Annotated in this window: 221 protein-coding genes and 4 tRNA genes (2 of these 225 running past the window's edge); 77 read left to right on the top strand and 148 right to left on the bottom strand. The window is 64.2% G+C overall.

Features of this window, described 5'->3' with window-relative positions; translation table 11 throughout:
• The 5 genes in view from WHX56_RS03675 to WHX56_RS03695 are tightly spaced (at most 32 nt apart) and all read right to left on the bottom strand, a layout consistent with a single transcriptional unit that may run on beyond the window.
• Positions 1–394, bottom strand: partial view of an alpha/beta hydrolase gene (locus WHX56_RS03675; protein ID WP_338880490.1) — the 5' portion only. Its footprint begins 260 nt before the window's first position; the window shows 394 of its 654 coding nt (coding positions 1–394); the start codon lies at positions 392–394; the stop codon falls past the left edge of the window.
• A gap of 32 nt (positions 395–426) precedes the next feature.
• Positions 427–1029: an ABC-type transport auxiliary lipoprotein family protein gene (locus WHX56_RS03680; RefSeq protein ID WP_338880491.1), complete on the bottom strand. Its 603-nt coding sequence runs from the start codon at positions 1027–1029 to the stop codon at positions 427–429.
• 5 nt (positions 1030–1034) lie between these two features.
• Positions 1035–1982: an MlaD family protein gene (locus WHX56_RS03685; protein ID WP_338880492.1), complete on the bottom strand. Its 948-nt coding sequence runs from the start codon at positions 1980–1982 to the stop codon at positions 1035–1037.
• Positions 1969–2808 carry an ABC transporter ATP-binding protein gene (locus WHX56_RS03690; protein WP_129247006.1) on the bottom strand — a complete coding sequence of 280 codons (840 nt, stop codon included), beginning with the start codon at positions 2806–2808 and terminating at the stop codon, positions 1969–1971. Before WHX56_RS03690 ends, WHX56_RS03685 begins: the two co-directional genes overlap by 14 nt.
• A complete protein-coding gene (locus WHX56_RS03695) occupies positions 2808–3938 on the bottom strand; it encodes an MlaE family ABC transporter permease (protein ID WP_129247004.1) in 1131 nt (376 codons plus the stop codon). Before WHX56_RS03695 ends, WHX56_RS03690 begins: the two co-directional genes overlap by 1 nt.
• A 93-nt stretch (positions 3939–4031) precedes the next feature.
• Here WHX56_RS03695 and WHX56_RS03700 point away from each other — a divergent pair, with 93 nt between their 5' ends.
• From WHX56_RS03700 to WHX56_RS03710, 3 genes are read left to right on the top strand one after another with little or no spacing between them, the layout of a single operon-like run.
• The gene (locus WHX56_RS03700; protein WP_129247002.1) at positions 4032–4880 is read left to right on the top strand and encodes a biotin--[acetyl-CoA-carboxylase] ligase; all 849 of its coding nucleotides are present in this window, start codon (positions 4032–4034) and stop codon (positions 4878–4880) included.
• Complete coding sequence (locus WHX56_RS03705) at positions 4877–5683, top strand: type III pantothenate kinase (protein ID WP_129247000.1); 807 nt, start codon at positions 4877–4879, stop codon at positions 5681–5683. Before WHX56_RS03700 ends, WHX56_RS03705 begins: the two co-directional genes overlap by 4 nt.
• Positions 5684–5695: 12 nt before the next feature.
• Positions 5696–5860, top strand: a complete 165-nt coding sequence (locus WHX56_RS03710) for a hypothetical protein (protein ID WP_165360353.1) — start codon at positions 5696–5698, stop codon at positions 5858–5860.
• On the opposite strand, the gene WHX56_RS03715 is transcribed toward WHX56_RS03710, so the two are convergent.
• Both WHX56_RS03715 and waaC read right to left on the bottom strand, forming a co-directional pair.
• Complete coding sequence (locus WHX56_RS03715; RefSeq protein WP_338880493.1) at positions 5857–7158, bottom strand: 3-deoxy-D-manno-octulosonic acid transferase; 1302 nt, start codon at positions 7156–7158, stop codon at positions 5857–5859. The genes WHX56_RS03710 and WHX56_RS03715 overlap by 4 nt on opposite strands.
• 1 nt (position 7159) lies before the next feature.
• On the bottom strand, positions 7160–8188 hold the full coding sequence (gene waaC / locus WHX56_RS03720) for a lipopolysaccharide heptosyltransferase I (protein ID WP_287756404.1): 1029 nt from the start codon (positions 8186–8188) through the stop codon (positions 7160–7162).
• Positions 8189–8312: 124 nt separating this feature from the next.
• Here waaC and WHX56_RS03725 point away from each other — a divergent pair, with 124 nt between their 5' ends.
• The 14 genes from WHX56_RS03725 (at position 8313) to WHX56_RS03790 (ending at position 24978) form a co-directional block, all read left to right on the top strand.
• Complete coding sequence (locus tag WHX56_RS03725; protein ID WP_287756405.1) at positions 8313–9365, top strand: Gfo/Idh/MocA family protein; 1053 nt, start codon at positions 8313–8315, stop codon at positions 9363–9365.
• A 5-nt stretch (positions 9366–9370) separates the two neighbouring features.
• Positions 9371–9940, top strand: a complete 570-nt coding sequence (locus WHX56_RS03730; protein WP_287756406.1) for an acyltransferase — start codon at positions 9371–9373, stop codon at positions 9938–9940.
• A 6-nt stretch (positions 9941–9946) separates the two neighbouring features.
• On the top strand, positions 9947–11047 hold the full coding sequence (locus WHX56_RS03735; RefSeq protein WP_287756407.1) for a DegT/DnrJ/EryC1/StrS family aminotransferase: 1101 nt from the start codon (positions 9947–9949) through the stop codon (positions 11045–11047).
• Between the two features lie 77 nt (positions 11048–11124).
• Complete coding sequence (locus tag WHX56_RS03740) at positions 11125–12384, top strand: glycosyltransferase family 4 protein (RefSeq protein ID WP_338880494.1); 1260 nt, start codon at positions 11125–11127, stop codon at positions 12382–12384.
• Positions 12385–12401: 17 nt separating this feature from the next.
• Positions 12402–13577 carry a DegT/DnrJ/EryC1/StrS family aminotransferase gene (locus WHX56_RS03745; protein ID WP_338880495.1) on the top strand — a complete coding sequence of 392 codons (1176 nt, stop codon included), beginning with the start codon at positions 12402–12404 and terminating at the stop codon, positions 13575–13577.
• Complete coding sequence (locus WHX56_RS03750) at positions 13574–14170, top strand: sugar transferase (protein WP_338881739.1); 597 nt, start codon at positions 13574–13576, stop codon at positions 14168–14170. Before WHX56_RS03745 ends, WHX56_RS03750 begins: the two co-directional genes overlap by 4 nt.
• Before the next feature lie 141 nt (positions 14171–14311).
• Entirely contained in the window at positions 14312–15493 is a 1182-nt protein-coding gene (locus WHX56_RS03755; protein WP_338880496.1) for a glycosyltransferase, read from the top strand.
• On the top strand, positions 15490–16191 hold the full coding sequence (locus WHX56_RS03760; protein WP_338880497.1) for a lipid II flippase family protein: 702 nt from the start codon (positions 15490–15492) through the stop codon (positions 16189–16191). Before WHX56_RS03755 ends, WHX56_RS03760 begins: the two co-directional genes overlap by 4 nt.
• A 16-nt stretch (positions 16192–16207) precedes the next feature.
• Complete coding sequence (locus WHX56_RS03765) at positions 16208–17539, top strand: hypothetical protein (RefSeq protein ID WP_338880498.1); 1332 nt, start codon at positions 16208–16210, stop codon at positions 17537–17539.
• Positions 17540–17644: 105 nt separating this feature from the next.
• Positions 17645–19549, top strand: coding sequence for a nucleoside-diphosphate sugar epimerase/dehydratase (locus tag WHX56_RS03770; RefSeq protein ID WP_338880499.1), 1905 nt, complete (start codon positions 17645–17647; stop codon positions 19547–19549).
• Entirely contained in the window at positions 19549–20676 is a 1128-nt protein-coding gene (locus WHX56_RS03775; protein ID WP_338880500.1) for a glycosyltransferase, read from the top strand. Before WHX56_RS03770 ends, WHX56_RS03775 begins: the two co-directional genes overlap by 1 nt.
• 169 nt (positions 20677–20845) lie before the next feature.
• Positions 20846–21931 carry a non-hydrolyzing UDP-N-acetylglucosamine 2-epimerase gene (wecB, locus tag WHX56_RS03780; protein WP_338880501.1) on the top strand — a complete coding sequence of 362 codons (1086 nt, stop codon included), beginning with the start codon at positions 20846–20848 and terminating at the stop codon, positions 21929–21931.
• A gap of 3 nt (positions 21932–21934) precedes the next feature.
• Positions 21935–23830, top strand: coding sequence for an asparagine synthase (glutamine-hydrolyzing) (gene asnB, locus WHX56_RS03785; protein WP_338880502.1), 1896 nt, complete (start codon positions 21935–21937; stop codon positions 23828–23830).
• Positions 23827–24978: a glycosyltransferase family 4 protein gene (locus tag WHX56_RS03790; RefSeq protein WP_338880503.1), complete on the top strand. Its 1152-nt coding sequence runs from the start codon at positions 23827–23829 to the stop codon at positions 24976–24978. The genes asnB (WHX56_RS03785) and WHX56_RS03790 overlap by 4 nt, the downstream gene beginning before the upstream one ends.
• 84 nt (positions 24979–25062) lie before the next feature.
• Here the strand turns inward: WHX56_RS03790 and WHX56_RS03795 are convergent, their stop codons facing one another.
• The 21 genes from WHX56_RS03795 to WHX56_RS03895 all read right to left on the bottom strand — a co-directional run bounded on the left by WHX56_RS03795 (position 25063) and on the right by WHX56_RS03895 (position 50085).
• Entirely contained in the window at positions 25063–25887 is an 825-nt protein-coding gene (locus WHX56_RS03795; protein ID WP_338880504.1) for a class I SAM-dependent methyltransferase, read from the bottom strand.
• Positions 25888–26095: 208 nt separating this feature from the next.
• Positions 26096–27022 (bottom strand): transglutaminase domain-containing protein, encoded by a 927-nt coding sequence (locus WHX56_RS03800; RefSeq protein ID WP_338880505.1) that lies wholly within the window; start codon positions 27020–27022, stop codon positions 26096–26098.
• Positions 27023–27275: 253 nt separating this feature from the next.
• Entirely contained in the window at positions 27276–28343 is a 1068-nt protein-coding gene (locus tag WHX56_RS03805) for an NAD-dependent epimerase/dehydratase family protein (RefSeq protein WP_338880506.1), read from the bottom strand.
• A gap of 20 nt (positions 28344–28363) precedes the next feature.
• Positions 28364–29296 (bottom strand): NAD-dependent epimerase/dehydratase family protein, encoded by a 933-nt coding sequence (locus tag WHX56_RS03810; RefSeq protein WP_338880507.1) that lies wholly within the window; start codon positions 29294–29296, stop codon positions 28364–28366.
• A gap of 5 nt (positions 29297–29301) precedes the next feature.
• Complete coding sequence (locus WHX56_RS03815) at positions 29302–30243, bottom strand: NAD-dependent epimerase/dehydratase family protein (protein ID WP_173000110.1); 942 nt, start codon at positions 30241–30243, stop codon at positions 29302–29304.
• A gap of 18 nt (positions 30244–30261) precedes the next feature.
• On the bottom strand, positions 30262–32172 hold the full coding sequence (gene asnB / locus WHX56_RS03820; RefSeq protein ID WP_338880508.1) for an asparagine synthase (glutamine-hydrolyzing): 1911 nt from the start codon (positions 32170–32172) through the stop codon (positions 30262–30264).
• Between the two features lie 244 nt (positions 32173–32416).
• The gene (locus WHX56_RS03825) at positions 32417–35017 is read right to left on the bottom strand and encodes a hypothetical protein (protein WP_338880509.1); all 2601 of its coding nucleotides are present in this window, start codon (positions 35015–35017) and stop codon (positions 32417–32419) included.
• A complete protein-coding gene (locus tag WHX56_RS03830) occupies positions 35014–35799 on the bottom strand; it encodes an ABC transporter permease (RefSeq protein ID WP_338880510.1) in 786 nt (261 codons plus the stop codon). The genes WHX56_RS03825 and WHX56_RS03830 overlap by 4 nt, the downstream gene beginning before the upstream one ends.
• Positions 35800–35806: 7 nt before the next feature.
• Positions 35807–37021: an ABC transporter ATP-binding protein gene (locus WHX56_RS03835; RefSeq protein ID WP_338880511.1), complete on the bottom strand. Its 1215-nt coding sequence runs from the start codon at positions 37019–37021 to the stop codon at positions 35807–35809.
• Positions 37006–38172: an ABC transporter ATP-binding protein gene (locus WHX56_RS03840; protein WP_338880513.1), complete on the bottom strand. Its 1167-nt coding sequence runs from the start codon at positions 38170–38172 to the stop codon at positions 37006–37008. The genes WHX56_RS03835 and WHX56_RS03840 overlap by 16 nt, the downstream gene beginning before the upstream one ends.
• Positions 38172–39470 carry a glycosyltransferase gene (locus WHX56_RS03845; RefSeq protein WP_338880514.1) on the bottom strand — a complete coding sequence of 433 codons (1299 nt, stop codon included), beginning with the start codon at positions 39468–39470 and terminating at the stop codon, positions 38172–38174. The genes WHX56_RS03840 and WHX56_RS03845 overlap by 1 nt, the downstream gene beginning before the upstream one ends.
• A gap of 64 nt (positions 39471–39534) precedes the next feature.
• Positions 39535–40254, bottom strand: coding sequence for a WbqC family protein (locus WHX56_RS03850; protein ID WP_338880515.1), 720 nt, complete (start codon positions 40252–40254; stop codon positions 39535–39537).
• The gene (locus WHX56_RS03855; RefSeq protein WP_338880517.1) at positions 40251–41096 is read right to left on the bottom strand and encodes a methionyl-tRNA formyltransferase; all 846 of its coding nucleotides are present in this window, start codon (positions 41094–41096) and stop codon (positions 40251–40253) included. Before WHX56_RS03855 ends, WHX56_RS03850 begins: the two co-directional genes overlap by 4 nt.
• Before the next feature lie 220 nt (positions 41097–41316).
• Positions 41317–42069 carry a hypothetical protein gene (locus tag WHX56_RS03860; protein WP_338880519.1) on the bottom strand — a complete coding sequence of 251 codons (753 nt, stop codon included), beginning with the start codon at positions 42067–42069 and terminating at the stop codon, positions 41317–41319.
• Entirely contained in the window at positions 42066–43235 is a 1170-nt protein-coding gene (locus WHX56_RS03865; protein WP_338880521.1) for a class I SAM-dependent methyltransferase, read from the bottom strand. The genes WHX56_RS03860 and WHX56_RS03865 overlap by 4 nt, the downstream gene beginning before the upstream one ends.
• An 8-nt stretch (positions 43236–43243) precedes the next feature.
• Positions 43244–44314, bottom strand: a complete 1071-nt coding sequence (locus WHX56_RS03870) for an ATP-grasp domain-containing protein (protein WP_338880523.1) — start codon at positions 44312–44314, stop codon at positions 43244–43246.
• 2 nt (positions 44315–44316) lie between these two features.
• Positions 44317–45003 (bottom strand): metallophosphoesterase family protein, encoded by a 687-nt coding sequence (locus WHX56_RS03875; protein WP_338880525.1) that lies wholly within the window; start codon positions 45001–45003, stop codon positions 44317–44319.
• Complete coding sequence (locus WHX56_RS03880) at positions 44981–45907, bottom strand: NAD(P)-dependent oxidoreductase (RefSeq protein WP_338880527.1); 927 nt, start codon at positions 45905–45907, stop codon at positions 44981–44983. The genes WHX56_RS03875 and WHX56_RS03880 overlap by 23 nt, the downstream gene beginning before the upstream one ends.
• A complete protein-coding gene (gene asnB, locus WHX56_RS03885; RefSeq protein ID WP_338880529.1) occupies positions 45904–47817 on the bottom strand; it encodes an asparagine synthase (glutamine-hydrolyzing) in 1914 nt (637 codons plus the stop codon). The genes WHX56_RS03880 and asnB (WHX56_RS03885) overlap by 4 nt, the downstream gene beginning before the upstream one ends.
• A 133-nt stretch (positions 47818–47950) precedes the next feature.
• Positions 47951–49111, bottom strand: a complete 1161-nt coding sequence (locus WHX56_RS03890; protein WP_338880531.1) for a DegT/DnrJ/EryC1/StrS family aminotransferase — start codon at positions 49109–49111, stop codon at positions 47951–47953.
• A complete protein-coding gene (locus WHX56_RS03895; protein ID WP_338880534.1) occupies positions 49108–50085 on the bottom strand; it encodes an NAD-dependent epimerase/dehydratase family protein in 978 nt (325 codons plus the stop codon). The genes WHX56_RS03890 and WHX56_RS03895 overlap by 4 nt, the downstream gene beginning before the upstream one ends.
• Before the next feature lie 383 nt (positions 50086–50468).
• Between WHX56_RS03895 and WHX56_RS03900 the strand changes: the two genes are divergently transcribed.
• From WHX56_RS03900 to WHX56_RS03910, 3 genes are all read left to right on the top strand, one after another.
• Positions 50469–51038 (top strand): carbon monoxide dehydrogenase subunit G, encoded by a 570-nt coding sequence (locus WHX56_RS03900; RefSeq protein ID WP_338880536.1) that lies wholly within the window; start codon positions 50469–50471, stop codon positions 51036–51038.
• 99 nt (positions 51039–51137) lie between these two features.
• On the top strand, positions 51138–52490 hold the full coding sequence (locus WHX56_RS03905; RefSeq protein WP_338880537.1) for an MFS transporter: 1353 nt from the start codon (positions 51138–51140) through the stop codon (positions 52488–52490).
• Positions 52491–52509: 19 nt separating this feature from the next.
• Positions 52510–53379, top strand: a complete 870-nt coding sequence (locus tag WHX56_RS03910) for a DMT family transporter (protein WP_338880538.1) — start codon at positions 52510–52512, stop codon at positions 53377–53379.
• A gap of 11 nt (positions 53380–53390) precedes the next feature.
• Here the strand turns inward: WHX56_RS03910 and clsB are convergent, their stop codons facing one another.
• The 12 genes from clsB to WHX56_RS03970 all read right to left on the bottom strand — a co-directional run bounded on the left by clsB (position 53391) and on the right by WHX56_RS03970 (position 66715).
• Positions 53391–54602: a cardiolipin synthase ClsB gene (gene clsB / locus WHX56_RS03915; RefSeq protein WP_338880539.1), complete on the bottom strand. Its 1212-nt coding sequence runs from the start codon at positions 54600–54602 to the stop codon at positions 53391–53393.
• The gene (locus WHX56_RS03920; RefSeq protein WP_129242309.1) at positions 54599–55465 is read right to left on the bottom strand and encodes an endonuclease/exonuclease/phosphatase family protein; all 867 of its coding nucleotides are present in this window, start codon (positions 55463–55465) and stop codon (positions 54599–54601) included. Before WHX56_RS03920 ends, clsB begins: the two co-directional genes overlap by 4 nt.
• A 288-nt stretch (positions 55466–55753) precedes the next feature.
• The gene (gene aspS / locus WHX56_RS03925) at positions 55754–57541 is read right to left on the bottom strand and encodes an aspartate--tRNA ligase (RefSeq protein ID WP_129242308.1); all 1788 of its coding nucleotides are present in this window, start codon (positions 57539–57541) and stop codon (positions 55754–55756) included.
• Between the two features lie 41 nt (positions 57542–57582).
• Positions 57583–58248, bottom strand: a complete 666-nt coding sequence (locus tag WHX56_RS03930) for a DUF502 domain-containing protein (protein WP_422393653.1) — start codon at positions 58246–58248, stop codon at positions 57583–57585.
• A 15-nt stretch (positions 58249–58263) separates the two neighbouring features.
• Complete coding sequence (locus tag WHX56_RS03935; protein ID WP_338880541.1) at positions 58264–58575, bottom strand: FmdB family zinc ribbon protein; 312 nt, start codon at positions 58573–58575, stop codon at positions 58264–58266.
• Between the two features lie 223 nt (positions 58576–58798).
• Complete coding sequence (locus WHX56_RS03940) at positions 58799–60082, bottom strand: putative Na+/H+ antiporter (RefSeq protein WP_287754202.1); 1284 nt, start codon at positions 60080–60082, stop codon at positions 58799–58801.
• A 127-nt stretch (positions 60083–60209) separates the two neighbouring features.
• Positions 60210–61106 carry a DUF6999 family protein gene (locus tag WHX56_RS03945; protein ID WP_287754201.1) on the bottom strand — a complete coding sequence of 299 codons (897 nt, stop codon included), beginning with the start codon at positions 61104–61106 and terminating at the stop codon, positions 60210–60212.
• Positions 61103–63028, bottom strand: coding sequence for an iron-containing redox enzyme family protein (locus WHX56_RS03950; RefSeq protein WP_338880542.1), 1926 nt, complete (start codon positions 63026–63028; stop codon positions 61103–61105). Before WHX56_RS03950 ends, WHX56_RS03945 begins: the two co-directional genes overlap by 4 nt.
• 34 nt (positions 63029–63062) lie before the next feature.
• Positions 63063–63995, bottom strand: coding sequence for a fatty acid desaturase (locus WHX56_RS03955; RefSeq protein WP_338880543.1), 933 nt, complete (start codon positions 63993–63995; stop codon positions 63063–63065).
• Positions 63955–64731 (bottom strand): sterol desaturase family protein, encoded by a 777-nt coding sequence (locus WHX56_RS03960; protein WP_129242301.1) that lies wholly within the window; start codon positions 64729–64731, stop codon positions 63955–63957. The genes WHX56_RS03955 and WHX56_RS03960 overlap by 41 nt, the downstream gene beginning before the upstream one ends.
• A gap of 124 nt (positions 64732–64855) precedes the next feature.
• Complete coding sequence (dapA, locus tag WHX56_RS03965; RefSeq protein ID WP_338880544.1) at positions 64856–65749, bottom strand: 4-hydroxy-tetrahydrodipicolinate synthase; 894 nt, start codon at positions 65747–65749, stop codon at positions 64856–64858.
• 480 nt (positions 65750–66229) lie between these two features.
• Positions 66230–66715: a GAF domain-containing protein gene (locus tag WHX56_RS03970; protein WP_287754265.1), complete on the bottom strand. Its 486-nt coding sequence runs from the start codon at positions 66713–66715 to the stop codon at positions 66230–66232.
• 176 nt (positions 66716–66891) lie between these two features.
• Between WHX56_RS03970 and WHX56_RS03975 the strand changes: the two genes are divergently transcribed.
• The 5 genes from WHX56_RS03975 to WHX56_RS03995 all read left to right on the top strand — a co-directional run bounded on the left by WHX56_RS03975 (position 66892) and on the right by WHX56_RS03995 (position 71871).
• Positions 66892–68088 (top strand): PLP-dependent aminotransferase family protein, encoded by a 1197-nt coding sequence (locus WHX56_RS03975; RefSeq protein WP_129242298.1) that lies wholly within the window; start codon positions 66892–66894, stop codon positions 68086–68088.
• A gap of 338 nt (positions 68089–68426) precedes the next feature.
• Positions 68427–69353, top strand: a complete 927-nt coding sequence (gene ubiA / locus WHX56_RS03980; protein WP_338880545.1) for a 4-hydroxybenzoate octaprenyltransferase — start codon at positions 68427–68429, stop codon at positions 69351–69353.
• Between the two features lie 66 nt (positions 69354–69419).
• The gene (locus tag WHX56_RS03985; protein WP_338880546.1) at positions 69420–69830 is read left to right on the top strand and encodes a DUF1090 domain-containing protein; all 411 of its coding nucleotides are present in this window, start codon (positions 69420–69422) and stop codon (positions 69828–69830) included.
• Positions 69831–70152: 322 nt separating this feature from the next.
• Complete coding sequence (locus WHX56_RS03990) at positions 70153–70545, top strand: DUF4148 domain-containing protein (protein ID WP_129242295.1); 393 nt, start codon at positions 70153–70155, stop codon at positions 70543–70545.
• A 204-nt stretch (positions 70546–70749) separates the two neighbouring features.
• Complete coding sequence (locus tag WHX56_RS03995; protein WP_338880547.1) at positions 70750–71871, top strand: saccharopine dehydrogenase family protein; 1122 nt, start codon at positions 70750–70752, stop codon at positions 71869–71871.
• A 26-nt stretch (positions 71872–71897) separates the two neighbouring features.
• Here the strand turns inward: WHX56_RS03995 and glcC are convergent, their stop codons facing one another.
• On the bottom strand, positions 71898–72662 hold the full coding sequence (glcC, locus tag WHX56_RS04000) for a transcriptional regulator GlcC (RefSeq protein ID WP_129242293.1): 765 nt from the start codon (positions 72660–72662) through the stop codon (positions 71898–71900).
• A gap of 238 nt (positions 72663–72900) precedes the next feature.
• Between glcC and WHX56_RS04005 the strand changes: the two genes are divergently transcribed.
• The 3 genes from WHX56_RS04005 (at position 72901) to WHX56_RS04015 (ending at position 76922) form a co-directional block, all read left to right on the top strand.
• A complete protein-coding gene (locus tag WHX56_RS04005) occupies positions 72901–75075 on the top strand; it encodes a malate synthase G (protein WP_338880548.1) in 2175 nt (724 codons plus the stop codon).
• 111 nt (positions 75076–75186) lie between these two features.
• Positions 75187–75804: a TetR/AcrR family transcriptional regulator gene (locus WHX56_RS04010; RefSeq protein ID WP_129242291.1), complete on the top strand. Its 618-nt coding sequence runs from the start codon at positions 75187–75189 to the stop codon at positions 75802–75804.
• A 257-nt stretch (positions 75805–76061) separates the two neighbouring features.
• On the top strand, positions 76062–76922 hold the full coding sequence (locus tag WHX56_RS04015; protein ID WP_338880549.1) for a cysteine hydrolase: 861 nt from the start codon (positions 76062–76064) through the stop codon (positions 76920–76922).
• Between the two features lie 79 nt (positions 76923–77001).
• Here WHX56_RS04015 and WHX56_RS04020 read toward each other — a convergent pair whose 3' ends face one another.
• From WHX56_RS04020 to WHX56_RS04040, 5 genes are all read right to left on the bottom strand, one after another.
• Positions 77002–77598: a TetR/AcrR family transcriptional regulator gene (locus WHX56_RS04020; RefSeq protein WP_129242290.1), complete on the bottom strand. Its 597-nt coding sequence runs from the start codon at positions 77596–77598 to the stop codon at positions 77002–77004.
• 131 nt (positions 77599–77729) lie between these two features.
• The gene (locus tag WHX56_RS04025) at positions 77730–78035 is read right to left on the bottom strand and encodes a DUF4148 domain-containing protein (RefSeq protein ID WP_129242289.1); all 306 of its coding nucleotides are present in this window, start codon (positions 78033–78035) and stop codon (positions 77730–77732) included.
• 73 nt (positions 78036–78108) lie between these two features.
• Positions 78109–78414, bottom strand: a complete 306-nt coding sequence (locus WHX56_RS04030; RefSeq protein ID WP_129242288.1) for a DUF4148 domain-containing protein — start codon at positions 78412–78414, stop codon at positions 78109–78111.
• Between the two features lie 296 nt (positions 78415–78710).
• A complete protein-coding gene (ssb, locus tag WHX56_RS04035) occupies positions 78711–79226 on the bottom strand; it encodes a single-stranded DNA-binding protein (RefSeq protein ID WP_043544512.1) in 516 nt (171 codons plus the stop codon).
• 302 nt (positions 79227–79528) lie between these two features.
• On the bottom strand, positions 79529–80713 hold the full coding sequence (locus WHX56_RS04040; protein WP_129242284.1) for an MFS transporter: 1185 nt from the start codon (positions 80711–80713) through the stop codon (positions 79529–79531).
• A 177-nt stretch (positions 80714–80890) separates the two neighbouring features.
• Between WHX56_RS04040 and uvrA the strand changes: the two genes are divergently transcribed.
• Together uvrA and WHX56_RS04050 are read left to right on the top strand one after the other, a co-directional pair.
• On the top strand, positions 80891–83776 hold the full coding sequence (uvrA, locus tag WHX56_RS04045) for an excinuclease ABC subunit UvrA (RefSeq protein WP_129242283.1): 2886 nt from the start codon (positions 80891–80893) through the stop codon (positions 83774–83776).
• 4 nt (positions 83777–83780) lie between these two features.
• Positions 83781–84443 (top strand): glutathione S-transferase family protein, encoded by a 663-nt coding sequence (locus tag WHX56_RS04050; protein WP_129242282.1) that lies wholly within the window; start codon positions 83781–83783, stop codon positions 84441–84443.
• Positions 84444–84451: 8 nt separating this feature from the next.
• Here WHX56_RS04050 and WHX56_RS04055 read toward each other — a convergent pair whose 3' ends face one another.
• On the bottom strand, positions 84452–85354 hold the full coding sequence (locus WHX56_RS04055; protein WP_129242281.1) for a LysR family transcriptional regulator: 903 nt from the start codon (positions 85352–85354) through the stop codon (positions 84452–84454).
• Positions 85355–85483: 129 nt separating this feature from the next.
• Here WHX56_RS04055 and WHX56_RS04060 point away from each other — a divergent pair, with 129 nt between their 5' ends.
• Positions 85484–86485 carry a tripartite tricarboxylate transporter substrate binding protein gene (locus WHX56_RS04060; protein WP_338880550.1) on the top strand — a complete coding sequence of 334 codons (1002 nt, stop codon included), beginning with the start codon at positions 85484–85486 and terminating at the stop codon, positions 86483–86485.
• Positions 86486–86517: 32 nt separating this feature from the next.
• Positions 86518–87711 carry a M20 aminoacylase family protein gene (locus WHX56_RS04065; RefSeq protein ID WP_338880551.1) on the top strand — a complete coding sequence of 398 codons (1194 nt, stop codon included), beginning with the start codon at positions 86518–86520 and terminating at the stop codon, positions 87709–87711.
• Between the two features lie 26 nt (positions 87712–87737).
• Here the strand turns inward: WHX56_RS04065 and WHX56_RS04070 are convergent, their stop codons facing one another.
• The 3 genes from WHX56_RS04070 to WHX56_RS04080 are packed head-to-tail and all read right to left on the bottom strand — an operon-like array spanning position 87738 to position 90603.
• Positions 87738–88865, bottom strand: a complete 1128-nt coding sequence (locus tag WHX56_RS04070; protein ID WP_338880552.1) for a deoxyguanosinetriphosphate triphosphohydrolase — start codon at positions 88863–88865, stop codon at positions 87738–87740.
• Positions 88866–88888: 23 nt separating this feature from the next.
• Positions 88889–89965 carry a 3-dehydroquinate synthase gene (gene aroB / locus WHX56_RS04075; protein ID WP_338880553.1) on the bottom strand — a complete coding sequence of 359 codons (1077 nt, stop codon included), beginning with the start codon at positions 89963–89965 and terminating at the stop codon, positions 88889–88891.
• Entirely contained in the window at positions 89962–90603 is a 642-nt protein-coding gene (locus WHX56_RS04080) for a shikimate kinase (protein WP_129242277.1), read from the bottom strand. The genes aroB and WHX56_RS04080 overlap by 4 nt, the downstream gene beginning before the upstream one ends.
• A 114-nt stretch (positions 90604–90717) precedes the next feature.
• Here WHX56_RS04080 and WHX56_RS04085 point away from each other — a divergent pair, with 114 nt between their 5' ends.
• A complete protein-coding gene (locus WHX56_RS04085; protein ID WP_338880554.1) occupies positions 90718–93165 on the top strand; it encodes a PBP1A family penicillin-binding protein in 2448 nt (815 codons plus the stop codon).
• Positions 93166–93250: 85 nt separating this feature from the next.
• Here WHX56_RS04085 and cyaY read toward each other — a convergent pair whose 3' ends face one another.
• Complete coding sequence (gene cyaY, locus WHX56_RS04090) at positions 93251–93580, bottom strand: iron donor protein CyaY (RefSeq protein WP_129242275.1); 330 nt, start codon at positions 93578–93580, stop codon at positions 93251–93253.
• A 55-nt stretch (positions 93581–93635) separates the two neighbouring features.
• Here cyaY and lptM point away from each other — a divergent pair, with 55 nt between their 5' ends.
• The gene (gene lptM / locus WHX56_RS04095) at positions 93636–93791 is read left to right on the top strand and encodes an LPS translocon maturation chaperone LptM (protein ID WP_279636201.1); all 156 of its coding nucleotides are present in this window, start codon (positions 93636–93638) and stop codon (positions 93789–93791) included.
• Positions 93788–95080: a diaminopimelate decarboxylase gene (lysA, locus tag WHX56_RS04100; RefSeq protein ID WP_287751854.1), complete on the top strand. Its 1293-nt coding sequence runs from the start codon at positions 93788–93790 to the stop codon at positions 95078–95080. The genes lptM and lysA overlap by 4 nt, the downstream gene beginning before the upstream one ends.
• 93 nt (positions 95081–95173) lie before the next feature.
• Here the strand turns inward: lysA and ccsB are convergent, their stop codons facing one another.
• The 3 genes from ccsB to WHX56_RS04115 all read right to left on the bottom strand — a co-directional run bounded on the left by ccsB (position 95174) and on the right by WHX56_RS04115 (position 99449).
• Positions 95174–96541, bottom strand: a complete 1368-nt coding sequence (gene ccsB, locus WHX56_RS04105; RefSeq protein WP_244235092.1) for a c-type cytochrome biogenesis protein CcsB — start codon at positions 96539–96541, stop codon at positions 95174–95176.
• A gap of 9 nt (positions 96542–96550) precedes the next feature.
• Positions 96551–98629 (bottom strand): cytochrome c biogenesis protein ResB, encoded by a 2079-nt coding sequence (locus tag WHX56_RS04110; protein ID WP_338880555.1) that lies wholly within the window; start codon positions 98627–98629, stop codon positions 96551–96553.
• A gap of 118 nt (positions 98630–98747) precedes the next feature.
• Positions 98748–99449: a c-type cytochrome gene (locus tag WHX56_RS04115; RefSeq protein WP_129242339.1), complete on the bottom strand. Its 702-nt coding sequence runs from the start codon at positions 99447–99449 to the stop codon at positions 98748–98750.
• A gap of 241 nt (positions 99450–99690) precedes the next feature.
• Here WHX56_RS04115 and yihA point away from each other — a divergent pair, with 241 nt between their 5' ends.
• A complete protein-coding gene (gene yihA / locus WHX56_RS04120) occupies positions 99691–100314 on the top strand; it encodes a ribosome biogenesis GTP-binding protein YihA/YsxC (RefSeq protein WP_129242272.1) in 624 nt (207 codons plus the stop codon).
• Positions 100311–101327, top strand: coding sequence for a porphobilinogen synthase (hemB, locus tag WHX56_RS04125; protein WP_338880556.1), 1017 nt, complete (start codon positions 100311–100313; stop codon positions 101325–101327). The genes yihA and hemB overlap by 4 nt, the downstream gene beginning before the upstream one ends.
• 54 nt (positions 101328–101381) lie before the next feature.
• Here the strand turns inward: hemB and WHX56_RS04130 are convergent, their stop codons facing one another.
• The 3 genes from WHX56_RS04130 to cutA all read right to left on the bottom strand — a co-directional run bounded on the left by WHX56_RS04130 (position 101382) and on the right by cutA (position 104706).
• On the bottom strand, positions 101382–102266 hold the full coding sequence (locus tag WHX56_RS04130) for a DMT family transporter (protein ID WP_287751857.1): 885 nt from the start codon (positions 102264–102266) through the stop codon (positions 101382–101384).
• A gap of 200 nt (positions 102267–102466) precedes the next feature.
• A complete protein-coding gene (gene dsbD, locus WHX56_RS04135; protein WP_422393634.1) occupies positions 102467–104359 on the bottom strand; it encodes a protein-disulfide reductase DsbD in 1893 nt (630 codons plus the stop codon).
• The gene (gene cutA, locus WHX56_RS04140) at positions 104359–104706 is read right to left on the bottom strand and encodes a divalent-cation tolerance protein CutA (RefSeq protein WP_129242269.1); all 348 of its coding nucleotides are present in this window, start codon (positions 104704–104706) and stop codon (positions 104359–104361) included. The genes dsbD and cutA overlap by 1 nt, the downstream gene beginning before the upstream one ends.
• A 121-nt stretch (positions 104707–104827) precedes the next feature.
• Here cutA and WHX56_RS04145 point away from each other — a divergent pair, with 121 nt between their 5' ends.
• Positions 104828–105265 carry an HIT family protein gene (locus WHX56_RS04145; RefSeq protein WP_129242268.1) on the top strand — a complete coding sequence of 146 codons (438 nt, stop codon included), beginning with the start codon at positions 104828–104830 and terminating at the stop codon, positions 105263–105265.
• 101 nt (positions 105266–105366) lie between these two features.
• Here WHX56_RS04145 and rplQ read toward each other — a convergent pair whose 3' ends face one another.
• The 19 genes from rplQ to WHX56_RS04240 form a co-directional block, all read right to left on the bottom strand.
• Entirely contained in the window at positions 105367–105762 is a 396-nt protein-coding gene (gene rplQ, locus WHX56_RS04150) for a 50S ribosomal protein L17 (RefSeq protein WP_025136324.1), read from the bottom strand.
• Between the two features lie 187 nt (positions 105763–105949).
• On the bottom strand, positions 105950–106936 hold the full coding sequence (locus WHX56_RS04155) for a DNA-directed RNA polymerase subunit alpha (RefSeq protein ID WP_006216514.1): 987 nt from the start codon (positions 106934–106936) through the stop codon (positions 105950–105952).
• A gap of 217 nt (positions 106937–107153) precedes the next feature.
• Positions 107154–107777: a 30S ribosomal protein S4 gene (gene rpsD / locus WHX56_RS04160; protein WP_013397000.1), complete on the bottom strand. Its 624-nt coding sequence runs from the start codon at positions 107775–107777 to the stop codon at positions 107154–107156.
• An 11-nt stretch (positions 107778–107788) separates the two neighbouring features.
• Positions 107789–108190 (bottom strand): 30S ribosomal protein S11, encoded by a 402-nt coding sequence (gene rpsK / locus WHX56_RS04165; RefSeq protein WP_006216516.1) that lies wholly within the window; start codon positions 108188–108190, stop codon positions 107789–107791.
• Positions 108191–108205: 15 nt separating this feature from the next.
• Entirely contained in the window at positions 108206–108571 is a 366-nt protein-coding gene (gene rpsM, locus WHX56_RS04170) for a 30S ribosomal protein S13 (RefSeq protein WP_006216517.1), read from the bottom strand.
• Between the two features lie 43 nt (positions 108572–108614).
• Positions 108615–108728 (bottom strand): 50S ribosomal protein L36, encoded by a 114-nt coding sequence (rpmJ, locus tag WHX56_RS04175; protein ID WP_003806928.1) that lies wholly within the window; start codon positions 108726–108728, stop codon positions 108615–108617.
• A gap of 34 nt (positions 108729–108762) precedes the next feature.
• On the bottom strand, positions 108763–108981 hold the full coding sequence (gene infA, locus WHX56_RS04180) for a translation initiation factor IF-1 (RefSeq protein ID WP_003806927.1): 219 nt from the start codon (positions 108979–108981) through the stop codon (positions 108763–108765).
• Positions 108982–108989: 8 nt separating this feature from the next.
• A complete protein-coding gene (gene secY, locus WHX56_RS04185; RefSeq protein WP_129242267.1) occupies positions 108990–110315 on the bottom strand; it encodes a preprotein translocase subunit SecY in 1326 nt (441 codons plus the stop codon).
• 14 nt (positions 110316–110329) lie between these two features.
• A complete protein-coding gene (gene rplO, locus WHX56_RS04190; RefSeq protein ID WP_043541568.1) occupies positions 110330–110770 on the bottom strand; it encodes a 50S ribosomal protein L15 in 441 nt (146 codons plus the stop codon).
• A gap of 9 nt (positions 110771–110779) precedes the next feature.
• Positions 110780–110965, bottom strand: coding sequence for a 50S ribosomal protein L30 (gene rpmD, locus WHX56_RS04195; RefSeq protein ID WP_006216520.1), 186 nt, complete (start codon positions 110963–110965; stop codon positions 110780–110782).
• A 3-nt stretch (positions 110966–110968) separates the two neighbouring features.
• A complete protein-coding gene (gene rpsE / locus WHX56_RS04200) occupies positions 110969–111490 on the bottom strand; it encodes a 30S ribosomal protein S5 (protein WP_013397003.1) in 522 nt (173 codons plus the stop codon).
• Between the two features lie 15 nt (positions 111491–111505).
• Positions 111506–111871, bottom strand: coding sequence for a 50S ribosomal protein L18 (rplR, locus tag WHX56_RS04205; RefSeq protein ID WP_008168985.1), 366 nt, complete (start codon positions 111869–111871; stop codon positions 111506–111508).
• A 21-nt stretch (positions 111872–111892) separates the two neighbouring features.
• Positions 111893–112426 carry a 50S ribosomal protein L6 gene (gene rplF, locus WHX56_RS04210; RefSeq protein ID WP_129242266.1) on the bottom strand — a complete coding sequence of 178 codons (534 nt, stop codon included), beginning with the start codon at positions 112424–112426 and terminating at the stop codon, positions 111893–111895.
• Positions 112427–112438: 12 nt separating this feature from the next.
• Entirely contained in the window at positions 112439–112834 is a 396-nt protein-coding gene (gene rpsH / locus WHX56_RS04215) for a 30S ribosomal protein S8 (RefSeq protein ID WP_006392029.1), read from the bottom strand.
• A 10-nt stretch (positions 112835–112844) separates the two neighbouring features.
• Positions 112845–113150 carry a 30S ribosomal protein S14 gene (gene rpsN / locus WHX56_RS04220; protein WP_006216527.1) on the bottom strand — a complete coding sequence of 102 codons (306 nt, stop codon included), beginning with the start codon at positions 113148–113150 and terminating at the stop codon, positions 112845–112847.
• A gap of 12 nt (positions 113151–113162) precedes the next feature.
• A complete protein-coding gene (gene rplE / locus WHX56_RS04225) occupies positions 113163–113702 on the bottom strand; it encodes a 50S ribosomal protein L5 (RefSeq protein ID WP_043541565.1) in 540 nt (179 codons plus the stop codon).
• Positions 113703–113714: 12 nt separating this feature from the next.
• On the bottom strand, positions 113715–114035 hold the full coding sequence (gene rplX, locus WHX56_RS04230; protein WP_006389623.1) for a 50S ribosomal protein L24: 321 nt from the start codon (positions 114033–114035) through the stop codon (positions 113715–113717).
• 11 nt (positions 114036–114046) lie between these two features.
• Positions 114047–114415, bottom strand: a complete 369-nt coding sequence (gene rplN / locus WHX56_RS04235) for a 50S ribosomal protein L14 (RefSeq protein WP_006216531.1) — start codon at positions 114413–114415, stop codon at positions 114047–114049.
• A gap of 359 nt (positions 114416–114774) precedes the next feature.
• Complete coding sequence (locus tag WHX56_RS04240) at positions 114775–115539, bottom strand: aspartyl/asparaginyl beta-hydroxylase domain-containing protein (protein WP_338880557.1); 765 nt, start codon at positions 115537–115539, stop codon at positions 114775–114777.
• Positions 115540–115727: 188 nt separating this feature from the next.
• Here WHX56_RS04240 and WHX56_RS04245 point away from each other — a divergent pair, with 188 nt between their 5' ends.
• Complete coding sequence (locus tag WHX56_RS04245) at positions 115728–117155, top strand: NAD-dependent succinate-semialdehyde dehydrogenase (RefSeq protein WP_338880558.1); 1428 nt, start codon at positions 115728–115730, stop codon at positions 117153–117155.
• Between the two features lie 179 nt (positions 117156–117334).
• Here WHX56_RS04245 and WHX56_RS04250 read toward each other — a convergent pair whose 3' ends face one another.
• Positions 117335–118246 (bottom strand): LysR family transcriptional regulator, encoded by a 912-nt coding sequence (locus tag WHX56_RS04250; RefSeq protein ID WP_129242263.1) that lies wholly within the window; start codon positions 118244–118246, stop codon positions 117335–117337.
• A gap of 139 nt (positions 118247–118385) precedes the next feature.
• On the opposite strand from WHX56_RS04250, the gene WHX56_RS04255 reads away from it, so the two are divergent.
• The 3 genes from WHX56_RS04255 to WHX56_RS04265 all read left to right on the top strand — a co-directional run bounded on the left by WHX56_RS04255 (position 118386) and on the right by WHX56_RS04265 (position 121195).
• A complete protein-coding gene (locus tag WHX56_RS04255) occupies positions 118386–119348 on the top strand; it encodes an isocitrate lyase/PEP mutase family protein (RefSeq protein WP_165360227.1) in 963 nt (320 codons plus the stop codon).
• Entirely contained in the window at positions 119341–120174 is an 834-nt protein-coding gene (locus WHX56_RS04260) for an amidohydrolase family protein (protein WP_129242261.1), read from the top strand. Before WHX56_RS04255 ends, WHX56_RS04260 begins: the two co-directional genes overlap by 8 nt.
• Before the next feature lie 64 nt (positions 120175–120238).
• On the top strand, positions 120239–121195 hold the full coding sequence (locus WHX56_RS04265; RefSeq protein WP_129242260.1) for a tripartite tricarboxylate transporter substrate binding protein: 957 nt from the start codon (positions 120239–120241) through the stop codon (positions 121193–121195).
• 73 nt (positions 121196–121268) lie between these two features.
• Here WHX56_RS04265 and WHX56_RS04270 read toward each other — a convergent pair whose 3' ends face one another.
• Positions 121269–122261 (bottom strand): helix-turn-helix domain-containing protein, encoded by a 993-nt coding sequence (locus WHX56_RS04270; RefSeq protein ID WP_338880559.1) that lies wholly within the window; start codon positions 122259–122261, stop codon positions 121269–121271.
• 168 nt (positions 122262–122429) lie between these two features.
• On the opposite strand from WHX56_RS04270, the gene WHX56_RS04275 reads away from it, so the two are divergent.
• The 6 genes from WHX56_RS04275 to WHX56_RS04300 are packed head-to-tail and all read left to right on the top strand — an operon-like array spanning position 122430 to position 128112.
• Positions 122430–123305: an alpha/beta fold hydrolase gene (locus WHX56_RS04275; RefSeq protein ID WP_338880560.1), complete on the top strand. Its 876-nt coding sequence runs from the start codon at positions 122430–122432 to the stop codon at positions 123303–123305.
• Positions 123306–123321: 16 nt separating this feature from the next.
• A complete protein-coding gene (locus WHX56_RS04280; RefSeq protein ID WP_338880561.1) occupies positions 123322–124494 on the top strand; it encodes a substrate-binding domain-containing protein in 1173 nt (390 codons plus the stop codon).
• A gap of 15 nt (positions 124495–124509) precedes the next feature.
• Positions 124510–125280: an ABC transporter ATP-binding protein gene (locus tag WHX56_RS04285; RefSeq protein WP_129242256.1), complete on the top strand. Its 771-nt coding sequence runs from the start codon at positions 124510–124512 to the stop codon at positions 125278–125280.
• Entirely contained in the window at positions 125277–126026 is a 750-nt protein-coding gene (locus WHX56_RS04290) for an ABC transporter ATP-binding protein (RefSeq protein ID WP_129242255.1), read from the top strand. The genes WHX56_RS04285 and WHX56_RS04290 overlap by 4 nt, the downstream gene beginning before the upstream one ends.
• The gene (locus tag WHX56_RS04295; RefSeq protein ID WP_129242254.1) at positions 126023–127033 is read left to right on the top strand and encodes a branched-chain amino acid ABC transporter permease; all 1011 of its coding nucleotides are present in this window, start codon (positions 126023–126025) and stop codon (positions 127031–127033) included. The genes WHX56_RS04290 and WHX56_RS04295 overlap by 4 nt, the downstream gene beginning before the upstream one ends.
• Positions 127034–127044: 11 nt before the next feature.
• Complete coding sequence (locus WHX56_RS04300; RefSeq protein ID WP_129242253.1) at positions 127045–128112, top strand: branched-chain amino acid ABC transporter permease; 1068 nt, start codon at positions 127045–127047, stop codon at positions 128110–128112.
• Positions 128113–128128: 16 nt separating this feature from the next.
• Here WHX56_RS04300 and WHX56_RS04305 read toward each other — a convergent pair whose 3' ends face one another.
• The 26 genes from WHX56_RS04305 to WHX56_RS04430 all read right to left on the bottom strand — a co-directional run bounded on the left by WHX56_RS04305 (position 128129) and on the right by WHX56_RS04430 (position 148524).
• Positions 128129–128635 (bottom strand): hypothetical protein, encoded by a 507-nt coding sequence (locus WHX56_RS04305; protein WP_338880562.1) that lies wholly within the window; start codon positions 128633–128635, stop codon positions 128129–128131.
• A gap of 125 nt (positions 128636–128760) precedes the next feature.
• On the bottom strand, positions 128761–129042 hold the full coding sequence (gene rpsQ / locus WHX56_RS04310; RefSeq protein ID WP_006216549.1) for a 30S ribosomal protein S17: 282 nt from the start codon (positions 129040–129042) through the stop codon (positions 128761–128763).
• A gap of 2 nt (positions 129043–129044) precedes the next feature.
• The gene (rpmC, locus tag WHX56_RS04315; protein ID WP_003806912.1) at positions 129045–129236 is read right to left on the bottom strand and encodes a 50S ribosomal protein L29; all 192 of its coding nucleotides are present in this window, start codon (positions 129234–129236) and stop codon (positions 129045–129047) included.
• Between the two features lie 11 nt (positions 129237–129247).
• Positions 129248–129664 carry a 50S ribosomal protein L16 gene (rplP, locus tag WHX56_RS04320; protein ID WP_006389610.1) on the bottom strand — a complete coding sequence of 139 codons (417 nt, stop codon included), beginning with the start codon at positions 129662–129664 and terminating at the stop codon, positions 129248–129250.
• A gap of 2 nt (positions 129665–129666) precedes the next feature.
• Positions 129667–130458, bottom strand: a complete 792-nt coding sequence (gene rpsC, locus WHX56_RS04325) for a 30S ribosomal protein S3 (protein WP_129242252.1) — start codon at positions 130456–130458, stop codon at positions 129667–129669.
• 9 nt (positions 130459–130467) lie between these two features.
• Positions 130468–130797 (bottom strand): 50S ribosomal protein L22, encoded by a 330-nt coding sequence (gene rplV, locus WHX56_RS04330; RefSeq protein ID WP_013397017.1) that lies wholly within the window; start codon positions 130795–130797, stop codon positions 130468–130470.
• Between the two features lie 3 nt (positions 130798–130800).
• Positions 130801–131076: a 30S ribosomal protein S19 gene (gene rpsS, locus WHX56_RS04335; protein WP_006216555.1), complete on the bottom strand. Its 276-nt coding sequence runs from the start codon at positions 131074–131076 to the stop codon at positions 130801–130803.
• Between the two features lie 12 nt (positions 131077–131088).
• Entirely contained in the window at positions 131089–131916 is an 828-nt protein-coding gene (gene rplB / locus WHX56_RS04340) for a 50S ribosomal protein L2 (RefSeq protein ID WP_129242251.1), read from the bottom strand.
• The gene (gene rplW / locus WHX56_RS04345) at positions 131917–132213 is read right to left on the bottom strand and encodes a 50S ribosomal protein L23 (protein WP_129242250.1); all 297 of its coding nucleotides are present in this window, start codon (positions 132211–132213) and stop codon (positions 131917–131919) included.
• Positions 132210–132830: a 50S ribosomal protein L4 gene (gene rplD, locus WHX56_RS04350; protein WP_129242249.1), complete on the bottom strand. Its 621-nt coding sequence runs from the start codon at positions 132828–132830 to the stop codon at positions 132210–132212. The genes rplW and rplD overlap by 4 nt, the downstream gene beginning before the upstream one ends.
• Before the next feature lie 4 nt (positions 132831–132834).
• Positions 132835–133524: a 50S ribosomal protein L3 gene (rplC, locus tag WHX56_RS04355; protein WP_043541546.1), complete on the bottom strand. Its 690-nt coding sequence runs from the start codon at positions 133522–133524 to the stop codon at positions 132835–132837.
• Between the two features lie 368 nt (positions 133525–133892).
• A complete protein-coding gene (locus WHX56_RS04360) occupies positions 133893–135389 on the bottom strand; it encodes a PLP-dependent aminotransferase family protein (RefSeq protein ID WP_338880563.1) in 1497 nt (498 codons plus the stop codon).
• A 92-nt stretch (positions 135390–135481) separates the two neighbouring features.
• Positions 135482–136285, bottom strand: a complete 804-nt coding sequence (locus WHX56_RS04365) for an inositol monophosphatase family protein (RefSeq protein WP_208742408.1) — start codon at positions 136283–136285, stop codon at positions 135482–135484.
• A gap of 44 nt (positions 136286–136329) precedes the next feature.
• Positions 136330–137019: an ABC transporter permease gene (locus tag WHX56_RS04370; RefSeq protein WP_338880564.1), complete on the bottom strand. Its 690-nt coding sequence runs from the start codon at positions 137017–137019 to the stop codon at positions 136330–136332.
• Positions 137016–137714, bottom strand: coding sequence for an ABC transporter permease subunit (locus WHX56_RS04375; RefSeq protein ID WP_338880565.1), 699 nt, complete (start codon positions 137712–137714; stop codon positions 137016–137018). Before WHX56_RS04375 ends, WHX56_RS04370 begins: the two co-directional genes overlap by 4 nt.
• A gap of 81 nt (positions 137715–137795) precedes the next feature.
• The gene (locus tag WHX56_RS04380) at positions 137796–138620 is read right to left on the bottom strand and encodes a transporter substrate-binding domain-containing protein (protein WP_338880566.1); all 825 of its coding nucleotides are present in this window, start codon (positions 138618–138620) and stop codon (positions 137796–137798) included.
• Positions 138621–138675: 55 nt separating this feature from the next.
• Positions 138676–139464, bottom strand: a complete 789-nt coding sequence (locus WHX56_RS04385; RefSeq protein ID WP_422393635.1) for an ABC transporter ATP-binding protein — start codon at positions 139462–139464, stop codon at positions 138676–138678.
• A gap of 45 nt (positions 139465–139509) precedes the next feature.
• On the bottom strand, positions 139510–140289 hold the full coding sequence (locus WHX56_RS04390) for an SDR family oxidoreductase (RefSeq protein WP_338880567.1): 780 nt from the start codon (positions 140287–140289) through the stop codon (positions 139510–139512).
• 12 nt (positions 140290–140301) lie between these two features.
• Positions 140302–141126: a 2-keto-4-pentenoate hydratase gene (locus WHX56_RS04395; RefSeq protein WP_165360224.1), complete on the bottom strand. Its 825-nt coding sequence runs from the start codon at positions 141124–141126 to the stop codon at positions 140302–140304.
• On the bottom strand, positions 141080–142264 hold the full coding sequence (locus tag WHX56_RS04400) for a pyridoxal phosphate-dependent aminotransferase (protein ID WP_338880568.1): 1185 nt from the start codon (positions 142262–142264) through the stop codon (positions 141080–141082). Before WHX56_RS04400 ends, WHX56_RS04395 begins: the two co-directional genes overlap by 47 nt.
• 274 nt (positions 142265–142538) lie before the next feature.
• Complete coding sequence (gene rpsJ / locus WHX56_RS04405; protein WP_003806903.1) at positions 142539–142850, bottom strand: 30S ribosomal protein S10; 312 nt, start codon at positions 142848–142850, stop codon at positions 142539–142541.
• A 74-nt stretch (positions 142851–142924) separates the two neighbouring features.
• Positions 142925–144115, bottom strand: a complete 1191-nt coding sequence (gene tuf, locus WHX56_RS04410; RefSeq protein ID WP_287753809.1) for an elongation factor Tu — start codon at positions 144113–144115, stop codon at positions 142925–142927.
• Between the two features lie 77 nt (positions 144116–144192).
• Positions 144193–146295: an elongation factor G gene (gene fusA, locus WHX56_RS04415; protein WP_129247190.1), complete on the bottom strand. Its 2103-nt coding sequence runs from the start codon at positions 146293–146295 to the stop codon at positions 144193–144195.
• An 18-nt stretch (positions 146296–146313) separates the two neighbouring features.
• Positions 146314–146784 (bottom strand): 30S ribosomal protein S7, encoded by a 471-nt coding sequence (gene rpsG / locus WHX56_RS04420; protein ID WP_006216561.1) that lies wholly within the window; start codon positions 146782–146784, stop codon positions 146314–146316.
• A 166-nt stretch (positions 146785–146950) separates the two neighbouring features.
• A complete protein-coding gene (gene rpsL / locus WHX56_RS04425; RefSeq protein ID WP_005017264.1) occupies positions 146951–147328 on the bottom strand; it encodes a 30S ribosomal protein S12 in 378 nt (125 codons plus the stop codon).
• A gap of 548 nt (positions 147329–147876) precedes the next feature.
• Positions 147877–148524 (bottom strand): response regulator transcription factor, encoded by a 648-nt coding sequence (locus tag WHX56_RS04430; RefSeq protein ID WP_422393636.1) that lies wholly within the window; start codon positions 148522–148524, stop codon positions 147877–147879.
• A 311-nt stretch (positions 148525–148835) separates the two neighbouring features.
• On the opposite strand from WHX56_RS04430, the gene WHX56_RS04435 reads away from it, so the two are divergent.
• Genes WHX56_RS04435 through WHX56_RS04445 form a run of 3 tightly spaced genes read left to right on the top strand, consistent with a single transcriptional unit; the run spans position 148836 to position 153075 of the window.
• On the top strand, positions 148836–149552 hold the full coding sequence (locus tag WHX56_RS04435; RefSeq protein WP_129247194.1) for a response regulator transcription factor: 717 nt from the start codon (positions 148836–148838) through the stop codon (positions 149550–149552).
• Between the two features lie 35 nt (positions 149553–149587).
• Positions 149588–150697: a FecR domain-containing protein gene (locus WHX56_RS04440; RefSeq protein WP_338880569.1), complete on the top strand. Its 1110-nt coding sequence runs from the start codon at positions 149588–149590 to the stop codon at positions 150695–150697.
• 29 nt (positions 150698–150726) lie between these two features.
• Positions 150727–153075 (top strand): CHASE2 domain-containing protein, encoded by a 2349-nt coding sequence (locus WHX56_RS04445; protein WP_338880570.1) that lies wholly within the window; start codon positions 150727–150729, stop codon positions 153073–153075.
• Positions 153076–153089: 14 nt separating this feature from the next.
• Here WHX56_RS04445 and WHX56_RS04450 read toward each other — a convergent pair whose 3' ends face one another.
• Entirely contained in the window at positions 153090–154331 is a 1242-nt protein-coding gene (locus tag WHX56_RS04450) for a serine/threonine protein kinase (protein WP_338880571.1), read from the bottom strand.
• 156 nt (positions 154332–154487) lie between these two features.
• Between WHX56_RS04450 and WHX56_RS04455 the strand changes: the two genes are divergently transcribed.
• Positions 154488–154883, top strand: coding sequence for a TssQ family T6SS-associated lipoprotein (locus tag WHX56_RS04455; RefSeq protein ID WP_129247289.1), 396 nt, complete (start codon positions 154488–154490; stop codon positions 154881–154883).
• A 138-nt stretch (positions 154884–155021) separates the two neighbouring features.
• On the opposite strand, the gene rpoC is transcribed toward WHX56_RS04455, so the two are convergent.
• The 17 genes from rpoC to hisN all read right to left on the bottom strand — a co-directional run bounded on the left by rpoC (position 155022) and on the right by hisN (position 173802).
• A complete protein-coding gene (rpoC, locus tag WHX56_RS04460) occupies positions 155022–159266 on the bottom strand; it encodes a DNA-directed RNA polymerase subunit beta' (RefSeq protein WP_129247078.1) in 4245 nt (1414 codons plus the stop codon).
• Complete coding sequence (gene rpoB, locus WHX56_RS04465; RefSeq protein ID WP_129247080.1) at positions 159266–163378, bottom strand: DNA-directed RNA polymerase subunit beta; 4113 nt, start codon at positions 163376–163378, stop codon at positions 159266–159268. The genes rpoC and rpoB overlap by 1 nt, the downstream gene beginning before the upstream one ends.
• A gap of 163 nt (positions 163379–163541) precedes the next feature.
• On the bottom strand, positions 163542–163922 hold the full coding sequence (rplL, locus tag WHX56_RS04470; protein ID WP_013397031.1) for a 50S ribosomal protein L7/L12: 381 nt from the start codon (positions 163920–163922) through the stop codon (positions 163542–163544).
• 81 nt (positions 163923–164003) lie between these two features.
• On the bottom strand, positions 164004–164528 hold the full coding sequence (gene rplJ, locus WHX56_RS04475) for a 50S ribosomal protein L10 (protein WP_006389589.1): 525 nt from the start codon (positions 164526–164528) through the stop codon (positions 164004–164006).
• A gap of 271 nt (positions 164529–164799) precedes the next feature.
• Positions 164800–165495 (bottom strand): 50S ribosomal protein L1, encoded by a 696-nt coding sequence (gene rplA / locus WHX56_RS04480; protein WP_129247082.1) that lies wholly within the window; start codon positions 165493–165495, stop codon positions 164800–164802.
• A gap of 2 nt (positions 165496–165497) precedes the next feature.
• Positions 165498–165929, bottom strand: a complete 432-nt coding sequence (gene rplK, locus WHX56_RS04485; protein ID WP_006227005.1) for a 50S ribosomal protein L11 — start codon at positions 165927–165929, stop codon at positions 165498–165500.
• Between the two features lie 65 nt (positions 165930–165994).
• A complete protein-coding gene (nusG, locus tag WHX56_RS04490; protein ID WP_105555685.1) occupies positions 165995–166528 on the bottom strand; it encodes a transcription termination/antitermination protein NusG in 534 nt (177 codons plus the stop codon).
• 9 nt (positions 166529–166537) lie between these two features.
• Complete coding sequence (gene secE / locus WHX56_RS04495; RefSeq protein ID WP_008157761.1) at positions 166538–166918, bottom strand: preprotein translocase subunit SecE; 381 nt, start codon at positions 166916–166918, stop codon at positions 166538–166540.
• 64 nt (positions 166919–166982) lie between these two features.
• Positions 166983–167058: transfer RNA gene (locus tag WHX56_RS04500), tRNA-Trp, on the bottom strand.
• Positions 167059–167193: 135 nt separating this feature from the next.
• Complete coding sequence (tuf, locus tag WHX56_RS04505) at positions 167194–168384, bottom strand: elongation factor Tu (RefSeq protein ID WP_287753809.1); 1191 nt, start codon at positions 168382–168384, stop codon at positions 167194–167196.
• Positions 168385–168441: 57 nt separating this feature from the next.
• Positions 168442–168516, bottom strand: a tRNA-Thr gene (locus WHX56_RS04510).
• A gap of 10 nt (positions 168517–168526) precedes the next feature.
• Positions 168527–168600 (bottom strand) — tRNA-Gly (locus tag WHX56_RS04515).
• Positions 168601–168748: 148 nt separating this feature from the next.
• Positions 168749–168835, bottom strand: a tRNA-Tyr gene (locus WHX56_RS04520).
• A gap of 109 nt (positions 168836–168944) precedes the next feature.
• Entirely contained in the window at positions 168945–170108 is a 1164-nt protein-coding gene (locus WHX56_RS04525) for an iron-containing alcohol dehydrogenase (protein WP_338880572.1), read from the bottom strand.
• A 21-nt stretch (positions 170109–170129) separates the two neighbouring features.
• On the bottom strand, positions 170130–171518 hold the full coding sequence (locus tag WHX56_RS04530) for an aldehyde dehydrogenase family protein (RefSeq protein WP_338880573.1): 1389 nt from the start codon (positions 171516–171518) through the stop codon (positions 170130–170132).
• A 31-nt stretch (positions 171519–171549) separates the two neighbouring features.
• Positions 171550–172935: a glutamine synthetase family protein gene (locus tag WHX56_RS04535; RefSeq protein WP_287753806.1), complete on the bottom strand. Its 1386-nt coding sequence runs from the start codon at positions 172933–172935 to the stop codon at positions 171550–171552.
• 60 nt (positions 172936–172995) lie between these two features.
• Positions 172996–173802: a histidinol-phosphatase gene (gene hisN / locus WHX56_RS04540; RefSeq protein ID WP_338880574.1), complete on the bottom strand. Its 807-nt coding sequence runs from the start codon at positions 173800–173802 to the stop codon at positions 172996–172998.
• Between the two features lie 194 nt (positions 173803–173996).
• On the opposite strand from hisN, the gene WHX56_RS04545 reads away from it, so the two are divergent.
• The 4 genes from WHX56_RS04545 to WHX56_RS04560 are packed head-to-tail and all read left to right on the top strand — an operon-like array spanning position 173997 to position 178552.
• On the top strand, positions 173997–175004 hold the full coding sequence (locus WHX56_RS04545; protein ID WP_287753803.1) for an ABC transporter substrate-binding protein: 1008 nt from the start codon (positions 173997–173999) through the stop codon (positions 175002–175004).
• A 47-nt stretch (positions 175005–175051) separates the two neighbouring features.
• Positions 175052–176059 carry an ABC transporter ATP-binding protein gene (locus tag WHX56_RS04550; RefSeq protein ID WP_338880575.1) on the top strand — a complete coding sequence of 336 codons (1008 nt, stop codon included), beginning with the start codon at positions 175052–175054 and terminating at the stop codon, positions 176057–176059.
• A 31-nt stretch (positions 176060–176090) separates the two neighbouring features.
• Positions 176091–177773: an ABC transporter permease subunit gene (locus WHX56_RS04555; RefSeq protein WP_129241757.1), complete on the top strand. Its 1683-nt coding sequence runs from the start codon at positions 176091–176093 to the stop codon at positions 177771–177773.
• Between the two features lie 17 nt (positions 177774–177790).
• Positions 177791–178552: a DeoR/GlpR family DNA-binding transcription regulator gene (locus WHX56_RS04560; protein WP_129241758.1), complete on the top strand. Its 762-nt coding sequence runs from the start codon at positions 177791–177793 to the stop codon at positions 178550–178552.
• A gap of 29 nt (positions 178553–178581) precedes the next feature.
• Here the strand turns inward: WHX56_RS04560 and WHX56_RS04565 are convergent, their stop codons facing one another.
• The 4 genes from WHX56_RS04565 to WHX56_RS04580 all read right to left on the bottom strand — a co-directional run bounded on the left by WHX56_RS04565 (position 178582) and on the right by WHX56_RS04580 (position 183124).
• Complete coding sequence (locus tag WHX56_RS04565) at positions 178582–179583, bottom strand: tripartite tricarboxylate transporter substrate binding protein (protein ID WP_338880576.1); 1002 nt, start codon at positions 179581–179583, stop codon at positions 178582–178584.
• Between the two features lie 162 nt (positions 179584–179745).
• A complete protein-coding gene (locus tag WHX56_RS04570; RefSeq protein WP_338880577.1) occupies positions 179746–181344 on the bottom strand; it encodes a rhodanese-like domain-containing protein in 1599 nt (532 codons plus the stop codon).
• 5 nt (positions 181345–181349) lie between these two features.
• Entirely contained in the window at positions 181350–182534 is a 1185-nt protein-coding gene (metC, locus tag WHX56_RS04575; RefSeq protein ID WP_338880578.1) for a cystathionine beta-lyase, read from the bottom strand.
• A gap of 2 nt (positions 182535–182536) precedes the next feature.
• Positions 182537–183124, bottom strand: a complete 588-nt coding sequence (locus WHX56_RS04580; RefSeq protein WP_129241762.1) for a cysteine dioxygenase family protein — start codon at positions 183122–183124, stop codon at positions 182537–182539.
• A 129-nt stretch (positions 183125–183253) separates the two neighbouring features.
• On the opposite strand from WHX56_RS04580, the gene WHX56_RS04585 reads away from it, so the two are divergent.
• The gene (locus tag WHX56_RS04585) at positions 183254–184129 is read left to right on the top strand and encodes a LysR substrate-binding domain-containing protein (protein ID WP_287753020.1); all 876 of its coding nucleotides are present in this window, start codon (positions 183254–183256) and stop codon (positions 184127–184129) included.
• A 13-nt stretch (positions 184130–184142) separates the two neighbouring features.
• Here the strand turns inward: WHX56_RS04585 and WHX56_RS04590 are convergent, their stop codons facing one another.
• The 8 genes from WHX56_RS04590 to WHX56_RS04625 all read right to left on the bottom strand — a co-directional run bounded on the left by WHX56_RS04590 (position 184143) and on the right by WHX56_RS04625 (position 194110).
• Positions 184143–185147: an asparaginase gene (locus tag WHX56_RS04590; RefSeq protein WP_338880579.1), complete on the bottom strand. Its 1005-nt coding sequence runs from the start codon at positions 185145–185147 to the stop codon at positions 184143–184145.
• The gene (locus WHX56_RS04595; RefSeq protein ID WP_129241765.1) at positions 185140–186060 is read right to left on the bottom strand and encodes a ParB/RepB/Spo0J family partition protein; all 921 of its coding nucleotides are present in this window, start codon (positions 186058–186060) and stop codon (positions 185140–185142) included. The genes WHX56_RS04590 and WHX56_RS04595 overlap by 8 nt, the downstream gene beginning before the upstream one ends.
• A 43-nt stretch (positions 186061–186103) precedes the next feature.
• A complete protein-coding gene (locus WHX56_RS04600) occupies positions 186104–186928 on the bottom strand; it encodes a GNAT family N-acetyltransferase (RefSeq protein ID WP_338880580.1) in 825 nt (274 codons plus the stop codon).
• Positions 186929–186937: 9 nt separating this feature from the next.
• The gene (locus WHX56_RS04605; RefSeq protein ID WP_129241767.1) at positions 186938–187738 is read right to left on the bottom strand and encodes a ParA family protein; all 801 of its coding nucleotides are present in this window, start codon (positions 187736–187738) and stop codon (positions 186938–186940) included.
• On the bottom strand, positions 187735–188424 hold the full coding sequence (rsmG, locus tag WHX56_RS04610; protein WP_422393637.1) for a 16S rRNA (guanine(527)-N(7))-methyltransferase RsmG: 690 nt from the start codon (positions 188422–188424) through the stop codon (positions 187735–187737). Before rsmG ends, WHX56_RS04605 begins: the two co-directional genes overlap by 4 nt.
• A 10-nt stretch (positions 188425–188434) precedes the next feature.
• Positions 188435–190354, bottom strand: a complete 1920-nt coding sequence (gene mnmG / locus WHX56_RS04615) for a tRNA uridine-5-carboxymethylaminomethyl(34) synthesis enzyme MnmG (RefSeq protein ID WP_338880582.1) — start codon at positions 190352–190354, stop codon at positions 188435–188437.
• 2281 nt (positions 190355–192635) lie between these two features.
• Entirely contained in the window at positions 192636–192842 is a 207-nt protein-coding gene (locus tag WHX56_RS04620) for a cold-shock protein (RefSeq protein WP_006216596.1), read from the bottom strand.
• A gap of 233 nt (positions 192843–193075) precedes the next feature.
• Entirely contained in the window at positions 193076–194110 is a 1035-nt protein-coding gene (locus tag WHX56_RS04625) for an AbrB family transcriptional regulator (RefSeq protein ID WP_338880583.1), read from the bottom strand.
• A gap of 112 nt (positions 194111–194222) precedes the next feature.
• Here WHX56_RS04625 and WHX56_RS04630 point away from each other — a divergent pair, with 112 nt between their 5' ends.
• Complete coding sequence (locus WHX56_RS04630; RefSeq protein ID WP_338880584.1) at positions 194223–195389, top strand: pyridoxal phosphate-dependent aminotransferase; 1167 nt, start codon at positions 194223–194225, stop codon at positions 195387–195389.
• 183 nt (positions 195390–195572) lie between these two features.
• Here the strand turns inward: WHX56_RS04630 and WHX56_RS04635 are convergent, their stop codons facing one another.
• The 5 genes from WHX56_RS04635 to WHX56_RS04655 form a co-directional block, all read right to left on the bottom strand.
• Positions 195573–197099, bottom strand: a complete 1527-nt coding sequence (locus WHX56_RS04635; protein WP_129241772.1) for a tripartite tricarboxylate transporter permease — start codon at positions 197097–197099, stop codon at positions 195573–195575.
• The gene (locus WHX56_RS04640) at positions 197096–197533 is read right to left on the bottom strand and encodes a tripartite tricarboxylate transporter TctB family protein (protein ID WP_338880585.1); all 438 of its coding nucleotides are present in this window, start codon (positions 197531–197533) and stop codon (positions 197096–197098) included. Before WHX56_RS04640 ends, WHX56_RS04635 begins: the two co-directional genes overlap by 4 nt.
• 111 nt (positions 197534–197644) lie before the next feature.
• Positions 197645–198643, bottom strand: coding sequence for a tripartite tricarboxylate transporter substrate binding protein (locus WHX56_RS04645; RefSeq protein WP_338880586.1), 999 nt, complete (start codon positions 198641–198643; stop codon positions 197645–197647).
• Between the two features lie 117 nt (positions 198644–198760).
• Positions 198761–200245, bottom strand: a complete 1485-nt coding sequence (locus WHX56_RS04650) for a sensor histidine kinase (RefSeq protein WP_422393638.1) — start codon at positions 200243–200245, stop codon at positions 198761–198763.
• Positions 200235–200912, bottom strand: coding sequence for a response regulator (locus WHX56_RS04655; protein WP_129241776.1), 678 nt, complete (start codon positions 200910–200912; stop codon positions 200235–200237). Before WHX56_RS04655 ends, WHX56_RS04650 begins: the two co-directional genes overlap by 11 nt.
• 489 nt (positions 200913–201401) lie before the next feature.
• Between WHX56_RS04655 and WHX56_RS04660 the strand changes: the two genes are divergently transcribed.
• Positions 201402–202784: a ClcB-like voltage-gated chloride channel protein gene (locus tag WHX56_RS04660; RefSeq protein WP_338880587.1), complete on the top strand. Its 1383-nt coding sequence runs from the start codon at positions 201402–201404 to the stop codon at positions 202782–202784.
• A gap of 45 nt (positions 202785–202829) precedes the next feature.
• Here the strand turns inward: WHX56_RS04660 and WHX56_RS04665 are convergent, their stop codons facing one another.
• Positions 202830–203282 carry a GNAT family N-acetyltransferase gene (locus WHX56_RS04665; RefSeq protein WP_129241778.1) on the bottom strand — a complete coding sequence of 151 codons (453 nt, stop codon included), beginning with the start codon at positions 203280–203282 and terminating at the stop codon, positions 202830–202832.
• A gap of 150 nt (positions 203283–203432) precedes the next feature.
• Between WHX56_RS04665 and WHX56_RS04670 the strand changes: the two genes are divergently transcribed.
• Together WHX56_RS04670 and WHX56_RS04675 are read left to right on the top strand one after the other, a co-directional pair.
• Complete coding sequence (locus tag WHX56_RS04670; protein ID WP_129241779.1) at positions 203433–203768, top strand: hypothetical protein; 336 nt, start codon at positions 203433–203435, stop codon at positions 203766–203768.
• A gap of 158 nt (positions 203769–203926) precedes the next feature.
• The gene (locus WHX56_RS04675) at positions 203927–204976 is read left to right on the top strand and encodes a Fic family protein (protein WP_338880588.1); all 1050 of its coding nucleotides are present in this window, start codon (positions 203927–203929) and stop codon (positions 204974–204976) included.
• A gap of 17 nt (positions 204977–204993) precedes the next feature.
• Here the strand turns inward: WHX56_RS04675 and WHX56_RS04680 are convergent, their stop codons facing one another.
• Entirely contained in the window at positions 204994–205599 is a 606-nt protein-coding gene (locus tag WHX56_RS04680) for a hypothetical protein (RefSeq protein WP_338880589.1), read from the bottom strand.
• A 140-nt stretch (positions 205600–205739) separates the two neighbouring features.
• On the bottom strand, positions 205740–206306 hold the full coding sequence (locus WHX56_RS04685) for a hypothetical protein (RefSeq protein ID WP_338880590.1): 567 nt from the start codon (positions 206304–206306) through the stop codon (positions 205740–205742).
• A 50-nt stretch (positions 206307–206356) separates the two neighbouring features.
• Between WHX56_RS04685 and WHX56_RS04690 the strand changes: the two genes are divergently transcribed.
• Positions 206357–206704 carry a winged helix-turn-helix domain-containing protein gene (locus tag WHX56_RS04690; protein ID WP_338880591.1) on the top strand — a complete coding sequence of 116 codons (348 nt, stop codon included), beginning with the start codon at positions 206357–206359 and terminating at the stop codon, positions 206702–206704.
• A gap of 13 nt (positions 206705–206717) precedes the next feature.
• Here the strand turns inward: WHX56_RS04690 and mnmE are convergent, their stop codons facing one another.
• Positions 206718–208070: a tRNA uridine-5-carboxymethylaminomethyl(34) synthesis GTPase MnmE gene (gene mnmE, locus WHX56_RS04695; RefSeq protein ID WP_338880592.1), complete on the bottom strand. Its 1353-nt coding sequence runs from the start codon at positions 208068–208070 to the stop codon at positions 206718–206720.
• A gap of 115 nt (positions 208071–208185) precedes the next feature.
• On the opposite strand from mnmE, the gene WHX56_RS04700 reads away from it, so the two are divergent.
• The 14 genes from WHX56_RS04700 (at position 208186) to WHX56_RS04765 (ending at position 222251) form a co-directional block, all read left to right on the top strand.
• Complete coding sequence (locus WHX56_RS04700) at positions 208186–209772, top strand: ABC transporter substrate-binding protein (protein ID WP_129241787.1); 1587 nt, start codon at positions 208186–208188, stop codon at positions 209770–209772.
• Positions 209773–209794: 22 nt separating this feature from the next.
• Positions 209795–210769: an ABC transporter permease gene (locus tag WHX56_RS04705; RefSeq protein ID WP_129241788.1), complete on the top strand. Its 975-nt coding sequence runs from the start codon at positions 209795–209797 to the stop codon at positions 210767–210769.
• Positions 210766–211686: an ABC transporter permease gene (locus tag WHX56_RS04710; protein WP_338880593.1), complete on the top strand. Its 921-nt coding sequence runs from the start codon at positions 210766–210768 to the stop codon at positions 211684–211686. Before WHX56_RS04705 ends, WHX56_RS04710 begins: the two co-directional genes overlap by 4 nt.
• An 11-nt stretch (positions 211687–211697) precedes the next feature.
• Positions 211698–212708, top strand: coding sequence for an ABC transporter ATP-binding protein (locus WHX56_RS04715; protein ID WP_338880594.1), 1011 nt, complete (start codon positions 211698–211700; stop codon positions 212706–212708).
• Positions 212705–213724: an oligopeptide/dipeptide ABC transporter ATP-binding protein gene (locus WHX56_RS04720; protein ID WP_338880595.1), complete on the top strand. Its 1020-nt coding sequence runs from the start codon at positions 212705–212707 to the stop codon at positions 213722–213724. Before WHX56_RS04715 ends, WHX56_RS04720 begins: the two co-directional genes overlap by 4 nt.
• A gap of 50 nt (positions 213725–213774) precedes the next feature.
• A complete protein-coding gene (locus tag WHX56_RS04725; RefSeq protein WP_129241792.1) occupies positions 213775–214974 on the top strand; it encodes a M20 aminoacylase family protein in 1200 nt (399 codons plus the stop codon).
• Positions 214975–215344: 370 nt separating this feature from the next.
• The gene (locus tag WHX56_RS04730) at positions 215345–215740 is read left to right on the top strand and encodes a RidA family protein (protein WP_129241793.1); all 396 of its coding nucleotides are present in this window, start codon (positions 215345–215347) and stop codon (positions 215738–215740) included.
• Between the two features lie 5 nt (positions 215741–215745).
• Complete coding sequence (locus WHX56_RS04735; protein ID WP_338880596.1) at positions 215746–216597, top strand: fumarylacetoacetate hydrolase family protein; 852 nt, start codon at positions 215746–215748, stop codon at positions 216595–216597.
• A gap of 45 nt (positions 216598–216642) precedes the next feature.
• Entirely contained in the window at positions 216643–217599 is a 957-nt protein-coding gene (locus tag WHX56_RS04740; RefSeq protein WP_338880597.1) for a tripartite tricarboxylate transporter substrate binding protein, read from the top strand.
• A gap of 84 nt (positions 217600–217683) precedes the next feature.
• Complete coding sequence (locus WHX56_RS04745; RefSeq protein WP_287753898.1) at positions 217684–218370, top strand: GntR family transcriptional regulator; 687 nt, start codon at positions 217684–217686, stop codon at positions 218368–218370.
• 146 nt (positions 218371–218516) lie between these two features.
• The gene (locus tag WHX56_RS04750; RefSeq protein WP_338880598.1) at positions 218517–219440 is read left to right on the top strand and encodes a TauD/TfdA family dioxygenase; all 924 of its coding nucleotides are present in this window, start codon (positions 218517–218519) and stop codon (positions 219438–219440) included.
• 46 nt (positions 219441–219486) lie between these two features.
• Positions 219487–220530, top strand: a complete 1044-nt coding sequence (locus WHX56_RS04755; RefSeq protein WP_129241799.1) for an ABC transporter substrate-binding protein — start codon at positions 219487–219489, stop codon at positions 220528–220530.
• A gap of 1 nt (position 220531) precedes the next feature.
• A complete protein-coding gene (locus WHX56_RS04760) occupies positions 220532–221362 on the top strand; it encodes an ABC transporter ATP-binding protein (protein WP_338880599.1) in 831 nt (276 codons plus the stop codon).
• A 10-nt stretch (positions 221363–221372) separates the two neighbouring features.
• Positions 221373–222251 (top strand): ABC transporter permease, encoded by an 879-nt coding sequence (locus WHX56_RS04765; protein WP_129241801.1) that lies wholly within the window; start codon positions 221373–221375, stop codon positions 222249–222251.
• A gap of 58 nt (positions 222252–222309) precedes the next feature.
• Here the strand turns inward: WHX56_RS04765 and WHX56_RS04770 are convergent, their stop codons facing one another.
• From WHX56_RS04770 to rpmH, 5 genes are all read right to left on the bottom strand, one after another.
• Positions 222310–223755 (bottom strand): catalase, encoded by a 1446-nt coding sequence (locus WHX56_RS04770; protein ID WP_129241802.1) that lies wholly within the window; start codon positions 223753–223755, stop codon positions 222310–222312.
• A 253-nt stretch (positions 223756–224008) separates the two neighbouring features.
• Positions 224009–225688, bottom strand: a complete 1680-nt coding sequence (gene yidC / locus WHX56_RS04775; protein ID WP_129241803.1) for a membrane protein insertase YidC — start codon at positions 225686–225688, stop codon at positions 224009–224011.
• A 48-nt stretch (positions 225689–225736) separates the two neighbouring features.
• Entirely contained in the window at positions 225737–226030 is a 294-nt protein-coding gene (gene yidD, locus WHX56_RS04780) for a membrane protein insertion efficiency factor YidD (protein WP_287753895.1), read from the bottom strand.
• Positions 226027–226398 carry a ribonuclease P protein component gene (locus tag WHX56_RS04785; RefSeq protein ID WP_062681593.1) on the bottom strand — a complete coding sequence of 124 codons (372 nt, stop codon included), beginning with the start codon at positions 226396–226398 and terminating at the stop codon, positions 226027–226029. Before WHX56_RS04785 ends, yidD begins: the two co-directional genes overlap by 4 nt.
• 49 nt (positions 226399–226447) lie before the next feature.
• Positions 226448–226582, bottom strand: coding sequence for a 50S ribosomal protein L34 (rpmH, locus tag WHX56_RS04790; protein WP_006228069.1), 135 nt, complete (start codon positions 226580–226582; stop codon positions 226448–226450).
• A 395-nt stretch (positions 226583–226977) separates the two neighbouring features.
• Between rpmH and dnaA the strand changes: the two genes are divergently transcribed.
• On the top strand, positions 226978–227278 hold the 5' portion of the coding sequence (gene dnaA / locus WHX56_RS04795; RefSeq protein WP_338880600.1) for a chromosomal replication initiator protein DnaA. 1160 nt of this gene lie beyond the right edge of the window; 301 of the gene's 1461 nt are visible here — the first part of the coding sequence; its start codon is at positions 226978–226980; its stop codon lies beyond the right edge, outside the window.

The following is a 227278-nucleotide window of genomic DNA, read 5'->3' on the forward strand; positions in this document are numbered from 1 at the left end:
CGCCCTGCTCCGCCAGCGCGGAATACGTCTGCGCGGCGACCGCGGTGCCGAAGGAAAAGCCCGCCAGCACCCACGGCGCCTGGGCCAGCTCGGGATGCAGCTCGCGCATCTGCGCCACCACGTCCAGCATGTCCCGGGTCTCGCCCACCGATTTGTCGAACGCGCCTTCGGACAGGCCCACACCGCGGAAATTCGGGCGCACCGCCACCAGGCCGTGCTGCACGCAGGCCCGCGACAAGGTCGTGACCACCTTGTTCTCGCGCGCGCCGCCCTGCAGCGGATGCGGATGCAGCACCAGCGCCCAGCCTCGCGGCGCGCCGGCGGGCCAATCGACGGCGCAATCGATGCGGCCGGCGGCGCCGACGAATGCGTGGGTTTCAGTGCGTGCGGACATGGCGGAACTCAAGAAACGGAAAAAAAACGATGTTAACCGCCCGTCCCGGGCGAGGGTTTCAGGGTCGCGGCCAGCCATTGCGCCAACTGGTCCGCGGCCTCGCTGCTGGCCTGGCGCAAGGCCGCCACGCCGCCCGCGGCATCCTGCGTCGGCGCGGCCGCCTGCACCGCGATGCGCTTCTGGCCCAATACGGCGCGGCCTTCCACCAGCACCGCCTGCAACAGGATGCGTCCCTCGCTGGATTGGCCGTCGGCGGCGAACACCTGCTCGAACTGCGACAAGTACACCTGCAATTGCGGCGTCTGCAGGCTGACGCGATCGTTCAGCACCGGCCCCTGGCGCGACAGGCGGTCGGCGATGCGCTGCCGCACCAGCTCCGTCGGCGACGAAGCCCAGCGGTAGGTGGCATAGGCCTTGGGCGCGGCGCTGTCGCCCACGCGCCAGATCACGCTGGTGTCGGACAGGCTGGGCACGGCCTGGAAGACCATGGCGATGGGCTGGCGCGCCGGCAGGGCCGGCACGGGACTGGCGTCCAGGCCCAGGTCGAACGCGGTGGGCGGCGCGGGCACGCGGCCGATGCCGCAGCCCGCCAGGACCAGGGTCAGGATGAAAACGGCGCTACGCATCTTCGTCATTTGGCTTATCTCCCGAATCCGGCAAAGCCGGCTTCGCCGGGTCCGGGTTCGCGGGGAGCCGGGCCGAACAGGAACGATTGCGGCGTGTTGTCCACACGGCGCAGGGTAACGGCCGCGCCCCGCGCGGCCTCGCTGACGTTGGCGGCCATGCCGGTGATCGCCGGCAGGGTTTCGCCGTCCAGCCGCGCGGCGGCCAGGGCAATGTCGTTGAGGCTGCTGGTCGCGGCGGACAAGGCGCCGCCGGGACCCGTCAGGCGCGCCACGGACTGGCGGGCCTGCTGCGCCAGGTCGCCCACCTCGCGCGCGGCGCGGTCCGCCTGGCGCGACGCATTGCCCAGCGAATCCATCAGCGGCCCCACCTTGGCCATCGCCGGCGCGAGGTCGCGGCTGGCCTCTTTCAGGGATTGCGTGAGGTCGGTGGCATTCTGCAGGCTGGCGGTCAGCGCCTGCACGTTCTGCTCGCTCAGCACGCGGCGAAGCTGCTCGGTGACCTCTTCGACGTTCGCGATGAGCTTGCCGCCGCGCTGCTCGACGCGGTCCAGAAAGCCGGGGCGCAGCGGAATGGCGGCGGGATGGGCCGCCGACGACTCCAGGCGCGCCATCGAGCTGCCGTCGTCGCGCAGTTCCACGTTGGACATGCCCGTCACGCCCTGCACGCCCAGCTCCGCCCAGGTCGATTCGGTGATGGGCGTGTTCGGCGCGATGCCGATGCGGATGCGCACCTGCCCCGGCTTGTCCGGATTCAGGGCCAGCGACTGCACCTTGCCGACGGGCACGCCTTGATAGCGCACGGTCGACTGCGGATTCAGCCCGCTGACGGCGGTGGCGGAGATGATTTCGTACGGTTGCAGTTGGGTCCGGTCCCGGCCGATCCAGACGGCCGCCAAGGCAGCGGCGGCCAGCAAGACCAGCGTGAAGATACCGGCCATGAGCGCATGACTACGGTTTTCCATGATGCAATCCCTTCGGCGCCAGATCCCCCAGCGCGCGCAAGCCGCGCTCGCCCAGGAAGAACGTGTGAATGAACGGGTGATCGACCTTCAATACTTCCGGCACCGTGTCGCACACGATCACCCGCTTGTCGGCGAGCACGGCGACACGCGTGGCCAGGGCCAGGAGCGTATCCAGATCGTGCGTCACCATGACCACGGTAAACCCCAACTGCCGGTGCAGGCTGCGCACCAGGTCCACGAATTCGTCGGACCGCAGGGGATCCAGGCCGGCCGTGGGTTCGTCCAGGAACAGCAATTCCGGATCCAGCGACAGCGCGCGCGCCAGCGCCACGCGCTTGACCATGCCGCCGGACAGGTCCGACGGCCGCTTGTCGGCATCGCGCGCGGACAGGCCCACCATGGCCAGCCGGCACATGACGACGTCGCGCACCAGGTCTTCCGGCACCGTGCGCAGCTCGCGCAGCGGCAATGCCACATTGTCGAACACCGACAGCGCGGAAAACAGCGCCCCCGCCTGGAACAGCATGCCCCAGCGGTAGGACAGGCGCCGGCGCTCGCCCGGACTCAGCTCCAGCAGCGAATGGCCCAGCACCCTCACCGTGCCCGCCGCCGGCCGGTCCAGCCCGATGATCTGCCTCAGCAGCACCGTCTTGCCCGTGCCCGACCCGCCCACCAGCACCAGGATCTCGCCCGGGAATACGGTCAAGTCGAGGTTGTCGTGCACGACGTGGTCGCCGAACGCGGTCCGCAGGCCGCGCACCGTGATGACGGGCTCGACGGTGACCCCGTCTTCCGTGAACAAGCGGTTCTGGGTCGCGCCGTTCATCAGATGCCCACCGAACTGAAGACCACGGCGTACAGCGCGTCCAGCAGGATCACGCCGGTAATGGACGTGACGACCGACGTGGTGGTGCCGCGCCCCAGGCTTTCCGTGTTGGGCTGGATGCGCAGGCCGAAATGGCAGGCGATCAGCGCGATCAACATGCCGAAAGTCACTCCCTTCAGCACGCCGATCCAGTAGTTGGTCAGCGAAATGGCGTCCGGCAGCGACTGCAGGAACCATTGCGCCGACACGCCCAACTGCACCTGGGCTGCCAGCATGCCGCCCAGGATCGCCATGGCGTCGGTCCACAGGACCAGCAGCGGCATGGTCACGGCCAGCGCGACCACGCGCGGCAGGATCAGGCGCTGCCCGTGCGAAATGCCCATGACCAGCATCGCGTCCAGTTCCTGCGTCACGCGCATGACGCCGATCTGCGCCGTGATGGCCGAGCCCGAACGGCCCGCGACCAGGATGGCGGCCAGCACCGGCCCCAGCTCGCGCACGATCGACACGCCCAGCAGGCGCACGATGAAACGGTCGGCGCCGATCATCTGCAACTGCTGCGCCGACAGGTAGGACAGGACCACGCCGATCAGGAAACCGACCAGCGCCGTGATGCCCAGCGCCTGCGCGCCGGTGCGGTACACCTGCGCCGAGATCTCGCGCCACGGCCCCAGCCGCGGCCGCCGCAGCATGGCGCCCAGGTCCAGGACCAGTTGCCCCAGCATGGTGAGCAGCGCGCAGCCGTTCTCGGCCGCCTTGAAGACGGCCCCGCCCACGGCGCGCAGCCAGGCCCAGGGATCGGCCGTGGGCGCCGCGGCCGGCGTGCCGCCCTTGTTCATGGCCAGCGCATTGAAAACGTCCTGCTGGCCGGGCGACCAGCGCACGCGCTCGGGCAGCTTTTCGCCCCAGGCCTGCCAGATCAGCAAGGCGCCGATCGTATCCAGGCGGCCGATGCCGTGCAGGTCCCAGCGCGCGCCGTTGCGGGCCGCCCGCGACAGGACCTGGCGGCGGCGTTCCACTTCGCCGGGCTCGGCCAGCGCCAGGACGCTCCAGTCGCCGGCCATGTGGCAAACGTCGCCTTCATGGCGAAAAGGCGCGGCGGCGGGTGCGGACGAAACGGAATGCGGCATGCAGAGAGAATATCCATGCAAAATGTATCGCCAATGATATACGCAGGCGCAGGCGGACCGCGAGGGCGGGCCGCGTGCCCTACAATCGCCGCCATGCCCGATCAAGTCCCACCAATCGACCTGCCCGCGCCGGAAGCCCTGGCCCGGGAACTGGCCGCGCGCCTGCCCGCCTTCCAAGACATCGCCTGGACCGGCAGCACCGGGTCGACCAATGCCGATCTATTGGCGCGCGCACGCGCGGGCGCGGCCGGCAAACCCTGGCTGCTGGGCACGCACCTGCAGGAAACGGGGCGCGGACGGGCCGGCCGGCCCTGGCAGAACCGCTCGGGCTCCACCCTGATGTTCTCTTGCGCATTCGACGTGCGCCTGCCCGCCGCCCAGTTGCCCGCGCTGTCGCCGCTGGCCGGCGTGGCCGCGTGCGAAGCCCTGCGCGCCGTCGCCGGCCCTGGCGCGGCGGGCCTGTGCATGAAATGGCCGAACGACGTGCAATGGCACGACGCCAAGCTCGCGGGCGTGCTGGTCGAGACCACCCGCAACCCCGGCGGCCGCGAAGCCGGCTACACCGTCGTCATCGGGATGGGCGTGAACCTGATGGACGCGGACCGGCTGTCGCTCGCGCTGGACCGCGAGGTCGCCGATTGGAGCCAGGTGCAGGCGCACGCCTCCCGCGCCGCCACGGCCGCCGATCTGGTCTGCGCCAGCGCCACGGCCTGGCATAACGCGATCCTGGACCTGGAGCGCGAAGGCTTCGGCGCGTTCAAGCGGCGTTTCGGCCAGGTGGACGCCCTGGCCGGCCGCAAGGTCAACGTCCTGGACAAGGGCGCTATTCTTCTTAGCGGCACCGCTTGCGGCGTGGACGACCATGGCCGCCTGCTGGTGCAAACGCCCGAGGGCGCCACGCCGATCCTGGTCGGCGAAATCTCGATTCGACGCCAAGCATGATTATCCTCATCGACTCCGGCAACAGCCGTCTCAAGGTGGGCTGGCTGGACGCCGCCAACCCCGACACGCCGCGCGAACCGGCGGCGGTCGCCTTCGAAGGCGTGGATCTGGACGCCCTGGACCGCTGGCTGGCCGCGCTGGCGCGCCGCCCCACCCGCGCGCTGGGCGTGAACGTCGCCGGCGAAGCCCGCGGCGCGGCCATTGCCGCCATCCTGCAAAAACACGGTTGCGCCGTGGCCTGGTCGCCTTCGCAGGCCTCCACGCTGGGCCTGGTCAACAGTTACCGCGTGCCCACGCAACTGGGCGCCGACCGCTGGGCCTCGCTGCTGGGCGTGCTGTCGCGCCTGCCCGGCACGCATCCGCCCTTCGTGCTGGCCAGCTTCGGCACGGCCACCACCATCGACACAGTCGGCCCCGACAACGTCTTTGCCGGCGGGCTGATCCTGCCCGGCCCGGCCATGATGCGCAACGCCCTGGCGCATGGCACCGCCAACCTGCCGGTCGCCAACGGCCAGGTCGTCGCCTACCCCACGGACACGCACGAGGCCATCGCCTCGGGCATCGCCGCGGCGCAGGCCGGCGCGGTCGTGCGCCAATGGCTGGCCGGACGCCAGCGCTATGGCCAGACGCCGCAGATCTACGCGGCGGGCGGCGGCTGGCCCGAAGTGCACCAGGAAATCGAACGCCTGCTGGCGGATGCCGGCGGGGCCTTCGGCGCCGCGCCCGTGCCGGTCTACCTGGATCACCCCGTCCTGGACGGACTGGCCGCGGTCGCCCGCGCCGCCCTGGACGCCAACGCCTGAGCGAGGCCCGGCATGCGCGTGCTCTTCATCCTCATCCTGCTGGCGAACCTGGGCGTCTATGCGCTGGGCCAGGGCTGGCTGGGCATGCGCCCCGAGGACGAAGGGCGCGACACCCGCCGCTTCAGCCAGGAATTGAATCCCGGCGCGGTCACGCTGGTCCCGCGGGCCGCCCCCTAAGGCTCTGCCCGGGCGTCCAGCCAGGGCGCCAAGGCCTCCAGCGTCCGCCGGGTGGCGCCCGCATGCGCGCCGAACCAGGCCCGCGCCGCCTCGCCGCCGCGCCGGCGCCGCGCCTCGTCCGCCAGCAGCGCCATCGCGGCGTCCACGGCCTGCCCCGCGTCGGGCGCGCGCTGCACCGCGCCCGCCTGGATGGCGTCTTCGGCCGCCTGCTTGAAATTGAACGTATGCGGCCCGACGATGACCGGCACCCCCGCCGCGCACGCCTCGATCAGGTTGTGCCCGCCCAGCGGCGCGAAACTGCCCGCGACGATCGCGACCTCCGAGGCGGCGTAGTAGAACGCCATCTCGCCCAGCGTATCGCCCAGCAGTACCACGGTCTCGGAGCCCGGATCCGCGCCCCCTGAACGCCGCGTGTACGGCAGGCCCGCGTCCTCCAGCAGGCGCGCGACCTCGTCGAAGCGCTGGGGATGGCGGGGAATCAGCAGAAACAGGGAGCATTCATGCGTCCCCGGAATTTTGGCGTGGCGCTTGATCGCCTCGATGAAACCGCCGTCCTCGCCCTCGCGCGTGCTGGCTACGGCCACCACGCGCCGGCCCAGCCGTTCGCGCCACGCCTGCCCGGCCCGCACCTGCGCCTCCGGCAATTCCAGGTCGAACTTCAGGTTGCCCGTCACGACGGGCGGCCTTGCGCCCGCCTGCGCCAGCCGCGCGGCGTCCTCGGCGGTCTGCGCCAAGACCGCGTCCAGCCCGGCCAGGGCTTCGCGCATCACGCTGCCCATCCGGCCCGCCTGGCGCAGGGATGACGCCGAAAACCGCGCGCTGACCAGCGCCATGGGCACGCCCGCCTCCCGGGCGGCGGCCAGCAGGTTCGGCCAGATCTCCCGTTCGATCAACAGCCCGCAGCGGGGCCGACGGCCGGCCATGTAGCGGCGGGCCGCGCCGGGAAAGTCGTACGGCAGCCAGGCCTGGCGCAACTGCCCGCGGGCGATGGCGTCCTGGAACAACCGTGCGCCCTCGGCCCGCCCGGTCGCCGTTACATGTGTCAGCAGCACCGGCAGGCCGCGGTCCAGCAGCGCCTGCAGCAAGGGTTGGGCGGCCCGGGTCTCGCCCAGGCTGACGGCGTGCACCCAGACGGGAGCCGCCTGCGGCGCGGAGGACTCCGCGGCCGGCAGCCGGCCGAACCGTTCCGGCGAGAAGATTTCCCATTGGCCGCCCGCCCGCCTGGCGCGGCGGCCCATCCATAGCCAGACCAGCGGCGACAGGGCCCTGAGCGCCAGGGTGTAGACGCCGCGTTTCATGTCATTGGGCGGCCAGCGCCTGCTCCACCGACGCCATCACGGCCTCGCGCGACGGCGAAGCGCCGCGGTCGCCCAGGCTGGCGGTGTAGTTCGAGCCGACCAGCGGCGTGCGCACCGGGGTCGACGCCCGGTAGATGCCGATCGTGGGGCGGCCCAGGGCCGCCGACAGATGCGTCAGGCCGCTGTCCAGGCCCACCATCAGGCGCGAACCGGCCAGCAGGCGCGCCACCGAAGTCAGGTCCATGCGGGGCATCACCTCCGCCCCGTCCATGCCGGCCACGAGCAGCCTGGCGCGCTGCGCCTCTTGTTCGTTGCCGCACAGCAGGCGCAAGGTGCAGCCCGCGTCGCTCAGGCGGCGGAACACCGCGCGCCAATCATCCTCGGGCCAGAGCTTGTCGTCGCGGCTGGCCGAAGGCATGATGACCGCGTAGCCGTGGTCCGTGTCCACGTGGTGCAGCCGCGGCGGATCCGCCTGGCCGCTTTCCGCGCCGGCGTCGGTCTCGCGCGCCTGCGCCGCCTGCCGGGAGAACGCCTGCAGGCCGAAATCGGGCTGGCCGGCGTATTGGTAGCCGAACGTCAACGCCGCCAGCTTGCGCTGGCGGATGACCGCCGGCTGCCAGAATTCCACCCGGTGGCGCACGTTATAAAACAGCGACGCCAGGGGCTCGCGCGCGGAACGCCAATCCAGCCCGTGCTTTACCCCCCGCGTCTGGCGGACCAGCCACGCGGATTTCAGCAGGGCCTGCATATCCAGCACCACGTCGTACTGTTTGGACCGCAGGCGCTCCTTCAGCGCATGCCGCTCGGCCCTGACCTGGGACGACCACCACGCCTTGCGCCAGCGCCTGTGCGCGACCTTGATCACCTCGTTGACCGCGGGATGCCAGGCGGGGATTTCGGCGAATGCTTCTTCGGCCACCCAGTCGATCTCGGCGTCCGGGACATGGCGGGCGATATCGGTAATGGCGGGCAGCATGTGCACCAGATCGCCGAGCGACGATGTACGAACGATGAGAATGCGTGTTGACATCAGTTAGAAAAGGCGGGTTTGCACGTTCGCAAGCCACCCGCCCTCAAGTGTATTATTACGTTCTATTCCGGGAGGGGCTGTCGAATTATCCCGGCAATTTACAACAAAACCACCTCTTCTTCCGATGACCGCTAATCCAGTTACTGAGCGCAAGGTTCGTTTCGCCCTGGTTGGGTGTGGGCGCATTTCCAAAAATCACATCGGCGCCATTGCTCAGCACAGCGACCGCGCCGAACTCGTGGATGTCTGTGACATCAACCCCGCCGCCCTGAAGGCCGCGGCGGACGCCACCGGTGCGCGCCCGTTCTCCTCCTTGACGGAATTGCTCGCCCATACGACGGCCGACGCGGTCATTCTCGCGACGCCGTCCGGCCTGCACCCCTGGCAAGCCATCGAAGTCGCGCAGTCCGGCCGCCACGTGGTCAGCGAAAAGCCGATGGCCACGCGCTGGGAAGACGGCAAGCGCATGGTCAAGGCTTGCGATGAAGCGGGCGTGCGCCTCTTCGTCGTCAAGCAGAACCGCCGCAACGCCACGCTGCAGTTGCTCAAGAAGGCCATCGAGAACGGCCGCTTCGGCCGCATCTATATGGTGACGGTCAACGTTTTCTGGACCCGTCCCCAGGATTATTACGACGCCGCCCGCTGGCGCGGCAAATGGGAATGGGACGGCGGCGCCTTCATGAACCAGGCCAGCCATTATGTCGACCTGCTCGATTGGCTGGTCGGCCCCGTCGAAAGCGTGTATGCCTACACCGCCACGCTGGCCCGCCGCATCGAAGCCGAAGACACCGGCGTTGCCGCGGTCCGCTGGCGCCACGGCGCCATGGGCTCGATCAACGTCACGATGCTGACCTACCCGCAAAACCTGGAAGGTTCCATCACGATCCTGGGCGAAAAGGGCACCGCACGCGTGGGCGGCGTGGCCGTCAACCGCATCGACGAATGGAAGTTCGCCGACGAGCACCCCGACGACGCCAAGATCCGCGAAGCCAACTACGAGACCACCTCGGTCTACGGTTTTGGCCATCCCCTGTATTACGACAACGTCATCCGCGTGCTGCGCGGCGAATGCGAACCCGAGACCGACGGGCGCGAAGGCCTGCAGTCGCTGGCCCTGCTGACCGCCATCTACCGCTCCGCGCGCGATGGCCTGCGCGTGCCGCTGCCGCTGGACTGAACCTCATGAGCATCCATTCCACCGCTATCGTCGACGAGGGTGCGCAGGTCGGTGCCGGCACCCGCGTATGGCACTGGGTCCACGTCTCGGGCGGCGCCGTCATCGGCGAAGCCTGTTCGCTGGGCCAGAACGTCTACGTAGGCAACCGCGTCAAGATCGGCAACCGCGTCAAGATCCAGAACAACGTCTCCGTCTACGACAACGTGACGCTTGAAGACGACGTGTTCTGCGGCCCCAGCATGGTGTTCACCAACGTGTACAACCCGCGCTCGGCCATCGAGCGCAAAAGCGAATACCGCGACACCGTGGTGCGCCAGGGCGCCACGCTGGGCGCCAACTGCACCATCGTTTGCGGCTCGACGATAGGCCGCTACGCCTTCGTCGGCGCCGGCGCCGTGGTAAACCGCGACGTGCCCGACTTCGCCCTGGTGGTGGGTGTGCCCGCCCGCCAGATCGGCTGGATGAGCCGCCACGGAGAACAACTGGATCTGCCGCTGACCGGCAACGGGCAAACCACTTGCCCCGCCACCGGCGATAAGTACGTGCTCAAAGACGGCATCTGCCAACTGGTGTGAGACAACATGCAATTCATTGACCTGAAAAAACAATACCAAGCCCTGCGCGACCCGATCAATACGCGCATCCAGAATGTGCTCGATCACGGCCAGTACATCATGGGCCCCGAGGTCAAGGAACTGGAAGCCGCGCTGTGCGCCTACACCGGCGCCAAGCACTGCGTCACGGTCGCCTCCGGCACCGAAGCCCTGCTGATCGCGCTGATGGCGCTGGGCGTGAAGGCCGGCGACGAAGTCATCACCACCTCGTTCACGTTCGTGGCGACGGCGGAAGTCATCGTGCTGCTGGGCGCGGTGCCCGTCTTCGTCGACGTCGAGCCCGACACCTGCAACATCAAGGTCTCGGAAATCGAGGCCAAGATCACGCCACGCACCAAGGCCATCATTCCGGTGTCGCTCTACGGCCAGTGCGGCGACATGGACGAAGTCAACGCCATCGCCGACAAGCACGGCATCGCCGTCATCGAAGACGCCGCGCAGAGCTTCGGCGCCACCTACAAGGGCAAGAAGAGCTGCAACCTGTCCAAGATCGGCTGCACCAGCTTCTTCCCCAGCAAGCCCCTGGGCTGCTACGGCGACGGCGGCGCGCTGTTCACCAATGACGACGAACTGGCGCAAGCCATGCGCGAGATCCGCGTGCATGGCCAATCGGCCCGCTACTACCACTCGCGCATCGGCGTCGGCGGACGCATGGACACGCTGCAATGCGCCGTCGTGCTGGGCAAGCTGGAACGTTTCGAGTGGGAAGTGGAGCAGCGCATCAAGATCGGCGCGCGCTACCAGCAACTGCTGGCCGACCTGCCCGGCGGCGCCCGCACGGTCACCGTGCGCCCCGACCGCGACAGCGTCTGGGCGCAGTTCACCGTCATGGTCCCCAACCGCGAGGCCGTCATCGCCCGCCTGAAAGAAGCCGGCATCCCGACGGCGATCCACTACCCGCGCCCCATCCACGCGCAACCGGCCTATGCCGAGTTCGCGGCGGGCGAAGGCGCGACGCCGGTATCCGACACCCTGGCGGCCACCGTCATGAGCCTGCCCATGCACCCGGATCTGGACGAAGCGACCCAGGACCAGATCGTCGCCGCGCTGCGCGCCGCGCTGAACTGATCCTTCCACGGCGTGGCGCCGGTGGCGCCACGCCACGCCCGGCGGCACCGTCCGGGCCGACGCATTACGATGCAGCCATGAATATCCTGCTCATCAACCATTACGCCGGCTCGCCCCGGCACGGCATGGAGTTCCGGCCTTACTACCTGGCGCGGGAATGGATACGGCAAGGGCATCGCGTCACCATCGTCGCCAGCAGCGTCTCGCATCTGCGCCAGCAGAACCCCGCCGTCTCGCAGGCCGTCACCCGCGAGCAGATCGACGGCGTCGACTACCTCTGGCTGCGCACCCGTCCCTATGCCGGCAATGGCGCCAAGCGGCTGCTGAACATGCTGCAGTTCACCGCCAAGGTCCGCGCAATGGCGCGAGAGCTTGCCGCCACCCGGCCCGATGTCGTCATCGCGTCGTCCACGTATCCCTACGATATCTGGCCCGCCGCGAAGATCGCTCGCGCGGCCGGCGCCAAGCTGGTCTTCGAAGTGCATGACCTGTGGCCGCTGACGCCGCGCCTGCTGGGCGGGTTCTCCCGCCGCCATCCCATGATCTTCTCCATGCAGATGGCGGAAGACTACGCCTGCAGGCATGCCGACAAAGTCGTCTCGCTGCTGCCCGGCACGGCCCCGCACCTGCAGGGCCGCGGCATGGCGCCCGGCAAGTTCGCCTATATCCCCAACGGTTACGATCCCGCCGAGACGTCCCGGCCGCTGCCCGCCGCGATAGCGGAACGAATCGCCGCCTTCGCGCAGCCGTTCAAGGCCGTCTGCGTCTATGCCGGCGGCCACGCGGTGTCCAACGCGCTGGCCCCCTTGGTCGAAGCGGCCGCGCGGCCCGAATCCGCGTCGACAGGCTACCTGCTGGTGGGCAAAGGCGTGGAAAAGCCGCAGTTGATGCAGCGCGCGCAGGCCCTGGGCCTGAAAAACGTCCTGTTCCTGGACCCGGTGGAAAAGCAGGCCGTGCCCGCCTTGCTGGCCCTGGCCGACATCGCCTACATCGGTTGGCACGACAGCCCGCTCTACCAATTCGGCATGAGCCCCAACAAACTGTTCGACTACATGCTGGCGGGCCTGCCCGTAGTGCATGCCACCAACTCGCCGTACGACCTGGTCCGCGACGCCGATTGCGGCGTCAGCGTACCCGCTGACGATGTACCTGCCATCGCCGGGGCGATAGCCGGACTCGCGGACCTGCCCAAAGCGCAGCGCGCGGCGCTGGGACTGCGCGGCCAGGCCTTCGTGCGGCAGCACCACAGCTACGCCGTCCTGGCCCGCCAATTCCTGGAATCGCTGCGCGACACTCCCCAGGGGTCCACTACAATCCCCGTTCATCAACGTTTCTAGCCGCCAGACGACGAACCATGTCTTTCATCCCTTTCGCACTACCGGACATCGGCGACGCCGAAATCGCCGCCGTTACCGAAGCCATGAAATCCGGCTGGCTCACGACGGGCCCCAACGCCCGGGCGTTCGAGCAGGAATTCGCCGGTTTCATCGGAGGGGGAGTGGAAGCCGTGGCCGTGAACTCGGCGACCGCCGGCCTCCATCTGGCGCTGGAAGCCATCGGCGTGGGCGAGAGCGACGAAGTCATCACCACCACCCACACCTTCACCGCCAGCGCCGAAGTGGCGCGCTACCTGGGCGCCGAACCCGTGCTGGTGGATATCGACCCAGCCACTTTCTGCATCAGCCCCGAGGCGGTGGAACGCGCCATCACGCCGCGCACCAAGGCCATCATCCCCGTGCACTACGGCGGCCTGTCCTGCGACATGACCGCCATCCTGGATATCGCGCGCCGCCATGGCCTGCGGGTCATCGAGGACGCCGCGCACGCCCTGCCCAGCACCTGGAAAGGCGAACTGATCGGCAGCCTGGCCAGCGACATAACGGTCTACAGCTTCTACGCCACCAAGACCCTGGCCACCGGCGAAGGCGGCATGGTGGTGACGCGCGATCCGGCGCTGGCCAAACGCTGCCGCGTCATGCGGCTGCACGGCATCGACCGCGATGCCTTCGACCGCTTCACCTCGAAAAAGCCGGCCTGGTACTACGAAATCGTGGCGCCGGGATTCAAGTACAACCTGCCGGACACGGCCGCGGCCATGGGACGCGTGCAACTGGCCCGCGTACGCGCCATGCGCGACCGCCGCGCCGAGATCGCCGCCCGCTACGACAGCGCCTTCGCCAGCCTGCCCGTGGCGCTGCCTCCCAGCCCGGCGCGGCTGGCAGGCCACGGCTACGACGCGGGCGACGTGCATGCATGGCATTTGTACGTGCTGCGCCTGGCGCCCGAAGCACCGATCGGGCGCGACGATTTCATCTTGCGCATGACCGAGGCCGGCATCGGCTGCAGCGTGCACTACGTACCGCTGCACCTGCAACCCTACTGGCGCGACCGCTACGGACTCACGCCCGGCATGTTCCCGCATTCGCAGGCCGCCTATGAGCGCATGGTCAGCCTGCCGATCTATTCGCGGATGGCCGACGACGAGATCGCGCGCGTGATCGGCGCCGTGGAAACGCTGCTGCGCGCCTGATGAAACGGCTGTTCGACATCATCGTTTCGCTACTGGGCCTGATCCTCCTGTCACCCTTGTTCCTGGCGGTGGCGGTGGCGATCAAGCGGGACTCGCCCGGCCCGGTGTTTTTCCGGCAAGTCCGCGTGGGCAAGGACGGCCGCAGCTTCAGGATCCACAAGTTTCGTAGCATGACTGTGAGCAAAGCTCACAATTCGAAAGAAATTACTGTGAGCGGCGACGCCCGGATCACCCGTAGCGGAGCCTGGATCCGTCACTGGAAACTGGATGAATTGCCGCAGCTTATCGACGTGTTCCTCGGCGATATGAGCGTGGTCGGCCCGCGCCCCGAAGTCCCTCGGTACGTAGCCGTTTATCCCGAAGACCTGCGGCGCATCGTGCTTTCGGTCCGGCCAGGCATCACCGACCTGGCTTCCATCAGGTTTCGCCACGAAAACGACCTGCTGGCGCGGGCCAGCGATCCGGAGCGCGCCTATCGCGAACAGATCCTTCCCGAGAAGCTCCGGCTCCAGAGCGAGTACGTGCGCACACGCTCTTTCGTGGGCGATCTCGGCATCGTAATCGCGACGTTCACCGCGCTTTTTAAGCACTGAGTCAGCTATCCTGCGTATCCATCGGACGCGGCGCAGGCAGTGTCGATACATATAGATTCAGTCCGATAACCGCGCCCCCGGCGCCCACTGGCATAGTCTCTTGATAGACTGCCGTCTCAACAATGAAAAGCCAGCACTCGCTTGACTACTACTGATACTACTTCAGGACCTTCGTCACCCGCACACTCCGCCAATCAGACCGACACCCCGCTATTAAGGGTCGCCCTCCTGGGCGCGACCCAAAGCATACATACCGTGCGATGGGCCAACGGCCTTAGCGAGCGTGGGCACGACGTTCACCTGCTGTCGCTTGACGATCCGTCATCCGACATCGCACCGGCCGTGCATCAATACAAGCTGCCTTACGGTTATCCTCTCGGCTATTTCCTGGCCGCCCGGAAACTGCGCCGGCTGCTCGCGCGGATCCAACCCGACCTGCTCAATACCCATTACGCGACAGGCTATGGCCTGCTTGCCCGCCGCTCCGGTTTCACCCCGAACCTATTGTCGGCCTGGGGCAGCGATATCTACGACTTCCCCGACAAGAGCCGCTGGCATCATGCCGCGCTCGGCAAGAACCTGGACTACGCCACGGCGCTTGGCGCTACAAGCCACGCGATGGCGATTAAAATGCGGGCACTATCCCGGACGCCGGTGTTCGTCACGCCGTTCGGCATAGACGAGCATCAATTCACGCCGCAGATCGTACGGAACCAGTCCGACCGCATCGTCATCGGCACCGTAAAGACACTGGAAGCGCTTTATGGAATCGACACCTTGATCCACGCATTCGCCAAACTCAAGGCCAGGCTCGCCACGACCCATGGCGATCTGGCCGAACGGCTGATGCTGCGGATCTACGGCGGCGGCAGCCAGTTCCGCATGCTGGCCGCAATGGCCGAACGCCTGGGACTGGGCGATTGCGTCGAACTCAAGGGACAGATCCCGCATTGCAAAGTGCCGGCTGCGCTGGATGACCTGGACGTCTACGTCGCGTTGAGCCGCCGCGACAGCTTCGGCGTCGCGATCCTGGAAGCCTGTTCGAGCGGACTGCCCGTGGTGGTGTCCGACGCGGACGGCCCCGCCGAGGTCGTGCTCGACGGCGTGACAGGCTTTGTCGTGCCCATCGAAGATGCCGACGCCGCCGCCCGCAAACTCGAGGCCCTGGTCCTGGATCCGCAATTGCGCGCCGCGATGGGCACCGCCGGCCGCGAACGCGTGCGCGAAAAATACAGTTGGAGCCACAGCCTCGACCTGATGCAGCAGGCTTACCACGAAACCCTGCGCCTCCATCGCGGCGCGGCGGCGCATTGCGCGCGATGACGCTGCTGATCGTTCTCGTCATCCTGAGTTTCTCGATCATCCACCTGCTCGAGTACCTCAGCTACTACGCCCGCATCGCCGGCCGGCTCGCGAGCCGGCCCGTCACGGGATATGCCGTGCAGAACGCCACGACCACGATCACGCGGTTCTTCTATCTGGCGCTCATGCCCTTGCTGGGATTCCTGATCGACAAACAGATCCCGGTATCCACGTACCAGACGATGGGCCTGTGCGCCCTGCTGGGGGCCACCCTGCTGTCGCTGCTGGCATTCTGCATCCGGTTCCACTGGATCACGCTGCTTGCGAACTTCATCCAGCGCCGCTCCGGCAAGCCCAGGCTGCGCATGGCCGACGTGCGCAAACAACTGGAAGTGCACTCCGAATTCCCCAGGCCGCGCATCGTCGCCCTGGCGGCGGCCGTATTCCTCTGCTATGCGCTGGGCGTGCTCGTTTCCTATTACTTCGCGCTGGTCTTCCACGACTACCGCAGCACCATTTCACAGCTCTCCGGCATTGTGAACGGCTTCGCCACGGTGCTGCTCACATTCGTGCTCGAGCCGCGCATCGCCGCGATCGTGGACGACCATCCCACCCACGACGTCTACCATGCGGTGCAGGCCATGTTGACGGGGCGCCTCGTGGCCGTGGGTGTTCTTGCGCCGGCGCTGTTCTGGAGCCTGGGAAATGCGCTCGGCTGAGGCATCCGGGGCGCGCGTGGCGGACTGGCTGGTCCTGGCCGGGTTCGCGCTGTGCCTGGGCGGATCGTCGATCTATCTCCCTTACCCGCTGCGGCCCTTTCACTGGGGGCTGGCGCTGTTCGTGCTCGCGCTGGCGATCGATCCGTCCTGGCGCGCAGCCGCGTGGAACACCCGCCTCAGGCTCCCCCTGATCCTCGTCTTCCTGCTGCTCGCGATCCAGCCCCTCTGGACCGTCGCGGACGACCGGTATGCGCGCTATGCCACCTATCTCCTGATCGGCGGGGCCTCCGCCGTACTCGGCGAAACGATTGCGCGCCGGCAAAAGCCATTCCTGTTCCTGTTTCCCTGGCTGCTGGCCTATTGGTTCATCACCGCCTACTTCCCGGTGTTCGACGCCTGGACGGCGGCCCAGCGGTTCCGGCCCCGGTATCTGCTGACGGGAGGAGTCTGGGACAACATCAACGACATGGCCACGGTGCTGGTGTTCGCCAATCTGATCTGGCTGCTTTGCCGCCGGCGCCTCTCGCTGTTGCTGTTCGGCGCCTGTTGGTTCTACGCGCTGCTGCTCAACCGGCGGGCAGACCTGGCGGCCACGCTGGTGCTGGGCGTTGCCTATTTTCTGTGCTTTGTCGATGGCGACAAACTGCGTCAGCGTCTGAAGATGACGGCGGTGTGGGCGCTGGCGACTGTGGCGGCCCTGCAATTGACAAATGAGCCGCTGCACCTGGTCTCGCTGCCGCACATCCAGGCCAAGGCTCCCGTGCCGGCCGACCTTGCGGCGCCCCCGCAAGCCAAGCTCTCCGTCCCGCCGGCGATGGCGGCAAATGGCGCGGCAATGCCGGCCGCCGCCCCGCCCGCAAGAACGCGCCCCCCTCTTCCCACGCCCGCGCCGCCAGCACCGCCACAGGTAGCCGCGCCGGACCCGCGCGCGCCTGCCGCGAACGTCCGCATCAAGGCGCAAAACGGAGACGAATCCACGGCGTTCCGCGCCCGCCTGACCATGGATATGTGGGCGGAGGCGCGCGCCATGCCTTGGTGGCAATGGATCACGGGCCTGGGCGCCGGGCAACTGGATCTGACCTGGCCCGGCAACAAGACGCCCTGGGCCTCGCCCCATTTTTTTTGGCTGGAAATGTTCTTTCACATCGGGCTGATGTGGTTTGCCTTACTCGCCTGGCTGGCGCTGCGGCTGGACTGGCGGGGCAGGATGAGCCTACTTGTGGCGGGTCTGGCGGGCCTGGCGCCCAGCTCCATGGTCTATTTCCAACCCTTCTGGGTATTCCTGGGCGTTCTTGTCGCGGGAACAACGCCAAAAAACCCCGTTATTTCCTCTCGCCGAGCCTGTTGACGCCTGATTTCACGCCATCTGTTTGCCGCCGCGATCTGCGATACGGGCCAAGGCCTGTAAAATTTCGCACATATATAACAAGGCACATAACGTATTGACGCCCCCATGATCCTTCCTTTTGCCATTCGGCGTCTTTTTGTCGATTTGCCCCGGCCAGCCAAACAAGCGCTTGCCATTGCACTTGATGCACTGATCCTGCTTGTTTCGTTCTACTTAGCGTTGTGGCTGCGTTTCGAGCTGTTTTTCCTGAACACCTCTTATTTCGCGCTCTCGCTGGCGGCCTGTGCTGGCGGAGTTCTGTCCATGGCAGGATTCCGGGTCTACAACTACATTCTGCGCTACATGAATGAGCGGGTGATCCTGGGGATCACGGCAGGCGTCACCGTCTCGGTCATGGTGGTCACGACGGCCAATACTTTCCTGCAATTACTTGGCCTGTCACGCGCGGTCCTTGTCATTTATGGCTCGCTAGCCATTGCAGGTCTTGTCGGTACACGCTGGGTTGCACGGCGCGTGCTATTCACCGATACCAAAGACGTCAGCGACCTGCGCATCCCCGTCGTCATCTATGGCGCGGGCGGAGCGGGTTCGCAATTGGCGACGGCACTGCGCGCGGGCCCTCACTACAAACCCGTGGCGATGCTTGACGACGACCGGCGCAAACACGGCCTGATGGTCGCGGGTCTACGCATCCACCCGCCCGGCCATCTGCCTACGCTGGTAGAACGCCATGGCGTCCGCCAACTTCTTATCGCCATGCCCAGCGCCGGGCGGGCACGATTGCGCGAGATCGTCGAATCCGCCGAACAGTACCGCTTGCGCATCCGGCTGGTACCCAGCCTGCGCGAATTGGTCGATTCCAATGGACTGAGACTGCGCGACGTCCAGGTGGAAGACTTGCTGGGCAGGGATCCGGTTGCTCCCATTTCCGAACTGCTGGGGCGGTGCGTCACAGCGCGCAACGTGATGGTCACGGGCGCGGGCGGCTCCATTGGCTCCGAACTTTGCCGCCAAATTATCGCGTTGAATCCTACGCGCCTCGTCCTGTACGAAACCTCCGAGCCTGCGCTCTATACCATCGAACAGGAACTCATCCAACTGGTGGGCCAGCGCCCCATTGAACTAATCGCCGTGCTAGGCTCCGTACGCGATCACGATCACAGTCTGCACCGCATCAAGTCGCATGATATCCAGACGATCTACCACGCGGCAGCCTACAAGCACGTACCGATGGTCGAGCAGAACGTCGCGGAAGGGATTGCCACGAACGCCCTCGGCACACTCTCGCTTGCCCGCGCGGCCATCACGGCGGGCGTCAGCGATTTCGTGCTGATTTCCACTGACAAGGCCGTACGTCCCACCAATGTCATGGGCGCCTCGAAGCGCCTGGCCGAGTTGATCCTTCAGTCGCTGTCGCAACGCCAGCACACGACGCGTTTCTCCATGGTCCGGTTCGGCAATGTCCTGGGTAGCTCCGGTAGCGTCGTCCCGCTGTTCCATCGGCAGATCCTGGCCGGTGGCCCGGTCACTCTGACGCATTCGGATATCACCCGCTATTTCATGACCATCCCCGAGGCCGCCCAGCTCGTGCTCCAGGCAGGCGCCATGGGGGAATCGGGCTCGGTGTTCGTGCTGGACATGGGAGAACCGGTGCGCATCCGCGATCTGGCGGAACGCATGGTCCGGCTCTGCGGTCTGACCATACGCGATGAATCCGACCCCGACGGCGATATCGAACTTCGCGTAGTGGGCCTGCGTCCCGGCGAAAAACTGTACGAGGAACTGTTGATCGGTGGTGACGTCAAGTCCACCCTGCACCCCCGCATTATGCAAGCGCGAGAAAACGATCTCCCTTACGATATGCTGGTGTCTGGCTTGGAGCAGATGGAACAGTCGCTGGCCTCCTGGGATCGCGCCCAGATTGTCGCAGCACTGAAATCGCTCGTAGCCGAGTTCAACCCCAAGACAGAGGAAGCCACCTCGCGTCAACCCATGAATTCCCCGCAATAATGGTCCGGATCGCGCATCTCACTACAGCGCACCCGCGCTTTGACGTCCGCATATTCCACAAGGAATGCCGCAGCCTGGCGAATCATGGTTACCAGGTAGACCTGTATGTCGCCGACGGGCAAGGCAACGCCCAGTGCAACGGCGTGTCCATCATCGACGTCGGCCGTTCAAGCGGCCGCATCAACCGCATGCTGGGCAAGACATGGGCCGCCTGGAATGCCGTTCGTAAGACCGATGCGCGCATCATCCATATCCATGACCCCGAACTGCTTCCCGTCGTGCTGGCGCTCAAATGCATGGGCCGTCACGTGATCTATGACGCGCATGAAGACGTGCCGCGCCAGATCCTGAGCAAACCGTGGATCAAGCCGTGGATCCGGCATATGATCGCCTGGCCGTTCGAACGACTGGAGAACTTCGTCGCCCGCCGCTGCGCGATCGTGGTCGGTGCCACGCCGCATATCGCCGAGCGTTATGCCGCGCAAGGCATCCGCAGCATCGACGTCAACAACTATCCTATCCCCGGCGAACTCAGCGACCCACCGGCATCGGCAGGCCAAACCGACGGGCCGGCCGCCGACGCGCGGACCGTCTGCTATATCGGCGGTATCACTCGGATGCGTGGCGCCGTCGAAATGCTCAAGGCACTTGCAAAATCCGATGCCCGGATGATTTTGGCCGGCCCTATGGAAAGCGACGAGCTGCACGCCGAACTAGCCGCCATGCCGGCATGGAACCGGGTGGATTACCGGGGTGTCCTGGATCGGGCCGCGATACGCAATGTGCTGCATGAATCGCAACTGGGGCTGGTGCTATTACACCCCGTTCCCAATTATCTCGACGCTCTGCCGGTCAAGATGTTCGAATACATGGCGGCAGGGCTGCCTGTGCTGGCGTCCGATTTTCCGCTTTGGCGCGGGATTCTCGACACATCGGCCGCGGGAACCTGCGTAGACCCCCTGGATACCGACCGCATTGCCCAAGCCATCGATGCAATGCTGGATCTTCCCGCCGCTGAAAAGCAGCGGATGCGCAATGCGTGCCGCGTCGCCGTCCGGGACTCCTACAACTGGAAAAACGAAGAGGCCAAGCTAGTGTCGGCCTATGCCGCCATCGCCGCGCCGTAAATCGTCAGGACAAATCCCGGGAGCCCCGCAGGGGTATTCAAGTATTATTACGGTCTATCCAGAGCGTACCCTGCGAGACGCTCGCCCGTATTGCAAAACACCGTCGATACCCACCAAACAAATCCCCCGCCCTGCTTGCGGCGCCAGCCTGACTGACTGATTGTCCTCTATGACCACCAAGATTCTCACCGTTCTCGGCGCCCGCCCGCAATTCATCAAGGCCAGCGTCGTGTCGGCCGCAATTGCGGCTGACACACGTCTGCGCGAAGTCGTGGTCCATACCGGCCAGCACTTCGACAGCAACATGTCCGACGTCTTCTTCGACGAATTGGGCATGGAAAAGCCGGCGCACCAACTGGATATCCACGGCGGCGGCCACGGTGAAATGACCGGCCGCATGCTGGGCGCCGTCGAACAGGTGCTGTTGACAGAACGCCCGGACATTGTGATGGTCTACGGCGACACCAACTCGACTCTGGCAGGCGCCCTGGCCGCGGCCAAGCTGCACATTCCGGTTGCCCACGTCGAAGCCGGCCTGCGCTCGTTCAACATGCGCATGCCCGAGGAGATCAACCGCGTCCTGACCGACCGCGTCTCTCGCTGGCTCTTCACCCCCACCCGCCGCGCGGACGAAAACCTGATCAAGGAGGGCGTGGCCGAGAGCACTATCACGCAGGTAGGCGACGTCATGTTCGACGTCGCGCTGCGGCATGGCGCACGCGTCACCGAGCAAGGCGGTACGCTGGAGCGCCTGGGCCTGACGCCGCGCGAATATGCGCTCGTCACCGTTCACCGCGCCGAGAATACGGACGATCCACAGCGCCTGCGCGCCATCATGCAGGGACTTGAGCAGGTTGCCATGACGCGGACCGTGGTCTGGCCCATCCATCCACGCACTCGCGCGACACTGGCCCGCCTGGGCTTGCTGGAAAACCTGCGCAACCGGTTCGTTATCACCGACCCGGTTGGCTATCTGGACATGGTGCAGTTGGAAAAGTACGCTGCCCTGATCGCCACCGATTCCGGCGGCGTGCAAAAGGAAGCCTTCTTCCACCGCGTACCCTGCGTCACCCTGCGCGACGAAACCGAATGGGTCGAGCTGGTGCAAGCCGGTTGGAACCTGCTAACCCCGCCCCTGTCCGCCGAGGTCATCGCCGGCGCCTGCGAGCGCGCACTGACCATCCAGCCCGCCGAGATCCAACCCTATGGCGCCGGCGATGCGGCGCGCATCATCGCCACCCACCTCGCGGCCTAAGCCATGTGTGGCATCGTCGGCGGCTGGTGGCGCACCCCTCTGCCCGATCTGCAACCGCGGTTGGAGCGGAGCATTCTCGCTCTCAAGCATCGCGGCCCGAACGACCACGGAGTCGAGTTCTCCCGCACACCATGGGGCACAACGGCGCTGGGCCAAACGCGACTGTCCATCATCGACCTCAGCGCGGGCGGGCACCAGCCCATGCGCTCATCCGATGGCCGCTATCTGCTGGTCTATAACGGCGAGATCTACAACTACAAGGAACTGCGCCAGGAGCTGCGCCAGGCCGGCCATTACTTCCAATCGGACAGCGATACCGAAGTCCTGCTGACCGCCTGGATGCACTGGGGCCCAGCGTGCCTGAATCGCTTCAAGGGCATGTTCGCCTTCGCTATTTCGGACACGCAAGACGGCTCGCTGAGCCTGGTCCGGGATGCTTTCGGCATCAAACCGCTCTTTTACCGCTACCAGGATAATTTCCTGGTCTTTGGCTCAGAACTGCCCGCCATTCTTGCTCTGACGCCGCAAGAACCTCGACTTGACTGGCAGTCCGCCTACGACTATCTGGTGCACGGCCGTTACGACCACGGCGAGCGCACTTTTGTCGACGGCATCCGGCATGTCCCTCCCGGTACCATCCTGACCCTAAAACCCCAGACAGGCGAACTGTCGGCGCCAGCACCTTGGTGGACACCATCCATCAAGGCTCGCGAAAAAATCAGCCTAGCCGACGCGACCGCGCAGTTGCGCGAGCGCTTCTTGCAGAACGTGAGGCTACACCTGCGCAGCGACGTTCCGCTGGGCGCCGCCCTGTCGGGCGGCGTCGACTCATCCGCCATCGTCTGCGCCATGCGGCATGTCGAGCCGGACCTGCCCATCCACACCTTCAGCTTCATCGCCAAGGGTTCGCAGAAGTCCGAGGAGAAATGGGTGGACTTGATCAACGCCAACGTCGGCGCAAACGGCCACAAGGTTGTCGTTGATCCGCGCGAATTGGCGACCGATCTGGACGACATGATCCGCGCCCAAGGTGAACCTTTCGGCAGCACCAGCATCTACGCACAGTACCGCGTGTTCAAACTCGCCAAGGAACACGGCATTACCGTGACCTTGGAAGGCCAGGGCGCCGATGAATTGCTGGCGGGGTACAACGGCTATCCGGCGCACCGGTTGATCAGCCTGCTGCAAGAGGGGCGCCTGTTAGACGCCTGGCGCTTCCTGGGTCACCAGAAAGACTGGCCGGGCCGCCCCGCAAGCCGAGCGATCATACAGGAAGCCATCGCCCTCAAGCTGCCCGATGCGCTCTATCAGCGCGCCCGCGACGCGAGCGGGCGCAAGGCGGCCCCTATATGGCTGAATATCGATCAATGCATAGAGGCCGGCGTGGTCACTCGGTTTCCACGCGATGGCTGGCCCTCGCCGCAACGCGGCCGCCATCTCATGAGCGAACTGGCGCAGTCCCTGACACGACGAGGCTTGGGTTGGCTGCTGCGCCATGGCGACCGGAACTCGATGCGCTTTTCCATCGAGAGCCGCGTGCCTTTCCTGACGACCGACTTGGCGGATTTTCTGTTGGGGCTACCGGAAGAGCATCTGATTTCCCCGCAGGGCGAGACCAAGCACATCTTCCGCGCGGCCATGCGCGGCATCGTGCCGGATGCCATCCTGAACCGCCGCGACAAGGTCGGTTTTGAAACACCCGAGCTTGAATGGCTGCGCGCGCTCGCGCCGCAGATCCGCGGTTGGTTGTCCGAAGACACCGGCGCGTCCTTCCTGGACCGTGCGCAACTGGTCGCGGAATTCGACGCGGTCATCGACGGGAGCAAGCCGTTCGGCTGGCAGACCTGGCGCTGGATCAATTTCCAACGCTGGCTCCATGTCATGAACATACGCGCATGAGCGCCGCCCCGATGCGTAAAACCGTCGCGCTACTGGTGCTCAATCCCTTCACGAACGACAGTCGCGTGCTCAAAGAGGCGCTGTCGCTCAAACACGCCGGCTACGATCCCTTTGTCGTCGCCCTGCATGAGCAGGGCCTGGCAGAACAGGACACAGTACACGGCATCGTCGTCAAGCGGATACGCCTGCTCAGCCGCGGCTGGCCGAAAGTTCTGCCCATACAGGTCTTCAAGTATTTCGAATGGCTGTGGCGCGCCTTCCTGCTCTCGCGCAAAGCCCACATCGTGCACTGCAATGACCTGCCCACGCTGCCCGCGGGCGCCGTCGCCCGCATGCTCAGCCGCAAGCGCACAAGGGTCGTTTATGACGCCCACGAGTTCGAGATTAATGACGTCGCCAATGAGCCTCGCTGGAAGATCCGCGTAAAGAGCTTCATGGAACGCTTCTGGATCCGGCACGCCGACGCTACCATGACGGTCAGCGAATCCATCGCGGACGAATATGTCCGCATGTACGGCATCCCCAAGCCCGCGCTCGTGCTGAATTGTCCGCCGCTCGCACCGCTGCCTGAAGCCGACATTTTCCGATCGACGCTAGGCATCCCGCAGGACGCTATCATTTTTCTCTACCAGGGAGGATTGGCAGCAGGGCGAGGTATCGAACCCATCATCGAGGCTTTCAAAGGCCTGCCGGACAGCAGGCGAGTCGTCGTGTTCATGGGCTACGGACCGATGGCGAGCGCGATCAAGCAAGCGGCGGCTCAACACCGGAACATCTACTACCATCCGGCGGTATCGCCAGATGTATTGCCAGCCTACACGGCCTCCGCCGATGTCGGCCTATGCCTGATCGAGAACCTGTGCCTGTCCTATTTTTACTGCCTGCCGAACAAGCTGTTCGAGTATCTGATGGCGGGTCTGCCGGTAATCGTGTCCGATCTCCAGGAATTGCGCCGTTTCGTCCGTGCGCATCCCGTAGGTCCTGTCTTGCCGGGCACTGACGAGGAATCGATTCGACAGGCGGTGGCGCAACTGGACGAAATCGCCCTTGCCGGATATGCCGATGCTGTACGGTCGGTGCGTTCGGTATTCCATTGGCAAGCCCAGGAAAGTGTATTGCTGGACGTGTACGCCCGGCTCTCTTCCTGAAGCATCCAGCACAACTCCGGGGCAACAGGAGCCGCAACCTCGCGGACACGCTCCCGCCTGCCCCACGCGGCACGGAGGCGTTGTTTACTTCACCGCGGTGGCGTAAATATCCAGCCCCACGCGTTGCGGCCATTTCGTCGCAAGCAGGTGTTCACGGGTGCAGCGCCAGAATGGAGGCTCTTGCGATATGTTCTCGATGCGATACGAGGCCGCGCTGAAATCACGCAGCAAGTGCATCAGCGATTTACCAGAGATCGCATCAGTGTGCGGGGCGGCGTTGCCCTCGCTATTGGCGTCATAGGACGCCCGTATCTGCGAGTTCGTCAGTTCCACCACGCCTCGGTAGCCCATCAATTCCCGGCATAGATAGCGCAAGGTCGTCGACAGTTCCTGCATGTAGCGGCGGGCAGAGTAGGCGTAATAGACCATCATGATCAGAGACCCACCCGGCTTGAGCAAGCGATGGCACTCGCTGATACTCTTTATGAGATCGCCGGTATGGTGCAGGCATCCGATCGTGACGATATGGTCGAAACTCTCGTTCTCGAATGGGGCCGCCAGGATGGAGCCTTGGGTCGCCTCGCCAGGCAAGCCAAGCTGGCTCAGACGCGTGTTTACCAGGCCTACCGGGCCCGCTGCAATGTCCAGCCCCTGATACCGCGCGCCGGCTTCGGCGATGCGCTGCGACACCGATCCGTACCCCAGACCGATTTCAAGGACCGCCTTGCCGACCAATTGTTCAAAGTGGATATGAGCGGCGAGATATGGGTAATAGTCGAAATACCATTCGTCAAAGCGCTTCAGCGACTCGGGCTTTGAATCCGTAATTCCTAAGGTTTTAGCGAGATTTGAACCGCACATCTCCTCCCAATATGCCACATTCCTTTCACTCACATCGGCACTCGACATTGTCGCTCTCCCGCTCGTGATATAGGCAGATCAGGGACCTTGTATGCGTTCCACCAATTCGGATTGGCATCGCAAACGATAGCGCTAAATCGCCGCGTGTCGATGTTTAATTCTGATGCTTATCAATACCATTCGTCGCAAAAAACTCATGGAGAGGCACGAGTATGCATTGCGCCAAGTGCCCGGCAGAACCGTCTCCAATATTGAATCACCGGAGTTGTGCTGCCCCAGGGGGACGGCGAGTCATCGATGCCATGACTACGTAGCAGTCCTCGTCCTGACCCACGACCTGCACTTTGAGTTCCGCCTTATCGAAATCGGCGTCGATCACCGTGTTGGGAGAGATATCGAATGCCTGGTCGCCGACCATCAATTTGGAGTTATTGCAGATGCTCGCGCCCGACATCGCGATTTCCAGTTGGCCACCTGCCTCACGCTGCCTCACGGAATAGGACAACGCATCGCTGTCGGGCGGGCTGCCTACATAGTTGGGCAAACCGTTGAAAGTCTCGGGCTGATCAGACAGCGACAGCTTCAACATTCCGCCGGAACGTGTCATTTGGACATCGCTGGCCTGCAGGTACGAAAACGGATCGACATTGTGCTGGCGTTGCACCAGGTACCAAGTATTGGTGGCGCCAGTCAGACGCTGTCCTTCGCCCTTGAGCACTTCTTCCACGGTCAGCGCCGACAGCGGATCGCGCTTTTGGCGCAGCCAGATTGTGCCCCAGGTAACGTCGACGTATCGCCACTTTCCGGCAATGTGAACTTCGACGGCCGCATGATTCGCCCGCTTGTTGAGTTTCCTGTCCGTGTACCAGAAATTCACCGGACGGGCCGGTATACCGACCTTCTCCATCAAATCCAGAAACACCAACTGGTGATTTCCGCAGATACCGAATCCACTCTCCAGGCAAACTTCCTGTTCAGTGGAATTGGGAGGGACGAATTTGACGCCAAGCTGATGCTGGTACCAAGCATAACGGGCCGAACTGGCGGTGTCTTGAACCAAATTCATGGCCTCAAGCACCATGAAAATCTCACGCTGCCCCGTGGCGCTTTGGCCACCGGGCCCGCCGCTGACAAGCAAGGCTCCGTCGGCCGCGTGTTCTGTGTAACAGGCGAATCTGTCCAACAGATCCGCCTGCGTACAGAACGGTGAATCATCGCCTTTGCCAGCCGCAGGCGCCCCCGATGCGGCCTCCTTTAGCGGGCTTTTGGCGTTCGACGAAGACCCTCGCGGCGCCGTCACAACTACCGCGCAAATGGCGATGGTTGCGACCAAAACGAGAGGAAAGGCGAATCTTGAGAGAGACTTATCCACGCGGCATTATCTAACTTGAAAGACCGGCAGGCTTTTCAAGAATTAGAAAAGCGCTACCGGATTTTTATTTTCCCTGGTCAAACGCAGCAATTTTGTCCGCGTGCTTGGCCATGGTGCGTTCAATCAGGTCCAGATTGCTGCGGGTCCAGTCGATAGTGCGCTGCAGACCGTCGGCAATATCCACCTTGGCTTCGAATCCCAACTCTCGGCGCGCCTTTTCAGGGCTACCGAAACGCTTGCCCGAGTTGTCCCACGGACGCTTGGGCAGGCGGTCCAATTCGGTCGTGTTGCCGGTGATCTCATTGATCTTGGCAGCCAGGTCCGCAATGCTGGTTTCCTTGCCGCTGGCGATGTTGTAGACCCCGCCTGGCGTACCGTCTGCCGCGCAGGCGATCAAACCATTCGCCACATCGGTGACGAAGATGAAGTCGCGCGTTGCGACACCACCGTTCTCCAGCGGCAAGGGCATGCCCTTGAGGGATTTGTAGACAAAGGTAGGCGTCACGTTGCGCCAGACCGTCGCCGGCGTGCCCCGCCATTGGCCGGCTCCCAGGATTTCGCCAGGGCCGTAGACATTCTGGAACCGGGCACGAACCGTCGGCAGTTGGTGCTGCTTGTGGTAGTACACCGAATAGAATTCGCCGAAGATCTTCGACATCGAGTACGGGCTGTCATTGTTGTGCAGCGACACGATGTCCGTTTCTTCGGTCGCTTTGGCGTCATCGAAGGTTTTTTCCGCGATCGAGCAGCCCGCGGCGGAATACACCACCTTCTTCAGGCGCTTGAAACCCTTCAGCCGCTCATACAGCTTGAGCGTGGTCAGGGTGTTGTTCTCGTGGTCGGCCAGCGGATCGTGGATCGAACTTTGATTACCGTGATACGTCGACAGATGGAACACATAATCGTATTCGTCTTGCAACGAGGCCAGCAGCGTGTCGTCGGTGATCGACACACCGCTGAAACGGACGGCCGGATGATCCGGCACATTGGTCTTTTCAGCGGACAGCAGGTTGTCGACCACGTGCACGAGGTTGACGTCCAGTTCCAGCAGGCGCTTGACCAGATTGCTGCCGACGAAGCCGGCGCCGCCGACGACCAGCACATTCGAATTCGCGAGTTTGGATGCGTTCATGATTTTCTTACGTGAATACGTCAGGCCTTGGGCGCAGCGAGGTGGCTGAAAATATCAGTCACGCCGTATTTGTCATACCAGGCCAACTGACCGGTAATGGTGTCCTTGAAATTGACGGCGGCCTTCCAGCCAAACGCCTCTTCGGTGCGGCTCGGATCCAGCACGACGCTCTGTACGTCGTCGGCGCCTGCGGGAACCACCGGCACCGGCTCGGCCAGCGTCGCGCCAACGTACTCCAGCACAACGTCGAACACTTCCTTGATGGAATGCCCTTCGCCTGTGGACACGTTGAAAACTCCAGTGGGCCGCCCTTCTTCCAATGCGAGATCAGCGATGGTCAGGAAATCGGACATGTCCAGGAAGTCCCGCACCGTGTCGCTACAGAAACATTTCTGTCCCGCCTTCAGACGCTTGTAAAACGTCGGAATCGGGCCGATTGCAAGGCGAGGCCCTGTCACGTTGGCCAAGCGCAGCGAAACCACCGGCACATCGCCCATGAACAGGAACGCCTCACCGGCGGTCTTCGAAATGCCGTAGCTGGTGAACGGCGCCGTCGGGTGGTCGGCTGGGATCGGCACCTGCTTGGGGCGGCCATAGCAAAGCGCCGTCTGGAAATTCAGCAACCGCTTGACGCCCAGCCGCGACGAGGCCTTGGCAACGTTGATGGAGCCCTGGACATTGGTGGCGGTGTCTTCTGCCCAATCGGCCGGATCCTTGTATGCGGCAGCGCTATGCACTACATGCGTCGGCTTGAATTCGTCGAACACGCGGTCGACCAGTTCCGCATCCGTCACAGAACCTTCCACCACGGTCAGGCCCGCCACGGGCGGCAAAACCTCACGCTTACCGGTCGCGAAATTGTCGATGACCAGGATCTCATGGCCCTGCGGCAGCCAGTGTTCGATGAGGTTCGAGCCCAGGCAGCCTGCGCCGCCGGTAATCAGGATGCGCATAGGGATCACTTGTTCTCGTTGATCTTCAGATGGGTATAACCGCCCGACACACCGTATTCGCGGAAATAGGCGATGGCGGCTGCGACTGTCTCCTTCAAGGGCGTGAATTCAATCTTGCCGAAGTCCTGCACCGTGCGCGAAGGGTCCAGCAGGATCGACGGGGCATCGTCCGGACCCAGGTCGCGGATTTCGGGTTCGGGGTAGGACGGCAGACCCATGGCTTCGACGACGGCGTCGTAAAGTTCCTTGATCGCCACGTCGGTGCCCGACGAAAAGTGATAGGCGCCATGGCCGGTACCGTCAACGGCGCGGACGGTTGCGCGAGCCAGGTCCTTGACGAATACGAAATCGCGGCGGGCCTTGGTCACGAAGCACTTCTTGCCCTCCGACAAACGCTGGAAGAAGATCGGCAGCGGGCCGCTGACGTTGCGCGGGCCGACCACGTTGGCCAGGCGGAACGTCACGAAATCAAGACCCGAGTATTCCAGGTAATCTTCATTGGCGGACTTGGAAATAGCGTAGCTGCTGTTGGCCGGGTTGCGCGGATGGTCCAGGCGCACCGGCTGCTGCACCGGCTTGACGCCGTAGCACAGGGCCGTCTGGAAGTAGACGAAACGGCCGACGTTGTTCTTCTTCGCGGCCTGGATAACGTTGGAACCGCCCACGCAGTTGGTCAGCGTGTCGTTGTACCAGTCGTCCGGATCCTTATAGGATGCGGCGGTGTGCACCACGGCATCCGGTTTGAGGTCGCCGATGAGCTTGTTGACCAGCGCATGATCCGCGATGCTGCCTTCCACAAAGGTCAGGTTCGGGTGATCCTTCAGATGCGCACGGCGACCGGTGGCAAAGTTGTCGATGCCGACGACCTGATCGCCACGCTCGAGCAGCAGCTCAGCGATGTGCGAGCCGATTTGCCCACAAATACCGGTAATGAAGACTTTTTTCATGGCTTTTTGCCTCAATGCTCAAATTGTTTGCTGATGTACATCATGGAACTGCTTTTGCCACAATTCCAGGCTCAGGAACGCCCAGATGTTGCGGCTGAATAGACCTTCCTGCTGCATCATCTTCTCGATGTCGAACCCTGGCGCGAGATACTCGCGCGTGCGGGCGTTGGTGCTGCGGAAGGTGTCGAGGATGAATTCGCGCGCCCGCCCGCCTTGCCTCATCCAGACTTGCAGAGGCACGGGAAAGCCCATTTTATCCTTACGCTCCCGGATCGCCTTGGGCAGCGTGTCCTGGAAGGCCAAACGCAGCAAGCGCTTCAGTTCGCCGTTCTGGAACTTGACATTGGCAGGCACAGTAGCTGCAAGCTCGATCAACTTGTGATCCAGGAATGGCACGCGCGATTCGATGCCATGCGCCATGCTCATGCGGTCTTCGACCTGCAGCAATGCCGGCAGCAGGGTCTTGAAATCGAAATGGGTAATCGAGTCGAAATATGACTCCTTGCCCACGTTCTTACCCCAGAAGATTTCCTTGAAATCATCGAACGACGACGCCTTGTCCTGGAACAAGTTCCAGTTCACCACATTGCCAAATGTGTTGGAGCGGTTGATCAGGCGGTAATAGCGCTTGTCGCGGGAGTCGAAGATCCCTTCGGCCATGAATTCCTGGATCAGCGGCTTGTAATTGCGCAACGTCCGCAAATTGGGAATGATCGACTCGTACGTGACGATGTAGTTGCCGTCATTCATGGTGCCGTCCAGCGCACCCTTGATGCATTGCTCCCAATACGCAATCAGGTAGCGGGCGTAACCGCCGAACATTTCGTCGCTGCCCTGCCCGCCCAGCACGACTTTGATGTGGTCCTTGACCAGGCGCGACACGGCATATTGCGGGAACGATCCAGGGCCCGCTACGGGCTGGTCCAGATGGTAGATGACCTTGGAAATATCGTTGACGAAATCGTCTTCGGTAATGTCCACCTGATGCAGTTGGATGTCGTGTTCATCCGCGGCGACTTGCGCATAACGGGACTCGTCAAACGCCTCGCCAATGGCGAACTTGCCTGTAAAGCCTTGAAAGCGTTGCCCTTCCCGTTCTTTTCGCGCCATCGCGGCGATCAAGCTGGAGTCCACGCCCCCGCTGATGTACGCGCCGACCTCGACGTCGCTGCGCATATGCATGTGGACGGATTCACGCAACCGCTCGCGCACCTGCTCGACGAAGTAGGTCTCGGTATGATTCCAATCCAGATCGTAGTGCACTTCCCAGTATTGGCGCTGGCGCAGGTTCAGGTCGGCATCAACATAGCCGCAATGTGCCGGCTTGAGTTGACGCACGCCCTCGAACAGGGTCTTTTCACCCAGGCAGAACTGGAACGAAAAATAATCGTGCAGCGCATTGGCGTCGGTACGGACCTGATCCAGGAAAGGCGTAAGGCCCTTGACCTCGGAAGCAAAATAGAAACCGCCCTGGCTGACGGCGTAGTAGAAGGGCTTGATGCCGAAACGGTCGCGGGCGACAAACAACTGGCCACGGCGCTCGTCCCAGATAGCGAAGGCAAACATGCCCTCCAGCCTCTCGACGCAGGCCTCTCCCCACTTCTCATAGGCGCGGAGTATCACTTCGGTATCGGACGTTGTTTCGAACAACTCCTCGCCAATCTCCTTGCGCAGCTCGATGTAGTTGTAGATCTCGCCGTTGTAGGTGATTACGTTGCCAGCGGTGCCACGCATGGGCTGGGCGCCCGTGCTCAGGTCAATGATGGATAGGCGGACATGGGCGAGCCCGAGCTTGCCGGCAGGATGGATCCAAGTGCCGTGCCCATCGGGTCCGCGATGCAATTGGCGTTCGATGCCAACCTGCAGATGCCGTTCTATCGTGCCTGCGGGACGCGTGTCACGCCAAATTGCGCCAAAGATTCCACACATGTTTTGTATTGCCGAGTATGTAATTAATAGACGATAGAGACCTGCTCCAGCCATTGGCCTTGCGCAGGCGCAAGTGTAGCAAGCCACGGGGCGTCTGCCCGGAACCCCAGCCGGAGCATGACGCCCCCGGCCCTAACGATACCGGTCGAGCAGGCTGTAATGCGCTTATGATGAAATTTGCAACAATCCAGAACGAAGGGGGGCCATATCCCCCGCACGTTCCCCCTGCCACCTTTACCCTGATCTAGCCGCGCCCCAGCAAGCGGGCTTTCATGCCACGCAGAACCCGGCTCGCCAATCTGCGCGCCGGCCGCGGCACGGGCAAACGCCGCCAAACGGCGCGAGCGGTGTCCACCGACCTGCGGTAGATTCCTCGCAGGCCGTCGGCCATGCGTGTCCTGACCCGCTCCCGCAGCAGGAGCGCTGCCATCCCGCGCAACCGCTCGCCAACCAGCGTTTCCAACTGCTCGCGCTGCATGGAACCGCCCAGCGTAGACGTGGACAGGCACCATCCGTTAACGCCGCGCGGCATGACCAACCGCTGGTTGCCATGATTATCTTCGGTCAGGATGGGCGTGGCGTAGATCCTTGCACGCGCGCCCCGCAACCACCTGCGCTCGATATCGGCGTCGACTCCCTGGACAAACGTACGATAGGAGTACTTACCACTGGCGACCACATCCTCGTAGGCTCGCTCAGTCAGACGTTCGAGGAAATCGAAGTCCTGCAGTTTCGCGAACACTTCATCGATATTGGAATAATCCTGGCGCAGCGGAATATAGTGAATCCACGGCTGTACCACCCCTGAATACTCGCCTTCGAATAAAACCAGCGCGGTGCGCAACCGTATCGCCTCGAAAATCTTAGGCGATACCTGGTTCATGCGGATATTGCGCTCCAGCGGCTCAAGCAATTCCCGATACAGATCGTCAAACGAAGCCCCGGGATTCGCATCCAGGATCTTCTCGATCTTGCTTCGCAGCGTTCCGTCGAAGTCGAACACGTTCGAGCCGCTCTCGGTCCCGAGTGTCGCCCGGGCCGAACCCATAAACCGGTACCAGTCCATACCGTAGATGCGCTTTGAATCATCGACTTCGATATCCACGTTCAAACCACGCGCTTGCGCCAGTTCTTTGACATCGACGCCGATCCGGTATTTCTGCCAGCCCAGGCTGCCGTAGAAGTAGGGCAACATCCGGCCGCGGTAAGCGACCATCACCTGCCGCTCGCGCAACGGCACCTGATATCTACCCAGCGAGGGATCTTCAGGCACATACCCCGTCAAGGTCGCCAAGAACTCGGTGTGCTGGAAGCAACTTGCGGGATAGACATACTCACGGCCTTCGGGCGGCACGCAGGTGTAGACCATGTCGAACGCAAGCCGCCTGATCCAGGCGCGCGCGGTGTTAGTCGTATCGTATTCGTCCTGAATGAAGAGTATCTTCAGGCCGGTGAACCGTTCAATCTTGCGCGCCATCGGCTCCGGCAGATAGTCTTTCAGCGACAGCCGTACGGCATAGTGGTAAATCAGGACGTCGAACATGGAAAAGTCGACTTCCTCCGCCAGCTTATAGTCGCGCAGCGACGTTTGGCGACTGATCGGAACGAAATAAATATTGTGGCGCGAGTATTTCTGGAACGAAGTCACATGCTCTTCAACAGTGCCCACGTGGGTCCAGCGGTCATCGTAGAGCACGGCGATATTAAGCCGCTGGTCAAGAGGCTTGGCCAATTGCTGGGCATAGCATTCAAGCAGCAGCCGTTCCGCCTGCAGGAACTTATCACCAATATCAATGCCTTGAACATCGGCGGCCACCACCCCTGCGCGCAACCCGTGTTGCTGGGCTTGAACCAAGGCGCTGACAACGATCTGGCATCGTGCCGCATCCTGTTGTCCCTCATCGCCGATTAGCGGCAATCCCAGTGCCTCGAAATTGCGGCGCACAATCTCGCCGGTCCCGGTATCGCCCTCTTGCAGCTTACGCGGATCCCATGCGGCCGCCACATCTTTGCCCAGGCTCAGCAACGTCGCAGCATCCAGCGTCGCGTAATGTCGCACGTTCTCGTGCGCCGCCAGCGCTTCCCATTGCTGCAGGCCGGTTTGTGCGGCGCCGTAGCATCGGAACTGCCAATCGGGCAAGGCATGCACCACCTCGTGCAGCAATTCGTAGTCCAGGGTCCCATCTATCGGCCCAGGTATGACCACGGCCTTTGGAGCCGCTCCGGCCCGATCATCGCCCGTCCCCGTGGCGATATGACTCAGGAACGTGATGTCGCACCCCGGCGCGACAAGCTGCAATGCCCCGCTGTAATCGCCATACTTGCGATAGGCTTCCGCCACGCCTGGGCTGCTGGCCAGCACCAGATCAACGTGGTGTGCAAGCGTTACGCCAAATGAGACGGCAACATCATGCAGCGATCTGGTGTGACTCACACCAACGGCTTCACCGTCGAAGCTGGCGCGATACACACGCATTGCATTGGGCCAGGCGTCCAACACTGGTAGATAGGCATCGCAGTTGACCAGCCAGAACAGCGGCCGGCGGATCTCGCGGGCCAGCAAGATCTCATTGAAGCCCTCGGTTTGCTCCATCGACGGCGCTATCGGCAAATGCACGACGGTCACGCCTTCGCAACCACCGGGCTGGGGCTGCAACGCCGTGGCGCCAGCCTGGCCCGCCGGGGCGATCACTATCACAGGCAACGTCCGTGCAAACTCGCGTGCGTAGAGAAAACGGCTGTCCAGCGGATCGGTTCGCCAAGCAGAATCCGTCAGAACGATGACGGCGTCGAACACATCCGCCAAGCCGGAAGCAACATCTTTCAAAATGGGAACCCCGTTCACAGTACGCCTTCGAAATTGCCCTTCACGCGCCGAAATGCCTTTAGGCCAGCATAGAAGATCACCAACGACAGAAATGCGACATAAGCCAAAGCCCAGGCCTTTGGACTAGCATGATGAATCAACGGCTGCCGATACCCCTCGACAATGATGTACAGAGGATTAAACTCCGACAGACGCTGAACAAGGCTTGGCATCATATCGATTGGGTAAAACACGGGTGTAGCAAACATCAGAACCATCAGTAGATTCGGCAGCACAAAACTTACATCCCGAATGAATACAGTGACGGCCGATAACCAGAGTCCCAGCGCAGCGACAAAGAAGAATTGCAGGCAAATCACCAGAGGCGCCCAGATAATGTGCCATGTCGGCGTATTTCCGTCGACGATCAATAATATCGTCAGAAAGATCAGACTGACAGCCAGTGGAACGAGCCCCATTGCCACCGATGCGAACGGCAGAATCTCTGTCTTGAAGGCAAGATTCTTGACGAGGCCTGAAGCCCCAACTACCGCCATTGAACCAGCCACGATCGATTCCGATATCGCGAGCCAGGGACCATAACCACTGATTAGCCAAGTGACGTAGGAAAGTGTGGTCTCAGCGCCGGGCAAGCGGGATTTGTAAACAAAGCCGAAAACGAACGTAAAGATCCCCAACATGATCAGCGGATTTGCGATGGCCCAAATACTGCCCAAGCGAGATCCCAGGTATTTATCACGAACGTTGACGACGAAAAAATTGAACGTCAGAAAGAGGTCGCGCTTATCAAAACCGAGCATGTGCGTATTAGTTTCCGGACAAGGTAGATGCGCTAGCCTGCGCTGGATAAAGCAATAACGGCTTCCCGCCGGAGGGTGGAGTTTGCGTGTAAACCTCAAAAATCATGCTCCGGCGCGCACGAACCGTTACGCCTTCGCGTGCGCTGATCTCCAGGCGGTATACGCCTTGGCCCAGCACCACGGGTAGCATGCCAAATTGGACACGAACAACGCCGTTCTCCCGGTAGGCATCGACGCGGGTGTCCTCCTGCAGGACAACCAAGCCGTCCAGGCGCGTAACGCTCAATCCCACTACGGTCTCTGCAGCGGCGTGCGGGGCAAGGATTTTAGTACGGATGGCGAGATCCTCTCCGGCCTCGATGAGCACACGCTCGGCAGCAGTTCCGCCTTGTCGCAAGGCAAGCGTCTCGATATCCCATCCCGACGTCGCCACCCGCTCCAAGGCCTGGCTCTTGAAGCGCTCCAGCAAACGCGCTTCATCTTCGCCGCGGACCGCGTCGATATACGCGTCGCAGACCTCCTTGGGAGTGCCATCCATCACAATACGGCCTTGGTCGATCCACAAGCACCGATTGCACATATCGTTTATGGCGCTCATCGAGTGGGAAACGATTATTACGATTTTCCCTTTTGCGCAGATCTCCCTGATTTTCGCCGTCGCCTTCTGGGAAAATTTTGCGTCGCCGGCTGACAGTGCCTCGTCGATAATTAGAATCTCCGGCTCCAGGTATGAAATCATGGCAAAAGCCAAGCGTGATTTCATACCCGTTGAGTAAGTCCGAACCGGAAAATCAATGAACTCGCCCAACTCCGCAAAATCTATTATTTCGCCAATCACGGCATCGATTTCAGCCTTGGTCTTGCCCTGCACCTCGCCGTCTATATAGACATTCTCACGGCCACTCGCGTGTTCCCTCAGGCCCAACCCTAGAGTCATGATGGCAGTTACCTTACCATTGACAGTGATAGAGCCGGAAGTGGGCGAAGACAATCCGGCAATCATATGTAATAAGGTGGACTTGCCCGCACCGTTTCGACCCACGATACCCAAGCGCTCGCCCATACCGATCTTGAGGCTAACACCATCAACCGCAGCCTTCTCTTGCACAGCCTCCGTCTCGTCTCCAGGTGATTCGAGTCGGGGCTCAAGTTTGCCCAATTTATAATTTTTTCGCAGGTTTTCAACCTGAATAGACAGACTCATTTTCAGGCTTCGATCCATGTTGTCACCGTCAGAGGCAGCACGGCGGCTCCAGATGTGGGCGAGCCGTTTACGAGTAAACGATAGCCGTTGCCAGTGGTCCAGCCGCGGGCGTCGAAAGCCGTAGTCTCTTCATTTGCGCTATTCTTGGGCTTTATCAGCCCCACATTCAGCGTATATTCCCCCGGCGCCAGAGGCAAAGCGTGAATGTCGAGTTCGACCTGATATGCCCCAGGCAAACGCGCCTGCAACGGGGAACTCCCGAGCAAAAGGACTTCCCAGCCAATTCCAACCCGTAGCATCTCTATCGAATAGACCAGCGAAACTGGGGTTTCCTCTGCTATCTCCATATTGAATTTCAGGCTGACGTCTTCCCCGCTGGTCGCATGATATAGCTGTGGATTGTCCGCGGAGAAGCGCACCTGTTCGCCGGAGGGCCTAGGCAAATCCAGATACTTGACGACCATCTCGTCCGTCGCCCCAGGTTCGGAAAGGCGCCCACGGGAGAGAATATAAGACTCCTCACACAGTTTCAGGGCTGCCACCCAGTCATGCGTTACCAAGACCCCAGACGCCCCATTGAGCAGCAGTCCCCGCATGCGCACCCAGCATTTTGCTTGAAAGTGTTCATCACCCACCGACAGCAATTCGTCGATCAAGTAGATATCGTGCCGGAGCGCCGTAGCTGTGGAAAAATACAGCCGTGCAGCCATCCCTGTGGAATATGTATATATTGGGCGCTCGAAATTATCACCAAGCTCCGAAAATTCCCGGATATCGTCGAGCAAGCTCTTTCGGTCTTTCTTTGGCACCCCCATCAGCGAAAAATAACGCAAGGCATAAGCCCTTCCTGTCAATTGCCTTCCGCCAGTTCCTCCCATTTCAAACAAGCCGCTAATGGTACCGTCGGAAGAAATCACACCTTCAGTCGGTTGATAAACCCCGCCCAGAAGACGCAGCAACGTACTCTTGCCAGCGCCGTTATGGCCCAGAATCGCAACGATTTTACCTTTGGGTACTGCCATCGAGACGTCCTGGAGCGCCTTGAACGTTTTACCGACAACAGGAAGACCGAGCATCAAGCGCCACATATTCTTCTCATTGTCGATAACGAAGGTCTTAGCGATGCCTTCGCAAAAAATCGCCGCAGTCTGCGTGTCAGATATCGACATCAATGCCTTTGACTCCTGAGGGTTTCCATCCGCCTCCGAAACAGCAAATCCGAATAAACCCGGTCCAACCGCTCCGCAGCAGCTGAAGTGGAATGCCACTTCAAGGCAAACTCCCTGCTTTTCCTGCCGATCTCTTCTCGTTTTTGCTTATTTTCTATGAGATCCTTGAGAACCTCATAAACGGTACTAGGCGTGGCAATAACAATAGGCAACTCGTCCACATAATCGGGGATTTCCCTCCGCATGCTCTCCAGCCATTCCGGCCGTAAATAACAGACCAGGGGTTTTCCCAACATCAATGCCTCTCGACCGTTGGCACCAAAAAATCCATACGTCAACATTTCAAGCACGATATCCGCTTGAACCTGATAATACTTAACATCCTTGTTGGCCACACCCGACACAGATATAAGATCGAGAGAATGCCCTTCCGCCTTGAGTCGATCAATCAACGGCAAATAAATATGGGTTGACTTGATATTGACCCCCTCTTCGTCAGTCCTGGTGGCGGCGTTGCCAACGGCATGGTACAGCTTGACCGAATCATCGGGAAAATCCAACTTGAACCGTTCAGGCACAATAAGATCCGGCCGTAGCGCGTCGGCATCCAGACAAAAAAACTCCGGCTCCTCATGCACTGTCGGACTATCGTTGTAATCAACCCTATTACCGCCCAATGTAAACTGGTAATCGGCCATCTCGTTACGGTACTTTCCCCACGCCAGGTTCCTCTCGTCGCTGCAAACATCGGGACGGTTGCGCCAGACACAGGATTGACATACGGATTCCGGACCCCACTTGCTAAACGACGTCTGGGAAACGCCATCTAGACAGCCGCTATGTGTATAGGTGATGGTTTTTCCCAAACGCTTCAACAACCGAATTTCAAAGTTCAGCCCGAATTCCGTCGCAAAGAAGGCATGCAGAGGATAGCCATAGACCATTCCTCCGATGTTGGAAAATTGAAATATGTCATATTCAAAAATCGATTTCACATAGAAATCGAATTGATCGAGCACATCTTCCGGATCTCCGGAAAAAAACCTTATATCTTCCCCGTGGTAATAGATCTGGGAGTTTTCATGCATATCCCAATTCAAGACATCCGCTTTCCAGCCTTTGGTTCGCAGAGCACGGGATGAGTTCCACGCATGATAATAGGACTGTCCTACAAACAATATCTTCTTACGCGGAGATAAAAATCTCCTCAGGCGAAAATATGGACCAATTAATAATGACACCAACAAACGGTGCCTTTTCTTGAAAAAACCACTTAGAAGAAAATTCCTTAGCTTCATTTATATCCAGATTCTGAACACTTCGTGTCCAATTGACGCACCGCCCCCCCGCCACCGAACGCCATCAAACACTGATCCTCAAGATTTCTCGAACCCCAGCCACGCCACAGTGCATCAAAGCATCAATAATGGAAAGACCGGGTAGGAAATCGTCGCCTTTGAATTGCTGGTAACGAGGATGAGCAAAATTCTGGTATTCAAGATCCAAGCCACGAATTCCAAATTTCTCATCCTCCTGATAACCGGATGCGCCTCCCCCACAAAGGTACGCATTGGCGCCAGCGGCGATCACGGTGGAAATCAATAAATCGGTGGAATTACCCTGAGTAATCAGGCTCGAACTCTTGATCGCATTGCATTTTAGTCCGATTCTATTGCATATCTCGTTAATAGCTGTAATATTATATTCGCTCAGGGATACTTCCTGATTCATTATCAAAGGATCAAGCCAAGGCTGAACACTCTTGAAATATTTAGCCTTGGAATACTGAGCTAGTACAGTTTTTCTTAGACTCTCGCGCCAGTGCGGTTCATTAGCGCTGAACCTGACTTCGCAAATCGGCTTTACACCATGATAGGCCCGGTCCAATGGTGCGCTGATCCAGCGAGCCTGTCCACCAACTAGCAACTGCACCCGATTCGCCCACCCTCCTCGAGTCTTTTGAAGTTGCACGTCGTCAAAAAAGACGAAAACGTCCGAACGCGAAATTTTGTCAAAATAACCCAGCCATGGAAAAAAGTTCGGCTGATGAATAGCACATAGTCTGCGATCCGTGCTGCTCATTCCTGATACTCCAACCAATTATTCAATTCCCGGCGCAGCGCCGGGATTTCGGCCAGGGGAACGAATTGCCGCACATGGTGCCGTTCTTCGCCACGCTGCACATAGGCGCCGCCCAGGGGGTGGACCTGCGCTCGAATCCAATTGAATATTTCGCGATCACTCATGGACGCTGGATCAAGCCGGGGAGAGTCCGCATTCAGCCGTCGGTTCTTGCTGACCATTCGCTCGTCCTGTGGTATGCCGGCGCCACCCTTCCATAGAAGGTCTTGCAAACGATCCCGGAACAATTTCTGTGCCGTCGCCAGCGCTTTTTCGTGCAACGTCTTCCAGGTGTCGGTATCTGTAATCGGAAATGTTGATTGAGCGACCACTGCTCCGGTATCGAGGCCGGCATCCAGCTGGTGGATCGTAACCCCCGACAAAACCTCGTCCCTGATCAAGGCCCATTGGATTGGATTGGGACCACGATTGCGGGGCAGGGCCGCAGCATGCACATTCAACGCGGCACTAACGTCCACCAGGCCCAATATCTCGGGCCGAATGATCATGGAATATGAGTTCGACAACAATCGATTCGGCGCGAGTGCTGTCAGGGCAGCTACGAAAGTCCGAAACTCCGGTGCGTCATAACGCGGCTGTACCAGCAACGGCAAGCCCAGTTCCCCCGCCCGGTCGCGCAACGAACCTATGTACTGGGGCCGTATACCGGCGGCGACAACCCCGCCTATCCAGGCCACAGGCAGGTGCGGCAATAATTGTGCGAAGCCGGCATCGTCCACGAACAGCGCAATGCGCGGCTCACTACTCGGTATTTTCAATTGCTCGTCTCCATGAGTATCCATGCCCCCCTTTTCCCGGCCCTTCCGCCATCGACCTTGCCAGTTCAAGCAAGCCGATGGTCTTGACAATCTCGCCCAGTCTGAAGCTTACCGACGGCATCCGTGGCCTCGCCCATAGAGCAAAACCTTTGCCCCAAACAGGCAATGTCCAGGGTCAGGGAGATCTGCCCTTTCCAGGAGTTCTCGTCGGACAGATCGATATCGGATATGCGCGCGAACCGACTCATTTTTCACCCACATTGGAACGCCCGTACAGTTCCAGGCCCTGGTCATACTTACGCATGGTCTGCTCTGCACGTCCCTGCACGCATTTCAGAACGCGGTCGCGCGGGCTGGCGGGAGACTCGACCCACCACGCCGGATGAGTCAGGATTTGTAGGCATGGATCCTCAGCCCGCTCCAGCACCTCGGGCAAACGGCGATGCCGCCAATATCCGTTGGAATCTGAGCAATAGCCCACCGAGGTTTGGAAGTATTCTGCATAGGTGTTTATCAACCCCGCGTATGTAGCGTCGCGTTGCTGCAGCATCCACGCATCGGGATTGTGGAACGAGAAGACCTCAACTGGGGCCTCGAATACGCTGGACAACAAGTCCGCCTCGAACCGGAGCTTACCCTCCAGTGTCGCCACATCCTTGATGCGATAGAAATCATTATCGAAATGCAGGCCGATACGATGACCCAAGGCAAGGATATCGTGGACTTTGCCAACGACCTCGGCCTCGAGCATATTGTAGAACTCGCAATGCGGCAGAAGAAAGTAGGTACTGGAGATGCCCTCTTCGGCCTCTATCACCGCTAGCTTGTAGGCTGCATGAACCGAGAGATCCACATCGTGCCGCCACAAGACGAATCGCTCGTCCGCGCGGTAGTCGGTATAGCTCCGAAAGACGTAATTCTCTTTCGCCTTACGCAGCAACAGGCGATAGTTGTCTCGCGTGAAATCGCTGTAATGGAATTTTTCCGCCAAGCTCATGTCGTCGCCTCCTGGACAAAGAATTCCGACCATGCCACTACTGGAATATCAATGGCGGCCTGCTCGATTCGAAGGACGACCTGACTATGGAAGCTCTTGGTAGCAATGAACAATCGCGCAGGCGGACTATTCTTCAGCGCTTCGAAATTCTCTATGTTTACTGGGAAGCCGGGGAAATATAGGCCTGTCATCGCCGGATTATCGTCAAAGAAACGCATACGCTCTTGCGTCTCCGACGCCAAAGTCGCCAGCAGATTGATCATCCGCCCGGGCACGTAGATTCCGGCAACGCCGGGTCCCTGAAGGAATTGCTCCATTTTTCCGACCGCCGCTTGCGCCATTGACCGGAAACGGTCGAACTCGGCCGCAGCCTGTGCAATCTCCGCAGTTGCCGCCGCGGCGCGCCCCTGCGCGCTTGTGACACGGCAATACAGGCTACCGCCGAAACCTGACGCCTCCACTTCACCGTTGAGGTCTGCAGCAGCGACTATGCGTTGGAGGCTACCAATATTGAAATAGCTCCAGTGCTCATGCAACAAGCACGATATATCGCCGGTCCGTAGATAAGGAGCGCAGTCCGGCACGGCGATGTAGGCAGCCCCACCCTCCGACAAACTATCCGCAATTGTCCGCATGAATCCGACGGGATCGACGATATGCTCCAACACCCCGTACGCAATTACCAGATCAAATTTGCCGGCTACAGCGGGATGCGGAAAAAACCCGTTGATGATCTGAACCCCATGGCGATTGCTTCCGTCGCGCCCCTGCGCGCCGGGTTCTATGCCCAGGACGTCGGCACCTCTCGCCTTCAGTAGCGACAGCAAGTAGCCGGTGCCGCAACCGATCTCCAGCACTCGCTTTCCCGCCAGATCCCACTCGTGCCGAGTGATATAGGCCAGGAAATCCTGCGCGTACTGCTGTCCTATACCCCGATCATCCATCATCCCTGAAATTTCCGAACCCTGCCGATAGCAGATCTCGAGGGCGCGGTCGACATCGGCGTTGGGGCGCTGGCGCACCAATCCCAAAGCTGCGTCAAACTCGAGTTCGAACGATAGCCTGTCGGGCAAACCGTAGGCCGCATTGGACGGTTGCGGCTGACAGCGATAGAAGAAGGGCAAATCACCAACCCGCCAGGATTTCGCGGTTGCGTTCAACGGCATGACAACTCCTACACTCGCTCAATCGCGCTATCGGGCAACAATACTTCGGCCAACCCCCGGACCACACGACCCGACCGATAAGCGAAACGGGACTCCACCAACTCGCCCAGCACATGTTTGCGAATCAGCGCGTCGGGCTCGTTGTAGCCGACCATCGCACGCAACGACGTCGTGCCAGAAAAGCGTGGATTGATTTCGAAGACGTACACCTTGCCGCGGGCAAGGCGACACTGGATATTCACAGCACCTTGACATTTCAGGGCCGTGGCGATTTCTTCGCATATGCCCGTTACCTCTGGGAATGGCCCAACGTCACCCTGCGACACGCCACTACTGATCGCCAAAATAGCGCCCAGAGCCGGATCCCCACTACGGTTCCTGACGCGAACTCGATTGCTCAATCCGGACAGGATCATGCGACGCACGGCAATGGAATTGAGAAAATTGCCGTCCATATCGAACAGAACCCCAACGGTGAATTCCGAATCAGTATCACCGACGTACTCCTGCACAATGTAGGGGCCAATATTCTCAAGCAGAGACATGCCCAGGAAGTTGAGTTCCTTCCGGTCCTGCGCCAGGAAAATATTGGCGGACCCGCCGCTGCCGACCGAAGGTTTCAGCACGGCAGGGAAAAAGTCAACCTTGTCCAGATCTGAAATCTCATTAATCTGCACTGTGCGCGGTACATCAAAGCCATGTGCTGCCAGCCACTCAGATGTCTTGGCTTTATCCATGCACAGATCGATTACATGAGCAGGGTTTATAGGAAGAAAAACCCCAGCCTCCCTGATCAGATCCCGACTGGCGCTCATGACCTTTAGTTCGGGTTCACTACCGTGAAACATCGCCTTGATGCTGTGTTTGCGGCAAAGCTGCAGCAGAGAATCGATATAACGCGGATCTTTCGCCGGCGGCAGGATATAGGGAATATCCACTTCCGCCAGGCCTTTGCTGAACGGATTCATATCCCCACCGACGATGAGATAGGGCGTGGACGCCATTCTCAGCGCCTTCAAAATCTGTTCGCCGTGGCCACCGCCGCCGATACCGGTAACCAGCACTGGAACTTTGTTCATTGCTAAATACTCTTTTTTGAGGGGTTGTCACGAGCAAGGACTGCATAGACCGACGGGTGTACGCCTGGATAGCGTTCACGCAGCGCCTCTAGATCTTGCTCCAGGCGTACGATTTCGATTTGCCTCATCCTTGTATCAAATATCGCAAAGGCAGATTCGCCAAAATCTCGCGGCAAACCGCAGGAACCGACATTGCAGATAAGGAAGCCGTGGCGATCTTGTACGAAAGGACGATGGGTATGCCCCATAAAAACTGCATCGAACGGCAGATTATCCAACCGGCTTAGATCTGAATCGGGGTAAATATACTCAGTGAGCGGCTGCCAGGGCGAACCATGAACCAGCAGGATACGCACGCTATCGATAGTACGGGACATGTACGGTAACCAGCTACGCAATTCCAACAGTTGCGCCGGCGACAGCATTTCGCGCTGCCGCTGCAATTGGTATACCTCGTCCTTGGCGTCGGACAGAGGCACCCCCCCCAGCAACATCGCTTCATGGTTTCCCATCAGACAGGCAACATTACTGGCCAGTAGCCGATTCATACATTCCGCGCCATCGGGAAAGTAGCCAAACACATCACCCAGGCACATGACTTCGTCGCAACTGCGACGAGACGCCTCTTCCAAGCAAGCCTGTAGCGCGGGAAGGTTGCCATGTATGTCAGAGATCAGCGCGAGTCGCATCAATACCCTCCGCCATATGTGCCGCCATTTCCGCAATGCCTGTCACCAAGGGAATGCTCGGTTGCCATCCGAGCAGCGCCTGGGCCGGCGAAAGATCAAATCGTGCATAGCAGCCCTCCTGCGGGTCCGGCTGTCCAGCGGCACGTACGCTGATGCCGCGTCTACCCAGCACCTCGATGACCATCGCACCCAGATCCCGCATCCGTATCGGACTGCCGCCTGAAATATTGAATGTATCATTCACATCATCGTGCACCAGTGCTGCTTTGACGGCCAGTGCTACATCCTGCGCATGAACGAAATCCTGCTCACGTGTACCTGATCCGAAAAAAAGAATATCCTCTCCGCGTAACGCGCGCTCGATGAAATGTCGCAACACAGTACGGCTGCTTTGCCTTGGCCCGTAGGGCGCGCAAATACGGAAGATCACAAATGAATCCAATGTGTCTCGGATCTCCTGCTCCGCCCAGATCTTTTCACGCAGATAACCGTCATCGCTGTACAGAGGATCACCCACTCGGGCAGGCTGTCGGCCAAGCTGGGCGTATATCGAACTGCCCGAACAATAGATGAGCCTCGCACCCTGCCTACGACAAAACTCAAACACAGCTTGATCTATCGCCCGGTTCTTTTCTGCCACCACATCAGATAGCGGCGAGGCAAAAGACGCTGGAAGAGAGGCTGCGCAATGCACGACAACTGCCGCGGGGCCTATCAATTCCAGCAAGTGTGGTGCATCAGACGCCGCCAAGTCGATCCCAACTGTGGCCGCACCAGCATGCCCCGGTTCTGTTCGTCGAGCGACCCCTACCACGCTGTACCCTGCTTTCACGAGCATCTGTACGACACAATGGCCGATCAACCCCTGACTGCCGGTGACAACAACCTTCCCCGTCATAATCATGCGCCTTCCCTGCTTAAAGTATTGGGCCCATCCAGGAACTGCGACATCCACGATTCAACATTCAAAAGCGACCAAATCAACAAGCGCCTGTTGCGCTCCCCCGATAAATGTTCATTGACCAGTTGCTGCACTATGCCGCGATCCATGACATCATATATTCTGGCCTGATTCCGGAATAATGTCCGCTTGACGAAATCGATGCTCTCGCCTTTAAACCAACTCGCATCTGGCGCAGAGAATCCTTGCTTTTCCGCGCGAGCGACATCGGCGGGAATGTATTTCTTCATCACATCGCGGAGAATTTGCTTTCCATCGCGGGTTTTTTCGAAGTATTTATTACTCTTGCCCCCTGGCTCATTTTCATTGAGCTTGATGACGTCCGCCAAGTTATTCAACTTGAGTCGCACCGGGCACTGCATTGCGAAATCCACCAGATCATTATCCAAGAACGGCACCCGTGACTCAAGACCGTGCGCCATGCTCAGTTTATCTTCGACAACCAGGAGGCCGTGCAAGAATGTCTTGGCCTCAAAATATAATGAATGGTTAATGTAGTCTTCTGGCGAATACAATTGTTCGGCATGTGTTTTGAAAACATCTCGAAAGATATCCCGCGTCCAAACGTGGGAAAGATCTGCCCAAATCGGCTGGAACAAGCCTTTTAGAGTGCTATTGGGAACCAACCGTTGCCAGAATTGGTAGTACTTGTCGATATAGTGTTCGAAGTCATTGTTGACGACGGCCCGGTAGTATCGCCATGGATAGCCGCCAAACAGTTCGTCGCCACCGGCACCGGAAAGAACCACCTTGACGAACTTGGACGCCAGCTTCGCGGCATAGTAATTCGGATAGCTCTGACCAACCCGCGGTTCTTCCAGGTGCCAGGCCAACTTGGGCAGGACCCGTTCCATATCGCCGGACTTCAACACCATTTCATAGTGCTCGGTCTTGAAGTAGTACGACATGTACTCGGCCTTGCTGCGCTCATCGAACCCCAGTTCGATGCCCGACGCGGAATTCAGGTCAAAGCCGCAGGTGAACGTCTTGATATAGGGATGCGAAGCCGCGGCAATAGCGGTGATCGACCCCGAATCCATGCCGCCGCTCAAATAGCTGCCCAGTTCGACGTCGGTCACCAATTGCCGGTTGACTGCCTGGTTGAACAGCCGGCGTAGCTCTTCCCGGTATTCCTCGTCCGGCTTGGGCGACGCCGGTTCCTTGAAATTGAAATCCCAGTACTGCGCGAGCTTGAGCTGCGGTCTGGCCTTGGCGAAGTCCAGCACGCCGTAATGCCCCGCGGGAAACATGCTGACGCCCTCGAGCAGAGTTCGATTGGTAAAGATATTCTGGAACGTGAAATACTCAAGCAGCGCCGCACTATCCAGCTTGCGCCGGAATCCCGTGTCCGCCAGGATCGCCTTCTGCTCCGAGCCGAACGCCAGCGTATTGCCTTGGATGCTGTAATAGAGCGGCTTGATGCCATATCGGTCTCGCCCGAACATCATGCGGCGCTCGCGCCGATCCCACAGCGCGAAGGCGAACATCCCATTGAAGCGCTTCACGGCCTTTTCGATGCCCCAGGCCGCAATGGCGTTCAGCAGCACTTCGCTGTCGGTCCGGGACCGGAACCCGTACCCCTGCGCCTCCAGCTCCGCCCGCAACTCGCGAAAGTTGTAGATTTCGCCGTTGTAGCTCAAGACGTAGCGCAAATCGCTGGACACCATGGGCTGATGGCCAGCGGGCGATAGGTCGATGATCGCCAGGCGGCGGTGCCCCAGGCCGACGTTGCCTTCGATCCACTGGCCCTCGCCGTCCGGCCCGCGATGCGCGATGGCGTCGGTCATGCGTTGCAGCACCGCGGGGGAAACCGCGGCACCGTCCAGATGGATCAAACCAGCAACACCACACATAGTTAGCCGTCAATGCGTCAGACGCGTCAGTAAATGAGAAAGCCACCGGCCCCAAAAAGCAGCCGGCGACTGGATGGAATGCGAATCGACGCGCAGCCTGCAGTCGGGAACCGCAGCCGCCGAACAGCGTGAATCAGCGGCCCAGGGCTCGGATTGCCTCAACGACATAACGATAGTCGTCTTCCGTCATGCGGTTGTGCAGCGGAATCGCCATTGTGTAATCGTTACAGTCCCGCGCCCCGGGAAAATCCTCCGGCGTAAAACCGTATTGCTGACGGTAGAACCCCAGCATGTGCACCGCATGGGTTCCCGGCCGCGTCGCGATGCCCTGCTCTTGCAGGCGTTGCATCATGTCATTGCGCGGCATGGGTGCTTTTTCAGGATCGACCCAGGTCACGAACGACTGCCAGCCATGACGGGCGCCCGCCGGCTCCTGCGGCAGGCGCAACCAATCGATGCCGGCGAGCTGTTCGCGGTAGAACTGCGCCCAGTGGGCGCGTTCATCGATGAAGGTATCCAGCTTGGCCAACTGCACCACGCCGACCGCCCCCTGCAGATCCGTCATGCGGTAGTTGTATCCCAGCAGGTCGAAATCGGCCAGGATCCACGGCCGCGGACCGTGATGGCGCTGTTCTTCGGAAATGCTGGCTCCATGGTTGCGCATCTGGTTCATGCGCTCGGCCAATTCCGGATTATTGGTCGTAACCATGCCGCCCTCGCCCGTCGTCACGGACTTGCGGGGATGGAACGAGAAGACGCCGATGTCCCCGAGGCTGCCGGCCGGACGCCCATTCCAGGCCGCGCCGGCCGCGCAAGCGGCATCTTCGACAATCGCCACCGAATCCGGCAGCGCGGCGCGCAACGCGTCGATGTCCGCGCACAGACCGAACAAGTGCACGGCAATGACGGCGCGGGTGCGCTCGGTTACCTTGGCAGCGACCTGCTCGATGTCGATATTGAAGGTCTCGCGGCTGACGTCGACCAGCACGGGCGTGCCGCCGCAGTACAGCACGGCGTTGGCGGTGGCCACCCAGGTGAAGGACGGCACGATGACTTCGTCACCCGGACCGATGCCCAGGCCGGCCAACGCCAGATGCAGGCCGGTGGTACAAGAAGTCACCGCAAGCGCGTGGGCTACCTGATGCCGTTCGGCGAACGCCTTTTCGAAGGCCGCGACCTTGGGGCCCTGCGTCAGCCAGCCGCTCATCAAAGGTTCACGGACGGCCTGCCATTCCTCCTCGCCGGTCATCGGCAGGGAAATGGCGATATTGCGCTTCGCGATGGGGTTGCTCACGCGTTGTCTCCGTTCGCAGCGCGCCAGTCGATCAGCTTCTGCAGGCCTTCGTTCAAGTTGTATTGGTATGTGAAATCCAGATCCGCGGCGGCCTTCTTCGGGCAGCCGATGCGGTTCTGCACCATGCGGCGCGCGTCATCAGCGCTATAGGGACGGTATTCCACGGTCAGATCCGATTCCTTCATGTCGAGAATCGTGTCGCACAGTTCCTTGATGCTGGTCTGCACACCCGTGCCCACGTTGTAGAACTGGTCGGTAGCTTCGGAGGTCAGGGACAGCACGTTGCAGCGGGCGACGTCCTCGACATAGATGAAGTCGTAGGCCTGGGTGCCATCGCCGTTGATGACCGGCGCTTCGTTGGCGTCGATCTTGTTCAGCATGATCGGGATGACGCCGGTATAAGCGGCAGTCTGGTCCTGATGAGGGCCGTAGACGTTCATATAGCGCAAGCCCACATAGCTCAAGCCGTAGCGGTCGTGGAACGCGTGGCACATGGCTTCGCCCGCGATCTTGCTGGCGCCGTAGAAATTCCGGTTGTTGAACGGGTGCTCTTCGGTCATGGGCACTTCGACCGCGTCGCCGTAGACGGAGGCGGAAGAAGAATATACGAGACGCTTGATGTTGTTCTTCACGCACGCTTCGAGCACGTTGAAGGTGCCTTCGATGTTGACGTGGAACGCCGTGCGCGGGAAGTCTTTGCAATGCAGCAGCCACATGGCGGCCAGATGCACCACGCCGTCCATGCCGTACATGGCATCGTTCAGAAGGTCGACGTCGCGAATGTCGCCGCCATGCGGGTACATGCGGCAACGGGGGTCCTTCAGGTATTCGGCGATGTTGCTGTGCTTGCCACGGGCGAAGTTGTCATAGATGACGACCTCAGCGACCGGATGCTTCAGCAGTTCAGCAACGACGAAACTGCCGATAAATCCGGCCCCGCCGATGACTAGGATTTTCGAACCCTCTAGCTTCATGGAAATGTGCCTTTCGATTGCGACGCGAAGCTTTTGATTTTATCCGCAATTCGCAGGTTGACCCCGCCAAGCGCGCCAAGCGGCAGGTTGCATGACAAATCGCTACACGCGCCAGGCCGCTGAATTCGCAAGCGGCAGAACTGATGCTGGGCAATGGATGAACAATATGAATCTGTTTATAACGGCCGAAGATAGAAGAACTTATGCGCACCCTATTTAATAAATTCCGTAATAGAACTCACTATTGATTAAAACAATGTATCCACTGGAGTAAATGTGCCGGAAAACCGCCGTGCATGGGAATTGCAGGGGGGCATGGCTTGGCTATTCCTTGAATTGGGTCCACAATCAATTCATAAAAGACGCCCAGCAAGGAGACAGCCATGCGCATTGCCGATGCCCAGTGGATTCCTTCTACCCAGCACCAGACTTGGGACGCGTTGACAGATCCGGCCGTGCTGCAGCGATGCATCCCCGGCTGCGTGGAGGTGGTCAGGCAGAGCCCGACCGAGTACGCCGTCAAGCTCCGCGCCAAGGTCGCGGGGATCGACACCGACTACGACGGCGAGATCCTGATGTCCGATGTGGACCCTCACAATAGCTGCACGCTTGCCTTCGAAGGCAAGGGGCGCGCCGCCTGCCTGGCCATCGGGACCGCGCAGATCAACCTCAGCACGAAGGACGACGGCACGCGGGTGGCCTACACCGTCGCCTGCATGGCCGGCGGCAAGCTGGCCGAATGCGGCGAAAGCCTGCTGCTGAAGGCGGGCGACAAGATCATCCAGAAGTTCTTCGCCGCCTTCATCGACCACATGTCGGGCCAGCCCCGGCTCGCGCCGCCCCCGCCGCCGCCCGAACCCGAGGCGCGCGGGCTGTCGAATTCGCGCTGGTCCTGGATTATGGTGATCCTGGTCATCGCGGTTTTCTGGGGCTACCACACGTTCTACAAGTGAAAACCCTGACTCGCCGGTGATATCCTCTGCGGCATGACGACGCCGCCCGACTCACCGCCTTCCCCTACGCCCCCAGCCCATTCGCGACGCGACCTCCTGATGGGGATGGCGGGGGTTTCCGCCACCGTCGTCCTGGCGGCCCTGGATTCCACCATCATCAGCACCACCCTACCGCGGGTGGCCGAGGCGCTCGACGGCATGGCGCTGTATGCCTGGGTGGGAACGGGCTACCTGCTCGCCACCGCGGCGTCCATCCTGGTCTTCGGACGGCTGGGCGACATGTTCGGCCGCAAGCCCCTGATGCTGCTGTCGGTGCTGATCATCGCGCTGGGCTCCATCGCCTGCGGCCTGTCCCAGACCATGACCCAACTGATCGTGTTCCGCTCGCTGCAGGGCATCGGCGGCGGCATGATGATCGCGACGGCGTTCGCCGCGCCCGCCGACCTGTTCCCCGACGCGAAGCAGCGGGTGCGCTGGATGGCGCTGGTGTCGGCCGCCTTCGCCATGGCCAGCGGCATCGGCCCGGTCCTGGGCGGCGCCGCCACGCAGGCGCTGGGCTGGCGCGCGGCCTTCTTCATCGCGCCGGTCGCCGCCGCGGGCGCCTTCTTTCTGCTGGCGCGCTATTTCCCCCGCATCCGGCCCGTGCACGACGGCAGCCGCAAGATCGATTGGCTGGGCGCTATCCTGCTCGTCGTCGCCGTGGGCGCGCCGCTGGCCGCGCTGGAGCTGGCCTTTGCTGGCGGCGACCACGCGCACCCCCTGCTGGGCGCGCTGCTGGCCGCGATGGGGGTGGCGGCGATCGCCGTCCTGATTCCCATCGAGCGCCGCGTGCGCTCCCCCATTTTTCCGCTGCGCGTGCTGTCCGCCAAGGAATCGCGCCTGCTGAATATGGCGGCGATGATGGTGGGCGCGGTCATGTTCGTGCAGATTTTCTACAGCCCCCTGCTGCTGCAACAGGTACTGAACTACACGCCCAGCGAAGCCGGGCTGCTGCTGACGCCGCTGGTCGCCGCGATCTCGGTCGGCAGCATCATCAACGGCCGGCTGTTCCCCAAGCAGTCCGAGCCGCAGCGCCTGATGGTGTTCGGCGGCGGCCTGCTGGCCGCCGGATCGCTGATGGTGCTGCTGATCTCTCCGGGCACCTCCGCCTGGTGGATCCTGGCGGCGTTCTTCGTCAACGGCTGCGCGCTGGGCTTTCTTTTGCCTAATCTGACCCTTTTTATGCAGATGCTGAGCGAGCGGCGCGACGTGGGCGTGGCGTCCGCGCTGGTCCAGACCACGCGCGCCATCGGCAGCGCGCTGGGCACGGCGGTGGTCGGCATCATTATTTCGCACAGCACGGTACTAAACGGAGTGCGTGCCGGATTGGTCCTGTGTATCGTCCTGTCGCTGACCTGTGCCCTGCTGGCGCACAGGGTCAAGATGAAAAACCTGGCCACGAGCCGGAAATAAGGCAAGCCCAGGACCGAACATGCGTGGACGCAATCTGCTGGACCTGCTGCTCCTGGCCGCCGTCTGGGGCGGCTCCTTCCTCTTCATGCGCGTGGCCGTCGCCGAATTCGGCCCGGTGGCGCTGATTGAACTGCGCGTGGGCCTGGCCGCGCTGTTCCTGCTGCCCGCCGCGTTGTGGCGCGGCAAGCTGCCGCTGATCGCGAAGCACTGGAAGGCTTTGTTGATGGTAGGCATGCTGAACGCGGCCGTGCCGTTCCTGCTGTACGCCTACGCCGCCCAATCCCTGGGCGCGGGGTTCCTGTCGGTCGCCAATGCCGTGACCCCGGTGTGGGGCGCTGTCATCGGCTGGCTGTGGCTCGGGGACAGGCTGGCCTGGACGCGCTCGCTCGGCCTGATGATCGGCGTGGTGGGCATCGTCGTGCTCGTCTGGGACAAGCTGAATTTCAACGCCGGCGGCACGGGGCCCGCGGTGCTCGCCGCGGTCTCGGCGCCGGTGTTCTACGGCATCGCCGCCAATTGGACCAAGCGCTTTCTGACCGGCGTGGACGCCCTGGCCAATGCAACCGGCAGCATGGTGGGCGCGTCGCTCGCGCTGCTGCCGCTGGCGATCTGGTTCTGGCCCGAATCCCCCGCCTCCCTGCAAGCCTGGATCGCCACGATCCTGCTTGCCGTGGTGTGCACCGGCGCGGCCTACATCATCTTCTTCCGCCTGATCGCCAACGTCGGCCCCACCGGCGCCGTCAGCGTGACGTTCCTGGTGCCGATTTTCGGCGTGGTGTGGGGCGCGTGGTTCCTTGGCGAAAGCATCACGCCGTCGATCGCGGCGGGCGCCGCGATCATCCTGGCCGGCACGGCGCTGGCGCTCGGCCTGCTGAAACGGCGCGCCTGAAGCGGCCCGGCTCAGTATTTGTCCGACGATCCCGTCAGCGCCACCCCGATCCGCAGCAGCGTGTAGGACACCGCGTCGACCCAGCGCCGCACCCATCCGCGGCGCTGGTATTCCAGCGGCCGGATGAAGCGCCCGCCGTCGCGGATGGCCGCCTCCAGCCGTTCCTGCAGGTCCCAGGAAAACGGCTGGTCGTCCACGACGACGTTGGCCTCGCGCGCCAGCAGCAGGCTGAAGGGATCCAGGTTGGACGAGCCCACGGTCACGACGTTATCGATGACGGCCACCTTCGCGTGCAGGTAGCTGGGCATGTATTCGTAGATCTCGATGCCGTCGCGCAGCAACTGGTCGTACAGCGAGCGCGTGGCGTGGTACTGCATGCGGTATTCCACCTTGCCCTGCAGCAGCAGGCGCACGCGCACCCCGCGCGCGGCGGCCTTCGCCAGCGCCCGGCGGAACTGGCGTCCCGGAAAGAAATACGCGTTGGCGATCAGGATGTCGCGGCGCGCCTGCGAAATGCCGTAGAGATAGGAGCGCTCGAACGTCTGGCGAAACCGCAGGTTGTCGCGCAGCACCAGCGCGGCCCGCAACTGGCCGCAAGGAGCGACGGAGGCATGGCGCGGCTTGAGCAGCCGCATGCGGTTCCAGTCCCGGGGATGGCGCCGCAGCCGTGCCCAGTTCAGCCTCACCCACAGCAGTTCCTGGGCATAGGCGGCCGAGGTGACCAGCGGCCCCCGCACCTGCACGGCGAAATCGTAGCGGGGGCCGGTTAGGCCGTCCGCCGGGTCCCGGTCGTCGTAGTCGTCGATGATGTTGATGCCGCCGATAAAGGCGATCTGCCCGTCGACGACGGTGACTTTGCGGTGCAGGCGCCGCAGGCGGCTGCGCGACGGGATGTAGCGAGCGAACCAGCGCGGCTCCGGGCGGAAGATCCGGCACTGCGCACCGGCGTTGGTCAGCCGCGTGCGCAGCGCATCGACGTTCTCGGCGCTGCCGAAGCCGTCCAGCACGACGCGTACCTTGACCCCGCGCCGGGCCGCCGCCTCCAGGCAGTCCAGCACCCGCGAGCCGGTGCGGTCGGGCATGAAGATGTAGGTTTCCAGGTGCACGCTGACCTGGGCCGTGTCGATCGCGGCGCACAGCGCGGGGAAAAAGTCGGAACCGTTCTGCAGCAACCGGATGTCGTTGCCCAGCGTCCAATCCAGCTTGACCTGCTCGGCCCTCACGGCAGTTCCAGTTCAGCCAGCAAAGGAGAGTGGTCGGAAAGCCTTGCCCATTCCCGCCCGCGCAGCACGCGCGCGCTGCGCACCGCGAAGCCGCGCTGATAGATGCGGTCCAGGCGGAACCACGGGAACACGGCGGGAAAGGTGCGCGGCGGCGGCAGCAGCAGGCGCGAACTGCCGTCCATGCCCAACTGGTTGGTACGCTCCATGACGGAAATGCCGCTGTTGGGCAGTCCGCGCAAGGCGTTGCTCAGGCGCCTGACCGAATCGCGCAGGCGCGGCAGTTCGCCGCCATGGCTGCGCGGGGCATGCGAGAACACTTCGTACAGGCCGAGCTGCTGCACGAACAGGGGCGCAAGACGGTCGCCCCAGTCGTTGAAATCGCCCGCCACCAGGATCGGCTCGCCGTCCGGCACCATGCGCCGAATGCGCTCGGTCAGCGCCAGGATCTGGCGGCCGCGGCTGCCGGCGAACAGGCCCAGGTGGACGACGAAGCAATGCACCGCGCGCCCATCGAGTTCGATCCGCGCGTGCAGCAGCCCGCGCTGCTCGAGCCGGTGGTCGGAAATATCCTGGTTTTCATGGCCAAGAATGGGAAAGCGCGACAACAGCGCATTCCCGTGGTCCGTCTCGCTGCGGATGGCGTTGCGGCCATAGGCCACATCCAGCCGAAGCGCGGCGGCAAGGGATTCGTGCTGGGCGTCGAGCAAGGATTTCTGCTCGTTGCGGCCCTGGACTTCCTGCAGGAAGACCAGGTCGGGACGCAGGCCGTAAAGGCCCAGGCGCAGTTCATTGAGGGAGTCGCGACGGCCTAACGCCGAACGGCCCTTGTGTATGTTGTAGCTGACGACACGAATGAGCGACATAGAGGAAATGGCGCCTCTCTAAGCAGGAAAACCGCCGGCCGCGCTCCAAGAGAGAGCCCCGGCCAGACACCGCCAACCCGGCGGCGTTTGCCAGATTACTCCAATTCAAAGACGCGTTCCCGCATTCGTGCCCGTTGCCCGCAAACCGGCGGACCGCCTCGCCATTCGAGGCCCCCCACCGCCAGCAAGCAGCCCCCCCAAGCCGGGCCGCACGGATCCGGCTCCGCCGGTCCGTAGCGGCGCCCCCCTGGGGGGGAAGCGCCTCCGGCGCTTCGGGGGGGGAAGACCCTACTTCACTTCAACGTTGCGCAAGCGGATGTGCAGTTCGCGCAGTTGCTTCTCGTCGACTTCCGACGGCGCCTGCGTCAGCAGGCATTGCGCGCGCTGGGTCTTCGGGAAGGCGATCACGTCGCGGATCGATTCGGCGCCGGTCATCATCGTCACGATGCGGTCCAGGCCGAAGGCGATGCCGCCATGCGGAGGCGCGCCGTACTGCAGGGCGTCGAGCAGGAAGCCGAACTTCTCGCGGGCTTCCTCGGCGCCGATCTTCAGCGCGCGGAACACCTTGCTCTGCACTTCCTCGCGGTGGATACGGACCGAGCCGCCGCCGATTTCCCAACCGTTGAGCACCATGTCGTAGGCCTTGGCGAAGGCCTTGCTGGGATCGGATTCCAGGAAGTCCTCGTGGCCGTCCTTCGGGCTGGTGAAGGGGTGGTGGGCGGCGGTGTAGCGGCCGTCTTCCTCGTCGTACTCGAACATCGGGAAGTCGACCACCCACAGCGGCTTCCAGCCGGCGGCGGACAGGCCCGTCTTCTTGCCGAATTCGCTGTGGCCGATCTTCACGCGCAGCGCGCCGATGGCGTCGTTGACGACCTTCTCGCGGTCGGCGCCGAAGAAGATGATGTCGCCGTCCTGCGCGCCGGTGCGCTTGACCAGTTCGGCCAGGGCGGCGTCATGCAGGTTCTTGACGATGGGCGATTGCAGGCCGTCGCGGCCCTTGGCCACGTCGTTGACCTTGATGTAGGCCAGGCCCTTGGCGCCGTAGATGCCGACGAACTGGGTGTAGCCGTCGATCTCGCTGCGCGACATCTCGGCGCCGCCCGGCACGCGCAGGGCGACCACGCGGCTGCCCGGCGCCGTGGCGGCGGCGGCGAACACCTTGAAGTCCACGTCGCGCATGACGTCGGTCATGTCGGTGAATTCCAGGTTCACGCGCAGGTCCGGCTTGTCGGAACCGTAGCGGCGCATGGCTTCGGTCCAGGGCATGATCGGGAACGGCGTGGGCAGTTCCACGTCCTGCACCACCTTGAACACGTGGCGAATCATGCTTTCGAAGATCTCGCGGATCTCGACTTCGTTCAGGAACGAGGTTTCGCAGTCAATCTGGGTGAATTCGGGCTGGCGGTCGGCGCGCAGGTCTTCATCGCGGAAGCACTTGGTGATCTGGTAGTAGCGGTCGAAGCCCGACACCATCAGCATCTGCTTGAACAACTGCGGCGATTGCGGCAGCGCGAAGAAGTGGCCGGCGTTCACGCGCGAGGGCACCAGGTAGTCGCGCGCGCCTTCGGGCGTGCTCTTGGTCAGCATCGGGGTTTCGATGTCGATGAAGCCCAACTGGTCCAGGAACTTGCGCACTTCGATGGACACGCGGTAGCGCAGCATCAGGTTGCGCTGCATCTGCGGACGGCGCAGGTCCAGCACGCGGTGCGTCAGGCGGGTGGTTTCCGACAGGTTGTCGTCGTCCAACTGGAACGGCGGCGTGACCGACGCGTTCAGGATCTCGACTTCCTTGCAGAGCACTTCGATTTCGCCCGAGGCCAGCTCGGCGTTGGCGGTGCCCGCCGGACGCTCGCGCACCAGGCCGGTGACGCGGATGCAGAATTCGTTGCGCAGGCGCTCCGCGGTGGCGAAGGCGGCGTTGTCCGGATCGAACACGATCTGCGCCAGCCCCGCGCGGTCGCGCAAGTCGATGAAGATGACCCCGCCGTGGTCGCGGCGGCGGTTCACCCAGCCGTACAGGGTGACGGTCTGGCCGAGATGGTCACGGCAAACCTGGCCGGTGTAGCAGGTACGCATGCGGGATGACTCCGTTTATGTGCTTGGTTGTAGCGTAAGGGTTACGAATCGGCGCGAGGCGGGTCTTGCACGCCGGGCGCCTGAACGGGCGGAACCGGCCGGCCCGCGGGCGCCGAGGCCTGGACCGGGGCGACAACGCCCATGGAAACGATGTACTTCAGGGCCGCGTCCACGCTCATCTGCAGGTCGATGGCGTCGGCGCGAGGCATCATCAGGAAAAAACCCGACGTGGGATTCGGCGTCGTCGGCACGTACACGCTGATATGGTCGCTGGCCAGCAGGTCGGCCACTTCGCCGCTGGGCGTGCCGGTGACGAACGCGATGGTCCAGCTACCGGCGCGCGGATACTGCACCAGCACCGCGCGGCGGAATGCCTGCCCGTTCGGCGCCAGCACGGTATCGCTGACCTGCTTGACCGAGTTGTAGATGGACCGCACCAGGGGAATGCGGCCCAGCAGGCTTTCCCACTGGTCCACCATGGTGCGGCCGATCAGGTTGGCGGCGAATATGCCCGTCAGAAGCACCACCGCCACGACCAGGACGAAGCGGAAACCGGGAATGTCGATGCCGAACAGCGATTCGGACGACAAAAAGCCGGGCACGAACCCTTCCAGGGTGGCGACCAGCAGGCCCAGTACCCACACCGTGATGACCAGGGGAACCCAGATCAGCAGGCCGGTGATGAAGTACTTCTTGATGACGCGCATACGCATCGAGGCGCTCTAGGAGGCGGAGCTGCCCGCGGCGGGTGCCGCGGGGGTGGCCGGCGCCGCGGCCGGCGCCGCCGCGGGCGCGGGCGCGGCACTCTCGGATGGCGCCGAGGGGCTGGCCGAACCGCCCTGGCCGCCGCCGTTGCCACGGAAGTCCGTGACATACCAGCCGGAGCCCTTGAGCTGGAATCCAGCCGCGGTCACCTGCTTGGAAAACGTGCTCTGGCCGCATTCGGGGCAAACCGAAAGCGGCGCATCGGAAATCTTCTGCAAGACGTCTTTGGCATGGCCGCAGGCGCTGCATTTGTAAGCGTAGATGGGCATCGAGGGCTCCCAGGCGCGGGCCCGGCATATCAAAAGCCGCCTGGCGCCGGACGGAATATCCGGGGGTCGGATCGGGTGGGAACCGGATCCGGGCCGAAGCGGCGGGTGGGGGCGAGGCCGGAAAAAATACGGGGAAAGTCTTGAATTTTAGCGGTTTTTCATGAACCCTCGGTGTCCGCCCCCGCCGGGCCTTCCCGGGGGCTCCGGCGGCGGGCCGGGCGGCCTATACGGGAAGCAGGAACATGGCGGCCGCCACCAAGGTCGGCAGCAGGGCCGACAGGAACAGCCGCCCGGAGGAAATGCTGCCGTCCGGGAAGTGGTTCTTCAGGATGGCGAAGCCCGCCGGATTGGGCGCGTTGGCGATGACCGTCAGCCCGCCGCCGGTCACCGCCCCGGCCACCAGCATGTAGCGCCAGGCCTCGCCGGTGCCTTCCACCAGCGAGCCCAGATAGGTCAGCGCCGCGTTGTCAGTGATGGCCGTGAGCGCGGTGGCGCCCCAGAACAGGACGAAGGGCTCGAGGCCGCCCAGCAGACCCTGCAGCCACCATTTCTGCAGGCCGCCCAGCACCACCAGCCCGGCCAGGAAGAAGCCCACCATCAGGCCTTCCTTGATCATCAGGCGGTTCTGGTGGCGCTTGTAGGCCTCCGAAAAACCGATGAACATCATCAGCAGGCCCAGGAAGATGGCCGGATGGTGCGCGCTGAGCACCACGGCGACCAGGAAGGCCAGGTGCACCAGCATGACCACGACGGGCACCGGGGGACGGGAATCCGCGCCTTCCGGGGCGTCCACGCCGCCGCCCGTGCCCAGCGAGCGCTCCAGCAGCGCCTTGCGGCAGACAAGGGTCAGCAGGCCAGCGTTCAGGCAGACGGCCAACGCGGCGCGCCAGCCGAAGTGCTGCAGCATGAAGGCGGAGTCCCAGCCGAAGGTGGAGGCCACCATCAGCACGGGCGGCGCGGCGTAGGACGTCAGCACGCCGCCGATGGATACGTTGACGAACAGCACCCCCAGCGTCAGGTACTTGAAGCCCGCGCGGCCGCTCGCGCGGAAATAGGCGTCGCGCAGCAGGATGGCGGCCAGCGTCATGGCGGCCGGTTCGGTGATGAACGAGCCGCCCAGCGGCACCAGCGACATCACGACGAAGAAAGTGGCCAACTCGCGCGGCAGGGGCAGCGCGCGGGCTACCAGCCGCACCAGCAGTCCGACCAGCTCCAGGATGGGCCGGCTGGCCGCCACCACCATGATGACGAAGACAAAGAGCGGCTCGGTGAAGTTGCGCGTGTCCATGTAGTCGATGGCGCGCGACGGCCCCGCCAGCGCCGCCATCGCCACGATCAGCACGAATGCCCATACGCCGAAGACGGCCTCCACCTCGGAGAACAGATGCCAGAAACCCGCGTGCGGCCCGCCGCGATGCGCCAGCCGCGCGAAGACGGGAACCGAGAAGGTATGAAGAACCGCCACGGCGAACAGGAGTGTGGCGATGACTTCAAGGGTCTGGGGCATGTGGAAGACTTCCGGTAGAAAGATTCGAAGCGCACGGACGCCGTCCGCCGGGCCTGCGGACAAGGGTCGCAATATAGCGCAAGCACCCCGCCGTGTAACGCAGGGTCAACACCGATGAAGCCAGGCCCTACGCGACCGGCGCGGGCGATTCCCCGCCCTGCTGGGCCGCCTTCATCTCCATCAGCAGGCTGTGCAGCATTTCGGTCGACAGCCCATGCAGCACCAGGCGGTAGCCGGCGCGCAGGGTCGACATCGGCACCAGGGGATGGTTGTTGTTGACCAGGATCAGGTGCTGCGGCGCCCCCAGCAGCTTGGCCGCATAGATGCCGATGGTCTCGTCGAGCTGTAGCGAATTGGCCGCGCGCCAGAAGTCGTTATCGGTCAGCAGCAACTGGTAGAGCGGCGTGAACAGCTCGATGGCGCTTTGCAGGTCGAGGAAGTTCAGCTTGCCCCGGGGCATGTCGTCCAGCGACAGGTCCGGGTCCCGGATCATCGAGAAGTCGACGCGCTCGGGCGCGTGCATCTCCATGCCGGCGTCGCGCAGCGCCTGGTTCAGCCGGATGACGAAGTTGAACAGGTTCAGATCGTGCTTGACGAAAAGATCGTCCTTCAGATCGTCGATGTCGCGCGGCTCCAGCGGCGTGGTCGTGATGGGCACGGGCGAATTGGCCGCGATGAACGACAGGATCTGCGCGCCCAGGTGAAAGTGCCGCAGGATGAGCCAGTTGGCCTGCGGCGAGACGAAGCGCTTGAGTCCCCAGGCCAGGATGCGGTGCAGCAGCCTGGAATGCGACCAGCGCCGCGGCAGGAAGGTCTTGACGATCTGGATCAGGATGATGAACGCGCGCGCCAGCGGCCGCAGGAACGGCAGCAGGTACTGGCGCGATGCGCAACTGGAATCGGTCAGCCACGCTTTCTTCACCTTGTCCGGCAAGGGCGTGCTGCGGTCCAGGTAAAGCGCCAGCCAGGGACTGGGATCGGCGGGATCGTGCCCCTGGGCGAGGAATTCCGGTTCCTGGTTCATGCCCCCTCGTCCTCCATCACGTGATGAAACTGCATCAGGTACAGCGCGGCCGTGCGGCGCGCGGTATCGACGATGCGTTGCTCCGCCCGGCCGTCCTCGTCGCAGTCCAGCGCCAGCTCCACCGCCGACAGCCAGCGCGCCAGGTGGTGTTCGTCGTTGTGGCCATGGTATTCCAGGAAGCGGAAGGCATCGGGCGGCAATGTCAGGCTGGCCTTGAGCAGCGGCAGCAGCGCCGGCACGATGCGCTGGCCCGTGCCTTCGATGATGTAGATGGCGCCCAGCAGCCCGATCGGATCGCGCGTGGCCGCCAGGCCGTGCAGATAGGCGTTGAGCGCCTCGCCGCCCGGATTGCGGCGCAGGGCGTCGATGCTGTCCACCGCGCCGCCCGCGTTGCGATAGTCCTGGAACAGGATCTGGAAGTCGTTCTGCTCTTCGCCGGCGTGCATGTCGATCAGCGCGGCCAGCGGCGCGTATTGCTCCGACAGCGAGGCCGCGCCTTCGCGCATCCATTTGCTGCCTTCGCGCACCTGCGGGATCCAGTTCTCCATCCAGTTCAGGTAGTCGGCCGTCTGGAACCGGCGGTTGCGCAAACGCCGCACCACCGGTGTGCGCCAGACGCGCGAACGGTAGTCGTGCCAGATCGCCGCCAGTTCGGTCAGCAGTTGGCCCAGCCCCTGCGGCGCCATGTCCGGATCGTGCGGCGGCGCGATCGCCTCGGCATCGCCGCTGTTCGCAGCGTCGCGCGGCGCCGCCGCGGCAGGCGCGCCGGCGGCGACTGGGCTGGCATGGACCGCTTCGGCCTCCAGCAGCATGTAGGCCGCCATGAAGCGTCCCGATTCGGGGATGTAGCAGAAAATCTGCTCGCCCGGCTTCACCTCGCGCGTTTCCAGAAACTCCGCCAACATGATCAGAATGGAGGCGGCCCCCGTGTTGCCGCGCCAGGCCAGGTTGCTGAACCAGCGACTGCGGGGGATCACCAGGCCCGCCTTCTCCATCAGGTCCTCGACCACGGGGATGAATTTCTCGGACGAGTAATGGCACAGGAAATGGTCCACCTGGTCCGGATCCAGCCAGCCGTCGCGCACCAGCTTGGCGTATTCGTGGATGCCGATATCGAACAGGTGCGGCAGCAGCCGGATGTCCTGGCGCAGGGACAGCGCGCCGTCGGCCTCGGCTTCGTGCCACGACGGATAGTCCAGGTGCCCATTCTTGCGGTCGGCAGAGAGCCCCAGTTGCATGCACACGGGATAGTCGCCCGAGAACGAGCGCTGGTGCACCCACTTCAGGCACAGGCGCACGCCTTGCGATGCGCCGGGCAGCGGCCGTCCGGTATTGCCGAGCAGCACCGCTCCCGCGCCGTCCGACAGCATCCAGCGCAGGAAGTGCGCATCGAAATCCGCGTCGTAGCCCCGAGCGGCGAAGCGCGAGCGCTTGAACAGCCGCGACGGCAGTTCGCTGGCCACCGCCAGCGCGCTGGCGTGCCCGCCCATCTCGACCCCCTGCGCCGCCACCTGGATGGCCGAGACGCCCGCCGCGCAGATGCCGTGCACCGACAGTGTCTCCATGGGCGGCGCGGCCAGCTCGCCCTGGATCATGTTCGAGAATCCCGGCATCAGCGCGTCGCCGCCGGACGAGCCGCTGGCCAGCAGCGACACCGCCGACAGGTCGCTGTCGCCGCGCCGCAGGCAATCGCGGATGGCGTTGGCCGCCAACTGCGCATTGGTGAATACCGTGGCGCCCTCGGAATCGATTGCGTAGTGGCGTTGCCTGATGCCGTTCTCGGCCAGGATGCGGCTCTTGATCCGGCCGGACATGCGGTTCAGCGGCGCGATGTAGCTGTCCATGGCCTCGTTGGACACGGGCTCTCCCGGCATGAAATAGCCGGCGCTCTCCAGGTAGACACGATGAAACGCAATGGGCATGGCGGGTCTCTAGTGAAAGAATGGGGTGGCGGCGCTAGCGGACGTGCTCGGGCGCCATGCGCGAATGGCTGCGGAAACGCGGCACGAACGTGCCCAGCACGAAGACGCGGAACATATAGGGCGTCAGTCCGCGCTCGTTCAAGGCCGGATGCACGCGGCCGCGGTAGCGCTCGCGATGCAGGCGGGTCAGCTCGGACCAGTGCGCCCGCGAATGCTCGTGATGCGCGGTATGCAGGCCGATGTTGAACAACAACGGATTGACCAGCCCTTCGAAATTGCGCGCGTAGTCCAGGCCGGCGACGGACCGGGGGCCGCCGTCGGCGTGCGCATGCTGCAGGTAGTTCGTGGCCAGCAGCCAATGCAGGCCGTGCAACTGCGGAACGATGACGAACACCAGCGCCTTGGCGGGGTTCACCGCCAGCAGGCCGCCCCACAGGCCGAGCCACGCGCCGTACTGCGCCATGCAGTAGCGCCATGCGCCCGGCCAATGGCGGCGCAGGCGGCCCAGCCAGGCGAAGAACAGCGGATACAGCACCCACACCGCCTGGAGCGGGTGGATCAGATAACCCCAGAGATGATTCGTGTCGCCGCCGAAGCGGTAGGTGCGCGCCGCGTCGCGCGCGCCGTGCCGGTAGCGGTGGTGGTTCGCCACGTGGGCCGGATAGAAGACGAACGTCGGATGCCCCTGCAGCAGGGTGATCCAGAAGTCGGTGATGCGATTGGCCCGGCGGCCGCGCCACATCCGCAGGTGCGTGTGGTTGTGGTGGATGACGCCGATGCCCAAAGTCAGGAACAGCATCAGCCCGTACAGGGGCCACCAGAACCCGTGCACCCATTGCCAGGCCGCCAGCGCCGGCAGGACGGCCAGGTAGGCAAGGCTTTGCCAGTCGCGCCGGTTGCGCAGCGCCGGCCGCCGGCGCGGCGCCTCAGGCCCGCCCGCCAAGCGACTCTCGCTGCCGGAAGGCATCCAGTTGGGGCGCCGCCGCCTCGGCCTTGAGCCGGGTGCGGAACAGGCGGTCCATGAAGGTGAACTGGAAGCCGTAATTGCCGTTGTAGCAGGCATGGTGCAGATGATGCCGGCGGCTGGCGGCGAACCAGTGCGCATAGGACACGCGGGGAAAGAAGTCGTAGTTGGCGTGCCCGATGCAGTTGAAGAACAGGCTGAACAGCGGCACCGAGACCAGCGACCAGAAACTGAAATCGTGCAGCACCATGGGCAGCAGGATGACGTTGCCCAGCATCAGGGCTTCGATGGGATGGAAGCTGTAGGTGGAGAACGGCGTGGTCACGACCGAACGGTGATGCGGCAGGTGGAACCGGCGCAGCGGCCTGGTGTGCAGCAGGCGGTGATTGATCCAGAAGTGCACGTCGTTCCAGGCCACCAGCACCAGGATCTCGGCCAGGATCTGCCGCCAGCCGGCATCCGGGTCCAGGCGCGCCCATCCCAGTTGCAGCAGGCCCCACGGGAAAATCATGCCGGTGCCGAACAGCAGGATGGACAGGCCGGATTGGGCGAACTCGCGCCGCAATTGGCCGGGCGCGAGCGGGCGCGGATCCAGCGCGCGCCCGATGCCGAGTGCGGGCAGGAGGTAGTGCGTCAACAGCCAGGTGGCCGCGCCGAAGACCAGATAGATGCCGCCGAAAAACAGCAAGCCCGCCAGCATGACCTGCCAGGCGGACAAGGCTTCAAAAGCTTGGGCCATGAACGTTTTTTTTACCCGGAGAATGGCCGCATCATAAGCAATCCGTCAGCTTCCAGGCAGGTCATTTATTACCAAATGAATCTGAACGCCACAAAGCTGGCGGACTGCTCACGCGTGGCACGGGCTATTGGCCGGGATACAGGCGGTTCAAGCCGGTTACCGCCGCATCCAGGCGGGCGGCCAGGACTTCGCTGGCGCGCGGCATGGGCTGCCGCAATTCCGCGCTCAGCAGGCCCTGGCGGCCCAGTTGCGCCTTCACGGGGCCGGGGTTGGGCTCGGCGAACGTCAGTTGGATCACCGGGACCAGCGCATGGAACAGCTTCCTGGCCTGGTCCAGTTGTTGCGCGCGCACGGCGCGGTGCATGGCCACGAACAGGTCCGGACGGATGTGCGCCGCCGCCGCGATCATGCCGGCGCCGCCCAGGCAAAGCACGGTCAGGGACTGCAGGTCCTCGCCCGCCAGCACGTTCATGTTGCCGTCGGCGATCAGCGCGATCGTCTTGTCCAGCGCTCCTCCGCAATCCTTGATCGCGGCGATGTTCGGATGCGCCGCCAGCGCGAGCAGGGTCGAGGTGTCCAGCGTCGCGCCTGTCCGGTAGGGAATGTCGTAGAGCACCAGGGGAAAACGCGAAGCATCGGCCAGGCAGCGGAAATAGGCCGCGGCGCCTTCCTGCCCGGGGCGCACGTAGTACGGCGCGGGCGCCAGGATGCCCGCCAGCGGGCGCGTGCCGAACGCGGCCAGGCGCTGCAGCACGTGTCCCTGGTGGTTGCCCGCCAGGCCCATGATGACGGGCAGCGCGCCCGCTTCCGTCAGCACGGCGTCCAGCACGGCCAGTTGTTCGGCATCGTCCAGGGCCGCGGCTTCGCCGGTGCTGCCGCACACGACCAGCCCGTCCACGCCGGCCGCGGCGTAGTGGCGCACCAGGCGGCGCAAGGCTCCGCCATCCACGGCGCCGCCGGAAAACGGCGTGACGAGAGGCACCCAGACGCCCTGGATCGGAGATTGGTGAGATTGCATGTGAACACTCCTTCGGTGTAAGCGGACCGTGGTTGGACCGTACAGAAGTGCTCGGGATATCAGGGGGATGCGCGGACGGCGCCAAGCGCCGCCAGGAGGCCGCTGTTCCGTCGCCCATCTGACGGAACAGCATGCTCCGGTCAGACGAGCGGCTGTTTTTTGGATTTCAGGCCAGCGCAAGCCAGCGCCGCGCCCAGGGCGCGGAACGGGAAAGCGGATTGGCTGGCCTGACGGATCATGGAATTGGGAACTGCGGGTGGCGCAAGAAACGGAAATCTACCGGGAGCGCAGGGCGGTGTCAACGGCGGCTGGCAAACATAGTGTCAGACACCCGGGGAGCGCTGGTGCAGGATGGCGTGCGTCTCGTACGGGTGTCAGACACCGCCCGAGATGGCAAGGTGTCGGACACCCATACGAGATGGCCGCCCATGCCGAAGCCTATCTCCCCGGGTGTCTGACACCACCCGCCCCGGCAACCACTCACCCCAAGCTGGCCAGAAACACCGCGCACAGCGCTTCCATCCCCTTGCGGTCGTCTTCGTCGAAGCGGTCCGGCACCGGGCTGTCCACGTCCCACACGCCGATCAGCCTGCCGTCCAGCACCAGCGGCACGACGATCTCGGAACGCGAAGCCGCGTCGCAGGCGATGTGGCCCGGAAAGGCGTGCACGTCGGGCACCAGTTGCGTCTGGCGCTGGCTGGCGGCGGCGCCGCACACTCCGCGGTTCAACGGGATGCGCACGCAGGCCGGCTTGCCCTGGAACGGGCCCAGCACCAGCTCGGTGCCGTCGTAGAAATAGAAACCCGCCCAGTTCAACTGAGGCAGGGCCTGGTAGGCCAGCGCGCTCAGGTTGGCGGCATTGGCGATGCGGTCGCGCTCGCCTTCCAGCAGGGCGCGGGCCTGGACGGCCAGTTCGGCATACAGGGCGGCCTTGGAATCGGCGGTGATGGGGGCGGCTTCGAACATGGAAATGTAACTGTACAGGCGATTATCGGTGCAGGTGATTTTAGGGGTTTCGCCCATTATGGGGGCCGGGCCGCCTCCATATGGGACAATACTTTTCGCCGATTTTTTCAACCGGGCCTCCCGAAGGGAAAAAAAAGCCCGTCTCTTCCTACCCCTTCTTGATCAAGAAGCACTCCATGGACAAGCCTCTCGAACCTGCGTTTTCCTTCTCGGAACGCGCCCAGCAACTCACCAGCTCCGCCATCCGCGAGATCCTCAAGGTAACCGAGCGTCCCGAAGTCATTTCGTTCGCCGGCGGCCTGCCGGCGCCCGGCGGCTTCCCGGTAGAAGTGGTGCGAGAGGCATTCGACAAGGTATTGGCCACCAACGGCCGCGCCGCCCTGCAGTACGGCCCGACCGAAGGCTACGCCCCGCTGCGCCAATGGGTCGCCGACGACCTGAACAGCGCCGGCGCGAACGTCGCCGCCGACCAGATCCTGATCGTGTCGGGCTCGCAGCAGGCGCTCGACCTGCTGGGCAAGGTGCTGATCGACAAGGACAGCAAGGTGCTCGTCGAAGACCCCAGCTACCTGGGCGCCCTGCAATCGTTCAGCCTGTACCAGCCGAAGTTCACGCCGGTGCCCACCGATGAAGGCGGCCTGATCCCGGAAGCCATCACCCCCGAACTGGCCGATGGCGCCCGCTTCCTGTATGCGCTGCCCAACTTCCAGAACCCCACTGGCCGCACGCTCAACCTGGAACGCCGCATCGCGCTGGTCAAGCGCGCCGCGGAACTGAACCTGACTATCGTCGAAGACGACCCCTACGGCGAACTGCGCTACGCGGGCGAGCCGCAGCCGGGCCTGATCGCGCTGGCCGCCGAATACGGCGCCAACGTCGTCCGCCTGGGCACGTTCTCGAAGGTGCTGGCCCCCGGCCTGCGCCTGGGCTACATCGCCGCCGCGCGCCCGCTCATCAACAAGCTGGTGCAGGCCAAGCAGGCTACCGACCTGCACACGCCGACGCTGACCCAGATGGCCGTGTACGAAATCGTCAAGGACGGCTTCCTGAACGAACACCTGCCCAACGTGCGCGAAATCTACCGCGCCCAGGGTAGCTGCATGCTGGACGCCATCACGCGCGAATTCCCGTCCACCGTCACGTGGACCAAGCCGGAAGGCGGCATGTTCATCTGGCTGACGCTGCCCGAGCACATCGACAGCACCAAGCTGCTGGAAAAGGCCATCGCGCAGAATGTGGCGTTCGTGCCCGGCGCGCCGTTCTACTGCGGCGCCGGCAAGTCCAACACGCTGCGCCTGAGCTTCGCCACCGTGCCGGAAGACAAGATCCGCACCGGCATCGCCATCCTGGGCAAGCTGCTTCGAGAAGAGTAGGTCCCCCCCCCGAAGCGCCTGCGGCGCTTCCCCCCCAGGGGGGCGCCGCTACGGACCGGCGGAGCCGGATCCGTGCGGCCCCGCTTGGGGGCGCAGCGGCGGCATCTGGAGGAGATGCAGCAAGTGTCTGACACCCGTACGAGATGATCTACGGTTTGCCGCGACGCTTCCCGGGTGTCTGACACCCGAGGAGCACTGACGCAAGCCGTAGCATCTCGCGTACGGGTGTCAGACACAGGCGAAGCACGGGCACCGCGGCATACGGAGCGGCTCGGCGCAATGCCCGAGCCGCCATTGTTTTATGCTGTCGGTTTTCCCCACTCCGTTTCGCCGTGACAGTGAGCGCTCCCCAACAATCTCCCGTCGACCTCAGCGACATCGTCTTCACCGACTGGGTCGAACGCTGGCTGCCGAAATCGTGGCGGCCCTACGCCCGGCTTTGCCGCCTGGACCGCCCCATCGGCACCTGGCTCACGCTGCTGCCCGCCATCGCCGCGCTGGTCCAGGCCGCGGGCGGCCTGCCGGACCTGCAACGGCTGATCGTGTTTTCGCTGGGCGCGTTGCTCATGCGCGGCATCGGCTGCACCGTCAACGACATGTGCGACCGCGACTTCGACAAGCACGTCGAACGCACGCGCTTCCGCCCGTTGACCAGCGGCCAGCTCACCATGAAGAACGCCGTCTGGTTCCTGCTCGGGCAATTGCTGGTCTGCGGGTCGCTGCTGTTCTTCCTGAACGGCATGAGCCGCTGGCTGGCGGTTGCGGTACTGCCGTTCGTCTTCATCTATCCCCTGTGCAAGCGCGTCACGTACTGGCCGCAGGTCGTGCTGGGCATCTGCTTCAACTGGGGCATGCTGATGGCCTGGTCGGATACCCAGAACCACGTGCCGCTCGCCGCCGTCGCGATGTGGGCGGGGGCCGTGCTGTGGCAAGTGGGCTACGACAGCATCTATGCCTATGTGGACGTGCGGGACGACCGCAGCCTGGGCCTGCATTCCACCGCCATGCGCTTCGGCGACCGGGGCAAGCTCTGGATCGGCGGCTTCTATCTGGCGACCGTCGTGCTGTGGTCGTGGGGCGGCTACGCCATCGGCCTGTCGTGGGCCTACCAGGCCGGCATCGCCGCGGTGGCGGCGCATCTGGCATGGCAGTTGAAAGTGTTCGACATCCAGCGCCCCGACCGCAACTTCATGCTGTTCCGCGCCAACCTCTGGCTGGGCGCGCTGCTGGTGGCCGCGGCGCTGGCCGGCACGCTGATCCGCTGAAGCGCATTGCCTGGCGCGCCGGCCCGGGCGATGATAGCCCTTCCTCAACGCCTTACGGAGGCCCGCATGCCCGCTTTGCTCAAACCCCTGGCCCTGGCGGCCGCGGCCGCGGCCGCCGCCGCCATCGCGGCCGTCCCGGCGCAGGCCGCCGGCGACTGCTCGGCCCAGCGCGGCTGCGCCGCCAAGTTCTGCCACATCGAAAACGACATCGCCGCCGCGCAGGCGCAGAACAATACCCGCCGTGAAGCCGGCTTGCGCAAGGCCTTGGCGGAAGCGAAGGCAAACTGCACCGACAGCCGCCTGCAATCCCAGCGCGAGGCAGACGTGCGGGAAAAACAGAGCAAGGTCTCCGAGCGCGAAAGCGAACTCAAGAAAGCCCGCGACAAGGGCAAGCAGGACAAGATCGACAAGGCCCAGCGCAAGCTGGATGAGGCCAAGGCGGAATACGACGCCGCGCTGGCCGAACTGAACCGCTGACCTTCCCCTTTGCCGGCCCCGGGCCTCGTCCCGGGCCGCGCGCCGCTTTCCCCTCCCTCTTCCCCCTCCTCCGCCGCTACGCGCCCGCCTTCAGGCGCGGGCCGCGGCCATTGCGTCATCAAATGGAAATATCACCATACATGGTGTCAATCGGTAAGATAAAAACCGATTAGCCTATATTTTGGAAAGATGTTTTCAGGTAATAAGGGTTTATCCCAGGGCTATTTAGGCACAGAATGCATCTCATCGGGACACAGCAAGCGAACCCCCGGCAATCACGTCAGCGGTTCGGCTCCCAAGCTCAAGACATCGGAGGTCTGCCATGAAAACCCTTGCTACCGCTTTGATGCTGTCCATGTCCGTTCTGGCCGCCGGCGCCCAAGCCGCCGAAGCCGACCAGGGCCCCACGCGCGCCCAGGTCCAGGCCGAACTGCAACAAGCCAAGGTGTCGGGCCAGTACACGTTCGGCGAAGAAGGCTATCCCGCCCCCATCGCCCAGACGTCGGGCCTGACTTCGCAACAGGTCCAGGCCGAACTGGCCCAGGCCAGGAACGCCGGCGAAGTGACTTTCGGCAATCTGGACTACCCGCCCGTCGCCGCTGCCGAACACGCCACCTCGCTGACCCGCTCCCAGGTCCAGACCCAGTTGGCGCAAGCCAAGTCGGAAGGCCTGGTCACCTTCGGCAACCTGGACTACCCGCCCCTGGGCAGCTAATTCCCCGTGGCCGCCACGGCCACGCAAGCGCCCCCCAAAGCCCCTCGGCACATGCCGGGGGGTTTTGTTTTTGACGATTCGACATCCAATTAAGTCGAATCAACGTTACCTATGGCCGATACGACTATTTGGTATCTACACATCGACAGTGCGCGGGCATAGGATGAGGCCACTCCCTCCCTCTTACCCGCAGGAGCCCGCACCATGTCCACCGCCTCCCCCCGTCCTGTCCTCCTCCTGGGCGCCGGAAAAATCGGTTTCGCCATCGCGCTGATGCTGGAACGCAGCGGCGACTACTCGGTGCTGGTCGCCGACCAGGATCCGGCCCGGCTGCGCGCCGTGGCCGAGCTGGGCTGCGAAACCCGGCAGATTTCGGACGACGATTCGCTGGCGCGCTGCATCGAGGGCCGCTACGCCGTCGTCAACGCACTGCCCTTCCATCGCGCCATCGCGGTTGCCGGCCTGTGCGCAAAGGCCGGCGTGCACTATTTCGACCTGACCGAGGACGTGGCCAGCACGCATGCCATCCAGGCGCTGGCCGAGGACGCCCGCAGCGTCCTGATGCCGCAATGCGGCCTGGCGCCCGGCTTCATCGGCATCGTCGGCAATGCGCTGGCGCGCCGCTTCGATACGCTGCTGGACCTGCGCATGCGCGTCGGGGCCCTGCCGCGCTATCCCTCCAACAGCCTGCGCTACAACCTGACCTGGAGCACGGAAGGGCTCATCAACGAATATTGCAACCCGTGCGAGGCCATCGTCGACGGGCAGCTCACGAGCGTGCCGGCCCTGGAAGGCTACGAGACCTTCGCGCTGGACGGCGTGGAATACGAGGCCTTCAACACCTCGGGCGGGCTGGGCACCCTGCCCGCCACCCTGCTCGGCCGCGCGCGCAACGTGGACTACAAGTCCGTGCGCTACCCCGGCCACTGCGGCATCATGAAACTGCTGCTCAACGATCTGCGCCTGCGCGACCGCCGCGACCTGCTCAAGGAAATCTTCGAGGCGGCCATCCCCACCACCGAACAGGACGTGATCGTGATCCAGGCCTCGGCGTCGGGCCGCCGCAACGGCCGGCTGGAGGAAGAGTCCTACCCGGTCCGCATCTTCGGCGCGGACGTCGAGGGCCATCGCCTCAGCGCGATCCAGCTATCCACCGCCGCGGGCATCTGCGCCGCGCTCGACCTGGTGGCGCAGGGCGTCCTGCCGCAACGCGGGTTCGTGGGCCAGGAAGCCATCGACCTGGAGACCTTCGCGCACAACCGCTACGGCCGGGTCTACGCGGCCAAGCCGCTGGCCCTGGCGGGCAGGGCCACGGCCGACCGCTGAGCCGGCCGATCCGGCGCGCGCTGCGCCTAGGTCCAGCCTTCCAGGCGCAGCGTGGCGCGCACCAGGCGCTGCTCTTCCTGCTCGATGTCCGACAGGCTCTGGCGCACGCTGTCCACGTGATCCGCCGCCGCCTTGCGCGCCTGTTCGGGCTGGCGCCCCGTCACCGCGTTGAACAGCCGCGTGTGCTGCCGGTCGATCTGCCGCTTTTCGGGTTGGCGGTGGTACAGGTTGTTCACGCAGGCGAACACGGACCCCAGCAGCAGGTCCGTCAGCGATTGCAGGGTATGGACCAGCACCGGATTGTGCGAAGCCTCGCAAATCGCCAGGTGGAAGGCGTGGTCCAGGTGGGCGTGCGTCGTCGTGTCGGTGTCCGCGCCCTGCGCCGCCACCATTTCGTCATAGCGCCGGCGGATCATGATGAAATCCGCCTCGGTGCCGCGGATGGCGGCCAGCCGCGCCGATTCGGCCTCCAGCAGGGAACGCACCTCCAGCAGGTCGTACAGGGTGCGCGGCTGCGAATTGAACAGATGCATCAACGGCCCGGCGTCCACCTTCGAGATCTGCGCCACGAACGACCCCTTGCCCTGCGAGGTATGGATGATCTCGCGCGCGCGCAGGAGCTTCAGGCCTTCGCGCAACGCCGTGCGCGACACGCCCAGTTTTTCGGTCAGCCGCCGTTCGGACGGCAGCGCCTGGCCGGCCTTGAGCACGCCGTCCAGGATCAGGCGTTCGATGCGCTCGGCGACCTCGTCCGCCACCTGGCGGGGTTTTTCTTCTGTTTCCGCGTACATTCGCTCTCCGGACCAGTGGTATGACCAAGCTCGGTCCCAGCAGGAGCCAGCAAATCAAGCCTCGGTAAGTAGCTGATATAAAACCATAAAAATCGACGCTTTGCCTGAGGCGGCAAAAATAAACTGGTATGACCAGCGGGTTTTGATATGGACATTGCGGCAGGCGCGAACGATGATGTCACGACAGATCCGCCCGGCGCGCGGCGCCGGCCAGCTTCACTTACCGCTAGAGAACCGCATGACTCAACGCATCCAGCACCACGGCCTGCAAGTGGCGGCCGATCTCAACCAATTCATCGAACAGGAAGCGCTGCCCGGCACCGGCCTGGATGCCGACGGTTTCTGGCAAGGATTCGCGGCCCTGGTGCAAGACCTGGCCCCCAAGAACCGGACGCTGCTGGCCGAGCGCGACCGCCTGCAAGCCGAACTCGACGCCTGGCACCGCGCCAATCCCGGCCCCATCGCGGATCCCGCCGCCTACCGCAAGTTCCTCGAAGGCATCGGCTACCTGCTGCCGCAGCCCGCCACGGTGCGCGCCACCACCGACAACGTCGACACCGAGATCTCGCAGCAGGCCGGCCCGCAACTGGTCGTGCCCATGTCCAATCCGCGCTACGCCCTGAACGCCGCCAACGCGCGCTGGGGCAGCCTGTACGACGCCCTCTACGGCACCGACGCCATCCCCGCCACGCCCGGCGACACGGGCGGCGGCTACAACCCGCAACGAGGCGCCGCCGTCATCGCCCGCGCCCGCGCCTTCCTGGATTCCGCCGCCCCGCTGGCCCAGGGCTCGCACGCCGACGCGCGCGGCTACACCGTCGAAAACGGCCAGTTGCGCGTCGCACTGGCCGACGGCGCAACCGGCCTGAAGTCCGGCTCGCAGTTCGTCGGCTACCAGGGCTCCGCCTCCGCGCCCTCGGCCATCCTGCTCAAGAACAACGGCCTGCATTTCGAGATCCAGGTCGACCGCGCCCACGCCATCGGCGGCACCGACGCCGCGGGCGTCAAGGACGTGCTGGTGGAAGCCGCGCTGACCACCATCATGGATTGCGAAGACTCCGTCGCCGCCGTGGACGCCGCCGACAAGGTCCAGATCTACCGCAACTGGCTGGGCCTGATGAAGGGCGACCTGACCGAACAAGTCACCAAGGGCGGCAAGACCTTCACCCGCAAGCTGAACGCCGACCGCCAGTACACGCGCCCCGACGGCTCCGCGCTGGCCCTGCACGGCCGTTCGCTCATGTTCGTGCGCAACGTGGGCCACCTGATGACCAACCCGGCCATCCTGGACCGCGACGGCCGCGAGATTCCCGAAGGCATCCTGGACGCGGTGGTCACCAGCCTGGCCGCGCTGCAGGACCGCGAGCGCAAGCTGAACTCGCGCACCGGTTCCGTCTACATCGTGAAGCCCAAGATGCACGGCCCGGCCGAGGCCGCCTTCGCGAGCGAACTCTTCGACCGCGTCGAAGACCTGCTGAAGCTGCCGCGCAACACCCTGAAAATGGGCATCATGGACGAAGAGCGCCGCACCAGCATTAACCTCAAGGCTTGCATCGAGGCCGCCGCGGCCCGCGTGGCCTTCATCAACACGGGCTTCCTGGACCGCACCGGCGACGAAATGCACTCCAGCATGGAAGCCGGCCCCATGCTGCGCAAGGGCGACATGAAGTCCACCGCCTGGATCACGGCCTACGAACGCAACAACGTGCTGGTCGGACTGGACGCCGGCCTGCGCGGCCGCGCCCAGATCGGCAAGGGCATGTGGGCCATGCCGGACCTGATGGCCGCCATGCTGGAACAGAAGATCGCGCATCCCAGGGCCGGCGCCAACACGGCCTGGGTGCCGTCGCCCACGGCAGCCACGCTGCACGCGCTGCACTACCACCAGGTCGACGTGCAGGCCGTCCAGCAGGAACTGGAAGGCATCAAGCTGGACAGCGTGCGCGACGATCTGCTGAGCGGCCTGCTCACCGTCCCCGTCGGCGACCGGTCGAAATGGTCCGCCGAGGACATCCAGCAGGAACTGGACAACAACGTCCAGGGCATCCTGGGCTACGTGGTCCGCTGGATCGACCAGGGCGTGGGCTGCTCGAAGGTGCCGGACATCCACAACGTTGGCCTGATGGAAGACCGCGCCACGCTGCGGATCTCCAGCCAGCACATCGCGAACTGGCTGCGGCACGGCGTGACCAACCGCGAACAGGTCCTGGAAACGTTCAAGCGCATGGCCAAGGTGGTCGACGGCCAGAACGCCGGCGACGCGCTCTACCGTCCGATGGCCGGCCACTTCGACACCTCGCTCGCGTTCAAGGCCGCGTGCGCGCTGGTGTTCGAAGGGCTGACGCAGCCCAACGGCTACACCGAACCGCTGCTGCACAAGTACCGCCTGGAATTCAAGGCCGCCCAGGCCTGACCTCCCGGCCCCCGACGCAAGACGACCGGACAGCGCCGCTGTCCGGTTTTTTTTGCGCGCGGATTCCAAGAAAACGATGCTAATTTCGCACGGTCGTGCTAAATTTCGCCAATGACTGCCAAGACTGAAAAAAGCGAGCTGACCTTCGCGGCCATCGTGGATGCCGCGCTGGACATGGCCGCCGCGCAGGGAATGGAAAGCCTGTCGCTCGGCCAGGTCGCCAAGCGCCTGGGCATCAGCAAGAGCGGCGTGTTCTCGCGGGTGGGCTCGCTGGAGGCCTTGCAGCAGGCGGTGCTGGACGAATACGACCGCCGCTTCGTGGCCGCCGTCTTCACGCCGGCCCTGGCCTTTCCCCGCGGCCTGCCGCGCCTGAATGCCCTGGTCTCGCTGTGGATAGAGCGCGCCAGCAACGTCGAAATGCTGACGGGCTGCATCTACGTGGCGGGCGCCTTCGAATACGACGACGTGGATTCGCCGCTGCGTTCGGTGCTGGAAAGCAACCTCAAGCGGTGGCGCGCGGCCATGGTGCGTACCGTAAACCAGGCGCTGGAAGCCGGCCATTTGCGGCCGGACACGGATCCCGAGCAGCTCGTGTTCGAGGTCTACAGCCTGATGATCGGCCTGATGCACGACGCCCGCTTCCTGCGGGATCCGAAGGCCCACGAGCGTGTGCGGGCCGCCTATGAACGCCTGATTTCCACCTACCGCAGTTTCAAGTACATCGAGTAGCGCCCGCCGGCCCGCACAGCGGTTGCCGCGGGCGCATTGCTTTCCCTTAATTTCGCACACTCGTGCGAAATTTTATGGAGTCTCTGACCATGTGGATCGTCATCGCAATCATCGCCGTCTCGGCCGGAGCAAGAATCTGGCTGCAATGGCGCGCCCTCCTGCGCCAACTGCCGGACCGCGCCGAGCATCTGGTACTTTTCTAGATCGCCATGGCCGTCCCGTTCTATATTTCCAGTTCGCCTTCCCCGAACGCCGTCATGCCGCGCTCCAATCATCTATTGATCATCGACCCGCAGAACGACTTCTGCGATCTGCCGCCGGCCTATCTGCCGGCGGACCCGCTCACGGGCATCCCCTGCGCGCCCGCCTTGCCGGTCGCGGGCGCGCACGCCGACATGCTGCGGCTGGCGCGCTTCATCGACGCCACCGCGTCCGTGCTGACGTCGATCACGGTCACGCTCGATTCGCACCATCGGCTGGATATCGCGCACCCGACGTTCTGGAGCACCGGAGACGGCCAGCCCGTCGCGCCGTTCACGCCCATCACCGCGGCGCAGGTGCGCGCGGGCGCGTTCCGGCCCCGCCATGTCGACGACCTGCCGCGCACCTTGTCCTACCTCGATGAGCTGGAAGCGCGCGGCCGCTATACGCTGATGGTCTGGCCCGTGCATTGCGAGATCGGCACCTGGGGCCACAACGTGCACGCGGACGTGCGGGCCGCCTACAGCCGCTGGGAGGACGAGCGCCAGTTCATCGTGCGCAAGGTGCCCAAGGGCACGAATCCCTGGACCGAGCACTACAGCGCGCTGATGGCCGAAGTGCCCGATGCCGACGATCCCCGCAGCCAGCTCAACCGCGGGCTGCTGGATTCGCTGGACCGCGCCGAGCTCATCCTCATCGCGGGCGAAGCCGGCAGCCATTGCGTCAAGGCCACCGTCGAACACCTGGCCGAGCATCTGCCCGGCCGCGACCTGTCCCGCCTGGTGCTGTTGACGGACTGCATGAGCCCCGTCGCCGGCTTCGCCGACGCACAGGCGGCATTCCAGCAGCGCGTGCGGGATCTGGGCGTGCAGCAGCGGACCAGCGTCGACATGGCGCGCGCCCTGCTGGCGGCCTGATCGCGGAAGCGCAAACGCAAACGCAACGGCCGCCTGCAGTGCGCATGGCGGCCGTCGGCAACAGGCGGGACCGGGCGCGTCAGCCGGCCTTGTCCGCCTTTCCTTCGCATTGCACGTACAGGGCGCCGATGGCCTCGCACAATGCCGCCGGCTGCTGGAACAGGCGCGACACCAGGATGCAGCCCTGCACCGTGGCGAACACCGCGCGGCCGGCCGCCTCGGGCGTGCCGGAGAATTTCATCGTGCCCTGCGCCGCGCCTTCGGCCAGCACACGGGCCAGCCAGGCTTCATGCGCCCGGAAAAATCCCTGCAGGGCGCCGCGCACGCGTTCGGGCAGCGAATTGACCTCGGCGGCCAGCATGCCGCCCAGACAGAGTTCGCCCGATCCACAGGCGCGCGATTCCATCAGCGACAGGTATTCGTCGAGCTGCGCCTGCGCGGACTGCGTCGTATCGATGCCGCGCACTCCGGCCAGGGCGCGCGCGCTATAGGCTTCGACGGCCTCGTAGAGCAGGTCGTCCTTGCCCGGAAAGTAATAGTGGATGCTGGACGTCTTCACGCCCACGTGCTCAGCCAGGTCGCGGTAGCTGAAGCCGTTGCATCCGCGCGTGCGGATCAGCTTCTCGGCGTGGGCTAGAAGCAGTTCGCGGGTGGTGGTGGGGGTAGGAGTGTCCATGGCTGAATATTACCTACTAATAGGTCGGTTCGTCACCGGTTCCGGCGGTTCTCGCCGCCGCCATAACGCCCGCGCGGGCCCCGGCCGGGAATCGTCCCGCCCCCCGGGGCCCGCATGCGTCGGCATCCTGATCAGCCTTGCACGGGCGGATAGTCCAGTTCGCCGCTGTCGGTCAAACCGTGGGCCTGGGCGGCCGCCAGTTCTTGCTGCACCTGGCCGCGGGTCTTGTCGCCGGCATGGGCGAACGCGGTCGCGGCATAGCCTTCTTCGCCGGATACCAGTTCACCGTTGGCGCGGGCGGCGGCCAGCTCCTGCTGCACCTGGGCGCGGGTGACCGTGCTTTGCGTGTTCAGGGGAGGCGGATAGTCCAGTTCGCCGGCCTGGGCGGCGCCGATGAACGAAGCGGACAGGATCAGGGCGGATACGAGGGTCTTCATGGTCAATCTCCAAAAGGATCGGTATGGGATTTGTGGTGCTATCTATGTGTAGATAGATATCGAGGGAAAAAAATCAGCCTTGCACGGGCGGGTAGGCGAGTTCGGCGCTTTCGGTCAGGCCTTGGCCGCGGGCGGCCGCCAGTTCCTGTTGTACTTGGGCGCGGGTCTTGTCGGCAGCGGCGGCAAAGGTCGTCGCGGCGTAGCCTTCTTCGCCGGACACCAGTTCACCGTTGGCGCGGGCGGCGGCCAGTTCTTGCTGTACCTGGGCGCGGGTGACCGTGCTTTGCGTGTTCAGGGCGGGCGGATAGTCCAGTTCGCCGGCTTGGGCGGCGCCAATGAACGAGGCGGACAGGATCAGGGCGGATACGAGGGTCTTCATGGTCAATCTCCGGATAAGGATTCGTGTTGGGTTTCAGATAAACTATCTACTTGTAGATAGATGAACAAGGAAATAAAAAAGCGGACTACTGTATTTCTGGTGTCGGCGACGGCGGGTTTGTTGGGTTCGCTGCGTCGATGGATGAATCTTACCTACTACTAGATAGATGAACCAAGCGGAATTGTGAAACCAAATATTTCTCCGCCACAATTCCCGGGAAGTCCCGCGAATAAAAAAGCCCAGCCGTATCGACGGCTGGGCTCGAGATATCCACAGGCCCGCGGCCTGTTCCGGGCTTAGAACGGAATATCGTCGTCCATGTCCGCCAGGTTGGCGCCGCTGCTGGCCGGGGCCGCCGCGGGAGCCGGACGCTGCTGGGGCGCCGGGCGCTGCGCCGGGGCGGCGCGCTGCTGGCGCGGCGCGTCGTCGTAGCCGCCGCCACCGCCATAGCTGGCGCCACCGCCGCCGCCGTCTTCGCGGCCGCCCAGCATCTGCATCTGGTCGGCGACGATTTCGGTGCTGTAGCGGTCAGCGCCGGTGTCCTTGTCTTGCCACTTGCGCGTCTTGAGGCGGCCTTCGATGTAGACCGAGCGGCCCTTCTTCAGGTATTCGCCGGCAATTTCGGCCAGGCGGTTGTACATGACGACGCGGTGCCATTCCGTTTCTTCGCGGCGTTCGCCGGAAGCCTTGTCTTTCCAGGTGGAGGTGGTGGCAATGGACATATTGCAGATTGCCGCCCCGTCGGGGCTGTAGCGGACTTCCGGGTCGCGTCCCAGATTGCCCACGAGTATGACTTTGTTAACCGATGCCATGCCGTTGTCCCTCTGTTGTTGACAGCCTGCGCCTGTGCGTTGCCGCGAGCGCGCCGGCAACAACATAAAAGCGATGTTGAAGACCGGCTTCATGAAACACGCCGGTCATCATCACGATGACCGGCGACGCCGGGTGAAGCCCTAGATTGATGTCTATTATCGACGAAAAGGGGGCGCCGCGCCAAACGGAAATAGTGACAAAACCGCCCGCCCCTCCGCTGGATTTGCCGGCTGTTGAGCGCCGTTCGGCGTGCGATCCTCGACTTTCCCGGCCCCGGGGGCAGCCGAAGCGCCGCGCGGCCTCAGGCCAGCGGCCGCAGCGCCCAGGTCACCGCCAGCCAGACCGCGGACAGGACCGCCGCGGCGAGGAACACCGCGCTTGCCCCCGAATGCGCGGCCAGCCAGCCTCCCAGCGCGCCCCCGGCGAACAGGCCCGCGGCCTGGGCGGTGTTGTAGAAGCCCAGCGCCAGGCCCTTGTAGGCCTGCGGCGCCACCCGGGACACCAGCGACGGCTGCAGGGCCTCCAGCACATTGAAGGCAACGAAAAATCCCGTCAGCGCGGCGGCCAGCGTGTAAAAACCGTGGCTGGCGGCGGGCAGCAAGGCGCACACCAGGATCAGCCCCGCGACGGCGGCGCGCAAGGCGCCGCGATGGGCCCGGCGCTTTTCCGCGACGAACACCACGGGCACCATCAGCACGAAGGACACCAGGATGACCGGAAGATAGACCTTCCAGAGTTCGCGCGCGTCCAGCCCGCCCACCTTCGCCAGCAGCGCGGGCACCACCACGAACAGCGACACCTGGATCAGGTGCAGCACGAAAACGCCGAAATTCAGGCGCAGCAGGTCGCGGTGGGTCAGGACTTCCCGCGGCCTGGCCGTCTGCATGGCGCGGGCCTGGGTCCGCGGCACCACGGGCACGACCCAGCGCGCCACGCCCAGGCAGATGACGCCCAGACAGGCGATGGTCCAGAACAGGCCCGACAGGCCCCACCAGCCCACCAGCACGGGCGACAGGACGAGCGACACGGCGAAGGACAGGCCGATCGATCCGCCCACCATGGCCATGGCGCGCGTGCGCACTTCGTCCCGGGTGGCGTCCGCCAGCCAGGCGGTGACCGCCGCGGAAATGGCGCCGGCGCCCTGGATAGCGCGGCCGATGGTGATCCAGTACACGTCCGAGGCCTGCGCGCAGACGATGCTGCCCGCGACGAACAGCAGCAGGCCGAACAGCACCACGGGGCGGCGCCCCCAGCGGTCGGACGCCAGGCCGAAGGGAATCTGCATGAAGGCCTGGGTCAGGCCGTACATGCCCAGCGCCAGGCCCACGCGCGCCGGATCGTCCCCGCCCGGCATGCCGCTGGCGGCCACGGCGAAGACGGGCAGCAACAGGAACAGTCCCAGCATCCGCGCGGCGAACAGGCCGGCCAGCGCCACACTGGCGCGACGCTCGGAAGGAGTCAATTTCAGTTTTTTATCTGCCGGCATGCGGAAATTTCAACAATGACTAGGGCTGTTCGCGCGCGTGGATTTCATACGCTCACGGTCTGATTTGACGGTGCGGCGCCGGCCCCGGGCCAATCCGGGCTGAAGGACTGCCCCGAACGCGGGGGGATTCGGCGCGCTATAGTACCAAGTTGGCCTTTGAAACCGCTTAAGAGCCCGATGGACGCGATACGCATTCGGGGTGCCCGCACCCACAATCTCAAGAACGTCTCGCTGGACCTGCCGCGCCACAAACTGGTGGTCGTCACCGGCTTGTCCGGCTCGGGCAAGTCTTCCCTGGCGTTCGACACGCTGTACGCGGAGGGCCAACGACGTTACGTGGAAAGCCTTTCCGCCTACGCCCGGCAATTCCTGCAACTGATGGACAAGCCGGACGTGGACCTGATCGAAGGGCTGTCGCCCGCGATCTCGATCGAGCAGAAGGCGGCCGGGCACAACCCCCGCTCCACCGTCGGCACCATCACCGAGATCCACGACTACCTGCGCCTCCTGTATGCGCGGGTCGGGACGCCCTATTGCCCGGACCACGGCCTGCCGCTGCAGGCGCAAAGCGTCAGCCAGATGGTGGACGCGGTGCTGTCCTGGGTGCCCGAGACACGCCTGGCCGTGCTGGCGCCGATCGCCCGGGGCAAGAAAGGCAGTTTCGAGGACGAATGCGCCAGCCTGCAGGCGCAGGGCTACGTGCGCCTGCGCGTCGACGGCCAGATGATGGAAATCGACGGCATGGCGCCGCTGAAGAAAACCGAGAAGCACGACATCGATGTCGTGATCGACCGGCTGCGCATCAAGCCCGAAAGCAAGCAGCGCCTGGCGGAGAGCTTCGAAACCGCCCTGCAACTGGCCGACGGCCGCGCGCTGGCGCTGGACATGGACGGCGGGCGCGAACAGGTTTTCTCCAGCCGCTACGCCTGCCCGGTGTGCAGCCACAGCCTGCCCGAGCTGGAACCGCGCCTGTTCAGCTTCAACAACCCCATGGGCGCCTGCCCCAGTTGCGACGGCATCGGCCAGGTCGGATTCTTCGACCCCAAGCGCGTGGTCGCCTTTCCGGAGCTGAGCCTCGCCGCGGGGGCCATCCGCGGCTGGGACCGCCGCAACGCGTTCACTCATTCGCTCTTGACCAGCCTGGCGGCCCATTACGAATTCGATATCGAGGCGCCCTTCGAGGAACTGCCGGAAGCGCTGCGCGAGAAGGTGCTGTACGGCTCCGGCGAAGAAGAGATCTCGTTCCTCTACCTGAACGAGAAGGGCCGCAGCACGGTAAAACGCCACACCTTCGAAGGCGTCATCCCGAACCTGGAACGCCGCTGGCGCGAGACCGATTCCGCCACCGTGCGCGAGGAACTGGGCAAGTACCGCAACATCAAGACCTGCCCCGACTGCGCCGGCTCGCGCCTGCGCCCGGAAGCGCGCAACGTGCTGATCGGCCAGGATCCGCGCGGCGGCGAGCGCCATGGCCAGGCCATCTACGAGGTCGAGGCGATGCCGCTGTCGACCTGCCTGTCGTGGTTCCGCGAGCTGAGCCTGACCGGCGCCAAGCAGGAAATCGCGCAGCGCATCGTGCGCGAGATCGAGGCGCGCCTGAGCTTCCTGAACAACGTGGGCCTGAACTATCTGTCGCTGGACCGCAGCGCCGACACCATCTCCGGCGGGGAAGCGCAGCGCATCCGCCTGGCCAGCCAGATCGGCTCCGGCCTGACCGGCGTGATGTACGTGCTGGACGAGCCCTCCATCGGCCTGCACCAGCGCGACAACGACCGCCTGATCGGCACCTTGCAGCACCTGCGCGACCTCGGCAACAGCGTCATCGTCGTCGAGCATGACGAAGACATGATCCGCATGGCCGACTGGGTCGTGGACATGGGGCCGGGCGCCGGCGAACACGGCGGCGAAGTCGTGGCGCAAGGCGATCCGGAAACCGTGCAGCGCGATCCCGCCTCGCTGACCGGCCAGTACCTCAGCGGCGCGCGCGCCATCGCGATCCCGGCGCGCCGCCCCGTCAGCGACGATCTGCCCTGGCTGGAGCTGTCGGGCGCCAGCGGCAACAACCTGAAGAACGTGGAACTCCGCATCCCGTCGGGCCGCCTGGTCTGCGTGACCGGCGTTTCCGGGTCGGGCAAATCCACGCTCGTCAACGACACGCTGGCCGTCGCCGTATCGCGGCAACTGCACCACGCGCAAAGCGAGCCCGCCCCCTACGTGTCGATGCAGGGGCTGGAGAATTTCGACAAGATCATCAGCGTGGACCAGAGCCCCATCGGCCGCACGCCGCGCAGCAACCCGGCCACCTACACGGGCCTGTTCACGCCCATCCGCGAACTCTTCGCCGGCGTGCCGGAAGCGCGGACCCGCGGCTACGACCCGGGGCGCTTCAGCTTCAACGTCAAGGGCGGCCGCTGCGAGGCCTGCCAGGGCGACGGCGTGGTCAAGGTGGAAATGCACTTCCTGCCCGACATGTACGTGCCTTGCGACGTCTGCCACGGCAAGCGCTACAACCGCGAAACGCTGGAGATCCGCTACCGCGGCCGCAACATCAGCGAAGTGCTGGACCTGACGGTCGAACAGGCGCTCGAATATTTCGAATCCGTGCCGGCCATCTCCCGCAAGCTGCACACGCTCATCGACGTGGGCCTGTCCTACATCCGGCTGGGCCAGAGCGCCACCACCCTGTCCGGCGGCGAAGCGCAGCGCGTGAAGCTGTCGCAGGAACTGTCCCGCCGCAGCACCGGCCGCACGCTGTACATCCTGGACGAACCCACGACGGGCTTGCATTTCCGGGATATCGAGCTACTGTTGCAGGTGCTGAACCAACTGGTCGACAGCGGCAATACGGTGCTGATCATCGAACACAACCTGGACGTCATCAAGACGGCCGACTGGGTCATCGACATGGGCCCCGAAGGCGGCGATGGCGGGGGCTACGTGGTGGCGCAGGGCACGCCCGAGGACGTCGCGGCCACCGAGGCCAGCCATACCGGGCAATACCTGGGCAAGCTCCTGCGCCGCGCGCCGGGCCGGCTGCCCGTGCACTCAACGCATGAGGGATAGCGGCATGTACACCTTGATCATCGGCAACAAGAACTACTCCTCGTGGTCCATGCGCCCGTGGATCGCCCTGCGCGCCGCGGGCGTCCCGTTCACGGAGCAGAAGCTCGGCCTGTTCACCGAGAAATTCTCGCGCCGGCTGGGCGCGGTGTCGCCCGCCGGCCTGGTGCCCGTGCTGCTGGACGGCGACTTCGCCGTCTGGGATTCCCTGGCCATCTGCGAATACGCCGCCGAGCGCCATCCCGAGGCCCGCCTGTGGCCGCAGGACGTCCGCGCCCGCGCGCGGGCGCGTTCGCTGGCGGCGCAGATGCACAGCGGCTTCGGCGCGCTGCGCGAGGCGTTGCCGATGAACATCGAAGCCCATCTGCCGGGCATCGATTTGCCCGAGGCCGCAAGCCAGGACATTTCCCGCATGCACGCCATCTGGCAGGACACGCGCGCCGAATTCGGCGGCGGCGGGCCGTTCCTGTTCGGCGCCTTCTCGATCGCCGACGCGTTCTTCGCGCCCGTGGTGTCCCGGTTCACCACCTACGGCATCCCGGCGGCGGGCCCCGTGCGCGACTACATGGACGCCGTGCTGGCCCTGCCGGCCATGCAGTCCTGGATGCAGGACGCGCGCGCCGAAGCCACCTTCGTGCCCGAAGATGAGCCCTACCGCAAGCATCGCTGAAGCCCGGCTCAGTCGCGCAGCCGCTCGGCCACGAATTCGCGCAGCAGCCCCATCGCGGGCGCCTCGGTGCGGCCGGTCAGGGTCACCAGCGCGAACAGGGCGTGGCTGCGCAGCGGCGGGTCGGCCGGCAGCTCCGCCAATTCTCCCGCCTCGATGCCGGCCCGGGCCGCGCCCACGATGCCCAGGAACACCGCGTCGGACACGCGCACCGCTTCGAGCAGGCTGCCGATTTCGTCGCAGCGCAGGCGCACCGAGGTTTGCGGATCCGCCTCGATGCCGAAATGCTCGACGAGGATCCGTTCGGTGTCGGCCGCCAGGAAGGTGGACGCCAGAGGATAGGACGCGATCTCCGCGAAACGCGGCGGGCGCGCGGCGCGCGCCAGCGGATGGCCGGGGCGGCAGATGAAGCCGGCCCGCATCTGCGACACAGGCTCGATGCGCAGGTCGGCCGCCGGCACGATGCCGCGGGTATCCACCACCAGCGCGTCCAGCCGGCGCTGGCGCAGCAGCGCCAGGTGCGCCTCCAGCGAGCCGCGCATCACCTCCAGGCGCAATTGCGGATACCGCTGCGCGACGTGCGCCAGCAGGGGCGTCATGAGCATGGCGCCCGGCCCCGAACCCAGGCCGATACTGATGGCGCCGCGGTCTCCCTGGGTCAGCAATTCGGCGCTGCGGCGCAATTCGGCCGACTCGAACAGGATGCGCCGGGCGCGGCCGGCGACGGTCAGGCCCAGCGGCGTCAGTTCCGTGCGCTTGCCCATGCGGTCCAGCAGCCGCGCCCCGAGGTCCTCTTCCAGTATCCGGATGCTGCGGCTCAGCGCCGACTGGGTCAGGTGCAGGCGTTCGGCCGCGCGGCTGAAGGACCCCGCTTCGGCGACCGCCAGCAGGTGTTCGAGCTGCTTGAGGTTCATGGCCCGGCCTCCGCTCAAGTATGAGTTTTTTTTCTAGCTTCCAGAATAACAATTCGTTAGACAACTAGCGAGCGCTGTCCCTAGCATGCAATCACGACACCACCATTCCAAAAAGGGGAACCCGTGAACATGCTTTTCAACCCCCTGCGCCTGGCCGGCTGTGCCTTGGCGCTGGGCGCCGCATTGCTGGGCCAGGGCGCCCAGGCCGCGGACTATCCCAGCCGGCCCGTCATGATGATGGTGCCCTACCCGGCCGGCGGCGCGTCCGACGCCATTGCGCGCGTCGTGGCGCCGCCCGTGTCCAAACAGCTTGGCCAGCCCGTGCTGGTGGAAAACCTGGGCGGCGTCAGCGGCGCGCTGGGCGCGCAGAAGGTCCTGACGGCCAGGCCCGACGGCTATTACCTGTTCCAGGGGTCTCCCAACGAACTGATCCTCGCGCCCATCGCCAATCCCGCGGTCAAGCTCAAGAGCGAGGATTTCCGCCTGGTACAGATGATCGGCATGGCGCCCTTGGTGGTCGTGGCGCGCAGCGATCTGCCGGCCGCGAACGCCGACGAACTCGTCGCGCTGGCGCGTTCGCGCTCGGGCTCGCAGCCGCTCACCTTCGGCAGCGTGGGCGTGGGCTCCCTCTATCACGTCCTGGGCGAGCACCTGGCCCGCACCATCGGCGCCAACATGGTCCACGTGCCCTACAAGGGCGGCGCGCCGCTGATGCAGGACCTCGGCGGCGGGCAAGTGGACATCGCCATCCTGCCCTTGTCGCAGCAGCAGGTGGCGCTGGCCGAGCAAGGCCGCATCAAGCTGCTGGCCAGCCTGGATCCGCAACGCAGCGCGCTGCCGGCGCTCAAGACGGTGCCGTCCGTGAACGAAGGCCAATCGCTCAAGGGCTTCAACTTCACCACCTGGACCGGCTACTTCGTCAAGCGCGACACCCCGGAAAACGTGGTCCTGCAACTGCACGCGGCGCTCAACGCCGCCATGCAGGACCCCGCGGTGAAGGAAAGCCTGCAATACCAGAACATCGAAGTCTCCGCGCCGATGAGCGCGGAGCAGGCGGACGCCATGTACCGCGCCGAAACCGAGCGCTTCCGAGAAATCTCCAGCCACGTGCAACTGGCCGGCAACCCGTGACCGCGCGCCCTCCCCACCAGGAACGACCTTCCATGCACCCCATTCTGCAGACCGTGACCGCCCAGGCCGACGAGTTCGTCTCGATCCGGCGCGATATCCACCGCAACCCCGAACTGGGCTTCCAGGAATTCCGCACCAGCGATCTGGTGGCGCATTGCCTGGCGCAGTGGGGCTACGAGGTGGAGCGCGGGCTGGGCGGCACCGGCGTGGTCGGCCAGTTGCGCCGCGGCGCCGGCGCCAGGCGCCTGGGCCTGCGGGCCGACATGGACGCCCTGCCCATCCAGGAAGCCACGGGCCTGGAACATGCCAGCCGCAACGAAGGCGTCATGCACGCCTGCGGCCACGACGGCCACACCGCCATGCTGCTGGCCGCGGCGCACCACCTGGCCAGGGACGGCGATTTCAGCGGCACCCTGAACCTGATTTTCCAGCCCGCCGAAGAGGGCCTGGGCGGGGCCAAGCGCATGATGGAAGACGGGCTGTTCCGCAAGTATCCGTGCGACGCCATCTTCGCCATGCACAACATGCCGGGCCATCCGCAAGGCCACCTGCTGCTGCGCGACGGCCCCGCCATGGCGTCGTCCGACAACGTCACCATCGTGCTGGAAGGCGTGGGCGGGCACGGCGCGGTGCCGCACCGCGCCGCCGATCCCATCGTCGCCGGATCGGCCATCGTCCTGGGATTGCAGAGCATCGTCGCCCGCAATATCGACCCCCTGCACATGGCCGTGATCACGGTCGGCGCATTCAATGCCGGCAAGGCCAACAACGTCATTCCCCAGACCGCGACGCTCAAGCTCAGCGTCCGCGCGCTCGACCGCGAGGTGCGCGACACGCTGCAGGCGCGCATCACCGAACTGGTCCACAGCCAGGCGGCCAGCTACCAGGTGCGGGCGGCCATCGACTACCAGCGCGGCTATCCGGTGCTGGTGAACACGCCGGCGGAAACGGACTTCGCGCGCCAAGTGGCGGTGGAGCTGGTGGGCGCCGCCAAGGTGGATCCGCAGACCCGGCCGCTCACCGGCAGCGAAGACTTCGCCTTCATGCTCGAGGAAGTGCCCGGCTCCTACCTGCTGGTCGGCAACGGCGACGGCTCGCCGGACGGCTTCAACAGCGGCCACGGCGCCTGCATGGTGCACAACCCCGGCTACGACTTCAACGACCACAGCCTGCCCGTGGGCGCGGCGTACTGGGTGCTGCTGGCGCAGCGCTACCTGGCGGGCTGACGCCCCGGCGCCGCGCGGGCGGGGCGTCAGCTCATGTCGAACAGGCGCCGGTGTTCGCGGATGGCGTACCGGTCGGTCATGCCGGCGATGTAGTCGGCGATCGCGCGAGCCTGTTCGTTGAACGCCGGCCGGCGGTAGTCGGGCGGCAGCAGGCGCGGATCGTCCAGGAACGCGACGAACAGTTCGCGCACGATGCGCCGCGCCTTGGTCGTCATGCGCAGGACGCGGTAATGGCGGTACAGGTTGTCGAACAGGAATTTCTTCAACTCGTCCGCCTCGCGCCGGATCTCGTCCGAAAAGCCCGCCAGCGGCGGCGCGCGGCGCACGTCGTCGGCGGTGGCGGGCGCGAACTCGCGTATGCGCGCCAGCGAGGTCTGCGTCAGGTCGACGATCAGCGTGTTGATCATCCGGCGTATGGTTTCGGCCACCGCGCGGCGCGGGGCCAGGCCGGGATAGCGTTCCAGCACGAAGGCATGGTGCCGCTCGAAGATCGATACGTCCTTCAGTTGTTCCAGCGTGATCAGCCCCGAGCGCAGGCCGTCGTCGATGTCGTGGTTGTTGTAGGCGACTTCGTCGGCCAGGTTGGCCAGTTGGGCTTCCAGCGACGGCTGCGTGCGGTTCAGGAAGCGCTCTCCCACTTCGCCCAGTTGGCGCGCATGCGCGGCCGAGCAGTGCTTGAGGATGCCTTCCCGCGTTTCGAAGCACAGGTTCAGGCCGTTGAAGTCCGCGTAGCGTTCTTCCAGCTCGTCCACCACCCGCAGGCTTTGCAGATTGTGCTCGAAGCCGCCGGCCTCGGGCGCCAGCTCGCGCATGCAGGCGTTCAATTCGTCCTGGCCCGCATGGCCGAAAGGCGTATGGCCCAGGTCGTGGGCTAGCGAGATGGCTTCGGTCAGGTCTTCCGACAGGCCCAGGCTACGCGCCAGGGTGCGCGCGATCTGCGCCACCTCCAGGCTGTGCGTCAGGCGGGTGCGGAACAGATCGCCTTCATGGTTCACGAAGACCTGGGTCTTGTATTCCAGGCGCCGGAACGCGCCGGAATGGATGATGCGGTCGCGGTCGCGTTGAAACTCCGTCCGATTTTCCGGCGGCGGCTCGGCGTAGGTCCGCCCGCGCGATTGAGACGGATGGGATGCATAGGAAGCCAGTTCTTTCATCTGCAACACCGTCTCCCGCGCGGCTATTGGGTGGTGCGGGCCAGGACGGCGCGCACGGCATCGTCGGGGGCCGGCTGCATGACGGCTTCGCCGATGCGGGTCATGAGTACGTAGCGGATCGAGCCGCCTTCGGTCTTCTTGTCCACCTGCATCAGTTCGAGCCAGCGGTCCGCCCCCAGGTCCGGCGCCACGGCCGGGCAGCCGATGGCGGCCACCAGGGCGCGCACGCGCGCCACGTCGGCGCGGTCGAAACCGGCGACGTCGGCGGACAGTTCGGCGGCCTGCACCATGCCGCAACCGACCGCCTCGCCGTGCAGCCAGGCGCCATAGCCCAGCCCCGATTCAATGGCGTGGCCGAACGTGTGGCCCAGGTTCAGGATGGCGCGCAGGCCGGATTCCCGCTCGTCCTTGCCCACCACCTGCGCCTTCAGCTCGCACGAGCGGCGGATGGCGTAGGCGATGGCGTCCGGGTCCAGCGCGCGCAGCTTCTGCGCGTTTTCCTCGCACCAGGTCCAGAACGCCGGGTCCAGGATCAGGCCGTACTTGATCACTTCGGCCAGGCCCGCGGACACCTCGCGCGCCGGCAGGGTGCCCAGCACGTCGGTATCGATTTCGACGACGATCGGCTGGTAGAACGCGCCGATCATGTTCTTTCCCAGCGGATGGTTGACGGCGGTCTTGCCGCCCACCGAAGAGTCCACCTGGGCCAGCAGGGTCGTGGGCACCTGCAGGAAGCGCACGCCGCGCATGTACACGGCGGCGGCGAAACCCGTCATGTCGCCGATGACGCCGCCGCCCAGCGCCACCAGCACGCAGCGGCGGTCCAGGCGCTGGGCCAGCAGCGCGTCGAAGATCAGGTTCAGCGACTGCCAGTCCTTGTGGGCCTCGCCGTCCGGCAATTCAATGCGGAGCACCCGCTTGCCCGTCCGCGCCAGCGCGGCTTCGGCGCGTTCGCCATACAGGGCCGCGACGGTCGGGTTGGTCACCACGGCGATCGCGGTGGCGTCGGCGGGAATGCACTGGTCCAGGGCGTCCAGGCGGCCCGGGCCGATGTGGATGGGGTAGCTTCCGCCCGGGGTATCGACTTGAACAACGTTCATATGCGCTTCTCAAAGACTTGTAATTGCGGCAGCAGGGCCTTGACCAGGGTGTGGACGGGCATGGACCCCGTTTCCACGACCATGTCGGCCACTTCCTTGTAGAGGGGCTCCCGCAGGGTCATCAGCTCGCGCAGGGTGCCGCGCGGGTCCGCGGTGGCCAGGAGGGGACGGTTGCGGTCGCGGCTGGTGCGGCGGAACAATTCGTCCACGCTGGCCCGCAGATAGACCACGATGCCGCGCTCGCGCAGGCGCAGGCGGTTCTCCGCCGCAAGGATGGCACCCCCGCCGGTGGCAAGAATAATGTTGCGCCGTTGGGTACACTCTTCCAAGGCGGCGGCTTCCCGGCGACGGAAACCGGCCTCTCCCTCGATTTCGAAGATTACCGGCACCCGCACGCCGCAACGCGCCTCGAGCTCATGATCCAGATCCACAAACTCGCGCCCCAGCGCACGCGCCAGGCCACGGCCTATGGTCGTTTTGCCAGCGCCCATCATCCCCACCAGGAAGACGGGCAGGTCATGCGGCAGCGACGCGGTCCCGCCCGCGCACTCCGTGGCGCAGGGCGGGTTTTCGGGCGTCTCGCCGGGAGACGCCGGGTCCGGGGCAGCCTCCGGACATGAGATAGCGGAAACGTTCATGCCGGCATTATCACATTTGCCGCCAGTTGCCCGCGCACCACACTGAGCAATTTTGTTACAGATACCGGTTCCCCGCAGCAAGCCCGAACCGGAGATACCCGTAAAATCGCCGCGATGAGCAAGCCCCAGAATTCCTCCAAGAAAGACAAGCCCGCAAAGAGCGGCTCCCCGATACTGCGATTCTTCGTCAAGACCGGCATCTTCTGTGCCGGCCTCTTCCTGTGCGGCGTCCTGCTCGCGGGAATGGCGCTGGCGCTGGCCTGGCCCAATCTGCCGGACTTGAACGCGATGACGGACTACCGTCCGCGGGTGCCGCTGCGCGTCTACACGGCGGATCGCGTCCTGATCGGCGAATTCGGCGAAGAGCGCCGCAACGTGCTGCGCTTCAACGAAATCCCGGACGTAATGAAGTCCGCGGTGCTGGCGGCCGAGGACGACCGCTTCTACCAGCACGGCGGGATCGACTGGACCGGCGTGGTGCGGGCGGGCCTGACCAACCTGATCAACATGTCGAAGACGCAGGGCGCCAGCACGATCACGATGCAGGTGGCGCGCAACTTCTACCTGTCGTCGGAAAAGACCTATTCGCGCAAGTTCTATGAACTGCTGCTGACCTTCAAAATCGAATCCGAGCTCACCAAGGACCAGATCCTCGAGCTCTACATGAACCAGATCTACCTGGGCCACCGCGCCTACGGCTTCGCGGCCGCCTCGCGCACCTACTTCGGCAAGCCCCTGTCCGAAGTGACCCCCGCCGAAGCCGCCATGCTGGCGGGCATCCCCAAGGCCCCCTCGCGCTTCAACCCGATCTCGAACCGCCCCCGCGCCGAACTCCGCCAGCGCTACGTGCTGGGCCGCATGCACTCCCTGGGCTACCTGACCGAACCCGAGTACAAGCAGGCGATGGCGCAGCCTATCGTCATGAAGTCGGCCGAAGGCACGCCGGCCGGCGGCTACTCCATCCATGGCGAATACGTGGCCGAACTGGCGCGCCAGTTGCTGTTCAACGTGTACCAGGACAACGTCTATTCGCGCGGGATCAACATCTACACCACGGTGCAGTCCAAGGACCAGGAAGCGGCCTATCGCGCCGTGCGCGAAGGGGTGCTGGAATACACGCGCCGCGCGCCCTACCCCGGCCCCGAGGAACAACTGGACCTGCCCGCGGGCACCGAAAACAACCCGCAGGCGCTCGACGACTTCCTGGACGGGGTGTTCGACAAGTTCAGCGACAGCGGCGACCTGCTGACCGCGCTGGTGCTGTCGGCCAGCCCCACGGAAGTGAAGCTGGCCCGCAGCTCGCGCGAGATCATCACCGTCACCGACAAGAAGGTGCTGGGCGTGGTGGCGCGCGCGCTGAACGACAAGGCCAAGCCCGAGCAGCGCATCAAGCGCGGCTCCGTGGTCTACATCCGCAAGTTCGGCGATAACTGGGAAATCATCAACCTGCCGTCGGTGCAGGCCGCCTTCGTGGCGCTGTCGCCGCAGGACGGCGCCATCCGCGCCATGGTGGGCGGTTTCGACTTCTACCGCGGCAACTTCAACCGCGTGACGCAGGCGTGGCGCCAGCCGGGCTCGAACATCAAGCCGTTCATCTACGCGGCCTCGCTGGAACGCGGCCTGACGCCGGGCACGCAGATCTCGGACCAGCCGTTCGAACTGACGGCCGCGCAGACCGGCTCCAAGGCCTGGAACCCGAAGAACTACGGCAACCAGTACGAACCCATGCTGACGCTGCGCCAGGGCCTGTACAAATCCAAGAACATGGTGTCGATCCGTATCCTGCAGGCCATCGGCCCGCAATACGCGCAGGACTACCTGACCCGCTTCGGCTTCGACAAGGCCCGCCAGCCGGCCGTGCTGCCGCTGGCGCTGGGCGCGGGCTCGGTGACCCCGCTGCAGTTGGCCGGCGCCTTCTCAGTGTTCGCCAACGGCGGCTACCGCGTCACGCCCTACCTGATCGACCGCGTCACCGACAGCGGCGGCAAGGTCATCATGCAGTCCAAGCCGGTGGTGGCGGGCGACGCCGCGGCGCGCGCCATCGATCCGCGCACCGCCTGGGTCATGGACGACATCCTGCGCGGCGTGGCCACCTACGGCACCGCCGCCCGCGCGCGCGTCCTGCTCAAGCGCAACGACATCGCCGGCAAGACGGGCACCACCAACGAATCCGTGGACGCGTGGTTCTCCGGCTACACCCCGTCGCTGGTCGCCACCGCGTGGCTGGGCTTCGACCAGCCCAAGTCGCTGGGCTCACGCGAAACCGGCGGCGGCGTCGCCATGCCGATCTGGGTCGACTACATGCAGGACGTGCTCAAGGGCGTGCCCGAAGAGAAGCCCCGCCCCCGTCCCGACGGCCTCATCGTCGAAAACGGCGAGTTCTACTTCTCGGAATTCCCGCCCGGACAAGCCGTCGCGCGCCTGGGCCTGCCCGAGGCCGACACGCTGGGCGAGTTCCTCAACGGCCTGAACGGCAGCACCAGCGAGGAAACCCGCATCAAGGTCGCGCCAGGCGTGGGCACGCAAAGCAGCACCCCCTGGTCGCAGAAGATCCCCTTCTGACGCCAAAGCAAAAAAAGGCCGGCCCGAAAAATTCGGGCCGGCCTTTTTTTTGAGCCACAAAGCCCTGAGGCGTGCTCCGCGGCGCCTACAGGCGTATCGTCACGGGGACGCCCGCCGCGGCGGAGCAGATTTGCGACAGGGCGTCCGGCAATTGCGGACCGCCCCGGGTGTCGTTCCAGTGCAGGCCGTCGTAGCGGTAGTGGAAACCCCCGCTGCGCGCCGCGACCCACAGCTCCTGCATGACGGCCTGGCTGTTCACCACGACGTGGGTATTGTCTTCGAAGACCATAGTCAGCACATTGCCGCTGCGGCTGGTTTCAACATCGACGTCAAGCGAAGCCGCCCAGTCATCGGCCTGGCTTTCGATGCTGTCCAGCACCTGGTCGATCAACGCAAGAAATTCGGTTTCGGTCATAATCGAGCCTGCAAGAATTACGGAGTTCCCAGTGTTCCAATTGGCATTCAGCCGCATGGCTCTTCGCATTGTAGCCACGCTAGTGACGACCGGCATGGTTGCGGCCTGCGGGTACAAGGGGCCGTTGTATATGCCGACGCCGGACGGCAAGCCGCCTCCCGACTCGCAGCAGCAAACGGTGCCGATACCGCCGACACCTCCGATTCTATGACCTCTCGATTCCCCGCGCAGCCTGAACTGGCCGGACACCCGTACTTCCAGTTCCGCAACAATGTCCTGTACGCCGAGGACGTGCCGCTCGACCACCTGGCCGACCGGCTGGGCACGCCGCTGTACGTCTATTCGCGCGCCGCGCTCAAGGCCGCCTGGGAATCCTACCGCAGCGCCGTCGGGCAACGCCCCGTGCTGGTCTGCTACGGCATGAAGGCCAACTCCAACCTGGCCGTCCTGAAGGAATTCGCCCGCCTGGGCGCGGGGTTCGACATCGTTTCCGGCGGCGAACTCAAGCGCGCCCTGGCGGCGGGCGCCGATCCGTCCAGAATCGTGTTCTCGGGCGTGGGCAAGCAGGCCTGGGAAATGCGCGATGCGCTCGCGGCCAAGGTCAAGTGCTTCAACGTGGAGTCCGAAGCCGAATTGCGCCGGCTGTCGGAAGTCGCCCAGGACATGGGCGCGCGCGCGCCCGTCTCGCTTCGGGTGAACCCGGACGTGGACGCGCAGACCCATCCGTACATTTCCACCGGCCTGAAGGAAAACAAGTTCGGCATCGCCATCGAATCGGCGCCGGACGTCTACCGCCTCGCCCAATCGCTGCCGGCCCTGGAAATCGTGGGCGTGGACTGCCATATCGGTTCGCAGCTCACCGACATCAGCCCCTATTTCGACGCGCTCGAGAAACTGCTGGACTTGATCGAAAGGCTGGCCCGGGACGGCATCGGGATCCGCCATCTGGACCTGGGAGGCGGCCTGGGCATCCGCTACACGGACGAGACCCCGCCTTCGCCCAAAGCCCTGATCGACCGGGTCTTCGAACGCCTGGAAGCGCGCGGCCTGGGGCATCTGCACCTCGTGCTGGAACCCGGGCGCTCGCTCGTCGGCAACGCCGGCGTGCTGCTCACGACGGTCCAGTACCTCAAGCACGCCGAAGCGCGCAATTTCGCGATCGTGGACGCGGCCATGAACGACCTGCTGCGCCCCGCCCTGTACGAGGCCTACCACGGCGTGCGCGCCGTGCATCCCCGCGCCGGCGAAGAAACCCTCTACGACATCGTGGGCCCGGTCTGCGAAAGCGCCGACTGGCTGGCCAGGCAGCGCAAGCTGGCCATCGAACAGGGCGACCTGCTGGCGGTGGAATCCGCGGGGGCCTACAGCATGGCCATGGCCAGCAATTACAACGCCCGCCCGCGCGCGGCCGAAGTCATGGTCGACGGGGACAAGTACTACGTGGTGCGCCGGCGCGAAACCCTGGACGATCTGCTCAAGGGCGAATCCACCCTGCCCTGAGCCGCCCGAAGGCGCCCGGGCCAGAGCGCCTGGCGGCCCTGGAACGAAAAAAGGCCCCTTGGGGCCTTTTTCGTCATGCCCGCGGCAATGCGGTCACAGTTCGCCGTAGGAATGCAACCCCGACAGGAACATGTTCACGCCCAGGAAGGCGAAGCCCGTGATCAGCAGCCCCATCAGCGCCCAATAGGCCGCCATGGTGCCGCGCAGCCCCTTGAGCAGGCGCATGTGCAGCCAGGCCGCATAATTGAGCCAGACGATCAGCGCCCAGGTCTCTTTCGGGTCCCATTGCCAGTAGGCGCCCCAGGCGTCGGCCGCCCACAGCGCGCCCAGGATGGTGGCGACCGTGAAGAACGCGAAGCCGATCGCGATGGCGCGGTACATGATGTCGTCCAGCACCTCCAGCGACGGCAGCGCCGCGGCGATGCGGCGGCGCCCCAGCAGGATGGCGCCCACGATCACGGCGCCCACGCCGAAATACAGCATCCAGGTGGCCGACAGGCCGTCGGTGCGGAACACCATGGGCTCGGCGCACAGCAGCACGCCCAGCACGAACAGCGGCGCCAGCTTGGCCCAGGACGTGGTCTGCCCGTGCTGCTTGATCAGGTAGGCGAAGCCCACCATGGCCGCCAGCGAGAACGTGCCGTAGCCGATGAAATTGGCCGGCACGTGCAGCTTCATCCACCAGCTCTTGAGCGCCGGCACCAGCGGCTGGATCTGCCCCGCATCGCGCGTGAACGAATACCAGAGCAGGAACACGACGGCGGACGTCACCACCAGCAACACGAAGCCGCCCAGGGCGCGCGTGGCGTACTTGCGTTCGTAATACAGGTAGAACAGCGCCGTGATCAGCGAAAAAAGCACGAATACTTCGTACAGGTTGCTGACCGGGATGTGGCCCAGGTCCGGCCCCATCAGGTGCCCCTCGCGCCAGCGCACCAGCAGGCCCGTGACGCCGGCGAACACCGCGCCCCAGGTCAGCGCCGTGCCCAGCCAGGCGGCGGTGGGGCTGAAGACCCCGATCCAGTAGCAGACCGTGGCCAGCGCGAACAGCGCGCACATCCACAGAATGGCGGATTGCGACGAGAACAGGTACTTCAGGAAGAACACCTGTTCGGCGCGGGCCAGATCGTTGCCATACAGCACCAGGGCCAGCCCGGCCGCGATGGCACAGGCCACCATCAGGCGGCGCAGCGGGCGCCACAGCCAGCCCATCCAGGCCAGCGCCGGCACGGTGCCGCACAGGATGATCTTTTCGTAGTAGTCCATCGCGCCGCTGTAGCGGGTCAGCGCGAAGGCGGCGCCCACCGCCAGCAACAGGAAGAAGACGATGTCGGTCCAGTCGGGCTTGCCGCGCTGCGCGCGGTTGTCGCCGGTTTCGGACAGGCTGTCCTGCCAGAGCAGGTCCGGCGTCGCGGTCAGCGTTTCCGGCGGCGAGGGATGCGTGGTGGTCGTCGTGGACATAGGGGAACCTTAAGACCTCTTCTGGCGCAGCAGCGCCTGCTTGAAGCGTTCGAACTCCTGGTTGAAGTCCAGTGTACGCTTCTGGGACGTCATGGCCGCCAGGACACTGCTGCCGCCGTCTTGCGGCTTGACCCAGATCCAGATGCGGCGGTCTCGAATATAGAACATCGCGAAAACGCCCAGGACCAGCAGGAGGCTGCCCAGGTACACGGTGTTCTTGCCGGGCGTGCGGCTGACCTGGAATACGCTGGCCTGCACATGATTGAAGTCCGCCAGCGACAGGAATACCGGCGCCGGATACACCGTCAGGTCCGACAGCGCCGCCACGGCCAGGCGCGACCACACCGCGGCGCGCTCGCCGTCCGACCCTTCGGCGGCCACGGGGGGCAGGCCCGCCCGTTCGCGCTCGATGGCGCGCAGTTCGTTCATGCTGGCGCCGATCAGGCGGATCACCACGTCGGCCGCCCGTTCCAGGTCCTGGGAAGGCGTATTGGCCTGGAGAAATGCCGCCACCGCTTGCAGGCCGCCGGATGCGAAGGTGTCCAGCGCGCGCTCCGCGGCCGTCTGCAAGGGCTGGCGATCCGTCCCCGATGGGCTGTTGCGTTCCGCGAAGCGGCGGGCCGCCTCCTGGCGCGCCGCCGGATCGGCCAGGGTGGCGCGCAGGCGCATGAACTCGGCGATCGAGCTGTCCTCGTCCGCGGGAATGCGCAGGTAGCGGAACGGCTCGGACGCGTTGTTGCGCACGCCCGCCAGGAACACGCTGGCCCCGTCCAGTTCGACGGGCAGCATGTAGTTCTGGAACTCGTGGGCCTGGCCGGCATCGTCGATCAGCTTGTATTCGATGCTGGGCCCGACGTTGCGCAGGTTTTCGTTCTTCTTGCCCGCGGCGCTGCCGGACACCGACGCCACGTGGTCGGCGAAGCTCTGGTTGGCCCCCTTGGGCTCGCCGCGGGTCAGGTCCTCGACGTTGATCGGCCGCAAGGCCGTGATCTCGATCCCCATGCCGCGCGGGCCAGACGCCGTGTGAGCGGTTACTTCGGTTTTCTTGCCCACCGTGCCGTCAACCGCGAAAGGCGCGGGATCGGAACCTACCAGCGGATAGCCTTTCAGCACCACCGTGCTGCCGCCGTCGTCGAAGCTGGACTGGTAGACGGTCATGCCCTTGAAGCGCAGCGGCTCGTTGACCTCGATGGTGGAATCGAAGGTCTTGCCGGTGTCGGGATCGGTGACCTCCACTTCGCTGAGGAAGCGGCTGGGCATGCCGGTGGAGTAGTAATCGACCACGAACTTCTTGAGCTTCAGCGTGAAAGGCATCGGCTGCACCAGGGCGCCATCGCCCACCATCACGACCGCCGTGCTGGCCTGCCCGCCCTCGGGCACCAGCACGCTGGCGCGGAAGCTCGGGTTGTTGACCGACAGGCGCCCGCTTTCCGGCACTTCGGATATCAGCATGTTCTCGACGATGGGCTTCTTGCCGCCGAACATGACCTGCAGGCGCACGGGCAGTTCGCTGTCCAGCAGGCCGCCGATGCAGATGATGACCATGGCCGCGTGGGCGAACACGTAGCCCAGGCGGTTCGCGCTGCCCTTCTTGGCCGCCAGCAGCACGCCGTCCTGGTCCTGGCGTTCGCGCACGGCGTACCCCAGCTTGCCCAGCAGGGCCTTCAGGCCGGCCACGGTCTGCGGCACGCCGGCGGGCGCCTCCGTTTCCACGCGGTGCGGGAAGGCGCGCAGACTGTTGACGCGCACATGCTCGCGGAACGAGCGCGCGTCGCGCAGCATCTTGGGCGCGTTGCGGATCAGGCAGACCGAGGTCGACACGACCAGGAACCCCATGATCAGCAGGAACCACCAACTGTTGTAGACGTGCCAGATCGAGAACTTGTCGAACACCTCGTACCAGAACGGGCCGAACTGGTCGATGTAGTTGCTGGAGGAACGGTTCTGCTGCAACACCGTCCCCACCAGGCTCGCCACGCAGATGAACATCAGCAGGCTGACGGCGAAGCGCATCGAGCCCAGCAATTCGAAGAAATCGCCGGGCAGGGTGCGCAGGGAGGGTCGGGAGTGTGTTCGGGTCGAATTCATGAAAAAAGGGGGGCCGCGCTATCGGCTACCCCCCTCATAGACAGCGCGCGGCGGAACGAGGTTCCGCTACGCTCGGTTGCAGAACGCGGACCGGCCGCGCACGTTGCGGGCAAGCCGCCTAGCGCAAACCGGCAGCGTAATCCGACACCGCCTTGATATCGGCATCCGACATGCGGTCGGCAATGGCGAACATGATGTCGTTCTTGCGGTCGCCGCTGCGGAAAAGCTTTAGCTGCTCTTCGATGTACGTCGGGAACTGGCCCGACAGACGGGGGTACTGCGCGGGCATGCCCGCGCCATTGGCAGAATGGCATGCCGCGCACGCGGGGACATTGCGTTCGGGCAAACCGCCGCGCCAGATTTTTTGACCTAGATCAACCAGCTTCTCATGGCCCGCCGTGGCCGGCTCCTTGAGGGGCTGCTGCGCCAGGTACAGCGCGATGTTCTGCATGTCGGCGGGCGTCAGGTTCTGCGCCATGGCCGTCATCGCGGTCGGGTTGCCTTCGGGGCCGTTGCGCACCGGCACCTTCGCGCCAGCCTTCACCTGGAAGTCGGCCAACTGCTTGGCCAAGTATTCGTGCGGCTGCGCGGCCAGGTTGGGGTTCAGCGGTATGGTGCTATTACCCGCCGCGCCATGACAGGACGCACAGGCGATGATGCCTCTGGCCACATCGCCCTGGTCAAACAGTTGCCCACCCTTGGCGGCATCTGGTTTTACCGGGCCCGCGGCGCCTTCGGCGGCGAAACTCGTAGTAGATAGGGCGGAGGCGCCGAGCAACAGCCCGCTCGCAACCAACATCCGGGACAGCACACGCTTCATGAAGACCTCGACGATCGCATCGATCAAGGCGCAAAAAGGCGCCCACGCCTGCCCGCACACCCTGGAATACCGTAACGAACCTGTTTTGCCTACCCTGCCTGCGATGTTGCTGCGAACTTGCCGGATCAGACTTCAGCAAGCTGGCCAGTAAGCAAAAAAGACGGCTCCGCGCACGGGGACCACTGTTGCAAACGCCGGATTATACAATAGGGCTCGAAACCAACCGTATCCGAAGCCATCCGTGTCCCTCCTACATCGCGCCTCCTTCTTCACTTCCGCGGCTCGCCTCGACCAGTTGCCGGCCGCCGGCGCTCCCGAGGTCTGCTTTGTCGGCCGCTCCAACGCCGGCAAATCCACGGCCATCAACGTGCTGTGCAACCAGCGCCGTCTTGCGTTCTCCAGCAAGACGCCGGGCCGCACGCGCTTGATCAATATGTTCGGCTTGCCCGACCCCCTGGATCCGGAAGGCCACATCGGCTTTCTCGTCGACCTGCCCGGCTACGGCTACGCGTCCGTGGCGCGCGACGAAAAGGAAAAATGGGCCGACATCCTCGGCGGCTATCTGCGCGACCGCGAATCGCTGGTCGGCGTCGTGCTGCTCATCGACATCCGCCGCGGCGTCACCGAACTGGACCGCCGCCTCGCCAATTTCATCGCCCCCACCGGACGCCCGGTGCTGGCGCTCCTGACCAAGGCCGACAAGCTGCCCTATGGCCAGCGCATGCGCACCGTCTTCTCCGTGCGCAAGGACCTGGCCGATATCGGTGCCCTGCACACCGTGCCCTTCTCGGCGCCCGAACGCATCGGGCTGGAAGAGGCCGGCGCGCACATTGAAAACTGGATTTCTCCCAAGGTCGTACCATGAACCCGCAGATCATTTCCCCTGAATTCCCGGTATCCCGCCCCCGCCGCCTGCGCCGCGACGACTTCACCCGCCGCCTGGTCCGCGAGAACGCCCTGACGGTCAACGATCTGATCTACCCCGTGTTCGTGGCGGAAGGCTCGGGCCTGCGGCAGGCGGTGCCGTCCCTGCCCGGCGTGGTCCGCTATTCGCTGGATACGCTGCTGCCGGTGGCCAAGGAATGCGTGGAACTGGGCATCCCAGTGCTGGCGCTGTTCCCCGCCATCGATCCCTCGCTCAAGACACCCGACGGCATCGAAGCCACCAACCCCGACGGCCTGATCCCGCGCCTGGTGCGCGAACTGAAGAAGCAGGTCCCCGAGCTCGGCATCCTGTGCGACGTGGCGCTGGACCCGTACACCAGCCACGGCCAGGACGGCGTCATCGACGAGAACGGCTACGTGATCAACGAAGCCACGGTCGAGATCCTGGTCAAGCAAGCGCTCACGCAGGCCGAGGCCGGCGTCGACATGGTCGCCCCCAGCGACATGATGGACGGCCGCATCGGCGCCGTGCGCCGCGCGCTGGAAGCCAACGGCCACATCCACACGCAGATCATGGCTTACTCGGCCAAGTACGCCAGCGCGTTCTACGGCCCGTTCCGCGATGCCGTGGGCTCCGCGACCAACCTGGGCAAGTCCAACAAAATGGCCTACCAGATGGATCCGGGCAACCTGGACGAAGCGCTGCGCGAAGTCGCCGCCGACCTCCAGGAAGGCGCCGACATGGTGATGGTCAAGCCCGGCATGCCGTACCTGGACGTGCTGCGCCGCGTCAAGGACACCTTCCGCGTGCCGACGTTCGCCTACCAGGTCAGCGGCGAATACGCGATGATCAAGGCGGCCGCCGCCAATGGCTGGCTGGACCACGACAAGGTCATGATGGAAGCGTTGCTGGCGTTCAAGCGCGCGGGCGCCGACGGCATCCTGACGTACTTCGCGATCGAAGCCGCGAAGCTGCTGAAAAGCCAGCGCTGATCCGCCACGCGCTGCGGGCCGCCTTCAAGGCTGCGCCCGCGGCGCGTGCGGGCATCAGCACTTCGCGGCCGCCTCGCCGCGCGCCGGCGGCGCGGTCCGGCGCAAGCCCAGCCACGTTCCGCCCAGCACGCAGGCCAGCCCCGCGACATGCGTGGGCGTAACGTGCTCTTCCAGGAACAGGGCCGCGAACAGCAGGCCGAAGATGGGCAGCCAGTTCACGAACAGGGCCGCGCGGCTGATGCCCAGCCTGGCGATGCCGGCGTTCCACACGATGTTGCTGACCCCCGAGGCGATCACGGCCGAGAACAGCAGGACCAGCCACGGCCACCACGCCATCTGCCACGTGCCGGCCTGGTAGGACGCCGGCGTCAGCGCCGCATGCGCGACCAGCATCAGGCCGCCCGCCAGGTACATGTACCAGAGCATCCCCAGCGGATCCATCACCCGCGACATGCGCTGGATGACCAATCCGCCGCACACGAACACCAGCACGGCCAGGAACACGATGGCGTCGCCCCAGCCCGTCAGGCCGAACTGCGCGCCGCTGCCGGCCACCACCATCCCGACCCCGAACAGCCCCAGCAGTGCTCCCGAAATGCGCACCAGCGTCAGTCTTTCGCGATAGAACAGGGCGGCGAGCAGCGCGGACAGCAAGGGGCTCGTGGCCATGATGAGCGTGCCGTTGGCGGCCGACGAAAACCTCAGGCCCGACACCAGCGCCACCTGGTGCGCGTACACCACCAGGAACCCCGCCAGCGCGACCCAGCCCAGTTCCGCGCGGCCCAGCTTGGGGACGCGGCCGCCGCGGGCCTTGATGATGAGGGTGACGGTGAAGAAGGCGATGACGATCCGCACGGCGGCCAGCGCCTGGATGTCCATGTGCAGCGTCAGGTACTTGATCGAGACGATGTTCAGGCCCCACGTGGCCATGACGAACATCAATTGAAGATAGATAAGACCTGCGCGGTCCTGGCTCGCATCAACGGTAGGGGACGTCACGGGCGCCGGCCTGAGGGGGTTGGACGCGCCGCCCACGCGGCGCAGCGGACATGGTAGCGTGCCTGGCGCGCGGACTCAATGCGCGCCGAGGCACGCCGCACGCACGCCGGGATCGCGCAACAGTTCCGCTCCGGTTCCGCTCAGCGCATCAACACCTTGTCCAGCGACTCGGTGAAGCGCTTCGCGTCCTGGAAACCCACCACGCGCGCATCGGGCAGTTCCTTGCCTCCCGGCTCGAAGAACATGATGCCCGGGGGGCCGAACAGGCGGAACCGCTTGAGCAATGCCCGGTCGTCGGCGTTGTTCGCGGTCACGTCCGCCTGCACCAGCACCATGCCGGCCATGCGTTGCGCGACGCCGGGATCGGAGAAGGTGAACCGCTCCATTTCGCGGCACGACACGCACCAGTCCGCGTAGAAATCCAGCATGACCGGCTGGCGGCTTTGCGCCAGCACCGCATCCAGCTCGGCATTGTTGCGCACGCGGGCAAAGCGCACTTCGCCGCCGGCGCCCGCAGCGGCGGCGGACGCGTCGGAACGCGCCGCCAGGTGCGACAAGGGCTGCAGGACGTCCCGGCCTCCGCTGGCCGCGCCCACCAGCCAGGCGGCGGCCGCCAGGGCCAGCAACAGGCCCACTCCCTTGCCGAACATGCGCGCGGCGCCCGCGCCCTCGGGCAAGGCGTCGAACGCGCGCAGCATCACGGCGGACACCGCGGCCAGGAAAGCCCAGCCCGTCATCTGCACCCAGGTCGGCACCACGGGGATCAGCATCCACCATGCCGTCGCCAGCAGCAGCATGCCGAACAGGCGCTTCACGCCGTCCATCCAGGGGCCCGCCTTGGGCAGCAAGGCGCCCGAGGACGCGCCCACGATCAGCAGCGGAACGCCCATCCCCCACGCCATCGCGAACAGCGCCGACCCGCCCAGCACCACGTCGCCGGTCTGCGAGATGTAGAGCAGCGCGCCGGCCAGCGGCGCGGCCACGCAAGGCCCGACGATAAGCGCGGACAAGGCGCCCATCACCAGCGCGCCGGTGTAGCGGCCCCCGGGAATGCGCGACGCGCGTTCCGACAGCCGGGCCTGGATGCCCGACGGCATCTGGAAGGTGAACGCGTCGAACATGGCCAGCGCCAGCACCGCCAGCAGCACGGCGAAGAGACTCAGGATCCAGGGGGTTTGCAGCCAGGCCGCCAGGCCGGCGCCGCTCAGGCCGGCCGCCACGCCCAGCGCGGTGTACACGACCGACATGCCCAGCACGTAGGTCGCAGCCAGCGCCAGGCCGCGCTTGCGGCTCGGCCGGGCTTGCGCCGAACCGCCCACCACGATGGACGACAGGATGGGAATCATCGGCAGCACGCAGGGCGTGAAGGCCAGCAGCAGGCCCAGCACCAGGAACACGCCGGCGGTCTTGGCCCAGCCCAGTCCGCCCAGCGCATCCGCCAGCCCGGTATCGCCGGCATTGACCAACGCGCTCAGGCCGCCGGACTTGCCCGCCTCGACGGGCGCGGCGCCCGCCGGCCCGGCCAGCGCATAGCCGCCCTCGACCGGGGTGAGCTTGACGTTGCTGTCCATGGGCGGATAGCACAGGCCCGCATCCGCGCAGCCCTGGCCGGTCAGGGTCAGCGTGAACGGCTGTCCGCCCGCGGCGATCGGCACGCGTATGCGTACGTCCTGGTGGAAGACCTCCATGTCCTTCTCGAAGGTCGGGTCGTACTTCACCTCTCCCTTGGGATAGACGGCTTCGCCCAGCGTCGCGGCGCCGATGGGACTGATCGTGATACCGAAGCGCTCGCGGTACATGTAATACCCGGGCGCGACGCGGTAGCGCATCTCCAGCATGTCCGGCGCCACCATCTCCGCGCTGAACACGAAGGCCTTCTCGGGCTCCAGGAATTCCGCCTCGGCGCGCGCGGCCGTCTGCCAGCCCAGCAACAGCAGCGTCATGGCCAACAGGGCGATGCACCGCCCGAAGAAAGCGCGCACCGCGCGGGGCTCGTGCCCCGGCGCGCCGACGATACCGGCAAATTGCAACATCAGTCTCTCTTGTTCTGCGTGGCGGCCGTCTGTTCGCGCACCCAGTCCAGGTAGGGCGCCGCGCCGCCGATGACCGGCAGCACGATGATCTCGGGCACGTCGTAGGGATGCATCTGCGCCAGGGCCTGCACAACGGCCTGGTGGCGCGCGTAGGTGGTCTTGATGTGGATGGGGACTTCCTCGGCCCCTTCGACCTCTCCTTTCCACATGTAGATGGACAGGCCGGGCGCGCCAAGGTTCACGCAGGCGGCCAGCCCATCTTCGACCAGGACGTGCGCGATCCGCTTGGCCAGGAGCAGGTCGGGCGCATTGCTGATGACCAGCACAACGTCGTCATCGCGCAACATGGTGCCTCCTTGGAATACCCGTACAGGACGTAACTCGGGGTATTTTATCGGTATTGCGGCCGTCGCCCGGATCCCCGGGCCTGCAAGCGCCGCCATGCAACCCGTTTTCCCCGAGGCACGCATGTCCGATAACTGTCTGTTCTGCCGCATCGCCCGCCACGAGATCCCCGCGCACATCGTTCACGAAGACGACCGCCTGCTGGCGTTTCTCGACATCCAACCGGTGCGGCCCGGGCACACGCTGATCATCCCGAAGCAGCATTACCCTTATTACGAGGACATGCCGGCCGACCTGGCGGGCACCATCCTCAATCTCGGCCAGAAGCTGGGACGCCACATGAAGCGCCTGTACGGCGTGGACCGGGTGGGCTTCGCCTTCACCGGCATCCACGTGGCGCATGCGCACGCGCACGTCATTCCCATGCATCATCCGCAGGACGTCACCTCCACCCAGTACATCGAGCAGCAGGACCTGACGTTCAAGATGCCGCCCCAGGCCGCGCCCGACGCGCTGGCGGCGACAGCGGCGCAACTGCGCGGGGAACTGCACACCTCCTGAGGCGCGGGCCCCCAAGCGCCTGCCGCCGCGGCAAACCGGGGGCGAAAAAAACAAGGGCGGGTCCGAAGACCCGCCCTTGTCGCTTATCGCTCCGCCGAAACTTATTCGGCGGCGCTGTCCTCAGCGGCTTCATCGACTTCCGGACGGTCGACCAGCTCCATGAAAGCCATGGGAGCGTTGTCGCCTTGACGGAAGCCCATCTTCAGCACGCGGGTGTAGCCGCCGTTGCGGGCCGCGTAGCGCGGGCCGATTTCGGCGAACAGCTTCACCACGGCGTCGCGATCGCGCAGACGGGCAAAAGCCAGACGCTTGTTCGCGAGGGTGGGTTCTTTACCCAGCGTGATCAGGGGTTCAATGACGCGGCGCAATTCTTTCGCCTTCGGCAGCGTGGTCTTGATGGCTTCGTGGGTGATCAACGAAACGGCCATGTTGCGGAACATGGCAAGACGGTGACTGCTGGTGCGGTTGAGCTTACGCAAGCCATTACCGTGACGCATGATAAGTTTCCTTTGAATCTAGAGACGGCGTTTCCGCCATCGGGTTGTCCGGCTCTTCTATCAGCCTGCGATCAGGCTGCGGTCCGGTAGAAAACGGTGCATTTTACGACGATTTCGCAAACGGGCCGGCGCATGGCCGGCTGCTTGCGGGAGCCGTCCCTTTCCAGGAACGGCCCCCTTTCAAGACTTAGGGACGCTCCAGGCCCAGGGGGGGCCAGTTTTCGAGCTTCATGCCCAGCGTCAGGCCGCGTGCGGCCAGGACTTCCTTGATCTCGTTGAGCGACTTGCGGCCCAGGTTCGGGGTCTTGAGCAGCTCGTTTTCGGTGCGCTGGATCAGGTCGCCGATGTAGTAGATGTTTTCGGCCTTCAGGCAGTTGGCCGAACGCACGGTCAGTTCCAGGTCGTCGACCGGGCGCAGCAGCACCGGATCGATCTGCGGCGTGCCGCGGACCGGGGCTTCGTACGAATCGCCAGCGCCTTCCAGGGCGGCGAAGACCGAGATCTGGTCCATCAGGATGCGGGCCGACTGGCGCACCGCTTCCTCGGGCGAGATCACGCCGTTGGTTTCGATGTCCAGGACCAGCTTGTCCAGGTCGGTGCGTTGTTCCACGCGGGCGCTTTCGACGGCGTAGCTCACGCGGCGGACCGGGCTGAACGACGCGTCCAGAACGATGCGGCCGATGGTGTGGGTGCGGTCTTCCGACAGCGCGCGCACGTTGCCCGGCACGTAGCCGCGGCCCTTTTCAACCTTGATCTGCATTTCCAGCTTGCCGGCGTCCGTCAGGTTGCAGATGGCATGGCCGGGGTTGATGATCTCGACGTCGTGCGGCAGTTCGATGTCGCTGGCCAGCACGGTGCCCGCGCCGGTCTTGCGCAGGACCAGGGTCACTTCGTCGCGGTTGTGCAGCTTGAAGACCACGCCCTTCAGGTTCAGCAGGATGTCGACGACATCTTCGCGGACGCCCGGGATGGTCGAGTATTCGTGCACCACGCCCGTCATCTGGACTTCGGTCGGCGCGTAGCCGGTCATCGAAGACAGCAGGATGCGGCGCAGGGCGTTGCCCAGCGTGTGACCGTAGCCACGCTCGAACGGCTCCATCACGATCTTGGCATGGTGCGTGCCGACCGGTTCGACTTCAATGGAGCGCGGCTTCAGGAAACCTTGAGTGGACATTTACTGTGTTCCTTTTCAATACCCTCGGCTCGTTACACCGATAAGGCTGATGGACAGGGTGAAACTTGAAACATGGACGGCGCGAAAAGCGCCGGCCGATACTTACCGCAAAGCCCGCCCCGCCAAAAGGCGGAAAGCGGGCTGCTGCGGGACGTGCAAACGGATCGCGAAGACCAGCTCGCCAGCGCATCCGCGAAGGACGCGCCGGCAGGCCTGATTAACGCGAGTACAGTTCCACGACCATCGATTCGTTGATGTCGCGAGCGACGTCAGCGCGATCGGGGGCCGACTTGAACGTACCGGTCAACTTGGTCGTATCGACTTCCACCCACTGGGGGATGCCGATGCTGGTGGCCAGGTCGAGCGATTCCTTGATGCGGCCTTGCTTCTTGGCCTTTTCGCGGATCGACACGACGTCGCCAGCCTTGACCAGCATCGAAGCGATGTCGGCGGTGTGGCCGTTCAGTTCGATGGCGCGGTGGCTCACCAGTTGGCGAGCTTCGGCGCGCGTCGAGCCGAAGCCCATGCGGTAGACGACGTTGTCCAGGCGCGATTCCAGCAACTGGATCAGCGTTTCGCCCGTGTTGCCACGGCGGCGCTCGGCTTCAGCGAAGTACTTGCGGAATTGCTTTTCCAGCACGCCGTACATGCGCTTCAGCTTTTGCTTTTCGCGCAGTTGCAGGCCGTAGTCGGAAGTGCGGGCACCCGAAGTGCGGCCGTGTTGGCCAGGCTTGGAATCCAGCTTGCACTTGGAATCCAGCGAGCGGCGGGCGCTCTTCAGGAACAGGTCAGTACCCTCGCGGCGCGAGAGCTTGCATTTGGGTCCAATATAACGTGCCATGTGGATTCCCTTTAGATACGACGACGCTTCGGCGGACGGCAGCCGTTGTGCGGAACGGGCGTGATGTCGGCGATGCTCGAAATCTTGATGCCCAGCGCGTTCAGAGCGCGGACCGACGATTCACGGCCGGGGCCGGGGCCCTTGATACGCACTTCCAGCGTCTTGATGCCGTACTCCAGCGCGACGCGGCCAGCCGTTTCAGCGGCGACCTGCGCGGCGAACGGGGTCGACTTACGCGAGCCCTTGAAGCCAGCACCGCCCGACGTGGCCCACGACAGCGCGTTGCCCTGACGGTCGGTGATGGTGATGATGGTGTTGTTGAACGAAGCGTGAACGTGCGCGATGCCGTCCGAGACGTTCTTCTTGACCTTTTTGCGCACGCGCGAAGCGCCGCTGGTGGAAGCTTTCGCCATAATCCAGTTCCTCGATTATTTCTTCAGGGACGCAGCAGCACGACGCGGGCCCTTGCGGGTCCGGGCGTTGGTGCGAGTGCGCTGGCCGCGCACGGGCAAACCGCGCTTGTGACGCATACCGCGGTAGGTTCCCAGGTCGATCAAACGCTTGATCGAGAGCTGTACTTCACGACGCAGGTCGCCTTCAACCGTGAACAGACCAACATGTTCGCGGACGCGTTCCAGTTCAGCGTCGTTCAGATCCTTGACCTTTTTGTCAAAGGGTACGTTTGCCGCTTCGCAGATTTTGCGAGCGCGCGTACGACCGATGCCAAAAATGGCGGTCAGGCCGATCTCGGCGTGCTGTTGCGGCGGGATGTTAATGCCAGCAATACGGGCCATGACTATTCCTTGAATAAATCTGTTGCGTAGTCGCTAACCCGAGTTAGCCTTGACGCTGCTTGTGACGCGGGTCGGTGCAGATAACGCGCACCACGCCGTGACGTTTGATAACTTTGCAGTTGCGGCAGATCCGCTTAACCGATGCCATTACTTTCATGGTTGACTCCTAATTTTCCGTAATCCGGTTCCGCTTATTTGGAGCGGAAGACAATCCTGGCTCGCGTCAGATCATAGGGCGTGAGCTCCACTGTGACCTTGTCACCCGGCAGGATCCGGATGTAATGCATACGCATCTTGCCGGAAATATGGCCCAACACCACGTGGCCGTTTTCGAGCTTGACGCGAAATGTCGCGTTCGGGAGGTTCTCAAGAACCTCACCTTGCATCTGAATGACGTCGTCCTTGGACATTCTTTTGCTTACCGCATCGGCAAACCCGAGCCCTTGAAGTTAGCCTTCTTGAGCAGCGAGTCGTACTGGTGAGACATCATGTAGGCCTGGACCTGCGCCATGAAATCCATCGTCACCACCACAATAATCAACAGGGACGTACCACCGAAGTAGAAGGGAACGTTCCAGCGCATCACCAAGAATTCCGGCAACAGGCACACCAACGTGATGTAGATGGCACCTGCGAGCGTCAAACGCATCAGGATCTTGTCGATGTAGCGCGCTGTCTGTTCGCCCGGACGGATGCCCGGAACAAACGCACCACTCTTCTTCAGGTTGTCCGCCGTTTCGCGGCTGTTGAACACCAGAGCCGTGTAGAAAAAGCAGAAGAAAATAATCGCGACCGAGTACAGCGTGATGTAGAGCGGTTGACGAGGCGACAGGGCCGCAGCCAGGTCGCTAAGCCAGCGCATGTTCTCGCTGCTGGAGAACCAGCTCGTGATCGTGGCCGGGAACAGGATGATCGACGACGCGAAGATCGGCGGAATCACCCCAGCCATGTTCAGCTTCAGCGGCAAATGCGAGCTTTGGCCACCGTAGATCTTGTTGCCGACCTGACGCTTGGCATAGTTCACCGTGATCTTGCGCTGTCCGCGTTCCACGAACACCACAAAAGCGGTAACCAGCACCACCAGAGCCACGATGAACAGTGCCGACAGCACGGACATCGCGTTGGTGCGGACCAGGTCCAACAGTGCAGCCAGCGCGGCAGGCAAGCCTGCGACGATACCTGCGAAGATCAGGATGGAAATCCCGTTGCCCAGACCGCGCTCCGTGATCTGCTCACCCAGCCACATGACGAACATGGTGCCGGTGACCAGGGTCACGACGGTCGTAAAGCGGAACAACATACCCGGATCGATCACCAGTCCCTGCTGGGACTCCAACGCTACCGAAATGCCCACAGCCTGCACCAGCGCCAGCACGACCGTGCCGTAGCGGGTGTATTGGGTGATCTTCCGACGGCCGGATTCGCCCTCTTTCTTGAGGGCTTCCAGCGACGGCACCACCACAGACATTAGCTGCATGATGATGGATGCCGAAATGTACGGCATGATCCCCAGGGCAAAAATCGAGAAGCGCGAGAGCGCCCCGCCCGAGAACATGTTGAACAGGCCGAGGATCCCGCCCTGGTTCTGGCGGAACAAGTCCGCCAGCGCATCCGGGTTGATGCCCGGTACCGGGATGTGAGTACCCAACCGGTAAACCACCAAGGCGAGCACCAGGAAAACGAGACGGCGCTTCAGATCGCCGTACCGTCCTCCGGTTTTGCCCAATGCCTGCGCGTTAGCCACTCGTCACCTCGTGATCAGGCAAGCGAGCCGCCCGCGGCTTCGATGGCGGCGCGAGCGCCGGCCGTCGCGGTAATGCCCTTCAGCACGACCTTGCGCGAGAGTTCACCCGACTTGATGACCTTGGCGTAACGAACCGCCTGGCCGATCACGCCAGCGGCCTTCAGCACTTGCACGTCGACTTCGTCGATGGGCAGGGCTTGCAGGTCCGACAGACGGACTTCGGCGTACAGGTGCTGGCCGAGCGGGGTGAAACCACGCTTGGGCAGGCGACGCTGCAGCGGCATTTGGCCGCCTTCGAAGCCAACCTTATGGAAACCGCCCGAGCGCGACTTCTGACCCTTGTGGCCACGGCCGGCGGTCTTGCCCAGACCCGAACCGATGCCACGGCCGACGCGGCGCTTGGCGTGCTTGCTGCCCTCGGCGGGCTTCAGCGAATTAAGTTGCATATCCGACATGGTGATTCCTTAGGCTTCCGAGACGGAAACGAGATAATCCACCTTACGGATCATCCCACGCACCTCGGGCGTATCGACCAGCACGCGGCTGCTGTTGATGCGGCCCAAGCCCAAACCGCGAACCGTATCACGGTGCGATTGCTTGGTACCGATCACCGAGCGCACGAGGGTCACTTTGATCTGCTTCTGAGCCATGATTTACCCCAGGATTTCTTCGACCGACTTGCCGCGCTTGGCAGCAACATCAGCCGGGGTCATGGAGGCGCGCAGGCCGTTCAACGTGGCGCGAACCATGTTGTAGGGGTTGCTCGAGCCCAGGCTCTTGGCAACCACGTTACGCACACCCATCACATCAAAAATAGCGCGCATCGGGCCGCCGGCGATAACGCCGGTACCTTCAGCCGCCGGCGAGATCAGCACGGTAGCGGCGCCATGCTTGCCGACCACGGTGTGGTGCAGCGTGCCGTTCTTCAGCGCGACCTTGAACATGCCGCGGCGGGCTTGTTCCATAGCCTTCTGAACGGACACCGGCACTTCACGCGCCTTGCCCTTACCCATACCGATGCGGCCATCGCCATCGCCAACCACGGTCAGCGCGGCAAAGCTCATGGTGCGACCACCCTTGACCACTTTGCTCACGCGGTTGACCGCGATCATCTTTTCGCGGAGGCCGTCATCGTTCTCTTTTTCCGCGGCGTTCTTGCCTTGTACTTTAGCCATTTGACAGATCCTCGCTTAGAACTTCAGGCCGGCTTCACGCGCGGCATCGGCCAGCGCTTTCACGCGGCCATGGTAACGAAAGCCCGAGCGATCGAAAGCGACCAGTTCAATACCGGCAGCCTTGGCCTTTTCGGCCACGCGCTTGCCGACCAGCGTAGCAGCGGCCTTGTTGCCGCCCTGTCCGGTTTGGCCGGCCAGTTGCGCACGCACTTCGGCTTCCACCGTCGAGGCGCTGACCAGAACGCGATCGCCTTCCGGCGAAATGATGTTGGCGTAGATGTGCTGGTTCGAGCGGAAAATCGAGAGGCGGTGAACGCGCAGCTCGTTGATCTTCCGGCGGGTCGGAACCGCACGACGCAAACGGGAAACTTTTTTGTCCATGATTCGTCCTTGCGTGCGCCGTTATTTCTTCTTGGTTTCTTTGATGACGACGCGTTCGTCCGAGTAACGCACGCCCTTGCCCTTGTAGGGTTCGGGTTCGCGGTACGCGCGGATTTCAGCGGCCACCTGGCCGACGACTTGCTTGTTGGACCCCTTGATGACGATTTCCGTCTGGGTGGGGCATTCGGCCTTGATGCCGGCCGGCAACTGATGCAAAACGTCGTGCGAGAAACCGAGCTGCAGCTTAACGGCGTCGCCTTGAACCGAGGCGCGGTAACCCACGCCGACCAGGTTCAGCTTGCGCTCGAATCCCTTGCTCACGCCGTTGACCATGTTGGCCACCAGCGCGCGCACGGTACCCGACATGGCGTTGGCGTGGCGGGTTTCGTTGGCGGCGACAAACGTGAGTTTGCCGTCGTCCAGCGCAACCGTGACGTCGCCAGTCAGGGCTTGGGTCAAGGAACCCAGCGGGCCCTTGACGATGATCTGATCCTGCTTGATGTCAGCTTCGACACCCTTGGGCAGTTCGACCGGATACTTAGCGATACGTGACATTCGAATTTCTCCTTAGGCCACGTAGCACAGCACTTCGCCGCCGACGCCGTTGGCGCGAGCCTTACGGTCGGTCATGACGCCGCGCGAGGTCGAAACGATAGCCACGCCCAGGCCGTTCATGACCTGAGGAATGCTGGTACGGCCCTTGTAGATACGCAGACCGGGGCGCGAGACGCGTTCGATGCGCTCGATGACCGGACGGCCAGCGTAGTACTTCAGGGTGATCTCGAGCTCAGGCTTGGCCTGGGTGCCCTTGATTTCAAAGCTGTCGATGTAGCCTTCGTCCTTCAGCACGGCGGCAATGGCCGCCTTCAGCTTCGAGGAGGGCATGTTCACCGTAACTTTGTCCACTTGCTGCGCATTGCGAATGCGGGTCAGCATATCGGCGATGGGATCGCTCATGCTCATATTGTTTCTCCTACCAGCTAGCCTTGGTGATGCCGGGGATTTCACCCTTCATCGCCATTTCACGCAGTTTGTGGCGCGTCAGGCCGAACTTGCGGAACACACCGCGCGGACGACCGGTGACCACGCAACGGTTACGTTGACGCGTCGGGTTGGCATTGCGCGGCAGCTGTTGCAGCTTGAGCCGAGCTTGGTAACGTTCTTCGTCGGTCTTCGACTGGTCGTCGATGATCGCCTTCAACTCAGCGCGCTTGGCAGCGAACTTGTCAGCCAGCTTGGCGCGCTTGATGTCGCGATTGATGAGGGAAAGTTTAGCCACGTCATCAGCCCCTTAGTTACGGAACGGGAAGCTGAAGGCCGTCAACAGCGCCTTGGCTTCTTCGTCGGTCTTGGCGGAGGTGGTGATGCTGATGTTCAGCCCACGCAGCGCGTCGATCTTGTCGTACTCGATTTCGGGGAAAATGATCTGCTCTTTCACCCCGATGTTGTAGTTGCCACGGCCGTCGAAAGCACGACCCGAGATGCCGCGGAAGTCGCGCACGCGAGGCAGCGCAACCGCCACCAGGCGATCCAGGAATTCGTACATGCGCTGGCCGCGCAGCGTGACCATGCAACCAATCGGGTAGTTTTCGCGGATCTTGAACCCGGCGATAGCCTTCTTGGTCTTCGTCACGACGGGCTTCTGGCCGGCGATCTTGGTCAGGTCCGAGACGGCGTGCTCGATGACCTTCTTGTCAGCGACGGCTTCCGAGACACCCATGTTCAGGGTGATCTTGGTGATGCGCGGCACTTCCATCGTGCTCTTGTAGCCAAACTTGGCCTGCAGGTCGGCAGCGACCTTGCTCTTGTAGAGATCTTGCAAACGAGACATGTCTATCGCCCCTTACGCCTTGGCGCCGACGACGGCACCATTGGAACGGAACACGCGGACCTTGCGACCTTCGACTTCCTGCACGCCCACGCGGTCGCCACGACCGGTAGCGGGGTTGAAGAGCGCCACATTCGAGATGTGGATCGGCATGGTCTTTTCGACGATTCCGCCCGGGTTGTTGGCCATCGGGTTGGCTTTCACGTGTTTCTTGACGACGTTGACGCCTTCGACCAGGACGTGGTCGGCATCGACGCGGGCCAGCACGGTACCGCGACGCTTCTTGTCGCGGCCGGTCAGGACGATGACTTCGTCGCCTTTACGAATGTTGTTCATCGTAGGGCTCCTTACAGCACTTCCGGGGCCAGCGACACGATCTTCATGAACTTCTCGGTACGCAGTTCACGCGTCACGGGTCCGAAGATGCGGGTGCCGATGGGCTCCAGCTTGGCGTTGAGCAACACGGCGGCATTGCCACCGAAACGAATCAGCGAACCGTCTTTACGGCGCACGCCCTTGGCGGTACGAACCACCACGGCATTGTAAATTTCGCCTTTCTTGACGCGTCCGCGCGGAGCCGCATCTTTGACGCTCACCTTGATGATGTCGCCGATACCGGCATAACGGCGCTTGGAGCCACCGAGCACCTTAATGCACATGACATGACGCGCACCAGTGTTATCGGCCACGTCCAGCGTGGTCTGCATTTGGATCATGATTTTTCCTGTTCCAACTTAACTGGAAATACGGTTTTCCCGGGGTTTCCCCTTGGGAACTCTGCAATTCCTGCCAGTTTTGGTCCCGTCAGGTCAGCCGCCCTGCTTTTTGTGGCTGGCGCCTCGAGCTTTCGCTCCAAAGACCAGCAACTGGTGGCAACGCAACGACCCTGGGTTGAAATCCTGCGGGTATTCCCCCAACACGTTGGCCTGGGCTTATCCCTGGCCAATCGACAATCTGGGAAAGCTGACAATTCTAGCGTGGTTATATTTTGAGCGCAAGCCCTTTGTTGAGATAGTGAGCAAATACGCGACAGCTCCTGTGGAAAACTCCTCCGCGAGGGCCGTTTCCCGGCGTTTTAATCCGCCCCCGTTTTGTCGCGGTAGTAGTTGCGCTCCCAGGCGTCATGGTTGGCCTTGCCGCGCCGGATCTCGTCCGTGAACGGCGCCGCCATCAGCGCCAGGCGGTTCAGCCAGCGCACCGGCGCCCGGCAGGGACGCTCGAAATCCACGAACAGCACGGCGCGCGCGCCCGCGGTGTCATTGTGCACCTGGTGGGGGTAGAGGTCGTCGAACACCACGGCCTGCCCTTCCCGCCAGTTGTAGCGTTCCCCTCCGACCTCGATCCAGCAGCGTTCGGCCGGCTCGGGCACGACCAGGCCCAGATGCAGGCGCAGGACGCCATTGTAGGGGCCGGTGTGCAGCGGGATCCGCTTGCCCGCTTCCAGGATGGAAAAGAACGCCGTGCGGATGCCCGGGATCCCCGCCAGCGCCCGGGCGGTGGCGGGACAGCGCGCCAGATTGCGGTCGGAACGCAGGCCATAGCCCATGAACACGAAGGTTTTCCATTGGTCGTCCGACGTGATCTGGCCCACGTCGGGGGAAATCTCGTGGAAGGCGGGCAGGTGCTGCCGCTCGGACAGCAGCTCCACCAGTTCGGCGCGGATGGCGGGCGCCTGCGCCTCGAGCCCGGCCACCCAGGGGAACTGGCTGTTCCGGAAAATGGGTCTGTCCCCCACCAGCGAGGCCCGCGCGATGCGATGGCGCAGCCAGTCTATGAAGCGGAAAAAGGCTCGCGAATAGAAGCTGGGCTTGCCGGACGGACGCGCATCGACGGGTTGCACAATGGGGAATCGGGTGGGCGGCCAAAGATGCACCATTTTGTCCATGCCGGGGCGCGCGTGCAAGATTTGGCGCCGATTGGCTCCAAGGATCCGCCCGCTATTGGACCTCCCCGCGTCCCGCAAGCTGGTTTAGACTGGCATGGGCGATGCGATCGCTATCCACTCCTACTTCGCAAGGAAAGACAGGCATGTATGAACAGTTGGCGCTGTATATCGACGGCGAATTCGTCGCCGGAGAGGGTAGGCGCACCCAGGACGTCATCAACCCGGCCACGCTGGAAGTGCTCGGCCAGTTGCCCCACGCCACCGAAGCCGACCTGGACCGCGCGCTGGCCGCCGCCCAGCGCGCCTTCGAATCCTGGAAGAAATCCTCTCCCATGGAGCGCTCCACCATCCTGCGCAAGGTCGCGACGCTGTCGCGCGAGCGCGCCAAGGAGATCGGACGCAACATGACCCTGGACCAGGGCAAGCCGCTGGCCGAAGCCGTCGGCGAAGTCACCTCCTGCGCCGAGCATGCCGACTGGCACGCCGAGGAATGCCGCCGCATCTACGGCCGCGTGGTCCCGCCCCGCAACCCCGACGTGCGCCAGATCGTCGTGCGCGAACCCATCGGCGTCTGCGCCGCGTTCACGCCCTGGAACTTCCCGTACAACCAGGCCATCCGCAAGATCGCCGCCGCCATCGGCGCCGGCTGCACGGTGGTGCTGAAGGGCCCCGAGGATTCGCCCAGCGCCGTCATGGCGATCGCCCGCATGTTCCACGATGCCGGCCTGCCCAAAGGCTGCCTGAACATCGTCTGGGGCGAACCCGCCAAGATCTCCGACTACCTGATCCGTTCGCCGATCGTGCGCAAGGTGTCCTTCACGGGATCCGTGCCGGTGGGCAAGCAACTGGCCGCCCTGGCCGGCGCCCACATGAAGCGCGTCACCATGGAACTGGGCGGCCATTCGCCCGTGCTGGTGTTCGACGACGCCGACATCGACCGCGCCGCCACCATGCTGGCCAAGTTCAAGATCCGCAACGCCGGCCAGGTGTGCGTGTCGCCCACCCGCTTCTACGTGCAGAACGGCGCCTACGAGCAGTTCCTCGCGCGCTTCTCCGAAGTGCTGAAGAACATCAAGGTCGGCGACGGCCTGGAAGACGGCACCGACATGGGCCCGCTGGCGCATGAACGCCGCGTTCCCGCCATGAGCGCCTTCATCGACGACGCCAAGAAGCACGGCGGCAAGGTGGTGGTCGGCGGCGGCCCGCTGGACCGCAAGGGCTTCTTCTTCGCCCCCACGGTCGTGACCGACCTGCCCGACAACTCCATGCTGATGACCGAAGAGCCCTTCGGTCCGGTCGCGCCCGTGGTCCGCTTCACCGATACCGATGAAGTGCTGCGCCGCGCCAACAGCCTGCCCTTCGGCCTGTCGTCGTACGTGTTCACGAACTCGCTGCAGACCGCCACCAAGGTCTCCAACGGCCTGGAAGCCGGCATGGTCAACATCAACCACTTCGGCAGCGCCCTGGCCGAGACGCCCTTCGGCGGCATCAAGGACAGCGGCATCGGCAGCGAAGGCGGCCTGGAAACGTTCGACGGCTACCTGGTCACGAAGTTCATCACCCACGTCTGATCCCGCCGCGCATCGGATAGGAGCCCCGGGCGCCCCGATCAACCGCGCCGACCAGCGATGGTGGCGCGGTTGATCTGCAACGCACTGACGATTGCTGCCGGGGTTCCAGCGCAACATCTCAACTCGTCATCGGAATTGGAAAGCTGCGCGAATTGGCGCGGCGCGCCGCAGCCTGGACGCTACTCCAGGCGCTCAAAGTAGCGCGAATCAAGCATGACGCGCCTCGCAATGCTGACCAGCACCTCGAGTCCTTCGGACGTGTGTGCATTGCGGTACGCCGCGCAAATCTGCAGCGATCTGAATGGAGTCTCTTGCCGGTAACTTACGACGGAGCCTCGCTGGATTTCATTGCGCAGAATGCACGTGGGCAGCACGCCGACCCCCACGCCCGACGCCACCAGCCGCGCCAGCATCGCAAGGCTGTTGCAGGTGCTGACCCGCAATGCGGGACCGCCTTCCCTTTCCCACCAGTTGGCCATCATCTCGTATAGCGGCGACGGCTCGGGCATGCAAAGAATGGTGGATTGGGACAAGGACGTCGGATCGGCAAACTGGTCCGGCAGCGCCACGGACCGGCAGCCCATCCAGGCCAGCGGCGCCAGCGCCAGCGGCTCTACGTGTATGTTGGCCAAGTGGCCTGGATCAGCCAGGATGGCCAGGTCCAGCCGGTTGTGCGCCAGCCCGTCCAACAGCACGAAGCTATTGCTGACCGTCAGTTCGACTTTCAAGCGCGGGTAGCGCTCGCCCAGCAGCGTGATGATCTTGGGCAGCACGGCGATCGCGATGGTTTCCGAAGAACCCACCCGCAGGGTGCCCTGTAGCGGGTCGCCTGTGCGCAGCCGGGTTTCCAGTTCGTCCAGCAGCTTCAGCACTTCGTCGGTGTAGTGCAGGGCGACGGTCCCTTCGGCATTCAGCTTGGCCGCGCGTCCGTCTCGCTCGAACAGCTTGGTGCCCAGCGCTTCCTCCAGTTCGCGCACCCGTAATGACACCGTGGGCTGCGTGACGTTCATGTGCCGCGCGGCGGCCTGGAACGAGCCCAGTTTGGCAATAGCCGCCAACGCTTCGATCTGGGCCAGCGAATATCGACGCATCAGATTTTCCTATGTAATAGGACGTAAAAGTTTAATTAGTTTAATAGGAAGCGCATTGCTAGGATAGCCACATTAAGCCGGAAACACGGATTCGCGAACCGCAATGTGCTTGCGATCCAGCCCCCAAGGAGACAGCGCAGTGACCAAGACCAGACAACTTCGGGATGCGATCTACGCCCCGGAAATACTCGTGCAACCCGGTGTCTTCGACGGCTTCAGTACGCGCCTGGTGGAGCACATGGGCTACCCCACCGCGTTTATTACCGGCAGCGGCGTCAGTGAAACGCGCCTGGGCCAGGTCGATGTAGGCATCATGGGGATGGAAGAGAATGTGGCCGCGGTGCGCAGTATTGCCGCCTGCTCGAATCTTGCGCTGCTGGCCGATGGCGACACTGGCTATGGCAATGCCATCAACGCGTATCACACGGTGCGCGCCTTCGAACGCGCCGGCGCCGCGGGCATCATGCTGGAAGACCAAGTGTGGCCCAAGCGCTGCGGGCATATGCGCGGCAAAGAAGTCATTCCCCAGGACGAGATGGCACAGAAGCTGCGCGCCGCGTGTGAAGCGCGCACCGACCCGGACTTTGTGATCAAGTCGCGCACGGATACCTTGGCGACGCATGGCCTGGACGAAGTCATCCGGCGGCTGAACGCCTACGCGGAAGCCGGGGCCGATTTGCTATTCGCCGATGCGCTGCTCGATGCCGAGCAGATCCGCACGGTGGCGGCCAATGTGCCGAAGCCGTTGTGCGTGAATATGGGGTTCGGTATTCGCCAGCGCTCGACCACTCCGCTGTTGTCGGCCGCGCAACTGCAGGACTTGGGCGTGGCGGTAGTGATTTATCCGCGCCTGCTGACGGCATGCGCCTTGGCGGGCATGAAGCGGGGCCTGGAAATATTGGGCCTGTCGCTGACCAGCGGCAAACCCGAAGATCGCCCCGATGCCGCGCTGAGTTTCGAGGAACTTAATGACATTATGGGCATGGCGGAAGTCAAAAGCCTGGAAGAAAAATTCCTGACGCAGGCACAAAAGACCGCCAAGTACGGCCACGAACCAGTCGGGGCGGTCCGCGTCGCAGCCAAGGGAGCCGTCCATGCGTAATACGGGCATCGCGCCTGGCGACCTACCGCAGGGTTCGGTCGACTGCCATGCGCATGTGATCAAGAAGAATCTGCCGCTGGCAACCGAGCGACATTCTCAGCCGGCTCGCGATGCCAGCGTGCGGGACTATCTGGATACGCTGACGGCGCATGGGGTGGCTTATGGGCTGCTGACGGCGCCCAGTTTCTACGGCGCCAATAACCAGGTGCTGCTGGAAGCATTGCGGGCGTCGGAGGGACGCTTGCGCGGGACGGCGATCGTGGAACCCGATATCGGTGAAGATGCGCTGGCGGCCATGCAGCGGGACGGCGTGTGCGGCATCCGGCTGAACTGGGTGAAGCGGCAAGCGATTCCGGATATCCGATCGCGGGAATACCAAGGCCTGCTGGCCAAGGCCAGGAACCTGGGCCTGCATATCGAGGTGTACCTGGAAGGCGAGCACCTGCCGCCCGTGCTGGCGGCAATTCGCGCCAGCGGTGCGCGGGCGGTGATCGATCATTTTGGGCATCCGCCCGGCAGCGACGGCGAACGCAGCGAGGGCTTTACGGCCTTGCTGGACGCACTGGCAGCGGGTAATACCTGGGTCAAGCTGTCGGCGCCGTTTCGCCTGCGCGGCAGTGATCCGCGTGCTCTGGCCGCCAGGATCATCCAGCAATCGAATGGCGAGCGGGCGGTATGGGCCACGGATTGGCCCTGGGTGGGCCATGAAGACACGATGACTTACCGGCAATGCATCGAATCGCTTTTTGAATGCGTGCCAGACGAGACGATACGAAACCGGATCCTGACAGAGAACGCCTACGAAGCATTTGGAATCCGGGCGTAGCAAGGCGCGCCCTGTCCGGGCTTCGCCGATTCTTCACTGCAGGCCCCTTGAAGGAGACAACACAATGAGAAAGCATAAGCTTCTAGCCGCAGCACTGTTTACGGCGGCCATGGGCGTGGGCAATGCTGCGCTGGCCAGCGATGTTGTAAAGATGATTATTCCGACGGCTCCCGGCGGCGGGACGGATTCTCTTTTTCGGGCCGCGGCGCGCTACGCAGAACCGTATCTGGATGCCACGGTCGTCGTGCAAAACGCAGGTGGCGCGGGCGGCGCCATAGGTGTCGGCCAATTGGCACGCGCGAAGCCGGATGGATTGACGATGGCAGGTGTCTGGATGGGCCCGATCACCGTCGCGCCGCACTCCATACCGACTACCTACGGGTTGAACGACTACATTCCAGTGATCCAACTGGATGCTGCCCCCTACGTGCTTTGCGTACGCAAGGATTTTCCGGCGAACAATGGCAAAGAGCTCCTCGAGCAGCTCAAATCCAAGCCAGGCCACTACACCTTCGGCACCGATGGCGTGGCGGGCCCCGGCCAGTTGGCGGCGGAGCGCGTCTTCCAGGCCTTCGGAGCGAAGGCGCGCGACATTCCCTATCGCGGGGCAGGCGAAAGCATGACCGCCCTAATGGGCAAGGTAGTCGACATCTATGTAGGTTCGGTGCCGCCCGCGGTCGCCATGGTGAAGGCGGGCGACGTCAAATGCCTGCTTGCCACGAGCGCCGGCCCAGTGGCGGCGCTGCCGCAGGCCACAACATTGACGACCCTGGGCATTCCCGAAAAGGAAACGCTTCTGTGGCACGGCATCGTCGTACCCGCCGGCACTCCCGATGCGACAGTCGAGCACATCGCCGACGCCTTTGAAAAAGCCGCCAACTCGCCGGAAATGGCCAAGTTTTTCGAGACGGCCGGTGTGGAGAAGAAGATCTTGCGCCGCAAGGCTTTTTCCGATCACATCAGCAAGGAATACGCGGAGCTGGGAGATCTGGTTAAGGAATTAGGTTTGCAGAAGCAATGATGAATGCCACATCCACTCCAGCGCCAAACATTGCCCGGCGGCGGGACGCAATACGGCGCCCGCCGCCCGGAAATCAATCCAGTGATTCCGCGCCCGATGCCGCGGCTCGGGAACCGGCGCGCAGGTCGCGCGGCGTCATGCCGAAACGGCGCTTGAACAGGCGGCTGAAGTGCGAGGGATGCGAAAAGCCTATCTGATAGGCCAGTTCCGCGATGCTGCGATGGCGATGCCGCGGACTGAGCAGCAGTTCGCGGCATTTATCGAGCCGCTGCTCGAAAATGAAGGATTCCGCCGACAGCCCGCCCGCGCGCAGGATGCGGTGCAGATAGGCCACGGACACGCCGCAGCCCTGCGCCACGTGCTGGGGCGAGAGCGCCGGGTCCGCCAGGTGCTGGCGGATGTAGGCCAGCACCCGCTGCCGGTGCGCCACCGTCACGCTGCTGTCGGATTCCGAGGCGTGCCCCTGCCCGGGCTGCACGAGGAACAGCACGATCAGGTCGATCAGCCGTTCGCCCAGTTCCGCAACCTCGCCGTCCGACCAGGCGTTCATGCCCTTGAACAGGTGGTCCATGTAGCCAGCCAGGAGCGCCCCCCGCGGCGAGCCGTCGTCCACGCGCAGCTTATAGAACGCGCCGATGCGGGAGTCCCGCTGGGACAGCGCGCTGCGCGGGAACGAGACGCTCAGGCTGCGGTAGCCCGAAGCGCCCTGCGCCGTCGCCTGGTAGGGAAGGCTCTGGTTCATCAGGTACACACAGCCCGGTTCGACCTGGAACTCCCGTCCCTGCTGCTGCACCGCCAAAGGCCCCGCCAGCGGCAAGCCGAAGGTATAGAACTCCTGGTCCAGCCGCGACACGTTGCCGGCGGTGCGCTCCAGCTTCTGTCCCTGATAGTGCAGGTCGTTGAACTGCAGGCTGGCGCGGCGCGCATAGCGCACGTGCCCCGAGAAATTGCCGGGCCTGCCATGATGCACCTCGAACGGACCGAACGCGTCCGACAGGGCCGCGCGCCACGCATCGCGCCGGTCAGCGCCGGCGCCGGCCGAAATGGCGAATTCCGTATCGGGCATGGCGCGGTCTCCTTGTACGCGGGCATCGGCGCCGGGCGCTCGTGATCCTGCGTCTACATATTCTTGACTCACCCTGATCCGGGGCGTCCGGCGCCTTGTTGGCGCGCTTGGCGCAAGTCTATAGTCAGCCCGATAAGCACACAACCTGGACAACCCGGGAGGAGACCCATGGCGAACGCGTCCGCGCCGGCTTCGCGCTATCTGCGCTGCGAGGGCCGCGAACTGCACTACACGGAATGGGGCGCCGGCGATGCGCCCGCCGTCATCATGTGGCACGGCCTGGCCCGCACCGGACGCGATTTCGACGAACTGGCGCAGGCGCTCGCGGGCGATTACCGCGTCATCTGCCCGGACACGATCGGCCGCGGCCTGTCGCAATGGAGCCCGGACCCGGTCGCCGAGTACCGGCTGGACTTCTATGCGGCGCTGGCCCGCGCCCTGGTCGACGGCCTGTCCCTGGCGCGCGTGCGCTGGGTCGGCACGTCCATGGGCGGCGCGACCGGCATGCATGCCGCCGCGACCACCTTGCGCGACCGGATCTCGCATCTGGTGGTCAACGACATCGGGCCCGAACTGCCCCAACCCGCCATCCAGCGCATCCTGGACTACGTCGGCGCCCCGCCCGCCTTCGACACGGTCACGGAACTGGAGGCCTGGCTGCGCGCCGCCTACAAGCCCTATGGCTGGCAGAGCGACGAGCAATGGCGCCGGATGGCCGAGACCTCCATGCGCCGCCTGCCGGACGGGCGCGTCACCGCCCACTACGACCCGGCCATCGTCGGCCAGTTCAGCCATCACCCCGGCGACTACGACCGCTGGAGCGGGTACGACTCGCTGCGCATGCCGGTCCTGCTGCTGCGCGGCGCCGATTCGGACCTGCTGCTTCCCGACGTCGCGGAGGCCATGACCCGGCGCGGCCCGCGCGCGCAGCGCATCGACTTCCCCGATTGCGGCCACGCCCCCGCCCTGAACGTCGCCCCCCAGATCGACGCCATCCGCCAATTCCTGGCCACGCCGGACCACACGGCGGCCGTCCGCCACTGACAACAGGAGACTCCCAATGAAACGCATTCTGCTTGCCGCGCTGGCCGGCCTGTGCATGAGTTCCGCCGCGACGGCCAAGGATTTCGTCGTCGCCCACGTCTATGACAAGACGGGCCCCCTGGAAGCCTATGCCAAGCAAACCCAGAACGGCCTGATGCTGGGCCTGGAATACGCGACGCAGGGCACCATGACGGTTGCCGGCCGCAAGATCCGCGTCATCGAGAAGGACAACCAGGGCAAGCCCGACGTGGCCCGCGCGCAACTGGCTTCGGCCTATGCCGACGACAACGCCGACATCGCCGTGGGCCCGACCTCCTCCGGCGTCGCGCTGGCCATGCTGCCGATAGCCGAGGAATACGAAAAGATCCTGCTGGTCGAGCCGGCGGTGGCCGATTCGATCACCGGCGACAAATGGAACCGCTACATCTTCCGAACCGGCCGCAACTCCTCTCAGGACGCCATCGCCAACGCGGTCGCGTTCGACCAGGCCGGCACCTCGATCGCCATGCTGGCGCAGGACTACGCGTTCGGCCGCGACGGCGTCAAGGCGTTCAAGGGCGCGCTGAAGAACGCCAGGATCGTGCACGAGGAATACCTGCCCGCCAATGCCACCGACTTCACCGCCGGCGCGCAGCGCCTGTTCGACGCGCTGAAGGACAAGCCCGGCCGCAAGATCATCTTCATCCTCTGGGCCGGAGCCGGCAATCCCTTCAAGATCGCCGATCTGGACCCCAAGCGTTTCGGCATCGAGATCGCCACGGGCGGCAACACGCTGGCGGCCATGACGCCGCTGAAATCGCTGGCCGGCATGGAAGGCGCCACCTATTACTACTACGGCATCCCGAAGAACCCGGTCAACGACTGGCTGGTGGCGGAACATCAGAAGCGCTACGGACAGCCGCCCGACTTCTTCACCGCGGGCGGCATGTCCGCCGGCATCGCGATCGCGGCCGCGCTGGCCAAGACCGCGGGCAATTCCGATACCGACACGCTGATCAAGGCCATGGAAGGGATGAGCTTCGATACGCCCAAGGGCAAGATGACCTTCCGGCCCGAAGACCACCAGGCCATGCAGTCCATGTACCACTTCCGCATCAAGAATGATCCGTCGGTGCCGTGGGCCGTGCAGGACCTGGTGAAGGAAATCGCGCCGGACCAGATGTCGGTGCCTATCCAGAACAAACGCTGAGCCCGCGCCCCGCCCATGCTGGAGACCCAATCGCTCACCATCCGTTTCGGCGGACACGTGGCCGTCAACGACGTTAGCTGCAGCTATGCGCCTGGCTCCCTGACCGCCATCGTCGGCCCCAACGGCGCGGGCAAGACGACGTACTTCAATCTCATTTCCGGCCAGTTGCGCGCCAGCTCGGGAACGGTGCGCCTGAACGGGCGCGACCTCACCGCGCTTGGCGCCTCGGCGCGCATGCACGCGGGCCTGGGACGCGCATTCCAGCTCACGCAACTGTTCCCGCGCCTGAGCGTGCACGAGAACGTGCGGCTGGCGCTGCAATCCCGCCAACAGGGCGCCGGCTGGCGGCAGATCCGGTTCTGGCGCACGTGGAACGATGACCGCGCCCTGATCGAGCGCGCCGACATGCTGCTCGAGCGCACCCGCCTGTCCGCGCGCCGCGACCAGTCCGCCGCCGACCTGCCCCACGGCGACCAGCGCAAGCTGGAGATCGCGATGCTGGTCGCGCTGGAACCCCGGGTGTTCATGTTCGACGAGCCGACGGCCGGCATGAGCGTGGACGACGTGCCCGTCGTGCTGGAGCTGATCCGCGAAATAAAGGCGGACCCGTCGAAGACGATCCTGCTCGTGGAGCACAAGATGGACGTGGTGCGCGAGCTGGCCGACCGCATCGTGGTGCTGCACAACGGCCAGCTCATGGCCGATGGCGATCCCGCGTCGGTCATCGCCTCGCCCATCGTGCAACAGGCCTACCTGGGCGTCAGCCCGGCGGAGAAAGCGGCATGACGCGCCCCTTGCTGGAACTGAAGGACGTGCACACGCACATCGGCGCGTACCACATCCTGCATGGCGTGGACCTCGCCGTGCCGCCTGCGGCCGTGACCATGCTGCTCGGACGCAACGGCGCGGGCAAGACCACCACGCTGCGCACGATCATGGGATTGTGGCGCGCGTCGCATGGCCAGGTGAGCTTCGACGGCGCGCCGGTGGGCGGCCCGGGCACGCGCACGTCGCCGCCCGACATGGCGCGCATGGGCATGGCCTACGTGCCGGAGAACATGGGCATCTTCGCCGACCTCTCGGTCAAGGAGAACATCCTGCTTGCGGCGCGCCAGGCCAGGAATGCCGATCAACTGGACACGGCCCGGCTGGAATGGATCTTCGGCTTCTTCCCCGCGCTGAAGAAGTTCTGGCTGCATCCCGCCGGCAAACTGTCGGGCGGGCAGAAGCAGATGCTGGCGGTGGCGCGCGCCATCATCGAGCCGCGCCGGCTGCTGCTGGTGGACGAGCCCAGCAAGGGCCTCGCCCCCGCCATCGTGCAGAACATGATCGACGCCTTCATCGAACTGAAGCAAGCCTCCACCACCATTTTGCTGGTCGAGCAAAATTTCAACTTCGCCCGCCTCGTGGGCGATCGCGTCGCCGTGATGGACAACGGCCGCGTCGTCCATGCCGGCAGCATGGCGCAGCTCGCGGCGGACGACGAACTGCAGACGCGCCTACTGGGCCTGTCGCTGGGAAGCCACCAATGAGCACCCTGGAACTCGATACCCCGCTGCCGCGCGTGCGCGCGGACCTGCGCCCCGCCCTGCTGGTGCTGGCCCTGGCGGCCATCGCGCTGCCGCTGGTGGGGTCCTTCTCCACCTGGGTGACCCTGACCCTGGCCGGCCTGGCCATGGGCATGATCATTTTCATCGTGGCCTCCGGCATGACGCTCGTCTTCGGCCTGATGGACGTGCTGAACTTCGGGCATGGCCTGTTCATCGCGATCGGCGCGTACATGGCGGCCACCGTGCTGGGCTCCATGGCCGACTGGACGCAATCCGGCAGCCTGTGGGTGAACCTGGGCGCCGTGCTGCCGGCCATGATCGTCGGCATGCTGGTGGCGGGAGCCGTCGGCCTGGCGTTCGAGCGCGTCATCGTCCGGCCGGTCTACGGGCAGCACCTCAAGCAGATCCTCATCACCATGGGCGGCATGATCATCGGCGAGGAAATCATCAAGATGCTGTGGGGGCCGCAGACGATCGCGCTGCCGCTGCCCGAGGCGATGCGCGGCGCGTTCGTGCTTGGCGACGCCGCGATCGAGAAATTCCGGATCGTCGCGCTGGCGGCGGGCCTGCTCGTGCTGGGCGCCATGCTGTGGCTGCTCAACCGCACCAAGCTCGGCCTCCTGATCCGGGCGGGCGTGGAAGACCGCGAAATGGTGGAAAGCCTGGGCTACCGGATCCGGCATCTCTTCGTGGGAGTCTTCGTCGCGGGCTCGATGCTGGCGGGGCTGGGCGGCGTGCTCTGGGGCATGTACCAGCAATCGGTCGTCCCGCAGTTGGGCGCGCAGGTGAACGTGCTGATCTTCATCGTCATCATGATCGGCGGCCTGGGCTCGACCGTGGGATGCCTGATCGGCGCGCTGCTCGTGGGCCTGATGGCCAATTACACCGGCTTCCTGCTGCCCAAGGCCGCCCTGTTCTCGAACATCGCGCTGATGGTCGCCATCCTGTTGTGGCGTCCGCAGGGCGTTTATCCGGTCACGAACCGCTAGGGCCCGCCGACATGTCCGTACGCTTGCTCTCCGGCGATCCCCCGCGCAGCGCGGTGCTGGCGCTGTTGCTCATCGCGGTCGTGGCCGCCCTGGCCGCCGCGCCCTTCCTCTTTCCCGGTCCGAAGTCGCTGGCCGTCGCGGCGAAGATCCTGGTCTTCGTGGTCCTCGTGGCCAGCTACGACCTGCTGCTCGGCTACACCGGCATCGTCAGTTTCGCGCATACGATGTTCTTCGGCATCGGCGCCTACGGCGTGGCGATCGCCAGCGTGCGCCTGGAGCCGGGCTGGACGGCCATTCTCGCGGGAACGTCCGCCGGCCTGGCGGTGTCGCTGGCCTTCGCGCTGCTGATCGGCCTGGCCAGCCTGCGCGTGCGCGCCATTTTCTACGCCATGATCACCCTCGCGGTCGCGGCCGCGTTCCAGACGCTGGTATCCCAGCTATCCGACCTGACGGGCGGCGAAGACGGCCTGAACTTCAAGGTGCCGCAGATACTGCGGCCGGCCTTCCGGCCTTTCTCCGAGCCCGTCTTCGGGGTCACGGTCGACGGCCGCATCATTACGTACTATCTGATCGCCGCGGTCTGCCTGGTGCTGTTCCTGCTGTTGCTGCGCATCGTGAATTCGCCGTTCGGCCGCGTGCTGCAGGCCATCCGCGAGAACCCCTTCCGCGCCGAAGCCATCGGCTACCGCACGGTGCTGTACCGCAGCCTGTCCAACCTCCTGGCCGCCGCCTTCGCCACGCTGGCCGGCGCGATGTACGCGCTCTGGCTGCGCTACAACGGGCCGGACACCTCGCTGTCGTTCGAGATCATGCTCAACATCCTGCTGATGCTCGTGATCGGCGGCATGGGCACCATGTACGGCGCGGTGGTGGGCGCCAGCCTGTTCGTGTTCGCCCAGAGCTATCTGCAGGACGGCCTGCACCACGTCCATGAACTGGTTTCGGGCGTCGCGCCCCTGGCCCTGCTGTTCGAGCCGGACCGCTGGCTGCTGTGGCTGGGCATCCTGTTCGTCGTGTCCGTGTACTACTTCCCCACCGGCATCGCCGGGCGGCTGCGCGAACTGGCGCAAAAGCGCTAGCCTGCCCGCGCCCCGTTCAGCGGACGCGCTGGCGCAGGTCGTCGGCTTCGCGCCGCAGGCCGTCCACCCGGCGCTGCATCTCGTCCAGGCTGCGCCGCGTTCCGGTTCCGCCGCCGTCCAGCCGCGAACCGGCCGGCGCCGGCGCCAGCCGCGGCATGCTGGGCGATCCTGCATTCAGAGGAATCATGGCCGGCGGATTCGGATCGGCATAGGCCGGCTTGCTGTCCAGGAAGCGCTCCAGCAGCTTGAGTTGCTCGCGCTGCGCCTCGAGCGCGCGCTCCTGTTCGGCCAGGGCGAGTTCGTCCTCGTCGCCGGTGCCGAAGATCGCGGCATGATCACGCGACCCATTGGCCGGAAGCACCCTGGGTTCCGGCCCGGCCGTCAGGGCGCTCTTGCCTGTTGGCGCTTCCAGCGCGCCAGGCGCCCCGTCTCCCCGTTGGGACTGCGCCCAGACCGGAGCCGCGGCCATGGCCAGCAGGCAGAGCGCGAACGAGCACGCCCATGCCTTTCTTGAATCCCGCATCCGACCTCCAAGTCCGCTGTGTGGGTAAAGCGCGCGAATGCCATGCACAAAAAAAAACGGCAAGGGTATGAGCCCTTGCCGTTTTATATCAGAACGGCGAACCGTTCCGATGACCTGCTTTTTACTTAGATGATACGTGCGGCTTCAACCAGACGCACCACGCGCCACGACTTCGAGCGCGAGATGGGACGGCCTTCAGCGATTTCAACCGTATCGCCTTCGTTGTACTGGTTCGATTCGTCGTGCGCCTTGTACTTCGCGGAACGCATGATGATCTTGCCGAAGATGGGGTGCTTGACGCGGCGTTCAACCAGAACCACGACAGTCTTGTCCATCTTGTTGCTGACGACCTTGCCGACCAGCGTACGCTGGCGCTTGGCCACTTGAGTGTTTTGAGTTTCGCTCATCTTTATTTCCCTGCCTTCTCGGTCAGCAAGGTACGCACGCGCGCGATGTCGCGACGCACGTTGCGCAGCTGGCTGGTATTGGCAAGCTGCTGCGTGGCCTTCTGCATACGCAGACCGAATTGTGCCTTCAGCAGGCTCTCGAGCTCTTTGCCGAGCTCGGCGGCGTCTTTCGAACGGAGTTCGCTGGCTTTCATCTTAGTACTCCTTAAGCACCGATATGACGCGCGACGAACGTGGTCGAAATCGGCAGCTTGGCAGCGGCCAGGCGGAAAGCTTCACGCGCGAGCTCTTCGCTAACCCCTTCCATTTCGTAGAGCACCTTGCCGGGCTGAATTTCGGCGACCCAGTACTCCGGGTTGCCCTTACCGTTACCCATACGGACTTCGGCAGGCTTCTGCGAGATGGGCTTATCCGGGAAAATGCGAATCCAGATACGGCCGCCACGCTTGATGTGACGATTGATGGCACGACGAGCGGCTTCGATCTGACGGGCGGTCAGACGGCCACGGCCGGTGGCCTTCAGACCGAATTCGCCGAACGACACGTGGGTGCCGCGAGTCGCCAGACCGGTGTTGCGGCCCTTCTGCTCTTTGCGATACTTTCTGCGAGAGGGTTGCAGCATGGTTATTCTCCTTCAGGCGCCGGAGCAGCGTCCGCCTTGCGGGGACCACGGCCACGACCTCCCGGACGACCGGTGCGAGCACCGTCCGGACGATCACCACGCGGAGCGCGGCGCGGACGACGTTCTTCTTCACGCGGGGCGGCGGTTTCCGGCGGCAATTCGCCGTTGGCCAGCATGTCGCCCTTGTAGACCCAGACCTTGATGCCGATCACGCCATACGTGGTGTGGGCTTCGGAGGTGCCGTAGTCGATGTTGGCCTTGAGGGTGTGCAGCGGCACACGGCCTTCGCGATACCACTCGGTGCGGGCAATTTCGATACCGTTCAGACGGCCCGAGCTCATGATCTTGATGCCTTGGGCACCCAGACGCATGGCGTTCTGCATCGCGCGCTTCATGGCGCGGCGGAACATGATGCGCTTCTCGAGCTGTTGCGAGATCGAGTCGGCGATCAGTTGAGCATCGGTTTCCGGCTTGCGGATTTCTTCGATGTTGACGTGCACGGGCACGCCCATCAGGCGCTGCAGATCAGCCTTCAGGCTTTCGATGTCTTCGCCGCGCTTGCCGATCACCACGCCCGGACGAGCCGAGTAGACGGTGATGCGGGCATTCTTGGCGGGACGCTCGATGATCACGCGACCGACGGAGGCGCTCTTGAGCTTCTTCTTCAGGTACTCGCGGACGCGAATGTCTTCGGCCAGCATCGTGCCGAAGGCCTTGTCGTCGGCGAACCAACGCGAGGACCAATTACGGGTGACCGCGAGACGGAACCCAGTGGGGTGAATTTTCTGACCCATCGTGACTCCTTAAGCTCCGACCTTGACCGTGATGTGGCAGGTCTGCTTCTCGATACGGTTGCCGCGGCCCTTGGCGCGAGCGGAGAAGCGCTTCATCGACTGGGCCTTGTCCACGAAAATCGTGGTGACCTTCAGTTCGTCGATGTCGGCGCCGTCGTTGTGCTCGGCGTTGGCGATGGCGGACTCGACAGCCTTCTTCAGGATGACGGCGGCCTTCTTCGGCGAGAAGGTGAGGATGTTCAGCGCTTGCGAGACCGACTTGCCGCGGATCAGATCCGCAACCAGACGCGTCTTTTGAGCGGAGATGTGAACCCCACGGATAATGGCAGTAGTTTCCATCGCTTACCTCTTCGCCTTCTTGTCCGCGGCGTGACCCTTGAACGTACGGGTCAGCGCGAACTCGCCCAGCTTGTGACCGACCATGTTCTCGTTGATGTACACGGGAACATGTTGCTTGCCGTTGTGCACAGCGATCGTCAGACCGATGAACTCGGGCAGGATCGTCGAGCGACGCGACCAGGTCTTGATCGGCTTCTTGTCTTTGCCCGCGACGGCCGTGTCCACCTTTTTGATCAGGTGAGCATCGACAAACGGGCCTTTCTTGATCGAACGTGACATAGTGTTCGCCTCTTACTTGCGCTTGCGCCGTTGGACGATCATATTGTTCGTCCGCTTGTTGCGACGGGTCTTGAAACCCTTCGCCGGAGTGCCCCACGGGCTGACCGGTTCGCGTGCTTCACCGGTACGGCCTTCACCGCCACCGTGCGGGTGATCCACCGGGTTCATGGCAACGCCACGAACGGTCGGGCGGACACCGCGCCAACGCATTGCACCGGCCTTGCCGATTTGGCGCAGGCTGTGTTCTTCGTTACCGACTTCACCGATGGTGGCGCGGCATTCGATGTGCACACGGCGGACTTCACCCGAGCGCAGACGCACCTGAGCGTAGACGCCTTCGCGGGCCAGCAGGACGGCGGAAGCGCCGGCCGAGCGGACCATCTGGGCACCCTTGCCAGGGATCATTTCGACGCAGTGAATCGTCGTACCCACCGGGATGTTGCGGATCGGCAGCGTGTTGCCGGCGCGGATCGGGGCTTCGATGCCCGACACCAGCGTGGCGCCCACTTCCAGACCGCGCGGAGCGATGATGTAGCGACGTTCGCCGTCGGCGTAGCACAGCAGAGCGATGTGCGCCGTACGGTTGGGGTCATATTCCAGACGCTCGACCTTTGCCGGGATGCCGTCCTTGTCGCGACGGAAGTCGACGACACGGTAGTGCTGCTTGTGGCCACCGCCACGATGACGGACCGTGATGTGACCGTTGTTGTTACGGCCGGAACCACGGGTCTTCTTTTCCAGCAGCGGCGCGTAGGGCTCGCCCTTGTGCAGGTTGGGACTGACAACCTTCACCATGCCACGACGGCCAGCCGAAGTCGGCTTAACTTTTACGAGGGCCATTTACTTCACCTCCGCAAAGTCGATTTCCTGGCCGTCCTTGAGCGAGACGTAAGCCTTGCGCTCATCGCGACGACGGCCAACGAATCGGCCAAAGCGCTTGACTTTGCCCTTACGGTTGAGGACCTGCACGGACTCGACCTGCACCTTGAAGAGCAGTTCGACGGCAGCCTTGATTTCCGGCTTGGTAGCGTCAGCCACGACACGGAAAGCGATTTGCTGATTCTTCTCGGCGACGAAGGTGGCCTTTTCGGTCACGATCGGGGCCAGAATGACTTGCATCAAGCGTTCAGCGTTCATCCCAGCATCTCCTCGAGTTGAGCGATGGCCGGCTTGGTGATCAGCACTTTCTTGTAGTGGACCAGCGACAACGGATCGGCATAACGGGGCTCGACAACGGCAACGTGCGGCAAGTTGCGGGTGGCGAGGTAAACATTCTCATCGACGCTGTCGGTGATGATCAGGACCGAGTCCAGGCCCAGGCTCTTCAGCTTTGCAGCGGCGGCCTTGGTCTTGGGCGATTCCAGATCGAACGATTCGACGACGGCGATGCGGTCTTCACGAGCCAGTTGCGACAGGATCGAGCGGATCCCGGCGCGGTACATCTTCTTGTTGACCTTCTGGCTGAAGTTCTCTTCGGGCGAGTTCGGGAAAGTCCGACCACCGCCACGCCACAGCGGCGACGAAGTCATACCGGCGCGAGCGCGGCCGGTACCCTTCTGGCGCCAGGGCTTCTTGGTCGAGTGCTTGACTTCGGCACGATCCTTCTGAGCGCGGTTGCCGGCACGGGCGTTGGCTTGGAAAGCCACCACGATCTGATGAATCAGAGCTTCGTTGAAGTCGCGGCCGAAGATCGTGTCGGGCGCGCTGAAAGTCGCGGCGGCCTGACCTTGGTCGTTCAGGAGCTTGAGATCCATTTACTTACGCTCCCTTCTTGGCCGGGGCCTTGATGGCCGGGCGCACGACGATGTCGGCGCCAGCATGGCCGGGGACGGCGCCCTTGACCAGCAGCAGGCCGCGCTCAGCGTCAACGCGAACGACGTCGAGGTTTTGAACGGTGCGGGTGACATCACCCAGGTGACCGGCCATGCGCTTACCCGGGAAAATACGGCCCGGATCTTGAGCTTGACCAATCGAGCCCGGGACGCGGTGCGAACGGGAGTTACCGTGCGACGCGCGTTGCGAACCGAAGTTGTGGCGCTTGATGGTACCGGCGAAGCCTTTACCGATGCTGGTGCCCGTGACGTCGACCTGTTGGCCGGCTTCGAACACCGATTCCACGGCGATCACGGCACCAGCCGCGAATTCGGCGGCGCGGGCGGGATCAAGGCGGAATTCTTTGAGGATGCTGCCGGCTTCAGCGCCGGCCTTGGCATAGTGGCCCGTTTGCGGCTGAGCCACACGCGAGGCACGACGAGTGCCATAAGCCACCTGGATCGCGGCGTAGCCGTCGGTTTCCAGCGACTTAACTTGGGTCACGCGGTTGTTCGACACGTCCAGCACGGTCACCGGGATGGATTCACCTTCCTCGGTAAAAATGCGGGTCATGCCGACCTTGCGACCCACCAGCCCCAGCCGGTGAGCGGCGGGCGTGGGTGTCGAATTCGACATCGTTTTCTCCATTCCCGACTGCGATTGGTCGGGGCTAATCAGGCAAAAGGTAACGGCCTTTGCCCTACGACTATGTTCAACCAGGGAATGAATCAGGCCGCCCGAAAGAGGCCCGCCTTCCCATAGCTGGTCATGCCACAAAATGGCAAGCTTGGCATATTAGCATGTTTTTTCCAGCCAACACAAGCACTTAGCCCGCTTTGGCCGTCACGGCGGCGGCGGCGCCGGCATCCGCGCCCCTGATTGGCCGCAACGGCTGCCGTCACGGGCCAATGCGGCAGTAAGTGCATACTAACTGCCGCGCTTTGCCGGCGGAATTATTGCCGGGAAACAACAACTTGCGCGCCGCCAGCCACGGCAGCCCGAGTCTAACCGTGCTCCCGCACCCGCTGAAGTTCCTCGCTGAAGCGCCGGATGGCGGGCGCAATACGCTCGATTGGCGTATTGCCGAACCCGATGACGAAGCCGGTCCTGGCCGGTTGGTTCATGCAGTAGCCGGACATCGCCGGAACGTCGATACGATGCGCCAGCAAGGCATTCGAGACGGCCATATCGTCCACGGCGACCTTCGGTATCGCCGACAGGTGCAACCCGGCGCCCGTCGCGGAAATGTCCAGTTCGATGCCCGGCAGGCTCTTGAGGCACTGCACCACCAGGTTGGCGCGCTCGCGGTAGCGGCTGCCCATGCGCCTGATGTGGGCGGCGAGCTGACCGCTGCCCATGAAGTCGGCAATGACCCCCTGCATTGGAACCGCCGCCTGGAAGGAAAAGATGTGATGGCCGCGCGAAAAGGCCTCGATCAACGCTTCGGGCACCACCATGTAGGCCAGATTCAGCGCCGGCGATACGGAGCGATTGAAGTTCCCGATGTAGACCACCCGCCCTCCGCGATCCAGGGCGGCCAGCGGCGGCAAGGCACGGCCGCTGAAATGAAAGGCGTTGTTGAAGTCGTACTCGATGATCCACGCATCCCTGTCCCGTGCCCATTCCAGCAGGTTCAGGCGCTTGTGCAACGGCATCGTGCTGCCGAACGGAAACTGGTTGGTCGGCGACGCAACGATCAATTTGGCATGGGGCGAATACGCGTCGAACCGCTGGCAGTCCAGGCCCTCCTGATCGATGGGAACGTGGACCAGGCGCAGGCCGCCGCAGGTCAGCGCCGCGATCCGGGTCAGGTACGCGGGATCTTCGACGATGACTTCGTCTTCCGGGTCGGCCAATATATGGCCAGCCAGCAGAAACCCTTGCGTCGTTCCGCTGATCACCAGGATCTGCTCCATGGAACAGGTCAGGCCATGGGCCTCGCGCAGATACAGGGCAATCTCCCGGCGCAGATCGGGCAGGCCCAACGGGCTGCCATAGCCCAGATCGGTCGTGGGCGCGGAGCGCCAATACTGCGCCGACACCTTGGCGAACTGGTCGAACGGCAATTGATCCAGGGCCGGCACGGTGGGACTGAGGCTATAGGAGCCGTTGCGTTCCGAAGGTAGCGGCAATCGAAGCAGCGTCCCCGCGCGGCGCGAAACATGAGGAGGCGCGTGCTGCTGGCCGTCGGGCGAAGGGCTGGTATCGCGCCGAGGGCGGCTGTCTTCGGGCAGATCCGCGGCAATGAACGTGCCGATGCCGATTTTTCCTTCGACGTAGCCTTCCGAGAGCAGTCGGTCGTATACCAGGATGATCGTGTTGCGCGACACATGGAGTTCGGCCGCCAGCTTGCGGCTGGGCGGCAAGCGCGCACCCTTTTTCAAATCTCCGTCCACGATGCGCTGACGTAGCTGGTCGAATATCTGCACGTGCAACGGCAAGGCGCCTTGCCGGTCAATCGATACCGCGCACCAGACCGGGTAGTTGAATTTCTGCGTCAAATCAATCACCCCTTGCAGACCGGCCCCCAACGCCGGACAGCGCGCCTCTACGCGCCGTGCACATTGTAATGTCGTGCACGGCGGCAGCCCCGCTACACCAGCGCGGTCTCCAGTATCCGCAGCGCCTCACGGTGCCGTTCCGGGCTGCCGGACGCCACCAGGCGATTGCCGGAGTAGATGGTCAGCGCGCGCCCTTCCCAATCGGTGATCACCCCTCCCGCCCCTTCGATCACGGGAACCAGCGCGCAGTAGTCCACCTCGCGGTGGCGGCCGCAGTCGATGGCGATGTCGATCGAACCGCTGGCCACGCAGCCGTATGCATAGCAACTGGAGCCATACACGCACCATTTGGCCGAGGCCCGCAAGGTGTCGAACGCCTCGCGCTCTTTGGGGCCGAACGGCTCCGGATTGCTGCAGGACATCAACGCTTCGCCAAGCGCCGGGCATGCCCGGCTTTGTATCGGCATGTCATTGAACGTAGAACGCATGCCGCGCGCGCCGGCCCAGCGGTCGTGCGTCACCGGATGATCGATGATCCCGACGATAGGCGCGCCGTGCCATGCCAAGGCAATGAGCGTGCCGTAGATGGGAATACCCGTGATGAATGCCTTGGTGCCGTCGATCGGATCTATGACCCAGACAAACTCGGCCTGCAGATTCTTCCCGTCGAATTCCTCGCCCAGGATGCCATGGTCAGGATACCGGTGCTGAATCAAGGTACGCAGCGTTTCCTCAATGTTCTTATCGACGTCGGTAACCGGACTGTCGTCCTCCTTGGTGTCGAAACCGCGCCTGCTATGCAGGTTTTCGCGCAGAATTGCGCCGCTGGCATTGGCCAGCTCATGCGCGAATGCCAGAAACTCGGTCATCAATGCGGGCGAGACGGACGTGGGCACGGCTACTCCAGTTGCAATACGTGGTGAAAAATGGGCCATGCGTTTCAATGCACGGCATGCATGTGCCGCGACAGACGAAACTCCAGTGCGCGCAAGACGTAGTTGGCGGCATAGGCGAACACCAGATAAATGCCTGCGGCGGTCAGGAAGACCTCATAGGGGGAAAACGTGCGCGACACCAGCGTATTGGCCACGCCAGTCAGATCCGAGATCGTGATGGCGCTCGCCAGGGACGTGCGCTTGATGGTCTTGATCACTTCGTTGCCGTATGAGGGAAGCGCGAGCAGCACTGCCCTGGGCAGGATGATGTTCTGGTACAGGGCGCGGGTGGAGAACCCGAACGCGCGGCCGGCTTCCACCTCCCCTCGCGGCACTGCCTCTATCGCGCCTCGCAACACATGCGTCGTGTAGGCCGCGGTATTGAGCGTGAATGCGACCACCGCGCACCAGTAGGGGGTACGCAGATACTGCCAGGCCCAGCTTTCCCGGACGGCATCCAATTGCGCCAGTCCGTAGTACACGACAAAAAGTTGTACCAGCATGGGGGTGCCGCGAAACACCTGGCAAAACGCTTCGACCGGCCAGCGCAGCCACCAGGCGGGCTGCACACGGGCAATCGCCAACGGAATGGCCAGCAGGGTGGCAAGCACCATCGTCAGCGCGAAAAGCTCCAACGTGACGACCGCGCCCTCCAGCAACAGGGGGAAACTGCTTACCATCAGCTCGAGATTCATGGCTGAACCATCCTTTGGCCGCGAGCGCTATGCCGCTCCAGACAATGCAGCCCCCAGGAACTGACCAGGGTAAGGCTCAAGTAGATCGCGCCCGCCGCCAGGTAGAAAAACAGGGCACGCCGCGTGTCGCTGGTTGCCAGCGCGGACACATTCATCAATTCGCTCAATCCGATCACGGAAATCAAGGAAGTGTCTTTCAGCGTGGAGATCCAGATATTGCCGAGTCCCGGCCAGGCGAACCGCAACAACTGAGGGCACGTAACCACCCTGAAAACGCGCCATGCCGACATGCCCGCCGCCTTGGCGGCCTCGATCTGCCCGCTGGGAATCGCGAGGAAAGCGCCTCGGAAGACCTCCGCCGCATAGCCGCCGAAAACCAGCGACAGCGCGAACACGCCCGCGGGCAAGGGCGCGACCTCGATCGTTGCCGGCGAGGCGCTCACCCACGACCAGAGGCGGCTGAGCGCCACGGTGCCGCCAAAGTAAATCAGCAGAATCAACAGGAGCGGAGGAATGCCGCGGATGGCAGTGACATAGCCTTGAATCAACTTCCGGACCATTGCGTGCCGGGAGAGCGCGGCGGCCGCCGCCGCCGCGCCCAGCAAGGTGCCGCACAGCGCGGAAGCAAAGGCCACTTCCAGCGTGGACATGGCGCCCCGCGCAAGGGCCGGTCCCCAGCCATCGAAGATATCCATAGCGCCACTACTCATGAATCGGGTTTCGGTTTCCGCCCCGACGCCATCGCCGGAGCGGCTTCTGTGAATGGCGGTGCGCCCTCAGTGCCAGACGGATGGCAGGACGCTGAAGCTCCAGTACCGCTGGTTGATGGCCTTGAAAGTACCGTCGTCATACATGCCTTGAAGCGCGGCATTGATGGCTTCGCGCAATGCCTGCGCGTCCTTGCGCAATCCGAAGGCGACGCCAGAGCCGAAATACTGGACGGATTCGATTTCCGGGCCGACAAACTGATAGTTCTTGCCCGCGTCCTGGTTCAGGAAATCGCGCTCTACTTTCAACGGCCCCACCAGGGCCAGATCTATGCGCCGCGCCGTCAGGTCCAGAAGCAGGTTTTCGGCGGAGTCATAGCGCGAAATCTGCACGCCGGGGAAGACCGCCGCGAGGTAGGTGTCGTTCGTGGTGGCGCGCTGCACGCCGACGATTTTCCCTTTCAAGGCAGCGGGGTCAGGCTTGCCATCGGCGTCGAAAGGCTGAATGCCCTCTCGGCGTTCACCCAGAAACCTTGCGGTGGATGCCCGATAGGGAATGGAAAAGTCGATACTGTTCTTGCGTACTTCGGTAATGGACAGGCTGGCGGCGATCACATCTATCTTCTGAGCCAGCAGCGCGGGAATGAGGCCATTGAAATCAAGGCACACGAATTGCAGCTTGGCCTGGATCCGGTCAGCCACTTCGGATACGACATCTATCTCGAAACCCTTGAGTTGCCCGGACATGTCGCGATAGCTGAACGGCGGGTAGGTGCATTGCACCCCTGCCTTGATCGAGCGGTTGGCGCTCGGCTCGGAAAGCGTATTGCCCGTCGCCACCGCCGCGGCGCTCAACGCGATCGCCGCGACACCGCATGAGATCCATTTTTTCATTGCCACCCCTTGTTCCGTTAGTTGTCGATGAGCGCGCCAGCGAGCCCCGGACTGGCTACAACACGCTTGCGATGAATTTGCGGCAGCGCTCCGACCGCGGATTGCCGAACAGCTCCGCTGGCGACGCGCGCTCTTCGACCTGCCCCTGGTGCAGGAAGAGCACCTCCGTGGACACTTCGCGCGCGAATCCCATTTCATGCGTGACCATCACCATCGTCCGGCCTTCTTCCGCCAGCAGCCGGATGACCTTCAGGACTTCACTCACCAGCTCCGGATCCAATGCCGAGGTCGGCTCGTCAAACAAGAGGATCTTCGGGTCCATCGCCAACGCGCGGGCAATAGCGCAGCGCTGCTGTTGCCCTCCTGAGATCTGGCCCGGGTAGTGGTGCGCGCGATCTTGCAGCCCCACCTTGTGCAACAGCGCTTGCGCCCGCTCGGCGGCTTCCTTGCGGCTCATGCCCAGCACGTGCACGGGTGGCGCCATCACGTTTTCCAGCACCGTCATGTGCGACCACAGATTGAAGTTCTGGAACACCATGCCGATGCCTGCCCGCAGCCGGCAGACCTGGCGGGCGCTGCGGGGAACAAGGGCCCCTTGCCGGTTCTGCCGCGTCGCGACCTGCTCGCCGCCTATCGTGATCGAGCCGGCGTCGGGCACTTCAAGAAAATTCAGGCAGCGCAGGAACGTGCTTTTGCCGGAACCGCTGGACCCGATCAGCGTGATGACGTCGTGCTCACGGGCGCGAAGGTCGATGCCGGACAGCACTTCTATCGAACCGAAGCGCTTACGGATGCCTTCGGCGACCAGGATATCCGCGGCGGAACTGTGTCGGTATGAACTCACTGCATGTCTCCGGATCGAAGCGTTTCTGATCGCCTGGGCGCCATCTCAGAAAGTGCCTGGATAGGCCCCGCCATCCAGCAGCAGGTTCTGTCCGTTGATGTAGCCCGCGTGGGCGCTGCAAAGGAATGCGCAGGTGCGGCCGAATTCCTCGGGCACGCCGAAGCGGCCGGCGGGATTCCTCGCCTTCCATTGCGCGACGACCTCTTCGTAGCTGCGCCCCGACAACGCGGCATCCGCGCGCAAGGTCGCTTCAAGCCTGTCGGTGGTAAAGGGGCCGGGAAGCAGGTTGTTGATGGTGACATTGCGGCTGACGGTGGATCGCGCCAAGCCCGCCACGAACCCCGTCAATCCGCTGCGCGCGCCATTGGACAAGCCCAGAATGTCTATCGGCGCCTTGACGGCGGCGGAGGTGATGTTGACGATCCGCCCGAATCCGCGTTCCATCATGCCGTCCACGGTTGCCTTGATGAGCGCAATCGGCGCCAGCATGTTGGCGTCCAGCGCGGCGAGCCAGTCATCGCGCGACCATTCGCGGAAATTGCCGGGTTTCGGCCCGCCCGCATTGGTAATCAGGATGTCAGGCTGGGGGCACGCCGCAAGAATCCTCGCGCGTCCTTCGTCGGTCGTTACGTCGGCGGCAACCACCTCCACCGTGACGCCCGCAAGATTCCTGATCATGCGGGCCGTATCCTCCAAGGCCTCGCGCCCGCGCGCCACCAAGGTCAGGTGCACGCCATCTTCGGCGAGCGCCATCGCGCACGCCCGCCCAAGCCCTTTGCTGGCTGCGCAAACCAGCGCATGCCTGCCTTTGATTTCCAGATCCATGGCTGCTCCCGATCAGATGAATTCCGCGCTTACATCGCCGAATGGGGTATAGCGGGAAACGACTTTCATGCCCGCCTCCGCACGGTATTGCCGCGTAAACGAACCGGACATGACGCGCATGCCGGCTTCCAGGGGTAAATCGAATTCCGCGAGCTTGTTGGCCAGCCACTGCACGGAAAGCAGGCCGCCTGCGCCCATTACGGCCGCCCCCGTCGCCTGCTCCTGGACCTCGCCGTTCACGATCACCTGAACCGCCGCCTCGGCCAGACGCAGGTTCGCCGGCGTCAGCGCAACCGCCTGGCCGCAGACGTAGGCTTTCTGCTGGGCGTTGTCGGCCATTGCAAGGGGCAGATTTCCCGCGAACGGGCCTCTGACTTCGACGATCTCCAAGGCGGGCGCGGCATGGCTCACCGCCGCCATGACGTCATCCAGCGTGACGCCCGGCCCACGCAAGGTCTTGCCCAGGGTCAGGCACAGTTCATTTTCAAAGCCCGGCTGCAACAGATCCGCGCATCGGTATTGCTGGCCGCTGGCGTGTTCGCCGCTGTGGAGCAAGTATCCGAAACAGGGTTCATGGACCTGTTGCTGGACCCGCATGGCCTCGGCCGTGAGGCCGACTTTCCAACCCGACTGCCGTTCGCCGGCCAGGCGCTGGCGCCGCAGCATGGCCAATTGCACTTCGTAGCCTTGGCGCAGGGAAAACTTCCCGGACCACTCCGCGGGCATATGGCGCCCTTGCCTTGCGGCGCTCCACAGTTCGTCGGCGATGTTCTCGATATCCATACTGATCTCAATGAGGGAGGCGGGCGTTGGCCAGGAAGCCGGCCAGGCGGACAATTGCGTCGTCGATGCGTTCCGGGCTGCTGGCGTAGCACCAGCGGAGATAGCCTTCCCCTTCGGGGCCGAACGCAATCCCCGGCGCCAGGCCCAGGCCCGTCTCGGCGACCAGCCGCTTGCAGAAATCGAGGCTGTCGCGGACCCCTTCGATTCTGAAGAAGTTGTACATCGCGCCTGGGGCCGCGGCGGCCTGTTCAACGCCCGGCACCGAAGCCAGCGCCGCGCGCAGATGGTCTCGGCCCCGCCGTAATCTGGCCACGGTATGCGCGATGGTCGTCTCGCCCTGCGCGAGCGCGGCGACCCCGGCGCGCTGGACGAACGGCGGCGCGCAGGTCGTGCTGAATTCAATCAGTTTCCCGATTTCGGGCAATAGCGCAGGCGGCGCCACCACCCATCCCAGCCGCCAGCCCGTCATCAACCAGGCCTTGGAAAACGAGTTGCAGCTAACGTGCCGATCCTGTTCGTCGGTCAGATCGAGAAACGACGGCGCGCAATTATCTTGGTAATAGAGACGCTCATAGACGTCATCGCTGACAATCCAGATCCCGCGAGCCCGGCAATGCTCCAGCAGGGCTTTCTGCTCTGACGCCGTCATGCACCAGCCCGTGGGGTTGTTCGGTGCGTTCACCAGCAAGGCGCGCGTGTCCGGCGTCAATGCATCCAGCAATTTCTGTAGATCCAGCGCCCATCCCCGCGCCGTGAAATCCAGGGCGACGGTATGCACCTGCGCGCCCAGCACCTTGGGCATTTCGACGAGGTTGGGCCACAACGGCGTGACGGCCACGACGCGGTCGCCGGGGCCGACCAGGGCTTGCATGGCCACCGCCAATGCCGAGGTGCCCGAGCTGCTGATGGCAATGCGGTCCTGGCCGATGGCGCCATGCAATGCCGTCAGATAGGCCGAGAGGCTCTCGCGCAAGACGGGCATGCCCAGCGTCTGGACATAGAACGTGTCTCCCTCCTGGATGGCCTGCACGGCTGCCTGGCGGATGTAGGGGGGAGTGGCCTCGTCCGGCTCTCCGAACCAGAAAGGAAGCAGGCCGGGCTTGCCCATTCCGGCATTGGCCACCTCGCGGATCTGCGAGGAACGCAGAGCGACTGCCGTTGGCCGCGCCTCGGGTCGATAGTCCGTAAGCATTTCCGCCTTGTCTCCCTTTTGTCGTTGTTTATGGGATAGGCAGTGTCCCGGCTCGGAGCGCGGTCGGCAAGAACCAATAAACGAAGCAGATAGGAGCCACTGTCAGGACAGCCGCGGCGGCGCTGTTCCCGGGCCGCCTGTGCGGCCCGTCCCGCCCCGGCGTCCGTGGGCCGTTGCAGCGGATCTCGGAAAAAACAAAATGGCCGCAGTCCCGAAGGATTGCGGCCATCTTTTCACGAACCTGCCGGCGAAGGTAGCAGGCTCGATATACGCCTTACTGCAGCGCGATTTCGACGTCGACGCCGGCCGGCAGGTCCAGACGCATCAGGGCGTCAACGGTCTTGTCGGTGGGATCCACGATGTCCATCAGGCGCTGATGGGTACGGATTTCGAACTGGTCGCGCGACGTCTTGTTCACGTGCGGCGAACGCAGGACGTCGTAGCGGCGGATACGCGTGGGCAGCGGCACCGGGCCACGGACAACGGCGCCGGTACGCTTGGCGGTATCGACGATTTCAGCGGCCGATTGATCGATCAGCTTGTAATCGAAGGCTTTCAAGCGGATACGGATCTTTTGGTTTTTCATGGCGTTTCCTAAAGAACGAAAGACGAGGGCGGCGTTGCGCCCCCGCTGGTTGGGTGCTGCTTATGTGATCCGGATTACTTCAGGATCTTGGCGACGACGCCGGCGCCGACGGTACGACCGCCTTCACGGATGGCGAAACGCAGGCCTTCTTCCATGGCGATCGGGGCCAGCAGCTTGACGGTCATCGTCACGTTGTCGCCCGGCAGAACCATTTCCTTGTCGGCCGGCAGGTCGATCGTGCCCGTCACGTCCGTCGTGCGGAAGTAGAACTGGGGACGATAGCCGTTGAAGAACGGCGTGTGGCGGCCGCCTTCTTCCTTGGACAGGATGTACACCTCGGACGTGAAGTCCGTGTGCGGGGTGATCGAGCCCGGCTTGGCCAGAACCTGGCCGCGCTGGACGTCTTCACGCTTGGTGCCGCGCAGCAGGATGCCCACGTTGTCGCCCGCTTGACCTTGGTCCAGCAGCTTGCGGAACATTTCCACGCCCGTGCAGGTCGTCTTCACCGTCGGCACGATACCGACGATTTCGATTTCCTCGCCAACCTTGATGATGCCGCGTTCGATACGGCCGGTCACCACGGTGCCGCGGCCCGAGATCGAGAACACGTCTTCAACCGGCATCAGGAACGCGCCGTCAACGGCACGCTCGGGCGTCGGGATGTACGAGTCCAGCGCTTGCGCCAGCGACAGGATGGCCTGTTCGCCCAGTTCGCCCTTGTCGCCTTCCAGCGCCAGCTTGGCCGAACCCTTCACGATCGGGGTGTCGTCGCCCGGGAAGTCGTACTTGCTCAGCAGTTCGCGGACTTCCATTTCCACCAGCTCGAGCAGCTCGGCGTCGTCGACCATGTCAGCCTTGTTCAGGAAGACGATGATGTACGGCACGCCAACCTGGCGGCTCAGCAGGATGTGTTCGCGCGTCTGCGGCATCGGGCCGTCAGCGGCCGACACCACCAGGATCGCGCCGTCCATCTGCGCCGCGCCCGTGATCATGTTCTTCACGTAGTCGGCGTGGCCCGGGCAGTCAACGTGCGCGTAGTGGCGCGATTCCGTTTCGTACTCGACGTGCGCCGTGTTGATCGTGATGCCGCGTGCCTTTTCTTCAGGTGCCGCGTCGATCTGGTCGTAGCCCTTGGCTTCGCCGCCAAACTTGTTCGACAGAACGGTCGTGATCGCCGCCGTCAACGTCGTTTTGCCGTGGTCAACGTGACCAATCGTACCCACGTTCACGTGCGGCTTGGTACGTTCAAACTTGCCTTTTGCCATGATCTCTATCCTTTGACTTTCAAGGAAACTTTGATATCTGCCGGGACCGCCCGAAGGACGGGCCCGGCAAGGGTTATTTACTTGGCCCGAGCGGCGATGACTTCGTCAGCGACGTTCTTGGGGGCCTCGGAGTAATGCTTGAATTCCATCGTGTACGTGGCACGGCCTTGCGTCAGCGAACGCAGGTTCGTGGCGTAGCCGAACATCTCGGCCAGCGGAACCTCGGCCTTGATGGTCTTGCCGCCGCCAACCATGTCGTCCATGCCCTGGACCATACCGCGACGCGAGGACAGATCGCCCATCACCGTACCGGCGTAGTCTTCAGGCGTTTCGACTTCAACGGCCATCATCGGTTCCAGCAGCACGGGGCTAGCCTTGCGCATGCCTTCCTTGAACGCCATCGAGCCGGCCATCTTGAACGCGTTTTCGTTCGAGTCCACGTCGTGGTACGAACCGAAGAACAGCGTCACCTTGACGTCCACGACCGGGTAGCCGGCCAGGATGCCCGACGGCAGCGTTTCGGTGATGCCCTTGTCCACCGCGGGGATGAACTCGCGCGGCACCACGCCGCCCTTGATGGCGTCCACGAACTCGTAGCCACCGCCCGGAGGCAGCGGTTCGACCTTCAGGACCACGTGACCGTACTGGCCGCGACCGCCCGACTGCTTGACGAACTTGCCTTCGACTTCTTCGCACGTCTTGCGGATGGTTTCGCGGTAGGCCACCTGGGGCTTGCCGACGTTGGCTTCCACGCCGAATTCGCGCTTCATGCGGTCGACCAGAATTTCCAGGTGCAGCTCGCCCATGCCGGAAATGATGGTCTGGCCGGATTCTTCGTCGCTGCGCACGCGGAACGACGGATCTTCCTGCGCCAGGCGCGACAGCGCCAGGCCCATCTTTTCCTGGTCGGCCTTGGACTTGGGTTCGACGGCCTGCGAAATCACGGGCTCGGGGAACTCCATGCGCTCCAGCGTCACGTGCGAATCGACATCGCACAGCGTTTCGCCGGTGGTCACGTCCTTCAGGCCCACGACGGCGGCGATGTCGCCAGCCAGAACTTCCTTGATTTCCTCGCGGTTGTTCGCGTGCATCTGCAGGATGCGGCCGATACGTTCCTTCTTGCCCTTGATCGGGTTGTACACGGTGTCGCCCGACTTCAGGACGCCCGAGTACACGCGGACGAAGGTCAACTGACCGACGAACGGGTCCGTCATCAGCTTGAAAGCCAGAGCCGAGAACTTCTCGCTGTCGTCGGCTTCGCGCTTGACTTCGTTGCCGGCGTCATCGGTGCCTTCGACCGGCGGAATATCCACGGGCGAGGGCAGGTAGTCGATGACGGCGTCGAGCATGCGCTGCACGCCCTTGTTCTTGAAGGCGGTGCCGCACAGCATCGGCTGGATTTCGCCGGCGATCGTGCGCTGGCGGATGGCCAGGTTGATCTCGGCTTCGTCCAGCGCGCCGGTCTCGAGGTACTTGTTCATCAGTTCCTCGGACGACTCGGCAGCGGCCTCGACCAGCTTTTCGCGCCATTCTTCAGCGGTGCCCAGCAGTTCGGCCGGAATGTCTTCGTAGTCGAACTTGATGCCCTGGCTGGCTTCGTCCCAGATGATCGCTTTCATCTTGACGAGGTCGATGACGCCCTTGAAGGTGTCTTCGGCGCCGATGGGGATCACCACGGGCACGGGATTGGCGCGCAGGCGCGTCTTCAACTGGTCGTAGACCTTGAAGAAGTTGGCGCCGGTGCGGTCCATCTTGTTGACGAAGGCCAGACGCGGCACACCGTACTTGTTGGCTTGGCGCCACACGGTTTCGGACTGGGGCTGAACACCGCCCACCGCGCAGTAGACCATGCAGGCACCGTCCAGGACGCGCATGGAACGTTCCACCTCGATGGTGAAGTCCACGTGTCCCGGGGTGTCGATGATGTTGATGCGGTGTTCGGGGTAGTTCTTAGCCATGCCACGCCAAAACGCCGTCGTAGCAGCCGACGTAATGGTGATGCCACGCTCTTGCTCTTGCTCCATCCAGTCCATGGTGGCTGCGCCATCATGCACTTCGCCAATCTTGTGGTTGACGCCGGTGTAGAACAGGATACGTTCGGTCGTGGTGGTTTTCCCTGCATCGATGTGCGCAGAGATGCCAATGTTGCGATAGCGCTCGATCGGGGTTTTGCGGGCCATGGTGGGTTAGTCCTTAAATTACCAGCGGAAATGGCTGAAGGCCTTGTTGGCCTCTGCCATCTTGTGCGTGTCTTCGCGCTTCTTCATCGCGGCGCCACGACCTTCGGAGGCGTCGATCAGTTCGCCAGCAAGACGCAGATCCATCGACTTCTCGCCACGCTTCTTGGCGGCTTCACGGAGCCAACGCATAGCCAGGGCCAGGCGGCGCACGGGGCGCACTTCAACCGGCACTTGGTAGTTGGCACCGCCAACGCGGCGGCTCTTCACTTCGACGATCGGCTTGATGTTGTTGATCGCCAGGCTGAAAACTTCGATCGGCTCCTTGCCGGTCTTGGTTTGCACTTGCTCGAGGGCACCATAGACGATGCGCTCGGCGACGGCCTTCTTGCCGTCCAGCATGACGACGTTCATGAACTTGGCGAGTTCGACGCTGCCGAACTTGGGATCGGGCAGAATCTCGCGCTTGGGTACTTCGCGACGACGGGGCATTGTTGCTTCCTTGTGTCTGTTCAGTTGAACCGTGTTTCATTACACGGCCATGGCCGCCCAATGGGACGACCCCTTACGTGCCGCGCACCTACCTGCATTCCGGTCGGCGCGGTTGCACTTCCCTGATGACGGATTTCCGCCACTTCGGGGTACTGCGGACTCGTTATCAGGCCTTCTTCGGGCGCTTGGCGCCGTACTTCGAGCGGGCTTGCTTGCGGTCCTTGACGCCTTGCAGGTCGAGGGAACCGCGCACGATGTGGTAACGCACACCGGGCAAGTCCTTCACACGACCGCCGCGCACCAGAACCACCGAGTGCTCTTGCAGGTTGTGGCCTTCACCGCCGATGTACGAAATGACTTCGTAACCGTTGGTCAGACGCACTTTGGCAACCTTACGCAGAGCGGAGTTCGGCTTCTTGGGGGTGGTGGTGTACACGCGAGTGCACACGCCGCGGCGTTGCGGGCAGTTTTCGAGCGCGGGGCTCTTGCTTTTGATGATGCTGACTTCGCGCGGCTTGCGCACGAGTTGGCTAATGGTAGGCATGACCTTTGAAATCCCTTTTACGTACCACTGGTAAGTACTTGCGTACTAGTCTCCTCAGGCTGTGAGCTTCGGAGCAGGCAGTTCGCGCAAAACCGCCTCAAACGTTCGTATACGTAAAAGAGCGGGTTTGCCAACAAACTGTGACAAAACGCACAAAACCGGGTGCCGTAGGGGTAGAAGCCGCGGGGCAAAGCCCCACTTGTGGCCATGAAACGAAAGGCTCGTGACGCACCTCGTTTCCTGGCCCAAAACATCCAGACCCTACTGCGGCCAAATTTTGCGCGCGAAATAAAGCAGTTAGCCCTTTAGCATAACTGAGATTTGGGCGCACTGTCAAAGAAATTTGTAAACCCCGCCCAGGCGGCGCGTTGCCGGCAGAAGACGGCCTGTTAGGCGCCAGTCATGAAAATTGGGGTCGTATAAACCGGACATCCAGGATCCGGATCGGGGCGGAAATCGGGGCAAAAGCGCGAGGCCAGGCTGGATTCGCGTCCGGGCCGCGAATAGCGGCGGCGTGGGCCCAGTGTACTCGCCCGCGCCCCGTCTTTCTATTGGTCGGCGAACAGGTAGCCGCTGCCGTAGACCGTGCGGATCGGCAATATCAGGCCGGCCAGTTCGGCCTTGCGGCGCAGCCGGCTGACGATCACGTCGATGCTGCGGGAGCCGCTGGCCCGCGCGCTGCCGCCCTCGACCTGCAGCTCTTCGCCCAGCTCGGACCGTCCGACCGCCCTGCCCGCCACTTCCAGCAGCGAACGCACGATCAGGCGCTCATTGGCCGACAGCGAGAGGGTCGTTCCCGAAGGCGCGGCCAGCGTCCAGCCCTGGTCGCGCAGTTCCCATTGGCCGTTCGCGGCCGTCTCGGCCGGGGCGGCGTCCTGTTGCCCCGACGGCAGGCGGCGCGCCAGGGACAGCAGGATACACGCCAGTTCGCGCGGATCCTGCGGATCGGGCAGGCAGGCGTCCGCGCCGCTCTGCAGGCAGCGCAGACGGCTGTCCACGGACATGTTGCGTCCCGTCACCACGATACCCAGGGATGAAGAACCATGCAGCCGCGCCACGAGCGCGTAGCCGATTTCCCCCAAGGTCCCCACGTCGAGGACCACCCCGTCATAGGCGCCGCCGTTCAGCAGCCCGAACAATTCAAGAGAAGTCGAGCAGCCGCGCGCGGAAATGCCGGCCTGCAGCAAAGCGGACACGGCAGCGCCGCGAGCCGTCTCGTCCGGTGACATCATTAGTATGCGCAATTGATTCATAGTGGTTCCCAGCAATTCGACCCGCTTCCTCCTGTACCTTCGGCAATGGGACGATTGAGACAGTGTGGCGCGTTGTTACGCAACAACTCCAGTCAAGATTCGTCAACTTTGCAATGTTTGACAGTTCTTGCCATAACGTAGCCAGCGGGGACACTGCCCGAGTTATCATTCGTTTACTAGAATTCCCTCACCCTCTTGCAGTAGGGCGCCAATAGCGCGCGCTTGCGTAGCAAACCTTCGCGAGAACACGTCTGATGAAAATCGCGTCGCTGGAAGATGACCTGGACCAAGCACGCCGCATCCAGCAAGTTTTGACCTCCGCGGGATACTCCTGCACCAGTTATCAGCAGAGCCGGGATCTCCTGGCCGCGCTGCGCGTCGAGCATTTCGACCTGGTGCTGCTGGACTGGCACCTGCCCGATATCGACGGCGACGACGTCGTGCGCTGGCTGCGCATCAATATCGGTCCACGCATCCCGGTCATTTTCCTGACCAACCGCTCCAGCGAGGAAGACCTTGTGGAAGGCCTGCGCGCGGGCGCCGACGATTACATCGTCAAGCCCTGGCGCCCCCAGGAGCTGCTGGCCCGCGTGGCGGCGTTGCTGCGCCGCAGCCAGATCGCCGAGCCCGCCAACGACGCCTTCGACGTCGCGCGCTACCGCATCGAACCCGCCGGCCGCGCGATCTCGCTGAATTCCACGCCGATCGCCCTGGCGCCGAAGGAATTCGACCTGGCCTTGCTGTTTTTCCGCAATATCGGCCGCCTCATGTCGCGCGACGTGCTGGCCGAATGCGTCTGGAATCGGGAGATTCCCGCCACCTCCCGCACGCTGGACACCCATTTGTCGAACATCCGGCAAAAACTCCAGTTGCGTCCCGAGCATGGCGTGCGTCTCTCTTCCTCTTATGCCCTGGGCTACCGGCTCGAACTGACCGCCCCGGCCGAAGACGTTCAACCCAGTCAGCAGTAAGCGCGGTCCCGCGCATTCCCGGAGATTCGATTGTCATGAGCCGCTGCCGCGCGCTTTCCCTGCTTGCCCTGATGTCCTGCCTGATGCTCGTGGCGCCCGCGCGCAGCCAGCCGGCCGGCGCGCTCGGAGACGATTTCATCTACCGCGTCCGCCAGGGCGACACCTTGATCGACCTCGCCACCCGGTATACGCGCAACCAGGCCAACTGGAGCCACCTGCAGACCTTGAACCAGGTCGTCACGCCGGAGCTGCTGCCGATCGGACAGGAACTCCGCATCCCGCTTTCCATGATCCCCGAGCGCGCCGCCAGCGCGCGCGTGCTGCACGTGAGCGGCCAGGCGAGCATCGACGGCAAGTCCTTGCGGGCCGGCGACACGGTGGCCGAAGGCAGCACCGTCGCCACGGAATCCAACGGCTTCGTCACGCTGGAACTGGCCGACGGCTCCAAGCTGACGCTGCCGGCCGGCGGAGCCGTCGAATTGATGCGCTTGCGCCAGTTCGAAGGCACCGCGCTGACGGACTCGGTCGTCCAGGTACAGCGCGGCAGCGTCGAATCTTCGGTGGCTCCCGCCGGGGAAGGCGTGGGCCGGTTCGAAGTCCGCACGCCCGTCGCGGTGACCGGCGTGCGCGGCACGCGCTTCCGGGTGCAAAGCGGCGCCCAGGGCGCGCGCAGCGAAGTGCTGGAGGGCAGCGTCCGCCTGCAACCCCATGCGCCGGGCGGGCGGCCCGCCAAACCGGTCGCCGTGGCCAAGGGCTATGGCGCGGCCGTCGGCGCGGACGGCGTCGTCTCCGGCATGCGCGCGCTGCTTGCCGCTCCGCGGTTGGGCGAACCCGTGCGCACGGGCGGCGGCGCCTGGACCGCCGACGTTTCCCCGGTGGCCGGCGCGCAGAGCTACCTGGTGCGCGTCTCGCGCGATGCCGACGGCACGCTGCCGGTATCGTCCGCGAGCTTTCCCAGCAACGACATCCGGTTCTCGGCGCCCGGCCCCGGCACCTATTACGTGTCCGTGCGCGCCGTGGACGACCTGGGCCTGGGCGGCCAGGACGCGATCGCCACCTTCGAAGGCGTCAACCAGCTCATGACTTCCTTCGGTCTCGGGGTCGAGAGCGGCACGGGCGGCTTCGTCACGCTCACCGAGTACTAGGGCCGGCTGGCCGCTGAAAGGAGCCCCGCATGGCCGCCGCCGATCCCCCGGACCGGACATCGCGCTCAGGGCTGTGGCTGACATTGGCGCTGGCGGTGCTGGCCGGCCTGCTGGGCTCGCTCAACGGCCTTGGCCGGTTCGACCAGATCCTCTACGACCGCACCGTATCGATAACGGGACGCAGCGCCGACCCGGACATCCTGATCGTGGCGATCGATGACGCCAGCATCGACGCCCTGGGACGCTGGCCCTGGCGGCGCGCGGTCCACGCGGCGCTGCTGGAGCGGTTGCGAGAGGCCCGCGCCGTCGGGCTCGACCTGATTTTCGGAGAGGCGGACACAGCCAACCCCCACGACGACCGCATTCTCGCCGACAGCATCCGGCGCAACGGGCGCACCGTCCTGCCCATCGTGCTGGATCGGCTCAACCGTCCTTCCAGCATCAGCGCCCCCATCCCCGGCCTGGCGCAAGCCGCGGCCGCGAAAGGCTTCATCAACGCGCGCGTCGACTCCGACGGCGCCGTCCGGGCGGCCACGTTGACCGCGGACGTGGCGGGAGAACGCTGGAACCACCTGGCCTTGTCGATGCTGGAAGTCGGCGGCGAGGCGGAACAGGCGCAAGAATTCCTGAAACGCGCCGCGCCGAACGGCGGCATGCTGATCCCTTACTCCGGCCCCACCGCGCACGTGCGCACCGTTTCGTATCTTTCGGTGTTGCGCGGCGACGTGCCGCCCGAGGCGCTGCGCGGCAAGTACGTGCTGGTCGGCGCGTGGGCCACGGGCCTGGGCGACGCTTACCCGACGCCGGTTTCCCACGACGTGAGCGGCATGTCTGGCGTGGAGATCATCGCGAACCTGCTGCAGGCCGCGCGCGACGACGTCGCCTTCCAGCGGCCGCCCGCCTGGTGGAACGGGCTGTTCTCGGCGCTGCCCGTGCTGCTGGCCTGCCTTGCCTTGTGGCGTTTGTCTCCGAAACGGGCCCTGCTGGTATGCGTCGCGCTGCTGGCCGGCATCCTGCTGGCCGCGCTGTTGCTGCTGGCCTCCGGTCATTTCTGGTTTGCCCCGACCGCGGCGCTGCTGGGCGTGGCGCTGTGCTACCCGCTATGGAGCTGGCGCAGCCAGGAGGCGGCGCTGCGGTACATGGACAACGAGCTGCGCCGCCTGCAGCGCGAATATCCGCCGGTGCTGAACGAGGCCCGCGCCCAGGCCGCCGGGCCCAGCGCGTCGCTCGAAAGCCGGGTCGGGGAATTGCGCCGGGCGCTTGCGCGCGTGCGCAACCTGCGGCGCTTCCTGGCCGACGGCCTGGACGGCATGCCCGACGCCACGCTCGTCTTCGACCAGGACGGCCGCATGCGATTCCGCAACCAGGCCGCCGTCATGTACTTCCAGCGCCTGGGCATGCGCCCGCCCCGCGTCGGCCGCCCCGCCATCCACCTGCTTGAAAAGACCATCTCCGATCCCGCCACGCGGCAGCGCGTCGCCGAAGCGCTCAGCGGCCAGGGCCCGGCCGCGGGGTCGTCTCCATGGAGCGCGGACCTGGAGCTGCGCGACCATGCGGGACGCGACCTCATCCTGAAATGCTCCCCCATCCATACCGCCGAAGGGAACTTCGCGGGCACCGTCGCCACGCTGACCGATATCTCGCGCATCCGCCAGGCGGAACGCCAGCGCGAAGAGACGCTGCGCTTCATCTCGCACGACATGCGCGCGCCGCAAAGCTCCATCCTGGCGCTGGTGGAAATGAAGCAGGAAGGCGGATCCCGCGAAGGACCGAACGAAACGCTCGACCGCATCGCCGCGCTGGCCCGGCGCACGCTGCACCTGGTCGATGATTTCGTGCATCTGACGCGCGCCGAATCCATGACCATCAGCGCGGTGGAACTGGACCTGGGCAGCCTGCTGCAGGACGCCGTGGACGAGTTCTGGGCTTCGGCGCAGAAACGCGGCATCGCGCTGGATCTGCGGCTGCCGCTGCCCGCCGCCTACATCCGCGGCGACCAGACCCTGCTCATGCGCGCGTTGTGCAACCTGATAGACAACGCGATCAAGTACAGCCCCCCGCAGACGCGCATCGAGTGCGGCATCGACGAGGCATCCGGTTTCTGGCGGGTCGGCATACGCGACCAGGGCCACGGCATCGCGGCCAAGGACCTGGGCCGCCTGTTCGAACCGTTTTCACGCGTGGGAATCGAAACCCGCGGCGACGCCGGCGGCGCGGGCCTGGGGCTGGCATTCGTGCGCACCGTGGCCGAGCGCCATGGCGGGTCCGTGGAGGTAAGCAGCGAACCGGGGGCCGGCTCGGTCTTCACGCTGCGCCTGCCGATGGCGCCGGAAGCTTCCGCCGAAAAGCATCGCCCCCACGGCTTGCCGGCGGCATAGCGAGGCGCGGCCGCCTACTGGAAGGTGTGCGAAATCACGCCCGGCCGACCGGCTTTTACCTCGAGCGTCGCGCGGTACGGCGGCAGGCCGGCATTGCGCAGCACCACCTGGTACTTGCCGGGAATCAGCCTGAGCTCCTTGACCGGCGGGCTGATTCCCCGGGCCACGCCATTGATCCACACTTCTCCCCAGGGGCGGATGTCCAGCCGCACTAGTACAGGCACGGGCTTGGGCTTGGCGGCGTCCTCGGCTGTGGCCGCGGGCGTTTCCGGGAACGCGGACTCCCGCGGCGCCGGCATCGGGGCTGGCGCGTCGGCGGGCGGCGCGGAAGGCGCTGGGTTTTCCGGGGATGCGGCGCCCGCGGGAGCCTGGCCCGCCGGCTCGGGCGGCGGCCGGGACGCGGGAGCGGCCTGCGGGGCCGCTTGCGGCAGGGGATGGACCACGGGCGGATTGGGCTGGACGACTTCCGACCGGGTAATCAGGGCGTTCTGGACGCCCAGGCCCGAGGCCAGCCAGGCGTAGACGCCCGCACCGCCCAACGCCACGATGAACAGCAGCCACAACAGGACGCGGCGCCCGCGCGCGGGCCGGCGCGCCGTGGCGACGGCAGCGGCCGGCGCGGCCTGGGCCGCAGCGCCCGCGCCGGTGTCGGCCTGGACGGGCGCGGCGTCAAGCTGCGCGGCAACACCCAGCATCTCCGCCAGTTCGGCCAGCGTTTGCGGCCGTTCGGCGGGCGCCATCGACAGGCCGGCGTCGATCACGGACAGGAAATCCTGGCCGTATTTCGGCAGGCCCAGGGAGGCGAGCGGTTCGTAGGTGTCCGCCGCGCGGCGTTCGGGCGCTGGCGGCGGCCGCCGCCCGGTGACCAGCGCATGCATCACCGCGCACAAGGCGTAGATGTCGCTCCACGGGCCGCGCGGCCACTCCATGGAATCGGTATAGAGTTCGAACGGCGCAAAACCGGAGGTCGGGCTGCGGCTGGCGCGGCGGGAACGCGCCACGATCAGCTCCGGGACCAGATGCGCCCGCGCGTTCTCGTCCATTCCCACCGTTTCCAGGGAAATGTCGCCACAGATTTCACCCTGCGCGTGCAGGGACATGAGGGACGGCAAAAGATCGGACAGAAGCCGCTTGATGCGCGCTTCCGGCACGCCCCCCGCCGCGCTGGCGGCGATGGCGCTCAATGGGCGCAGCGCAAGCGGCGCGGCGCCGGAAAAAGGGCCACGCGGCGTCAACAAGCCGGCGGAAGGAGACATGATCGAGAGCTGCGCCACGGCGCGAATACGGATTGAAAAGTGAATAGGCCGAATATTATCGAATCCGCTACGCAAGGACATTGCCGAAAATGTCCGAGCGCATCAGGCTGTGGCACGATAGCGTATGGCCGTCTCCCCCTACCCCTTTGGAAGCCCATGAAAATTCGCGTTCTGAGTAGTCTGCTTGGCTTATCCGTCCTCCTGGCGGGTTGTGCCGGCGTCACCTCCCCGCAGCCGGAGGGCCCGCCCACCGCGCAAGCGCTGGACCAATTGCAACAAGTGCGCGACCAATACCGCGCGGGCCGCTACGGCGAAGTCATCCGCAGCGTCGCCACCTCCGACGCCCTGGCCACCTCCACCAAGGCCGTGCGCATCGAAGCGTACAAGCTGCAGGCCTTCAGCTATTGCGTGAGCCAGTATCCGCAGCTTTGCGAAGACAGTTTCTCGCGCATCCTCGCCCTGGACCCCGCTTTCGTGCTGGCGCCCAACGAGGCCGGCCACCCGGTGTGGGGCCCCGCCTTCCAGCGGGCCCGGGCCCAGGCCTCCAGGTAATCCCGCCTCCCCGCCGCGCGGGGAAGGCGTTTCCATCAGGAAAGGCCAATAAAAAAAGGCCGCTGATTCGCATCAGCGGCCTTTCTGCTTCCGGGGACCCCGCGCCGGGCGGCGTGGGAGTCCCGCGGGGGATTCCGCTTATTCGGCGGAGTCCTCGGCGCCCAGGTCGGCGGCAGGCGTCTCCGCATCCGAGCCCACCGTGACCGGCGAGTCTTCGAACGGGTTGGCCTGCTGGCGGGCGGCTTCGCGTTCCGCCGCCTCCAGCGCTTCCTTGTCCTTGCGGGCATGGTGGTACGCCAGGCCGGTACCCGCCGGGATCAGGCGGCCGACGATGACGTTTTCCTTCAAGCCGCGCAGGTCGTCGCGCTTGCCCATGATGGCGGCTTCGGTCAGGACCCGGGTGGTTTCCTGGAACGAAGCGGCCGAGATGAACGAGTCGGTCGACAGCGAGGCCTTCGTGATGCCCAGCAGCACGTTTTCGTAGGAAGCCGGACGGCGATCTTCAGCCGTGACGCGGTCGTTCTCGTTCAACAGCTCGGAGCGCTCGACCTGCTCGCCCGGGATGAACTCGGTATCGCCCGCGTCGACGATGTTCACGCGGCGCAGCATCTGGCGAACAATCACTTCGATGTGCTTGTCGTTGATCTTCACGCCCTGCAGACGGTACACGTCCTGCACTTCGTCGACGATGTAGGTCGCCAGCTTCTCGATGCCTTGCAGGCGCAGGATGTCGTGGGGATCGGCCGGGCCGTCCACGATCATTTCGCCCTTGTTCACGACTTGGCCGTCGTGCACCAGAACCTGCTTTTCCTTCGGAATCAGGAACTCGTGGCTGACGCCTTCCAGGTCGGTGATGACCAGGCGCTGCTTGCCCTTGGTGTCCTTGCCGAACGAGACCGTGCCGGTGACGTCGGCGAGCATGCCGGCATCCTTGGGCGAACGGGCTTCGAACAGCTCGGCCACGCGCGGCAGACCGCCGGTAATGTCGCGGGTCTTTTGCGATTCCTGCGGAATACGCGCCAGGACTTCACCCACGGCAACCTGCTGGCCGTCGCGCACGGTAATCAGCGCGCCCACCGGGAACGAGATGTTCACCGAATGGTCGGTGCCGGCGATCTTGACGTCTTCGCCGTTCTCGTTGACCAGCTTGATCTGCGGACGCATGACGATCTTGCCGCCACGGGTCTTCGGCGTGATGACGACGAGCGTCGACAGGCCGGTGACTTCGTCCACCTGCTTGGCAACGGTCACGCCTTCTTCGATGTTCTCGAAGCGGACGGCGCCGCCGTATTCCGACACGATCGGACGGGTCAGCGGATCCCACGTCGCCAGGCGCGCGCCAGCCTTCACGGCTTCGCCATCGCCCACCAGCACGGTCGCGCCGTACGGGATCTTGTGGCGTTCGCGTTCGCGGCCATTGTCGTCGAAGATCGCCAGTTCGCCGGAGCGCGAGATGGCCACGCGTTCACCCTTGGCGTTGGTGACGTAGCGCATCGTGCTGGCGAAGCCGACCGTACCGCTGGACTTGGTTTCCACCGCGCTGGCCAGGGCCGAACGCGACGCCGCGCCGCCGATGTGGAACGTACGCATGGTGAGCTGCGTGCCCGGTTCGCCGATGGACTGGGCGGCGATGACGCCGACCGCTTCGCCCTGGTTGACCGAGGAGCCGCGGCCGAGGTCGCGGCCGTAGCAGTGCGCGCACAGGCCATGGCGCGTTTCGCAGGTCAGCGGGGTGCGGACCTTGACCTCGTCCACGCCGATGCGGTCGATGGTGTCGACCAAGTCTTCGTCCAGCAGGGTGCCGGCGACGATGGCCGTTTCCTGCGTGTCCGGGTTGACGATGTCCACGGCCGCGACGCGGCCCAGGATGCGGTCGCGCAACGGTTCGATGACTTCGCCGCCTTCGACCAGGGCTTTCATGTTGTAGCCCTGCGAAGTGCCGCAATCGTCCTCGGTGATCACCAGGTCCTGCGTCACGTCGACCAGACGGCGGGTCAGGTAACCCGAGTTGGCGGTCTTCAGTGCCGTATCGGCCAGACCCTTACGCGCGCCGTGAGTCGAAATGAAGTACTGGAGTACGTTCAGGCCTTCACGGAAGTTCGCGGTAATCGGCGTTTCGATAATGGAGCCGTCCGGCTTGGCCATCAGGCCGCGCATACCGGCCAACTGGCGGATCTGGGCGGCCGAACCGCGGGCGCCCGAGTCAGCCATCATGTAGATGGAGTTGAACGATTCCTGGCGCACTTCCTCGCCATGGCGGTTGGTCACGGGTTCCGTGGCCAGTTGCTCCATCATCGCCTTGCCGACCTTGTCGCCGGCCTTGCCCCAGATGTCCACCACGTTGTTGTAGCGTTCCTGGGACGTGACCAGACCCGACGAGTACTGCTTGTCGATTTCCTTCACTTCGCGGCTGGCTTCGGCCAGGATGCCTTCCTTGGCGGTCGGGATCAGCATGTCGCCCATGGCGATCGAGATACCGCCGCGGGTAGCCAGGCGGAAGCCCGACTGCATCAGCTTGTCGGCGAAGATCACCGTGTCGCGCAGGCCGCAGCGGCGGAAGGACTGGTTGATCAGGCGCGAGATTTCCTTCTTCTTCAGCGCCTTGTTCAGGACGGTGAAGGGCAGGCCCTTGGGCAGGATCTCGGACAGCAGCGCGCGGCCGACCGTCGTCTCGTGACGGCGGATCACCGGCTGCCAGTCGCCGTTCTCGTCGCGCTCGTGCTCCTTCAGGCGCACGGTGATGCGGCTTTGCAGCTCGACTTCGCCGTTGTCATAGGCGCGCTGGACTTCAGCGACGTCCATGAAGAAGATGCCTTCGCCCTTGCCGTTGACGCGCTCGCGGGTCGTGTAGTACAGGCCCAGCACGATATCCTGCGACGGCACGATCGACGGTTCGCCGTTGGCCGGGAACAGCACGTTGTTGGACGCCAGCATCAGCGTGCGGGCTTCCAACTGCGCTTCCAGCGACAGCGGCACGTGGACGGCCATCTGGTCGCCGTCGAAGTCGGCGTTGAACGCCGCGCAAACCAGCGGGTGGAGCTGGATGGCCTTGCCTTCGATCAGGACAGGCTCGAACGCCTGGATGCCCAAACGGTGCAGCGTGGGCGCACGGTTCAGCATGACCGGGTGTTCGCGGATGACTTCTTCCAGGATGTCCCAGACCACCGGTTCCTGGCTTTCCACCAGCTTCTTGGCGGCCTTGATGGTCGTGGCCAGGCCCATCATCTCCAGACGATTGAAGATGAACGGCTTGAACAGTTCCAGGGCCATCAGCTTGGGCAGGCCGCACTGGTGCAGCTTGAGCTGCGGGCCCACCACGATGACCGAACGGCCCGAGTAGTCGACGCGCTTGCCCAGCAGGTTCTGGCGGAAGCGGCCGCTCTTGCCCTTGATCATGTCGGCCAGCGACTTGAGCTGGCGCTTGTTGGCGCCCGTCATGGCCTTGCCGCGGCGACCGTTGTCCAGCAGCGAGTCGACGGCTTCCTGCAGCATCCGCTTTTCGTTGCGCAGGATGATTTCCGGAGCCTTCAGCTCCAGCAGGCGCTTCAAGCGGTTGTTGCGGTTAATGACGCGGCGGTACAGGTCGTTCAGGTCGGAGGTCGCGAAGCGGCCGCCGTCCAGCGGCACCAGCGGACGCAGGTCCGGCGGCAGCACGGGCAGCACTTCCATGACCATCCACTCGGCCTTGATGCCCGACTTCTGGAAGCCTTCCAGCACCTTCAGGCGCTTGGAGATCTTCTTGATCTTGGCTTCCGAGCTGGTGGCCTTCAGTTCGCCGCGCAGCGTTTCCACTTCGCGGTCGATGTCGATGGTGCGCAGCAGTTCGCGCACGGCTTCCGCGCCCATCAGGGCACGGAAGTCGTCGCCGTATTCTTCGGTCTTGGCGAGGAAATCGTCGTCCGACATGATCTGGCCGCGCTTGAGCGGCGTCATGCCGGGTTCGATCACGCACCAGGCTTCGAAGTACAGCACGCGTTCGATGTCGCGCAGGGTCATGTCGAGCACCATGCCCAGACGCGACGGCAGGCTCTTCAGGAACCAGATGTGCGCGACGGGGCTGGCCAGCTCGATGTGGCCCATGCGTTCACGGCGAACCTTGGCGACGGTGACTTCGACGCCGCACTTTTCGCAGATCACGCCACGGTGCTTCAGGCGCTTGTACTTGCCGCACAAGCACTCGTAGTCCTTGATGGGACCGAAGATCTTGGAGCAGAACAGGCCGTCGCGCTCGGGCTTGAACGTGCGGTAGTTGATGGTCTCGGGCTTGCGAACTTCGCCGTAAGACCACGAACGGATCTTCTCGGGCGAGGCGATGCCGATCTTGATGGCATCGAACTGCTCGTCTTGCGAGACTTGCTTAAAGAGGTCGAGTAGCGCTTTCATTAGTTACGCTCCAAATCCATGTCCAGGGCCAACGAGCGGATTTCCTTGACCAGCACGTTGAACGATTCCGGCATGCCGGCGTCGATGACGTGGTCGCCCTTGACGATGTTTTCGTATACCTTGGTACGGCCGGTGATGTCGTCGGACTTCACCGTCAGCATTTCCTGCAGGGTGTAGGCGGCGCCGTAGGCTTCCAGCGCCCACACTTCCATTTCCCCGAAACGCTGGCCGCCGAACTGCGCCTTGCCGCCCAGCGGCTGCTGGGTAACCAGGGAGTACGGGCCGGTCGAGCGCGCGTGCATCTTGTCGTCGACCAAGTGGTGCAGCTTCAGGTAGTGCATGTAGCCGACGGTCACGGGACGCTCGAACTGCTCGCCGGTGCGGCCGTCGAACAGCCACGCCTGCGTGCGCGACGGCGTCAGGGCCATACGCTTGGCGACGTCGTCCGGATAGGCCAGTTCCAGCATCTTGGTGATTTCCTCTTCGGTCGCACCGTCGAAGACGGGCGTCGCGAACGGCACGCCGTTCTTGAGGTTCTGGGCCATTTCCATGACTTCGTCGTCGGTCAGCTCGTCGATGCGCGCGCCGGTGCCGGTCGTGTTGTAGACCTTGTCCAGGTAGGCGCGGACGTTCTTGACCTGCGCGGTGCGCTCGTCGCGCAGCATGTCGGCGATGCGGTGGCCCACGCCCTTGGCAGCCCAGCCCAAGTGCACTTCCAGCACCTGGCCGACGTTCATCCGCGAGGGCACGCCCAGCGGGTTCAGAACGATGTCGGCCGGCGTGCCGTCAGCCATGTGCGGCATGTCTTCCACCGGGGTGATGCGCGAGACCACGCCCTTGTTGCCGTGACGGCCTGCCATCTTGTCGCCAGGTTGCAGACGACGCTTCACGGCCAGGTAGACCTTGATCATCTTCAGCACGCCCGGGGGCAGCTCGTCGCCCTGCGTCAGCTTCTTGCGCTTCTCTTCGAAGGCCAGATCGAACTGGTGGCGCTTCTGCTCGAGCGATTCCTTGGCCTGTTCCAGCACGACAGCGTGCGGCTCGTCGGCCAGGCGGATGTCGAACCACTGCCAGCGGTCCAGATCGGCCAGGTAGGCCTTGGTGATCGTGGCGCCCTTGGCCAGCTTGCGCGGGCCGCCGTTGACGGTCTTGTTGACCAGCATCTTTTCGATACGGTCGAACTGGTCGTTTTCAACGATGCGCAACTGGTCGTTCAGGTCCTGGCGATAGCGGCGCAGTTCATCGTCGATGATGGACTGGGCGCGCTTGTCGCGCACGATGCCTTCGCGCGTGAACACTTGCACGTCGATCACGGTGCCGGTCATGCCCGAAGGCACGCGCAGCGAGGTGTCCTTAACGTCGGACGCCTTTTCGCCGAAGATGGCGCGCAGCAGCTTTTCTTCCGGCGTCAGTTGGGTTTCGCCCTTGGGCGTAACCTTGCCGACCAGCACGTCGTCGGCGCTGACTTCGGCGCCGATGTACGTGATGCCCGAATCGTCCAGGCGGTTCAGTTGCGTTTCGGCCAGGTTGCTGATGTCGCGCGTGATTTCTTCAGGTCCGAGCTTGGTGTCGCGAGCAACAACCGTCAGTTCCTCGATGTGCACCGAGGTGTAGCGGTCATCGGCCACGACCTTTTCGGAGATCAGGATCGAGTCTTCGAAGTTGTAGCCGTTCCAGGGCATGAACGCGATCAGCATGTTCTGGCCCAGGGCGAGTTCGCCCAGGTCCGTCGATGCGCCGTCGGCCAGCACGTCGCCCTTGGCGACACGGTCGCCGCGCTTGACGATGGGACGCTGGTTGATGTTCGTGTTCTGGTTGGAACGCGTGTACTTGATCAGGTTGTAGATGTCGACGCCGACTTCGCCGGCGACGTTTTCTTCATCGTTCACGCGGATCACGACGCGCTCGGCGTCGACGTGGTCGACCAGGCCGCCACGCAGGGCTTGCACGGTCGTGCCCGAGTCAACGGCCACGGTGCGCTCGATGCCCGTACCCACGACCGGCTTTTCCGGACGCAGGCAAGGCACGGCCTGGCGCTGCATGTTGGCGCCCATCAGCGCGCGGTTCGCGTCGTCGTGTTCCAGGAACGGAATCAGCGAGGCGGCGACCGACACGATCTGCGACGGGGCGACGTCCATGTAGTGCACGTTGGCCGGAGCAGTCAACATCGTTTCGCCGGCTTCGCGGCAAGCGACCAGGTCGTCCACGAAACGGCCTTCTTCGTCCAGCGCCGCGTTGGCCTGGGCGATGACGTAGTGGCTTTCTTCGATGGCCGACAGGTAATCGATCTGCTCGCTGACGCGGCCGTCGATGATCTTGCGGTAAGGCGTTTCCAGGAAGCCGTACTCGTTCAGGCGAGCGTACAGCGCCATCGAGTTGATCAGGCCGATGTTCGGGCCTTCCGGCGTTTCGATCGGGCAGACGCGGCCGTAGTGGGTCGGGTGCACGTCGCGGACTTCGAAGCCGGCGCGCTCGCGGGTCAGGCCGCCCGGGCCCAGTGCGGAAACGCGGCGCTTGTGCGTGATTTCCGACAGCGGGTTGGTCTGGTCCATGAACTGCGACAACTGGCTCGAACCGAAGAACTCCTTGATGGCGGCCGAGATCGGCTTGGAGTTGATCAGGTCGTGCGGCATCAGGTTTTCCGTCTCGGCCTGGCCCAGACGTTCCTTGACGGCGCGTTCGACGCGCACTAGGCCGGCGCGGAACTGGTTCTCGGCCAGTTCGCCGACGCAGCGCACGCGGCGGTTGCCCAAGTGATCGATGTCGTCGATCTGGCCGCGGCCGTTGCGCAGCTCGACCAGCACCTTGATGGTTTCAAGGATGTCTTCGTTGGTCAGCGTCATCGGGCCGGTGATGTCTTCACCACGGCCGAGGCGGCTGTTGACCTTCATGCGGCCGACGCGCGACAGGTCGTACGTTTCTTCGCTGTAGAACAGGCGCTGGAACAGCGCTTCCACCGCTTCTTCGGTGGGCGGCTCGCCAGGACGCATCATGCGGTAGATGGCGACGCGCGCGGCCATCTGGTCGGCGGTCTCATCGGTGCGCAGCGTTTGCGAGATGTACGGACCGCGGTCCAGGTCGTTCGTGTAGAGCGCCTGGATGTCGTGGACGTTGGCGGCGCGCAGGGCGCCCAGCACGCTTTCCGTGATCTCGTCGTTGGCATTGGCGATGACTTCGCCGGTGTCGGGGTCGACGATGTTCTTGGCCAGCACGCGGCCGTACAGGAAGTCTTCCGGCACGGAGATGCGCTGGATGCCGCCGGCAGCCAGATCGCGCAGGTGCTTCGCGTTGATGCGCTTGTCCTTTTCGACGATCACCTTGCCGGAACGGTCGGAGATGTCGAAACGGGCCATTTCGCCCTTCCAGCGCTCGGGCACGAATTCCATCATCGCGCCTTCGCTCTTCAGTTCGAAGTTGTCGAAGTCGAAGAAGTTGGCCAGGATCGATTCCGGCGTCATGCCGATGGCCTTGCACAGAATCGTGACGGGCATCTTGCGGCGGCGGTCGACACGGAAGAACAGGACGTCCTTCGGATCGAATTCGAAGTCCAGCCACGAGCCGCGGTAGGGAATCACGCGGGCCGAGAACAGGAGCTTGCCGGAGCTGTGCGTCTTGCCGCGGTCGTGCTCGAAGAACACGCCGGGCGAACGGTGAAGCTGCGAGACGATGACACGCTCGGTGCCGTTGATGACGAAGGAACCCGTGCCCGTCATGAGCGGAATTTCGCCCATGTAGACTTCCTGTTCCTTCACTTCCTTCACGGTCGGCTTGCTGACTTCGCGGTCAAGCAGCACCAGGCGGACCTTGGCTCGCAGGGGCGAGGCATAGGTCAGGCCACGTTGCTGACATTCCTTGACATCGAACACCGGTTCGCCGAGCACATAGCTCACGAACTCCAAGCGCGCCATACCGTTGTGACTAACGATCGGGAAAATCGACGAGAACGCCGCCTGCAAACCGTCGGCTACGCGATCGGACGGGGCGGTATCCGCCTGCAGGAAAGTTAGGTAGGATTGAAGCTGTGTCGCCAACAGGAAGGGAACGTTTTGAACGTCTTCACGCTTGGCGAAGCTTTTGCGGATGCGCTTTTTTTCGGTGTACGAGTAAGGCATGAGCACTCCGACTCGAGGTTGCATGGGCCGTCAACCACGGCCCCAGGTGATACGACTCCAGGAAACCCCCCTGGAAAGGGCATGCCCCCAGTAGGGGTTTCCTGGAAACGCAAAAGCCCGGGGACTGCAAACTGCGCTGTCCCCGGGCAAGTTGACGCAGGTCTTACTTGACTTCGACCTTGGCGCCAGCTTCTTCCAGCTTCTTCTTGGCGGCTTCGGCGTCAGCCTTGGCCACAGCTTCCTTGACGGGCTTCGGAGCGCCGTCGACCAGGTCCTTGGCTTCCTTCAGACCCAGACCGGTCAGCTCGCGCACGGCCTTGATGACGCTAACCTTGTTGGCGCCAGCTTCGGTCAGAACGACGGTGAACTCGGTTTGCTCTTCAGCAGCGGCGGCGGCGCCACCAGCGGCGGGAGCAGCGACAGCGACAGCGGCGGCAGCAGCCGACACGCCGAACTTCTCTTCCATTTCCTTGATCAGCTCGGACAGCTCGAGCACGGTCATGCCAGCGATGGCGTCAAGGATTTCAGCTTTGTTAAGTGCCATTTTTCAGAACTCCAAATATTTTGGTAATGCCAGGGTTTGGGTGTCGCTCGGTCGTTCAGCGAATTCCGGACAGCAGGGCGATCAGGCCGCTGCCTTCTGGTCGCGCACGGCGGCGAGGCCACGGGCGAACTTGGTCGGAACTTCGTTGAGCGTACGCACGAATTGCGCGATGGGGGCTTGCATGGTGCCCAGCAGTTTCGACAGCAACTCTTCGCGGGAGGGCATGGTGGCCAGGGCCTTCACGCCTTCTTGGTTCAGCAGGCTGTTGGGCAAAGCGCCCGCCTTGATGACCAGCTTGTCGTTGCTTTTCGCGAAACCTGCGAGGACCTTGGCCGCCGTAACCGGATCGGCGCTGATGCCATAGATCAGCGGACCGGTCAGTTGCTCGGCCAACGGCTCGAAAGCCGTGCCGGCAACAGCACGACGGGCCAGCGAGTTCTTCAGAACACGCAGATACACGCCCGATTCACGCGCAGTTTTGCGCAGTACGGTGACAGAGGCGACGTCCAGACCACGGTACTCGGCGATAACGATCGATTGGGCCTTGGCAACTTCAGCCGAGACTTCCTCGATCACCACCGCTTTCTCTTGACGATTGAGACTCACGGTTTGAACACTCCATCAAAAGACGCTTGGGGCGAATGCCTTGCGCGTCAACCGAATGCGGCGCCTGGTCGAGTTCTTCGTGTAAAGAAATCTTCCTGGGGACGCCGTCTACGCTGGATCCGAACTATGCGAGCTTCGGGATTAAGCGGGGCAGCGGGGACTGCCTTCCTTACAGAAAAGCGAGACGCTTACTACCCTGCTCCAGCGGTCTTTGACAGCAGCATCCGGAAAAATCCGGATGCGGCCCAAAGTACGTTTACTACTGTCGGACTCAGGCCGACAGCGAGGCAATTTCCACGCGCGCACCGCCGCCCATCGTGGACGAGACGGCCAACTTGCGCAGGTAAATGCCCTTGGCGGCTGCGGGACGGGCCTTTTGCAGGGCGTCGACCAGAGCGGCCAGGTTGGTTTGCAGTTGTTCCACGCCGAACGACGCGCGGCCGATCGTTGCGTGGATGATGCCGGCCTTGTCGGTGCGGTACTGAACCTGACCGGCCTTGGCGTTCTTGACGGCGGTGGCGACATCGGGGGTCACGGTGCCGACCTTCGGGTTCGGCATCAGGCCACGGGGACCCAGGATCTGGCCCAGGGCACCCACGACACGCATCGTGTCGGGCGAGGCGATGACCACGTCGAAGTCCATTTGACCGGCCTTGATGCTGTCGGCCAGGTCGTCCAGACCCACGATGTCGGCGCCGGCGGCCTTGGCGGCTTCAGCCTTGTCGCCTTGGGCGAACACGGCGACGCGGACCGACTTGCCGGTGCCGGCGGGCAGCACGACCGAACCGCGGACCAGTTGGTCCGACTTCTTCGGGTCGATGCCGAGTTGCACGGCCACGTCAATGGATTCATTGAACTTGGCGACGGCGGTTTCCTTGACCAGGGTCAGGGCTTCAGCGACCGGGTACAGCTTCGTGCGGTCGATTTTCTGCGCAATGCTTGCGGCGCGCTTGGACAGTTTTGCCATGATTAGATCCCCTCAACCGTGATGCCCATGCTGCGGGCGCTGCCAGCGATCGTGCGCACGGCGGCATCCAGATCAGCGGCGGTCAGATCGGGGCCCTTGGCCTTGGCGATCTCTTCAGCTTGAGCGCGGGTCAGCGTGCCGACCTTGTCGGTGTGCGGCTTGGCCGAACCCTTTTGCACGCCGGCGGCCTTCTTGATGAGGACCGTCGCGGGCGGGGTCTTCATGATGAAGGTGAAGCTCTTGTCCGCGAAGGCGGTGATCACCACCGGAATCGGCAGACCGGGCTCCATGCCCTGGGTCTTGGCGTTGAACGCCTTGCAGAATTCCATGATGTTCAGGCCACGCTGACCCAGAGCCGGGCCAATCGGGGGGGAGGGGTTAGCCTTACCAGCCGGCACTTGCAGCTTGATAAAGCCGACGATCTTCTTCGCCATGCTTTGCTCCTTGCGGGTTATATCGCTCCGTGCCATTCAGGCCCGAAGCTCCCCGGGGTTTGAAATTAGGTCTTTTCGACCTGACTGAAATCGAGCTCGACGGGCGTGGCGCGACCAAAAATGGTGACAGACACGCGCACCTTGCTCTTTTCGTAATTGACTTCTTCGACGTTGCCGTTGAAGTCTGCAAACGGACCTTCCTTGACCCGAACCATCTCGCCCACTTCGAACAGGATCTTGGGGCGGGGTTTCTCGACACCCTCTTCCATCTGGGAGAGGATCTTCTCGACTTCCTTTTCGGAAATCGGGGTCGGACGGTTGCCCGAGCCACCCAAAAAGCCGGTGACGCGGTTGGTGTTCTTGACCAGGTGCCACGTTTCGTCGGTCAGGTCCATTTCCACCAGGACATAACCGGGGAAAATGCGGCGTTCGGTGATCGACTTCTGCCCGCCCTTGACCTCGACGACTTCCTCGGAGGGCACAAGAATGCGGCCAAAAGACGTCTGCAAGGCCGCGCGCTCGATGCGCTCGATCAGGGCCTTGTGAACACTTTTTTCCATGCCGGAGTACACATGGACGACATACCAACGCTTACTCATTCGCCGTCCTTATTTCCAGCCCAGCAACAGGCCGTAAAGAATCCATTCGATGCCCTTGTCGAGCACCCACATGAAAATGCCCATGACCGCCACAAACGCGAAAACGATGCCCGTCATCTGGGTCGTTTCCTTGCGCGTGGGCCACGAGACACGCTTGACTTCGTTGTAGGACTCGCTGGCGAAGCTCAGGGTCCGGCGGCCGGGCTCGCTGAACCAGGCGATCACGGCTGCGATCACGAGGCCGCCGACGAACACGCCGACCCGGGCAGGCATCGGCTGCGCGCTGAGCACGGAGAACCCGACGATGCCAGCAATAACGACAAGAACCGCCAGTCCGAGCTTCACCCGGTCGGCGGTACTGGTTACGGTTTCTACGCTGGTATTAGACATATTGCGACGCGAGCCGCCGTGAATGCGTAACTCGCGATGATCTCCCGCGGGTTTATCCTGGCGGTGGCAGGGGCAGTAGGAATCGAACCTACAACCTTCGGTTTTGGAGACCGACGCTCTGCCAATTGAGCTATGCCCCTAAAACACTACACTTGCACTAGCACAGCTAGCTGCCGCCTTACACGCGATAGCTTGCGGAACCATACATCATACTACTTTTACAGCGACAATGGATAGAGGGACCGAAAAGCCCACTCTATCCATCGGGGTATTGATTACTTCAGGATCTTGGCGACGACGCCGGCGCCGACGGTACGACCGCCTTCACGGATGGCGAAACGCAGGCCTTCTTCCATGGCGATCGGGGCCAGCAGCTTGACGGTCATCGTCACGTTGTCGCCCGGCAGAACCATTTCCTTGTCGGCCGGCAGGTCGATCGTGCCCGTCACGTCCGTCGTGCGGAAGTAGAACTGGGGACGATAGCCGTTGAAGAACGGCGTGTGGCGGCCGCCTTCTTCCTTGGACAGGATGTACACCTCGGACGTGAAGTCCGTGTGCGGGGTGATCGAGCCCGGCTTGGCCAGAACCTGGCCGCGCTGGACGTCTTCACGCTTGGTGCCGCGCAGCAGGATGCCCACGTTGTCGCCCGCTTGACCTTGGTCCAGCAGCTTGCGGAACATTTCCACGCCCGTGCAGGTCGTCTTCACCGTCGGCACGATACCGACGATTTCGATTTCCTCGCCAACCTTGATGATGCCGCGTTCGATACGGCCGGTCACCACAGTGCCGCGGCCCGAGATCGAGAACACGTCTTCAACCGGCATCAGGAACGCGCCGTCAACGGCACGCTCGGGCGTCGGGATGTACGAGTCCAGCGCTTGCGCCAGCGACAGGATGGCCTGTTCGCCCAGTTCGCCCTTGTCGCCTTCCAGCGCCAGCTTGGCCGAACCCTTCACGATCGGCGTGTCGTCGCCCGGGAAGTCGTACTTGCTCAGCAGTTCGCGGACTTCCATTTCCACCAGCTCGAGCAGCTCGGCGTCGTCGACCATGTCAGCCTTGTTCAGGAAGACGATGATGTACGGCACGCCAACCTGGCGGCTCAGCAGGATGTGTTCACGCGTCTGCGGCATCGGGCCGTCAGCGGCCGACACCACCAGGATCGCGCCGTCCATCTGCGCCGCGCCCGTGATCATGTTCTTCACGTAGTCGGCGTGGCCCGGGCAGTCAACGTGCGCGTAGTGGCGCGATTCCGTTTCGTACTCGACGTGCGCCGTGTTGATCGTGATGCCGCGTGCCTTTTCTTCAGGTGCCGCGTCGATCTGGTCGTAGCCCTTGGCTTCGCCGCCAAACTTGTTCGACAGAACGGTCGTGATCGCCGCCGTCAACGTCGTTTTGCCGTGGTCAACGTGACCAATCGTACCCACGTTCACGTGCGGCTTGGTACGTTCAAACTTGCCTTTTGCCATGGCTGACTCCTGACCTGGATTGCGCTTCTGACTGAAGAAAAGAACTTTGGAAATTAGTGGTGCCCATGGCGCGGATCGAACGCGCGACCTCTCCCTTACCAAGGGAGTGCTCTACCACTGAGCCACATGGGCATATAAAGCTTGGAGCGGGTGAAGGGAATCGAACCCTCGTCGTAAGCTTGGAAGGCTTCTGCTCTACCATTGAGCTACACCCGCGGCTACCCTTTCACCTTCTCTTTCCCAAACCTTTCAACACCCAGGCCCGGAAAGCCTTGCCGCCTTCCTTGCAAAGGCCGCCCAGCGCTTCCTGAACCTAAACATTGCAAATCCAGGCCAACTGCGCCTGGATTCGGGTATGGGTCTCTGGTGGAGGAGGTTGGATTCGAACCAACGTAGGCGCAAGGCCAACAGATTTACAGTCTGCCCCCTTTAACCACTCGGGCACCCCTCCAGAGAATTCGAGATTATGAACACTTTCAGATCCGGTGTCAAACGATTCGGACGAAATATTCAAAAATCTTGTTCAGCCACCCCGCGTTTGCGCGCAGAGGGGGCGTAGCTTACAGGTTTCCGCGGATCGCTGCACGAAAAAGATCGGCGTACTGCTCCGCCGTGTAATCGACCGGGTTGGTGCCGGCCGAGGGGTCCTCGGCCGCCATGCGCCCCACCCGCTGCGCCTGGGCCTCGTCGATGCCGATATCCGCCAGCGTATGGGGGATGCCCAGGCCCTCTCGCAGCGCCAGCACCCAGTCCAGCACGGCGCCGGGGCCGCCCCCTGGCAGATCCAGGTAGCGCGCCAGCGCCTCCAGCCGCGGCGCCACCGCGTGCTGGTTGGCCTTCAGCACGTAGGGCATGAGGATGGCGTTGAGCGTGCCGTGGTGCGCGTCGTACAGCGCCCCCAGCGGGTGCGCCAGCGCATGCATGGCGCCCAGCCCGCGCTGGAAGGCCGTGGCGCCCATGCTGGAAGCCACCAGCATCTGCTGGCGCGCCTGCAGGTCGCCCCCGTCGGCCACCGCCCGGGGCAGATACTCCTTGATCAGGCGCATGCCCTCGATCGCGATGCCGGCCGCCATCGGATGGAAGAATGGCGAACAGTACGCCTCCAGATTGTGCGACAGCGCATCCATGCCGGTCGCGGCCGTGATCTTCGGCGGCAGGCCGACGGTGAGTTCGGGATCCAGGATCACGATGGCCGGCAGCATGCGCGCATGGAAGATGATGCGCTTGACCTCGGCCGACTCGTCGGTGATGACGGAAGCGCGCCCCACTTCCGATCCGGTGCCGGCGGTGGTCGGCACCGCCACCACCGGCGCCATGCCGGCCACGTCCACCCGCAGGTAGTTGTCGCCGACGTCTTCGAAGTCCCACAGCGGGCGTTTCTGCCCCGCCATCAGTGCAATGGCCTTCGCCGCATCCAGCGCCGACCCGCCGCCCAGGGCGATCACGCCGTCATGGCGCCCTTGCCGGTACGCCGCCACGCCGTCATCTACGTTGCGGCCCGTGGGATTGCCCTTGATCTCGTGGAACAGGCCGCATTCGAGGCCCGCCTGCCGGCAGGCGGCCACCGCGCCCTCCACCATCGGCAGCGCCGCCAGCCCCGGATCGGTCACGAGCAGCGGCCGCGCCATGCCGAGTTCGCGGCACCAGCCGGGCAGCTCCTTGATGCGGCCGGGGCCGGCCTTGATGGCGGTGGGGTAATTCCAATTTACGCTGGGCACGGTCATGGTTCGCTTCCTGTCGTCGTGTCAGACGCTGCGCAGATGAAAGGACTTGGCTTGCGTGAGCTGCTCGTATCCGACGGCCGACAGCGACACGCCGCGGCCCGAATGCTTGACCCCGGTCCAGGCCAGCGCGGGGTCGAGATAATCGCAGCGGTTCATGAAGAACGTGCCGCTCCGGACCTGGCGGCCGATATGCAGCGCGGCGTCCTCGTCCTGCGTGAAGGCCGCCGCCGTCAGGCCATAGGGGCTGTCGTTCATCAACGCAATGGCTTGCTCGTCGCTGTCGACCGGCATGATGCCGACGACCGGGCCGAAGCATTCGTCGTTCATGACCCGCATGCGATGGTCCACCTGGGTCAGAAGCGCGGGCGCGACATAAGGCGAGTCATTGCTCGCCTCCTTGAAATACGAAGTATCTATCATATTCCTCGCGCCGGCCGCCACGGCCTCGTCGACGATCTCGCGGATATCGGCGGCGGCGCGAACGCGCACGACCGGCCCGAGCGTCGTTTCCTCGTGCAGCGGATTGCCCAGCACATAGCCTTGCGTCAACGCAACGGCGCGCTCCACGAACTCGTCGTACCGGGGCCGCGCCACGTAGATGCGCTGGATACCGCAGCAGGACTGGCCGGAATTGAAATAGGCGCCGTCCACCAGCGTCTCGACCGCATGGTCGATCCTGGCGTCCGCCCGCACATAGGCCGGGTCGTTGCCGCCCAGCTCCAGGCCGACGCCGATGAACCGCCCCGCCGCCGCCTCCTCCACGGCGCGCCCGCCCCGCACGGAACCGGTAAAAGAGACATAGCCGATCTCGGGCGCGCGGATCAGCCGCTGCGCGATGTCGTGGCTGGCATGCAGGTACTGGAACACGCCCTCGGGCGCGCCAGCCTCGCGGAACGCGCGCCCGATGAATTCCGCGCACAAGGGCGTCTGGTCCGAGTGCTTGAGAATGACCGTGTTTCCCGCCATCAAGGCGGGAACGATACTGTTCACGGCGGTCAGCAAGGGGTAGTTCCATGGCGCGATCGTCAGGGCGACGCCGATGGGTTCGCGGCTGATGAAGCGCGTGAAGCCGGCCTGCGCCGGGACCGGGATGGGCGCCAGCGCCTCGCCCGCGATCGAGATCATGTGGCGCGCACGGGCTTCGAAGCCCGCCACCTCGCCGGGCGTGTAGCGCAAGGGCCGGCCCATCTGGATGGTGATGGCGCGCGCGATCTCGTCCTTGGCCGCGACGAAGCGGTCGACGGCGTCCGATACGATGCGCCCCCTGGCCTCCACGCCCAGCGCCTGCCAGCCGGGCCGCGCGGCCTGGGCATCGGCAAGCGCCTGCGCGATCTGCGCCTCGCTGGCGTAGGGGCGGCGAACGGCCTCGCGCCCGTCGATGGGACTGATGGTGATGAGTTCCTGGGTCATGGCGGCCCTGTGCAGGCGGATTGGTCGGGGATCAGATGATTTCGAAGTAGCGCGCCAGTTCCCAGTCGGTCACGTGGCGCCTGAACTGGCGTTCTTCCCATTCGCGCGTCGCCACGTAATGCTCGACGAAGGCGTCGCCGAACAACTGGCGCGCGGCTTCGGATCCGCGCAGCCGCTGGGCGGCCTCCCATAGCGTGTTCGGCAGCCGCAAATGCGCGGGGAACTGCTGCGTGTAGGCGTTGCCCTGCACCATCGGTTCCGGCGTCAGGCCCTGTTCGATGCCATACAGGCCGGACGCCAGGGCGGCGGACAGGGCCAGGTAGGGATTGGCGTCGGCCGATCCGATGCGCACCTCGACGCGCTGCGATTTGTCGCTGCCCGGGATGAGCCGCAGCGCGGTGGTGCGGTTCTCCATGCCCCAGGTGGCGTCCAGCGGCGCCCAGTACCCGGGAACCAGCCGCGAATAGCTGTTGACGGTTTGGGCATACAAGGCCATGAATTCGGGCAGATAGCGCTGCACGCCCGCCATGAACGACGCTTGCGCCGCGCTCATGGCATGCGGCCGCGATTCGTCGTAGAAAGCGGACCGGCCCGTCTTCCTGTCGCGCAGCGACAAGTGGATGTGGCCGCTCTGTCCCGGATGATCGTGCGACCACTTCGCCATGAAGGTCGCCATCAGGCCGTTCTGCTGCGCCAGCGCCTTGGTGAACGTTTTGAAGAGAAACGCCTTGTCGCCCGCGGCCGCGGCCAGGTCCACCGCGATGGCGGCCTCCAGCACGCCCGGCCCCGTCTCGGTGTGCAGGCCCTCGATGGGCATGTCCATGCGTTCGCACAGGTCCAGGAGCTTGCGGTAGAAATCGCCTTCCACCGTGCTGCGCAGCACGGAGTAGCCGAAATTCCCCGGCGTCCAGTTTTCGAGGTTGCGGTAGTTTTTCGCGCGCACGGAATGCGGCGTTTCGCGGAACATGAAGAACTCGTATTCCAGGGCGGCATAGGCGTCGTAGCCCATGGCGGCGGCGCGGTCCAGGATCCGGTGCAGCAGGCGCCGCGGGCAGATGGCGCCCGCGTCCCCTTCGAATTCCGCCAGGAACAGCAGCATGTCTTCGCCGCCCGGGCCCTGTTCCAGCGGCAGCCTGCGGCCGGTATGGGGGAGGATCCTGAGCTTGGCGTCGGGGTAGGCCGTATGCCAGCCGGTGTACTTGGTGTTGTCGTAGAGCTGGTCATCGAGGTCCCAGCCGAACACCACGTCGCAAAATGCCAGCCCCGAGCGCAGCGCGCCCAGGAACTTGTCGCGGCGCAGGTACTTGCCCACCATGACGCCGTCGATGTCGGACAGGCCGACCTTGATATGCGAGAGCGAGCTGGCTTGCACCAGCCGCTCCGCGTCCTCCACCGTTGCTACCCCTAGTGCATGCATGCTCGTTCACCTTGCTGTGTCTGAAGCGTTGCGTTGACCTGCGGGCGGGCGGCGCGGCGTTCAGGCCACGGCCGCCCCCAGCACCCGCATCGCCTGGCGATGCAGTTGCGGCGTGGCGGCCGCGACGACGCGGCCCTGCGATTCGAGGCCCAGCGGCCGCCCCGACCAATCGGTAATGACGCCGCCCGCCCCTTCGATCACGGGCGTCAGCGCCAGATAGTCGTATGGCTGCAGGCCGGCTTCGACCACCAGGTCGACATGGCCGCTGGCCAGGAGCCCGTAGCTGTAGCAATCGCCGCCGTAGCGCCGCATGCGCGCGGCCCGCGCCAGCGCGTCGAACGCGGCCAGTTCCGCGCCGGCGAAGATGTCCGGCGAGGTGGCGTAAAGAATGGCCTGGCGCAGTTCGGTGCACCCGCTGGCGCGGCAGGCCTCGCCGTTCAGGCTTGCGGGCAGGCCCCAGGCGCCGGCCCAGCGCTCGTCCAGCATCGGAATGTCGATCAGCCCCAGCACGGGCCTGCCCCGATGCAGCAGCGCCAGCAGGGTGCCCCACAACGGATTGCCGGAAATGAAGGCGCGCGTGCCGTCTATCGGGTCCAGCGACCAGACCAGTTCCGCCTCGGCGCGCGAGGCGCCGAATTCCTCGCCGAAGATGCCGTGATCGGGGTATTCCCGGGCGATGGCCTCGCGCAGGGCGGCTTCGACCTCTCTGTCGGCCTGGGTGACCGGGCTTTCGTCCGCCTTGGTGTCGACCGCCAGCGGATGCCGGAACCACTTGCGCGACAAGGGCCGGACCCGGTCCGCCAGCGTCCGGGCGAACGAGGAATAGGCCGCCAACTGCGGCGCGGACAACGGCGGAGAGGTTTGCATCGATGGCCTCCAGGCGCGGCGCGGGAAAGCGCGCCTACGCCAAAAAAATGCCCGAATACAGGTTTTTCCAGTCTAGACACGTTGCCACAAATTTGCAAACATACCTAAAACTGCAACCCGCTTTCTGTCTTGCCGGCCGCAGTCCGCATACGTAGCTCGCCACCGTTGCCGTGTATTCCAACCGGAGTCCCATCATGCAATGTATGAAGAAGCTCAGTCTTGTGGTTGCAGTAATTTCCCTAGGTTATGCGCAGGCGCATGCCGGCGCGATCACCGTCTACACCGCGCTCGAGGAAGACGAGATCGCGGCCTACCTGAAGGCCGCCAATGCGGCGATGCCCGACATCAAGGTCAACGTGCTGCGCCTGTCCACGGGCGACCTGGGCGCGCGCCTGATCGCCGAGGCGTCGAACCCGCAGCAGGACATTATCTGGGGGTTCGCCGTCAGCAACATGCTGGACCCGCGGCTGCTGAACCTGCTGGAACCGTACGCGGCCAAGGGAATGGACGCCCTGCCCGCCCGGTACAAGGGCGCCGACAAGAAGTGGTTCGCTGCCACCGGCTACGTCGCGGCCTTCTGCGTGAACACCGACAGACTGAAGTCCAAGAACCTGCCCATGCCGACGTCCTGGGAAGACCTGGCCAAGCCCGCCTACAAGGGCGAGATCGTCATCCCCAGCCCCGCGGCGTCCGGCACGGGCTATCTCCAGATCGTCGCGCTGCTGCAGGGATTGGGCCAGGAAAAGGGCTGGGCGCTGCTGAAGGACCTGGACAAGAACGTGGCGCAGTACACGCCGTCCGGCTCGCGCCCCTGCAAGATGGCGCGCGCCGGCGAATATGCGATCGGCGTGTCCTTCGCCTTCCCCGCCATGCAATCCATCGAAGAGGGCTACCCCATCAAGATGGTGATTCCCTCCAAATGGGTGGGCTACGAACTCGAGGCCTCCGGCCTGATGAAGACGGCCAAGAATCCGGCGGACGCCAAGCGCTTCCTCGACTGGACCCTGTCGGAACAGGCCGGCGGCCTGTACAGCAAGTACAAGGAACTGGTCACCATCCCCGGCGCCGCCCCCAACAAGGCCGCGGAAGCCGCGGGCCTGCCGAAGGACCTGGGCGCGGTGCTGTATCCCGTGGACTTCCAGAAGTCGGCGGCGGAGCGCGACGCCACGATCAAGACCTGGCAGGACACCATCAAGCGTTGACGGCATCGCGGCCGGCGCCGCCGGCCGCCGTCCGTCCTGGAGACGCCATGTACCTGGAATTGCGCGGGATACGCAAGACTTTCGACGGTTCGGTCGCGCTGGAAGACATCGACCTGTCGGTGGGCGAACACGAATTCGTCTGCCTGCTGGGGCCCAGCGGCTGCGGCAAGACCACCTTGCTGCGCATCGTGGCCGGGCTGCTGCCGTTCGACCGCGGCGCCATCACCCTGGGCGGCCGGGACCTCAGCGCGCTGCCGGCGCGCAAGCGCGGGTTCGGCATCGTGTTCCAGTCGTACTCGCTGTTCCCCAACATGACCGTGGCCGAGAACGTGGGCTACGGACTGCGCATCCGCGGCGAGAGCCGCGACCGCGTCGCATCGCGGGTGCGGGAGCTGCTGGCGCTGATCAAACTGCCCGACTACGCCGGACGCTATCCGCACCAGTTGTCGGGCGGTCAGCAGCAGCGCGTGGCCCTGGCCCGCGCGCTGGCCGTGGATCCGGCGCTGATCCTGCTGGACGAACCCCTGTCCGCGCTGGACGCGCGAGTGCGCACCGACATGCGCGCCGAGATCCATGAAGTGCAGCGCCGCCTGAAGATCCCGACCATCATGGTGACGCACGATCAGGAAGAGGCGCTGACGCTGGCGGACAAGATCGTCTGCATGAACGACGGGCGCATCGAACAGGTGGGCTCGCCCGCCGATCTGTACCTGCGGCCGCGCACGCGCTTCGTGGCGAACTTCGTCGGGCTGAGCAATCTGTTGCCGACCGACTGGGTGCGCGATGCGATGCCCGAATTGCTGGCGACGCGGCCCGAAGGCGCCAGCGATCGCTACGAAGCCTGCCTGCGGCCGGAAAACCTGCGCGTGGCGGCCGACGAGCTCGGCGCCGGCCGCGTGCAGGACATGACCTTCATGGGCAACCTCACCCGCCTGCGCATCGCCTGGCGCGGGCGCGAACTGGTCGTGGAACAGCACGGCGCGGCCGGGCTGTCGCGCGGCGCCCCCGTTCGCCTGGACGCCGAGCCGGACCAGTGCGCCTGGGTCAGCGTATGACGGGCGCGCCCGCCCGCGCCGGAGCCGCCGCGTGAGCGCCGCCCACGCCAGTTCTGCCCTCGCGGCGCCGGCGGGCCGCGCGCCCTGGTCGGCGGACCGCCTGCTGCTGTGGACCTGCGTCGGCATCCCGCTGGCCGGCCTTGCGCTGTTCTTCCTCTATCCGCTGGCCACGGTCGCCTGGCACAGCCTGGTCGAAAAGGACGGCTCCATCGGCCTGGGCAACTATGCCGAGGTCTTCGCCACCCGCGGCATCCTGACCGCCACGCTCAACAGCCTGGCCATGAGCTTCGCCACCACGGCCGTCAGCATCGTGCTGGGCTTCGCCATCGCATATGGCCTGGACCGTAGCTGCATGCGCGGCAAGTCCATCGTCCAACTGGCGCTGGTGCTGCCCTTGCTGGCCCCATCGCTGGTGCAGGGGCTGGGGCTCATCTTCCTGCTGGGGCGCAATGGCCTGGTGCACCGCTGGACCGGCTGGGAAATCGATATCTACGGCTTCTGGGGCCTGCTGATCTCCAACGTGTTCTATGCCCTGCCCCAGGCCGTGCTGATCCTGCAGGCGGCCCTGCGCAACATGGATGCGCGCTACTACGACGCGGCCGAAGTCATGGGCGCGTCCGGCGCCCGCCAGTTCTTCGACATCACCCTGCCCAATTGCAAGTTCGGCCTGCTCAGCGCGGCCTTCGTGGTGTTCGTCATCACCATCACCGACTTCGGCAACGCCGCGGTGATCGGCGGCAATTACCGCGTGCTGGCGACCGAGATCTACAGCCAGGTATCCGGACAGATGAATTTCGGCATGGGCTCCGTGGTGGGCATCCTGTTGCTGCTGCCGTCGCTGATATCGGTGCAGATCGAGCGCGTGGCCTCGCAGCGGCAGTTCGGTTCGGCCTCGCCCAGCGGCCTGAAGGTCGCGCCGCGGCCCGCCCGGGGACGCGACGCGGCCTTCGCCGCCGGCGTGCTGCTGGCAAGCGGCACGATCATCGTCACGGTGGCCACGGTGGTCTTCGCCAGCTTCATGCGGCTGTGGCCCTACCGCATGGAGTGGACGCTGAAGCATTACGACATTACGGTCAGCGGCGGCTATGCGCCGCTCTGGACATCCCTGTACCTGTCGCTCGCCGCCGCGGGCGGCGGCGTGCTGCTGCTGTTCTTCCTGAGCTTCGGCGTGTGCCGCATCCCGCGCGCGTGGGCCAAGCTCGTATACATGCTGGCGGTGTTGCCGGTGGGGGTGCCCGGCCTGGTCCTGGGCCTGTCCTACATCTTCGCGTTCAATGTGCCGGGCACGCCGCTGTACGCGCTCTACGGCAGCGCCGCGCTGATCGCCCTGTGCAACTTCTACCACTACCACACGCAGGGCTTCCTGACGATGATGACGGGCATGCGCGCCGTGCCGCAGGCCCTGGAGGAAGCGGTCAGTTGCCTGGGCGGGGGCACGCTGCGGGTGCTGCGCGACGCGGTGCTTCCGCTGATCGGCCCCACCGTGCTGGGCGTCTTCTTTTTTCTGTTCATGCGGTCGATGGTCACCCTGTCGGCGGTAATCTTCCTGGTCACGCCGTCCGTCAGCGTCGCGCCGGTCTCCGTGCTGCGCCTGGACGAGGCCGGGTTCGTCTCGCAGGCGGCGGCGTATTCAACCCTTATCATGCTGGTCGTGGGGGGTTCCCTGCTGGTATTGCGCGCCCTGATTGCCTGGGCCGCAAAGCGGCGGGCATAGACTAGGAAACATCGGACATGTGGCAAGAAGAGCGGTATCAGAGAATCCGCGCCCTGCTGTCTTCATTGCAGCAGGTATCGACCGACCGTATCGTCGGCGAACTCGGGGTATCGAGGGAGACGGTCCGGCGGGATCTGCTGGAGCTGGAGGCGATGGGGGAGTTGCGCCGCGTGCACGGCGGCGCGGTGCCGGTGCACAGCGAACCGCCCATCGCCGAACGCGTGCACACGCGCGTCAAATACAAGCGCGCCATCGCCCGCGCGGCGGCCGGCCTGGTGTCCAGCGGACAGACCCTGTTCCTGGACGCGGGCAGCACCACCAGCGTGCTGGCCGACGAACTGGCCAAGCTGTCGGGCCTGACCGTCATCACCAATTCGTTCGACGTGGCCTTGAAGGTGGGCACCGCGGGCAGCGGCGCGAACCAGCTCATCATGCTGGGCGGGTCGGTGGGCGGCCCGGTGTGCGCGACCGCCGGCGAAATCACGATTGCCGAGATCCATCGCTACCGCGCCGACCTGGCGCTGCTGTCGCCGGTGGGCGTGGACGCGGAATTCGGCGCCACCAACTACGATCTGCGCGAAGCCGAGGTGGCGCGCGCCATGGCGGCCAACGCCAAACAACTGGTGCTGCTGGCCGATTTCAGCAAGATCGGCCTGTGCAGCCGCGTTTCCTACTGCGGCGCCGACCGGATAGACCACCTGGTCACCAACGCCAGCGCGCAGAAATCGCCGGCCTACGCGGCCCTGAAATCGGCGGTCGGAAACGTCCTGGCGGTATGAGGCGGCGCGGCCAGCGCCGCCCCCGGGCATCAATCCAGCGAGACGCCGGCGGCCTTCACCATGCCGGCCCAATACACCGTGTCTTCCTGCAGCCGGGTCTTGAACGCGTCGGGCTGGCTGCCCACCGCCCAGCTTCCGCCGCTGTTGATTTTGGCGATCACGGCGGGCGACTTCATCGCCTGCCCCACCGCTTGCGCCAGGTAGACGATGCGCTCGGGCGGCGTGCCCGCCGGTGCGAAAAGGCCGTACCAGTCATCGGCGGTAATGCCCTCCATGCCTGCCTGCTTGAGCGTGGGCGCGCCCTTGAAGAGGCCGATGCTGTTTTCGTGGCTGAGCGCCAGGATGCGCAGCTTGCCCGCGGCCACCATGGGTTCGGCCGACGCCGGCGAGGTGATCAGCATGTCGACGGTGCCGCCCATCAGGTCGGTGATGGCGGGGGCGGCGCCCCGGTACGGCACGTGCACGAGCTTCACGCCGGCCTTCTGCGAGACCAGCGCCCCCATCAGGTGGCTCATGGTGCCGTTGCCGGGCGTCGCGTAGGTAATGACGCCAGGCTGCTTGCGCGCGGCGTCCAGGTAGTCGTTCAACGTCTTGTACGGACTCTCGGCACGCGCCACGAGCACCAGCGGCGCGGACGTGATCTGCGAGATGGGCATGAAGTCCTTGACCGGGTCGAAGCCCACGTTCTTGTACAGGCGCGGATTGACGGCCATGACGCTGGTCTGCGACATCACCAGGGTGTAGCCGTCGGGCTTGGCCCGCGACACCTGCGCGGTGCCGACGTTGCCGCCGGCGCCGGAGCGGTTTTCCACCACCACGCTTTGGCCCGTGATGGCGCCCAGTTCCTGCGCGAGCAGGCGCGCGACGCCGTCATTGCCGCCGCCCGGCGGAAACGGCGACACAATGGTGATGGCCTGCCTGGGATAGTCGGCCAGCGGCGCGGGCGCCTGGGCATGGGCGGCGCCCGCCCACAACAGGCTGGCCAAGGCCGCGGCTGCGGCCCCACGGGCGTACGGTGCGATCTGCTTCATTTGGATTTCCCCTTGTATTGGCGGCCGGATGCCGGCCGTCCTTCCTATCGGTTCGGAAAGAACCGTCCGCACCCCGGCGGCGTCGGCCGCGGGGCGTACTGTCTGCATGGATGCGTTTACCGCGCCGCGGGGCCTCGCCGGGCCCTCTCGCGGCGCTACCTCTCAGTGCGCCGTGAAACGGTAGGCGGCGCGCTCGCGTTCGTCGATCTGCCTGACCAGGTCGGTCTCCCAGGCCAGGTACTGGCGCGCCGCGGCCTTGTTGCCGTCATGGCGGTCATGCACGAAAAACAGATAGTCGATGCAGTCCGCGTCGGCCGGCTCGGCGGGCGTGGATTCCAGCGCGATGCCCTGCGCGGACCAGCCGGCCGGGGTGCCGGCATTGGCGCTGATGTCGGTCGCGCCCAGCGCCCGCAGGTCCTGCGCCGCCCACGCGGCGAGCGCGGCGTCTTCGGCCAGCAGCACCACCGGGCGCGTAGTGTCCAGCCGCAGGCGGTCGAAGCGCGGACGGATGGCCCAGCTCGCGCCGGCGATATGCCTGTCGCGATAGCGCATGCCGGGGCGGATATCGACGAGCTGCGCGCCCTGCGCGATCGCGGCGGCCAGCGCGGCATCGTCCAGCATGCGGATCGCGGGCGGCGGCGTTTCGTCGGCGGCGCACTCCAGCCTGGCGCGCACGCCTTCCTTCAGCACGCTGGCGTCCCAGCCCATCAACCGGAGCCAACTGGCGATGACCGGCGCGCGCACGCCTTCGGCGTCGAACACGACGATGCGCGCGCCCCTCACGGCCACGTATTGGTCCGTGGCCTGGATCAACTGCCCCCCCGGCGTGTGCCGCGCGCCGGGCAAAGTGCCCAGCGCGTACTCCTCCGCGCTGCGGACATCGCAAACGAAGGTGCTGCGCGTTGCGTCGCGCAGCCAGCCCTGGACCTCGTCCGCGGACACCGTGGGCACGCCGTGGCGCTCGGCCAGGGCGGCCGAACGCTGCGCCAGCGCGGGCACGTCCTGCGGCGAAATGTCGTCGCCATAGCGGCGGAGCGCGCCGTGTTCCAGCCGCAGGTCTTCGAGATACCAGCCCTGCGTGCCGTTTTCCAGGGCATAGACGGGGTTGGGCACGCCCAGGTTGATCAGCGTCTGCGCGCCGATGATGCTGCGCGTGCGGCCCGCGCAATTGATGACGATGGTGGTCTGCGGGCTCTTGGCCAGCGTATGGGCGCGCAGCGCCAGTTCGCCGTTGGGGCAGCAGACGCCGCCGGGAATGCTCATCTTCTGGTATTCGGCATAGGGCCTGCCGTCCAGCACGATCAGGTCGTCGCCGCGCCGCTGGCGCTCGGCCAGTTCGCGCGCGCCGATGCGGGGGGTGTGGAAAACTTCTTCGGCCAGTTCGCCGAACGTCTTGCTGGGCACGTTCACGCCAGCGAAGGCGGCGTAGCCGTCCCGCCGCCATTGCGCGATGCCGCCCGCCAGGCGGTGCACGTTGCTGTAGCCCAGCGCGGCCAGCGCGCGCGCGGCGCGCGCCGCGGTATCGTCGGCGCCCCCTTCGTCGTAGACCACCATCCGCACGTCGCGCCGCGGAGCCAGGCGCGTGGCGTCCACCTCCAGCCGGCTGTAGGGAACCGGCACGGCATAGAACAGGTGGGACTCGCCGTACTGGCCGTGCTCGCGCACGTCCAGCAGCGCGATTTCGCCGCCGTCGTGCAGCCATTGCTTGAGCGTGTGCGAATCGACGTCGGCGGCAAAATGGTCTGGTGTGGGGTGCATCATCGGATTCAAAGGGAACGGGAAACGGGGGAAAGCGCGGACAGCGCTTGTTCGAGATCGGCAATGAGGTCGTCGGGATCCTCCAGGCCGATATGCAGGCGCGCCATGGGGCCGCGCCGCGCGGGGTCGGGCAGCGACCGGCTGGTGTCCAGCCGCACCGGGATCACGAGGCTTTCGAAACCGCCCCACGACGCGCCGATGCCGAAGAGGCGCAGGCTGTCGATCAGGCGTTCGACGTCCGCCTCGCCGAATTCGCCGGAAAACTCCACGGTCAACAGGCCGTTGGCGCCGCTGCAATCGCGCTTCCAGATGGCGTGCGAAGGATCTCCCGGCAAGGCCGGGCACAGGACCCGCGCCACTTCCGGGCGGCCCAGGAGCCAATCCGCCACCCGCAGCGCGCTGCGCGCATGCTGCGCCATGCGCAGGGGCAGCGAGCGCATGCCGCGCAGCACCAGGAACGCGTCGTCGGCGCCGACGGTCTGGCCCAGGTCGATGGTGGCGCGTTCCAGGGCACGCCAGGCGCGCGCGTTGGCCACGACCGCGCCCATCATCACGTCGGCGTGCCCGCCCAGGTATTTGGTGGCCGCCAGGATCGAAATATCGGCGCCCAGCATGAGCGGCTGGTACAGCAGTCCGGACGCCCAGGTGTTATCCACAGCCAGCCAGCAATCGTGCTGGCGCGCCAGGCCGGCCAGCGCGGGCAGGTCCGGCATTTCGTAGGTCAGCGAACCCGGCGATTCCGCGTAGATCATCCGCGTATTGGGGCGGATGAGCGCGGCGATGCCGGCGCCATCGGGCCGGTAGTACGTGTATTCGATGCCCAGCCGCGACAGGTGCTCCGCGCAGAAACGGCGAACGGGCTCGTACACGGCGTCGGTAAGGAGCACGTGGTCGCCGGCGCGCAGGTAGGCGAGCAGCACGGTGGCGATGGCGGCCTGCCCGGTGGGGTACAGCTTGGCGCGATGCCCGGCTTCGAGTTCGACCAGCGCGTCTTCGAGCGCATGGGTGCTGTCGGTGCCGCGCGCGCCGTAGGACGGCAGGCGTTCCTCTTCGCGGCGGGCGCGCGTATCGCGCCAGGCCTGCACGCTGTCGAAGACATAGGTGCTGGCGCGCGTGACGGGGGTGTTGACCCAGCCTCGATGGGGGCGTCCTGCGCGCAGCAGGCGCGTGGCGGGCCGAAAGGGCTTGTCCATGGTCAGCGGCGGGTCTGCACGCCGATCGGCATGACCTTGCACGTGCCGGCTTCCAGGTCGAACGCCAGGCGCTCGGTCAGCGTCTCCAGCGCGCGCCCGTACATGTGCAGGTGGCGGATGACGCTGTCGCCCTGGATTTCCACGGCATGGATGTCGTCCGGCATCAGCGCGATGCCGGTGCCCGGGCCGACCACGACGGTCCCGGTCTTTTCCAGGCGCCCGACGCCAGGCACGGAGCCGTCGTCGACGCGGTCGTAGACATAGTTGTGCTCCACGCCCTCCACGGCGGCGATACAGGCCCAGGTCGTGTGGTTGTGCGGAACGATCTGCTTGCCGGGGCGCATCACGTTCAGATAGAGCGCGTAGGTCTTGTCGGCATCCTCGGCGATCAGGTAGCGCGCCTGGCGCTCGCCGTCTTCCGGCGCGGGATAGCGGTCCGCCGCCCACCAGTCGGTGTGGCCGGCCAGCCCGACCAGCTCGTCGAGCACAGCCTTCAGGCTGTCGCGGTCGAGCCCCTTATTTCCTACAGTTTTCTTAATATTTCCGATGGCGCCGTCGATACCGGCCTGATGAGGATGCGGATTGCTCACTTTGATTTTCCCGGGTTGCTGTCGTTGTCGCATTCAATGTATCGCCCAGCCCCGGCTCGAACAATTTAAATTGCCTTAATATTCCATTAGCATTCCTAATACTTTTGAGGCCTCCCTTTCGAGCTTTCCATGCGCAACCTGGATCTGGACCTGCTCCGCACCCTGACCGCCATCGCCCAGTACGAGACGTTCTCGGAAGCGGCCAACCGGCTCTACAAGACTCAATCGGCCGTGACGCAGCAGATGCAGCGGCTGGAGTCCGCCATCGGCCAGCCCCTGTTCGAAAAGCAGGGCCGCAACAAAGCGCTGTCGTCGCACGGCCGGCGCCTCGTGGAGTACGCCCGCCACATCCTGGCCATCAACGACGAGGCGCTGCGCGCCCTGCAGGACGGCCCGCTGGAAGGAGACCTGCGGCTGGGCGCGCCGCTCGACGTGGCGGACACCATACTGCCCACGCTGCTCATGCACATCGCGCGCTCGGCGCCGCGCGTGAAACTGGAGATCCGCACCGACCGCAGCCCCTTCCTGATGGACGCGCTGCGCGCCGGCGAGATCGACCTCACCATCTCCACCCGTTTCGACCAGGACTTCGAGGGCGTGGCGCTGCGCACGTCGCCCACGGTATGGCTGGCGTCCGCGGACTATGTCCACGACGTGCACGCCCCCGTGCCGCTGGTACTGGCCGACGAGCCCAGCATCTTTCGCCGCCTGGCCCTCAATGCGCTGGAACAGGCGCGCGTGCGTTGGCACACCAACTACGTGGCGCCGAACCTGGTGGGGATAAAGGCGGCGCTGCGGGCCCGCCTGGGCGTGACGGCGCGCAGCGTGGAGCTATTGGGGCCGGAGATGCGCGTGCTGGGCGAAAAGGAAGGGTTGCCGCCCTTGCCGGACGTGACGTACTTCCTGTGGATAAGGCGCGACCTGATCAATCCACTGACGCGGCAGGTCTACGACATGCTCAGGACCCAGCTCGGCCTGGCGCAGCAGGGCGACGCGGCGGCGTAGCCGCCACGGACGTTCAATAGCGGTCGAACAGCCGCTGCAGGGCCGCGGGATCGCGCGTGAGGGACAGGCCCAGCATCAGCAGGATGCGGGCCTTTTGCGGGTTCAGGTCGCGCGCGGCGACGAACCCCATCCGGGCGTCGTCCAGTTCCACGTCGCGCGCCACGAAGCCGCTGCCGGTGCGGCTGGAACGCACCACCGCCACGCCATGCGAGGCCGCCCGCGCCAGGCCGTCGATCGCCAGGTCGGTCGCGTTGCCGTCCCCGACTCCCGCGAGCACGATGCCGTCCGCGGCATCGGCCAGGAAATCGATCACGTCGGCCTGCAGGTTGGCATGGGCGTAGATGATGTCCACGCGGGGCCATCCGGCCTTTTCCAGCAATGCGAGTGAAAACTCGCTTTCTGTCGTATGCGCGGTGGTGTTGCGCGAATAGAAGTGCGGCGCGGCGCCATGCATGACGCCGGCGCGGCCGCGATTGGGCGAAGCGAACGCGCACAGGCCCGCGCTGGCGATCTTCTGGATCTCCCGGGCGTAGTGCACGTCTTCGTTCATGACCACCAGCGGCCCGCGGCCGCGCGCGTCGGGATGGCGCGCCAGCGCCACCGCGTTGTACAGATTGGCCGGGCCTTCGGCGCCCAGCGCGGTGGCGGGGCGCATCGCGCCCACCAGCACGATGGGCTTGTCGTGGCGGATGACCAGGCTCAGGAAATACGCCGTTTCCTCGAGCGTGTCGGTGCCATGCGTGATGACGATACCGGCCACCGACGCGTCCTGGCACAGGGCATCGACGCGCATGGCCAGCGCGCGCCACACGTCGTGCGTCATGTTCTGGCTGCCGACGTTGGCGACCTGTTCCGCGCGTATGTCGGCGATGCCGGCCAGTTGCGGCACGGCGGCCAGCAGGTCGCCGACGGAGAACGAACCCGCCTTGTAGCCCGCCGAGGTGGCGTCTGCCTGGGCGCCCGCGATCGTGCCGCCCGTCGCCAAAACCGCGATGACAGGCAGCGCGAGGTCAGGCATCCACCACTCCGGACAGGCCCTGGCGTTCCAGCAGGGAATTCAGGTGTTCCCAGCCGTGGAAGTCGATGACGATCTGCCCTTTTTCCTTGGCGCCCACCTTGAGCGCGACGCGCGTGCCAAGATGGTCGGACAGGGCCTCTTCCAGGCGGGTCAGGTCGCGCGACACGCCGTTGGCCTTTTTCCTGGGCGAGGCCGACGCGTCGGCGTCCTTGGCGGTCTTGGCGACGAGTTTTTCGGCTTCGCGCACCGACAGGCGGCGCGCGATGATCTGGTTGGCCAACTGGATCTGGGTCGCCGCGTCCACGGCAAGCAGCGCGCGCGCATGGCCCATGTCCACGTCGCCGGCCAGCAGCATGGTCTGCACGGGCGAGGCCAGGTTGAGCAGGCGCAGCAGGTTGCTGGTGGCGGAACGCGAGCGGCCGATCGCCTGCGCGGCCTGTTCGTGCGTCAGCCCGAATTCGTCCAGCAGGCGGCGCACGCCCTGCGCCTCTTCCAGCGGGTTCAGGTCTTCGCGCTGGATGTTCTCGATCAGCGCCATGACGGCCGCGTTTTCGTCGGCCACTTCGCGGACCAGCACGGGCACTTCTTTCAGGCCGGCGATCTGGGCGGCGCGGAAACGGCGTTCGCCCGCGATGATTTCGTAATGGCCGGGCGCGGCCTCGCCCAGTCCGCGCACAAGAATGGGCTGCATGATGCCTTGTGTGCGGATAGATTCGGCCAGCTCGCCCAATGCGCCTTCGTCCATGCGCGTGCGCGGCTGGTACTTGCCGGCGCGCATCTTCGAGATGGGCAAGGTGGACGGCGGACCCTCGGGCTTGGCCGCGGCCTTGCCGATGTTATCGATGGCGGGCGCGTCCGCGCCGAGCAAGGCGTCCAGTCCGCGGCCCAATCCCTTGGGTTTCTTGGTGGCCATAGTTAAATCCTCTTTCCTTCTGTTTTTGTATCTCGAGCAAGGCTCAGGCGTCCGCGTGCTCGGCGGGCAGGCGGTACCAATACGCGTAACAGTCTTTGAAACCGTAGCGGCCGTACAAGGCGCGCGCGGCTGAATTTTCCGGCTCAACCTGCAAATAGGCCGTCGTGGCGCCGCCGGCGGCGCCCTCCGCCAATAAGTGTTCCACCAGGGCGCCGGCGTAGCCTTTGCGCCGCTGCCCCGGATCGGTAACGATGTCGAACAGGCCCAGCAGATCTCCGTCGCGGACGGCCAGGCCCGCGGCGACGCTTCGCCCCGCCGCGTCCGTCGCCAGCACCGGCAGGATATCCACAGCCAGCCCTTGAAGACGCGTCCGGTGTTCGGCGGCGTGCTCGGGCAACGAGCCGCGCATTTCCCCTACCGCCGCCGCGAAGCGATCGGCATCGACCGTAAGGAATTGCAGGTCGCTCCCGGCGCGGGGCCTGGGAGCGAGCGGCGCGCACATGACACGGGTCTCGTCGGTGAAGGTATAGCCGCGGGACTCCAGTTCGGCGTCGAGGGAAAAATCGGGGCCGATGGAGGTAATGCGCAGCACCATGGGCAAGCCATGGCGCGCATACAACGATGAACAATACGCCAGCCGCTCGTCCAACGGACGTGTGGATAACCCCAGCACATTCACGCTGCGCGCGCGCTTGGCCGCCGAATGCGCGAAGCGCACCAGCCAGCCATCATAAAACACCTGCGGGCCGACCGCCGTCGCGTTCAGCGCGGCCTCTTCCAGGCGCGCGCGCAGACTGTCGCGCGCGTCCGCGGGAGGCGTACGGCGGGCGATCGTCTGTATTGGAGCAACGCGCGTGGAAGCGGACATGGGTACGGCTTACTTCAAGTCCTTCTTTACGCGCTCGATCATTTCGGCACCAAATGAAATGTAGGCCTGCGCGCCGCGTGACGCGCGGTCATAGATCACGCCCGGCATGCCGTAACTGGGTGCTTCGGCCAGGCGCACGTTGCGCGGCACGACGGTCTTGAAGACCTTGTCGCCGAAATGCGCTTCGAGCTGGGCGGACACCTGCTGTTGCAAGGTCATGCGCGGATCGAACATCACGCGCAGCAGACCGATCACGCGCAGGTCGTCGTTGATATTGCGGTGCACGCGCTTGATGGTATTGACCAGGTCGGACAGGCCTTCCAGCGCGAAGTACTCGCACTGCATCGGAATGATGACGCCATGGGCGGCGGCCAGTCCGTTCAGGGTCAGCAGCGACAGCGTCGGCGGGCAGTCGATCAGGACGAAGTCGTATTGGCTCGAGATGGTGTCGATCGCGGCCTTCAACTGGCGTTCGCGCTGGTCCATCTGCACCAGGTCGATCTCGGCGCCGGAGAGCTCGCGATTGGCGGGCAGCACGTCATAGCCGCCCGATTCCGATCGGACGCGGGCCTGCTCGATGCCGGCCTCGCCGATCAGCACCTGGTACAGGTTCGACTCGAGCGAGTTCTTGTCGATGCCGCTGCCCATCGTGGCGTTGCCTTGAGGGTCCAGGTCCACCAGCAGCACGCGTTGGTTGTGCGTGGCAAGCCCCGCCGCCAGATTGATGGCGGTCGTCGTCTTGCCCACACCGCCCTTCTGGTTGGCAATGCAGAATACGCGGGCGGTCGTGCTGGGGGGTATGTTGTTCATAGGGTTCCTTGACTACGGCGCATCCAGATCAGACAGCGTTCCGCTTGCAGCTCCGGCACGCGCAGCGGCTGAATATGGTCGACTTGCCATTCCCCGCGCGCATGCAACGCCTGGATCTCATCCTCGGGGAGCTTGCCCTTCATGGCGACGAGGGTACCATCGTTGCGCACGTGACGACCTGCGAGTTGCGCAAAATCGTCCAAGGAAGCGAAGGCCCGCGACGTGACAATGTTGCACTCCGCGGGATCCAGCGTTTCGATGCGGGCATGGCGCGCCTGCAGGTTGGGCAAGGCCAGGGCCCCGCTCATCTGGCGCACGAATGCGGTTTTCTTTTCGACCGCGTCCACGCAGGTCACCGACCAGTTGGGACGCATGATCGCCAGGACCACGCCTGGCAAGCCGCCGCCCGATCCCACGTCGTAGATCTTGGCCGCGGCGCCGGGCGCGCCCAGCGCCTCGCTGAAGGGCCCTACGGCGGCCAGGCTGTCGAACAGGTGCTGGACCAGCATCTGCTGCGGGTCGCGGATCGCCGTAAGGTTGTAGGTGCGGTTCCAGCGCTGCATCTGGGACAGATAGTCCAGCAGCTTGGCCATTGCGCCGGCATCGGCGGCCAGCCCCAATTGCTCGCACGCGAGAGAGAGGCGGCCGGCCATGTCGGCTCCGGCCTGATCGGCGCGGGCGCTCACTGGACTGCCTTCATGCTGCTTGCTTGCGCGAGCCGTAGTGCAGGCGCTTCAAGTGGATGAGAAGGAGCGAGATGGCGGCGGGCGTGACGCCCGAGATCCGCGCGGCCTGGCCGACGGTCTCGGGGCGATGCGCCTTGAGCTTCTGGCGCACTTCGAACGACAGGCTGGTCACGGCGTCGTAGTCGACGTCCGCGGGAATGGGCTGCTGCTCGTGCGCGATGTGCTTCTGGACCTCGTCCTGCTGGCGCGCGATATAGCCGGCGTACTTGACCTGGATCTCGACCTGTTCGGCAAGCACCTCGTCTTCCGCCACCCCCGGACCGGCAAGCAGCGTGCCGTCCGTATTGCGGGCGGCCATCAAGGCGTCATAGGAAACGTTCGGCCGTTTCAGCAGATCTGCTAGTGAGTACTCACGTTCAATCGCCTTGCCCAGCAGGGGCTCCGCCACTTCCGCGGGCAGCAAGCGCGGATTCACCCAGGAAGACTTCAGGCGCTCGACTTCCGCAGCCACCGCGTCGCGCTTGCGGTTGAAGGCATCCCAGCGCACATCGTCGACGATTCCAAGCCGGCGGCCGATTTCCGTCAGGCGCAGGTCGGCGTTGTCTTCGCGCAGGCTGAGGCGGTATTCGGCCCGCGAGGTGAACATGCGATAGGGTTCGGTCACGCCGCGCGTGACCAGGTCGTCCACCAGCACGCCCAGATAGGCTTCGTCCCGCCGCGGCGTCCATTGCTCGCGGTCCAGCGACAGAAGCGCCGCGTTGGTGCCCGCCAGCAGGCCTTGTGCCGCCGCCTCTTCGTAGCCCGTGGTGCCATTGATCTGGCCGGCGAAGAACAAGCCGCCGATCGCCTTGGTCTCGAGCGTGCTCTTCAATCCACGTGGATCGAAGTAATCGTATTCGATGGCATAGCCCGGCCGCAGGATGTGCGCGTTCTCCAGGCCGGGCAAGGAATGGATCAGATCGAGCTGCACGTCGAACGGCAGGCTGGTCGACACGCCGTTCGGATAGACCTCGTGCGTATCCAGGCCTTCGGGTTCGAGAAAGACCTGGTGCGATGTCTTGTCAGCGAAGCGGTGGATCTTGTCTTCAATGGAGGGGCAATAGCGGGGGCCCACGCCTTCGATCACGCCGCTGTACATCGGCGATCGGTCCAGCCCGCCGCGGATGATGTCGTGCGTACGGGCGTTGGTGTGCGTGATCCAGCACGGCAGTTGCCGAGGGTGCATCGCCACGTTGCCCAGGTACGAGAACACGGGAATCGGATCGAGGTCGCCCGGCTGCTCTTCCAGCACGCTGTAGTCGATGGAGCGGCCATCGATACGCGGAGGCGTGCCCGTCTTCAAGCGCCCTTGCGGGAGCTTCAGTTCTTTCAGGCGCTGCCCCAGGGAAATCGCGGGAAGATCCCCTGCCCGGCCGCCAGAGTAATTCTGCAGTCCCACGTGGATCAGGCCGTTGAGGAAGGTCCCCGCGGTCAGCACTACCGTCTTGGCGCGGAACTTCAGGCCGATCTGGGTGACGGCGCCGACTACGCGGTCGCCTTCCACCATCAAGTCCTCGACGGCCTGCTGGAACAGCCACAGGTTCGGCTGGTTCTCCAGACGGCCACGGATGGCCTTGCGGTACAGCACGCGATCCGCTTGAGCGCGGGTCGCTCGCACCGCCGGCCCCTTGGACCCGTTCAGGATGCGGAACTGAATCCCCGATTCATCGGTTGCCAAAGCCATCGCGCCCCCCAGGGCGTCGACTTCTTTGACGAGGTGGCCCTTGCCAATCCCGCCAATGGAGGGATTGCAAGACATTTGGCCTAGGGTTTCGATGTTGTGCGTGAGCAGCAGCGTCTTGGCGCCAGTGCGTGCGGCAGCCAAAGCCGCTTCGGTGCCGGCGTGGCCGCCACCTACGACGATGACATCGAATGCGCGGGGATAGTCCATGATGGGGAGGTAAGAGAGCGTTCGGTGCTCATTATAGAGGCAGGGATAGCATGTTTCACGTGAAACATGTTTCGGTGCAGCAAAGCTTCGCCGTGAACTTGAATGACGTAGGCAAATGGCAACGTCATCGCATCGGCCAGACACAATATGTCGGCATCTGCCGGTGTTTCCTGGCTATGTTCCACGTGAAACAGCAGCGCTTGGAGCGGCGGCGCGCTTCCATAATCCCACCGGATCGCCAGAGAACAGGCTGGGTTCTTTTGGAGTGTTCCACGTGAAACACCGGATTAACGAGTACCTATCCTCTCTTTGCCGGCGTAGATAGGCTCGCCTGATTGTCTCCAATCGGGATATTGGTCTGTCAGACGACCGTGAACTGCGAACGAGAGCGATCTCCTCCGCCGATGTTTCACGTGAAACATCGGAACGATTTCCTAATACCGGCTCGGCTAATCCTCTCTGCTTCCCTGGCGTTCGGGCGCAGGAAAGAGCTTGAACAATCACTCCACTTCGGGAGTGGATGCCCCGAAAGGAAGCTGCCGGTCATATCCTCCTCACGGCCACCGACTATGTTCCACGTGAAACATCCATTGGTATGCCGTTATCGAGGGGCTGTTTCACGTGGAACATCGATTCAACTAAGCATGGCCGATACGAGAATTTCCCAATAAACCCAAGCATACTCAAGCTCTTCGCCTGATATTCGTTGAGGGCGGCTTTGAGAAAAAAGTGATTTTTTCCACCCTACCCTACCCCTACCCCTAAAAACACTCTTTTTTCTTGGTTTCACGTGAAACATGAGATCCACTAGACCCTCTAAACAATGAAATCCAAGGACTCAAACTCTCGATTCGGATGACCCGTCCCATCAAGGTCCGCTCCAATTGAAGTAGGCGGTTCTAGTTCTGTCCCCTTCTTTGTTGGATTTGCTTTCGAAAAGCAGCCGCTCGCCTCACCAAAGGGTCACCCCAGGCAAACTAGAAACCCATGGCCCAGCGTCTTCCGTGCTTGATAATCACCCCAACTTTCATAACAAAGTTATCAACAACTGTGCCAACCCCGACCGAGCAGTCAGGGCACGTTTCACGTGGAACAATTCTGGGGATAAGTCGATGAACAGAAGCTGCGTTCAGCAGCAATCAAGACAGCGAAATGCCTGATGTGCAAACCGCTCAGATCCATGAAAATGCACAAATGCGCAACATCTCCCCTATGAGAGGAGCCTGTCTTTCATTTATACGGTGACAGCTTGGTCCGTTGAGAACAACCCAACGAACGCCACGGCAAGGCGGCTCACAGCCGTGGAAAACTTTGTGGATAAGGTCGGAGTGACCGCCAATCCACGCGTGCAGGCAAGCAGCCCGACGACAGTCCTCACCCGCAGGGAACCCTGGCTCAATCCAGCGGTCAAAATCGCCAACCGCGATTCCCTCGTCGACTTATCCCCAACGTTATTGAATGCGGTATTCATCTCGCTGGTTTGCCGAGTTCGGGAAAACCGTCGCTGCAAGATTCATTGACCACGCAATTATCTTGCTCCGCTCCCGCACGCCGCGCCATCATCCATTTGGGTGAGATCGCCTTATCCCACGCATGCTGTGGAAAACCCGCAGACAACGTCCGGGTAGCCGATGCGCTTCATCCCGATAGCCTGAGTCCACCCGACGAGTATTCTGGGCGCCCGGACCTCGCGCGGAAGGGCGCAGCAGTATCCGAAAGTCTGGCCCAGCTCTCCTATCCCCATTTCTATCCACAGGCGCGGAGCATGGATCCGAAGTCAAAAAGGTGTAATTCTGTGCATAACCGGGATGGGGATATCTTTGTGAACAACCGTCCCCGGTTGCCCTAAAACAGGCCTGGAACAGGTCGAAAAGATAATCCCGCCCATACCCAGGCCCTGGCCGAAAATCCCGTGGAAAGCACGCTAAACACGCGCATTTACTGGGGAAAAGCGGTGTTTTCTCTTTCCTGCGCGCGCAAGCGCCACGCTCCTGAAATAGGCCCGGAGCGATGTTTGGTCATTCGCGAAAAAATGGGATAACTACGCAAACCCGCCGCCTGGATAACCTGCCTGCTTCATTACTGAGCATGAAAATACTCATGCCCAAAAATAATTATCCACAAACTTATCCACGGGTCGAGAATATGTTAGTGATCACTAACAGAAAGCAAAGGCGGGGAGAAAATCCGGGCCCCAAACGAAACAACGCCCCAGACCCGAAGGTCCTGGGGCGTTGTAGCCAGGCCGAACCTGGCGGACGGGAAATTGGGATTTCCCGATTTAGAGCGGGCGAATTTCGGCCGCTTGAGGTCCTTTCGGACCATCCTTGACTTCGAATTCGACTTCCTGGCCTTCGTTCAGGCTGCGATAACCGCGGCCCTGGATGGCGGAAAAGTGTGCGAAAACGTCGGTCCCGCCGACGTCCGGCGTAATGAAACCGTAACCCTTGTCAGCGTTGAACCACTTAACTTTGCCCTTCTGAGCCATTTTTTCTAGCGTCCTGTAATTAACTCGAAATGCAATGAATCAAGGACGCCGTGAGAACTGAACGACCGGTAGTGACACCTGCGTTGCTGCTGCGTTCCCGCTTGCCGCCATGCTGCAGAACGAGTCCGCGCGCTGCTTGAATCAACTGCGTGATCAGCATACTCATCACGCATTACAGACTCATATAGTTGTTTTCCCCAATGTCGTATTTTTCAGACTGGAACGCGTCCGATTTACGCCGATTCCGCCTGCCGCGGGGCCAGGAAGGCATACAGCGGCCCCGTGACGATCACGACGAACACCATCCTCGTGACGTGGAACGCGGTGACCACGGGCACACCCAACTGCAACACTTTTGCGGTGATTGCCATTTCGGCGATGCCGCCCGGCGTCGTACCCAGGATCAAGGTGGGAATGGGCGCCGCGGACCACCATGACAGCAGCGCGCCCAGGCCGAACGCCAACGCCAGGGCGGTCACGGTGAAGCCCGCCACCGCGGCGATGAAGCGCGGCGCCGCCCGGAAGAAATCCGGGCGGTAGCGATCGCCCAGCGACCAGCCGATGAACAACTGCCCCACCTTCGGCACATAGTCGGGCAAGGCCGACAATTCGATGCTCGAGGCCGTCAGCATCATGGCGACCAGCATCGGACCCAGCACCCAGGGGTTGGGCAGCCGCAGCTTCATGAAGGCCGTGCCCCCGATGCAGGTCAGGGCCACCAGCAGTGCCAACCCCGGCCCATGGACCTCGCGCGGGCCCGGCACGGTGGGGTCCAGCCCCGCCACGCCCCACCACTGGAAAATGAACGGCACCGTCACGACGACCAGCAGCACGCGCACACTGTGCGCCGTCGCCACGCGATCGATGCGCGCGCCGTGGCGTTCCGCCAGGCTGGCCATTTCGCTTGCCCCGCCTATCGCCGAGGAAAACCAGGCCGTCTTGAAATCCGCGTCGGTCCAGCGGCGCAGGATCGCCGTGCCCATGAATGCCAGCCCGAGCGCGAAGAGCATGCCCACAATGATGGGCCCCGCGTTGCTGCCGATGTGCCCAATCACCTGCGGCGTGAAATACAGCCCAAGCGACGTTCCGATCACCCACTGCCCGCCGTTGCGCGCCGGCCGCGGGCACGCCGTGCCCAGCCCGGCGATGCGCGTGGCGGCGGTCAACAGCAGCGCGCCCAGCATCCACGGCAAGGGAATATGCACCCACACCGCCAGCAAAGCCCCGGCCAGCGCAATCGCAAAACCGCCCAGCACCCTCCACAACATGTTCCGCACTACGCCCCCTTCCGCGTCTTTAGCTTAGAGAAAACCGAATTATGAGTTAGTGGGATACTTACGAAAACTCTCTTTGCTAGCAGCGTCCACTCTCTCGTTCACCATGATCCGATCCAAACTTCCCGACGTTGGCACCACCATCTTCACCGTGATGAGCCGCCTGGCCATCGAACACAAGGCCATCAACCTGGGCCAGGGCTTTCCCGACTTCGATCCGGATCCCGCCCTGTGCGCGCTGGTGTCCAAGGCCATGGCGGACGGCCACAACCAATATCCCTACATGCCCGGCGTCGCCCCCTTGCGCGAGGCCATCGCCGCGAAGACGCGCGACCTCTACGGACATGCCTACGATCCGGAAACCGAGATCACCGTCACCAGCGGCGCGACCGAGGCGCTGATGGCCACCGTGCTAGCGGCCGTGGGCAGCGGGGACGAGGTCGTCGTCATCGAGCCCTGCTATGACTCCTACCTGCCCGCGATCCGGCTGGCGGGCGGCACCGCGGTGCCCGTGCCGCTGCGCGCGCCCACCGAAGGCGACCCCTACTATCGCATCGACTGGCAGCGCGTGCGCGACGCCATCACGTCGAAGACGCGCCTTCTGATGCTGAACTTCCCGCACAACCCCACCGGAGCCGTGCTCGAGGACAGCGACCTCGACGCGCTGGAAGCCATTGTGCGCGACACCGGCGTGCTGCTGGTGTCCGACGAGGTCTACGAACACATTGTGTTCGACGGCAAGCCGCATGCCAGCGTGGCGCGCCGTCCGCTGCTGGCCGAACACGCCTTCGTGATTTCTTCCTTCGGCAAGACGTATCACACCACCGGCTGGAAAATCGGCTATTGCTGCGCCCCTCGCCAGCTCAGCGCCGAACTGCGCAAGGTGCATCAATTCATGGTGTTCACCGTGCCCTCGCCCATGCAGTTCGCGCTGGCCGAATTCATGCGGGATCCCAAGCCCTATCTGGATCTCCCGGCTTTCTACCAGGCCAAGCGCGACCACCTGGCGCAAGGCCTGGAAAAGACCCGGTTCCGCCCGCTGCCCAGCCCCGGCACGTTCTTTCTGCTGGCCGATTACAGCGACATTTCCAGGCAGGGCGAAGCTGACTTCGCGCGCGATCTCACCGTGAAGCACGGCGTCACCGTCATTCCCGTATCGGCGTTCTACCGCCAGCCCGACGCGCCGGAATCCAACCATCGGATCGTGCGATTCTGCTTCGCCAAAAAGGACGCCACGCTGGACGCCGCGCTGGAACGGCTGGCGCAGGTCTGATCGTCACAAAGTCGCTTTCATCCCTTGAAAACAGCACTTTTCCGAAAATATGAATAAAAGCTCACATTCATTTTCCGCTGTTTTCCACGAATGAAAAAAGGGGCGCCGACAGGCGCCCCAATGCAACGTCCGGCGAAGGTGCGGCGCGTCCGACAGGCCCTTCCTCGAACGCGCCGGCATCCGTCAAACCGGATCGGCGGCAACCTTTTTCGCCGCGCGCAGCCTGCGCATGATCTGCGGCACGATCACGACCGCGGCAGCGCCCGCCCACAAGGCCATCGAGACCGGGCTGGCGAACAGCACGCCCACGTCGCCGTCCGTCATGGACAAGGCGCGGCGCAGGTTCTGCTCCATCATGTTCCCCAGCACCACGCCCAGCACCAGCGGCGCCATCGGCACACCCAGCTTGCGCAGGAAGTAGCCCAGCGTGCCGATGCCGGCCACCAGCAGCAGGTCGAACGTGCCGGCGTTGATCGCGTACACGCCGATGTAGCTGATGCACAGAATGCCCGGAACCATCAGCCAGCCCGGCACCGACAGCACCTTCGAGAAAAGGCGCACGAGGGGCACGTTCATGATGAACAACAGCACGTTGGCGACGAACAGCGACGCAATCAGCCCCCACACCAGTTCGGGCTTGGAATCGAAGAGGACGGGACCCGGCGTGATGTTGTAGAGCGTCAGCGCTCCCATCATCACCGCGGTGGTGCCCGAACCCGGCACGCCCAGGGTCAGCATCGGAACGAACGATCCGATGGCCGACGCGGTGGCGGCCGCCTCCGGCGCCACCAGGCCCCGCATGTCGCCCTTGCCGAATTTGGCGTCCGGATCCTTCGCTTCGATGATGCGCTTTTCCTGCGAGTACGCGACGGCCGCGGCCACGCTGGCTCCCGCGCCCGGCAGCACGCCGACGCCGAAGCCGACGAAGGCGCTGCGCACGACGCTCCACCAGGTGAACGCCAGCTCTTTCAGGTTGAAGAGCTTGCGGCCGCTGGGCTTGACCTCCACGCTGTGGCCGGCCATCACTTTCTCGAGCATTTCCAGCATCTCGCTGACGGCGAACAGCGCGATCACGACGACGACGAAATCGATGCCGTCGGCCAGGTGCACAGATTCGAAGGTGTAGCGGTAAACCCCCGAATTCGCGTCCACCCCCACGACCGAGATCGACAGCCCGATCATCGCGGCCAGCACGCCCTTGACGGGCTGCTTGCCCAGCAGGCTGGTCAGGCAGCAGAACGCGAAAATCATCAGCACGAAGTACTCGGCCGGACCGAACGCGAGCGCCCATTTCGCCAGCAACGGCGCCAGCAGGATGATGCCGACCACCGACACGATGGCGCCGAAGAACGCCGACCACGCGGACAGCGACAGGGCCACGTTGGCCAGCCCCTGCCGCGCCAGCGGATAGCCGTCCAGCGTCGTCATGATGGCGCTGGCCTCGCCCGGCACGTTCAGCAGGATGGACGTGATGCGCCCGCCATACTCGGCGCCGACGTACACGGCCGCCAGCAGGATCAGCGCCGTCTCCGGCGGCAGGTTCATGGCGAAGGCGATCGGTATCAGCATCGCCACGCCGTTGATGGGGCCCAGGCCGGGCAGTACGCCCACCATCGTTCCGAAGAAGGATCCGATGGCGGCCACCAGCAGGTTCGTCAGCGAGAAGGCGACACCGAAGCCGATGGACAAATGATCGAGGATGCCGCTCATATCAGGCTCTCCAGCAGTCCGCCCGGCAGGACCACGTCCAGCACCTTGTCGAACAGCACGAAAAAGAAAAGGCTCATGACGATGCCGCCGATGGCGCATTTGATCCAGCCGCCCCCGAACAGGCGGCCGACGAACACGGTCATCAGCGACGTGGCGATCACGAAACCCAGCCACTGGAACAGGAAGGCATAGGCCGCCGCGAACACCACCATCAGCGCAATGCGGCCGTTGGCGCCCGGAGGATTCGCTTCGACCGCGTTGCCGCCCTTGTAGACCAGCCGCAGCCCGCACAGGCCGATGATCAGCGCCAGCAGCAGGGGAAAGGCGCGCGGGCCCACGGGCTCATAGGCGAACGGGGCTTCGATCCCCCATCCCGCCGCGGTCATGAAGGCGGAAAGCGCCAGCGCCGCCAGCCCCAATATTCGATCGTTCATGATCACGTTTCCGTTGTAGTCGCATCGCGCGGCGCAGCCTCTCCCGCCGCCGCGGGAAAACCGCGGCGGAGGAGCCCTGACGGGCGCAATCCTGGAAGAAAAGCCTGGCGTTTACTTCTTGACCAGGCCGAAGGAATCGGCCAGTTCGCCGTACCGCTTGACCTGATCCTTCACGTAGGCGTCCAGCTCGGGACCGGTCTTGTTGAACGGGAACAGGCCCTGCTGTTCGCGCAGCTTGTTGAACTCGGGCGAACCGGTCGCCTTGTCGAAGGCGCTGATCCAGAACTGGTAGTCGCTGTCGGACACCTTGGGCCCCACGTAGAAACCGCGGATGATCGGCCACACGATGTCGTAGCCCTGTTCCTTGGCGGTGGGCACGGTGCCCAGCTTGCCCGGCAGGCGCTGGTCGTTGAACACGGCCAGCACACGGATCGGGGCGCCCCCTTCCAGCATGGTGAACGCTTCGGCCGCGTCGCCCATGTAGGCCTGGATATGCCCGCCGCGCAGCGCCGTGACGGCTTCGCCGCCGCCCTCGAAGGCCACGAAGCGCATCTTCTTGAAATCCACGCCGGCCGCCTTGGCGGTCAGGGCGGCCTTCATCCAGTCCTGGCTGCCCACGGTGCCGCCGGCGCCCAGCACGATCTTGGTCGGATCCTGCTTGAAGGCCTCCATCAGGCTCTTCAGGTCGGTGTACGGCGAATCGTTGCGAACCACCGCGACGCCGTAATCGGTGCCGATGGCGGCCAGCCAGCGCACGTCGTTGACGTTGTACTTGCCGAATTTGCCCTGGGCCAGGTTCAGCAGCGAACCGCCGGAGAAGGCCACGATGGTGCCCGGCTCGTTGGGATGCTGGGCCACGATGTTGTTGTAGGCCACGGCGCCGATGCCGCCGGGCATGTAGACGATGCGCATGGCGCTCTTGAGCGCGCCGCTTTGCTTGAGGCCTTCGGTGGCCAGGCGGCAGGTCAGGTCGAAACCGCCTCCGGGCTGGGCCGGCGCGATGCACTCCGGACGGCGGGGCTCTTCGGCCGCCTGGACGGCGCCCAGGGACAGGGTGATCGCGCCAAGCGCCGCGACGGCGGCCAGGCGCAGCTTCAGACTGGTCTGCATTCTTGCGTCTCCGAGATTTATAGGTCTAGGTATGCCTGGAAGCCCCGCCGTGGCGGTTTTCCGCATTGGCTGCCCCAGTTGACGCAACCGTACAAAACCGAAGCTTTCCAACACCTTTCAAAACCCGCCGTTTTCATGACGCGGTGCAGCATCCGGGCCCGATCCAAGGGTAAACACCAGGGCCGCCCGCAAGCCGGGCAAGGGCGCCCGGTTTTCCAGGACGAGGCGCGCGCCCAGGGTTTCCGCGATGGTGCCCACGATGGCCAGCCCCAGGCCCGCGCCGGGCTTGTTCTTGCCGGCCGCCCCCCGGCGGAAGCGGATGCAGGCGCGGGCGATGTCTTCGGCGGACATCCCCGGGCCGCTGTCCTCCACGACCAGCCGGGCCTCGCCGGCGCCGGCCAGTATCCGGACGGTGACCTCCCCGGCGGGCGCGGTGTAGCGGATGGCGTTGTCCACCAGATTGCTGACCGCCTCCCTCAGCAGCCAATCGGCCCCCTGCACCACGACCGACGATTGTTCGGCCTCCAGGCCGATGTCCAGTTGGCGGACCCGGGCCGTGGGAAGCAGGCCGCGGATGACGCCGTCGGCCAGCTCGACCAGGTCGACCGATTCCGGCGCGAATCCGCCTTCGGCCAGGGAAGCGTCCTTGGCGCGCGCCAGGGCGAGCATTTGGTTGGTGGTGCGCACAGCCCTGTCCAGGCCCTCCTGCATCGCCAGAAGGGCTGTACGGACCTCCTGGGGGTCTGTTTCGCGCAAAGCGTAGGCCGTCTGGGTCCGCAAAACCGACAAGGGAGTGCGCAACTGGTGCGACGCGTCGTCCAGGAACTGGCTCTGGACCCTCGCCTGGGCCGCAAAACGGGCCATGTGGAGGTTTACGGCGGCGACTAGGGGTAGGACCTCACCTGGCATGTCCGACGCGCTGACGGGGCTTAAATCGTCCGCAGACCGCCCTTCCACCTCTTGCCTCAAACGGACCAGGGGCCGCAAGGCCATGAAAACGCCCAGGATGATCACCAGGACGCTGATGAGGACCACGGCCAGGTCCCGTTCCACGGAGCGCACCAGGACCTGGTGCAGAAAGGCCTGGCGGGTATCCAGGCCTTCCGCGACCTGCACCACTACCCGTCCCCCTTTGTTTGCGTACAGCGGAGGGTCCATGGGGCGCGCCAGCGCCGCAACCCGGACGGGGGTTCCCTGGTACGTCGCGTAGAAAAACCGCGGTTCGCCGGAGACCAGGGGTTCGGCGGGCATGGGAAGGTCGGGATGGCCGATTTCCGCCAGGCCGTCCTCGGTCGCCACCCGGTAAAAAACGCTGCCATTGGCCGTCAGCTCGAAAAATTCCAGCATCAGGTACGGCTGTTCCATGGCTAATCCACCGCTGGCTGTGGATATGTTGTGGTCGATCGCGCGCAGCGCTCCGGAGAGCGAACGGTCGTAGGCAATGTCGACCTGGTTGCGCAACTGATGGTTCGACAGCCACAGCGCGCCCATCATCACGAACACCAGCGTCGGGATCAGCCACCAGAGCAACTGGGTTTTCAGGGTGCGATTCCGCTTTTTCGGAGAAAAAAATCCCGTTTTTCCCGGACTTCTAGTTGTCAACAGCGTTCTCCAGGCAGTAGCCCATGCCCCGCATGGTCACGATCTGCACGCCGGTATCCGCCAATTTTTTGCGCAACCGGTGCACCAGCACCTCGATGGCCTCCAGGTTGATGTCCGCGTCGTCCGTGAGGATGCGATCGAGGATCTGTTGTTTGTTGATGGGTTCGCCGCTTTTCTGGATCAGCACCCGAAGCACCGAATGTTCACGTGGGGATAACTGCAAGGGTTGTCCATTGACCGTGAATTTCTGGGCCGAAGTCTCGAAAACCAGGTTTCCAAGGGTGAGCCGCGGATGCTCGCGTCCGCGGCTGCGCCGGATCAGCGCGATCAGACGCGCCTCCAACTCTTCCACAACAAACGGTTTCGGCAGGAAATCGTCCGCTCCCTGGTGAAGGGTACCGATTTTTTCGGCCAGCGAATCGCGCGCGGTCAAGACCAGCACCGGCGTACGGTCGTCCCGCGCGCGGATCTTCGCCAGCAAGGTATGGCCATCCATGCCAGGAAGTCCGAGATCCAGGATGACCGCGTCGAATTCTTCGACTGCCAACCGCCGTTCGGCAACCAGTCCGTCGTCGGCCCACTCGACCACGAAGCCGGCATGCCTGGCCAGGCTTCTTGAAAGCCAGCGGGCAAGTTCCGCTTCGTCTTCTATCAGAAGGATGCGCATGGACGGAGTCCGGGGGGGGATGGCTGGGCGGAATGGGAAGACATGTTTGGCTTTTCCTTTATTTCTCTTTATATAAAGACTAATGATTAATAAGGGCTGTGGATAACTACCTTAACCTTGAAAACCTCTTCTTTTTCATCGACTTGGAGCCGTTTTTGCCTGTGCAAGAACTCTGTGTGGGAAAAAAGCTGAAGTTGGACAAGATTTTGGACCCTACCCGAAACCGGTGCTTGTTCAACTTGCCTCCACAACATGTGCACAACCAGCCTGCTTAGGAGTTATCCACAGGCCTTCTTTCCAGGACGGGTGGCAAAAACGGCACTTTTACTCCGAAAACCGCCCTTCCGCATCCCTGCTTTTTTGCCTTTCTGGGGGCCCTCAGAGGCCCGCCAGGCGTTCTTCGAAGCCAGGGATTCGGGGGGAGGAGCCGGGCCTTTCTTTACAGGGGACTGAACAAAAAGTGAGCAGCTTTCGCCGTAGAATCGCGCCATGGCGAGAGAAATCCGAATCAAGAATTCAGGCTGGGCAACTTGGCTGAGAAGCCGTTTGCTGGCCGACAATCTGCCCGCCACCGTGTGCGCGGCGGCGCTGATGGGACTGTTGGGCGCGCTGGCGACGGTCGTCTTCCGGGAACTGCTGGGCTGGATGCAAATACTGCTGGGCGGCGGCGATGCTCCCCACGGCATGGTGTCCCTGGCGCGGGGGCTCAGCCCATGGCAGCGGTTCCTGATGCCGGCCGCCGGCGGCGCGATCGCCGGCGCCATTCTGCAGATGGCCGCGAAACGGCTGCCCAAGCGCGGCGCGGCAGACTATATGGAGGCAATCTCCGTCGGCCGGGGCGTCATCGGGTTCCGCCAGACGATCGCCCGCAGCCTGTCATCCATTTTTTCCATCGGTTCCGGCGCTTCGATCGGCCGGGAAGGCCCCATGGTGCAACTGGCGGCGATGCTGTCCTCATTGACGGGGCGGTATCTGGTCCTCCCGCCCAGGCATCTGAGGCTGTTGGTGGCCTGCGGCGCCACCGCTGGCATCACGTCCGCCTACAACGCGCCCATCGCCGGCGCGCTGTTCATTTCCGAAATCGTCTATGGCGCGATCGCCTCCGCCACGCTGGTGCCGCTGATCGTGTCGTCCGTGGTGGCCAATATCGTTACGCGCCAGATCCTGCACTACGACGCGGTGTTCCACATGCCGCCGTTCGATTTCGTGTCCGGCTGGGAAGTCTTCAATTACCTGGGGTTGGGGCTGATCGCCGGCCTGGCCGCGCCGCAATTCCTGCGGTTCCTGGACGTGGCACGCGGCGCCTTCGGACGCCTGCCGTTTCCCTTGTGGGCGAGGATGGCGGTGGGCGGCGTGGCCGTGGGCGCGCTGTCCGTGGTGAATCCCGCCGTCTGGGGCAATGGATACAGCGTGGTCAACAGCATGCTGCACACGCAGTGGGCATGGCAGGCCGTGGCCGCCATCCTGTTGCTGAAGACGCTGGCCACCGCGGCCAGCGTCGGATCGGGCGCGGTGGGCGGCGTTTTCACCCCGACACTCTTCGTGGGGGCGGCGCTGGGCGCCCTGTATGGCACGGGTCTGCAAGCCTTGTTTCCGGCCGGAGACCTGTCGGCGGTGTCCAGCTATGCCATCGTGGGCATGGGGGCGTTGCTGGCGGCCACCACTTATGCGCCGCTGATGTCGATCCTGATGATCTTCGAGATGACGCTCAGCTACGAAGTCATGCTGCCTCTCATGCTGGCGTGCGTCACCGGCTACGTGATCGCGCACCGCATCCGGCCGGATTCCGTCTATGCGAAGTCGCTGGCCAGCAACCGGCGGGCACGGCATGCCGTCTCCGGCGAAGCGGAAGTAGAAAAGCCTTCCGCCTGAATTGCGAGCAAATACTCGTATTTTAGGGAAAGGAGGAGAAACCGCTCAAAAAAGCGGTTTCTTCATGAATACGCGCTTCAGGCCGATCTCCTCGGCGCGATGCGTTTCGACGTAACCGTAGCGGCGATAGATGCCGATGTTCTCGGTCATCTTTTCCTGCGTGTACAGGCGGATCCAGGCATGGCCGCGGCGGCGCGCCTCGTCTTCGGCGAACCGCAGCAGATGGCGGCCATAGCCTTTCCCCTGCGCGCCGGGCGCCACCGCGACATTGTCCAGCAGCAGGCAATCCGCTTCGGGTATCAATACCAGGACGGCCTGGATGCCTTCTTCCGTTTCCAGCACGTGGACCACGCCTTGCGCGACGCGCGCGGGGTAGTCGTCCAGCATGGGGCCCGGCGTTGCGCCGATGCGCAGGACATAGGGCGAATACGCGTCCGCGACGATCCGCTCGATCGCGGCGATGTCGCTGGCGGTGGCGGGACGTATGTCGAAGGGCATGCGGATTCCGGGGAGAGGAAAGCGATCGGGGATTGAAAATATACGGGTATCCGGCCCGCGCAGGAATGATCGACGGATTAGTTATAGAATTTATAAGAATATGCCGCGTGTCCACAGCAGAGGGCTGCGCGGATCCGAAAAGGAGCGTCCATGGCACCCGAAAAGTCCGTTCCGGCGGGTAATGGCCCGCCCAATCTTTGGGAGCAGTACTCCAAGTTCCACGATGCCTGCGCGGCCGTGCTGGACCGGATCGAACTCAACGAGAATCAGGGCGCTGCCCTCACGGAGAACGAACTGGCCGAACTGAGGACCATGGCCTTGAACCTTCACGCGCTGGGCCGCCTGCTGCATGGCAAGCGGGCCAGGGACCTGGGCCTGCTGTCCGAGCGCCTGGATCGGGTGTTGGAAAACCGCGGCCGGGAGGCTTCCGCCCGAACCCTGGACGGCGAGGAGCCGGAACGGGATCCGGCGGCCGTGACCGGCTGAGCCTGTCGATGAAAAGCGGTCTGGACTGAGCCGGGCTGCGCTGCTGCATTTCAACCGGTTATCTGAATATTGCCCTTTACCCCGAAAATGGGTGTAAACGGGTGGAACAATGGTGCGAACCCATAAATTGGGTGTAATTGGGTGTAGCATTGGTTCCGATGATCCACACAGACTCTCTTCAAATCACTCCTGAGATTCTCAGCCTGATTGCAGGTATTGACGAATTCAAAGGGGCCTGGCGTGCGTTGGGCACGCTGGCGCCCGATCGGCTGTCAGCATTGCGACGAGTCGCCACCATCGAGAGCATCGGCTCTTCGACCCGGATCGAGGGGAGCCGGCTGTCGGACCGGGAGGTCGAACGCCTGCTTTCCAACTTGCAGATCAAGTCGTTCGACACTCGAGACGAGCAGGAAGTGGCGGGTTATGCGGAGGTCATGGAGCTGGTGTTCTCGTCCTGGCAGGAGATCGCGCTAACCGAGAACCACATTCGCCAGTTGCACCGCGACCTGCTGACCCACAGTGACAAGGACGCCTGGCATCGCGGCAATTACAAGACGACTACCAACAGCGTGGCCGCGTTCGACGAAGACGGTAAGCCTCTAGGCGTCGTATTCGAAACTGCCACGCCCTTCGATACACCGCGCCTGATGGTCGAATTGGTGGCGTGGTTCAACGGGGAGCGCAGCACTGGGCGTTTGCATCCATTGTTGCTGATCGGCATCTGGATCGTGGTGTTTCTGGAGATCCATCCGTTCCAGGACGGCAACGGCCGTTTGAGCCGGGTGCTGACCACCTTGCTGCTGTTGCAGGCGGGTTATGCCTATGTACCTTACAGCTCACTCGAAAGCGTGATCGAGCAGAGTAAGGAAACTTACTATCTGGCACTACGACAAACCCAGGGCAGCATCCGAACGGATGCGCCGAACTGGCAACCCTGGTTGGTATTCTTCCTGCGGGCCCTATCGCAACAAGTGCGTCGATTGGAACGCAAAGTCGAGCGCGAGAAGCTGGTGCTGGCCAAGTTGCCGGACCTGGCATTGAAGATCGTCGAATTCACGCGCGAGCATGGCCGCATCACCATGGCCGAAGCGATCCGCCTGACCAGCGGCAACCGCAATACGCTCAAGCAACATTTCAGGATGCTGGTGGAACAAGGGCACCTGGCCCAGCATGGGGGTGGGCGTGGGACTTGGTATGAATTGCGCTGAGATGCGTGTCGCGAAACTCATCCCAGGAAGGCCTTCAAGTTTGGACGGGTCTTCTCGTATTCCGAGAGAGAGGGAACCGAATCAGAGTCGCCTGCGTAGGTGGCGCACATGAACCAGGCGTTGTACCAAGCGCGGAATGAGGCCTCATGTCGGTTGGGCGAAATGTTCTCCGCGTTCTTAATGGCAGTCCGACACTCTTGAGCGCCCACGGCGCTGAATCGTGAAGAGCCCTGGTATTGCACCGCGCGGTTACGGACGAGCTGTGTCTCGGCTAAGAAAAGTTGGGCCTTCGCGTTGTAATCAGCAACCAGTTTCTGTTCTTGCGCGGCTTTCGCTTCAGTCTTTGCCGCCTCCGCGCGTTGTGTCTTCATAACGCCAGCGGTCAGAAGCACCCCTGCGCCCAGGGCGATAAAAGCCACGACGCCCGGTTTGAAAGTCAAGTTCGGAGGAAGGCGCTTCCTCATGAAGATTCCCACAATGACGGCCACCAACACGGCGGTGCCGAAGAAACTTGCCATGTTTGCGAACACGTACCAACCGACAACGAACAGTCCGAAGGCCACCACGGGGAAGAGCACACACGCGACAATTCCAAGTAACGGTCTGCCAAATTTATCGAACACAAACATCTCCCGGAGAAAAATCGTTATAAATTCTATAACGATTTGGGCTGATTGTGTGTGAACATTGCCATAAGTGATCTTTCGTATCTTGCGCGTTTATGCCGTCGGCTTGCCTCTCGCCTCTGACATGCTTCTTCGCCTTACCGGGACTTCGCAAAGCCCTTCGCCAGCCGCCAGCGGGCCATGAGCAGCAGTCCTCTCATCGAGTAGCAAATCAGCAGGGCTCCCGATGCGTCTCCAATGAACATTGCCACAAGCGATTCAATGCCGGGGGGATTGACGGCCGTCAATAGTGCCCAGGCGAAATGCAGCGTAGCGTTCAGAAGCGCGTAGAGGACGATGCAGAACAGCAAGCCAGCAGGCGTCAGATTCCGCAAGTTCTTCCCCATCTTGAGAACCTCGCGCGCCAAGAAGTACGCTGCCAACGGTGCTACAGTGGCGATCACTCCGCCGACCGCTGATCGAAGAAAATCGTCCGGAAAGAAATAGAAGAAGCACGCGATCCAAGACGCGACCAGAAGGCCGGTTGCCCCTGCAAACCCGAATAGAAGCGTCGCCAAGAGACGAACACCCGCCGGCAGATATACCCAGTTCACGCCGCGCACGAACTCGGATTGTGTGAACACCCACTCGTTCGCCGCCAGGCTCAGTAAAAAGGCCACGGCCGTAACTGAAGCCCATTTCAGGTGGTCAAGCGCGCTTGTCATGTGAGGCGACGGTGGGTTAGAGTTTTGAGCGACGTTAGTGATAGAAGAGCATGACTCGCCCCGCAGATATCTACATCCGCTTTCTGCGTCTGGCAGAAGCGTTGAGTGGACTACCTTCTCTCCCATCCTTGGATCCGTTGGAAGAACGGATTCTGACATTCATCGCCCTTGCCTCGCGTGAAGACCGTTCATTGTCGGTGCGTGACGTGATGAGGGCAGATGATATTGGCTCGCCCGCGACTTTGCACGCCCGCTTGAAGTCGATGCGCGAAAAGGGCTGGTTGACCTTGGACGATACGGAAGACGCCCGCCGCAAGAACGTGGTCCTCACTCAAGCCGCCCTTAAGCATTTTGATCGCCTGTCCGCGTGCCTTGTCGAAGCCACAAAGAAGGCCTGATCACGAGCGATCTTTATTTCCCGATACAGAAGCTGGAAAAAATCTCTCCCAGCAGATCGTCGCTGGTGAACTTCCCGGTGATGCTCGACAGGCTGTCATGCGCCAGCCGCAGTTCTTCCGCGAATAGATCCAGCACCCGGTCGTCCTGTTCCGCGTGTTCGCCGGCCAGCGCCAGGTGTTCCGCGGCGTCCTGCAAGGCGCGCAGGTGCCGTTCGCGGGCCAGCCAGGGGGATTCAGCGCCGGGGTTCCAGCCCGCGATCCGCAGTAGTTCGGCGCGCAGCGCATCCAGGCCGATGCCGCCCTTGGCCGAAATGCCCAGTTCCCCCGGGCCGGCGGCAAAGGCGGCGGCCAGCAGGTCCACCTTGTTGAATACCTTCAGGACGGGCGTGCGCGGCGGCAGGCGTGCGGTGATCTGGGCGTCCAGTTCGTCGCCGGGTTGGGTGGCGTCCTGCAGGTGCAGGATGAGGTCGGCGCGTTCGATTTCCTGCCAGGTGCGGGCGATGCCGATGCTCTCGACGGTGTCTTCGGTATCCCGAAGACCCGCGGTGTCGACAATGTGCAAAGGCACGCCGTCGATGTGGATTTCCTGCACGACTTTGTCCCGGGTCGTGCCCGCGATCGGGGTGACGATGGCGATGTCGTCGCCGGCCAGGGCGTTGAGCAGGCTGGATTTGCCGACGTTGGGCTGCCCGGCGAGCACGACGTGCAGGCCCTCGCGCAGGATCACGCCCTGGCGCGCCTGCGCGATCAGGCTGGCCAGGTCCGCGGTCAGCGCGTCGAGCGTGGGGCGCGCCTGATACTTTTCCAGGAAGTCGATTTCCTCTTCGGGGAAATCCAGCGTGGCTTCGACCAGCATGCGCAAATGGATGATGCGGTCCGACAGGTCGTTCACGCGTGCAGAGAATTCGCCCGACAGGGAGGCCATGGCGCCGCGCGCGGCGGCCACCGACGACGCGTCGATCAGGTCGGCGACGGCCTCGGCCTGGGCCAGGTCCATGCGGTCGTTCAGGAAGGCGCGGCGCGTGAATTCGCCGGGTTCGGCCAGCCGGACGCCGAGGTCGCGGCCCGCGGTCAGGCAGCTTTCCAGCACGCGCCGCAACACCGCGGGGCCGCCATGTCCCTGCAATTCCAGCACGTCTTCCCCGGTGTACGAATGCGGCGCGCGGAAGTAGATGGCGATGCCTTCGTCCAGCAGTTCGCCGGTCTCGGCCTTGAACGGCAGGTAGTGCGCGTGGCGCGGGGTGAGTTCGCGCTGGAACAGGCGGCGCACCAGGCTGGAAAGGTCTGCGCCGGACACGCGAACGACCCCGACGCCGCCTCTTCCGGGGGCGGTGGCAATGGCGGCGATGGGGGCGTAGGCGGACATATTTCTGCGTAGGCGAAGCGAGAACAATAAGGGAATATAACTGTTGCGCGGGGGCTTGTTTGGTGGTTACTGTGGCCCCGAGGTTCAAAACCCGAAACAACTCTGGGAGATCACAATGGCATCTCGGTTTTCGCGTGTCTTGGCCTGCGGTTCGGCCGCGGTGGTTCTGGCGTTTGGCACACTCAGTTCGGCCATGGCCCGCGATCTGGTGATCGCCCTGAAGACCGAACCGTCCTCCATGGATCCGCAGTACCACGCGCTCACGCCCAATACGCAGATCTCCCAGACCATCTTCGACACGCTGGTCGCGACCGACGCGCAGCTCAAGCCGCAGCCCGCGCTTGCCGAATCCTGGACCGTGGACGGCAAGGTATGGACCTTCAAGCTGCGCCCCGGCGTGAAGTTCTCCGACGGCACGCCGTTCACCGCTGAAGACGTCGTCTTTACCTATGCGCGCGTGCCCAAGGTGCCCAACAGCCCTTCGCCGTTCACGCTGTACCTGGGGTCGGTCGAGAAGACCGAAGCGGTGGATCCGCAGACCGTGCGCATCACCACCAAGGACGTGGCGCCGAACCTGCTGGTCAACCTGGCGCAGTTGCCCATCATGTCCAAGAAGGCCGCGTCGGGGCCCGCGGCGGAAGGCAAGACGACCACGGAACTCAATAGCGGCGACGGCCTGATCGGCACCGGCCCGTACAAGTTCGTGTCGTGGAAGCGGGGCGCGGAATTCGTGCTGGCGCGCAACGACAACTACTGGGGCAAGAAGCCCGAATGGGACCGCGTGGTCTACCGTCCGATCAGCAATGCCGCCGCGCGCGTGGCGGCGCTGCTGGCCGGCGACGTCGACATGATCGAGGATCCCCCGACCGACGACCTGCCCAAGCTGAAGGGCGACAAGAAGCTCTTCGTCGAGGAAACGCCGTCGGTGCGTGTGGTGTACGTGGCGCTGGACCAGTTCGCGGAGCCCTCGCCCGGCGTGCAGGGCACCGACAAGAACCCCATGAAGGACAAGCGCGTGCGCGAGGCGCTGTCGCTGGCCATCAACCGCGAGGCGCTGGTGGAACGCGTGATGGGCGGCGTGGCGCTGCCGGCGGGCAATCTGCTGCCCTACCCGATGTTCGGTTCCAGCAAAGAGCATTCGAAGGCGCCCAAGGCCGACGTCGAAAAGGCCAAGGCCCTGCTGAAGGAAGCGGGCTATCCCAACGGCTTTTCGATCACGCTGGGTTCGCCTTCGGGGCGCTACGTCAACGATTCGAAGGTGGCGCAGGCGATCGCCTCGATGTGGACCCGCGTCGGCGTGAAGACCAGCGTGGACGCGATGGCGCCCCCGGTGTTCTTCAAGAACCGCGACAGCTATGCGTTCTCGGCGTATCTGGCGGGCTGGTCGGTGACCAGCGGAGAAATGTCCAACGCGCTGACCTCGCTGCTGGTGACGCGCAATCCGGAGGCGGGCCTGGGCACCACCAACCGCAGCCGCTACTCGAACCCCAAGATGGATGCCCTGGTCAAGGAAGCGTCGTCCACCATGGATGACGCCAAGCGCGCGCAGTTGCTGTCCCAGGCCAGCAATATCGCCATGGACGACTACGCCATGCTGCCGATCCATTTCGAGCTGTCGGTGTGGGCCATGAAGAACGATATCCGCTATCAGGGCCGGCCCGACCAGGTCACGCTTGCGCAGTTCGCGACCCTGAAGAAGTAATGCGCGATTCGGGCGGTTCCTCGTGCTAGCCACGATCGTAAGAAGGCTGCTGCAGACCATCGTCGTCATGCTCGTCATGTCGGCGCTGGTCTTCGCCGGCATCTACATGGTGGGCGACCCGGTGTCGATGCTGGCGAGCCCCGAAGCCACCGAGGCGCAGCGCGCCGCGGTGCGCGCGTCGCTGGGCCTGGATCTGCCGCTGTGGCGGCAGTATCTGATCTTCATGGGGCAGGCGGTGCGCGGCGATTTCGGCAACAGCTTCCTGACCGGCGAACCCGCCATGCGCCTGATCCTGGAACGCATGCCGGCCACCGTGGAACTGGCCTGTGTGGCCATGCTGCTGTCGGTGCTGATCGGCGTGCCCCTGGGCATCCGCGCCGGCCTGAAACCCAATGCGCCCGCGTCGCGCGCGATCATGACGGGGTCGGTGCTGGGGTTCTCGCTGCCCAATTTCTGGGTCGGCCTAATGCTCATCATGGTGTTCGCGGTGATGCTGGGCTGGGTGCCGGCGGGGGGGCGCGGACGGACCGTCAGCATCGGGTCCCTGCAATTGAGCGTGCTGACGCTCAACGGCTGGCTGAGCCTGGCGCTGCCGGCGGCCACCATTGCGCTCGCCAAGTGCGCGATGATCATCCGCGTGACGCGGGCGGCCACGCGCGAGGCCCTGCCCATGGACTACATCAAGTTCGCGCGCGCCAAGGGCCTGTCGGAAAGGCGCGTGCTGGGGGTGCATCTGCTGAAGAACATCCTGATTCCGGTGGTGACGGTGGCGGGCCTGGAATTCGGCCAGGTGATGGCGTTCGCCGTGGTGACCGAGACCGTGTTTTCCTGGCCGGGCATGGGCAAGCTGCTGATCGATTCCATCATCAACCTGGATCGGCCGGTGGTGGTGGCCTATCTGCTCCTGATCGTGTTCTTCCTGGTCATGCTGAACCTCGTGGTGGACATCATCTATACGGTGCTGGACCCCCGCGTACGCCTGGATAGCCGCCGATGAATACGCCCGCCTCCGCCGCCGCCCCGCCAGCACAGGCCAAGGAACAGACGCCGTGGCGCCGCTTCCTGTCGGACTTCTTCGCCAGCAAGCTCGCCACCCTGGGCCTGGTCATGCTGGTCGTGATCGTGGGCGCCGCCCTGCTGGCGCCCTGGATCGCGCCGCAGAATCCCTATGACCTGGCCGTGCTGGACATCATGGACTCCAAGCTCAAGCCCGGCAGCGAAAGCGGCGATGGGGCCATGCATTATTGGCTGGGCACCGACGGCCAGGCGCGGGACCTGCTGTCGGCCATTCTCTACGGCATGCGCACCAGCCTGCTGGTGGCGACCGTGTCGGTGCTGGCGGCCTTCGGAATCGGCGCCACCGTGGGCCTGATCGCGGCCTATTTCGGCGGGCGCATCGACGCCCTGCTGATGCGGATTGTGGATATCCAGTTGTCGTTCCCGGCGATCCTCGTCGCGCTGATGCTGCTGGCGATCCTGGGCAAGGGTGTGGATAAGGTGATCATCGCGCTGATCGTCGTGCAGTGGGCGTATTTCGCGCGGGCGGCGCGCGGCGCGGCGCTGGTCGAACGCGGCAAGGAATACGTCGAGGCCGCGCGATGTATGTCGCTGTCCTGGGGGCGCGTGCTGTTCCGCCACGTGCTGCCGAACTGTATGCCGCCGCTGATCGTGATCGCCACCATCGACCTGGCGCACGCCATCGCGCTGGAGGCGACGCTGTCGTTCCTGGGGGTGGGAGTGCCGGTGACCGAGCCTTCGCTGGGTATGCTGATCTACAACGGCTTCGAATACCTGCTGTCCGGCCAGTACTGGATTTCCTTCTTTCCCGGCATCGCGCTGGCGCTGGCCATCATCGCCATCAACCTGGTGGGCGACCACCTGCGCGACGTGCTCAACCCGCGCCACGCGAATTGAGGGGCGGCGAGATGCAGACACAGGCTGTGGAAAAACCGTCGGCAACGCCCAGGCCCATCCTGGACGTGCGCGGGCTGAAGACCCATTTCTTCACGCGCAACGGCGTGGTGAAGGCGGTGGACGGCGTGGACCTGCAACTGGCCGAAGGCGAGATCCTGGGGCTGGTGGGCGAATCGGGGTCGGGCAAGAGCATCACGGGTTTTTCGCTGATGGGGTTGCTGGACGAGCCGGGCCGCATCGTCGAGGGCCAGTTGCTGTTGAACGGGGAAGACCTGCGCGGCGCGGCGCCCGCGCGCTGGCGCCAGTTGCGGGGCCAAGAGATCGCGATGATCTTCCAGGACCCGATGATGACCCTGAACCCGGTGCTGCGCGTGGACACGCAGATGATCGAAGCGGTCCAGGCGCACGGCAAGGCGACGCGCGAACAGGCGCGCCAGCGCGCGTTGCAGACGCTTGCGATGGTGGGCATTCCGTCGCCGGAGGAACGCCTGCGCACCTATCCGCACCAGTTGTCGGGCGGCATGCGGCAGCGCGTGGCGATCGCGATCGCCCTGTTGAATTCACCGCGCCTGATCATTGCGGATGAGCCGACGACGGCGCTGGACGTGACGATACAGGGGCAGATCCTGTTCGAAGTGCAGAAGCTGTGCCGCGAGACCGGCACCGGGCTGATCTGGATCACGCACGACCTGGCGGTGGTGGCGGGCCTGGCGGACCGTGTGTCGGTCATGTATGCCGGCCGCGTCGTGGAAACCGGAAGCACCGAAGCCGTGATCAGCCATCCCATGCATCCCTACACGCATGGCCTGATCGCCTCCATTCCCACGCCGGAATCGCGCGGCAGGCCTTTGGTGCCGATCCCCGGCATGACGCCGTCGCTGCTGAACCTGCCGCAAGGCTGTGCGTTCCGGGGGCGCTGCCCGCGCGCGACCGAGGCCTGTCTGGCCGAGCCGCAGCCCGTCGAAGTCCGCCCGGCGCAATGGGTGCGCTGCTGGCATGCAGGAGGCCCGGACACGAAATGAGCGCAGTGGAACATGACGCCCTCCCTCCCATCCTGTCCTTGCGCCAGGTCGAGTTGCGCTTCGTGCAGCCGGTGGACCTGGCCGGCCGCATCGCCAACCTGCTGGGCGCCGGCCTGAAGACGCAGGTGGTGCATGCCGTGGCCGGCGTGGACCTGGACGTGATGCCAGGCGAAGTGATCGGCATCGTGGGCGAATCGGGCTGTGGAAAATCCACCCTGGGCCGCATCGTGTCGGGCATCCTGCCGCCGACCGCCGGCGAGGTGCGCTACCGCGGCAAGCCGGTGAAGGAAATGGCGGGCCCGGAACGGCGAACCTATGAACTGGGCGTGCAGATGATCTTTCAGGACCCTTATGCCTCCTTGAATCCACGCATGCGGGTGCGGGAGATCATCGGCGAGGCGCCCGTGGCCCATGGCCTGGTCCGGGCGCGGGACAAGGCCGAGTACGTGGCGGGGCTGATGCGCCAGGTAGGCCTGGATCCGAGTTTTTCACAGCGTTATCCCCATCAGTTCTCGGGTGGCCAGAGGCAGCGCATCGGCATTGCGCGGGCCCTGGCGCTCAAGCCTACGGTCATCGTTTGCGACGAGGCCGTCGCCGCGCTGGACGTATCGATCCAGGCCCAGGTGCTCAATCTGTTCGAACAATTGCGCGCGGACCTGGACCTGACCTATCTTTTCATCAGCCACAATCTCAGCGTGGTCAGCCACATTTCGGACCGTGTGGCTATCATGTACCTGGGACGCGTGGTGGAGCTGGCGCCCACCGATACCGTTTTTCGGCATGCCAACCATCCGTACACGCAGGCCTTGCTGAAAGAACTGCCGACCCTGCGGCCCGGGCGGCGCACCTATCAGCCGATCAAGGGCGAGTTGCCGTCGCCGCTGGATCCGCCGACAGGTTGCGCGTTCCATCCGCGTTGTCCACAGGCCATGCCGCGCTGCAAAGTGGAACGGCCGTTGCTGAAGGAAGTCGCGCCGGGGCAACTCAGCGCCTGCCATTTGAACGACGCGGCCTAGGACCGGGCCGGCAAGCCGCCAATTTCCATACTTACCGTTTATCCACAGCCATGAAAACCATCGACGAAATCGAACGCGCGCATCCGGACCTGACCGCGCTGCGCCGCGACATCCATGCCCATCCCGAACTGGCGTTCCAGGAAACACGCACCTCCACGCTGGTGGCCGAGCGCTTGCGCGGCTGGGGACTGGAAGTCCACACCGGGCTGGGGAAAACCGGCGTGGTGGGCATTCTGCGCGCCGGCAGCGGCAAGAAGACGATCGGCCTGCGCGCCGACATGGATGCCCTGCCCATGCCGGAGCACAACCGCTTCGCGCACAAATCCACCATCAGCGGGCGCATGCACGGCTGCGGCCATGACGGGCACACGGCCATGCTGCTGGGCGCGGCGCAGTACCTGTCCACGCACCGGGATTTCGACGGCACGGTCGTGTTCATTTTCCAGCCGGCCGAGGAAGGCGGCAACGCCGGCGCGCGCGCCATGATGCAGGACGGCCTGTTCGACCGCTTTCCGTGCGACGCGGTGTTCGGCATCCATAACATGCCCGGCATGCCGGTCAACCAGTTCGGATTCCGCGCGGGGCCGACCATGGCCTCCAGCAACCGCTGGGACATCGTCATCAAGGGCGTGGGCGGCCACGCGGCGCAGCCGCACGCGTCGGTGGATCCGATCATCGTGGCCGCCGATATGGTGCATGCCCTGCAGACGGTGATTTCGCGCAGCAAGAATCCGCTGGACCAGGCCGTGCTGTCGATCACGCAGATCCACGCGGGCGACGCCTACAACGTCATTCCCGGCGAAGCCGTGCTGCGCGGCACAGTGCGCACCTATTCGGTGGAGGCGCTGGACAAGATCGAGGCCGACATGCGGCGCATCGCCACCACCTTGCCGCAGGTGTACGGTGGCACGGGCGAATTGGACTTCGTGCGGGCCTATCCGCCGCTGGTGAACTGGGAGCAGGAAACGGCCTTCGCGGCCCAGGTCGCGGAAGACGCCTTCGGCGCCGAGCACGTGCTGCGCGACATGCCGCCTTTCATGGGCGCCGAGGACTTTTCCTTCTTCCTGGAAGCCGTTCCCGGCTCCTACCTGTTCCTGGGCAATGGCGACGGCGGCCATCGCCTGGAGAGCTATCACGGCATGGGACCGTGCCAGTTGCACAACCCGAACTACGACTTCAACGATGAGCTGCTGCCGGTTGGCGCGACGTACTGGGTGAAACTGGCGCAGGCGTTCCTGGCGAAGCCCTGATACACGCAAGTCATTGATTTCAAAGGCGCAGACCTTCCGGGGGCTGCGCCTTTTCTTTTGCCGGGGCCAAGTTGTGCACCGGCTATCCACCGCCTGTCCACTGGCTATCCACCGGGATATCCCCTGGCTGTCCACCGGCTTTCCCCTGGCTTGTCACCAGGCTTATCCCTAGGGTTGTCCACAGCGTCGGGCAAGCCATCGCCAAGGAAAATTTCCCCTTTCCAAGGGTAAACGCGCATGCCCGCAGGCCGGTGGCAGCCTTGACTCGGCCCCGCTTCCGGCCCTAGCATTGATATAACTGTGAAATATCACTGTTATTTTAATGAGCCGTTTCTAAACCCGCTCTCAACCCTTTCGCTAGGAAGATTCCATGGTCCAGAAGATCCGCATCACCAGTCCCCACGTCGCCGAAGCCGAGCCGGGCCTGTGGTCCAACTGCCTGCGAGTGAAGGATTCGGTCTATCTGTCGGGATTGACCGCCCGCGCCAATGACGGCACCACCATCCAGGGCGCCAGCGCCTACGAGCAGGCGCAGGTCATCTTCGCGAAGATGAAGCACCTGCTGGAGGCGGCGGGCGGCCATATCGACGACATGGTCACGCTCACGATCTTCCTGACCGACATGGCGGACAACCAGCAGGTCTGGAAGGCGCGCCGCGAATTCTTCAGCGGCGATTTCCCGGCTTGCGCGCTGGTCCAGGTGGCCGCCCTGGCCAAACCCGAGATCCTGGTGGAAATCCAGGGACAAGCGCGTCTCGCGGACTGAGCATCATGAAGATCGTTCGCTATATGGCGGATGCCGGCCCGGAGCTGGGCTGGCTCGAGGGCCAGACCGTCACGCCATTCCCGGGCGTCGCCGACGTGCAGGCGCTGATCGCCGGCGGCGGGCAGGCGCAAGGGCCGGGCGTGGCGCTGGATTCGCTGCGGCTGCTGGCGCCCATCGTGCCCCAGCGCAATGTGTTCTGCGTCGGCTGGAACTATCTCAAGCACTACGACGAAAGCAAAGGCAAGCGCGAAGGGCAGGAAATCGATCTTCCGGCCCGGCCCACCTTCTTCAGCAAGCTGCCCACCACCGTGGCTGGTCCGCGCGACAACGTGCCCCTGCATGAAGCCTATACGGCCAAGCTCGACTGGGAAGTCGAACTGGCCGTGGTGATCGGCAAGGCGGGACGCGATATCGCCGAGGCGGACGCGCTAGGCCATGTCTTCGGCTACACCGTCGCCAACGACCTCAGCGCGCGCGACCTGCAGCGCGCGCACGGCGCGCAGTGGTTCAAGGGCAAGAGCCTGGATGCCACCTGCCCGATGGGCCCCGTGCTGGTGACGGCCGATGAAATCGGCGACCCGCAGAATCTCGCGCTGGCCTGCCGCGTCAACGGCAGCGTGATGCAATCCGGGCACACCCGCCACCAGATCTTCAGCGTGGCGCGCGTGATCGCGGAGCTGTCCGAGGGGCTGACGCTCCTGCCTGGGGACGTCATCCTGACCGGCACGCCGGAGGGGATCGGCGCCGCCCGCCAGCCGCCCGTATTCCTGCGCGACGGCGACGTGGTGGAGTGCGAGGTGGAAGGCATCGGCGCATTGCGCAATGTCGTGCGCGCGGGGCTGCGCTACGCGGAATAATCCGTCGGCCGCGCGGCATTCAAAACCAATCAAGGGGTATAGACCATGAAGAAAACCATAGTGGGCGCAAGCCTGGCGCTGGCCAGCCTGGGCGCGGCGGCCGAGACCTTCCCGTCGCAGCCGATGACCCTGATCGTGCCGTACACCGCGGGCGGGTCGTCGGATGCGCTGGCGCGCGCGCTGGGCAAGGCGATCGCCAAGAACACGGGCGCCAGCATCGTCGTCGAAAACCGCCCCGGCGGCAGCACCGTGATCGGCGCGCAGGCGCTGCTCGGCAAGCCGGCCGACGGCTACACCGTCATGCTCACGGCCGCCAGTTTCGTCATCAATCCCTACCTGCTGAACCAGTTGCCGTACGACAGCGTGAAGGACTTCCAGCCCGTGGCGCAACTGGCGACCAATCCGCACGTGCTGGTGGTCGGTCCCAAGGTGCCGGCGGGCGACCTCAAGGCCTTCCTGGCGTGGGCCAAGGAGCAAGGCGACAAGGCAACGTTTTCGTCCTTCGGCAATGGGTCGTCGGGCCACCTGGGCTTCGAGATGCTGAAAAAGCAGGCCGGCCTGGCCATGATGCACGTGCCGTACAAGGGATCGGCGCCGGCCACCATGGCCGTGCTCAGCGGCGAAGTGGACGCGACGCTGGGCGACGTGGGCGTGGTCGCGCCGCATATCCAGGCGGGCAAGCTGCGCGCCCTGGCCGTGGCCGGGAACGCGCGCACCCCCGCGCTGCCCGACGTGCCGACCTTCGCCGAAGCGGGCCTGCCGGGTTTCGAGTCGCAGACCTGGATGGGCCTGCTGACCCGCGCGGGCGTGCCGGCCGAGCGCGTGCAGCGCCTGAACCAGATGTACTCGGAAGCGCTGCAGGACGCCGACGTGCGGCAGATCCTGGCCCAGCAGGGCATGGTCGCGGCGGCGTCCTCGCCGGAAGCGTTCAGCGCGTTCATGAAGGCCGAATCCGCGAAATACGGACAGGCCGTCAAGGACGGGAACGTGCGCATCGACTGAGAACGCGCTGGCCCGCCCGCACCGGTCGCTATAATCGCAGCGGTCTGCGCCGGTAGCGGCGCGTGGTCAGGTAACCTTCACCGCATGCCCAGAACCTCTCCCCCCAAGCGACAGCAGGAAGACGCCGCGGCGGCCCCCGCGCCGGCGGCCTCGCTCGGCGAGCAGGCCTACATCGCGATCAAGCGCATGATCCTCACGCAGGAACTGCGCGCGGGGGACCAGATCAACGTCGCCCAATTGAGCGAACAGTTGTCGCTGGGCCGCAGCCCCATCCATCTGGCCATCCACCGGCTGGACCGCGAGGGGCTGGTGGACATCCTGCCGCGCAAGGGCATCCTGGTCAAAGCCGAGACCATCGACAGCTTTCTCGAATTGATCGCCGCGCGCCTGCTGGTCGAACCGCATCTGACGGGCCTGGCGGTGGACAACGCGACGCCCGCTTTGCTCGAACGGCTGCGCGCCGTCGTGGCCGCCGGCTGGGAGTGCAACCAGCGCCAGGACCGCCTGGGCAGCATGGAGATCGACCGCCAGTTCCATCAACTGCTGTACGCGGCCGCCGGCAACGACATCCTGGCGGAGTTCGCCGGAAGCCTGCTGGACCGCTCCATGCGGCTGTGGTTCCGCCCGCCCGCGGGCAAGGCGGACAAGCCCAACGTGGCCGAGCTGGAAGACCTGTACAACATGGTCGAACGCGGCGACAAGAAGGCCGCGGTGCGCAGGATGGAGCAGCACATCGGCTCCGTGCGCGGCAAGTTCCTGTCGCGCGAATAAGCATATAACCCGCAGTGCGCCGGCCCCCTTATGACGCACGGGCTTGAACAAACGCCGAATAATTCGTTTGTCCGGGGGTAGCGGGTTCTCATAATGGATCGTTCCAGCGCCGGCCTGGCCGGCGGAACACGCGCAAGGAGCGATCCATGTCCCAGAGCAATGCGCTGCGCCGGTCCGAGGCGCATGCGGCACCGCGGTACGCCCCCGTCCCCGCGCCCCAGGATTTCTCGATCCGCCCCCTGGCGGGCGCGATGGGCGCCGAGGTCGTCGGCATCGATCTGTCGCGCGAACTCGACGCGGCCGATTTCGCCCGGGTGCACCAAGCCCACCTGGATCATCACCTGCTGGTGTTCCGCGACCAGCGCATCACGCCGCAGCAGCACATCGATTTCAGCCGCCGCTTCGGCCGCCTGATGATCCACGTGCTGCACCAGTTCCATCTGCCCGGGCACCCCGAGATCCTCATCGTCTCCAACATCGTGGAGGACGGCAAGCCCGTCGGACTGGGCGACGCCGGCAAATACTGGCATTCGGACATCTCCTACAAGGAATTGCCCAGCCTGGGCTCGCTCCTGCATGCGCAGGAACTGCCGGCGCAAGGCGGCGACACGCTCTTCGCCAACATGCACCTGGCGTACGACACGCTGCCGGCCGCGCTGCGCGATGCCGTCGAAGGCAAGCGCGCCGTGCATTCCTATCTGGCCAAGTACGGGCAGTTGCAGAAGGAAGGGGCCTGGCGCCCCAACCTGAGCGTGCAGCAGGTAGCGCAGGTGCAGGAGGTCGTGCACCCCGTGGTGCGCACGCATCCCGAATCCGGCCGCCGCGCGCTGTTCGTCAGCGAGGGCTTCACGACACGCATCGAAGGCCTGCCCGAGGACGAGAGCCGCCAGATACTCGACGAACTGTTCGCCCACAGCATCCGGCCCGAGCACCTCTACCGCCACCAGTGGCAAGCCCACGATCTGGTCTTCTGGGACAACCGTTCGCTCATCCACCTGGCGGCCGGCACGCCGGACCACCTGCGCCGCAAGCTGTACCGCACCACCATCGAAGGCGATACGCCTTTCTGAATACGCCAGCCGTCTCCCGCGCAACCACTTATCCACAAGGAACGCCATGCGTTTTTCCTCCGCCCTACGGGACCGCCTGGTCCGGATCGCCACCGCCTCGGGCCTGGCGCTGACGCTTGCCATACTGGCGCTGGCCTCGCCGACGCCCGCGATGGCCGAAGGCCGGATCCGCATCGCGGAACAGTACGGCATCGTGTACCTGCTGCTGAACGTCGCCCGCGACCAGCAACTGATCGAGAAGCACGGCAAGGCCGATGGCCTGGACATCACGGTCGAATGGGCCAAGCTGTCCGGCGGCTCGGCCGTGAACGACGCGCTGCTGTCGGGGGCTGTGGATATCGCGGGGGCGGGCGTGGGGCCGCTGTTGACGATCTGGGACCGCACGCGCGGCAAGCAGAACGTGAAGGGCGTCGCGTCGCTGGGCAACTTCCCCTATTACCTGGTCAGCAACAATCCGAACGTGAAGACGATTGCCGACTTCACGGACAAGGACCGGATCGCGGTGCCGGCGGTGGGCGTGTCGGTGCAATCGCGCGTGCTGCAACTGGCCTCGGCGAAATTGTGGGGCGACGCGCAGTTCAATAAGCTGGACAAGATTTCCGTCGCCTTGCCGCATCCCGACGCCGCCGCCGCCATCATCGCGGGAGGCACCGAAATCACGGGGCACTTCGGCAACCCGCCTTTCCAGGAACAGGAACTGGCCGAAAATCCCAAGGCGCGCATCGTGCTCAATTCCTATGACGTGCTGGGCGGACCCAGTTCGTCGACGGTATTGTTCGCCACCGAAAAATTCCGCAAGGACAATCCCAAGACCTACAAGGCCTTCCAGGAAGCGCTGAAGGAAGCGGCCGCCTTCGCCGCCGCCAATCCGGAAAAGGCCGCGGACACGTATTTGCGCGTCACCGGCGCCAAGCAGGACCGGGACTTCCTGATCAAAGTGATCAAGAACCCCGACGTGCAATTCAAGCTGGAACCGCAGAACACGTTCGCGCTGGCCGAATTCATGCACAAGGTGGGAGCGATCAAGAACGCGCCGGCCAGTTGGCGCGACTACTTCTTCGAAGATCCGATCACCGCGCAAGGTAGCTGATATGGGCCTGACCGCCGCGAGCCCTGTGGATAACCCCGAAAAGGCCACGCCTTTGCTGGCTGTGGATAAGGTGTCGATCGAATACAAGACGCGCGAGCGGCGGGTTCGCGCCACGCATCAAGTGAGTTTCGATGTGCACGGCGCGGAGCGGTTCATCCTGCTGGGGCCCTCGGGCTGCGGAAAATCCACCCTGCTCAAGGCGGTTGCGGGCTTTATCGATCCGACCGAAGGACGTATCGCCATAGACGGGCGGCCCGTGCGCGGCCCGGGGCCCGACCGCATCGTGGTGTTCCAGGAATTCGACCAGTTGCCGCCCTGGAAGACGCTGCGCCAGAACGTGGCGTTTCCGCTGCTGGCGTCGCGCAAGCTGGGCCGCCGCGAAGCGGACGAACGCGCCATGCACTACCTGGACAAGGTGGGCCTGTCCGCATTCGCCGACGCCTATCCGCACACGCTGTCCGGCGGCATGAAGCAGCGCGTGGCCATCGCGCGCGCCCTGGCCATGCAGCCGCGCGTGCTGCTGATGGACGAACCCTTCGCCGCGCTGGATGCGCTGACGCGCCGGCGCATGCAGGAAGAGCTGCTGGCGCTGTGGGAAGACGTGCGCTTCACGCTGCTGTTCGTCACGCATTCGATCGAAGAGGCATTGGTGCTGGGCAGCCGCGTGTTGTTGCTGTCGCCGCACCCGGGCCGCGTGCGCGCCGAATTGAACGCCCATGCCTTCGGGCTGCACAGCCAGGGCTCCGCGGCTTTCCAGTCGGCGGCCAGGCGCATCCACGACCTGCTGTTCGAAACGGCGCCGGCGGCGCCGGCCGAGCGCGCAGCGGCCTGAAGGTAAACGCATGAGCAATACCCATGCCGGAGCGATCCCGGTGCGTCCCGAGGTGGAATACGAACTGCCTCCCTTGCCCGCGCAGGCGGCCGAAGCGCCCCTGCCCTGGCACGAGCGCCTGTGGCAGCACGCCAGCCTGCGCAAACTGTTGATCCTGGCGCTGCTGGCCGGCATCTGGGAGCTGGCGGCGCGCTATACCGACAACGACCTGCTGCTGCCCGGCGCATCGCAGACGGCGGCGGCCTTCGTGCAGGGCATCGCCAGCGGCGAACTGCTGGCGCGCGCGGGGCAGTCCCTGCGTGTGCTGGTGCAGGGTTACGCGGCCGGCGTGGCGCTGGCCTTCGTGCTGACGACGCTGGCCGTGTCGACGCGGTTCGGGCGCGACCTGCTGTCGACGCTGACCGCGATGTTCAACCCGCTGCCCGCCATCGCGCTGCTGCCGCTGGCGCTGCTGTGGTTCGGCCTGGGCGAAGGCAGCCTGGTGTTCGTGCTGATCCATTCCGTGCTGTGGGCGCTGGCGCTGAACATGTACGCGGGCTTCCTGGGCGTGTCGGAGACCTTGCGCATGGCGGGGCGCAACTACGGGCTGACGGGCTTGCGCTACGTCCTGCAGATCCTGGTGCCGGCGGCGCTACCGGCCATCCTGGCCGGGCTGCGGATAGGCTGGGCGTTCGCGTGGCGCACGCTGATCGCGGCGGAACTGGTGTTCGGCGCCTCCAGCGGCAAGGGCGGGCTGGGCTGGTACATTTTCCAGAACCGCAACGAGTTGTACACAGACCGCGTGTTCGCGGGGCTGGCCGCGGTGGTGATCATCGGCCTGCTTGTGGAAAACCTGGGGTTCGACACCTTGGAGCGTTTCACGGTCCGGCGCTGGGGCATGCAGCGCTGATGCCCCGATAAAAAAGGCGGCCCTGTCCGGGCCGCCCTGCGCTTGGCGCCTTGCGGGATTACAGCTTCAGTCCCAGCGCCTTGGCCACGCCCGCCGCATAGGCCGGATCGGCCTTCCGGAAATGTTCCAGTTGGCGGCGCTGGATTTCCTCGGGCACGCCCGCCATGTGGCGGCCGATGTTGCCGAACAGCAGTTCCTGCTGGGCGGGCGTCATCAGGCGGAACAAGGCGCCCGGCTGCGAATAGTAGTCATCGTCCACGCGATGGTTCCAGCGATCGGCGGCCTGACCGTCCAGCGCCAGCGGCGGCTCGGCCGCGGACGGGGTTTCCTTCCATTCGCCGAAACTATTGGGCTCGTAGTTCAGGGTGGCGCCGGCATTGCCGTCGACGCGCCCGGCGCCGTCGCGGTGGTAGCTGTGGAACGGGCAGCGCGGCGTGTTCACGGGGATCTGGTGGTGGTTGATGCCCAGGCGGTAGCGATGCGTGTCGCCATAGGAGAACAGGCGGCCCTGCAGCATCTTGTCCGGCGAGAAGCCGATGCCGGGGACCACGTTGGCCGGCGTGAACGCGGCCTGCTCCACTTCCGCGAAATAGTTTTCGGGGTTCTTGTTCAGCTCCAGCACGCCGACCTCGATCAGGGGGTAGTCGCCGTGCGGCCAGACCTTGGTCAGATCGAAGGGGTTGATGTGGTAGGTCGCGGCTTCGGCCTCGGGCATGATCTGCACCTTCAGCGTCCACTTCGGGAAGTTGCCCTGTTCGATGTTGTTGAACAGGTCGCGCTGCGAGCTTTCACGGTCGTGCGCGACGACTTGCGCCGCTTCCTCGTCGGTCAGACAGGCGATGCCCTGCTGCGACTTGAAGTGGAATTTCACGTAGAAGCGTTCGCCGTCCTTGTTGATGAAGCTGAACGTGTGCGAGCCGAAGCCGTGCTGCTGGCGCAGGTTGGCGGGGATGCCGCGGTCGCTCATCAGGGTGGTGACCTGGTGCAGCGACTCGGGGTTGAGCGACCAGAAATCCCAGGCGGCGGTGGCGCTGCGCAGGTTGGACTTGGGCTCGCGTTTCTGCGTGTGGATAAAGTCCGGGAACTTCAGCGGGTCGCGGATGAAGAAGACGGGCGTGTTGTTGCCCACCAGGTCCCAGTTGCCCTCGTCGGTATAGAACTTGATGGCGAAGCCGCGCACGTCGCGTTCGGTGTCCGCCGCGCCGCGTTCGCCGGCCACGGTGGAGAAGCGCAGGAACAGCGGGGTCTGCTTGCCGATCTGGGAGAAGATGCTGGCGCGGGTGTAGCGCGAGATGTCGTGCGTGACAGTGAAGGTGCCGTATGCGCCGGAACCCTTGGCGTGCACGACGCGTTCGGGAATGCGTTCGCGGTCGAAATGCGCGAGCTTTTCAAGCAGCCAGAAATCCTGCAACAGCGCCGGGCCGCGGGGGCCTGCGGTCATCGTGTTGTTGTTGTCCGCTACCGGCGCGCCCGAGGCGGTGGTCAGATGTTTCTTGTCGGTCATAGCACACTCCCTATGTCATTCCTGGAATGCGGGGCCGTTGCGGGCCCGCGCCGTGTCTGGGATCTCCCTGGCATTGCCGGCCGGGGATATCTCCGACACATCATAGGGGTCTTGGTTTGCAATGTGAAGTTGATTGGAACATCATGCTTGATTAAGAATAACTATCGCCAAAACAAGGGATGCGCGCGCCTGGCGCCGGGCGCGCACAAAAAAAAACCGGCCCATAAGGGCCGGTTCTTTGCCAGGGCACGCTTTAACGGTTCGCCGCGGCTTCCGTCTTGCGCTGCAAGGCGCGCGTGATGGACCACTGCTGCGCGATCGACAGGGTGTTGTTGACGCACCAGTACAGCACCAGGCCGGCCGGGAAGAAGAACATCATCCCGCCGAACACCAGCGGCATGATCATCATGACCTTGGCCTGGACGGGGTCCGGGGGCGTCGGGTTCAGTTTGATCTGCAGGAACATGGTGGCCATCATGATGGCGGGCAGAATGAAGAACGGGTCGCGGATCGAGAGGTCGTGCACCCACAGGATCCACGGCGCGCCGCGCATTTCCACGCTGGCCAGCAGCACCCAGTACAGCGAGATGAACACCGGGATCTGCACCACCATCGGCAGGCAGCCGCCCAGCGGGTTGATCTTCTCGGTGCGGTACATCTCCATCATGGCCGCATTGAGCTTCTGCTTGTCGTCGCCGTACTTTTCCTTCAGGGCCTGAAGGCGCGGAGCCACCTGCTTCATGCGGGCCATGGAGCGGTAGCTGGCGGCGGCCAGGGGGTAGAACACGGCCTTGATCAGCACGGTCAGCGCGACGATGGTCCAGCCCCAGTTGCCCAGCAGGGAATGCAGCCAGGTCATCAGCTTGAACAGCGGCTTGGCGATGATGGTCAGCCAGCCGTAGTCGACCACCAGTTCCAGGCCGGGGGCGAGCGCCGCCATGGCCTTCTGGTCCTGCGGGCCGACCCACAGGTGCGAATCGACGCGCGCGGCGGCGCCCGGCGCGACGTCGCCGACGGCTTCGATGCTGCGGGCGGCGTACAGATTCTTCTGCACTTCCAGCAGTTCGTTGTTGCGCGGCTTGCCCTGCGGGGGCACCCAGGCGGTGGCGAAATAGTGCTGGACCACGGCGATCCAGCCGTTGTCCGCCTGCTTGATGTAGTTGGCCTTCTTCTTTTCGATATCGCCGAAGGTGATCTTCTGGAACTTGTCCTGTTCCGAGTAGACGGCGAAGCCGGTGAAGGTGTGATAGAAGCTGGACGTGTCGGCGGGGTCGTTGCCGTCGCGCTCGAGCTGCAGATACAGCGCGGGCGTCACGGGGGCGGAGCCGACGTTGGCCAGGTCGTGGCGCACGTCGATGTCGTAGCGGCCGCGATGCAGCGTGAACGTCTTGGTGACCTTCATGCCGCCCGATTCGCTTTCGAACGCGACGGCCAGGCTGTCGCCGGTCATCTGGCGGTCGGAGGAGACGAAGCGGAAAGGCGTCTGGTGCGTGGGGAAGCTCTGGCCGTTGGGCGCGCCGACGACGCCGGTCTGCACCACGTAGTTCAGGCCGGCAGAGCGGTCCAGCAGCACCGTGGGCTTGTCCGGCTGGCCGGTGGCCGGGTACTTCAGCAGTTCGGCGCGCACCAACTGGGCGCCCATCGTGTCGAACGTCAGGCGCAGCACGTCGGTCGTGATGACGATCTCTTCCGAGCGCGCGGCAGCCGGCGCGGCGGCGCCGGGCACGGCGGACGGAGCCGCCGCCGCGGGAACGGGGGAACTGGGCACCGAGGGCGTCGCGTTGTTCGCGGCAGCCTGCGGTTCACTCGTGCTGGCCGCGGGCGTGGGGCCCCCGAACAGCGACGGCTTGCCGTTATGGATTTGCCAGTTGTTCCATAGGAGCAACAGCGAGAAGGAAAAAATCATCCAGAGGACGGTTCGTCGGATATCCATGGTGCCTACTGAAGTGAATACGGGCCAGCAAAGCCCGCCAGTTTAGCGTCAATCGTGCTCGGTGCGGTGGCTGTGGGAACAGCAGGGGGTGCCATTGGTTCCCTTGGCCGGCGGAACCGGATCCAACCCGCCGGGCGACCACGGGTGGCAGCGGCCGATGCGACGGACCGCCAGCCAGAAGCCGCGCCAGGCGCCGTGGCGCTCGATCGCTTCGATCGCGTACGCCGAGCAGGTGGGGGTAAAGCGGCACTGCCTGCCGATCCAGGGACTCAGGAAGAACCTGTAGAACCGGATCGGGGCAATGAGTAAAACAGCCCCGAGCGAGCGGGTCCGGCCGGTCATCGCGCGATACGCCCAAAGTGAGCGTCCACTTCGGCCCTGACGCCGCGTTTGAGCGCGGTGAGCGTGGCGGGCGCGACCTTGCTATGCAGACGCACGACGTAATCCTTTGCCGGAAGGTCCAGGCGCCGGTGGCGGAACGCTTCGCGGATGACCCGCTTGATGGCGTTGCGCGTGCTGGCATGGGCGGCGAACCGCTTGGCGATCACCAGGCCCAGGCGGGCACAGGCATCCTGGCCGGGGGGCAGATCATTGGGAGCGGCGCTCACAATGAAGAACGCCCCTCGGGCAAGACGCCGGCCTTTGAGGGCGGCGGCAAACTCGGAGGGGCGATGCAGCCGCGCCTCCGGGGGAAGCGTGGCGCGCGGCATGGACTGCGGGTCGGGCGTCAGGTCTCCGGGAAAACCGGAAGACAAGGACTTAGACGGCCAGACGCTTGCGGCCCTTGGCGCGACGTGCGCTCAGGATGGCGCGGCCAGCGCGGGTTTTCATGCGCACGCGAAAGCCATGGGTGCGCTTGCGGCGGGTAACGGAAGGTTGGTAGGTACGTTTCATGGACGATCCACAAAAAGAACAAGAGTCAGAAGGGACCTGCCCGGAGGGTTCCTGGTCGCGCATTCAGGTAGCGGGTATCTGGCGGGCATTTTTGCAACATAGGCAAAAAACAACTCGCAGACGGGGCTCTGACCGGGAAAAACCCAGGCGACCTTTATAGAAGCTAGAACCGAGCACTTGCCATGGCGATACAGGTGAAAACACCCTTATCAGGCGAGCGCGGCCAAGCTCTCTGTGAAACCTTCTGACAGACAGAATTCGGAAAAGCCCACCATTTCAGCAAGTTTTCCCTGTCTTGTCAAACAGTTAAGCCTGCGCCCCCCGGACACTTATGCCCTACCCTGTGGATAACCCCAGCCCAGGCAAGGTAGAATCGAGGTTTGAATAAGAGCGACATGAAAGAATTCTGGCAGACCTGCGTCAGTCGTCTTGAGCAGGAACTCCCCCCCCAACAAATCAGCGCGTGGATACGACCGCTGGTCCCGCTTGCGTATGACGAGACGCAGGCGGTGCTGCGCGTTGCCGCGCCCAACCGCTTCAAGCTGGACTGGGTGCGCAAGAACTTTTCCCACCAGATCGAAGCGTTGGCCGCGGAGTGGTTCGAGCGTCCGGTGCAGGTCCTGTTCGAGTTGCCTTCCCATGGCGCCGCGCCGCGCATGCCGGTCGCGCCCGTGCGGGCCGCGCAAGCGCAGACCC

Origin of the sequence: Achromobacter veterisilvae, from assembly GCF_037619525.1 — a bacterium.
GTDB lineage: Bacteria > Pseudomonadota > Gammaproteobacteria > Burkholderiales > Burkholderiaceae_B > Achromobacter > Achromobacter veterisilvae.

Coding starts and splice junctions, on each gene's coding strand:
- rpsC (WP_129242252.1), bottom strand. CDS start 130,458: ATGGGTCAGAAAATTCACCCCACTGGGTTCCGTCTCGCGGTCACCCGT.
- WHX56_RS04720 (WP_338880595.1), top strand. CDS start 212,705: ATGAGCGCAGTGGAACATGACGCCCTCCCTCCCATCCTGTCCTTGCGC.
- rpsH (WP_006392029.1), bottom strand. CDS start 112,834: ATGAGCATGAGCGATCCCATCGCCGATATGCTGACCCGCATTCGCAAT.
- WHX56_RS04725 (WP_129241792.1), top strand. CDS start 213,775: ATGAAAACCATCGACGAAATCGAACGCGCGCATCCGGACCTGACCGCG.
- WHX56_RS04640 (WP_338880585.1), bottom strand. CDS start 197,533: ATGAACGATCGAATATTGGGGCTGGCGGCGCTGGCGCTTTCCGCCTTC.
- WHX56_RS03900 (WP_338880536.1), top strand. CDS start 50,469: ATGCGCATTGCCGATGCCCAGTGGATTCCTTCTACCCAGCACCAGACT.
- rpmC (WP_003806912.1), bottom strand. CDS start 129,236: ATGAAAGCCAGCGAACTCCGTTCGAAAGACGCCGCCGAGCTCGGCAAA.
- rplB (WP_129242251.1), bottom strand. CDS start 131,916: ATGGCCCTCGTAAAAGTTAAGCCGACTTCGGCTGGCCGTCGTGGCATG.
- waaC (WP_287756404.1), bottom strand. CDS start 8,188: ATGTCAACACGCATTCTCATCGTTCGTACATCGTCGCTCGGCGATCTG.
- WHX56_RS04050 (WP_129242282.1), top strand. CDS start 83,781: ATGTACACCTTGATCATCGGCAACAAGAACTACTCCTCGTGGTCCATG.
- WHX56_RS03960 (WP_129242301.1), bottom strand. CDS start 64,731: ATGGCCCAAGCTTTTGAAGCCTTGTCCGCCTGGCAGGTCATGCTGGCG.
- fusA (WP_129247190.1), bottom strand. CDS start 146,295: ATGGCCCGCAAAACCCCGATCGAGCGCTATCGCAACATTGGCATCTCT.
- rpmD (WP_006216520.1), bottom strand. CDS start 110,965: ATGGCTCAGAAGCAGATCAAAGTGACCCTCGTGCGCTCGGTGATCGGT.
- rpsQ (WP_006216549.1), bottom strand. CDS start 129,042: ATGAGCGAAACTCAAAACACTCAAGTGGCCAAGCGCCAGCGTACGCTG.
- rplL (WP_013397031.1), bottom strand. CDS start 163,922: ATGGCACTTAACAAAGCTGAAATCCTTGACGCCATCGCTGGCATGACC.
- aspS (WP_129242308.1), bottom strand. CDS start 57,541: ATGCGTACCTGCTACACCGGCCAGGTTTGCCGTGACCATCTCGGCCAG.
- WHX56_RS04545 (WP_287753803.1), top strand. CDS start 173,997: ATGCAATGTATGAAGAAGCTCAGTCTTGTGGTTGCAGTAATTTCCCTA.
- WHX56_RS03775 (WP_338880500.1), top strand. CDS start 19,549: ATGGTCCGGATCGCGCATCTCACTACAGCGCACCCGCGCTTTGACGTC.
- rplN (WP_006216531.1), bottom strand. CDS start 114,415: ATGATCCAAATGCAGACCACGCTGGACGTGGCCGATAACACTGGTGCG.
- WHX56_RS03870 (WP_338880523.1), bottom strand. CDS start 44,314: ATGAACAAAGTTCCAGTGCTGGTTACCGGTATCGGCGGCGGTGGCCAC.
- WHX56_RS04735 (WP_338880596.1), top strand. CDS start 215,746: ATGAAGATCGTTCGCTATATGGCGGATGCCGGCCCGGAGCTGGGCTGG.
- WHX56_RS04550 (WP_338880575.1), top strand. CDS start 175,052: ATGTACCTGGAATTGCGCGGGATACGCAAGACTTTCGACGGTTCGGTC.
- WHX56_RS03710 (WP_165360353.1), top strand. CDS start 5,696: ATGCGCGTGCTCTTCATCCTCATCCTGCTGGCGAACCTGGGCGTCTAT.
- WHX56_RS03760 (WP_338880497.1), top strand. CDS start 15,490: ATGACGCTGCTGATCGTTCTCGTCATCCTGAGTTTCTCGATCATCCAC.
- WHX56_RS03990 (WP_129242295.1), top strand. CDS start 70,153: ATGAAAACCCTTGCTACCGCTTTGATGCTGTCCATGTCCGTTCTGGCC.
- WHX56_RS03995 (WP_338880547.1), top strand. CDS start 70,750: ATGTCCACCGCCTCCCCCCGTCCTGTCCTCCTCCTGGGCGCCGGAAAA.
- yidD (WP_287753895.1), bottom strand. CDS start 226,030: ATGACCGGCCGGACCCGCTCGCTCGGGGCTGTTTTACTCATTGCCCCG.
- WHX56_RS04065 (WP_338880551.1), top strand. CDS start 86,518: ATGCACCCCATTCTGCAGACCGTGACCGCCCAGGCCGACGAGTTCGTC.
- rpsG (WP_006216561.1), bottom strand. CDS start 146,784: ATGCCCCGTCGTCGCGAAGTACCCAAGCGCGAGATTCTGCCCGATCCC.
- WHX56_RS04060 (WP_338880550.1), top strand. CDS start 85,484: ATGCTTTTCAACCCCCTGCGCCTGGCCGGCTGTGCCTTGGCGCTGGGC.
- rpmJ (WP_003806928.1), bottom strand. CDS start 108,728: ATGAAAGTAATGGCATCGGTTAAGCGGATCTGCCGCAACTGCAAAGTT.
- WHX56_RS04260 (WP_129242261.1), top strand. CDS start 119,341: ATGCGTAATACGGGCATCGCGCCTGGCGACCTACCGCAGGGTTCGGTC.
- WHX56_RS03855 (WP_338880517.1), bottom strand. CDS start 41,096: ATGGATACTCATGGAGACGAGCAATTGAAAATACCGAGTAGTGAGCCG.
- tuf (WP_287753809.1), bottom strand. CDS start 144,115: ATGGCAAAAGGCAAGTTTGAACGTACCAAGCCGCACGTGAACGTGGGT.
- WHX56_RS04560 (WP_129241758.1), top strand. CDS start 177,791: ATGTGGCAAGAAGAGCGGTATCAGAGAATCCGCGCCCTGCTGTCTTCA.
- WHX56_RS03875 (WP_338880525.1), bottom strand. CDS start 45,003: ATGCGACTCGCGCTGATCTCTGACATACATGGCAACCTTCCCGCGCTA.
- WHX56_RS04785 (WP_062681593.1), bottom strand. CDS start 226,398: ATGCCGCGCGCCACGCTTCCCCCGGAGGCGCGGCTGCATCGCCCCTCC.
- WHX56_RS04670 (WP_129241779.1), top strand. CDS start 203,433: ATGGCACCCGAAAAGTCCGTTCCGGCGGGTAATGGCCCGCCCAATCTT.
- WHX56_RS04020 (WP_129242290.1), bottom strand. CDS start 77,598: ATGGACACTCCTACCCCCACCACCACCCGCGAACTGCTTCTAGCCCAC.
- WHX56_RS03810 (WP_338880507.1), bottom strand. CDS start 29,296: ATGCGCATCCTGATTACCGGCGGCGCAGGCTGCCTGGGCTCGAACCTC.
- dapA (WP_338880544.1), bottom strand. CDS start 65,749: ATGCAATCTCACCAATCTCCGATCCAGGGCGTCTGGGTGCCTCTCGTC.
- WHX56_RS04535 (WP_287753806.1), bottom strand. CDS start 172,935: ATGCATGCACTAGGGGTAGCAACGGTGGAGGACGCGGAGCGGCTGGTG.
- WHX56_RS03830 (WP_338880510.1), bottom strand. CDS start 35,799: ATGCTCGGTTTTGATAAGCGCGACCTCTTTCTGACGTTCAATTTTTTC.
- WHX56_RS04025 (WP_129242289.1), bottom strand. CDS start 78,035: ATGAAGACCCTCGTATCCGCCCTGATCCTGTCCGCTTCGTTCATCGGC.
- WHX56_RS04635 (WP_129241772.1), bottom strand. CDS start 197,099: ATGAGCGGCATCCTCGATCATTTGTCCATCGGCTTCGGTGTCGCCTTC.
- WHX56_RS04145 (WP_129242268.1), top strand. CDS start 104,828: ATGTCCGATAACTGTCTGTTCTGCCGCATCGCCCGCCACGAGATCCCC.
- WHX56_RS03945 (WP_287754201.1), bottom strand. CDS start 61,106: ATGAACCAGGAACCGGAATTCCTCGCCCAGGGGCACGATCCCGCCGAT.
- cyaY (WP_129242275.1), bottom strand. CDS start 93,580: ATGACCGAAACCGAATTTCTTGCGTTGATCGACCAGGTGCTGGACAGC.
- WHX56_RS04055 (WP_129242281.1), bottom strand. CDS start 85,354: ATGAACCTCAAGCAGCTCGAACACCTGCTGGCGGTCGCCGAAGCGGGG.
- rplR (WP_008168985.1), bottom strand. CDS start 111,871: ATGGACAAAAAAGTTTCCCGTTTGCGTCGTGCGGTTCCGACCCGCCGG.
- rpoC (WP_129247078.1), bottom strand. CDS start 159,266: ATGAAAGCGCTACTCGACCTCTTTAAGCAAGTCTCGCAAGACGAGCAG.
- WHX56_RS04265 (WP_129242260.1), top strand. CDS start 120,239: ATGAGAAAGCATAAGCTTCTAGCCGCAGCACTGTTTACGGCGGCCATG.
- WHX56_RS04285 (WP_129242256.1), top strand. CDS start 124,510: ATGCTGGAGACCCAATCGCTCACCATCCGTTTCGGCGGACACGTGGCC.
- WHX56_RS03690 (WP_129247006.1), bottom strand. CDS start 2,808: ATGAACGGCGCGACCCAGAACCGCTTGTTCACGGAAGACGGGGTCACC.
- rpsS (WP_006216555.1), bottom strand. CDS start 131,076: ATGTCACGTTCGATCAAGAAAGGCCCGTTTGTCGATGCTCACCTGATC.
- WHX56_RS03930 (WP_422393653.1), bottom strand. CDS start 58,248: ATGCGCGTCATCAAGAAGTACTTCATCACCGGCCTGCTGATCTGGGTT.
- WHX56_RS04760 (WP_338880599.1), top strand. CDS start 220,532: ATGGGCCTGACCGCCGCGAGCCCTGTGGATAACCCCGAAAAGGCCACG.
- WHX56_RS04655 (WP_129241776.1), bottom strand. CDS start 200,912: ATGCGCATCCTTCTGATAGAAGACGAAGCGGAACTTGCCCGCTGGCTT.
- WHX56_RS04665 (WP_129241778.1), bottom strand. CDS start 203,282: ATGCCCTTCGACATACGTCCCGCCACCGCCAGCGACATCGCCGCGATC.
- rplW (WP_129242250.1), bottom strand. CDS start 132,213: ATGAACGCTGAACGCTTGATGCAAGTCATTCTGGCCCCGATCGTGACC.
- uvrA (WP_129242283.1), top strand. CDS start 80,891: ATGGACGCGATACGCATTCGGGGTGCCCGCACCCACAATCTCAAGAAC.
- WHX56_RS03700 (WP_129247002.1), top strand. CDS start 4,032: ATGCCCGATCAAGTCCCACCAATCGACCTGCCCGCGCCGGAAGCCCTG.
- WHX56_RS03940 (WP_287754202.1), bottom strand. CDS start 60,082: ATGCCCCAGACCCTTGAAGTCATCGCCACACTCCTGTTCGCCGTGGCG.
- secE (WP_008157761.1), bottom strand. CDS start 166,918: ATGTCTAATACCAGCGTAGAAACCGTAACCAGTACCGCCGACCGGGTG.
- WHX56_RS04085 (WP_338880554.1), top strand. CDS start 90,718: ATGAGCAAGCCCCAGAATTCCTCCAAGAAAGACAAGCCCGCAAAGAGC.
- rplX (WP_006389623.1), bottom strand. CDS start 114,035: ATGAACAACATTCGTAAAGGCGACGAAGTCATCGTCCTGACCGGCCGC.
- WHX56_RS04675 (WP_338880588.1), top strand. CDS start 203,927: ATGATCCACACAGACTCTCTTCAAATCACTCCTGAGATTCTCAGCCTG.
- WHX56_RS04630 (WP_338880584.1), top strand. CDS start 194,223: ATGATCCGATCCAAACTTCCCGACGTTGGCACCACCATCTTCACCGTG.
- ccsB (WP_244235092.1), bottom strand. CDS start 96,541: ATGTCCACGACGACCACCACGCATCCCTCGCCGCCGGAAACGCTGACC.
- WHX56_RS04445 (WP_338880570.1), top strand. CDS start 150,727: ATGGCCGCCGCCGATCCCCCGGACCGGACATCGCGCTCAGGGCTGTGG.
- WHX56_RS03695 (WP_129247004.1), bottom strand. CDS start 3,938: ATGCCGCATTCCGTTTCGTCCGCACCCGCCGCCGCGCCTTTTCGCCAT.
- WHX56_RS04585 (WP_287753020.1), top strand. CDS start 183,254: ATGCGCAACCTGGATCTGGACCTGCTCCGCACCCTGACCGCCATCGCC.
- WHX56_RS04005 (WP_338880548.1), top strand. CDS start 72,901: ATGACTCAACGCATCCAGCACCACGGCCTGCAAGTGGCGGCCGATCTC.
- WHX56_RS04605 (WP_129241767.1), bottom strand. CDS start 187,738: ATGAACAACATACCCCCCAGCACGACCGCCCGCGTATTCTGCATTGCC.
- WHX56_RS04300 (WP_129242253.1), top strand. CDS start 127,045: ATGTCCGTACGCTTGCTCTCCGGCGATCCCCCGCGCAGCGCGGTGCTG.
- WHX56_RS04530 (WP_338880573.1), bottom strand. CDS start 171,518: ATGACCCAGGAACTCATCACCATCAGTCCCATCGACGGGCGCGAGGCC.
- asnB (WP_338880508.1), bottom strand. CDS start 32,172: ATGTGTGGAATCTTTGGCGCAATTTGGCGTGACACGCGTCCCGCAGGC.
- WHX56_RS03970 (WP_287754265.1), bottom strand. CDS start 66,715: ATGTTCGAAGCCGCCCCCATCACCGCCGATTCCAAGGCCGCCCTGTAT.
- WHX56_RS03835 (WP_338880511.1), bottom strand. CDS start 37,021: ATGGATCGAAGCCTGAAAATGAGTCTGTCTATTCAGGTTGAAAACCTG.
- WHX56_RS04600 (WP_338880580.1), bottom strand. CDS start 186,928: ATGTCCGCTTCCACGCGCGTTGCTCCAATACAGACGATCGCCCGCCGT.
- WHX56_RS04770 (WP_129241802.1), bottom strand. CDS start 223,755: ATGACCGACAAGAAACATCTGACCACCGCCTCGGGCGCGCCGGTAGCG.
- rpsM (WP_006216517.1), bottom strand. CDS start 108,571: ATGGCCCGTATTGCTGGCATTAACATCCCGCCGCAACAGCACGCCGAG.
- WHX56_RS03770 (WP_338880499.1), top strand. CDS start 17,645: ATGATCCTTCCTTTTGCCATTCGGCGTCTTTTTGTCGATTTGCCCCGG.
- WHX56_RS03985 (WP_338880546.1), top strand. CDS start 69,420: ATGCCCGCTTTGCTCAAACCCCTGGCCCTGGCGGCCGCGGCCGCGGCC.
- WHX56_RS03805 (WP_338880506.1), bottom strand. CDS start 28,343: ATGAACGCATCCAAACTCGCGAATTCGAATGTGCTGGTCGTCGGCGGC.
- WHX56_RS04305 (WP_338880562.1), bottom strand. CDS start 128,635: ATGCGGGATTCAAGAAAGGCATGGGCGTGCTCGTTCGCGCTCTGCCTG.
- rplO (WP_043541568.1), bottom strand. CDS start 110,770: ATGTCGGATATGCAACTTAATTCGCTGAAGCCCGCCGAGGGCAGCAAG.
- WHX56_RS04370 (WP_338880564.1), bottom strand. CDS start 137,019: ATGAATCTCGAGCTGATGGTAAGCAGTTTCCCCCTGTTGCTGGAGGGC.
- metC (WP_338880578.1), bottom strand. CDS start 182,534: ATGGACAAGCCCTTTCGGCCCGCCACGCGCCTGCTGCGCGCAGGACGC.
- WHX56_RS04450 (WP_338880571.1), bottom strand. CDS start 154,331: ATGTCTCCTTCCGCCGGCTTGTTGACGCCGCGTGGCCCTTTTTCCGGC.
- WHX56_RS04730 (WP_129241793.1), top strand. CDS start 215,345: ATGGTCCAGAAGATCCGCATCACCAGTCCCCACGTCGCCGAAGCCGAG.
- WHX56_RS04030 (WP_129242288.1), bottom strand. CDS start 78,414: ATGAAGACCCTCGTATCCGCCCTGATCCTGTCCGCCTCGTTCATTGGC.
- WHX56_RS03685 (WP_338880492.1), bottom strand. CDS start 1,982: ATGGAAAACCGTAGTCATGCGCTCATGGCCGGTATCTTCACGCTGGTC.
- WHX56_RS03895 (WP_338880534.1), bottom strand. CDS start 50,085: ATGAAGCTAGAGGGTTCGAAAATCCTAGTCATCGGCGGGGCCGGATTT.
- rplE (WP_043541565.1), bottom strand. CDS start 113,702: ATGTCTCGTTTGCAAGATCTCTACAAGAGCAAGGTCGCTGCCGACCTG.
- WHX56_RS03905 (WP_338880537.1), top strand. CDS start 51,138: ATGGGGATGGCGGGGGTTTCCGCCACCGTCGTCCTGGCGGCCCTGGAT.
- cutA (WP_129242269.1), bottom strand. CDS start 104,706: ATGTTGCGCGATGACGACGTTGTGCTGGTCATCAGCAATGCGCCCGAC.
- WHX56_RS03795 (WP_338880504.1), bottom strand. CDS start 25,887: ATGTCGAGTGCCGATGTGAGTGAAAGGAATGTGGCATATTGGGAGGAG.
- WHX56_RS03790 (WP_338880503.1), top strand. CDS start 23,827: ATGAGCGCCGCCCCGATGCGTAAAACCGTCGCGCTACTGGTGCTCAAT.
- WHX56_RS03860 (WP_338880519.1), bottom strand. CDS start 42,069: ATGAGCTTGGCGGAAAAATTCCATTACAGCGATTTCACGCGAGACAAC.
- rpmH (WP_006228069.1), bottom strand. CDS start 226,582: ATGAAACGTACCTACCAACCTTCCGTTACCCGCCGCAAGCGCACCCAT.
- WHX56_RS03815 (WP_173000110.1), bottom strand. CDS start 30,243: ATGAAAAAAGTCTTCATTACCGGTATTTGTGGGCAAATCGGCTCGCAC.
- yidC (WP_129241803.1), bottom strand. CDS start 225,688: ATGGATATCCGACGAACCGTCCTCTGGATGATTTTTTCCTTCTCGCTG.
- rplC (WP_043541546.1), bottom strand. CDS start 133,524: ATGTCGAATTCGACACCCACGCCCGCCGCTCACCGGCTGGGGCTGGTG.
- WHX56_RS04270 (WP_338880559.1), bottom strand. CDS start 122,261: ATGCCCGATACGGAATTCGCCATTTCGGCCGGCGCCGGCGCTGACCGG.
- lptM (WP_279636201.1), top strand. CDS start 93,636: ATGGCTCTTCGCATTGTAGCCACGCTAGTGACGACCGGCATGGTTGCG.
- rpsE (WP_013397003.1), bottom strand. CDS start 111,490: ATGGCTAAAGTACAAGGCAAGAACGCCGCGGAAAAAGAGAACGATGAC.
- WHX56_RS04070 (WP_338880552.1), bottom strand. CDS start 88,865: ATGAAAGAACTGGCTTCCTATGCATCCCATCCGTCTCAATCGCGCGGG.
- WHX56_RS04155 (WP_006216514.1), bottom strand. CDS start 106,936: ATGTCCACTCAAGGTTTCCTGAAGCCGCGCTCCATTGAAGTCGAACCG.
- WHX56_RS03975 (WP_129242298.1), top strand. CDS start 66,892: ATGGACAAGCCTCTCGAACCTGCGTTTTCCTTCTCGGAACGCGCCCAG.
- WHX56_RS04625 (WP_338880583.1), bottom strand. CDS start 194,110: ATGTTGTGGAGGGTGCTGGGCGGTTTTGCGATTGCGCTGGCCGGGGCT.
- WHX56_RS04130 (WP_287751857.1), bottom strand. CDS start 102,266: ATGTTCGTCATGGCCACGTGGGGCCTGAACATCGTCTCGATCAAGTAC.
- WHX56_RS04245 (WP_338880558.1), top strand. CDS start 115,728: ATGTATGAACAGTTGGCGCTGTATATCGACGGCGAATTCGTCGCCGGA.
- WHX56_RS03730 (WP_287756406.1), top strand. CDS start 9,371: ATGAGCATCCATTCCACCGCTATCGTCGACGAGGGTGCGCAGGTCGGT.
- WHX56_RS04455 (WP_129247289.1), top strand. CDS start 154,488: ATGAAAATTCGCGTTCTGAGTAGTCTGCTTGGCTTATCCGTCCTCCTG.
- mnmE (WP_338880592.1), bottom strand. CDS start 208,070: ATGTCCGCCTACGCCCCCATCGCCGCCATTGCCACCGCCCCCGGAAGA.
- WHX56_RS04755 (WP_129241799.1), top strand. CDS start 219,487: ATGCGTTTTTCCTCCGCCCTACGGGACCGCCTGGTCCGGATCGCCACC.
- WHX56_RS04380 (WP_338880566.1), bottom strand. CDS start 138,620: ATGAAAAAATGGATCTCATGCGGTGTCGCGGCGATCGCGTTGAGCGCC.
- dsbD (WP_422393634.1), bottom strand. CDS start 104,359: ATGTTGCAATTTGCCGGTATCGTCGGCGCGCCGGGGCACGAGCCCCGC.
- WHX56_RS04750 (WP_338880598.1), top strand. CDS start 218,517: ATGTCCCAGAGCAATGCGCTGCGCCGGTCCGAGGCGCATGCGGCACCG.
- WHX56_RS04080 (WP_129242277.1), bottom strand. CDS start 90,603: ATGAACGTTTCCGCTATCTCATGTCCGGAGGCTGCCCCGGACCCGGCG.
- WHX56_RS04375 (WP_338880565.1), bottom strand. CDS start 137,714: ATGGATATCTTCGATGGCTGGGGACCGGCCCTTGCGCGGGGCGCCATG.
- WHX56_RS03850 (WP_338880515.1), bottom strand. CDS start 40,254: ATGAGCAGCACGGATCGCAGACTATGTGCTATTCATCAGCCGAACTTT.
- WHX56_RS04010 (WP_129242291.1), top strand. CDS start 75,187: ATGACTGCCAAGACTGAAAAAAGCGAGCTGACCTTCGCGGCCATCGTG.
- rpsL (WP_005017264.1), bottom strand. CDS start 147,328: ATGCCTACCATTAGCCAACTCGTGCGCAAGCCGCGCGAAGTCAGCATC.
- infA (WP_003806927.1), bottom strand. CDS start 108,981: ATGTCCAAGGACGACGTCATTCAGATGCAAGGTGAGGTTCTTGAGAAC.
- WHX56_RS04590 (WP_338880579.1), bottom strand. CDS start 185,147: ATGCCTGACCTCGCGCTGCCTGTCATCGCGGTTTTGGCGACGGGCGGC.
- rplK (WP_006227005.1), bottom strand. CDS start 165,929: ATGGCGAAGAAGATCGTCGGCTTTATCAAGCTGCAAGTGCCGGCTGGT.
- WHX56_RS04290 (WP_129242255.1), top strand. CDS start 125,277: ATGACGCGCCCCTTGCTGGAACTGAAGGACGTGCACACGCACATCGGC.
- WHX56_RS04275 (WP_338880560.1), top strand. CDS start 122,430: ATGGCGAACGCGTCCGCGCCGGCTTCGCGCTATCTGCGCTGCGAGGGC.
- WHX56_RS04015 (WP_338880549.1), top strand. CDS start 76,062: ATGCCGCGCTCCAATCATCTATTGATCATCGACCCGCAGAACGACTTC.
- nusG (WP_105555685.1), bottom strand. CDS start 166,528: ATGAGTAAGCGTTGGTATGTCGTCCATGTGTACTCCGGCATGGAAAAA.
- WHX56_RS04700 (WP_129241787.1), top strand. CDS start 208,186: ATGGCATCTCGGTTTTCGCGTGTCTTGGCCTGCGGTTCGGCCGCGGTG.
- WHX56_RS03680 (WP_338880491.1), bottom strand. CDS start 1,029: ATGACGAAGATGCGTAGCGCCGTTTTCATCCTGACCCTGGTCCTGGCG.
- rplA (WP_129247082.1), bottom strand. CDS start 165,495: ATGGCAAAACTGTCCAAGCGCGCCGCAAGCATTGCGCAGAAAATCGAC.
- asnB (WP_338880529.1), bottom strand. CDS start 47,817: ATGTGTGGTGTTGCTGGTTTGATCCATCTGGACGGTGCCGCGGTTTCC.
- WHX56_RS03705 (WP_129247000.1), top strand. CDS start 4,877: ATGATTATCCTCATCGACTCCGGCAACAGCCGTCTCAAGGTGGGCTGG.
- rpsD (WP_013397000.1), bottom strand. CDS start 107,777: ATGGCACGTTATATTGGACCCAAATGCAAGCTCTCGCGCCGCGAGGGT.
- WHX56_RS04570 (WP_338880577.1), bottom strand. CDS start 181,344: ATGATGCACCCCACACCAGACCATTTTGCCGCCGACGTCGATTCGCAC.
- WHX56_RS03910 (WP_338880538.1), top strand. CDS start 52,510: ATGCGTGGACGCAATCTGCTGGACCTGCTGCTCCTGGCCGCCGTCTGG.
- rplV (WP_013397017.1), bottom strand. CDS start 130,797: ATGGAAACTACTGCCATTATCCGTGGGGTTCACATCTCCGCTCAAAAG.
- WHX56_RS04390 (WP_338880567.1), bottom strand. CDS start 140,289: ATGGATCTGGAAATCAAAGGCAGGCATGCGCTGGTTTGCGCAGCCAGC.
- WHX56_RS04715 (WP_338880594.1), top strand. CDS start 211,698: ATGCAGACACAGGCTGTGGAAAAACCGTCGGCAACGCCCAGGCCCATC.
- WHX56_RS03715 (WP_338880493.1), bottom strand. CDS start 7,158: ATGAAACGCGGCGTCTACACCCTGGCGCTCAGGGCCCTGTCGCCGCTG.
- WHX56_RS03935 (WP_338880541.1), bottom strand. CDS start 58,575: ATGCCCATCTACGCTTACAAATGCAGCGCCTGCGGCCATGCCAAAGAC.
- WHX56_RS04685 (WP_338880590.1), bottom strand. CDS start 206,306: ATGACAAGCGCGCTTGACCACCTGAAATGGGCTTCAGTTACGGCCGTG.
- WHX56_RS03745 (WP_338880495.1), top strand. CDS start 12,402: ATGTCTTTCATCCCTTTCGCACTACCGGACATCGGCGACGCCGAAATC.
- WHX56_RS03840 (WP_338880513.1), bottom strand. CDS start 38,172: ATGTCGATATCTGACACGCAGACTGCGGCGATTTTTTGCGAAGGCATC.
- rpoB (WP_129247080.1), bottom strand. CDS start 163,378: ATGCCTTACTCGTACACCGAAAAAAAGCGCATCCGCAAAAGCTTCGCC.
- WHX56_RS04745 (WP_287753898.1), top strand. CDS start 217,684: ATGCCCAGAACCTCTCCCCCCAAGCGACAGCAGGAAGACGCCGCGGCG.
- aroB (WP_338880553.1), bottom strand. CDS start 89,965: ATGAACGTTGTTCAAGTCGATACCCCGGGCGGAAGCTACCCCATCCAC.
- WHX56_RS04440 (WP_338880569.1), top strand. CDS start 149,588: ATGAGCCGCTGCCGCGCGCTTTCCCTGCTTGCCCTGATGTCCTGCCTG.
- WHX56_RS03955 (WP_338880543.1), bottom strand. CDS start 63,995: ATGCCTTCCGGCAGCGAGAGTCGCTTGGCGGGCGGGCCTGAGGCGCCG.
- WHX56_RS03950 (WP_338880542.1), bottom strand. CDS start 63,028: ATGCCCATTGCGTTTCATCGTGTCTACCTGGAGAGCGCCGGCTATTTC.
- hisN (WP_338880574.1), bottom strand. CDS start 173,802: ATGCAAACCTCTCCGCCGTTGTCCGCGCCGCAGTTGGCGGCCTATTCC.
- glcC (WP_129242293.1), bottom strand. CDS start 72,662: ATGTACGCGGAAACAGAAGAAAAACCCCGCCAGGTGGCGGACGAGGTC.
- WHX56_RS04765 (WP_129241801.1), top strand. CDS start 221,373: ATGAGCAATACCCATGCCGGAGCGATCCCGGTGCGTCCCGAGGTGGAA.
- WHX56_RS04250 (WP_129242263.1), bottom strand. CDS start 118,246: ATGCGTCGATATTCGCTGGCCCAGATCGAAGCGTTGGCGGCTATTGCC.
- WHX56_RS03865 (WP_338880521.1), bottom strand. CDS start 43,235: ATGCCGTTGAACGCAACCGCGAAATCCTGGCGGGTTGGTGATTTGCCC.
- WHX56_RS03735 (WP_287756407.1), top strand. CDS start 9,947: ATGCAATTCATTGACCTGAAAAAACAATACCAAGCCCTGCGCGACCCG.
- ssb (WP_043544512.1), bottom strand. CDS start 79,226: ATGGCATCGGTTAACAAAGTCATACTCGTGGGCAATCTGGGACGCGAC.
- rplD (WP_129242249.1), bottom strand. CDS start 132,830: ATGGATCTCAAGCTCCTGAACGACCAAGGTCAGGCCGCCGCGACTTTC.
- hemB (WP_338880556.1), top strand. CDS start 100,311: ATGAACCCGCAGATCATTTCCCCTGAATTCCCGGTATCCCGCCCCCGC.
- WHX56_RS04110 (WP_338880555.1), bottom strand. CDS start 98,629: ATGAATTCGACCCGAACACACTCCCGACCCTCCCTGCGCACCCTGCCC.
- tuf (WP_287753809.1), bottom strand. CDS start 168,384: ATGGCAAAAGGCAAGTTTGAACGTACCAAGCCGCACGTGAACGTGGGT.
- asnB (WP_338880502.1), top strand. CDS start 21,935: ATGTGTGGCATCGTCGGCGGCTGGTGGCGCACCCCTCTGCCCGATCTG.
- rpsJ (WP_003806903.1), bottom strand. CDS start 142,850: ATGAAAAACCAAAAGATCCGTATCCGCTTGAAAGCCTTCGATTACAAG.
- WHX56_RS04400 (WP_338880568.1), bottom strand. CDS start 142,264: ATGCTTACGGACTATCGACCCGAGGCGCGGCCAACGGCAGTCGCTCTG.
- WHX56_RS03880 (WP_338880527.1), bottom strand. CDS start 45,907: ATGATTATGACGGGGAAGGTTGTTGTCACCGGCAGTCAGGGGTTGATC.
- WHX56_RS04620 (WP_006216596.1), bottom strand. CDS start 192,842: ATGGCTCAGAAGGGCAAAGTTAAGTGGTTCAACGCTGACAAGGGTTAC.
- WHX56_RS04690 (WP_338880591.1), top strand. CDS start 206,357: ATGACTCGCCCCGCAGATATCTACATCCGCTTTCTGCGTCTGGCAGAA.
- WHX56_RS04525 (WP_338880572.1), bottom strand. CDS start 170,108: ATGACCGTGCCCAGCGTAAATTGGAATTACCCCACCGCCATCAAGGCC.
- WHX56_RS04295 (WP_129242254.1), top strand. CDS start 126,023: ATGAGCACCCTGGAACTCGATACCCCGCTGCCGCGCGTGCGCGCGGAC.
- WHX56_RS04740 (WP_338880597.1), top strand. CDS start 216,643: ATGAAGAAAACCATAGTGGGCGCAAGCCTGGCGCTGGCCAGCCTGGGC.
- rplP (WP_006389610.1), bottom strand. CDS start 129,664: ATGCTGCAACCCTCTCGCAGAAAGTATCGCAAAGAGCAGAAGGGCCGC.
- lysA (WP_287751854.1), top strand. CDS start 93,788: ATGACCTCTCGATTCCCCGCGCAGCCTGAACTGGCCGGACACCCGTAC.
- rplQ (WP_025136324.1), bottom strand. CDS start 105,762: ATGCGTCACGGTAATGGCTTGCGTAAGCTCAACCGCACCAGCAGTCAC.
- WHX56_RS04565 (WP_338880576.1), bottom strand. CDS start 179,583: ATGAAGCAGATCGCACCGTACGCCCGTGGGGCCGCAGCCGCGGCCTTG.
- WHX56_RS04040 (WP_129242284.1), bottom strand. CDS start 80,713: ATGCCGGCAGATAAAAAACTGAAATTGACTCCTTCCGAGCGTCGCGCC.
- WHX56_RS03725 (WP_287756405.1), top strand. CDS start 8,313: ATGACCGCTAATCCAGTTACTGAGCGCAAGGTTCGTTTCGCCCTGGTT.
- mnmG (WP_338880582.1), bottom strand. CDS start 190,354: ATGGACTATCCCCGCGCATTCGATGTCATCGTCGTAGGTGGCGGCCAC.
- WHX56_RS04645 (WP_338880586.1), bottom strand. CDS start 198,643: ATGCAGACCAGTCTGAAGCTGCGCCTGGCCGCCGTCGCGGCGCTTGGC.
- WHX56_RS04435 (WP_129247194.1), top strand. CDS start 148,836: ATGAAAATCGCGTCGCTGGAAGATGACCTGGACCAAGCACGCCGCATC.
- WHX56_RS03740 (WP_338880494.1), top strand. CDS start 11,125: ATGAATATCCTGCTCATCAACCATTACGCCGGCTCGCCCCGGCACGGC.
- WHX56_RS04710 (WP_338880593.1), top strand. CDS start 210,766: ATGAATACGCCCGCCTCCGCCGCCGCCCCGCCAGCACAGGCCAAGGAA.
- WHX56_RS03845 (WP_338880514.1), bottom strand. CDS start 39,470: ATGAAGCTAAGGAATTTTCTTCTAAGTGGTTTTTTCAAGAAAAGGCAC.
- WHX56_RS04280 (WP_338880561.1), top strand. CDS start 123,322: ATGAAACGCATTCTGCTTGCCGCGCTGGCCGGCCTGTGCATGAGTTCC.
- rplF (WP_129242266.1), bottom strand. CDS start 112,426: ATGTCACGTATCGCTAAGTATCCGGTCGAACTGCCCAAGGGTGTCGAA.
- WHX56_RS04115 (WP_129242339.1), bottom strand. CDS start 99,449: ATGAAGCGTGTGCTGTCCCGGATGTTGGTTGCGAGCGGGCTGTTGCTC.
- rpsK (WP_006216516.1), bottom strand. CDS start 108,190: ATGGCGAAAGCTTCCACCAGCGGCGCTTCGCGCGTGCGCAAAAAGGTC.
- wecB (WP_338880501.1), top strand. CDS start 20,846: ATGACCACCAAGATTCTCACCGTTCTCGGCGCCCGCCCGCAATTCATC.
- WHX56_RS03920 (WP_129242309.1), bottom strand. CDS start 55,465: ATGTCGCTCATTCGTGTCGTCAGCTACAACATACACAAGGGCCGTTCG.
- WHX56_RS04660 (WP_338880587.1), top strand. CDS start 201,402: ATGGCGAGAGAAATCCGAATCAAGAATTCAGGCTGGGCAACTTGGCTG.
- WHX56_RS04595 (WP_129241765.1), bottom strand. CDS start 186,060: ATGGCCACCAAGAAACCCAAGGGATTGGGCCGCGGACTGGACGCCTTG.